This window comes from Acinetobacter genomosp. 15BJ, assembly GCF_000400715.1.
Taxonomy (GTDB): Bacteria; Pseudomonadota; Gammaproteobacteria; order Pseudomonadales; family Moraxellaceae; genus Acinetobacter.
This window is the reverse complement of record NZ_KE007347.1, coordinates 629,680-860,365: the sequence shown is the minus strand read 5'-3', so window position 1 is coordinate 860,365 and position 230,686 is coordinate 629,680. Positions and strand designations below refer to the sequence as shown.

The 230,686-nt window shown below is 40.8% G+C and carries 204 protein-coding genes, 2 pseudogenes and 1 riboswitch (1 of these 207 cut by a window edge); of the genes and pseudogenes, 68 read left to right on the top strand and 138 right to left on the bottom strand.

Translation table 11 applies throughout. The annotated features are described in order from the left end of the window. The 3 genes from F896_RS10045 to F896_RS10055 form a co-directional block, all read right to left on the bottom strand. Positions 1-564, bottom strand: the 5' end (the start) of a protein-coding gene (locus tag F896_RS10045; protein ID WP_016163661.1) for a TonB-dependent receptor. It extends 2,127 nt beyond the left edge of the window; only the first 564 of its 2,691 coding nucleotides appear in the window; its start codon is at positions 562-564; its stop codon lies off the left edge, out of view. 231 nt (positions 565-795) lie between these two features. Next, complete coding sequence (locus tag F896_RS10050; RefSeq protein WP_016163660.1) at positions 796-1,755, bottom strand: FecR domain-containing protein; 960 nt, start codon at positions 1,753-1,755, stop codon at positions 796-798. Positions 1,756-1,762: 7 nt separating this feature from the next. Then, positions 1,763-2,248, bottom strand: coding sequence for a sigma-70 family RNA polymerase sigma factor (locus F896_RS10055; RefSeq protein ID WP_016163659.1), 486 nt, complete (start codon positions 2,246-2,248; stop codon positions 1,763-1,765). A 171-nt stretch (positions 2,249-2,419) separates the two neighbouring features. On the opposite strand from F896_RS10055, the gene F896_RS10060 reads away from it, so the two are divergent. Together F896_RS10060 and F896_RS10065 are read left to right on the top strand one after the other, a co-directional pair. After that, complete coding sequence (locus F896_RS10060; RefSeq protein WP_032882206.1) at positions 2,420-2,644, top strand: hypothetical protein; 225 nt, start codon at positions 2,420-2,422, stop codon at positions 2,642-2,644. Between the two features lie 31 nt (positions 2,645-2,675). Continuing rightward, positions 2,676-4,904, top strand: coding sequence for a phosphocholine-specific phospholipase C (locus F896_RS10065; RefSeq protein WP_016163657.1), 2,229 nt, complete (start codon positions 2,676-2,678; stop codon positions 4,902-4,904). 106 nt (positions 4,905-5,010) lie between these two features. Here the strand turns inward: F896_RS10065 and F896_RS10070 are convergent, their stop codons facing one another. Further along, positions 5,011-5,757, bottom strand: a complete 747-nt coding sequence (locus F896_RS10070; protein WP_016163656.1) for an iron-containing redox enzyme family protein — start codon at positions 5,755-5,757, stop codon at positions 5,011-5,013. 294 nt (positions 5,758-6,051) lie between these two features. Here F896_RS10070 and F896_RS10075 point away from each other — a divergent pair, with 294 nt between their 5' ends. Next, positions 6,052-7,281: a GGDEF domain-containing protein gene (locus F896_RS10075; protein WP_016163655.1), complete on the top strand. Its 1,230-nt coding sequence runs from the start codon at positions 6,052-6,054 to the stop codon at positions 7,279-7,281. A gap of 106 nt (positions 7,282-7,387) precedes the next feature. Here F896_RS10075 and aroC read toward each other — a convergent pair whose 3' ends face one another. From aroC to F896_RS10130, 11 genes are all read right to left on the bottom strand, one after another. Beyond that, positions 7,388-8,479, bottom strand: a complete 1,092-nt coding sequence (gene aroC, locus F896_RS10080; protein WP_016163654.1) for a chorismate synthase — start codon at positions 8,477-8,479, stop codon at positions 7,388-7,390. Positions 8,480-8,490: 11 nt separating this feature from the next. Further along, on the bottom strand, positions 8,491-9,501 hold the full coding sequence (gene prmB / locus F896_RS10085) for a 50S ribosomal protein L3 N(5)-glutamine methyltransferase (protein ID WP_016163653.1): 1,011 nt from the start codon (positions 9,499-9,501) through the stop codon (positions 8,491-8,493). Positions 9,502-9,627: 126 nt separating this feature from the next. Then, entirely contained in the window at positions 9,628-10,833 is a 1,206-nt protein-coding gene (trpB, locus tag F896_RS10090) for a tryptophan synthase subunit beta (RefSeq protein WP_016163652.1), read from the bottom strand. Positions 10,834-10,869: 36 nt separating this feature from the next. Continuing rightward, positions 10,870-12,057 (bottom strand): vWA domain-containing protein, encoded by a 1,188-nt coding sequence (locus F896_RS10095; protein WP_016163651.1) that lies wholly within the window; start codon positions 12,055-12,057, stop codon positions 10,870-10,872. A 12-nt stretch (positions 12,058-12,069) separates the two neighbouring features. Beyond that, entirely contained in the window at positions 12,070-12,921 is an 852-nt protein-coding gene (locus tag F896_RS10100) for an AAA family ATPase (protein WP_005241473.1), read from the bottom strand. 35 nt (positions 12,922-12,956) lie between these two features. After that, a complete protein-coding gene (locus F896_RS10105; RefSeq protein ID WP_016163650.1) occupies positions 12,957-13,343 on the bottom strand; it encodes a hypothetical protein in 387 nt (128 codons plus the stop codon). Further along, positions 13,336-13,641 (bottom strand): YcgL domain-containing protein, encoded by a 306-nt coding sequence (locus F896_RS10110; RefSeq protein WP_016163649.1) that lies wholly within the window; start codon positions 13,639-13,641, stop codon positions 13,336-13,338. The genes F896_RS10105 and F896_RS10110 overlap by 8 nt, the downstream gene beginning before the upstream one ends. A gap of 179 nt (positions 13,642-13,820) precedes the next feature. Next, on the bottom strand, positions 13,821-14,963 hold the full coding sequence (locus tag F896_RS10115; protein ID WP_016163648.1) for a ribonuclease D: 1,143 nt from the start codon (positions 14,961-14,963) through the stop codon (positions 13,821-13,823). Between the two features lie 285 nt (positions 14,964-15,248). Continuing rightward, positions 15,249-15,845, bottom strand: a complete 597-nt coding sequence (gene recR / locus F896_RS10120; protein WP_005188637.1) for a recombination mediator RecR — start codon at positions 15,843-15,845, stop codon at positions 15,249-15,251. 84 nt (positions 15,846-15,929) lie between these two features. Continuing rightward, positions 15,930-16,259 carry a YbaB/EbfC family nucleoid-associated protein gene (locus tag F896_RS10125; protein ID WP_016163647.1) on the bottom strand — a complete coding sequence of 110 codons (330 nt, stop codon included), beginning with the start codon at positions 16,257-16,259 and terminating at the stop codon, positions 15,930-15,932. Positions 16,260-16,271: 12 nt separating this feature from the next. Then, entirely contained in the window at positions 16,272-17,459 is a 1,188-nt protein-coding gene (locus tag F896_RS10130) for an O-succinylhomoserine sulfhydrylase (RefSeq protein WP_016163646.1), read from the bottom strand. Between the two features lie 135 nt (positions 17,460-17,594). Here F896_RS10130 and F896_RS10135 point away from each other — a divergent pair, with 135 nt between their 5' ends. Further along, a complete protein-coding gene (locus tag F896_RS10135; protein ID WP_016163645.1) occupies positions 17,595-18,680 on the top strand; it encodes an alpha/beta fold hydrolase in 1,086 nt (361 codons plus the stop codon). Between the two features lie 3 nt (positions 18,681-18,683). Further along, entirely contained in the window at positions 18,684-19,556 is an 873-nt protein-coding gene (locus tag F896_RS10140) for an NAD(P)-dependent oxidoreductase (RefSeq protein WP_016163644.1), read from the top strand. Positions 19,557-19,622: 66 nt separating this feature from the next. On the opposite strand, the gene F896_RS10145 is transcribed toward F896_RS10140, so the two are convergent. After that, a complete protein-coding gene (locus F896_RS10145; RefSeq protein ID WP_032882203.1) occupies positions 19,623-20,234 on the bottom strand; it encodes an isochorismatase family protein in 612 nt (203 codons plus the stop codon). Between the two features lie 133 nt (positions 20,235-20,367). On the opposite strand from F896_RS10145, the gene F896_RS10150 reads away from it, so the two are divergent. Then, positions 20,368-20,799 carry a hypothetical protein gene (locus F896_RS10150; protein WP_016163642.1) on the top strand — a complete coding sequence of 144 codons (432 nt, stop codon included), beginning with the start codon at positions 20,368-20,370 and terminating at the stop codon, positions 20,797-20,799. A 44-nt stretch (positions 20,800-20,843) separates the two neighbouring features. Here F896_RS10150 and F896_RS10155 read toward each other — a convergent pair whose 3' ends face one another. The 4 genes from F896_RS10155 to F896_RS10170 form a co-directional block, all read right to left on the bottom strand. Further along, a complete protein-coding gene (locus F896_RS10155; RefSeq protein ID WP_016163641.1) occupies positions 20,844-21,569 on the bottom strand; it encodes a sulfite exporter TauE/SafE family protein in 726 nt (241 codons plus the stop codon). Positions 21,570-21,732: 163 nt separating this feature from the next. Further along, positions 21,733-22,521 (bottom strand): DUF4882 family protein, encoded by a 789-nt coding sequence (locus F896_RS10160; protein WP_016163640.1) that lies wholly within the window; start codon positions 22,519-22,521, stop codon positions 21,733-21,735. A gap of 156 nt (positions 22,522-22,677) precedes the next feature. Beyond that, positions 22,678-22,887, bottom strand: a complete 210-nt coding sequence (locus F896_RS10165; RefSeq protein WP_004807234.1) for a hypothetical protein — start codon at positions 22,885-22,887, stop codon at positions 22,678-22,680. A 48-nt stretch (positions 22,888-22,935) separates the two neighbouring features. After that, positions 22,936-23,529 (bottom strand): LysE family translocator, encoded by a 594-nt coding sequence (locus F896_RS10170; protein ID WP_016163639.1) that lies wholly within the window; start codon positions 23,527-23,529, stop codon positions 22,936-22,938. A 365-nt stretch (positions 23,530-23,894) separates the two neighbouring features. On the opposite strand from F896_RS10170, the gene F896_RS10175 reads away from it, so the two are divergent. Then, positions 23,895-24,338, top strand: a complete 444-nt coding sequence (locus F896_RS10175) for a BLUF domain-containing protein (protein ID WP_032882376.1) — start codon at positions 23,895-23,897, stop codon at positions 24,336-24,338. A gap of 199 nt (positions 24,339-24,537) precedes the next feature. Beyond that, complete coding sequence (locus F896_RS10180; protein ID WP_016163637.1) at positions 24,538-24,855, top strand: DMT family transporter; 318 nt, start codon at positions 24,538-24,540, stop codon at positions 24,853-24,855. Positions 24,856-25,063: 208 nt separating this feature from the next. Here F896_RS10180 and F896_RS10185 read toward each other — a convergent pair whose 3' ends face one another. From F896_RS10185 to F896_RS21235, 3 genes are all read right to left on the bottom strand, one after another. Then, positions 25,064-25,648 (bottom strand): lysozyme, encoded by a 585-nt coding sequence (locus tag F896_RS10185; RefSeq protein WP_016163636.1) that lies wholly within the window; start codon positions 25,646-25,648, stop codon positions 25,064-25,066. A gap of 918 nt (positions 25,649-26,566) precedes the next feature. Further along, the gene (locus tag F896_RS10190; protein WP_016163635.1) at positions 26,567-26,992 is read right to left on the bottom strand and encodes a hypothetical protein; all 426 of its coding nucleotides are present in this window, start codon (positions 26,990-26,992) and stop codon (positions 26,567-26,569) included. Between the two features lie 129 nt (positions 26,993-27,121). Continuing rightward, positions 27,122-27,403 carry a hypothetical protein gene (locus F896_RS21235; protein ID WP_016163634.1) on the bottom strand — a complete coding sequence of 94 codons (282 nt, stop codon included), beginning with the start codon at positions 27,401-27,403 and terminating at the stop codon, positions 27,122-27,124. Between the two features lie 799 nt (positions 27,404-28,202). Between F896_RS21235 and F896_RS10200 the strand changes: the two genes are divergently transcribed. The 3 genes from F896_RS10200 to F896_RS10210 all read left to right on the top strand — a co-directional run bounded on the left by F896_RS10200 (position 28,203) and on the right by F896_RS10210 (position 30,340). After that, on the top strand, positions 28,203-28,472 hold the full coding sequence (locus F896_RS10200; RefSeq protein ID WP_004807247.1) for a YARHG domain-containing protein: 270 nt from the start codon (positions 28,203-28,205) through the stop codon (positions 28,470-28,472). Positions 28,473-28,569: 97 nt separating this feature from the next. Further along, a complete protein-coding gene (locus F896_RS10205) occupies positions 28,570-28,983 on the top strand; it encodes an HIT family protein (protein ID WP_016163632.1) in 414 nt (137 codons plus the stop codon). Positions 28,984-29,236: 253 nt separating this feature from the next. Beyond that, positions 29,237-30,340 carry a porin gene (locus F896_RS10210; protein ID WP_016163631.1) on the top strand — a complete coding sequence of 368 codons (1,104 nt, stop codon included), beginning with the start codon at positions 29,237-29,239 and terminating at the stop codon, positions 30,338-30,340. Between the two features lie 108 nt (positions 30,341-30,448). Here the strand turns inward: F896_RS10210 and F896_RS10215 are convergent, their stop codons facing one another. Further along, on the bottom strand, positions 30,449-31,327 hold the full coding sequence (locus tag F896_RS10215; RefSeq protein WP_016163630.1) for a LysR family transcriptional regulator: 879 nt from the start codon (positions 31,325-31,327) through the stop codon (positions 30,449-30,451). Positions 31,328-31,472: 145 nt separating this feature from the next. Here F896_RS10215 and speB point away from each other — a divergent pair, with 145 nt between their 5' ends. Genes speB through F896_RS10230 form a run of 3 tightly spaced genes read left to right on the top strand, consistent with a single transcriptional unit; the run spans position 31,473 to position 35,367 of the window. Next, a complete protein-coding gene (gene speB, locus F896_RS10220) occupies positions 31,473-32,435 on the top strand; it encodes an agmatinase (protein WP_016163629.1) in 963 nt (320 codons plus the stop codon). Between the two features lie 52 nt (positions 32,436-32,487). Beyond that, positions 32,488-33,804, top strand: a complete 1,317-nt coding sequence (locus tag F896_RS10225; RefSeq protein WP_016163628.1) for an MFS transporter — start codon at positions 32,488-32,490, stop codon at positions 33,802-33,804. Between the two features lie 57 nt (positions 33,805-33,861). Further along, positions 33,862-35,367, top strand: coding sequence for a purine-cytosine permease family protein (locus tag F896_RS10230; protein ID WP_016163627.1), 1,506 nt, complete (start codon positions 33,862-33,864; stop codon positions 35,365-35,367). Positions 35,368-35,435: 68 nt separating this feature from the next. Here the strand turns inward: F896_RS10230 and F896_RS10235 are convergent, their stop codons facing one another. Together F896_RS10235 and F896_RS10240 are read right to left on the bottom strand one after the other, a co-directional pair. Beyond that, a complete protein-coding gene (locus F896_RS10235; protein WP_004653391.1) occupies positions 35,436-36,050 on the bottom strand; it encodes a YidB family protein in 615 nt (204 codons plus the stop codon). Positions 36,051-36,168: 118 nt separating this feature from the next. Beyond that, complete coding sequence (locus F896_RS10240; RefSeq protein WP_016163626.1) at positions 36,169-36,630, bottom strand: DUF6231 family protein; 462 nt, start codon at positions 36,628-36,630, stop codon at positions 36,169-36,171. Positions 36,631-36,667: 37 nt separating this feature from the next. Between F896_RS10240 and F896_RS10245 the strand changes: the two genes are divergently transcribed. Continuing rightward, the gene (locus F896_RS10245) at positions 36,668-37,537 is read left to right on the top strand and encodes a DUF2797 domain-containing protein (RefSeq protein ID WP_016163625.1); all 870 of its coding nucleotides are present in this window, start codon (positions 36,668-36,670) and stop codon (positions 37,535-37,537) included. Positions 37,538-37,578: 41 nt separating this feature from the next. Here F896_RS10245 and lpxB read toward each other — a convergent pair whose 3' ends face one another. Further along, positions 37,579-38,757, bottom strand: coding sequence for a lipid-A-disaccharide synthase (lpxB, locus tag F896_RS10250; protein WP_171069661.1), 1,179 nt, complete (start codon positions 38,755-38,757; stop codon positions 37,579-37,581). A 248-nt stretch (positions 38,758-39,005) separates the two neighbouring features. On the opposite strand from lpxB, the gene F896_RS10255 reads away from it, so the two are divergent. From F896_RS10255 to F896_RS10270, 5 genes and pseudogenes are all read left to right on the top strand, one after another. Then, a complete protein-coding gene (locus F896_RS10255; protein ID WP_016163623.1) occupies positions 39,006-39,299 on the top strand; it encodes a hypothetical protein in 294 nt (97 codons plus the stop codon). Positions 39,300-39,301: 2 nt separating this feature from the next. Further along, positions 39,302-40,318: pseudogene (locus tag F896_RS0119810) on the top strand (PepSY-associated TM helix domain-containing protein); the annotation flags it as partial. Between the two features lie 70 nt (positions 40,319-40,388). Next, complete coding sequence (locus F896_RS10260; RefSeq protein WP_032882200.1) at positions 40,389-41,276, top strand: sulfite exporter TauE/SafE family protein; 888 nt, start codon at positions 40,389-40,391, stop codon at positions 41,274-41,276. A 118-nt stretch (positions 41,277-41,394) separates the two neighbouring features. Further along, on the top strand, positions 41,395-42,486 hold the full coding sequence (locus F896_RS10265; protein WP_004807288.1) for a 3-deoxy-7-phosphoheptulonate synthase: 1,092 nt from the start codon (positions 41,395-41,397) through the stop codon (positions 42,484-42,486). Between the two features lie 148 nt (positions 42,487-42,634). Next, positions 42,635-43,237, top strand: coding sequence for a LysE family translocator (locus tag F896_RS10270; protein ID WP_016163620.1), 603 nt, complete (start codon positions 42,635-42,637; stop codon positions 43,235-43,237). A gap of 24 nt (positions 43,238-43,261) precedes the next feature. Here the strand turns inward: F896_RS10270 and F896_RS10275 are convergent, their stop codons facing one another. Then, positions 43,262-44,071: an AraC family transcriptional regulator gene (locus F896_RS10275; RefSeq protein ID WP_016163619.1), complete on the bottom strand. Its 810-nt coding sequence runs from the start codon at positions 44,069-44,071 to the stop codon at positions 43,262-43,264. 128 nt (positions 44,072-44,199) lie between these two features. On the opposite strand from F896_RS10275, the gene F896_RS10280 reads away from it, so the two are divergent. From F896_RS10280 to F896_RS10290, 3 genes are all read left to right on the top strand, one after another. After that, positions 44,200-44,703 carry a hypothetical protein gene (locus tag F896_RS10280; protein ID WP_016163618.1) on the top strand — a complete coding sequence of 168 codons (504 nt, stop codon included), beginning with the start codon at positions 44,200-44,202 and terminating at the stop codon, positions 44,701-44,703. Between the two features lie 73 nt (positions 44,704-44,776). Beyond that, on the top strand, positions 44,777-46,888 hold the full coding sequence (locus F896_RS10285) for a TonB-dependent receptor (protein WP_016163617.1): 2,112 nt from the start codon (positions 44,777-44,779) through the stop codon (positions 46,886-46,888). Positions 46,889-46,891: 3 nt separating this feature from the next. Beyond that, complete coding sequence (locus F896_RS10290) at positions 46,892-48,355, top strand: PepSY domain-containing protein (RefSeq protein WP_016163616.1); 1,464 nt, start codon at positions 46,892-46,894, stop codon at positions 48,353-48,355. 64 nt (positions 48,356-48,419) lie between these two features. Here F896_RS10290 and F896_RS10295 read toward each other — a convergent pair whose 3' ends face one another. The 16 genes from F896_RS10295 to ybaK all read right to left on the bottom strand — a co-directional run bounded on the left by F896_RS10295 (position 48,420) and on the right by ybaK (position 67,896). Continuing rightward, on the bottom strand, positions 48,420-49,163 hold the full coding sequence (locus F896_RS10295) for an adenosylcobinamide-GDP ribazoletransferase (RefSeq protein WP_016163615.1): 744 nt from the start codon (positions 49,161-49,163) through the stop codon (positions 48,420-48,422). Positions 49,164-49,263: 100 nt separating this feature from the next. Next, on the bottom strand, positions 49,264-50,847 hold the full coding sequence (locus F896_RS10300; RefSeq protein WP_032882195.1) for a histidine-type phosphatase: 1,584 nt from the start codon (positions 50,845-50,847) through the stop codon (positions 49,264-49,266). Positions 50,848-50,957: 110 nt separating this feature from the next. Continuing rightward, positions 50,958-51,563 carry a histidine phosphatase family protein gene (locus F896_RS10305; RefSeq protein WP_016163613.1) on the bottom strand — a complete coding sequence of 202 codons (606 nt, stop codon included), beginning with the start codon at positions 51,561-51,563 and terminating at the stop codon, positions 50,958-50,960. Continuing rightward, positions 51,553-52,623 (bottom strand): nicotinate-nucleotide--dimethylbenzimidazole phosphoribosyltransferase, encoded by a 1,071-nt coding sequence (gene cobT / locus F896_RS10310; protein WP_016163612.1) that lies wholly within the window; start codon positions 52,621-52,623, stop codon positions 51,553-51,555. Before cobT ends, F896_RS10305 begins: the two co-directional genes overlap by 11 nt. 1 nt (position 52,624) lies before the next feature. Then, positions 52,625-53,143 (bottom strand): bifunctional adenosylcobinamide kinase/adenosylcobinamide-phosphate guanylyltransferase, encoded by a 519-nt coding sequence (gene cobU, locus F896_RS10315; protein WP_016163611.1) that lies wholly within the window; start codon positions 53,141-53,143, stop codon positions 52,625-52,627. 2 nt (positions 53,144-53,145) lie between these two features. After that, the gene (locus F896_RS10320; protein ID WP_016163610.1) at positions 53,146-53,769 is read right to left on the bottom strand and encodes a 2'-5' RNA ligase family protein; all 624 of its coding nucleotides are present in this window, start codon (positions 53,767-53,769) and stop codon (positions 53,146-53,148) included. An 85-nt stretch (positions 53,770-53,854) separates the two neighbouring features. Then, on the bottom strand, positions 53,855-55,978 hold the full coding sequence (mtlD, locus tag F896_RS10325; RefSeq protein WP_016163609.1) for a bifunctional mannitol-1-phosphate dehydrogenase/phosphatase: 2,124 nt from the start codon (positions 55,976-55,978) through the stop codon (positions 53,855-53,857). 200 nt (positions 55,979-56,178) lie between these two features. Next, positions 56,179-57,435: an MFS transporter gene (locus F896_RS10330; protein ID WP_016163608.1), complete on the bottom strand. Its 1,257-nt coding sequence runs from the start codon at positions 57,433-57,435 to the stop codon at positions 56,179-56,181. Positions 57,436-57,460: 25 nt separating this feature from the next. Then, positions 57,461-59,728 carry a TonB-dependent receptor gene (locus F896_RS10335; protein ID WP_004799051.1) on the bottom strand — a complete coding sequence of 756 codons (2,268 nt, stop codon included), beginning with the start codon at positions 59,726-59,728 and terminating at the stop codon, positions 57,461-57,463. A 9-nt stretch (positions 59,729-59,737) separates the two neighbouring features. Continuing rightward, the gene (locus F896_RS10340) at positions 59,738-60,988 is read right to left on the bottom strand and encodes an MFS transporter (protein ID WP_004799048.1); all 1,251 of its coding nucleotides are present in this window, start codon (positions 60,986-60,988) and stop codon (positions 59,738-59,740) included. Further along, positions 60,985-61,356 (bottom strand): hypothetical protein, encoded by a 372-nt coding sequence (locus tag F896_RS10345; protein WP_004799046.1) that lies wholly within the window; start codon positions 61,354-61,356, stop codon positions 60,985-60,987. The genes F896_RS10340 and F896_RS10345 overlap by 4 nt, the downstream gene beginning before the upstream one ends. Next, positions 61,353-61,991, bottom strand: a complete 639-nt coding sequence (locus F896_RS10350) for a GNAT family N-acetyltransferase (protein WP_004799044.1) — start codon at positions 61,989-61,991, stop codon at positions 61,353-61,355. Before F896_RS10350 ends, F896_RS10345 begins: the two co-directional genes overlap by 4 nt. A 29-nt stretch (positions 61,992-62,020) precedes the next feature. Beyond that, the gene (locus tag F896_RS10355; RefSeq protein ID WP_016163607.1) at positions 62,021-63,838 is read right to left on the bottom strand and encodes an IucA/IucC family protein; all 1,818 of its coding nucleotides are present in this window, start codon (positions 63,836-63,838) and stop codon (positions 62,021-62,023) included. Then, positions 63,835-65,316 (bottom strand): lysine N(6)-hydroxylase/L-ornithine N(5)-oxygenase family protein, encoded by a 1,482-nt coding sequence (locus F896_RS10360; protein ID WP_016163606.1) that lies wholly within the window; start codon positions 65,314-65,316, stop codon positions 63,835-63,837. Before F896_RS10360 ends, F896_RS10355 begins: the two co-directional genes overlap by 4 nt. Next, on the bottom strand, positions 65,309-67,093 hold the full coding sequence (locus tag F896_RS10365; protein ID WP_016163605.1) for an IucA/IucC family protein: 1,785 nt from the start codon (positions 67,091-67,093) through the stop codon (positions 65,309-65,311). The genes F896_RS10360 and F896_RS10365 overlap by 8 nt, the downstream gene beginning before the upstream one ends. 338 nt (positions 67,094-67,431) lie before the next feature. Further along, the gene (ybaK, locus tag F896_RS10370) at positions 67,432-67,896 is read right to left on the bottom strand and encodes a Cys-tRNA(Pro) deacylase (RefSeq protein WP_016163604.1); all 465 of its coding nucleotides are present in this window, start codon (positions 67,894-67,896) and stop codon (positions 67,432-67,434) included. 165 nt (positions 67,897-68,061) lie between these two features. Here ybaK and F896_RS10375 point away from each other — a divergent pair, with 165 nt between their 5' ends. After that, positions 68,062-68,367 (top strand): hypothetical protein, encoded by a 306-nt coding sequence (locus F896_RS10375; protein ID WP_016163603.1) that lies wholly within the window; start codon positions 68,062-68,064, stop codon positions 68,365-68,367. Between the two features lie 183 nt (positions 68,368-68,550). Further along, positions 68,551-69,927 (top strand): ABC1 kinase family protein, encoded by a 1,377-nt coding sequence (locus F896_RS10380; RefSeq protein WP_016163602.1) that lies wholly within the window; start codon positions 68,551-68,553, stop codon positions 69,925-69,927. 121 nt (positions 69,928-70,048) lie between these two features. Here the strand turns inward: F896_RS10380 and F896_RS10385 are convergent, their stop codons facing one another. Together F896_RS10385 and pobA are read right to left on the bottom strand one after the other, a co-directional pair. Next, on the bottom strand, positions 70,049-70,816 hold the full coding sequence (locus F896_RS10385; RefSeq protein ID WP_228130609.1) for an alpha/beta hydrolase: 768 nt from the start codon (positions 70,814-70,816) through the stop codon (positions 70,049-70,051). A gap of 73 nt (positions 70,817-70,889) precedes the next feature. After that, positions 70,890-72,074: a 4-hydroxybenzoate 3-monooxygenase gene (pobA, locus tag F896_RS10390; RefSeq protein ID WP_016163600.1), complete on the bottom strand. Its 1,185-nt coding sequence runs from the start codon at positions 72,072-72,074 to the stop codon at positions 70,890-70,892. 140 nt (positions 72,075-72,214) lie between these two features. Between pobA and pobR the strand changes: the two genes are divergently transcribed. Continuing rightward, complete coding sequence (gene pobR / locus F896_RS10395; RefSeq protein ID WP_016163599.1) at positions 72,215-73,030, top strand: IclR family transcriptional regulator PobR; 816 nt, start codon at positions 72,215-72,217, stop codon at positions 73,028-73,030. 54 nt (positions 73,031-73,084) lie between these two features. On the opposite strand, the gene F896_RS10400 is transcribed toward pobR, so the two are convergent. From F896_RS10400 to paaA, 13 genes are all read right to left on the bottom strand, one after another. Continuing rightward, entirely contained in the window at positions 73,085-74,539 is a 1,455-nt protein-coding gene (locus F896_RS10400; protein WP_016163598.1) for a benzaldehyde dehydrogenase, read from the bottom strand. A 215-nt stretch (positions 74,540-74,754) separates the two neighbouring features. Then, positions 74,755-75,357, bottom strand: a complete 603-nt coding sequence (locus tag F896_RS10405; RefSeq protein ID WP_016163597.1) for a DapH/DapD/GlmU-related protein — start codon at positions 75,355-75,357, stop codon at positions 74,755-74,757. After that, the gene (gene paaX / locus F896_RS10410) at positions 75,344-76,309 is read right to left on the bottom strand and encodes a phenylacetic acid degradation operon negative regulatory protein PaaX (protein ID WP_016163596.1); all 966 of its coding nucleotides are present in this window, start codon (positions 76,307-76,309) and stop codon (positions 75,344-75,346) included. Before paaX ends, F896_RS10405 begins: the two co-directional genes overlap by 14 nt. 54 nt (positions 76,310-76,363) lie before the next feature. After that, complete coding sequence (gene paaK, locus F896_RS10415) at positions 76,364-77,653, bottom strand: phenylacetate--CoA ligase PaaK (RefSeq protein ID WP_016163595.1); 1,290 nt, start codon at positions 77,651-77,653, stop codon at positions 76,364-76,366. 42 nt (positions 77,654-77,695) lie between these two features. After that, the gene (gene pcaF / locus F896_RS10420) at positions 77,696-78,907 is read right to left on the bottom strand and encodes a 3-oxoadipyl-CoA thiolase (RefSeq protein WP_016163594.1); all 1,212 of its coding nucleotides are present in this window, start codon (positions 78,905-78,907) and stop codon (positions 77,696-77,698) included. A gap of 12 nt (positions 78,908-78,919) precedes the next feature. After that, positions 78,920-80,458, bottom strand: coding sequence for a 3-hydroxyacyl-CoA dehydrogenase (locus F896_RS10425; protein WP_016163593.1), 1,539 nt, complete (start codon positions 80,456-80,458; stop codon positions 78,920-78,922). 2 nt (positions 80,459-80,460) lie between these two features. Next, positions 80,461-81,252, bottom strand: a complete 792-nt coding sequence (gene paaG, locus F896_RS10430) for a 2-(1,2-epoxy-1,2-dihydrophenyl)acetyl-CoA isomerase PaaG (RefSeq protein ID WP_005212165.1) — start codon at positions 81,250-81,252, stop codon at positions 80,461-80,463. Beyond that, complete coding sequence (locus F896_RS10435; RefSeq protein WP_016163592.1) at positions 81,252-82,025, bottom strand: enoyl-CoA hydratase-related protein; 774 nt, start codon at positions 82,023-82,025, stop codon at positions 81,252-81,254. The genes paaG and F896_RS10435 overlap by 1 nt, the downstream gene beginning before the upstream one ends. Before the next feature lie 8 nt (positions 82,026-82,033). Beyond that, complete coding sequence (locus tag F896_RS10440) at positions 82,034-83,095, bottom strand: 2Fe-2S iron-sulfur cluster-binding protein (RefSeq protein WP_016163591.1); 1,062 nt, start codon at positions 83,093-83,095, stop codon at positions 82,034-82,036. Between the two features lie 23 nt (positions 83,096-83,118). Beyond that, positions 83,119-83,619, bottom strand: coding sequence for a 1,2-phenylacetyl-CoA epoxidase subunit PaaD (gene paaD / locus F896_RS10445; protein ID WP_005188886.1), 501 nt, complete (start codon positions 83,617-83,619; stop codon positions 83,119-83,121). A 16-nt stretch (positions 83,620-83,635) separates the two neighbouring features. Beyond that, entirely contained in the window at positions 83,636-84,391 is a 756-nt protein-coding gene (gene paaC / locus F896_RS10450) for a 1,2-phenylacetyl-CoA epoxidase subunit PaaC (protein ID WP_016163590.1), read from the bottom strand. Between the two features lie 12 nt (positions 84,392-84,403). Next, a complete protein-coding gene (paaB, locus tag F896_RS10455) occupies positions 84,404-84,694 on the bottom strand; it encodes a 1,2-phenylacetyl-CoA epoxidase subunit PaaB (protein WP_005188892.1) in 291 nt (96 codons plus the stop codon). Between the two features lie 33 nt (positions 84,695-84,727). Next, positions 84,728-85,663 carry a 1,2-phenylacetyl-CoA epoxidase subunit PaaA gene (paaA, locus tag F896_RS10460; protein ID WP_016163589.1) on the bottom strand — a complete coding sequence of 312 codons (936 nt, stop codon included), beginning with the start codon at positions 85,661-85,663 and terminating at the stop codon, positions 84,728-84,730. 266 nt (positions 85,664-85,929) lie between these two features. Between paaA and paaZ the strand changes: the two genes are divergently transcribed. From paaZ to F896_RS10490, 6 genes are all read left to right on the top strand, one after another. Then, complete coding sequence (gene paaZ / locus F896_RS10465; protein WP_016163588.1) at positions 85,930-88,032, top strand: phenylacetic acid degradation bifunctional protein PaaZ; 2,103 nt, start codon at positions 85,930-85,932, stop codon at positions 88,030-88,032. Positions 88,033-88,107: 75 nt separating this feature from the next. Then, the gene (locus tag F896_RS10470; RefSeq protein ID WP_016163587.1) at positions 88,108-88,398 is read left to right on the top strand and encodes a DUF1330 domain-containing protein; all 291 of its coding nucleotides are present in this window, start codon (positions 88,108-88,110) and stop codon (positions 88,396-88,398) included. Between the two features lie 397 nt (positions 88,399-88,795). After that, positions 88,796-90,208, top strand: a complete 1,413-nt coding sequence (locus tag F896_RS10475) for a spinster family MFS transporter (RefSeq protein ID WP_016163586.1) — start codon at positions 88,796-88,798, stop codon at positions 90,206-90,208. A 103-nt stretch (positions 90,209-90,311) separates the two neighbouring features. Continuing rightward, positions 90,312-91,580, top strand: a complete 1,269-nt coding sequence (locus F896_RS10480; RefSeq protein WP_016163585.1) for an OprD family outer membrane porin — start codon at positions 90,312-90,314, stop codon at positions 91,578-91,580. 276 nt (positions 91,581-91,856) lie between these two features. Then, the gene (locus F896_RS10485) at positions 91,857-93,143 is read left to right on the top strand and encodes an acyl-CoA dehydrogenase family protein (protein ID WP_171069683.1); all 1,287 of its coding nucleotides are present in this window, start codon (positions 91,857-91,859) and stop codon (positions 93,141-93,143) included. Positions 93,144-93,158: 15 nt separating this feature from the next. Next, the gene (locus tag F896_RS10490) at positions 93,159-94,358 is read left to right on the top strand and encodes an acyl-CoA dehydrogenase family protein (protein WP_004653327.1); all 1,200 of its coding nucleotides are present in this window, start codon (positions 93,159-93,161) and stop codon (positions 94,356-94,358) included. Between the two features lie 95 nt (positions 94,359-94,453). Here F896_RS10490 and dsbG read toward each other — a convergent pair whose 3' ends face one another. From dsbG to dsbD, 3 genes are read right to left on the bottom strand one after another with little or no spacing between them, the layout of a single operon-like run. Continuing rightward, positions 94,454-95,200, bottom strand: a complete 747-nt coding sequence (gene dsbG / locus F896_RS10495; protein WP_016163583.1) for a thiol:disulfide interchange protein DsbG — start codon at positions 95,198-95,200, stop codon at positions 94,454-94,456. Next, positions 95,197-96,045, bottom strand: a complete 849-nt coding sequence (locus tag F896_RS10500) for a TlpA disulfide reductase family protein (RefSeq protein ID WP_016163582.1) — start codon at positions 96,043-96,045, stop codon at positions 95,197-95,199. Before F896_RS10500 ends, dsbG begins: the two co-directional genes overlap by 4 nt. Further along, positions 96,045-97,982, bottom strand: coding sequence for a protein-disulfide reductase DsbD (gene dsbD / locus F896_RS10505; protein WP_016163581.1), 1,938 nt, complete (start codon positions 97,980-97,982; stop codon positions 96,045-96,047). The genes F896_RS10500 and dsbD overlap by 1 nt, the downstream gene beginning before the upstream one ends. Positions 97,983-98,091: 109 nt before the next feature. On the opposite strand from dsbD, the gene F896_RS10510 reads away from it, so the two are divergent. Together F896_RS10510 and F896_RS10515 are read left to right on the top strand one after the other, a co-directional pair. Beyond that, the gene (locus F896_RS10510; RefSeq protein WP_016163580.1) at positions 98,092-98,754 is read left to right on the top strand and encodes a response regulator transcription factor; all 663 of its coding nucleotides are present in this window, start codon (positions 98,092-98,094) and stop codon (positions 98,752-98,754) included. 5 nt (positions 98,755-98,759) lie between these two features. Continuing rightward, positions 98,760-100,121 carry an ATP-binding protein gene (locus tag F896_RS10515; protein ID WP_016163579.1) on the top strand — a complete coding sequence of 454 codons (1,362 nt, stop codon included), beginning with the start codon at positions 98,760-98,762 and terminating at the stop codon, positions 100,119-100,121. A 27-nt stretch (positions 100,122-100,148) separates the two neighbouring features. On the opposite strand, the gene gorA is transcribed toward F896_RS10515, so the two are convergent. Together gorA and F896_RS10525 are read right to left on the bottom strand one after the other, a co-directional pair. After that, entirely contained in the window at positions 100,149-101,501 is a 1,353-nt protein-coding gene (gene gorA, locus F896_RS10520) for a glutathione-disulfide reductase (RefSeq protein WP_016163578.1), read from the bottom strand. Positions 101,502-101,659: 158 nt separating this feature from the next. After that, positions 101,660-102,904 (bottom strand): alkane 1-monooxygenase, encoded by a 1,245-nt coding sequence (locus F896_RS10525; RefSeq protein WP_016163577.1) that lies wholly within the window; start codon positions 102,902-102,904, stop codon positions 101,660-101,662. Positions 102,905-103,093: 189 nt separating this feature from the next. On the opposite strand from F896_RS10525, the gene F896_RS10530 reads away from it, so the two are divergent. Continuing rightward, entirely contained in the window at positions 103,094-104,026 is a 933-nt protein-coding gene (locus tag F896_RS10530) for an AraC family transcriptional regulator (protein ID WP_016163576.1), read from the top strand. 43 nt (positions 104,027-104,069) lie between these two features. Here the strand turns inward: F896_RS10530 and lpxA are convergent, their stop codons facing one another. The 12 genes from lpxA to rimO form a co-directional block, all read right to left on the bottom strand. Continuing rightward, the gene (lpxA, locus tag F896_RS10535; RefSeq protein WP_016163575.1) at positions 104,070-104,858 is read right to left on the bottom strand and encodes an acyl-ACP--UDP-N-acetylglucosamine O-acyltransferase; all 789 of its coding nucleotides are present in this window, start codon (positions 104,856-104,858) and stop codon (positions 104,070-104,072) included. Next, positions 104,855-105,340, bottom strand: coding sequence for a 3-hydroxyacyl-ACP dehydratase FabZ (fabZ, locus tag F896_RS10540; protein ID WP_004807401.1), 486 nt, complete (start codon positions 105,338-105,340; stop codon positions 104,855-104,857). Before fabZ ends, lpxA begins: the two co-directional genes overlap by 4 nt. A gap of 6 nt (positions 105,341-105,346) precedes the next feature. Further along, on the bottom strand, positions 105,347-106,417 hold the full coding sequence (gene lpxD, locus F896_RS10545) for a UDP-3-O-(3-hydroxymyristoyl)glucosamine N-acyltransferase (protein ID WP_016163574.1): 1,071 nt from the start codon (positions 106,415-106,417) through the stop codon (positions 105,347-105,349). A 3-nt stretch (positions 106,418-106,420) separates the two neighbouring features. Then, positions 106,421-106,921 (bottom strand): OmpH/Skp family outer membrane protein, encoded by a 501-nt coding sequence (locus tag F896_RS10550; RefSeq protein WP_016163573.1) that lies wholly within the window; start codon positions 106,919-106,921, stop codon positions 106,421-106,423. A gap of 44 nt (positions 106,922-106,965) precedes the next feature. After that, positions 106,966-109,479, bottom strand: a complete 2,514-nt coding sequence (gene bamA / locus F896_RS10555; protein WP_016163572.1) for an outer membrane protein assembly factor BamA — start codon at positions 109,477-109,479, stop codon at positions 106,966-106,968. A gap of 34 nt (positions 109,480-109,513) precedes the next feature. Further along, positions 109,514-110,869 (bottom strand): RIP metalloprotease RseP, encoded by a 1,356-nt coding sequence (gene rseP, locus F896_RS10560; protein WP_016163571.1) that lies wholly within the window; start codon positions 110,867-110,869, stop codon positions 109,514-109,516. 5 nt (positions 110,870-110,874) lie between these two features. Further along, on the bottom strand, positions 110,875-112,071 hold the full coding sequence (gene ispC / locus F896_RS10565; RefSeq protein ID WP_016163570.1) for a 1-deoxy-D-xylulose-5-phosphate reductoisomerase: 1,197 nt from the start codon (positions 112,069-112,071) through the stop codon (positions 110,875-110,877). Then, a complete protein-coding gene (locus F896_RS10570; RefSeq protein WP_016163569.1) occupies positions 112,072-112,896 on the bottom strand; it encodes a phosphatidate cytidylyltransferase in 825 nt (274 codons plus the stop codon). A 2-nt stretch (positions 112,897-112,898) separates the two neighbouring features. Continuing rightward, a complete protein-coding gene (gene uppS / locus F896_RS10575; RefSeq protein ID WP_004807414.1) occupies positions 112,899-113,648 on the bottom strand; it encodes a polyprenyl diphosphate synthase in 750 nt (249 codons plus the stop codon). Between the two features lie 7 nt (positions 113,649-113,655). Continuing rightward, positions 113,656-114,210 carry a ribosome recycling factor gene (frr, locus tag F896_RS10580; protein ID WP_004807417.1) on the bottom strand — a complete coding sequence of 185 codons (555 nt, stop codon included), beginning with the start codon at positions 114,208-114,210 and terminating at the stop codon, positions 113,656-113,658. A gap of 76 nt (positions 114,211-114,286) precedes the next feature. Continuing rightward, entirely contained in the window at positions 114,287-115,015 is a 729-nt protein-coding gene (pyrH, locus tag F896_RS10585; protein ID WP_004807419.1) for a UMP kinase, read from the bottom strand. A 52-nt stretch (positions 115,016-115,067) separates the two neighbouring features. Further along, positions 115,068-116,411 (bottom strand): 30S ribosomal protein S12 methylthiotransferase RimO, encoded by a 1,344-nt coding sequence (rimO, locus tag F896_RS10590; RefSeq protein WP_004807421.1) that lies wholly within the window; start codon positions 116,409-116,411, stop codon positions 115,068-115,070. Positions 116,412-116,739: 328 nt separating this feature from the next. Between rimO and glnL the strand changes: the two genes are divergently transcribed. The 5 genes from glnL to F896_RS10615 all read left to right on the top strand — a co-directional run bounded on the left by glnL (position 116,740) and on the right by F896_RS10615 (position 121,816). Beyond that, positions 116,740-117,849, top strand: a complete 1,110-nt coding sequence (gene glnL / locus F896_RS10595; RefSeq protein ID WP_016163568.1) for a nitrogen regulation protein NR(II) — start codon at positions 116,740-116,742, stop codon at positions 117,847-117,849. Further along, on the top strand, positions 117,836-119,329 hold the full coding sequence (gene glnG, locus F896_RS10600) for a nitrogen regulation protein NR(I) (RefSeq protein ID WP_016163567.1): 1,494 nt from the start codon (positions 117,836-117,838) through the stop codon (positions 119,327-119,329). The genes glnL and glnG overlap by 14 nt, the downstream gene beginning before the upstream one ends. Positions 119,330-119,473: 144 nt before the next feature. After that, a complete protein-coding gene (locus F896_RS10605) occupies positions 119,474-120,115 on the top strand; it encodes a TetR/AcrR family transcriptional regulator (RefSeq protein ID WP_016163566.1) in 642 nt (213 codons plus the stop codon). A gap of 111 nt (positions 120,116-120,226) precedes the next feature. Beyond that, entirely contained in the window at positions 120,227-121,147 is a 921-nt protein-coding gene (gene argF / locus F896_RS10610) for an ornithine carbamoyltransferase (RefSeq protein ID WP_016163565.1), read from the top strand. A 144-nt stretch (positions 121,148-121,291) separates the two neighbouring features. After that, on the top strand, positions 121,292-121,816 hold the full coding sequence (locus tag F896_RS10615) for a protein tyrosine phosphatase family protein (RefSeq protein WP_016163564.1): 525 nt from the start codon (positions 121,292-121,294) through the stop codon (positions 121,814-121,816). Here the strand turns inward: F896_RS10615 and ispF are convergent. After that, complete coding sequence (gene ispF / locus F896_RS10620) at positions 121,804-122,295, bottom strand: 2-C-methyl-D-erythritol 2,4-cyclodiphosphate synthase (RefSeq protein WP_016163563.1); 492 nt, start codon at positions 122,293-122,295, stop codon at positions 121,804-121,806. The genes F896_RS10615 and ispF overlap by 13 nt on opposite strands. A 98-nt stretch (positions 122,296-122,393) precedes the next feature. Here ispF and F896_RS10625 point away from each other — a divergent pair, with 98 nt between their 5' ends. Beyond that, positions 122,394-123,041, top strand: coding sequence for an A1S_1983 family putative colistin resistance protein (locus F896_RS10625; RefSeq protein WP_016163562.1), 648 nt, complete (start codon positions 122,394-122,396; stop codon positions 123,039-123,041). A 47-nt stretch (positions 123,042-123,088) separates the two neighbouring features. Here the strand turns inward: F896_RS10625 and F896_RS10630 are convergent, their stop codons facing one another. The 4 genes from F896_RS10630 to F896_RS10645 form a co-directional block, all read right to left on the bottom strand. Continuing rightward, entirely contained in the window at positions 123,089-124,333 is a 1,245-nt protein-coding gene (locus F896_RS10630; protein WP_016163561.1) for a D-amino acid dehydrogenase, read from the bottom strand. A 179-nt stretch (positions 124,334-124,512) separates the two neighbouring features. Beyond that, positions 124,513-124,602: riboswitch (glycine riboswitch) on the bottom strand. Between the two features lie 135 nt (positions 124,603-124,737). Beyond that, positions 124,738-125,229: a hypothetical protein gene (locus F896_RS10635; RefSeq protein WP_032882371.1), complete on the bottom strand. Its 492-nt coding sequence runs from the start codon at positions 125,227-125,229 to the stop codon at positions 124,738-124,740. 114 nt (positions 125,230-125,343) lie between these two features. After that, positions 125,344-126,738 (bottom strand): class II fumarate hydratase, encoded by a 1,395-nt coding sequence (gene fumC / locus F896_RS10640; RefSeq protein WP_016163559.1) that lies wholly within the window; start codon positions 126,736-126,738, stop codon positions 125,344-125,346. Positions 126,739-126,853: 115 nt separating this feature from the next. After that, positions 126,854-127,861, bottom strand: a complete 1,008-nt coding sequence (locus F896_RS10645) for an NAD-dependent epimerase/dehydratase family protein (protein WP_016163558.1) — start codon at positions 127,859-127,861, stop codon at positions 126,854-126,856. A 67-nt stretch (positions 127,862-127,928) separates the two neighbouring features. On the opposite strand from F896_RS10645, the gene tusD reads away from it, so the two are divergent. The 4 genes from tusD to F896_RS10665 are packed head-to-tail and all read left to right on the top strand — an operon-like array spanning position 127,929 to position 129,326. Next, positions 127,929-128,297 carry a sulfurtransferase complex subunit TusD gene (gene tusD / locus F896_RS10650; protein ID WP_016163557.1) on the top strand — a complete coding sequence of 123 codons (369 nt, stop codon included), beginning with the start codon at positions 127,929-127,931 and terminating at the stop codon, positions 128,295-128,297. 43 nt (positions 128,298-128,340) lie between these two features. After that, entirely contained in the window at positions 128,341-128,691 is a 351-nt protein-coding gene (locus tag F896_RS10655; protein WP_016163556.1) for a hypothetical protein, read from the top strand. 9 nt (positions 128,692-128,700) lie between these two features. Then, positions 128,701-128,976, top strand: coding sequence for a hypothetical protein (locus tag F896_RS10660; RefSeq protein WP_016163555.1), 276 nt, complete (start codon positions 128,701-128,703; stop codon positions 128,974-128,976). A 38-nt stretch (positions 128,977-129,014) separates the two neighbouring features. Further along, positions 129,015-129,326 (top strand): TusE/DsrC/DsvC family sulfur relay protein, encoded by a 312-nt coding sequence (locus F896_RS10665; RefSeq protein WP_016163554.1) that lies wholly within the window; start codon positions 129,015-129,017, stop codon positions 129,324-129,326. 8 nt (positions 129,327-129,334) lie between these two features. On the opposite strand, the gene F896_RS10670 is transcribed toward F896_RS10665, so the two are convergent. Further along, positions 129,335-130,198: a DMT family transporter gene (locus F896_RS10670; protein WP_016163553.1), complete on the bottom strand. Its 864-nt coding sequence runs from the start codon at positions 130,196-130,198 to the stop codon at positions 129,335-129,337. A 125-nt stretch (positions 130,199-130,323) separates the two neighbouring features. Between F896_RS10670 and F896_RS10675 the strand changes: the two genes are divergently transcribed. Beyond that, entirely contained in the window at positions 130,324-131,721 is a 1,398-nt protein-coding gene (locus F896_RS10675; RefSeq protein WP_016163552.1) for an aminotransferase-like domain-containing protein, read from the top strand. Between the two features lies 1 nt (position 131,722). Here F896_RS10675 and F896_RS10680 read toward each other — a convergent pair whose 3' ends face one another. The 8 genes from F896_RS10680 to F896_RS10715 form a co-directional block, all read right to left on the bottom strand. After that, entirely contained in the window at positions 131,723-132,205 is a 483-nt protein-coding gene (locus F896_RS10680; RefSeq protein WP_004807462.1) for a winged helix-turn-helix transcriptional regulator, read from the bottom strand. A 182-nt stretch (positions 132,206-132,387) separates the two neighbouring features. Then, a complete protein-coding gene (locus tag F896_RS10685; protein ID WP_016163551.1) occupies positions 132,388-133,617 on the bottom strand; it encodes a molybdopterin molybdotransferase MoeA in 1,230 nt (409 codons plus the stop codon). Beyond that, on the bottom strand, positions 133,617-134,540 hold the full coding sequence (gene moaCB, locus F896_RS10690; protein ID WP_016163550.1) for a bifunctional molybdenum cofactor biosynthesis protein MoaC/MoaB: 924 nt from the start codon (positions 134,538-134,540) through the stop codon (positions 133,617-133,619). The genes F896_RS10685 and moaCB overlap by 1 nt, the downstream gene beginning before the upstream one ends. Before the next feature lie 17 nt (positions 134,541-134,557). Continuing rightward, the gene (locus F896_RS10695; RefSeq protein WP_016163549.1) at positions 134,558-135,061 is read right to left on the bottom strand and encodes a molybdenum cofactor biosynthesis protein MoaE; all 504 of its coding nucleotides are present in this window, start codon (positions 135,059-135,061) and stop codon (positions 134,558-134,560) included. 2 nt (positions 135,062-135,063) lie between these two features. Beyond that, positions 135,064-135,315, bottom strand: coding sequence for a MoaD/ThiS family protein (locus F896_RS10700; protein WP_016163548.1), 252 nt, complete (start codon positions 135,313-135,315; stop codon positions 135,064-135,066). Between the two features lie 22 nt (positions 135,316-135,337). Continuing rightward, positions 135,338-136,369 (bottom strand): GTP 3',8-cyclase MoaA, encoded by a 1,032-nt coding sequence (moaA, locus tag F896_RS10705; RefSeq protein WP_016163547.1) that lies wholly within the window; start codon positions 136,367-136,369, stop codon positions 135,338-135,340. 288 nt (positions 136,370-136,657) lie between these two features. Further along, positions 136,658-138,937 (bottom strand): molybdopterin-dependent oxidoreductase, encoded by a 2,280-nt coding sequence (locus tag F896_RS10710; protein WP_016163546.1) that lies wholly within the window; start codon positions 138,935-138,937, stop codon positions 136,658-136,660. Between the two features lie 18 nt (positions 138,938-138,955). Next, positions 138,956-139,831 carry a MaoC family dehydratase gene (locus F896_RS10715; RefSeq protein ID WP_016163545.1) on the bottom strand — a complete coding sequence of 292 codons (876 nt, stop codon included), beginning with the start codon at positions 139,829-139,831 and terminating at the stop codon, positions 138,956-138,958. A gap of 327 nt (positions 139,832-140,158) precedes the next feature. Between F896_RS10715 and dsdA the strand changes: the two genes are divergently transcribed. Further along, positions 140,159-141,484: a D-serine ammonia-lyase gene (dsdA, locus tag F896_RS10720; protein ID WP_016163544.1), complete on the top strand. Its 1,326-nt coding sequence runs from the start codon at positions 140,159-140,161 to the stop codon at positions 141,482-141,484. A gap of 76 nt (positions 141,485-141,560) precedes the next feature. On the opposite strand, the gene F896_RS10725 is transcribed toward dsdA, so the two are convergent. Next, a complete protein-coding gene (locus tag F896_RS10725; protein ID WP_016163543.1) occupies positions 141,561-143,393 on the bottom strand; it encodes a DUF1302 domain-containing protein in 1,833 nt (610 codons plus the stop codon). Between the two features lie 231 nt (positions 143,394-143,624). Further along, positions 143,625-144,218, bottom strand: a complete 594-nt coding sequence (locus F896_RS10730) for an RBBP9/YdeN family alpha/beta hydrolase (RefSeq protein WP_016163542.1) — start codon at positions 144,216-144,218, stop codon at positions 143,625-143,627. 300 nt (positions 144,219-144,518) lie between these two features. On the opposite strand from F896_RS10730, the gene F896_RS10735 reads away from it, so the two are divergent. Continuing rightward, positions 144,519-145,535: an AraC family transcriptional regulator gene (locus F896_RS10735; RefSeq protein ID WP_016163541.1), complete on the top strand. Its 1,017-nt coding sequence runs from the start codon at positions 144,519-144,521 to the stop codon at positions 145,533-145,535. An 88-nt stretch (positions 145,536-145,623) separates the two neighbouring features. Here the strand turns inward: F896_RS10735 and F896_RS10740 are convergent, their stop codons facing one another. The 8 genes from F896_RS10740 to F896_RS10775 all read right to left on the bottom strand — a co-directional run bounded on the left by F896_RS10740 (position 145,624) and on the right by F896_RS10775 (position 153,070). Beyond that, entirely contained in the window at positions 145,624-146,628 is a 1,005-nt protein-coding gene (locus F896_RS10740; protein WP_016163540.1) for a YeiH family protein, read from the bottom strand. Next, a complete protein-coding gene (locus tag F896_RS10745; protein WP_016163539.1) occupies positions 146,621-146,947 on the bottom strand; it encodes a Rieske (2Fe-2S) protein in 327 nt (108 codons plus the stop codon). The genes F896_RS10740 and F896_RS10745 overlap by 8 nt, the downstream gene beginning before the upstream one ends. Positions 146,948-146,952: 5 nt before the next feature. Continuing rightward, complete coding sequence (locus F896_RS10750; protein ID WP_016163538.1) at positions 146,953-147,600, bottom strand: DsbA family oxidoreductase; 648 nt, start codon at positions 147,598-147,600, stop codon at positions 146,953-146,955. Next, entirely contained in the window at positions 147,597-148,937 is a 1,341-nt protein-coding gene (locus F896_RS10755) for an MFS transporter (protein WP_016163537.1), read from the bottom strand. The genes F896_RS10750 and F896_RS10755 overlap by 4 nt, the downstream gene beginning before the upstream one ends. Positions 148,938-149,056: 119 nt before the next feature. Beyond that, a complete protein-coding gene (locus F896_RS10760) occupies positions 149,057-150,109 on the bottom strand; it encodes a beta-keto acid cleavage family enzyme (RefSeq protein ID WP_016163536.1) in 1,053 nt (350 codons plus the stop codon). A 60-nt stretch (positions 150,110-150,169) separates the two neighbouring features. Beyond that, positions 150,170-151,018: a TauD/TfdA dioxygenase family protein gene (locus F896_RS10765; protein WP_016163535.1), complete on the bottom strand. Its 849-nt coding sequence runs from the start codon at positions 151,016-151,018 to the stop codon at positions 150,170-150,172. Between the two features lie 11 nt (positions 151,019-151,029). Next, entirely contained in the window at positions 151,030-152,016 is a 987-nt protein-coding gene (locus F896_RS10770; protein ID WP_016163534.1) for a quinone oxidoreductase family protein, read from the bottom strand. Between the two features lie 163 nt (positions 152,017-152,179). After that, positions 152,180-153,070 carry a LysR family transcriptional regulator gene (locus tag F896_RS10775; RefSeq protein ID WP_016163533.1) on the bottom strand — a complete coding sequence of 297 codons (891 nt, stop codon included), beginning with the start codon at positions 153,068-153,070 and terminating at the stop codon, positions 152,180-152,182. Between the two features lie 247 nt (positions 153,071-153,317). Here F896_RS10775 and F896_RS10780 point away from each other — a divergent pair, with 247 nt between their 5' ends. Continuing rightward, positions 153,318-154,463, top strand: a complete 1,146-nt coding sequence (locus tag F896_RS10780; protein WP_016163532.1) for a YbfB/YjiJ family MFS transporter — start codon at positions 153,318-153,320, stop codon at positions 154,461-154,463. A gap of 92 nt (positions 154,464-154,555) precedes the next feature. On the opposite strand, the gene F896_RS10785 is transcribed toward F896_RS10780, so the two are convergent. The 9 genes from F896_RS10785 to F896_RS10825 all read right to left on the bottom strand — a co-directional run bounded on the left by F896_RS10785 (position 154,556) and on the right by F896_RS10825 (position 169,615). Next, a complete protein-coding gene (locus tag F896_RS10785) occupies positions 154,556-156,691 on the bottom strand; it encodes a peptidase domain-containing ABC transporter (protein ID WP_016163531.1) in 2,136 nt (711 codons plus the stop codon). Positions 156,692-156,706: 15 nt separating this feature from the next. Beyond that, positions 156,707-157,960 carry an HlyD family secretion protein gene (locus F896_RS10790; RefSeq protein ID WP_016163530.1) on the bottom strand — a complete coding sequence of 418 codons (1,254 nt, stop codon included), beginning with the start codon at positions 157,958-157,960 and terminating at the stop codon, positions 156,707-156,709. Positions 157,961-158,029: 69 nt separating this feature from the next. After that, the gene (locus F896_RS10795) at positions 158,030-159,814 is read right to left on the bottom strand and encodes a cholesterol oxidase substrate-binding domain-containing protein (RefSeq protein ID WP_016163529.1); all 1,785 of its coding nucleotides are present in this window, start codon (positions 159,812-159,814) and stop codon (positions 158,030-158,032) included. Between the two features lie 89 nt (positions 159,815-159,903). Continuing rightward, positions 159,904-160,209, bottom strand: coding sequence for a hypothetical protein (locus F896_RS10800; RefSeq protein WP_016163528.1), 306 nt, complete (start codon positions 160,207-160,209; stop codon positions 159,904-159,906). A 274-nt stretch (positions 160,210-160,483) separates the two neighbouring features. Beyond that, a complete protein-coding gene (mobA, locus tag F896_RS10805; RefSeq protein ID WP_016163527.1) occupies positions 160,484-161,095 on the bottom strand; it encodes a molybdenum cofactor guanylyltransferase in 612 nt (203 codons plus the stop codon). Beyond that, positions 161,092-163,872 (bottom strand): nitrate reductase, encoded by a 2,781-nt coding sequence (locus F896_RS10810; protein WP_032882187.1) that lies wholly within the window; start codon positions 163,870-163,872, stop codon positions 161,092-161,094. Before F896_RS10810 ends, mobA begins: the two co-directional genes overlap by 4 nt. A gap of 184 nt (positions 163,873-164,056) precedes the next feature. Continuing rightward, entirely contained in the window at positions 164,057-165,676 is a 1,620-nt protein-coding gene (nirD, locus tag F896_RS10815; RefSeq protein ID WP_016163525.1) for a nitrite reductase small subunit NirD, read from the bottom strand. 11 nt (positions 165,677-165,687) lie between these two features. Further along, positions 165,688-168,234: a nitrite reductase large subunit NirB gene (nirB, locus tag F896_RS10820; protein ID WP_016163524.1), complete on the bottom strand. Its 2,547-nt coding sequence runs from the start codon at positions 168,232-168,234 to the stop codon at positions 165,688-165,690. Positions 168,235-168,262: 28 nt separating this feature from the next. Then, positions 168,263-169,615, bottom strand: coding sequence for an MFS transporter (locus F896_RS10825; RefSeq protein ID WP_004653233.1), 1,353 nt, complete (start codon positions 169,613-169,615; stop codon positions 168,263-168,265). Between the two features lie 531 nt (positions 169,616-170,146). Between F896_RS10825 and F896_RS10830 the strand changes: the two genes are divergently transcribed. The 5 genes from F896_RS10830 to accC all read left to right on the top strand — a co-directional run bounded on the left by F896_RS10830 (position 170,147) and on the right by accC (position 174,777). Beyond that, the gene (locus F896_RS10830) at positions 170,147-170,737 is read left to right on the top strand and encodes an ANTAR domain-containing response regulator (RefSeq protein WP_004807526.1); all 591 of its coding nucleotides are present in this window, start codon (positions 170,147-170,149) and stop codon (positions 170,735-170,737) included. Further along, positions 170,738-171,772 (top strand): ABC transporter substrate-binding protein, encoded by a 1,035-nt coding sequence (locus tag F896_RS10835; protein WP_016163523.1) that lies wholly within the window; start codon positions 170,738-170,740, stop codon positions 171,770-171,772. Positions 171,773-172,499: 727 nt separating this feature from the next. After that, positions 172,500-172,949 (top strand): type II 3-dehydroquinate dehydratase, encoded by a 450-nt coding sequence (gene aroQ / locus F896_RS10840; protein WP_016163522.1) that lies wholly within the window; start codon positions 172,500-172,502, stop codon positions 172,947-172,949. Positions 172,950-172,975: 26 nt separating this feature from the next. Beyond that, on the top strand, positions 172,976-173,395 hold the full coding sequence (gene accB / locus F896_RS10845; RefSeq protein ID WP_016163521.1) for an acetyl-CoA carboxylase biotin carboxyl carrier protein: 420 nt from the start codon (positions 172,976-172,978) through the stop codon (positions 173,393-173,395). A gap of 17 nt (positions 173,396-173,412) precedes the next feature. Beyond that, complete coding sequence (gene accC, locus F896_RS10850) at positions 173,413-174,777, top strand: acetyl-CoA carboxylase biotin carboxylase subunit (RefSeq protein ID WP_004807534.1); 1,365 nt, start codon at positions 173,413-173,415, stop codon at positions 174,775-174,777. A 49-nt stretch (positions 174,778-174,826) separates the two neighbouring features. Here accC and F896_RS10855 read toward each other — a convergent pair whose 3' ends face one another. Beyond that, positions 174,827-175,306 (bottom strand): hypothetical protein, encoded by a 480-nt coding sequence (locus tag F896_RS10855; protein WP_004807536.1) that lies wholly within the window; start codon positions 175,304-175,306, stop codon positions 174,827-174,829. A 205-nt stretch (positions 175,307-175,511) separates the two neighbouring features. On the opposite strand from F896_RS10855, the gene F896_RS10860 reads away from it, so the two are divergent. Then, positions 175,512-177,002: an amidase gene (locus tag F896_RS10860; RefSeq protein WP_016163520.1), complete on the top strand. Its 1,491-nt coding sequence runs from the start codon at positions 175,512-175,514 to the stop codon at positions 177,000-177,002. Between the two features lies 1 nt (position 177,003). On the opposite strand, the gene F896_RS10865 is transcribed toward F896_RS10860, so the two are convergent. The 10 genes and pseudogenes from F896_RS10865 to F896_RS10905 all read right to left on the bottom strand — a co-directional run bounded on the left by F896_RS10865 (position 177,004) and on the right by F896_RS10905 (position 186,874). Next, positions 177,004-178,173 (bottom strand): MFS transporter, encoded by a 1,170-nt coding sequence (locus tag F896_RS10865; RefSeq protein WP_016163519.1) that lies wholly within the window; start codon positions 178,171-178,173, stop codon positions 177,004-177,006. A gap of 334 nt (positions 178,174-178,507) precedes the next feature. Next, positions 178,508-178,975, bottom strand: coding sequence for a nucleotide triphosphate diphosphatase NUDT15 (locus tag F896_RS10870; RefSeq protein ID WP_016163518.1), 468 nt, complete (start codon positions 178,973-178,975; stop codon positions 178,508-178,510). 180 nt (positions 178,976-179,155) lie between these two features. Next, positions 179,156-179,773 (bottom strand): MarC family protein, encoded by a 618-nt coding sequence (locus F896_RS10875; protein ID WP_016163517.1) that lies wholly within the window; start codon positions 179,771-179,773, stop codon positions 179,156-179,158. Between the two features lie 80 nt (positions 179,774-179,853). Beyond that, positions 179,854-181,029, bottom strand: a complete 1,176-nt coding sequence (locus F896_RS10880; RefSeq protein ID WP_016163516.1) for a hypothetical protein — start codon at positions 181,027-181,029, stop codon at positions 179,854-179,856. A gap of 144 nt (positions 181,030-181,173) precedes the next feature. After that, complete coding sequence (locus F896_RS10885; protein WP_016163515.1) at positions 181,174-181,527, bottom strand: cupin domain-containing protein; 354 nt, start codon at positions 181,525-181,527, stop codon at positions 181,174-181,176. An 11-nt stretch (positions 181,528-181,538) separates the two neighbouring features. Continuing rightward, entirely contained in the window at positions 181,539-182,855 is a 1,317-nt protein-coding gene (locus F896_RS10890) for an NAD(P)/FAD-dependent oxidoreductase (protein ID WP_016163514.1), read from the bottom strand. Positions 182,856-182,872: 17 nt separating this feature from the next. After that, a complete protein-coding gene (locus tag F896_RS10895) occupies positions 182,873-184,075 on the bottom strand; it encodes an FAD-dependent oxidoreductase (RefSeq protein WP_228130622.1) in 1,203 nt (400 codons plus the stop codon). Next, positions 184,064-184,225, bottom strand: a pseudogene (locus F896_RS21230) (rubredoxin); the annotation flags it as partial. The gene F896_RS10895 and the pseudogene F896_RS21230, both read right to left, overlap by 12 nt. A 26-nt stretch (positions 184,226-184,251) precedes the next feature. Beyond that, the gene (locus F896_RS10900) at positions 184,252-185,682 is read right to left on the bottom strand and encodes an aldehyde dehydrogenase family protein (RefSeq protein WP_016163512.1); all 1,431 of its coding nucleotides are present in this window, start codon (positions 185,680-185,682) and stop codon (positions 184,252-184,254) included. 1 nt (position 185,683) lies between these two features. Further along, complete coding sequence (locus F896_RS10905) at positions 185,684-186,874, bottom strand: aromatic ring-hydroxylating oxygenase subunit alpha (protein WP_016163511.1); 1,191 nt, start codon at positions 186,872-186,874, stop codon at positions 185,684-185,686. A 534-nt stretch (positions 186,875-187,408) separates the two neighbouring features. Between F896_RS10905 and F896_RS10910 the strand changes: the two genes are divergently transcribed. After that, entirely contained in the window at positions 187,409-189,073 is a 1,665-nt protein-coding gene (locus F896_RS10910; RefSeq protein ID WP_016163510.1) for a BCCT family transporter, read from the top strand. Positions 189,074-189,167: 94 nt separating this feature from the next. On the opposite strand, the gene F896_RS10915 is transcribed toward F896_RS10910, so the two are convergent. Together F896_RS10915 and F896_RS10920 are read right to left on the bottom strand one after the other, a co-directional pair. Then, complete coding sequence (locus F896_RS10915; protein ID WP_016163509.1) at positions 189,168-190,103, bottom strand: LysR substrate-binding domain-containing protein; 936 nt, start codon at positions 190,101-190,103, stop codon at positions 189,168-189,170. A gap of 290 nt (positions 190,104-190,393) precedes the next feature. Further along, on the bottom strand, positions 190,394-191,782 hold the full coding sequence (locus F896_RS10920; protein WP_016163508.1) for an amino acid permease: 1,389 nt from the start codon (positions 191,780-191,782) through the stop codon (positions 190,394-190,396). A 355-nt stretch (positions 191,783-192,137) separates the two neighbouring features. Here F896_RS10920 and fahA point away from each other — a divergent pair, with 355 nt between their 5' ends. The 4 genes from fahA to F896_RS10940 all read left to right on the top strand — a co-directional run bounded on the left by fahA (position 192,138) and on the right by F896_RS10940 (position 195,691). Continuing rightward, positions 192,138-193,442, top strand: a complete 1,305-nt coding sequence (gene fahA / locus F896_RS10925; protein WP_016163507.1) for a fumarylacetoacetase — start codon at positions 192,138-192,140, stop codon at positions 193,440-193,442. Continuing rightward, positions 193,429-194,061, top strand: coding sequence for a maleylacetoacetate isomerase (maiA, locus tag F896_RS10930; RefSeq protein ID WP_016163506.1), 633 nt, complete (start codon positions 193,429-193,431; stop codon positions 194,059-194,061). The genes fahA and maiA overlap by 14 nt, the downstream gene beginning before the upstream one ends. Before the next feature lie 19 nt (positions 194,062-194,080). Beyond that, a complete protein-coding gene (locus tag F896_RS10935; protein ID WP_004653219.1) occupies positions 194,081-194,629 on the top strand; it encodes a VOC family protein in 549 nt (182 codons plus the stop codon). A 282-nt stretch (positions 194,630-194,911) separates the two neighbouring features. Beyond that, positions 194,912-195,691, top strand: coding sequence for an IclR family transcriptional regulator (locus F896_RS10940; protein ID WP_016163505.1), 780 nt, complete (start codon positions 194,912-194,914; stop codon positions 195,689-195,691). 68 nt (positions 195,692-195,759) lie between these two features. Here F896_RS10940 and hppD read toward each other — a convergent pair whose 3' ends face one another. Beyond that, positions 195,760-196,815, bottom strand: a complete 1,056-nt coding sequence (gene hppD, locus F896_RS10945; protein WP_016163504.1) for a 4-hydroxyphenylpyruvate dioxygenase — start codon at positions 196,813-196,815, stop codon at positions 195,760-195,762. Between the two features lie 473 nt (positions 196,816-197,288). Here hppD and F896_RS21145 point away from each other — a divergent pair, with 473 nt between their 5' ends. After that, on the top strand, positions 197,289-197,522 hold the full coding sequence (locus F896_RS21145) for a hypothetical protein (protein ID WP_016163503.1): 234 nt from the start codon (positions 197,289-197,291) through the stop codon (positions 197,520-197,522). On the opposite strand, the gene F896_RS10955 is transcribed toward F896_RS21145, so the two are convergent. The 5 genes from F896_RS10955 to F896_RS10970 all read right to left on the bottom strand — a co-directional run bounded on the left by F896_RS10955 (position 197,504) and on the right by F896_RS10970 (position 212,135). Beyond that, positions 197,504-197,812 carry a hypothetical protein gene (locus tag F896_RS10955; RefSeq protein WP_016163502.1) on the bottom strand — a complete coding sequence of 103 codons (309 nt, stop codon included), beginning with the start codon at positions 197,810-197,812 and terminating at the stop codon, positions 197,504-197,506. The genes F896_RS21145 and F896_RS10955 overlap by 19 nt on opposite strands. Positions 197,813-197,941: 129 nt before the next feature. Further along, positions 197,942-198,313, bottom strand: coding sequence for a hypothetical protein (locus F896_RS10960; protein WP_016163501.1), 372 nt, complete (start codon positions 198,311-198,313; stop codon positions 197,942-197,944). A gap of 197 nt (positions 198,314-198,510) precedes the next feature. Further along, positions 198,511-198,894: a DUF5376 family protein gene (locus tag F896_RS10965; protein WP_016163500.1), complete on the bottom strand. Its 384-nt coding sequence runs from the start codon at positions 198,892-198,894 to the stop codon at positions 198,511-198,513. An 8-nt stretch (positions 198,895-198,902) separates the two neighbouring features. Then, positions 198,903-210,371, bottom strand: coding sequence for a two-partner secretion domain-containing protein (locus tag F896_RS0119805; protein WP_016163499.1), 11,469 nt, complete (start codon positions 210,369-210,371; stop codon positions 198,903-198,905). Between the two features lie 57 nt (positions 210,372-210,428). Continuing rightward, positions 210,429-212,135 carry a ShlB/FhaC/HecB family hemolysin secretion/activation protein gene (locus F896_RS10970; protein ID WP_016163498.1) on the bottom strand — a complete coding sequence of 569 codons (1,707 nt, stop codon included), beginning with the start codon at positions 212,133-212,135 and terminating at the stop codon, positions 210,429-210,431. 451 nt (positions 212,136-212,586) lie between these two features. On the opposite strand from F896_RS10970, the gene F896_RS10975 reads away from it, so the two are divergent. Genes F896_RS10975 through F896_RS10985 form a run of 3 tightly spaced genes read left to right on the top strand, consistent with a single transcriptional unit; the run spans position 212,587 to position 216,711 of the window. After that, positions 212,587-213,978 carry a GntP family permease gene (locus F896_RS10975; RefSeq protein WP_016163497.1) on the top strand — a complete coding sequence of 464 codons (1,392 nt, stop codon included), beginning with the start codon at positions 212,587-212,589 and terminating at the stop codon, positions 213,976-213,978. Between the two features lie 37 nt (positions 213,979-214,015). Further along, a complete protein-coding gene (locus tag F896_RS10980) occupies positions 214,016-215,179 on the top strand; it encodes an iron-containing alcohol dehydrogenase (protein WP_016163496.1) in 1,164 nt (387 codons plus the stop codon). 35 nt (positions 215,180-215,214) lie between these two features. Next, positions 215,215-216,711, top strand: coding sequence for a CoA-acylating methylmalonate-semialdehyde dehydrogenase (locus F896_RS10985; protein WP_016163495.1), 1,497 nt, complete (start codon positions 215,215-215,217; stop codon positions 216,709-216,711). A gap of 47 nt (positions 216,712-216,758) precedes the next feature. On the opposite strand, the gene F896_RS10990 is transcribed toward F896_RS10985, so the two are convergent. Beyond that, a complete protein-coding gene (locus tag F896_RS10990) occupies positions 216,759-217,508 on the bottom strand; it encodes an IclR family transcriptional regulator (RefSeq protein WP_016163494.1) in 750 nt (249 codons plus the stop codon). Positions 217,509-217,781: 273 nt separating this feature from the next. On the opposite strand from F896_RS10990, the gene F896_RS10995 reads away from it, so the two are divergent. Continuing rightward, positions 217,782-219,452, top strand: coding sequence for an FMN-binding glutamate synthase family protein (locus tag F896_RS10995; protein WP_016163493.1), 1,671 nt, complete (start codon positions 217,782-217,784; stop codon positions 219,450-219,452). Between the two features lie 48 nt (positions 219,453-219,500). Here the strand turns inward: F896_RS10995 and F896_RS11000 are convergent, their stop codons facing one another. From F896_RS11000 to F896_RS11025, 7 genes are all read right to left on the bottom strand, one after another. Then, positions 219,501-220,082, bottom strand: coding sequence for a hypothetical protein (locus F896_RS11000; RefSeq protein ID WP_373885793.1), 582 nt, complete (start codon positions 220,080-220,082; stop codon positions 219,501-219,503). A gap of 71 nt (positions 220,083-220,153) precedes the next feature. Next, positions 220,154-220,882 carry a hypothetical protein gene (locus F896_RS11005; protein WP_016163491.1) on the bottom strand — a complete coding sequence of 243 codons (729 nt, stop codon included), beginning with the start codon at positions 220,880-220,882 and terminating at the stop codon, positions 220,154-220,156. Positions 220,883-220,931: 49 nt separating this feature from the next. After that, positions 220,932-221,450 (bottom strand): DUF4124 domain-containing protein, encoded by a 519-nt coding sequence (locus F896_RS20795; RefSeq protein ID WP_032882182.1) that lies wholly within the window; start codon positions 221,448-221,450, stop codon positions 220,932-220,934. An 83-nt stretch (positions 221,451-221,533) separates the two neighbouring features. Beyond that, positions 221,534-222,562, bottom strand: coding sequence for an alpha/beta hydrolase (locus tag F896_RS11010; RefSeq protein WP_005212006.1), 1,029 nt, complete (start codon positions 222,560-222,562; stop codon positions 221,534-221,536). Beyond that, positions 222,562-223,698: a YdcF family protein gene (locus F896_RS11015; protein WP_016163489.1), complete on the bottom strand. Its 1,137-nt coding sequence runs from the start codon at positions 223,696-223,698 to the stop codon at positions 222,562-222,564. The genes F896_RS11010 and F896_RS11015 overlap by 1 nt, the downstream gene beginning before the upstream one ends. A gap of 8 nt (positions 223,699-223,706) precedes the next feature. Continuing rightward, positions 223,707-224,741, bottom strand: coding sequence for a UDP-N-acetylmuramate dehydrogenase (gene murB, locus F896_RS11020; protein WP_016163488.1), 1,035 nt, complete (start codon positions 224,739-224,741; stop codon positions 223,707-223,709). 13 nt (positions 224,742-224,754) lie between these two features. After that, positions 224,755-225,264, bottom strand: coding sequence for a low molecular weight protein-tyrosine-phosphatase (locus tag F896_RS11025; protein ID WP_016163487.1), 510 nt, complete (start codon positions 225,262-225,264; stop codon positions 224,755-224,757). 665 nt (positions 225,265-225,929) lie between these two features. Here F896_RS11025 and F896_RS11030 point away from each other — a divergent pair. Next, positions 225,930-226,562: a glutathione S-transferase family protein gene (locus F896_RS11030; protein WP_016163486.1), complete on the top strand. Its 633-nt coding sequence runs from the start codon at positions 225,930-225,932 to the stop codon at positions 226,560-226,562. Positions 226,563-226,761: 199 nt separating this feature from the next. Here the strand turns inward: F896_RS11030 and F896_RS11035 are convergent, their stop codons facing one another. After that, entirely contained in the window at positions 226,762-227,460 is a 699-nt protein-coding gene (locus tag F896_RS11035) for a hypothetical protein (protein WP_016163485.1), read from the bottom strand. 794 nt (positions 227,461-228,254) lie between these two features. Between F896_RS11035 and F896_RS11040 the strand changes: the two genes are divergently transcribed. Both F896_RS11040 and F896_RS11045 read left to right on the top strand, forming a co-directional pair. After that, complete coding sequence (locus tag F896_RS11040; protein ID WP_016163484.1) at positions 228,255-229,415, top strand: iron-containing alcohol dehydrogenase; 1,161 nt, start codon at positions 228,255-228,257, stop codon at positions 229,413-229,415. Then, the gene (locus F896_RS11045) at positions 229,412-229,852 is read left to right on the top strand and encodes an acyl-CoA thioesterase (protein ID WP_016163483.1); all 441 of its coding nucleotides are present in this window, start codon (positions 229,412-229,414) and stop codon (positions 229,850-229,852) included. Before F896_RS11040 ends, F896_RS11045 begins: the two co-directional genes overlap by 4 nt. Before the next feature lie 41 nt (positions 229,853-229,893). On the opposite strand, the gene F896_RS11050 is transcribed toward F896_RS11045, so the two are convergent. Next, positions 229,894-230,686, bottom strand: a 793-nt coding sequence (locus tag F896_RS11050; protein ID WP_016163482.1) for a DNA polymerase III subunit gamma/tau C-terminal domain-containing protein, incomplete at its 5' end; no start/stop codon positions are given.

Genomic DNA, 230,686 nt, shown 5'->3' with positions numbered 1-230,686 from the left:
TAAACTGTTGACCTGTACCCCTGCAATATCGGAAAAGACATCCCCATTGCCCGTTCCTCTAAATCGACTAATCTGTTCTCGATCAAGATGAGTTGTATTCACCTTTTGCTTTTGTGGTTCGGCATTCACTTTTATTTCTGGCATGACCACAATAGCTTTAGCATCCTGCTCTAAGAGTAAATGCGTATTTGCATGAGAAGTCAGTTTTTCCGCATGACCGAGCATAGAACTGTTTTTGGGAACTAAGAGATAGGTTTGCCCTTGTTTGATGACTTGATAAGGTTGATCTGCCAAGAGATAGTCAAAACCCTGCTTAACCGAGTACTTTCCTGATATTCCCTTACTTTTCAGGCCTTTTAGCTGATCAGAATCATAACTTAAGACGATACCAGACTGTGCTGCAAAACTTGACAGCACGTAGCCCAATGGGTTCTCTGCAATTTGATAGGTTCTCTCTACAGCTGGCTTGTCTAATACCTGATTAGATGAAGTTATTTCTGCATAAACCCCACTGATACAAAAACAGTGTATGAGGATTGCTAATGTTTGCTTTTTAAATTTCATTGGAAGATCCATACTTGCTAATGATTTTCATTTTCAATAATCATTACCAAGTGATTTCCAAAAATATGACATTAAATTTCAATTTTTTACTCTGTTTCATCTCAGCAGAAAAAAGCACTTTCTAAATATATAGCCCCCCGTAGTACAAAGGTCGTTACGATAAGGCTTTGCCAGTGAGCTTGTTTAACTGTATTACTCGTCTAAAGCCCAAAAGCTGACAGGAATTCTCAATTATTTTTCATTTCTAGCCCGAATTATGAGAACACGATTACCTAAATGCCGTTCCATTTTAAGCGGATAACTTAATTCCAAAGCAGACTGTAGATGGGCCAAGTTATTTGTTGGATAAGAACCAGAGACTTTTAATGCTCTTAATTGAGCGTCGAGATCAACATATTGATACTGATAACGCCCAATCTCTTGCAATAGCTGCTCTAAAGGCATTTCAAATGCCATAATCATCTGATTTTTCCAAACCAATACATTCGGATCAAGCTGCCCCAACGCTTTAAAGTCAGTTCCATCAAAACATAACTGCTCACCTGCCCGCACAACTGTCATTTTTTTAGATTGATTCAAAGTGACCTTGACCGCACTTTCAATTACGCCTAAACAGGTTTGCTGTTGTTTATTTTTGAGATACTGCACATTAAAAATTGTTCCCAGTGCTTGTAAATGCGCATTTTCAGTCTCGACAAAAAATGGTCGATGGCTTTGGATCTCTTTTGCAGTATGAATCTGTATTTCGCCATAATGTAATCGAAGTGTTCGCTGATGCGGTGTATATTGAATATCTAGTGCGGTATTAGTATTTAATTGGAGTTGTGTACCATCTTCAAGTCTCACATTCTTCTGCTGCCCCATAGCTGTGCTGTAATCTGAAAGCCACAAATATTTATAATCAGAATTCCATGCAATGATACTGCCCAAGCATGTAATACAAGCCACAACAAGGTGTTTAGTCCACTGGAACCGTGTAGTTTGACTGCTCTTTTTAATAATTGCATGACCATTTTCAGGAAAATGTTCAAAACTGCTCAGTAAATACTCTGCTTTAAGCCATGCGGTTTGATGTACTTCGCTTTGATTTTTCCACGCTTCAAATTCGATCTGCTGAGCCTCGGTTAATGCTGATGCCTGAATCAGCACAATCCATTCAGCTGCCTCTTGTAAAATTTGTGTCTGAGACATTTCAATATCAATCCATAATCACTAAACATTGAGTCAGTACAGCAACCACATCTCGCATAACCGTTCGTGTAGAAATATTCAAACGAGACGCGATCTCTTGCTGTGTAAGCCCCTCAAGTTGAGACCAGATAAACACTTGCTGTTGACGTTTAGGCATTTGATTTAAAAGTTGGTTAATCAAACAGAGTGATTCAATTGCTGATATTTTTTGCTCAGGACTAATCTCATCATACTCAGGTCGACTACTCAGTGCTTCCAAATAGGCTTTTTCTATCGATTTACGCTGGTACCAATTAATTAATATGCCTTTGGCAACTGTGGTTAACAACGCACGCGGCTGATCAAAATACAATTGATCTTTACGCTTTAAAATACGAATAAAGGTATCGTGAGCTAAATCTGCTGCATCTTCACTATGATTGAGGCGTCGTTTAAGCCATTGATACAGCCAAGAATGATGTTGACGATAGAGAGTATTGATTGGATCAGACATTTTAAAAGATAATGAGAATCATTAGTAATATCTTAGCAAAAAATAAGCGAATGATCACCTCTGTTTTCTACCTGAATCGAAATCCACTTGATGGTGAATTGAATTTTTTTAAAACTAATTTTTACAATAACCAATTTGCGTGCTTTACACCAACTTTCATATGAAACGTCAATGAATGGTCATAAAGATGACACTGAGCTGTCACAAGGTCTGTCTAGTGTGTTGACATCTTTGTTATGGATGAAGCAAATGTTGAAAAAAACCAAACGATGGCTAGCATGTCTTTATGTTTTCCCCATTTTATTGGCACTCACCGCGTGTAATGACTCAAATGACGATCAGGTCGCAGCTAAACCTGATGAAACTAAAAAACCAGTCATGCGCTGTGCACCATAAGCATAAGAATAACTAAGATAGGGAAAATATCGTGATTAATCGTCGTCAATTTTTAGCAAATACACTTAAAACGGGCTTTGGTGCTGCCGCTTTGACCACCTTTCCAGCCAGCATTCAAAAAGCTTTAGCCATTCCTGCCAATAATAAAACAGGCACTATTCAAGATGTTGAGCATGTCGTGATCCTCATGCAGGAAAACCGCTCATTTGACCATTATTTTGGAACCTTAAAAGGTGTTCGTGGTTTTGCCGATCGTTTGACTATTCCTTTGCAAAATGGACGTACCGTTTGGCAACAGCAACGCAGTAATGGTGCCTTACTAACACCCTTTCATTTAGATGGCTCAAGCAACAATGCGCAACGTGCGCCAGGCACAAATCACACTTGGGTAGATAGTCAAAAAGCATGGGACAATGGCCGTATGTCAAACTGGCCAACCTATAAGACTGACTATGCCATGGGCTATTTCAAGGAACAGGAAATCCCTTATCAATTTGCATTGGCCAATGCATTTACCATTTGTGATGCTTATCACTGCTCCATGCATACTGGTACAGATGCCAATCGTTCGTTCCATTTAACAGGAACCAATGGTGCAGTGCCAACCAGTACCGCATTTGTCAATAATGAATGGGACTGGATTGATGGCGATCCTAAAACGGTGGATGTCGGCTATACATGGAAAACCTATGCTGAACGCCTAGAAGAAGCTGGAATCAATTGGATTTGTTATCAGAATATGCCTGACGAATGGGGCGATAACATGTTAGGTGCATTCCGTACCTTTAGAAAAGCCAATATCGATTCGGGTTATCCAGTCTCAAGTGGTGGAGCACCGAACAGCCCTTACAATGCAGCTGCACAAAAGTTGCCTTACAAAGCCTATGATGCCACTACAGATAATGCCAAAAATCCGCTTTATAAAGGCATTGCAAACACCTTACCGGGTAATAAACCTGAAGAATTCCTAGATGCATTTAAAAATGATATCAAAACTGGCAGATTGCCACAGGTATCATGGATTAATGCACCTTCCATTTATTGTGAACATCCTGGACCATCAAGCCCAGTACAAGGCTCATGGTTTATTCAAGAAATCTTAGATGCGTTAACAGCCGTACCTGAAGTTTGGAGCAAAACTGTTTTCCTGATCAATTTTGATGAAAATGATGGTTATTTTGACCATGTTCCTTCTCCATCAGCACCAACATTACAGCCAGATAATACTTATGCAGGAAAATCAACCCTCAGCCCTGCTGATATGCGTCATGAATATTATGTGCATGATGCACCGCTAGGCAGCACCAGCCAACCGAACAAGGACAATGGTGTTTATGGTCCTGGTCCCCGCGTTCCCTTATTTGTGATTTCACCTTGGAGTCGTGGGGGTAGCGTTAACTCTCAAGTATTTGATCATACGTCGGTATTGATGTTCCTCGAAAAACGTTTTGGCGTTAAAGAAAGCAATATCAGTCCTTATCGCCGTGCGGTGTGTGGAGATTTGACCTCTGCATTCAACTTTAAAAACCCGAATGAGGATGTACTACCCTCACTAAACGGCAAACAAACCCGTGAGCAAGCGGATCAATTGCGTAACTCACAGCAAAAGTTACCCAATGTCCCTATTCCAACCAATTTGCAGTTGCCTATTCAAGCCAGCGGTATCCGTCGTTCAAAAGCGCTGCCTTATGAATTGCATACCAGTGCACGCTGCCTAAATGATGGAACAGTCAAACTGCTGTTTTCAAACACAGGGACACAAGGCGCAGTTTTTCATGTCTACGACAAATTAAATTTAAGTCGAGTTCCACGCCGTTACATTGTAGAGGCAGGAAAAACACTCGATGATGTCTGGAATGTGCAGAAAGACAATCAAGGCTTATATGATCTTTGGGTGATGGGACCGAATGGCTTTCATCGACATTTCAAGGGTGATCTGAACCGTAATCAAGATTTGCAAATCAATCCTGAGATTCGTGTTTGTTATGATATTGCCAACGGCAATGTGTATGTTGATTTGAACAATACGGGCACTAAAGATATTGAGCTGGTGATCACCCCGGTGGTTTATCGTACTGACGCTCCACTGAAACTAACCGTAAAAGCAGGACAAAGTGCCACTCAGCATTGGGAATTGAAAGATGCTTGGCAATGGTATGATTTTGCCGTGACGTGTACTCAAGATGCTAAGTTTTATCGTCGTTTTGCTGGTCGTGTAGAAACAGGTGAAGATTCGGTGAGTGACCCTGCGATGGTTTAGGGCTTAACACCAAATAGCAAGTTTCATCTCCTCGGTTGTAGTAAATACCGAGGAGATTTTTCTTTTGAGTATTATTCAACCTTTTCCCAACACAATGCTCAAGCTCTTAATTTTTATGCTGTAGCTTATAGCACTCATCTAGGGCAAGTTCATAATATTCCAAGCCTTCTTTTGCGGCCAAGAAAGCTTTTCTTTGCTGCTCAGGGTCTTTATCACATAAGCGCTTAATCAGCTCCATCGCTTCATAAGGATGAAGATCATCATAATGCGCATGCGCTCTTAGCCAAGCGAGAGAACGTTTGTTAATGCTTACTTCAGGGTTTTGAGTATAGGTTTGAATCCCTTTATAGACTTGGATGGTCCAATCACCTGTCGCCCACTCAATCGCAAGATTAGTTGCCGCAATACTCTCTGCTAGACTTCCACGAAAATTAACATCCCACAAGAAGTGATTAACAGCATTCATTACAACAGGTGGTTTCACGTTATTCAACATTTCAACGGTTAGACCAAAGCCACCCGCCCAGTCCTGATACCAGTTCAAATGCCGCTCCTCAACTTTGATGTTTTGAATCAGCCAGTCTCTGGTTTCCGTTACCCCATCCAGTGAAAAAGCCGTCGCTTTTGCTAGTGATCCCGCCATATAGGAAGGGAAATGTGCGACGAGTGGATAAAAATTCAGTAAGGCTGAACGAAAGCATTCAAGGCTTAAACAGCCATTGGCCATATCTAAGAATAACGGATGTTTACTCACCCGTTCTTTTGAGGGTAATAATTCATCCCAGAATCGTTGCGCCCAACCCGAATGGGGTGTAATTTCTAATTTTGTTCCATATTGATTCATAGCAGTCATTGCGATGCATCCTATTTCGTATGACTTAATCCAATCACCTTCGATGATTGCTGCTTTTTTATAAATTGTATCCTAATACCGTAAAGATACAATCATTTGTGATTTAGTTTGTAACAGTTTTTATTTCTTGAATCTAATTTAAACTTGAATCATTATATTAGGCAATGACCCTTATATAAAAATTAATATTTTTTTATAATCTAATACACATTCTATTTAAATCAGTGTAACGTAGTAAAAAAATAATCCCTATTTTGACATTTATAACAACATTTGGGAGTGGTGAGAGATAAGATGAAGTTGAAAGCTTCCAATATTTTGGGACAAGAACAAATCGACTTGTTAATTTCTCGCGGGCTAAATTTAGTTTGGTTTCCTAAAGAATTAGAAGTGATCTATCGAGATCAGTACAGAAATGAGGCTGCGCATGAGTTCCGCTATCGCGCCCCTATTATTTTAGGTTTATATCTATTTCTAAGCTTCGGTATTTATCAGGTTTTACCTACAGACCTACGTATTACTTGGATGGCAACCTACGGTTGGGTGGGTATCATCATTACCTTGGCATGGTTACTTTCGTTCCTGCCAAGCATGAATAAGTGGTTCGATTACTATGTTTGTATTGGCTCAACAGGTGCCGTAGCAATCTCTTTCACCATCATTAACGTATTAGAGCAAGGACAAAATAATGTTTTGTTCCATGCTGCGATGATGTATGCAGTTGTCATCATCTATGCTTTTGTAGGAATGCGTTTCTACACTGCCATCATTGCAGGTTGGATCGGTGGGTTGATTGGTATTGCGGCGAGTACATGGTTTAGCGGTGCAATTGACTGGACCTTCCTCAACCGTACTTATACCTTCAGTAGTTTTCTGGGTATGGCACTTGCTTATGCAACTGACCGCCAGCACCGTGAGAACTATTTACAGAACTGCATGATTGAACTCAATCGTTTAGAATTGATGCGACAAGCACAACAGTTGTCTATTTTATCCCAGCAAGACGCTTTAACTGGTCTTGCCAATCGACGCTACCTAGACGAAGTATTGGAAAATGAGTGGAAAAGAGCAACACGCCATGAGATGCCGATTACCATCATGATGATTGATATCGACTTCTTTAAGCTCTATAACGACACTTTAGGGCATATTCAAGGTGATCAGTGCTTACGACGAATTGCGATTATGTTGGGCTCTATCGCCTCGCGTAGTGGTGATCTGGCAGCACGCTACGGTGGTGAAGAGTTTCTACTACTCTTCTCAATGACTGACCGTGATCAAGCCATTACTCAGGTACAAAGACTGATGGAGTTAGTACGTAATATTGGAATTTTGCACCCACGTAGCAATGTTTCAAAACATGTGACCATTAGCGTAGGCGTTGCAACAATGGTTCCCTGTGTAGGTGACAGTCTTTCTGAGTTTGTTGCACAAGCAGATCATGCATTATATATCGCAAAAAGTAATGGTCGAAATCAATATCATATTGCAACATCAGATAATATGATTTCTGAAGCATTATAATTCATTAATGATTATTAAATGAATATTAAACTAATTTAATTTAAGTATTTTAAAATGTGACACAGGCCGCAGATATAATAAATTATATGTGCGGCTTAATATTTTATTATGGTTCGATTGGTTTAAATGGAGCAACAACATCTGCATTTTGTGCACGATGTCTTAAAAAATGATCCATTAACACAATCGCAAGCATTGCTTCAGCAATTGGTGTTGCACGTACACCGACACACGGATCATGGCGACCTTTGGTCAAGACATCAGTATTTTCACGATCAATACTAATCGTTTTCCCTGGTGTGGTAATACTTGCAGTTGGTTTCAGTGCAATCGCCACACGAATGTTTTGACCACTTGAAATTCCACCTAAGATACCGCCTGCATGATTGGCAAGGAATCCATCAGTTGTGAGCTCATCACGTGTTTCATGACCAAACTGCCCAGCAACCGCAAAACCATCACCAATCTCAACGCCTTTAACCGCATTGATACTCATCATGGCGTGGGCTATATCAGCATCTAAACGATCAAATACAGGCTCGCCCCAACCAACAGGTACTTTTTCAGCAATGATTTCAAGCTTAGCACCACAGCTGGTGCCTTGCTCACGTAATGCGGTTACCAGTTTTTCAAAGCGAGGTACCGCATCCACATCACCACAGAAAAATGGGTTATTCGGCACTTCTGCCCAATCCAGTTTTTCAGCAACTTCATTGCCAATTTGTGTGACATGTCCACGAATATCAATACCAAATTTTTCAGCAAGATATTTCTTGGCAATTGCACCTGCCGCAACACGCATCGCCGTTTCACGGGCGCTCGAACGACCGCCACCACGATAGTCACGGAAACCGTATTTTTGCGTATAAGTGTAATCCGCATGGCCTGGACGGAAAGTTTGAGCGATATTGCCGTAGTCTTTTGATTTCTGATCCGTATTACGGATCAATAAACCAATCGATGTTCCTGTGGTTTTACCTTCGAAAACACCTGAGATAATCTCAACTTGATCTGGCTCTTTACGTTGCGTTGCAAACTTCGATGTTCCCGGTTTACGGCGATCTAAGTCTTTTTGCAAATCGGCTTCACAAAGCTCAAGACCAGGCGGCACGCCATCGACAATCGCCATCAAGCCCGCACCATGTGACTCGCCACAGGTTGTTACTCGAAACAGTTGCCCGATACTATTCCCTGCCATGCTTTAACCCCTTAGTTTTGAACTGATTGCTGAAAGACTTCTTTATAACGGCGGCATTGTTCAGCAGTTAAAGCAAAAATACCAGAACCGCCTTTTGGGAAAGTGAGCCAATGGAAGTCAACTGTATTGAAGTTCTGACGCATTGCCCATTCTGAATTACCAACTTCAATCACAATCAGGCCATCTTCAGTTAAATAATCAGCAGCTTGGGCTAACATTTTACGGACTAAATCTAAGCCATCTTGACCCGCAGCCAGTGCAAGCTCAGGTTCATGTAAGAATTCTTCTGGTAAATCCGCCATATCTTCTGCATCCACATACGGTGGATTACTGACGATCAAGTCATATTGGTTTTCAGCAGGAATTTTTGCGAACAAGTCAGATTCAAGTAAAGCCACTTGGTATTGCTTATCGTGGTGCTCAGTGTTGATTGAAGCCACTTCCAATGCTTCTTTTGAAATATCAGTCGCATCGACTTCTGATTCTGGAAAAGCATAAGCTAACGCAATCGCAATACAACCCGAACCCGTACACATATCTAAAATACGTTGTGGTGTTTTTGGATTGTTATTTTCAGGCAAGTTGTTTAATGCTTCGAGCATACGGCCATTTTCATCTAGGCAGTACGGCGCAAAACGTTGTTCAATCAACTCAGCAATCGGTGAACGCGGAATCAAGACACGCTCATCTACATAAAATGGCTTATTGAAGAAATAGGCCAAGTTCAATAAATATGAAGTTGGAATACGATCATTGATACGACGTTCTAACAAGCTTAGGAATTCTGCTTTTTCACTTGGTAAAAGTTTGGCATCCAGAATTTCGGCATCTGCTTTCCACTCTAGCGATAGTGTTTGTAGTACCAATGCAGAACTCTCTGCAAAATAATCTTGAGTACCTTGACCTAAGTGCGCGTCATATTGACGCATTGCGGTTACACCAAAACGAACAAAATCTCGAATGGTTACTAGGTTTTCAGCCGCTTCTTGTAAATGTTCAGGGCTGATTGTAGGTCGCTCCACTTAGGCGTCTCCAAAAGTGCTAATTGCAAAACGCTTTATTCTAACGGGATTAAGGTTGATTTAACAATAAAAAAACCGCCTCTCGACAAGAAGCGGTCTATTAACAATGAGATATTCAATAAGAACTTATAGGCCTAGCTTTTCAGCCACATAATCCGAGTCTTTATCGCCACGTCCAGAAAGGTTGATCACGATCTTAATCTGCTTATCCAACTTAGGTGCTTCACGTAAAGCCCAAGCCACCGCATGCGAACTTTCCAAGGCTGGGACAATACCTTCTACCCGTGATAGTGTCATAAATGCATCCAAACATTCCTGATCAGTCGCTGTTTCATATTGCACACGGCCGAGCTCTTTCAGGAAACTATGTTGTGGCCCAACACCCGGATAATCCAAGCCTGAAGCAATCGAATGCACTGGCAATGGGTCCCCATTGTCATCTTCCAGTACATAGCACGCCATACCATGAATCTGCCCTGGCTTGCCCAAAGTCAAAGTGGCTGAATGTTTATCTGTATCTAGGCCATGACCCGCAGGTTCTACACCAACTAATTGAACTTCAGGCGTATTTAAAAATGCGGTGAATGCGCCAATCGCATTAGAACCACCACCGACACAGGCAACCACATAATCTGGATTCTGACCAAAACGTTCATTCGATTGAGTTTTGATTTCCTTGCCAATAATCGATTGAAAATCACGAACCATTTTCGGAAATGGATGCGGACCGACCACGGAACCAATGGCATAGATATAGTTTTTAGGATCTTTTAAATATTCCTCAAAAGCACTATCCACAGCATCTTTTAAAGTTGCAGTCCCTTGAGTCACAGCAACCAGTTTCGCACCCAAGATTTTCATCTTCACGACATTCGGATGTTCTTTTTCGATATCAACCTGACCCATGTGGATTTCACACGGAATACCCACCAACGCACAAGCTGTTGCCAAAGCCACGCCGTGTTGCCCCGCACCAGTCTCGGCAATGACTTTGCTTTTGCCCATATATTTAGCAAGTAAAGCCTCACCTAAACAGTGATTGATCTTGTGTGCACCTGTATGGTTTAAATCTTCACGCTTTAAATAAATCTGAGCGCCACCAAGCTGGTCTGATAATCGCTTGGCATGAAACAATGGACTTGGACGACCTACATAATTTTTAAATAAATCATTGAGCTCATCCTGAAATTCAGCGGTATGACGAATCTCTTCATAAGCCGTATTGATTTCATCCATTGCCTCTTTTAAATGTGGTGGAATGAACTGACCACCAAAGTTGCCAAAGAAACCTGCTTCATTTGGCAAAGCAACGCCATTAATTTGATGTTCCATCATTCTTCCTGTTCTTATAAAGTTTTAGTCTAAATTTTAACGTGATAGATAGCGTGTCATGTCTTCAAGACCTTTCAGTGTCATTGGAAACATATGATTTTCAAAAATATCCTTAATCCAGTTAATGGTCTGGGTGTAATGCCAGTAACCTTCCATTTCAGGGTTCAACCAAGCAGTTTTGTCAAAGTGCTGACGTAAACGCCTAAGCCATACTTCGCCCGACTCTTCATTCATATATTCAACTGAACCACCCGCAGACTTTAATTCATACGGTGCCATACTGGCATCACCCACCACGATGACCCGATAATCACGCCCATAAGTATGGAACAGATCCCAAGTATTCATACGGGTTGAACTACGACGATGGTTGTCCTTCCAAACATAGTCATATAGACAGTTATGGAAATAGAAATATTCTAAAGTTTTAAACTCTGACTTGGCAGCACTAAACAGCTTTTCGCACTCAGCAATATGAGCATCCATCGAGCCACCCACATCAAACAGCAGTAACACTTTAATGCGATTACGACGTTCAGGAACCAGTTGTACATCCAAGATGCCTTGTTTCGCTGTTTCGCGAATAGTGCCATCTACATCGAGCTCTTCTGCAGCGCCTTGACGTGCGAACTTGCGTAAGCGACGTAGTGCAATTTGCATCTGACGCGTTCCCAAAACCTGATCATCATCCAGATTTTGGTATTTACGTTGTTCCCAAACTTTAACCGCCGAACGTTTACGCCCTGGCCCACCTATACGGACACCTTCAGGATGATCACCAAAAGCACCAAAAGGTGAAGTTCCTCCGGTACCAATCATGCGATTGCCACCCTGATGTTTTTTATGCTGTTCACGTAAGCGTTCTTCCAGCATTTTCATCAGCTCTTCAAGAGAACCTGCTTTTTGCAACTCTTCACGTTGCTCGGGGCTAAGATGTTTCTCTAACAGTTCAAGATCAAACCAGTCTTTGGGTAACTTGTGAACTTGTTTCAGCAGCTCATCCAAGTCAAAAGTTTCGATGCCATCAAAATAATCTTTCATGGCACGATCAAACTTATCAAAAAAACGCTCATCTTTGACTAAAACAGTTTTAGCCAATTGATAGAACTGTTCCTGATCTGCAAACACAAGACCCGAAGCTACCGCCTGATTAAGATCAATGAGCTCACGTGTTGTTACAGGTACGCCATATTTGCGTAAGGTGTAAAACAGTCGCACAAACATTTTTAAACACTCTTAGCGGCGTGACATAAAGGCTAAACGTTCAAGCAATTGCACATCTTGTTCATTCTTAATCAAAGCACCATACAATGGTGGAATCGCTTTGGATTTATCGTGATTACGCAACACATCTTCTGGCATATCATCTGCCATCAACAGGCTCAACCAATCAATTAGTTCCGATGTTGAAGGTGGTTTCTTCAAATTCGGGATTTCACGTAATTTAAAGAACACCTGTAAGGCTTCACTCACCAAGGTATTTGAAATATTCGGGAAATGTACCGCAATGATGTCACGCATGGTTGCATCATCTGGGAATTCGATATAATGGAAGAAACAACGACGCAAGAATGCATCTGGCAGTTCCTTCTCATTATTCGAGGTAATGATCACGATTGGGCGTTGTGTCGCGGTAATGGTCTCACCTGTCTCATAAACATAGAACGACATTTTGTCGAGTTCATGCAATAAGTCATTTGGAAATTCAATATCCGCCTTGTCGATTTCATCAATCAACAAGACACAACGCTCTTCGCTGGTAAATGCTTCCCACAATTTACCGGGTTTAATATAGTTCTTAATGTCGTAGACACGATCATCACCTAACTGGCTATCACGCAAACGTGATACAGCGTCATATTCATACAGACCTTGCTGGGCTTTGGTGGTTGATTTGATATGCCAAGTAATCAGCTTCAAACCCAAACTTTCAGCTACTTGCTCTGCAAGTAATGTTTTACCAGTACCTGGCTCACCTTTCACCAATAATGGTTTTTGTAAGGCACGAGCAGCTTTCACTGCAAGTTTCAGGCTATCAGTCGCAATATATTGATCTGTACCAGTGAAGTGTTGTGTATCAGCAGACATTTTAAAACCTTATTTTTCTATATTTAACGTTGTATCTAAACTGAACGTGCAGTTTTATTTGCAGTGTATTTTGACCAGCAGAAGCCGATCAATAATCCCGTACCAATGACAAATAAAATCAATGATAAGTTTGACCAGACTAAGACATGCTCTTTGGTGAGGACACCAAAAAGCAAACCAAAAATTGCTGGTGCTAAGGCCGAGTTGGGACCTTCTGAAATTGTTGGCGTTGCAAGAATTGCAAATGCAATAATCCAAAGGATGCCACCAATTGGATTGGGTAGGCGTGACATCAAACGATACCAACACCACAATGCAATTAGCGTCCCTGTAACATAAACAATGATCGCAACATTTTCTTCAGGAAACTGATCCAGTACCGAAAGAATGTTTGACCAAATCGCTGTTAGAGTCTCAAGCACCGCGTAAGCCCTCTGGTTCTACCGCATTCGGATTGATTAATCCTTCTGGCGGCATCTGAATAAAAAAGCCTTTGGTATTTAATGAATCTAACACATGTAAAACGTTAGCACGTGCAAGTTTACGCTCATTATGAAGTTCTAAATGCATGACAAAGGTGGCTTTGCCGAATGCTTGTAAAACTGTTTCTGGAACACCTTCAAATGGGTTTTCTAGTTCCTTGTCATCAGGATAATTTGGACGAGCAATATACATATACATTTCATCTTTCTTGCTCGATCTATAAATATCGCAGTGCATGTTTACTCACATCTATTAACAATCAAAGACAGCATACATGAAAATAAAAATGGATACATTAACGATTGTTAACGCTAGAGTCGTGTTTTTGCGGTCTTCAAATGGCAAATACAAAATGAAAAGATAAAACAACTTATCAAAATAAAAAAAGAGCGAATCATTGATTCACTCTTTTATATTTATCGTGCAACTTTCATTTGTGTGGCTAGATACTCAATATCTTCCCTTAATAGACTAATCAGGGGCTGTGTCAAAAGATCGTAACGCCATCCCATTAAATAAGATGGTAAGGACTGCTCATCCAGTTTAAATACGACATGTTCATAGATGGCATTCATCCATTTCTTACGCAATAGGACTTCTTTCGGAATACCTGTTTGTAAAACCACACTTTCAATCAACGCATCAATTTTGGGTGCAACTTCTTTAGAGTTACTCTTGATCGGTTTAGCCATGCGCAATGGCCATTCTTCCTCTGGCGGTAAGAACTTGAGTAAATCAAGAATCATTTTTCCATGTTCGCGTACAATATGCGGACGAATATCCTTAATTCTTGCCAACTGAAAATTATTGCGAGGATTCTTTTCCACCAAATCAATCATGGTGGAGTTTCTAAGAATAAAGCTACGCGGCTGATTCAGCGCCTTGGTAATCTGCTCTCGCCAAATGCTAAGTTGTTGTAACTGCATCAACTCACGGCGTGAATGTCGATAATTACCGATATCGGTATACAATTCCGCCAGCGGTGTTTCCATCGCAATCTCTTTGGTGAGATTCTGACAATCTTCCAATACGTATTGATACAGCCCTTTTGCTTTCAGATCTGTTTTCAGTGCATCTGCAAGTTTGCTTAAATAGATCACATCATTTGCCGCATAGCACATCTGCTCTTGCGTTAATGGTCTAGCAAGCCAGTCCGAACGGGTCTGATCTTTTTCAATCTCAATATTCAAACAGGTTTTAAGCGCATTTTGATAACTGACTTGAAGCCCATGTCCTAGAAATGCCAACGCAACTTGTGTATCGAATACATTATTTAATGGTTTTTGGTCAGCATAATGATAGATCAGATCAATATCTTCGCCACAGGCATGAAAAATATTCTGTTGTGCAGCAAAAATTTTCGGCCAAAAATTGCCGAGATCTAATGCGGCACCATCAAGCAGCAGAATTTGACCATTCAAATTGATTTGGCAAAAACCAAGTTTAGGATATAAGGTATCTACCTTAATAAACTCGGTATCAAGGGCGTAGACAGAACACTGTTCCATCTGCTTGAGGAGAACAGCTAAATCTTGTTGCTGTTGGATAAACTGAAACATGTGTGCTCAAGTAAAATGATAAAGAACCATGTGCAATAAAACTGCCCAATGTCAGTCATTGCTCAACTGAAAAATACAAAAAATTAATTGGTATTCCACATGCAAGACATGAAATTACTCCTCTTCCATTCATCAAAAAACGAAAATCCTTTTCGCCCATCAATAGTGCCACAAATCACAATAAATAGATCTACGATAATGTTAGACAATATGTAAAATTTAATTATTTGTTTAAATTAACAGCATGAATTTAATATAAATATATAAAAATGCGAATGAATCTTGTTATTTCATCCGCATACGGTTATGTACAGCTTGACTTAAGGTATGACTATCTACATATTCCAGTTCACCACCTTGTGGCACACCTTGCGCAATTCGGGTCATGTGAATCGGTAAATGCTTTGTTGCTTCAACTAAATAATGTGCAGTCGCTTGGCCTTCCACCGTCGCATTCGTGGCTAAAATCACCTCTTGAATCTGTCCTGCACTGAGACGCTGAATTAAGTATGGAATTCCGATCTCTTCCGGGCCGATACCGTCCAATGGAGAAAGGTGTCCACCGAGAACATGGTATTTCCCACGAAAACTGCCACTCTGTTCAATTGCCATCACATCTGCTGGTGATTCAACCACACATAGCAATTGCTCATCACGCTCTGCGGAAGCACAGATATCACAGATTTCATTTTCAGTTAAAGAATGACAAATATGGCATTCGTGAATATGGCTCGATGCTTCATGCAAAGCATGAGAAAGCGCAAATGCACCTTCACGGTTTTTCATTAACAAATGTAATGCCATTCGCTGTGCAGATTTGGGACCAACACTTGGCAATATACGTAATGCTTGAACTAATTGTTCAAATCGTTCACTAAACACAAATCAACTCTCATAATCTCCCCTAACCCCTCTTTAATAAAGAGGGGTACTCCTCCCTTTAAAAAAAGGGAGGCTGGGAGGAATTTAAAATAAGCCAGATAAGCCTGGTGGTAAGCCCATACCGGTGTTCGCACCTTGTAACTTCTCTTCAGAAATGGCTTCTGCTTGACGTGCAGCATCATTCATCGCAGCAGCAATCAAATCTTCAATCATATCTGCTTCATCTTGCAATAAATCAGGACTAATTTCGATACGCTTAACCACATTACGGCAAGTCATGGTTACTTTAACTAAACCACCGCCAGCTTCCGCATGAACTTCAGTTTTTGCAAGCTCTTCTTTGGCTTTTTTAAGATTTGATTCCATATCTTTTTGCATGCGCTGAGCTTGCTGCATGAGCATATTAATGTTCATAAGTTTCTCTCGTTAAATTAAATCTAAACCGCGTGATATGTCGCGAATAATATCATCAATGTCTTCTAAACCAACAGACACACGAATCAAACCTTCTTCAATTCCTGCGGCTTGTTTAGCTTCAGCTGACATTCTACCATGCGAGGTCGTTGCCGGATGCGTAATTGTTGACTTAACGTCACCTAGATTACTGGTAATCGACAAGAAACGAGTGTTATCGATCACGGTCCAAGCGCCTTCACGTTGACCTTTCACCACAAAGGATACAACACCACCAAAGCCTTTTTGCTGTTTTTTCGCCAACTCATGCCCAGGATGATCGACTAAGCCCGCGTAATATACCTTTTCAACTTTTTCATGTTGATGTAGCCATTCAGCAAGTTTTTGTGCACTTTCACAATGCGCTTTCATACGAATGCTCAATGTTTCCAAGCCTTTCAAGAAAATCCATGCATTGAATGGACTCATCGAGTTACCCAAAGTACGAATCACACCATTTACTTCTTCAAGCAAGTCATTTTTACCAACAACTGCACCACCAAGCGCACGACCTTGACCATCGATATATTTAGTTGCTGAATAAAGGACTAAATCCGCACCAAACTTAATTGGTTGTTGTAATACGGGTGTACAGAAACAGTTATCGACCGCAAATAAAGCACCATTAGCATGGGCAATATCAGCAATCGCCTGCATATCACCCACTTGTGCCAAAGGATTCGACGGCGTTTCGATAAATAGAATACGAGTATTTGGACGAATCGCCTGTTTCCACCCCTCTAAATCATCTAGATCTACGAAGGTCACTTCAACCGCAAATTTCGCAACATATTTTTCAAATAAAGCAATGATTGAACCAAATACAGCACGAGAGCAAATGACATGGTCACCCGCTTTTAAATACGCCATACACATTGCATGTACTGCTGCCATACCAGAACTGGTTGCGACCGCACGTTCTGCTCCGTCCAATACAGCCAAGCGTTTTTCAAAAGCTTGTACAGTAGGATTGGTATAACGCGAATAGGTATTACCTGCGATTTGTCCAGAAAACTTTGCAGCAGCATCAGCTGCACTGTCACACACAAATGATGAGGTCAGAAAGATTGGCTCACTATGTTCACCTTCAGAGGTACGATCATGCCCTGTGCGAATTGCCAGTGTTTCTAGTTGGTATTCTAAATCATCGCTTGGATTCATCGTTCTGTATGCCTTATGATCATAATGAAGAAATATGCCAATATTTTGAGCGCCTAAGGTATTTAAGGTCAAGGCGTAAGATGAAATTATCGCTTAGACTTCGTGCAATCTTGACTCATGATGAGACTTTCTAAGATGAAATCGCTTGTGGAACAGCAAAAAATAAATTTTAAACATCTGGCTATGCGTGTCTTCGATGCCGACAAACTGGTTTTGTCTCAATCGACACCGTATCAAGTGATTGCACAATTTAAACAAACTCGTGTCCGTTTCTACGCTTCAGAAAATAAGCGTTATAAAGAACCATTGGTTTTTGTCGCACCTTTAGCGATTAATATGGATATCTATGACCTGTATCCTTACCGTTCATTGGTCAAACATTTTCAGGAAAGTGGTTTTGATGTTTACCTGATTGATTGGGGTAAGCTCACTTATAAAAATTATCAAATTAACTTTCTATCTTTTATTGATAACTTTATTCCTAAATGTATTGAAGCCATTCAACAACATTCTAAATCTGAAAAAATTTCGCTGCATGGTTGGAGTATGGCGGGAATTTTCGTCACACTTTATACCGCACGCCATCAACCGAGTGTAGTCAAAAATCTTGTGGTATTAGGTAGTCCAATCGATAGCTATGCTTCAGGTTATATTGGCAAGTTATATAAAACTTTGGCTTATCTGACTAACCGTAACCCCACCATTAAAGATTACATCTATAATCGTTTACCGAAGTTAATGATTCATTCACCTGGCTTCCTAAACTCGCTTGGATTCAAGCTGTTAGATCCTAAAGGCTGGATTGATGGCAATATTCAATTATTGAAAAACTTGGATAATCTGAAGCTGGTACAAGAAGATGCAACGCTGAGTCACTTCTTAAATAATATGATTGACTATCCTGGTGGTGTGAACCAAGACATGTTGTTTAATGTCTGGTTGCAGAACCCTTTAAAAAATGGCGCAATTCAGCTAAAAAACAAAACCATTGAATTAAAAAACATCAATTGTTCTCTATTTGTTGGCGCAGGGAAAGGCGATCAGCTGGTCACATCGGAGTCCGCATTCCCGCTGACCCAGTTGACAAGCAGCCAAGATGTCACGTTTACTCTTATCCCTGGCGGGCACTTAGGTTTAATGTCCAGCCAAAACAGTTCCATTGAGTTCTGGCCAACACTGGCGACATGGTTAGCCGAACGATCGACGCAAATAAAAAGGTAAAGTATGACTCAATCTGTTGCATTCATTGGTTTAGGTGCTATGGGCTATCGCATGGCAGCGCATCTTCCTAAATATTTCGACAACGTTTATATCTGGAATCGAAATTTTAGTAAGGCTGAACAGCATGCAACAGAATATGGAACTACCGCTGTCGAGCTTGCTCACGCGGTTCAGGCCGATATTATCTTTTCTTGCTTACCGACCAGTGATGACGTTGAAGCATTAATCGAAAGTGTTGAGATCAAATCAGGTTCGATTTGGATTGACTGTACCAGTGGTGTGCCTGAAGCTGCACGCCGTCTAGCTGAGAAATTAAAAGCTCAAAATGTAGACTTCCTGGATGCACCTGTCAGTGGACAAACCATTGGTGCTGAAAATGCAACCTTAACTGTCATGGTGGGTGGTGATGTCAATGCATTTGAACGAGCTTACCCTGCAATGGCAGCAGTGGGTAAATTGATTCAGCATGTCGGTGAATCTGGTGCTGGCTTTGCGGTAAAAGCCATTAATAATATGTTGCTAGCTGTGAATTTATGGTCTGTTGCCGAAGGGTTTAGTACCTTAAAAGCACATGGCGTAAATTTGGATGCGGCACTAAATTGTATCAATGCATCAAGCGGTAAAAGTTTAGTTACAGAAACAATTTTCCCGCAGCGTGTTCTTAGTCGTGAATTTCCTGTGACTTTTGGACTACCATTACTAGCGAAAGATACAGGTATTGCACTTGATCTCGTCAAGGATGCCAAACTCCCTGCTCCGATTTTGTCGTTAACACAAAGTTTGATTCAGGCGGCTAATCTTACTGCTGAACCTAATAGTGACTTCTCAGCAGCCGTTAAAATGTATGAATCTTGGAGTAAAATTACGCTGAAATAAGAAAAATTTTAGTGTAAAAAATCTTTTTATAAACATATAAGCCGCTCAATAGAGCGGCTTATATGTTTATAAAACTTTGTTCTCTATCAACCTGTATGTATGTCCGGCTTTCTTAAAAGCTACTTCATTCACCGATGCACAGATCCTAATTTCATCACCAAGGGACCATTCTGCTACTCTGGCCGCCATCGCAGCAGGTACACCATTTGATCCAGGCCCTGCAGGTACATTATAAGTCGCATGCGCATCATGTGCTAACAATACATCATAACCAAGCTTTAGTGCTGCACGTGCAGTTGCAGTCACACACATTTCGGACAGTACACCACATATTACTAAAGACTTAACTTTTAGTTCGTCCAGAATTTTCTGGAGCAATGTTCCATCAAAACCATTGTCCTCATATTTCCGTACGACAAACTCATTAGACAGTGGTGGAAAAAATAATGCCCAACCACTTTGATAGGGCTCATCTAAAGCACCCATCTCTCCATCATTTTGCAGAAAAATCACTGGCGCGTGGGCAGATCTTGCTTTAGCAAGTAAAATACTGATGGATGCAATCAACTGTTCTGATTCAGGTACAGCGTCTATACCTGACACAAAAGCATTTTGCACATCCACGATAATCAATGCATCGACCACATGAAGTTTGGTTGAAATAGCGATCTCCTTGATTTAAACCCTATTTAACAGTGTTTGTTATTAGGTTTGACCGTAAATTAGTATCAATATTAAAAAGTTATACAAATACTCTCTTAACAATGAAAAATTTTCATGGAAATATTAGATTAAAGACATGAGTAATAAAATGGCATCTTCTACGAAAAAATTTACTAAAGCTGGCTTTATTTTTTCTTGCTTAATTTGTTGCAATACAATCAATGCTCAACAAAAAATGCTTGCAAAAACAGAAAACACCTTAGGTTGGACAGGTCTAGAAATAGAGAAGGTTTTATTTCAAAACGGGGGAAAAGTCGATATTAGAGAATTTGATAAAAGGATGAAAATTTCTGTTGATAAATTTAAAGCATTTCATGAATCTAAAATATCGTCTGCGAAATCAAAAGAAGAAAGGTTTCAAGCTGAGTGCGACTATTTATCAGATGCAAAAAATATTCTGGCAATTTACCTTTCTTTATATCCAAAACTTTTGCAACAACCTGATGCTAAACCCATTTTTTTACAATCTCGAGAATACCTTGCTCATTTTGAAAAAAATAACATCAAGTGTATCCACTAATCTTTGACTAAAAATTTGTGCCAAACTTTCACAACGTATAAGTGCTAGTGTAGAAAAATAGAGAACAACATAGAGCTACCCGCAATCAACAACATGAGGTCAAACATAAGATTAAAAGTCCTGTTGGACATGCTTAATACAAAGGTTTTACCAATATAATTGCCAATAATTAAAGAAATACCTACTGCAACCCCAGCAATTAAGATATTTTGCTGTAAAACACCTAATGCCCCAAAAGTTAGGCTTTTTGTCAAGTAAATTGCAAAAGAAGCCGCTGCCTCAGTTGCTAAAAGTCCTCCTTTTATTAATCCAAAACCATTAAAAATTGGCAGTAATAAAGGCCCTGTTGAAAACACAATACCCGTAATGTATCCAAGCACACCACCTGCAACGACCATTTGCCAAGCATTCAAAGTAAAATTACGATGCTTTGCATAATGCCGTATTGGTATAAGAAATAAGAAAAATAAACCAATACATAGATTAGAAAGAAATGGCGACATGACCCAAAGCGTATTGGCTCCCAATACTGTTGCTGGAATACCAAGACTGACAAACAATAGAAAGGCCCTGATATTGAGCTCTTTACGCCACATCACAACACGAGAAATATTGCCCATGATTGAGGCGATTGCCATAATTGGAACGGCAAGCTTCGCTCCAAATATATAAGCCAGAATAGGCAATAAAATAATAGATGACCCCGTACCAACTACACCACTAATCAAGCCCGAGAGAACGCCAATCAAGGCTAGTGCAACATAGATCATAGAATACAGTACAAAGATAACTCCTTCGATTCTATAATATTTTAACTACTAAATTAAACCGTTTGGTTAAACTCTATACCCTGTTGATTGGTCATTCTCTACCACAAAACAAATTAAATCAGATGATAAGTCCTCCTAAAAAAGCGCTTGAAGGAGGTCTAATTTAAAGCGTTGTTCCACAGATATCCTTTGTTCCTGTAGGGTAAGTATTTGAAAGTTTTGTATGATCAGTAATAAACTCTATAGATAAATTTTGTCCAACAACAGATGCCGATGTCGCTATAGTTCCAGTACCTCCACCGGCCATAAACGATAAAGCCGATCCACTATTGTCATAGCCAGACACATAGCCTTTATTTACACCGTTAAAAATATATCCGATCTGTTTACTGCTTTGATTAACATAAAATCCAAAGCTTTGATAACCATCAAGAGTATTTTCAGGCTTCAAACTCAACACCCCAGTTGACTGCGTTCCACCATTAATCATAAGTAGAATATTATTATTTGTGTTCGTTGGCTGACCATTGACATGGACGATAGCGATACTAAATACATTCTGATTGCCATTGGTCGCAGCAATCTGAATAGGGAAAAAAGTAATTGTTTCACCCGCTGGTAAAACATAAGTTGGGATTTTCAACTTAACTTCAAAAGCAACCGTTCCAAGGGTTGCGATAGCTTTATCTCCAGATACATCTTGAAAGGCGAGATTTGGATTATTAATTTTGTTATTGGCGAAAGCGTTACTCATCGCCATATAAGACTTTACAGTACTGGTTGGTTCTACGCTATAACTTGCTTTTGCTCCTAAGATGCTCGGAAATCTGGTCATCGTAGCATCAATTTGTGATAATTGTGTCTGCGTTGCATCTAAATCATAGTCGCAAGCCGCAAAAGTGCTCCCTGTAATCATTACACTAACAATGGTCCCTAACACGATCTTTTTCATTTATTAACTCATTTTTATAATTGAAAAAACAGTATACATTCTTAATTAAATAAGTGATTAAAAACAGATAAATGGACCTAATTCGAATTAACATTATGAGGAAAAGACCAATAAAAAACCATGCCTAGGCATGGGTTCACCTTACAGACTGTGAAACTACACAGCCCCGACATATCGATAAATACTGCCGTCTTTGGGATTTTCAAAGAGTAAATCCATATTCGGTAGAAGAATCTCCCCTTCAACTTCAATGTGTTCAATTCGTTTAAAGAAGGGAATTTCTTGATCATTGACAGCTTTTACTTTGGCTGTCGCGATCTTCTCGGCCTCAAATTGATCCTTTACCTTAATTTTTATAGTGTTCATTAAAAACTCCAATTTTTTAAATTTTAAATACAACAGCGAAACGAAAATTTAGAACGATGAAATAGCTGAATAAGCCAACGGCATCGCAAAGAAAGTTAAAACAAATGCTGCTGAACGTTGTAAGCTACGTTGATTCAGCCAAGATATTTTGTTGGAAATTAAAACAGATCCAAAAGCAATCCATAAAAAAGCAATTGGAGTGATTAGTGCTAAGAACGTTCCCATATGAGCAACATATTCATGTAGGTTGAGCCAAGCAGTGTGTGGAAAAATAGCTGAAGCAAATAATAAAGCTTTAGGATTAAGTAAGGTTGCTACAAACAAAGCCCTAGAGGTAATCAAAGGTTGATCCAAATCTAACTCTTTTGTTGAAGTAATCCATAACTTAATTGCCAAATAGATAATAAAAGTCGCACTCAGTAACTTAATTAGCGGTGGTAGCCAAGGCACATAGTATGAAACAGACTCAAGTAAAAAGCCCCATGTCGTAATGGCAATAAAATAACCAATAACCTCTGCAGGGATCAATTTAAGTGAACCTTTAATACCTGTTTGGATTCCTGATGAAGCCAATAATGTATTCGTTGGACCTGGTGTTAGTAAGATCGTAATGATCAAACCAATAAATAGAAATGACACCATAGACAAATACCTTTGCTCAGTTTCGCAAACGCAATATGGCAAACTAAATCTAGTCTTGTCGACAAATTGGTTGTAACGAAAAATATTATTTTTATTTTTTTACATTATAAATCAGTACTTTATTTTATTAAAAATTTAATTCAGAACTTAATCAACTTCTCGGAAAAATGAGATAAAAATCACATTTTCTTAATAATTCCATGTAGATAGCAAAGCCCTAGTTCACATAATATTTCAATGCTCAATAAAAGCTAATAAATAAAATTAAAGGATGAAATCTGCTTACTTGGTTACAGACTAAAGTATACAAAGTATTGTTTTTTCTATATAACATGAGTTCAACCTTCAAAATGAGCATACCCATGATGAAGTCTGTAAGGCTTTTATACGTTAGTAAAATTAAGAATATTGACTCGAACTTAAAAAAAGATTTGATTAAAATCCTCGATGAAGCTGTAGACTTTAATTATCGTAATGATATTAGAGGTGTTTTATATTATGGTCATGGCTATTTTGTACAATGCTTAGAAGGCCAAAAGAGCATCGTTGATGATTTGTTTTATAACAAAATTGTGAAAGATGAACGCCATATCAATTGTGAAATTCTCTATTACACTGAATGTGAGAATCAATTTTTTTCACAATGGTCTATGAAGTTTTCACCTGTTAACCAGAACATTTCAGACTTTTTCATGAAATACCATTTAGAAGAATTCAATCCTTATCTGCTAACGGCTGAAACAGTTGAGAAATTTGTTTCTGTTTTAGCTGGTGAACCTGAATATGATGTACAAGCGTATGTTTCGTGAATGAATAGATTATTCATTCACGTTAAATATCTAGAAGTACCCTTACCAGATAAATTTTACCAATCGGAATAAAACTTAACAAAAAAAAAATTGAATGAATTACCCATTAGTGCTTATATGTGCTGTGAAGAGGACGACCTCTTTATTCAATTTTCAAGCTTTAGGACGACCTAAATTATTAATAAAATGAGGTGTCGAAATGGCTTGGGCTTATTTAATTTTAGCTGGTATTTTTGAAATCGTATGGGCATATTCTATGAAAATGTCTGACGGTTTTACCAAGCTTACTCCCAGCATCATTACTCTTGTCTTCATGATTTTAAGTTTCGGTTTACTGGCTGTCGCTATGAAGACATTGCCTTTAGGCACAGCTTATACGATTTGGGTCGGAATCGGAGCTGTTGGTGCCTTCCTGATTGGAATATTCTTCTTACATGAACCTATGGGTTTTTTACGCCTATTAGCTGCAGCATCTATCGTATTCGGTGTAGTATTGATGAAAGTGACAACACCCTAATTTTCAATTGTATAAGGCCCTCAATTGAGGGCTTTATACTACAGAATTCAATTCTAATTTTTACTTATTTTAATAGGTATAAAATAAGCAATAGCCAAATTACAAAACCAACTGTGAGAATGTAAGAGGTTAATAAAATCAGATAGATGGTAATCTAGTATATATTTCTGTAAGAAATTACAAGTTTTGATCCATGTACAAGGCTTGATCATTTTCTTAAAAACAACGCCCTCTCAGCCTCCCGACGGCGAACTAATCCTTTTAAGACCTTACCACCACCTTTATTCCAAACCAAAAACTGGTCTGCCGCATCTTGGTAAGCTAGTGCATTCAAATACTTTAGCAATGTCGAATTTTTAAAAGCATTGCTGCCGATGTTGTATGCTAATGAAACCAGAGCATCGAATTGATGCTGAGAAAGTGGAACAGTGACAGCTTCATTTATAGCCTTTTGAAAATACTTTAAATCATGTTGAAAAAAAGTCTTTGCTTGCTCTAATGTACAACGATCCCCTTGCTTAACTCGAACACCAGTTGGATAAACTGTGGTGCCAAATCCGATAGACCACACACCAACGCCATCGTCATAGGCATGTAGCTTTAAATCCTCAAAGCTTGTAATAAGATTGATACCATGAGCACTTATAGACATTTCAATATCAAAGGCTGCACCTAACATATCGCCGGTATCATAAACAGTTGCAACATTCATTTGCTTATCTTTAGCATCATTCCGTTTTTGGGGGCGCCTAACATCAATGAGCTTGCGGAAATAATCCAAGATAGTCTTCATGATTCCTCACTTACTATTTTCACATCATTCGATCTAACCAAATAAATCCACAATATCATTCATAAAGATTGAAAACCGTATATTAACGCTAAATACATCAAAGCACTGACAATCCTTAACGTTTAACATTTGCATTACATCATCTCTAACCAATCGATCTAAACGTATTGAATGTAACAATACTCTGAATAATCACAATGTCTCTTTAATCAACGTTACTCATAGCCTGCCGACCAATCTTCATTTAATTGCCTTCAGCCAACATACTAGCTAAAATTACGCTTGCAGGAGCAAGGACTTCCCGATGGATGTATTCGTACTTCACAGGGTTCCTGCCGTTGGGCCAATTTTAAACGGGTCTGCTTCCACAAAGGTAACGCCTTGGGAAACCTAAAGAACGAAGGACGCCGCCCCTAACAGCTTTTTTTATAGCTGAGTAGGATAAAAGAATCATGGTCACAGTGAAATCTTTATTAAAAGCCCAAACTATGGGCTTTTATTTTTTAATCTTTAACAATTTTTCCTTATTATTCAATTTGATACAACAAAATCACCCTCGATCTCCACTTTCCATACTTTAAACTGCATAGCAAATTCAGAATTATATACAATTAAAAAGCCCACTCAATGAGTGGGCTTCCCCTTAATTCTTTTTGCGCTGAATGAAGGTTATTGTTGTTTAGTTATTATCAAACAACAAGGCAAATATAGATAAAAGTGTGATGCAAATCAACAAATTTATGCTTATTTTAAGAAAATTTTAAAGCTGAACTACATAATGAGTGATTGTAGATCGGTTTAGGCAAAACTTATTTCTTCTTGTTTAACCCGGCTATAAGCGCGAGAGAAGCATTCGCTAATCATAAGCACTAGAACTAAAAAAGCCCACCTTTCGATGAACATTTAAACGGACTGAACTTATTCTCCAACAGGAACTGACAATTTAAGCTGATTATTTTTTTGCTCTAAAGGCATATGATTTTGCTGGGTAATTTTTTGTTGATACTCTCGGTCTGAGATCACGCCTCGATTTCGAGCCTTCTGCAATGAGTTTAACTGTTGCTCATATTCATGTGCATTTAAAGCATGGGTATCATTATTTTTTAGAAGATATTGAGATCGTTCAAATGGGCTCATATTAGATGTATTTGACCGAGTTTCATACGTCTTAGCCGCATTTACATCACGCTGATTTAGACGATCTTGCTCTTGTTGCTTTGCTGACTCAAAAAAATCAACATGCTCACGACTTTTGATCTCATATTCAGGTGTGTCATTTTTTAAGATTAAAAGTGATTGAGGCTTATTAAACAAATCATCAGCACTATACACAGAAACAGTCACAACTGAATTTATAAGAAATATTAATATTTTTTTTCATCAAGTATACTCAATATAAAATAAAGAAAGACAAGGATATATTTTATAATTTCTACACAATTCTTTCAAATTTAAACACTAAAAACCAAATCATCAAGAATCTTGCCGGTAAGCAATTTTATCCATTCTATTGGTACAATACTTATATTTCTCTTCTTTGTTTTCAATACCGACTGTATGAACACATGAACAAAAAAGTAGTACTTTGTTATGCTCAATGCTGCTTGGTACATCCACCCCATAACATTTACTGTCAATTTCGCTTAGTCGGGGCGCCATAATCCATTTACCTGAATAAAAGGGATAGCCGAGCCCACCTATAACAATAATGATCAAGATAAGGATAGGAAGGTTACTTTTAATATATTTCAACATTTTTCATATTCTTGTTAAAAAGCTTAGTTTTCGATGGCACTTAGGTAATAAATTAGAAAGCCACCTTATAAAACAATATAAATATCAATTAATTATACTTAAATCTCAGATACCTCTCAATCAAAAGATTAGAATTACTTCCAATACAAGTCCTGTATTCACTATAATAGCCGTGCAGGAGCAAGGACTTCCCAATGGTTGTATTGATACTTCACAGGGTTCCTGCCGTTGGGTCAGTAATTTTACTCCCGTTACCAGTAACCAGTCTCTGGGTAGCCGAAAGAATGAAGGACGCCACCAAAGGCTCACTAAATCGTGAGCCTTTATTTTTTAATCCGCGTGAATCTTATATTACTCATTCTAACTATTCTGAATAAAGCATTCTCTATTCAACTTTTATGATTTCAAATCCATTTACAATCTACATTATTTATTCTGCAATTGAACAAGACACAACCCACAACATCATTTACATTTTAATTTGTTAAAACTCATATGGCAGCAATCAATATATAAATAAACCTTTAAAAAGAGCGAAATACCGCAAAACAAGCCATTTAATGTACAATAAAAATCATCTTAATCAGTTGTTTTATATAAAATTATAATAAAGCTCTTGATATATAAGGCTTTTCCATATTATAAGGATAAATTATGGAGTAAACTTACACTCGTACCATACAGTTTCATTGAAATTTCATTAATAAACCTTATATTGGTATATACGTAGCGATCAAGCGCCATATGGATCTACTTCATACAGCATTGATTTATACTTTTTTGATTAGAGGAACACCTCATGAATAAGTTAATGGTTGCGGTTTTTGCTGGCTTAATAACCCTTACAGGTTTTAGTGTACAAGCTGCAACACCAGAACAAGAATGTAAAAAGTTACAGGATGACTCTAACTTGATCTATGCATCTAAAGGATTCTGTTTTAAAGACGCTGATGCTAAAGCGAAGTTTGGTAACGAAAATTGCCATACGACTAAGCCAAAGTTTTCTGATAAAGAACAACAACGTCTTGATGAAATCAAAGCTCGTCAAAAAGAGCTTAACTGCAAATAAGCAGCCAAATATGGTGTTTTAAACACTCCAATTCACTCTCTGATCATGGAGAGTGAACTATATTACTGAAAAAATAAGCCTATCTAAAGGATGAATCATGGCATACGATGACCAAAATATTTTTGCACGAATCCTTCGTGGTGAATTACCTGCAATCAAAATCTATGAAGATGATCAGGTTCTCGCGTTTATGGATATCATGCCCCAAGCAGATGGTCATGCTTTAGTGATTCCAAAGACACCAGCAGTTACCTTATTGGACCTCCCTGCCGATGCGGCTGCATATACCATCCAGATTGTGCAGAAAATTGCCAAAGCAATGGAAACGGCCTTAGATGCCAAGGGTATCGTACTTATGCAGCTTTCAGGTGCAGCAGCGGGACAAACCGTCCCCCATGTACATTTTCATCTGATCCCTAGTTCGGTGCATGAACTTGGTCGCCATGCAGTAAAAATGGGTGATCAAGAAAAAATTACTGCACTCGCTGAAAAAATCAAAGCTGCACTTTAAGTTCTTATTTTTATAAAGACGGAGTTTTTACTCCGTTTTTTTTGTTTGCTAATTATATAAAAAACAATAAGAAATATAATTATTACTAAATATGAATCGTCATCAAACTGTCATTTTTCTTTCACTTGTCTGTCACAAAGTTTACCGATACTGCATACAAGTCAGTGAGCTATGTAACTTTATGTACATAAGCAAGCTCATAACAGTAACTAAGGCATCAGCCATTTACAAAAAGTGTTTTGGAGAAATCTCAATGAAAAAATTGCTTCTTGCTGCTACTGTAGCAACTTTAGCCATGAATGCAGCGCAAGCAGCACCAACATTGTATGGTAAGCTCAATGTGACTTTAGATCAAATTGATAAAAATGGCTTTAAAGACGAAAGCGTAACAAAAGTAAACTCAAACGCTTCTCGTATCGGGGTAAAAGGTGAAGAAAAACTGACTGATAACCTTTCAGCAGTTTACTTAATTGAATGGCAAATCAGTGCAGATGGCGACGGTGATGTATTTAGTAACCGTAACCGTTATGTCGGTATTAAGTCAGATGGTATCGGTACTTTAAAAGTAGGCCAACATGACTCTTACTTTAAAAATGCTGCTGGTAACAACCAAGATATTTTTAACGATCACAACGAACTAGATATGACTAAAGTTTTAGTTGGTGAAGATCGCTTAAAGAATGTGATTGCGTTTGAAACTGATAAAAAATTACTCGGTGGCTTAGCATTCAACATTATGTTCCAACAAGGTGAAGAATCGTCTGCTGTAAAAAATAATGCAAAAGGCCAAAAAGGCAGCCGTGATAGCTTTGGTGACGGTGTTTCAACCTCTCTTACCTATGAAAACAAAGATTGGGGCTTAGCGGCTGCTGTTGCTGGTAACTTTGGTGTTGCTTCTAAATATAATGCTTATAGTGACTTAAGTGGCGACAATAGTGTTTATTCAGATGCAATCCGTGTAACTGGTTCTTTAGACTTAACAGCAGCTGGTGTTAATGGTTTAGTGCTTGGTGCATTATGGCAGACAGCTCAACCAACAGACGATACTGTTGCAGTAACAAGCGGTACTCCAGCTGTTGTAACCTCTTATAAGGGCTTACAAGAAGATGCATATGGCGTAACAGCTGCATACGTAATCCCTTCTACTCCTGTGAAGTTAAAAGCAGAATATATCTCTTCTACAACTGAAGTGAATGGTCGTGATGATCGTAAACAAGATCTTTACGGTGTAGGCGCTGATTATCAAATCAACAAACAAACACGTTTCTACGGTGTTGTAGGTCAACAAAAACGTGATTGGTTAGTGAAAGATGATAAGAAAACAACCATCGGTTTAGGTATGGAATATAACTTCTAATTTGAAGTTACCTCCTATCTTATAAGAAAAAGGGCGATCTTGATCTGCCCTTTTTCTTTTTGTATTGCATTCACAGCAGTTCTATATTTTTTGGTTCGAGGACTCTTATCAAAAAAAGCCTTTAATAATCTTCCTGAAACTCTGAATAACAGGATCTTTAGTTCTGCCTCGCCTAAAAATTAGCGAAAATGGCGCTGCATAACCAAATGTTGCTGGAAGTAATACTTTTAGACGCTGTTGTTCCACCCAATATTGGGCAAAGTGCTCAGGCAAATAACCGATATATTGTCCAGATAAAATAAGTACCAACTGTGCTTCCATCGAATCAACCGTAGCAAAAGAATGTTTAAATCCTTGTTTTGCCAATTCCGTATGACTCCAATAACCACGACTGACCATTTTTTCACGCCGAATGATTTCTGCCGTTAGACCTTGCTGCTTATATAAGGGATGCGTGTCACTACAAAACAACCATTGCTGTTCTTTGTGCAAGGCTTGATACATCACGCCATTCATTTTCAGAAAAAAAGATCCAATTGCGACATCAAAACGATTTTCCAAAATCCCCATTTGCAGCTCATAAGGCGATTGCACCTGCAATTTAATATAAACATTCGGATTCTGTTCTGAAAACTGTTGGATGATTTGATCTAAAGGGATATTCCGATCTGTCACCATGGAATCCAGCATCCCTATTTTAAAGGTACCCGTCAGTTCCCCCTTAATCTGAGCTGTATGTCTGGAAAAATTATCTAACTCATTGAGTATGCGCTTGGCTTCCTGAAAAAACATTTCACCTTTTTGAGTTAATGCAAAACCACCACGTCCACGTTCACATAACTTGAAACCGACCATATGCTCCAATTGGGTCATATAGGTACTGATTGCCGAGGTTGATAGATTAAGTTCTTGCTGGGCATTTGCAAAACCTTGATTCTTCACAATACTGACAAAAATTCGAACTAACTTGATATCCATATGTGTCATGGCTTTTATCTCAATCCTCCCTTTGCCTCACTTCATCTTAAAACATTCTTGTAAAACTTAGTTTAGAAAAATCAAAACTAAGTTTTTAAAAAATAGGATTTAACCCTGTTCCAAGCTGATCAATAAATAAGAAAAGGAGAAGCAAATGAACAAGCGTTTAAATCAACCACTTGGTGGCAATGAAATGCCTCGTTTTGGTGGTATTGCCTCAATGTTACGACTACCAATTGTCGATAATGATGCAGGTTTGGCCGAACTGGATGCGGCTTTTATTGGGATTCCCCTAGACATTGGTACATCTTTACGCTCAGGTACCCGTTTTGGCCCTCGGCAAATCCGTGCCGAATCGGTCATGATTCGCCCATATAACATGGCAACTGGCGCAGCACCATTTGATTCACTCAATGTGGCTGATATTGGTGATGTCCCGATCAACACCTTTAATTTGACAGAAGCAGTGCGCATTATCGAAGAACATTATGATCGCGTACTGGCCCATCCTATTATTCCGCTCACCATTGGTGGTGATCACACACTGACCCTTCCAATCCTGCGTGCGATTCATAAAAAACATGGGCCTGTTGGTTTGGTTCATATTGATGCACATGCAGACGTCAATGATGAGATGTTTGGTGAAAAAGTTGCACATGGCACCACTTTTCGACGGGCTGCCGAAGAAGGATTACTTGATTGTCAGCGCGTTGTGCAAATTGGTTTACGGGCTCAAGGCTATAGTGCAGATGACTTCAATTGGAGTCGACGACAAGGCTTTCGCGTGGTTCAAGCAGAAGAATGCTGGCATAAATCACTCGCCCCCTTAATGGAGGAAGTAAGAGCACAAGTTGCTGGAGGTCCTGTGTATTTATCTTTTGATATTGATGGGATTGATCCTGCTTGGGCACCAGGTACAGGAACCCCTGAAATTGGTGGCTTGACCACGATTCAAGCCATTGAAATTATTCGTGGCTGTCAAGGATTGGATCTGATCGGCTGTGATTTAGTCGAAGTCTCTCCACCTTACGACACCACAGGCAATACCTCATTACTTGGTGCGAACCTGCTGTATGAAATGCTATGCGTACTCCCTGGAGTGAAGATACGCAAATAATTTCCAGCGATAAAACAAGAAAAACATATGGATAAATATAGGCCAATAAGGAATGAAAAAAGATCAATCAAAACGGGCTGCCGCCGCAGCCTTTGTGGGTACAACTATTGAGTTTTATGACTTTTATGTTTATGCCACAGCTGCAGCTCTCGTGCTCGGCTTGGTATTTTTCCCTGAAACTGATCCTGTAACAGGGACATTGGCAGCTTTTGCAACCTTTGCTGTCGGTTTTATTGCCAGACCAATTGCTGCCGTTATTTTCGGACATTTAGGCGATAAATTAGGTCGCAAAAAAATGCTGCTATTTACCATGCTGCTGATGGGATTGGCCACCACTGGAATCGGCTTGATTCCCAGCTATGGGCATATCGGAATTTGGGCACCCGTTCTTCTGATCGTACTACGCTTTTTGCAAGGCTTGTCAGTCGGTGGTGAATGGGGTGGCGCAGTGCTAATGGCCAGTGAACATGCTCCTGCCCATAAAAAAACTTTTTTCGCCTCTTTTGCCCAAATGGGCAGCCCAGCAGGTTTGATTCTGTGCCTTTTGGTCTTTAAAGGTATTACGTCTTTGGATGAACAATCCTTACTGAGCTGGGGCTGGCGCGTGCCCTTTTTACTCAGCTTTATATTTATGCTGATTGGCCTAGCCATCCGTCTAGGAGTAGAAGAATCCCCTGAATTTAAACAGATGCAAGCCAAGCAAGAAATAGCCAAATACCCTGTCAAAGAGTTGCTTAAAAACTATTGGCCTCAAGTGGTTTTTGCTGGACTGGCGATTACCATTGGGACAGCAGGTTTCTTTTTCACCAATACCTTTATGATTAGCTATGTCACCCAATATATGGCTATCAGCCGCCCCACGATTTTAGATGCATTGTTTTGGGTCACCCTATTTGAATTTTTAGCCATGCCAATTGCAGCTTGGTATGCCAGTAAAGTGGGGACACATCGTTTTCTGTTCTGGGCTGCAATCCTCTGTATCGCCATTCCATATCCAATGTTTATGTTGGTCAGTACTAAAAATATCTATTACATGGTGTTGGGTATTACGCTTGCGGTCATTGCGCTGTCTTCTTTATATGCTGTTGTCGCTGGCTTTATGGCGGAAGCTTTTCCTGCACATGTCCGTTATTCAGGTATTTCCATTTCCTATCAAATGATTGCGGCAATCACCAGTGGAACCACCCCCATCATTGGAACTTTGTTGGCTCAACATTATGCAGGCCAATGGCTACCTTTGGCGTTCTTATTTAGTTTCCTTTCGCTGCTGTCCCTCATTGGCATTTGTGGCATTACCCGACTAAGACAAAAGCAACGCTCTCAGGAACAGGCTGAACAAAAGCACATCAGCCCCAAACAAGCCGCTTAATGGATGAGCAAACAAGTAAACCTGAATCTGATAAATGGATATTAAGAGTAGTGCATTATGCATAGAGATCGTTCTAAACAGATTACAACAATCGAAAGTTATGGTATCGAAGAAATACCTGCACATGCCCGTACAGCAAGCCCTTTTGATCTATTTCGTTTGAGTTTTGGTGGTGCCAATACCTTTTCGACCTGTGTCTTAGGCAGCTTCCCGATTGTATTTGGTCTTTCTTTTCAAGCTGGATTCTGGGCAATCTTGTGTGGGGTTATCTTGGGGGCTTGTATCTTAGCGCCAATGGGAATTTTTGGTGCACGTACAGGAACCAATAACGCCGTGGCTTCTGCTGCCCATTTTGGCGTACATGGCAGGATTGTCGGCTCATTTTTATCCTTACTTACCGCTATCGCATTTTTTTCGCTCTCCGTGTGGAGTTCTGGCGATGCACTGATTGGTGCAACCCAACGTCTATTTGACGGTTCTTATCAAAGTAACTGGCTATATGGATTGGTCTATAGTGGCTTTGCCTTATTGGTGCTTACGATTTGCATCTATGGTTTTCGCTTTATGCTGCTCGTCAATCGAATCGCCGTAATCGCCTCAAGCCTGTTATTCTTTTTAGGTCTATTTGCTTTTTCCAAGCAATTTGATTCAACTTATGCGGGACAAATTCAATTCGGACAAGCTGGATTTTGGGCAGCTTTCACAGGCGCCGCATTGATTGCGTTCAGTAATCCAATTTCCTTTGGTACCTTCCTCGGTGGCTGGTCACGCTATATTCCTAAAGAAACAGCCTCCCATAAAATCATGGCAGCTGTGTTTGCTTCACAGCTTGCAACCTTAATTCCTTTTCTTTTTGGCCTAGTCACCGCCAGCATTGTTGCTAACAGTGTTCCCGTGTTTATCGAACAAAATAATTACATCGCTGGGCTCATTCAAATTGCCCCAACTTGGTACTTTATTCCTCTGTGTCTGATTGCACTGATTGGTGGTTTATCTACCGGAACTACAGCCTTGTATGGTACAGGTTTGGACATGTCGAGTCTTTTTCCAAAGTCACTCACGCGAGTAAAAGCCACCATCTGGGTCGGTCTATTGTCCATCCTATTTATTTTTCTAGGTCGTTTTGCAGCGAATCTGACTCAAAGCGTCATGACTTTTGCCACCCTTATTGTGGTGTGTACCAGTCCATGGATCATCATTATGATTATCGGATTTATCACCCGTAAAGGTTACTATAAAAATGATGATTTACAGGTGTTTGCAAATGGCCTAAAGGGTGGCGTTTACTGGTTTCATCATGGCTGGAATTGGCGTGGCATCATCGCATGGATACCCAGTGCGGTTATCGGTTTATGCTTTGTGCATTTACCAGATCAGTTCATTGGTATTTGGGGACATTTATTCAACGGTCTTGATCTGAGTTTACCGATCAGTATCACACTCGCAGCACTGCTTTATATTTCACTGCTCAAACTGTTCCCTGAGCCAAGCACTGTATACAGAGCAACATCTAGCGCGGAAAAGATCAAGCGGCAATGCAATAGATCATTGCTGTCAGAATAGCAATGATGCAGATATATAACTTAGAAAAAAGCCTGCTCAAGAGAACAGGCTTTTTCGCATCGGATTTTTTACTTTTTAAGGAAGCCACTCACCAAATTCAACACTTGCTGAATATCTTGATTCGCTTCTTGCGGATTGGTACTACTGCCTTGCGGTGTTAAAGAATCAATTACTTGCGGTAAAACTGAAGCAATTGCACCATAAATGGCTTGTTTCGGTGCTTGAGTTTGTTGAGCAACTTGTTCTACATCTTGGTCATCAAATAAACTTTGAATATTTTGCTCTGGCACATCTTGTGCGTTTTGTTGCTGTGGATCTACCCAGCTTTGCACTTGATTCGATAAACCCGCATTTTTTAGTTTATCCAATGCACCTTGTAAACCGCCTTGTTTTTGAATCCAAGCTAACACCAATGGTAAAACTGCAATCAATAAAGTTTGTGCGGTATTACCACCCGTTGCATTACTTTGGGTTGAAGTATTTCCACCACCCAATTGCCCTAAAACTGAACCCAAAATTCCACCCAAACCACCTTGCTGACTTTGGGTATTTTGCTGTTGCCCACCAAGTTGACCTAAAACAGAACCTAAAATTCCACCCAAACCACCCGCTTGGCCGGATTGTTGCTGACCGCCTAAAGCTTGCTTTGCTAAAATTTCAACAATGTTGGTTAAATCAGTCATGACTTAAACTTTCCTTTGGAATTATTTATCCAAAAAGCATACGCTGCTTTGAAAGCACAAAACAAAGTTAAATTGTTAAATTTTGCAAGAACTTGCAACCCTTTCTCATCTGATTATTTTACCAACGAAATTTATTCCAGTTCTCAGGGTTTGCCCAGAACTTGGAGTTAAACCAGTCAGGTACATGCTTATAAGTCAAAATATTAAATTGCCATAAAGCAAAATCACTGCCGTGTGTGGTTTTATCAATCAACTGAGTAAAGCCAAGCGAACGCAATAATTTTTCATCACTCAGTTTGCTGACCACGACAATTCGTTTTGCCATCAGGTCACGTAACTTCACCAACAGCTGTGATTTTTGTGTTTCAGTGATGTTTTGCATTTCTTCTGTATCAAATAATACAAAACCTAAATCATAACGCTGCGTAAATGGCAGACTTAAAAAGTCAGTTACGTTAAAATAATGCCATTGAATTGAAGCATTTTGGTCAATCTGCTGACCTATACAAAGTGCAGTATGAATGGGCTGTTCTTGAGATAAATCGTCTAGCATAGAAGTGATGACATTTTGTTCAGCCATAACTGCAACCCTTGATTGAAAAGATGAGAGTTTATTAATGGAACTACAAGGCATTTGTCATAAAATGCATGCAGCGCTCAAAACGCATAGTGTAACTGATCAATCAACAAGCAAGGCAAATGTTGAATATAAATTTATATTAGATCGTTCAGAAACTGACCTTCCTTTTGTTTTAGGTCAAGAAATTGAGATCGAATGGACTGGCAATATCTTTTGTACCTCTTGTGGCGCAAAAACACCAAAGTCTTATTCGCAAGGTCATTGTTTTAAATGTTTTAAAACCAAGGCCGAATGTGACCTGTGCATTATGAAACCTGAAACCTGCCATTATCACTTGGGAACCTGTCGTGAAGACCAGTTCGCACATGATGTTTGTTTCCAGCCACATATTGTGTATTTGGCCAACTCAAGTGCCTTAAAGATCGGGATTACCCGTATCGTCAATATGCCGACCCGTTGGTTAGATCAAGGGGCAACGCAAGCTTTACCCATTATGAAAGTCGGTTCACGTCGTTTGTCTGGGCATTTAGAAACTTTAATTGGTACACAAATCGCAGATAAAACCGACTGGCGCAAATTGCTGAAAGGTGAAGCTGAACCTTTAAATCTGCTTGAGCAACGTGATCAAATTCTTGAAGAATTCGCTCCGAAAATTCAAAGCATCCGTGAAGAATTCAATCAAAACCTTGAATTTAACGAAAGCTTGGAATTCTTGGAAGATGAACCGCCACGTGAATTTATCTATCCTGTTGAGCATTATCCTGAAAAGATTAAATCGCTGAATTTGGATAAAACGCCAAAAATTCGTGGTGTATTGCAAGGGATCAAAGGTCAATACTTATTATTTGATATTGGTGTGATCAATATCCGTAAATATACGGGTTACGAATTGATTCTTCGTGCTTAAACAATTCCAGAAAAAAGGTGGCTTAATTGCCACCTTTTTATTTATCCTGCATTCAGACAATTGAGAATCGCATGTACTGGATCTTCGGTATTACCCGAGATCAACTGTTTATGCATGCTCAAATGTTGCATCATTTGAATATGCGCCGTTTCATGATCCATTAATTTTTCAATTTCAGTGGCTAAATGCTGAGGCGTTGCATCAGCCTGAATCAGTTCCTCAATCACTTTCTTGCCTGCAATAATGTTTGGCAATGAATAATACGGAATTTTGACCATGAATTTCGCAATCAGATAAGTCAGCCAGTTCAACTTATAAAAAGTCACCATTGGACGATGCAATAACATTGCTTCAAGTGTCGCTGTACCAGAAGCCAAAGCGACGATATCACTGGCATTCATCACCATACGACCAATTTTTGACTCGGCATCGCTATTTTCAAGTACGTGAATTTTAGATTTCAGACTCGTATCTAGATTTTGAATGCCCTGTTCAATCTGATGCTTGCGCGCATCATTAATTGCAGGGATTAAAAACTCGAGATCAGGATGCTTACGATGAAGAATTTCAGCAGCACCAGTGAGCAATGGCAGCAATCGTTCAATTTCACCACGACGACTTCCTGGTAATAAAGCAATATGAGTTTTATGCGCAGACAAGCCTAATTGGTGCTTGGCTTCAGTAATTGGATTTTTTAACGGTAGTTGCTTTGCCAATGGATGCCCAACAAAGGCAGCGGTAACCTCATAATTTTCATAAAAGGTTTTTTCAAATGGAAATAAACACAGAACCAAATCGATACTGCGTTTAATGCCATAAACACGACCTTGACGCCACGCCCATACCGATGGACTCACATATTGCACGGTTTTTATGGGTAAATTCTTTTCTTTAATAGTTTTAGATAGACGTAAGTTAAAATCTGGTGCATCAATACCAATAAAGATATCAACGGGATGCTCGGTCCAACGTTCAACTAGACCATCACGCACAGCAAACAGCTTTTTTAAATCTTTAAGGACTTCAACAATTCCCATCACCGAAAGAATTTCCATCGGATAATAGCTATGAAACCCCTCTGCGATCATTTGCGGGCCACCAATCCCTTCAAATTCAGCATCGATGCCTTGTTCGCGAAAACTGCGCATGAGTTTCACTCCTAGAGTATCTCCAGAAACTTCCCCCACCACGATACCAATTTTTAGTTTTTGCTTTAACAAGACCCACGCCCCACAGAAATGTTTAAATGATTCTAACAGAATGATTTTACATCGAATCACCCTAAACTGGGCAAATTGTTCATGATTGGTGAAAATCAGTTCTGATCTAAGATGGCATTTATTATTCAAAATACAATCTAGATTTACGATGAATGAAGAATTGATTGAGATTCAGCTAAGATTTAATATAAACAAGAATCATTTCCATATGTGATTTATTTCTCCCTTCTTTCGCTTCAAGATCCTTTATGGCTAAATCTGCATCTATTTCGCTTGTCTATCGACTGAGCATTTTCTATCGCTTTGTGCTGAGCTTTGTTCTTGGCTACGTGTGCATGATGTATTTGAGCCTCGGACTCGGTTCATTGTTTAGTCATCTATTAGACAAGGCAGAGGCAATCTATCTTGCAGCATTTATTTCAATTCTCTTTTATCTGGCCTTTATTATTCTGAGTTTTTGTGCACATTCATTGTGGAAACTTAGCTTGATCAGTCTGATTTTGACCGGCGCTTTGTTTGGCTTATCTGTGGGTTTAAATTAAAAATGCAAAATAAAGGCGTTCGCCAATCAATGGCATGGTTGCATGCGTGGACAGGCTTAATTTTTGGCTGGCTTTTATTTGCCATTTTCCTGATGGGCACCAGTTCCTACTATCGCCATCAGATTAACCTATGGATGCAACCACAGCTGGCTCAATATCAAGTCAATCAAGATACAGCGATTCGAACAGCAACCGACTATTTAGCCAAGAATGCAGCAGACGCCAAATCATGGTTTCTCGATATTGCCAATCATGAAGAACCTGTTAATAAAATGTACTGGCAACAAGCCAGCGGTGGCTATGAAAGCCGTAGTTTAGATGCCAATACTGGTCAAGAGCTTAAACTTTCAGCGACCCAAGGCGGAGATTTCTTTTATAACTTTCATTTTCAGCTCTATGGTGTTCCCATCATGGTCGGACGGCTGATTGCCTGTCTTGCCGCGTTTATTATGCTGATTGCTTTGGTCTCTGGAATTATTACACATAAGAAGATCTTTACCGATTTCTTTACCCTCAGAACCTTTAAATCGCAGCGCTCATGGTTGGACTTTCATAATGTCTCCTCTGTACTGGCATTGCCCTTTTTCCTCACCATTACCTTTACAGGATTGGCGATTTTCTTCTATCTGTACTTGCCTTGGGGCATGCAAAAGCTTTATCCAGAGAATCCGTTTCAATATTTCACTGAGATTAGAACCACTGAAAAAAGCACGACACATCAAGCTGAACCTAAAAAAGCAGAGATGTTGCCCATTGGCAGCTTATTAGAAAAAGTAAAACAACAATGGGGAGATCAAGCCTTAGCATCGATAGAGGTCAAAAATCCCAATACAGACCAAGCCATTATTACCTTTAAACAATTGGAAGATCGTTCGATTACCTTAAATCAGGCGCAAATCACCTTTGATGGACAAGGTCATGTATTGGCTAATACCCGAAATGAAAGTGCTGTTGCGACCTTAAATGCAGGTGTTTATGGCCTACATATGGCGACTTTTGCTCAGCCGATACTGCGCTTTATTCATCACAACGAGTTATCTGAAAAAAGCATAAGATATGCTGATTTTTGCATAATTAGGCATATTGTCGATGTTTGGTCCTATAGAATTTATTATGGCTGGGGTATTGGTTGGCTTCTGTGTCGGTATCACAGGTGTCGGTGGTGGTTCATTAATGACCCCAATCCTGATTAGCCTGTTTAAGATCGAACCGCATATTGCCATTGGTACTGATCTACTTTATGCCTCAATCTCTAAGTTCTGTGGTTCAGTCGTTCATGCCAAAAAACTGAATATTGTCTGGCCAATTGTACTTTGGCTGTCTTTGGGCAGTATTCCAGCCTCTTTCGCAACCTCTTGGGTACTTGAACATTATCTCAGTCAATCCACCCATTATAAAGCTGTACTAACCATGGTTTTGGGCTTTATGTTGACCTTGACTGGTATTTCAATTGTGTTCCGTACTCAAATTGAAAAGTTCTTTGACAAATTCCGTAACCGTGAACAAGCGGATATGGAAAGTGAACAGCATGCATTGCAACACAAACGTCATTACATTGTGATTATGGGTATTGTGCTCGGTATCTTTGTGACCTTGTCTTCTGTAGGCGCAGGTGCTTTCGGTATCATGGCTTTAGTGCTTATGTTCCCAAACCTTCCAATGATCCGTATCATTGGCTCAGACGTAGTACATGCAGTATTACTGACAGCCGTTGCTGGCCTAAGCCATATGTCTTCGGGCAATGTCGACTTTACGCTGTTAATGTGGTTATTGGTGGGTTCAATTCCAGCCATTATTGTCGGTACACTCATCAGCTCACGTATGCCAGAACGATTGATCCGTAAAATTTTAGGCATTACTCTATTTGCCTTAGGTGTGAACTTTATGGTGAACCCAATTAAAGCGAAACCAAAACCTGTTGAAACACACCAAGCTGTTGTGGTTCAGCAAACAAAGCATGTAACAACAACTGTTTAAGCGTTGTAATGCCGATTATTTCTACATAAATTATGCTTTTCGCTAGTTAATCAATCGGCATTTCATGCTATATTCGTAGACAAAATAACCTTTTCTTTCGATTGAATTTGTGACAGCAATGAATACTCTACAGTCAAATCCAGTTTCTCAGCCAGATATCGACGACGTTAATATTAAAAGCATTCAAACTTTGATTACCCCAGCAGAACTGAAAGCTGACCTCCCTTTATCTGATGCTGCTTCTCAAACTGTGTTACAAGGGCGTGCAACTGTACGCAACATTTTAGATGGCAACGACAAACGCTTGTTTGTCGTGATTGGCCCTTGTTCGATTCACGATCCTAAAGCTGCACATGAATATGCTGACCGCCTCAAAGTTCTCAGCGAAAAAGTAAAAGACACTTTATATCTAGTAATGCGTGTTTATTTCGAAAAGCCACGCACCACTGTTGGTTGGAAAGGTTTAATCAACGATCCAGACATGAATGACTCTTTCAATATTGAAAAAGGCTTGCATATCGGTCGTGGATTATTAATTGATTTGAATGAAAAAGGTTTGCCATGTGCAACCGAAGCACTTGATCCAAACTCACCACAATACTATCAAGACTTGATTTCATGGTCTGCGATTGGCGCACGTACCACGGAAAGCCAAACTCACCGTGAAATGTCTTCAGGCTTATCATCACCTGTTGGCTTCAAAAACGGTACAGATGGCGGTTTAACCGTTGCGACCAATGCGATGCAATCTGTTAAACATGGTCACAGCTTCTTGGGCCTGAATGAAAGCGGTCAAGTTGCGATTATCAATACCAAAGGTAACCCTTATGCACACGTGGTATTACGTGGTGGTAATGGCAAGCCTAACTATGATGCAACTTCAGTTGCTGAAGCTGAAGCTGCTTTGGCAAAAGCCAAAGTTAGCAACAAGATCATGATTGATACCAGTCATGCTAACTCAAACAAAGACCCGTACTTACAACCTTTGGTTTTGAAAAACATCACGGAACAAATCCTTGATGGCAACAAATCAATTGTTGGGATCATGGTGGAGAGTCACTTAAAAGGTGGTCGTCAGGATATTCCTGAAAACCTGTGTGATCTTGAATACGGTAAATCAGTGACTGATGGCTGTATCGATTGGGAAACCACAGAAAAAGCATTACTCGAAATGCATGAAGCATTAAAAGACGTATTACCAACGCGTTAAATCGATCTTTTAACTGCAATGAAAACAGGCTCATAAGAACCTGTTTTTTTGTTCGTCAATTCAGCGAGCTTGCACAAACGTACAATACAGCCCGTAGCACTTTGCCCTATTTTGATCATCCTTTGTTATTGATTCATTTAGGTTGATCATGGAAATTTTTCTTTATACCTTAAGTGTGATGTACAGCCCTGGTCCTGTGAACTTTATGGGATTAAATGCCGGTCTAACAGGACAGCTCTCCCGAACATTGGGCTTTTTTGCAGGTGTGGGCTGCTCCATGCTGATGCTATTTGTTGTATTTGGTTATGCAGGCGCAGCATTGATTCCCCATGCGTATTTGCATTTTATTGCCTTGATCGGGGCGATTTATACCTTTTATATCGCCTATAAAATGATGACGGCACATACCGAATTAAAAACAGATCAAACTCAGCACAAAGCCCTCAGCTTTTGGAATGGTTTCTGGATTCAAAGTCTGAATCCTAAAGCAATTTTAGTGATTTTACCTGTAACCACCATTATGTATCCTGCTGCACATATTACAGGTAGCTTGATCCTGATTGTTTCACTACTGATTTCTCTCGGCGCAGCTGGTGCTCCGTTGCTTTATTCATTTGCAGGATCAGTCATTGGTAAAAAATTAAGCAATCCAATTTGGCTCAATTATCTGAATAGAGTATTGGGAATCTTCTTGATTGTTTCGGGTCTATTTATGCTGAGTGATTTCTTAAAAGGTATACATCTTATTTAAAGCATTTTTAGTTGCAAGCACCGCTTATTTCTGACGTGTATAAATCTCTTTCCATCTTGCTGGGGTAATCCCAAAAGCTTTGCTAAAATGCCGCGTCATATGGCTTTGGTCAAAAAAACCAGCAATGATGGCGGCCTGCGTCAGCGACTCTCCGTACATCAGACATCTTTTCACGATATCTAATCGGCGCATGGTCATATAACGATGCGGACTGGTGCCATATAGCAGTCTAAAATCACGAGAAAGACTCCAGCGATCACGTTGTATATTCTGTTCTAAATCATCCAAACTGATGTTCTGATCAAGTGACGCGTGAATAAACTCTCTGGCCCGTTCCGCCGCAACATAATCGTAGCGTTGCCGCGCGCGTGGTGGCTGACCTGCAACTTCATACAAGGTTGTCGCCAAATCATACAAAGCATCTTCTTCTTCTAAAAGATCCAAAGGATCCTGCATATTTTGCAAAAGTGTATGGGTAACACGATACAGGCGTGGATCATCACTCAGCCCATGTTTGAAAAAAGGCAGAGGCTTACCCTTCATGATCTTTTGAATCAATGCAGGTTCGACATACATCATTCGGTAGTGAAAGCCTTCTTGAGTCCCCGCACTGCCATCGTGTTTTTCATCTGGATGCAACACCATGGTCATGCCTTGTTGGCTATGTCGGACTTCACCACGATAATGAAAACTTTGCACACCAGACAAGGTTCGACCAATCGCAAAGGTATCATGTTGGTGTGGTTCATACGCACGATCAGAAAAGAAAGCTTCGATTCTTTCCAAACGATCGCTCTCAGAAGCCCGTACAATCCAATCGGAATGATTTGCCATTTTTGACACGCTGATCTGCCTATAAATTATTGAATTCAGCAGTCTCAGAATACCTCAATTTTGCTTTGATCTATAAGTCATTTTTTGATTATACTGCTGCCACATTTCTCCTACGACGTATCGCTGATATGAAGTCCAGTTTTCGTCAACATTTGCTTAAGTGGCGTGCCTATTTTGGCGCGATTACTTTGCTATGTTTACTCTGGCATATCTTCTTACCAACGATGGTCCATACAGGCGTCGTACCTGCACTTTATGCAATGCCAAGCCATTGCCAAGTCACAGAAATTCAAAATGTCTCGTTGATGTCACAGACGCATTCAGGTCATCATCAACATAGCATGCACGACATGCATCATGGACCGAAGCTACAGCATGCCAAACATGCTCAGCTCAGTGAATATGCACAACACGTATATGCACTGGCGAGCCAAATCATGAAGCATTGTCCTTTATGCTCACATGGTTTAGATGCCGCTGCGATCGTCCCGCTGATTGCATTCATTATTATATTTCTACTGGCTTGGTTCAGTCGCGTTCGCTGCCTGTGCCATACGTGGACAGAAGATCTGCACATCGCCCGCATCTTCTATATTTTTCCAATCAAACAAGCCCCGCCACTGGCTTTATAAATCGCAAATTTTACTTCGTGCCCCGTAAATAACGGTGGTGCGTCCTTAGTTATTGCTTTTTATAGAGTTCAAAATGAATACTCAATTCCGTTTGTCTGTATTAACGGCTGCGTGCCTGTCTGTTGGCTATAGTTCTGCTACTTTTGCTGAAACTGCACCGTCTGATACGACCAAAACCTTAGCCACCATTGTTGTCACCGCAAGTCGTGAAGGTGAATCGATTAATAATACCCCTGCTGCGATTAGTAAAATTAATAGCAAGGACATTGAAGATAAACATGCAACCTTTGTTGGGCAGGTGCTGAATCAAACCCCAGGTGTGTTAATGAATGACTTGGGCAATGAACAGCATATGATGTCTATTCGCCAACCGATTACCACAGCAGCCGTTTATCAATATTTAGAAGATGGTGTTTCGATTCGTCCCGTGGGTGTGTTTAACCACAATGCCTTATATGAAGTGAATTTAGCGGGCATTGATAGTATCGAAATTTTACGCGGTCCTGCCAGTAGCCTTTATGGCAGCAATGCGATTGGTGGAACTATTAATTTCCTGACCAAAGCGCCAAGTGCGACAGCAACAGCCGATCTGGGTATCAGTGCCAGTTCTGAGGGATATCGCCGTGTCGATGTGGGTGCATCGAATACCTTTGATAGCGAATGGGGTGAGCATGGTTTAAGACTTTCGGCCTATACCAGTGATCGTGGTGATAGTTGGCAAGATCATGCTGAAAGCAACAAGCAAAGTGTGACGCTTAGACACGACTGGCGCATCTCTGATGCTACACAAATCAAAAATATTGTCAGTTATAATCATTTAAAAGCAGATATGACAGGTAGCTTAAATCTGGATGATTATCGCAAACGCTCTGGATACAGCTACCAAACCTTTACCTATCGTGAAGTCGATGCCACACGACTTTCTTCTCAAATTAGTCATCAATGGAATGAGCAGCAACAAAGCCAAGTCACTTTATATTATCGAGACAATACCACTGAGCAAAACCCAAGTTATAACATCCGTACTGATGTTAAAAATGGCACACCGACTGGCACTTATAGTGGACAAACCACCTATAACGCCTTTCAGTCTTATGGTTTAAATGCTCAGCATTCTGCTACATTTGATCAGGTCAAACTGATTGTTGGTGCGATGGCTGACCATTCTCCCAACCAAGCCCAAACCAATCATATTCAGGTATTCCGTGACCCGAATACCTTGGTGTATACCGGTTATCAACAACGCCAGCGCTTGCGCGACTTCAATGTTGACGTCAATAACCAAGCTGTCTATGCACAAGCCAATTGGCAAGTTTTACCGACTTTAAATTTAGTCGGTGGTGCACGCTATGACTGGATTAGTTATGACTATGAAAATAAGTTAATCCCATCAAAAACCACAGGCGCACCGAATGAAAAACGTGATTTTCATAAAGCCAGCCCTCAAGTTGGTTTTGTCTGGAACATCACGCCAGCAATTGATCTTTATAGCAATTGGTCACAGGGTTTTGTACCACCAGAGGTGAGCAGTTTATACGGGGCGAATCTGGTGACACCTGACTTGAAAGAAGCCACATTTAATAATATTGATGCAGGTCTGCGCTTTAAATTATTCGATGATCGCTTAGATGGTGAGATCACCCTATATCGCTTAGAAGGCGAAGATGAAGTGATGAGCTATACCAAGCCAGATAACACACGCGAGCCACGCAATGCAGGCAAAACCTTACATCAGGGAATTGAAATTGGGGGAACATGGAAACTCAGTGATTTATATGATCAGCGTTTAAAACTCTCAGGTAGTGTGGCCAAACATGAATATCAGCAGTTTCAACCTTCGAGTGTCTTAGATTATAGCGGCAACACCATGCCAAGTGCCCCTAAAACATTTGGTACGCTTGAATACCAAATCAAGCCAATACCTGAGCTATTACTTTCTGCAGAAGCGGTTTATGTCGGCGCTTACTGGATTAACGATGCCAATACGGAAAAGTATGATGGCCATACTTTGCTGAATCTACGTGCCAACTATCGTAAAAATGCCTATGAGGTCTTTGGGCAGATTTTTAATGTGACAGATGTGCATTATGCAGAAAGTACCTCGTTTAGTAATAACCAAGTCAGCTATACACCAGCTGCACCACGGACTTATTTATTAGGCTTACGCTATCATTTTGGAAAATAATCAATGAATGCCAAACAACTCAAAAAACTACTGTCATCGCACCGTAGTTTTGGGATGGTGCTCGGCATTCTGGTTTTATTTTGGGCCTTAACGGGTGTATTGCATCCCATTATGAGTGCAACACAACCCCAGCCTGTAAAACGAATGCCCCCATCACAACAATTTAATCTGGAACATGCCTTACCTGTTGCTTCTATTTTAAGACAGCAACAGATAGACCAATTTTCAGCATTACAAACCATTGAACTACAACCCAACTTAGTGGCTTATCGGGTGCAACTGCTACATCAAGATATTGCTGAGTATTTTAATAGTCAAACAGGTCAAACCATTGAAAATGCAGAACAGCAAAATGCAAAACGTTTGGCAATCTGGTACACAGGATTATTAGAGCAACAAATCATTTCTGCCCAACTCATTACAGCATTTAGCGATGATTATCCGAGCGTCAATCGTTTACTGCCTGTTTGGCGTGTTGATTTTCAAAATGGTTTACGTGCTTATGTTGATCCTTCACAAGCACGACTGGCCACGCTCTCCAGTGATCAAAAAATGTGGATGGCAAAAATCTTCCGCTTAGGGCATACATGGACGTGGGGTGATCAAGCTTGGACAGGTCAAACTATTCTCATGCAAATGACTTTAATTGGCATACTGTGCATGATTTTTATGGGGATTGGCTTATTCTTTAACATTCATAATCGGCGCAATCACCGTCTAGGGCAAAAACCGATCCGCTTTCTGCATCGCTATTTAGGTATCTGTTTAAGCGTATTTATTCTGCTTTGGGTGATCAGTGGCTTCTATCATATTTGGCAAAAAAAGCCCGATATTAAAAATACTCAACCTATTTTCCATGTTGCTGATTTAAGTACTGAAGCTTGGCAGCACGTCACTGCACAGCCCATTCAACGGCTAGATCTCGTTCCAATCACCTTTAGCCAGACACATACTCGTGCTGCATGGATGATTCAAGCTATCGGACAAAGCCCTTTACAAGGCAGCATGACCGCGGCAAGCAAAGCGCATGATCACCACACGACTAAAACAGTAGCTCCTGCGATTGAGTTTGTAGATGCTGGTAATGGCGAACTGTTAGATATTCTTAAACAAAGCAAACAATTAGCCGCAAGCTACTTAGATTTAAAGCCAGAGCAGATTCAACAAGCTTCATGGGTGACAAGTTTTGGAGGTGAATATGGTTTTATCAATAAACGTCTGCCCGTGATCAAGGTTGAAACTCGGTTAGAGAATCAACTCAGACTGTATATTGAACCGAGCAGCGGTGTGATTGCAGCTCAGGTCACTCAACAAGATGCTTTAGAAGGTTTTAGTTTTGCTTATTTGCATAAATGGACATGGCTGCCAATAGATAAAACACTTCGAGATATCATTCTGGGGACGATTGCGGCACTGGTTGCCTTACTCGCTGTGTTGGGTTTCTTGGTTCTATTGCGTAAACGTTAACATTCATTATTAGGGTGATTCTTTTGTTTGCAGGAGGATCACTACAACCCAAGCGATCAATTTTTTAAATAATATAAAATGAAGCAATCACAACACTGAGGAGCACGCCAGTTTCAGCCAGCTCAATTGCTGCGCCTACCGTATCCCCAGTAATCCCGCCAATTCGTTTAATAAATAATGATCTTATATAAAAAAGCATCACTAAAAAAACCAGTAAGGCAATTAACCCAAGCCACTTAAACATACAAAGCAATGTGATTGTAATGACAAAAACCATCCAAAGTTGTTTTTTTGGCATAAAATCTGTCATAGAACGCCCTAAGCCTTGAGCACGTACATAAGGTGTTGTGAGGAATAAAAACAGCGGCACACTACGCCCAAGCATAGGCAAGACGATTAAAAAAACAGCCATTTGTTGTTCAAGCAAAACGTATAAAGCCACAAATTTCAGCAAGCAGACGACAACTAAACTCAGCACCCCGATTGGACCACATACAGGGTCTTTCATGATTTTCAAGGTTCGTTCAGGATCACCAAATCCACCCACCCATGCGTCTGCTGTATCCGCTAAACCATCGAGATGTAATCCACCAGTCAACCAAATCCATAACACTAAAATCAAGGCTGCACTCAAGATGATCGGAAGCTTTGCCAATAACATGGCAGATGTAAACAAAACTAGCCCGATTAATAAACCCACCAAAGGATAAAACAGTAGTGCCTGACCATTCTGCTTTGCGCTTGGCATTACTTTTAAATCAATCGGCAAAACGGTCAAAAACTGCAAGGCAATCCAAAAAGGTGTCATGCGACCTCTCAATCACATCAGGTTCATCATGCATGGATTATGAAGAAATAAAATTGGGAATAGCAAGCTATTCCCAAATGAAAAGGCCGAATATCTTAGATTATTGAATTTGATAACATTGTTTAAGCTTCAAATAGTCATAATAAAAACTGTTGTTGCTATAACGTGCGTAGTTACAACTCGACTTAAACAAGGTTTCTTTCTCGTTATAGAACATTTTCACCAAGGTTGTGCCTTGCTTGTTTTGATAAATATCCCACTGTAGATTGGCTGCCATTGGTGACACCACCTCACCTCGCCAAGCGCTGCTGTTGTAGCTATACGTTTGACGTAAAGGCAAAGGTTGCATCATATCGTGCAACTCTAAACTGGTCGCCAATGGAATGATGATTTCGGCATGAGCAAAACGTAATACAGCACGATGTGCTTGCTGCTGATCTACAATCGCATCGACCTGTTTAAATAAATCCTGCTTTAAACCTTGAGCAATTGCACTGGTGACATTCTTCGATTCGGTAAAACTTGGACCTTTACTGTAAAAATCATTGGCATCGTTAAATTCAGCATAGAATTTTGCTGCATCTACAGGCATATATTGATCAAAATCAACACCTTTCAATTCAGTTTTCATACCGCCTGATATTGAATATAACTCATAGATATAGGCCGCAGCATCTACAGCACTGGCAATACTGTTTTTACCCTTGCCTTTTTCAGTGATAGTTTCACCTTTTGGTGAAGTGACGCTGTATGAACCTGTATTGCTAAATACATAGCCTGTGGTTCCCAATTTTTGAATAAATTCTGTTTTGAACAGTGGATTCAATACGCTCTTTGCCACTTGTTCAGCACGACTATTTTTCGCAAGTTCATTTAACTTATTGACCAGATCTGCATCATCTTCTTCAAAATGCTGATAGGCTTGGCTAGCATCGTAAATCGCTTGTTGTGGTGCGGATAAAGGCTGTGCTAAATCTTGATCTTTATTCAAACTATGAAAATAAAGCTTAAAACGATCCACCCCACCATCTTCAATCGTTGGCACACTACTATTGGCTAAACTGGTGTATGAAATTGGGGTGATGTGTGCTTTTAATTGCGGTTGCTGTTGGATCAATTCATCGGTAAAAAACTTGGCACTATCCACCGCACGGTCTACACCCGAACTTTGCACTAAAATTGATGTCGGTTGTTGTGCTGCAGTTTGGAATAAATTTGGAAGTCGTTGCAATAAACGATCAGCAATTCCGCGATGCTCCTGAATACCTTGCATGGTTTCATTGCCATAGCCAAACTGACGGATGCCATCTATACCATAACCCAGAAGAATATTGGCCTTCATCATAGTTTCTAAATCTGCCCCCAACTTTTCACCTAAAGGTGTGAGTGCATTTTCAGCTTTGGCTTGTTTCCAAAGGTTATACAGCGCTAAATCATATTTGATGCTGGATAAACCGCGTGAGCCATGACGTGCAACCAGTTCAGTAAATACAGGCTGAAATCCTTGTGGAATGGCTTCATATTTTTTGAGATCTTGTTGTGGTTGGTATGGAGTTTTTGTCTGATAATATTTTGATGCAATGTTATTTTCTGGGAGTGTTTTCGATTCTGAGTGATTGTCGTTATTACATGCCGCCAATAAGATGCTCACGCATAACACACTGCTTTTCAATAATATATTCATGATTGATTTGCTTATAGGTCAAGAAATGCCATGTATCATAGGTAGTGGCAATGACAATTCGATTACATGACCCAAGCAAATACTGGAAATAGAATAAGATTTTATGACTACTAAGTTGTTGTCTTTTCAGAAAAATGAATTTGATTGTCAACTTGAGTTAGCTTTAAAGCATATAACTTTCCTAACTCTGCGGGCATAGTCAATAGGTCATCCAGCTTTTGCTGACGTGCTAAACAGGTCAGCAACTTAATCACCCCACCATGCGTCACAATCAACGCCCTATTCCAGTTATGTTGCTGCATTTGAACATAAATTTCATTAAAACCATATATGACACGTTGTTGGAATTGATGCAACGACTCTCCATTCGGGGCATGATATCTAGTTGGGAATTGCCAGAAATTAGCTAATAATTCAGGTGCTGTTTCATAAATGGTTTGAGTCGAAACACCCTCCCAATCGCCAAAATACATTTCCTTGATTTCTGTATTGAGTAGTAAGGGTAATTCGAGTTGTTTGGCTAATGCTGCCGCAAATTTTTGGCAGCGTTGCAAGGGCGAGCTGATGATCACGTCCCACTGTAACTGAGCATCAAGCTGCTGTTGAATGGTGGATTGCATTTGCAACCAACCGTGTTCAGTCAAGGCATCATCAAGATGCCCACGCAAAGTATGGCTGAGTGAAGTTTCACCATGCCGCAGCAAATCAAGGTGCAACTTTATCACCTGTCACAGCAGCTTCAGCAAAGGTTGCCATTTGGTTATGCAACACGCAAGCCAGTTGTAGCATTGACAATGCAGCACCAGCACCACTGCCTTCGCCAAGACGCAAATTCATATTTAAAATGGGCTGAGCGTCTAAGGCTTTTAGCACACGCTGATGGCCATATTCAGCTGATTGATGTCCAAACAGCATCCATGCGCGGCTTTGTGGTTGAATGCGTACCGCGCATAAAGCAGCAACCGAGCTAATAAAACCATCCACCACGATTGGCAAACCAAGTTGTGCACAGCGGATATAAGCGCCCGTCATTGCAGCAATTTCCAAACCACCAACCGCAGCCAAGATTTTTAAAGCATCGTCAGCAACATCTGCTTGATGTCGCTTCACCGCTTGATCAATAACAGAGATCTTATGTTGTAGCTGTTGGTTATTAATGCCTGTCCCAACACCCGTCAGTTGTGCAGCATCCTCATTCAACAGCAAACAAGCCAGTGCTGAAGCTGAACAGGTATTACCAATGCCCATTTCACCTGCAATAAAAATATCAGCAGCTTGAGCTTTGGCGCGATCAACGCTGTCTTTCCCCAACTGTAAAGCTGCTAAGCACTCCTGTTCCGTCATTGCTGCTTGTTGAGCGAAATTGGCTGTGCCTGCCCGAATGCAATGACGTTCAACACCGACATAATCATAGTCCTCACCGACAGTTCCACAATCGACCACCTGTAAATGTGCATGATGATGTTTGGCAATCACACTGATGGCTGCACCGCCTGAGGCAAAATTTTGCAGCATTTGACGGGTCACGGCTTGCGGATAGGCTGAAATATTTTCCGCAACAACACCATGGTCACCTGCAAAAATGGTGATCCAAGGCTGTTGAATCTGTGGATGTACCGTTCCCTGTAAGCCCGCCAATTGAATCGCAAGCTGTTCTAGCTGCCCCAAAGCCCCTGTTGGTTTGGTCAATTGCAGTTGACGTTGTTCAGCTTGTTGTTTGGCATCTAAATCTGGTTGTTGTACTACAGCTAAAAACCATTGTGCTTGTTCAGTCATGTTATTTCTCATCTTTTAAAATCATTGGAAAGCCTGCTACACAAAACATGACTTTATTGGCGAGTTGCCCCAAAGTCTGATGCAAACGCCCTGCTTCATCCACAAAACGACGACTGATTTCCCCCATCGGTACCACTCCAAGCCCAGTTTCATTACTGACCAGAGTAATTTGAGACTGTAGTTGTGGTAAGACTTCGAATAGTTTTTGCATCTGTTGTTGCTGCAAGGTTGGATCTTCAGCCAATAACAGATTAGTCAGCCACAAGGTCAGGCAATCCACCAAGATCAACTGATTGGCTTGATCGCATTGCAAGAGTCGATCTGCCAAAAAAATCGGTTCTTCAAGCACTTGCCAATCGGCTGGACGTTGCTGTTGATGATGCGCAATACGCTGCTGCATTTCTGCATCTAAGGCCTGCGCCGTTGCAATATAAATGACCGATAAACCTGTCTCTTTGGCGGTTTGTTCTGCCAAACGACTTTTACCTGAGCGTGCCCCACCTAAAATCAGTTGCAACATATCTAACCTAGTTCAATTTGCTGATAAGGATATAGTAATCCTTGTAAAATCTGTGCCTTATAATAGCCAAAAGTTAGTTTTTTGACCTGAATCTTCATGGTTTTTAGAGGAAGTTGTTGTATTCGCTGCAATACCCTATCACTTGACCAAGCTTCACGATACAAACCTAAAGTAATGTGCGGACAATATTCGAGTGCTGCAATCTCCTCAGATACTTGACTAAATTGTTGACGAATTTGCGCCAGCACATGATCTTGGTCTTTGATATGTAAGAATAAAGCACTGCTAAAGCTATCGATCTGCATAATTTCCAGCTCAAAACTTGTCAGCTGTAATGCTTCAAGCAGCTTGATCTGCTGCTGTAATTGTTGAGTTTGAAAATCATCATCATATTGCTTAACGGCAGGCTGCAAGAAACCACAAACAAATAATGTAATGTGATATTGACGTTGTTGTGCAGGAAGTAATAGATCTGAGAATTGTGCTTGGACTTCATCTAAATATTGAATCAACTCAGGTTGATCAATCTCAATATACCAAAGCCCATAATCTGAACGTCCCAAATGCCATTCAGGATAATCACGCATTTCGGTCGCAATCAATTGGGTCTCTGCTTGTAATAACACAACTTCAGCATCATATGTAAAGTTGCGTTATTCAAACATAAACCCGTACAGAAGTTAAGATCCTTTTGCCATAATCACAAGACACTCAAACGGTCTGAGGTTTCAACTCATCCAACTGTGACATGAATGCATTATCATTGAGTTCCGCCTGAATCCCATGGTAGAGCTGGTTTAATAAGGCTTTCTTCTGATTTTCAGTGATGTCCATGTGCTCAATATTGGTCTGGACATGCTTGACAATCTTAATCTCGTCCAATCCAAGCATTTTCAGTGCATAGGCATAGCCATAAATTGCACCCTGCATTAACTTCTGATAAGGAAGTTGTTGCTGCACATGAGATTCTAAACTGCCTAAAACACGCTCATTCAGATTGAGTTTTCTGAGCGGATCACGAGCTACACGTTCACAAGGATCTTTATAGGCAGCTCGGCAAGAATGCAGGAAGCTTTCCGCCATACGATCCAGTTCTTTGGCTTGGTTGGGAATCATATTGGCCAAACCCAATTTAACTTCGTTGACCACCTGCTCTGCATATTTCATGATTTTTGGATCTGCCATGGCGATACCAATCGTGTCATGTCCAAGTGCACTGGCATACCACGCTAACATGGCATGACATCCATTCCATAAGCGATTTTTAATGATTTGAATCTCAGAAATCTGATCAACTAGAATCATTTGACGCATTTTGCTCAACAATGGACTGCGATTTTCTACATAAATCGGCATATCCATTTCACTGTTGAATAGAATCAGATCCATATTTTGTAGGAATTGCCCGGTTTGAAACTGCCCACGCATATCTTCTAAACAATGGGTAATCTGCTGTTCTTGCTTTTCAGTTAGAGCGGTTTCATCTGAAAGTTCAATCGTTTCTGGATTGAGATCATTTTGATATTGTTTAAATAAATTGTGCTTGATATTGAGCTGACGATATAAGGCTTGATCCGTCAGTTTTGACACCATGCGATTGACCACGGTATCGCAAAAATAATGTTCACTTAAAATATGTTCTGCAATATCTTCATCCGTCATGACCAGTAAGGCTTCACGGATATGTTTTAAGACCAAATACTTTGCACAGACTTTATTGAGAATAATCAAAAAGGTAATGGGCTCATTATTGTCTGCATCTGCTGACATAAAACGGGCCAATAGTCCCTTCGCAATCATTTTCGCTTCAGACTCAATCGCCTGTTCAGGTAAGCAGAGTGCAATCAGGCTAGATTGCATATACATCTCTAACATCTGCTGTTCATTGTCAGCATCAATCACAGTGAGATTGTCGATACGCTCATCATATGAAGACTGGCCATATCGAATACTATAGCTGCCAAAACTGTTCACTGATTCTAAATATAAGCGATTCCGAGTTGAAGCCAAAATACGTTTTGGGCGTGTGTAACCATCCCAATAGGACAGGATTTGTGCCACATATCCCCCACCAATTGCACCAAAGCCATGGATCCCAACAGTCAATTGATTACAACTTTGCGGAAATAATTCTTGTAATTGTGGCATGCCCATTTCAGGAATATATTGATCCAAAGCATTCAGGCACTCATACATGTCCTGATAATAGAAATTTGCTTTAGAAAGCATATGATCATTGGGTTCTTTAATATCTTTAAATAAAATCGTGATACCGCCAGCATCATAGGCTGAACAAATCCCATTTTCCGAATCTTCAAACATTAGACATTGTTGTGGTTGTAGATTTAGTTTTTGTGCCGCTTTTAAAAAGATTTCTGGATGTGGTTTACCCTTTTCAACTTCATCCCCACAAACCAATAGATCAAAAAATTTATAAACATTGGCATTAATTAAATATTCTTCTGCAATCGCACGACGACTTGAGGTCGCAACAGCCATTTTTAAACCTGATTTTCTTAAGCGTTCCAGAACTTGAATCAGTCCTTTTTTTATCGGTACCCCATTTTTACGCACAAACTCTAATTCAACCTCATCCGCACGTTTACGAATGGCAGTATAAGGAACATCTGTACCATAAAACTTTTGTGCTAGCTGCTCCGATGCTTTCGCACTTAAGCCGAGACACTGCATCAAATATTCATCTGAAAATTCCTGTCCAATCAGCTCTTGTGATGCCTGTTTCAATGTTTGGAAGCGCAAACGCTCGGTATCAAACATTGTTCCATCCATGTCAAAAAGCGCTCCTTGAACAGGATAATCATGAAAAATAAGCATCTTTACTCCTTTATCTATCTTGTTATGACGTTTTATAGGGTACATAAAAAATCCCGTTAAAATCCAAAACGTCAATAAATGAAATAAATTTGATCAAAAAATAAACATAAAGGCGACTCATCATAGCAATATATAACTGAAACAGTCGGAATACTTGCATTATGAGGAAAAAGATGAGTCATTTTTAGCCAAAATCCCTTTTATTCATCAAATAGCAATGCGGTTTCACCCTCTTTTCGAATCAACATCCAACTAAAATAAAGGCCAATCGACATGGTTAAGAACAGTAATAGATAGAATGGGAAATGGGTATTAAAACGGTACAGAAATGTACTGAGTAAGGGGCCAACAATTAAACCCAATGCCTGTGTTGCCGTACAAAAACTTGCCATTTTAACCTGTGATTGCTGAGAGACGGCTTGAGCAGCACCTGTGGTAAATGCAGGTAATAAACACGCCACAGAAATACCATAAAAAAAATAACTAGCCTGAAATACAAAAATTGTAGTTGCGTAGAGTGAAAGTAATAGACCAAAACACATTGTGACTAAACCAATAATCACCAAACTATTTAATTTGAGTTTAAACAATTTCACGATTAAAAGTTGGGTCAGTACTAGACAAATACCAACGACCAACATGCATTGAGAAAAATAAACTGCACTTTGTTGGCTACTGAGATAAAACTTATCCTGAATATAAAAACCTGCTGTCATATTTAAAGTCACAATTGCAACATAAGTGACAAAACCTAGAGTTAACCACATCAGACTTTGCTTCAGAATTGGCTCATTCGCTAGTGCATTATCTTTATCTTGTTGCGGATTGAATGACTCAGCCTGAACTTGCGGACTTTTACTAAACAGGATGCCGAGTGCAATACTCACTAAGCCAAGTAAAGCCACTGCAATCCACATCGGGAAAAGTAAACCACCAAACAATAAAACTGAAGTTGCAAACGGACCTACAATCATCCCAAAACTATTCATCGCGCCAAACATAGCCATCTGCTTGCTACGATCAGCGGCTTCACTCGCATGTGTCATTACATAGCTTTGCAGACCAATTTGCGGCAAAGCCATAAAAATGCCTGTAGAAGCACGACTCAATACCAGTAAGATAAAAATAAATAACGTGGGTAAAATCGCTTGTGTTCCAAAATACAGAATCAAGGTGAAAATAGCCCAAGTAAAGGTCATTCCCCAAAAACCATAATTGACGAGTTGGTTGGGAGATAGCTGATTTTTCTTTTTCGCAATCCAGATCGATGCTATTGCCATACAGATTGCCCCTGCTGAAACAATCACGCCACCTTGGAATTCAGATAAATGCAATTGTCGTGTCAATGGGGCAAGTAAAGGGAGAATCATGGAAAAGCAAGTTCCATTGATCAAAGCTGCCAGCGCTAAAAACTTTAAATTATTGTTCATCATGAAAATCATCAAAAGAAAAGGCATCTAAACAGATGCCTTTTTGATTAGATTAGTATTTGAGGGTATAGCTCAAACCATAAGTACGGCCTTGTGCAGGTAGACTAGAAATATCACCATACACTGTCGAAACTGCTTGACTATATACAGACTTATAATCGGCATTCCAAACGTTATAAACACCAAATCCTAATGTACCTGGACCTGCTTTCGCATTGGCAATCACATCCATAACTGCAAAACCTTTAATTTCTGCTGGTGGACGGCTTCCATACTCAATGGCATCTTTACGCGCTTTATCTGTACCTCCAACAGCAAGAGTTTGAACGCGCAAACCTAGACCATCATTAAATTGCCAATCTGAATAGAGAGTTCCTTTTAACGGTGCAACACGGATGGCATCTAACTCTTGCCATTTACCACTGGTATTTTTAAATTGACCACGCGTATAAGCCAAAGTACCACCGACATTCCATGCATCAGTCACCGCATATTTCACATTACCTTCTAGGCCATAAACACGTTCATCGGTATCAATCACTTCGATTGCAAAATTTGGTGGACCAAATTTCAAGGATTTATCCGACTTGTTATAGAATGCAGTAAGCCCTGTAGTTAAAGCATTGTCTTGCAGACGCCAACCTAGCTCAAAACTATTCACTTTAATTGGATCAATGGTTTGATTGCTTACTACAAAGTTTGCTGGAACGTCTCTGAGCATACGTTGTACGTCTGGTAAGTTTGCACCTTGAGAGAAATTGGCAAAGACTTGTTGAGCATCGGTTAAATGATAAACTGCACCTAAGTTAAATAAAGTCGCATCATGCTTGACCGACCCACCTTTTAACGTCTTAGGGTTATATCCTGGGACGAAATCTGCAACCATCGCTTCAGAATAAGGAACAGAATCTTGCACTTGGCTATCAATTCGTTCATGGCGCACGCCTGCTTGTAGGTTTAAGCGATCACTGACTTCAAATTGACTCTGTAAGAAGAAACCAAGCTTCTCAGTATCGACATCTGGACCAAAACCATAATTATTTAATGGTTTAAACTTCAAACCATTACTACCAATAAAAGTATTCAAATCATAAAGCTGTGCGGTTTGCTTGCCTTTTTCTTTGTCATAATCGACACCATAAGTGAGATGTAATGCACGATCTACAAGATTTAATTTACTCTGTAACGCTAAACGTGCACCAAATACATCAATATCAGTCTCAGACTGAGTAACAATATATGTTCCACCTCTAGGAATAGATGCATGCGCTAAAGCATTTGCACTCGGATAAAATCTGCCTTTTTCAGTACGATAGTAAGCTTCTGCATTTAAAGTCTGACCAAAGAAATCTTGATTTTCATATTGCGCATTTACAGCTGCACGTTTTGTTCTTGGTTGATTGTCTAATTCCAAACCTTTGACTGCTTTCTGGCTTGGTTTTGCACCATTCAATAAAACTGCCAGTCCTGGTCCATAGTCTGCACCATAGTCACTGTCTTGTTCATCATTATAATATTGTGCACCAATGCTAATGCTTTGCTTGTCAGCGAACTGCCATCCCAAGCGACCATTGACATCAATGGTTTCTGTATCCTGACGGTCAGTCTGAGCAACTTCAGGCCCAATTCGATCGCCATGACTGTCTTGAATCTCACCGCGTTTGGTATAGCTTGCCCCGAGGAAACCATTCCAGTCTCCTTGTTTAAATGCAGCAGATTGATATGCTTCATAAGCCAAGGCATCATTTTTAAAGTTATCGCCTGAAGTTACACCGAGTTTTGATTCAAAATGAACGCCCTCGGTCGACCCTTTTTTAGTAATGATATTGATTATCCCACCTGTTGCACCAGAACCATAAATACTGCTGGCACCAGAGACGACTTCAACACGCTCAATCATATCTGGGCTAATACTATTTAATTGACGTGAACTATCACGCGAACCCGTTTGTGGTACACCATCAATCATATACTGGACTGTACGGCCACGCATGGTCATTCCATAGTTACTGGTTGTACCAGAACTTGGTGTTAGTGATGGAACTAATAAACCTAAAATATCTGCTGTGCTTTTACCCGCAGCGGCTTGTTTTGCAATATCTTCTTGTTCAATGCGATACACCGTACCTGCAATTTCAGCAATACTTTGTGCTGAACGCGAGGCTGTCACCACGATAGGTGCAAGTTGTGTTGGTTTCTGACTTGTTACAGCAGCAGTCGTTTGAACAGATGCATCTGTTTCAACTGTTTGAGCATATAGCTGAGTACTGATTGCTAAGCTTAACAGCGTTAATGATGTCGAAAGTGAACGTACTTTCATAAATTACCCCTAGGTGAGTTGTTCCGTTTGTTTTGCTTTGTGGATCAACACTTGGCTGAGCAAAACGCTCAACACAGATGCTGCTGCGAGAATGAGATAGAAATTTCCATAACCAAATGCTTTGGCCAAAAAACCAGACATTGCACCGCCAATGAAATAAACCAGGAGTTCAAAACAGACCAAAATAGTAAAGTCTGTTCCAGCTTGTTCCTTAGAGCTGGTATGCATGAAGTGAGCATATAAAGCGGTCATCGCGATATAACGAATCGCCAGAATAACCACAACAAATAGCCCTAATAACATATGCCACTGATTAAACCAGCTGAGTAAGACCGCGATGCCCAGTAAGGCATACACCAAACTGCGTGCCCAACCAGCCCAAATCAGTAATTGTGTTGCTGCAATTTTTTTTAACAGGAATGCAGCTGTTACTGCTGCCAATAAACCAATGCCCGCGCCAATTACAGACATCAGTACACCAATCTCTGCCAATGACCATTTTTGATCAATCAACATTGGATTGAGCATCGCCATCGCTGGCGCTTCAACCACGCGATAACAGACAATTAAAGCCAAAGCCCACAGCATCTCAGGACGCTTAAAAGCTCGAATCAGACTCGGCGCTTGCTTGGCAATTTTTTCAGTATTCTGTTTTTCTTTGATTTGAAACACTGCAAGCATGGTCAATGCTGTCATAGCAGCTAAACAAATCAGAGCGGTTTGCCAACCATACAATTGATAAAGCCATAAAGTTGCAGCACCACCAATCATACTGCCCAGTGCTACACCAATACTTTGCGCCATACTGCCTAATCGGTATTCGGATTCAGAAAAGGTTTCAACGGTATAACCATCAATCGCAATATCTTGAGTTGCGGCAAACGTTGAAATCCATAAACCGACAATGACAAATACACTTAGACCATAATCAAATTGTGTCAAAGCCAACGTAACGACACCCAGAACCAATGCAATTTGGGTGAATAAAAGCCAAGTTTTGCGTTTACCAAGTGCCTTAAAATAGAAACGATCAATTAAGGGTGCCCAAAAAAACTTAAAGGCCCATGGGATATACAGTAGCGACAACATGCCAATCCAGCGCAGATCGACCCCTTGATGACGCAAAATCGCAGGTAAAGCAACATTGTAAAAATACAGCGGTAATGCATGTGCAAGGTACAACACCACCACCACAGATAAACTCAGTGCAGAGACTGTTTTGATTGGAAAATCTTGGTCAGGTTTTATTTGTTGATTCATAAGTACCTCTGCATCGCCCATTGCACGGCATCGGTCTTTTCTAAACTTACAAAATAAGGAACATGCCAGGCTTTTTGCAAAGCTGGCGTGTCTAATCGAATACGATCATCTTCATCTTGGGCTATGCGGGCAAGGCCTAAACAATATTGATAAAAATCTTGTTTGTATTGTTTGTACCATTTCCCCTGAATGACCCGATATTCTTCGGGGAATTCAGTATTCGGCTCGGTTTGCATAATCAGCACAAAACTTCTTTTTTGTTCGAAATATTGTTGAATATGCATTAACCATTGCTCAAATTCTGCCACTGAGACATGCGCGGCAAAGCGCATGTCCAAGATGTGCATCTCATTGATAGATAAGCTCATGTAACACTCAGGATTTTGGCTGGCTGATTGGCTAGCTGTTGTTGTGAAATTTGGTAATATTCACCAAACTTGTTATAAAAAGTCTCTCTAAAGCAGTAATACAACATTGCCGTTTTTTCTGGCATAGGAATTAAACGTTGAGTCTCGTAGCAAAGTTCTGCGACCACAGCGGCATAAGGCTTAACAGTATGGTCAGGCTCACCCACGATTTTTTTCGCTTGTGAATGTTCAAAAATATAGAAGCTGAGTAAGCGAATAGTTGGACGCAAAAATCCTTTTCCAAATACGGATTTGTCACCAAATAGCAAATGCCAACCTAGATCGTTATCATCACCTTCGTAATAACGGCCAAGACGATCACGCTTACCTTCATAGATCTCGGTATAGCCCACATCTTTGCCATCCACCCCCACAATCAAGAGACGCTGATGGTCATCTGCCAGCATCTTGTCGAAGTAAACCTGCAAATCCAGTTCCGACTTATTCAATTGCCACTGTGGAATGACATGCGGTTCATGCATCCACTGATGTAGCAAAGGAATATCTTGTGGGTATTGCACTTGGCGTAAGTAGTATTGTGTGCCATCTTCGTGGTATTCAAAATAATCTGGTAATTGCTGAGAAATAGTTTTCATATCGAACCTTCATAAATTTAGAAAAAGACTTAACCCGCTTTAGATTCAGCTTGTTGAGCTGACCATTCAGCCAATGTTTCAGGGCTGACTGGATTTGCAATTGGATCAAGGAAAACAGGCACAGGACGCTCTGCTTCATCGTTATAACTGGTGGTAAATAAACGAACACGGTTTAAACAAATCTTGGTATAGGTTGGGCGCAACATGGCAAATTTTTCAGCTCGTTCAGCCAGTTCTGGATGCTGTTGGTTAAACGCAACAATGGTGTTGGAAATGGTCTGCCAGAAATCAAGTTCTGAATATTCAGGATAATCTTGTAAGAACACATTACAGATATAACGGTAATGCACCATGAATAGCCCCGTGAAAATGAAATGACTTAAATCCGTCGCTTCATGACGTAATAACAAACCGCCTTCAGATGGCAATTGAGCCAATTCAGGGAAATCTTCATCCACCAAATTGATATCATCAATGAAGTCTTTTAATACCAATGCTTTTGGCACACCATTTTCATGTACTAACATGGTGTTTTCACCATGCGGTGAAAAAGCTAAGCCGTAGCGATACAGGCAAAGCAGTAACGGACTGAGGCAGACTTGAGCAAATTGTGCTAACCATGCCAAAGGACTTAGACCAGAGGCTTGAATCAACACGCTTAGAATCGATTGACCTGAAATATCTCGGTGTAATAGCGCTGCTTGAGAAAGCACTTGCTGTGATGGATCAACATAGCGATCGACACTTTCACGCCATAAGCAACCAAACAACTCTTTAAACTGGTAAGGTGCACCTTCTATTCGGTCAAAACAGGGTTGATGGATGGTTAGGGTTGCCACTTCACCTAAGAAAATTACACCTGTTTGCTGTAAGTCTTGATCTTGCTGGTGGATTTGTTTTAACCACGCGGTTACTGCTGGCGCTGCCAGATTACGTTTTGATGGTAGACCACGATAAACAGCGGTATTGAAAATACTAACTGGTAGCTTAATGTAATGACGTTGTAGGTTTGATGTATTGCATAAAGTCCGGATTGATTGCATTGGGACATAGCTGTCTTGGCTAATGTTTAGCTCAATGATTTTTTGGTCGACAATTTCATTGGCATAAGTTGGAACCAACCATTGATGCCATTGCCATGCATGTACAGGAATCAAAAAGTAATTTTGCGGATCTAAGTTCTTTTCTTTCAAAATTTGGATGAACTGTTGCAGCTCATTGGCATCAAATTCATGTTGGTATAAACCGCAGGCATCCCACTGCTCTGTACTGCGGAATTCAGCCAAATCACGATGTACTGCCAACCATAATACTTTGACTTCTGGTGAAAGCTCTGGTGCAGCGCTTAAATAATCATCATAACCAAAGCCCATACGGCCTTTGCTCATAATCAGCCAAGGGTGACCACGTAGCATGCCTTCAACTTTATAATGAGGTTCAGTCAGCACTGCTGTGCTTGGTAAACGCGCTTCATTAAATAGATGCGCTTCTGCCAACCAGGTATTATTCATTTCCTTAATCAAATACGCTTTGGTAAATGGCTTTACATTTGCCTTGTCAGACATTGCGACGATAAACTCATGTAAATTCCAAGCAGGCTGATCACTCTGCTGACCATTACTTACATCACGTACTGAGCCTTCCTGAATATTCCAGTGTCCAAGTAAATATGGGTGGCCTTGGAATTCATAATGACGATTGCCTAAATCTAACTGATAACGTCCTGCGGACAAGGCTTTAACTTCAATAATTTCTTCATATAGAAACTCTGCAATCGCCATTTCAATGAGACGCTGTCCAGCGGCACGCCATTGCTGCTGATTAATTTTTAAAGTTGCAAAGTTCATATCAATTTCTCATAAGTTGAATGTACAGACACAGTTTGTGTACGTGCATTTGCACAACGACTACCTGCATGCGTTGTAATCGTGCTCTGTTCTGTTTTCTTTAAAATAGAGTGATTTTGGCTCACAGCTTTTTCAGAAACATCATCTGCTGAAAGTGCTTGGTCATCTGCCATTTGGATTTTAGGATTCTGAGTGAGCTCAAAATGCTGGAAGGTCTGCGCCTGCTGACCAAACTCATAAAGTGGCTCACCAAGCAATTGATTAATAATTGTCGCTGCACGATAAGCACCAAGACCTAGGTCTGGTGTACCGACCCCATGGCTATGCATTTCCTGATTTTGAACAAAAATATGGCCATTTAGATGATGTACAACTCGATAATCCGCAGTGATTTGCCAACGCTGTTTATGATCAAATTCAATATAAGGTTTCAGCAACTGCATAAAACCAAAGTCAGGCGTAAAGTAACCTGTTGCAGCAACGAGGAAATCACAATCTAAGTGGAAAGCCTGTGTCGTGGCACGATGTTGGAAATGCAGCCGAATTTTTTGCGTATCTAATACTTCAGCATCTTTCAAATCACATTGGCTGTGCAAATGTGTCTGTAAACTTTGACCCGCAATGCTACGGTGATAAAGTTTTTGATAGATTTCACGAATGGTTTTTGCACTGATTCCCTTATACAACAATGCCTGCTGCTGCAATTGTTGTTCTTTCTTCTCAGTTGGCAAATCATAAAAGTGTTGTGCATAGTCTGGGCTAAAATGTTCTAGTCCCAATGGCGCATACTCCATTGGGAAGAAACCCTGAGAACGCGTAAACCAATGTAGGTCGAACTGATGACTGACTGTATCTTGCTGCTCATCAAACAGATCAATAAAGACTTCAGCTGCAGATTGTCCTGAACCAAGTACCACGACATCGCCGTGTAAATCTGTATCGGCATGCGTCATATACTGCGCTGAATGCAGACATTTTTGTGGTTGCTGTTGCTGTACTTTGGCCAAGCATTCAGGCAAGTAAGGCACATTACCGCTTCCGATGACCAGATGACGGCATAAATAACTGTGCTGAACACCCTCCGATTCCACCACGACTTTAAAGCCAATGGTTTGAGGTTCGATTTTCAAAACACGTGATTGGTATTCAATACAATCAAGTTGTTCTGCAACCCATTGGCAGTAATGGTTATACTCACAACGCGGAATATGTGGCTGTTCTAAAAAGTAAAATTTATATAAACGTTGCTGATGACGCAGATAATTCAAAAAGCTAAATGGGCTGGTCGGATCAACCATTGAGACCAGATCCGCCATAAATGGCACTTGCAATACCGTATTGGGTAACTGCATTCCTGCATGCCAGTCAAACTGAGCTTTTTGTTCGAAAATTGCATAGTTCAGTGTGCTTTTATTATGCAGCAGGCTGGCCAGACTCAGATTAAATGGTCCTAGACCAATTCCAATAAAATCAAGCATAACTGACATCCTTCTGTGAAATACGCAGCGGATTTGGCAGTTCTACATAGACAGATTGGTTTTCGACAGGTGCAATCAGCTCATCTAATTCATGCAAACGTGTGAGCAAATTACCTTTATAGGGCAATGTTGAATTAAACAATAATCCCTGTAATAAGGTACTGTCTGGGTATTGCTGCAATTGTTCCTGCAAGAAACTTGTTAGATGTCCCAGTAATTCGTCTTCAGTAATATAGCCTGTTGCACCAATCGCATTGATAATGCCAAACAAGGTATTGCCAAAGAAATAATAACTAAAACGTTCATCCACGAAATCTTTAGGCCCAACGGCAAACGCTTTTTCTTTCAGTTCAGGTAATGCTTGTAGAATTTCTGTCGCAAATTCTTCAATGTAATAAAAACCTTGGTTATCACGTAACCATAAAGTTTTAGGGAAATGATTTTCTAATTCCAACAGTACATTCTGCTGATGTGATTCAAATGCCATGCCATGGCGATGATAGACATACATCAACGGTTGCAAACTGACTTCAAGGAAACGATTAAACCAATCCAAAGCGATTTCTGATAAATCGGTTTCATGATGTGCTTTTGCAATTTTTGCGAATAAAGCATTAAAACGATTTAAAGGTTTATCTGGATGATCCTGACATAAGGATGCAATACAAGTCACTTGCTGTTGAGGATGGAATGGCTGATCGCGGAAAATACAGATACTTTCATTCACTACCTCATCATCAATTTTCAAAGCAATCCATGCTGGATCATTCACCGCTTTTAAGCTTGGACACTGCTTTAAAATATTCTGACCAAATTCACTGTGCCATAGACGATGAGTGAGTTCACCACGGTGGCATTCTTTCGCTAAATTTACTCGAATAGAGTTGGTGATCATCACCGAAAGTGACGGTTTTACCATCCAAGGTGCATTAAAACTCGCCAATGTTCGGATCGAAGTGGTTGGAGAAAATTGCCAGCCTCGTAAGCCTACGTCAATTAACTGCCCCGTTTGTTTCAAACGTTCAAACCAAGGCTTACTTTGCAAATAGCGGGCTTGCCAAGGATGTAATGGGAGTAATTTATATGCTGTGTGAGTCTTGAGCAGATTGAGATCACTTTCAGACAAATACCACTGTAAAGCTGTTTTTAATTGAACTGAAATACTTTCATCCGTGGCGCTGCCTTCTGAAATATAGTCCTGATGAACTAGCCAATAATGTAGTTGTGTCTTGCCTTTATGTTCAGGTGAAAACTTTAACCAGTCTTCATGCACAAAACCTGTTCTACTTTTCGGCGCTGGATGCATGCTATGCCCTAGAATCAGTGCCTGCTCGGTTTCAATAAAATTCTGACCTGCTTTTACCAAATCATCAAAATCAGCTTCACGCTGCGCTAAAAACTGTTGTAATGCATCACGGCTCTGAATCCACTTCTCCAGCAAAGACGCTGCATCTAATGGAATAGAAGACTCAAACACCAGTTCCTCAAGCAATAGCCCGACGATTGCAACTGTACTAAATGATTTGAGTTGTCCATGGATAATAATTTGTGGAAGATCTGCTAAACGATGTCGCCCGACTCGACTGACATAAGATAAAGGAAAATTACATTGAGCTTGAATAGAATGGATAGGGATTGATAACAGCGTCAAACCTTGGCTAAACGCTTGTTGTTGTGGACTTTGCTGACTGTTATCTAGCAAGTGACCTTTGCCAGTTTCTTGCGTATATGCATTGACGAAATGTTGCATCGCCAACCGATTGGCAAGTGATTGCATCTGACGGTATCCTCTTTCAAGAGAGTTAATTTGTTTTTCGAAATGTTTTAGGCCTGAAACACATCTTAAGCACAAGGGAGGTTGTGATTAGGATGGAACTAATGATAATTATTATCATTTACTATTTCAATTCCATAAAAGAACCTGAAAAATACGATCTAATCTATTGAATTAATTTGTTTTAAATATTAATTTAGCTTAATAAAGATACAAAAAGATAATAATAATTCTCATTAAATAAAATGATAACTTTTCAATTGCTAATTGCTTTTGCAGATTCTTAAAAAATTAAATATAACAACAATTTATAAAAAACATTGTCTGTAAAAATTATTTTCCTAGTCTAAAACATCAAAAAAATCAGCACCCAATAATTTTGCCAAATCTTCAGGATTAAGACCAATGTCCAACCCTCTTTTCCCACCACTAACATAAATTTTATCGAATGTTTTCGCCGTCGCATCAATGACCGTCTTTAGACGCTTCTTCTGCCCCAATGGACTAATCCCCCCTACCAGATAACCAGTCAAGCGCTCCGCATCTTTAGGATTGGCCATTTGTAGTTTTTTACACCCAACTGCTGTTGCGACTTTTTTTAGATTGAGTTGATGGTGCACAGGCAAGATTGCAATGAAATAATTCTTTTCATCGGTCACCATTAAGGTTTTAAAAACTTCTTCCACCTTTAAATTGAGTTTTTCTGCAGCTTCTAGCCCGAAACTTTTTGCATTCACATCATGTTCATATTCATGAATAGAAAATTGTATTTTATTTTTTTCCAATAGTTTACAAGCAGGTGTCATAATAATTCAGTATTTTTGTTTAATGTTGGTCGTGTGATAAGTGTAGCATTTTTAAATCAAGGTTTAAATTTACTTAGGCTATTTTTGATATAAATCTATTCTTGATAAATACCCGAGCAACCTCATATATTGGCTAACGGTGGAATAAACAGGCTCAATGGTTATATGAGTTATAAGCATAATAATTTGATGGCAATGCGTCAGAATTATTGGGATGATGAATCATCCAGCACAGTACAAGCTGAAAAACAATTTCTCAGAGAGATACTTGTTGAAGAAGGCGTTTTCAAAGATGCGACTTTAGACGACACCAAGTATTTTTTCTTTACGCTGCCAAGTATTATTATTGTTAAGGCATATGCAGTTGGATTTCACCACAGTCAAGTAAAACGGATGTTAGTGAAACATATTCACAGCAATCGAGCTGCGTTGATGAAGAAGTCTTCACTTAAAATTCAGTTTAAAATTTAGAACATTTGTATAGTAAATAGCAAATTTCTACTTAGGCTATTTTTATGAAGATACCCTATTGCACAAATTTAGACTGATAATTCAAGAGATTGAACTATTTTAATACGTTCAAAAGCGGTAATATCCGCTACAATTCAAGTCTCGGCTTTCAACCCTCCGATTTCAGCATAGGACTTTTCTTTCATGTCAGATCAGAACGATAAGCTTAAGAATCTAAAAACCTCATCGGTGGATCGTCGCTTATCTATTGCAAAAGCTTCTCTACTTGCTGGAACACGTTGGGCGACTGCAAGTGCCACTTCTATTTTCTCGAGCGAAGAAGAAAAAGAGAAGAAACGAAAAAAGGCCATGGCTGAGCAGGCACACTATTTAGTTTCTGAAATTGGTAAATTAAAAGGTTCAATTGTTAAGATTGGACAAATGATGGCTTTATACGGTGAACACTTTTTACCTGAAGAAATTACACAAGCCTTAAACACTTTGAACAACCAAACTGTTGCACTGGCTTGGCCTGCAATCAAAACACATTTGCAAGAGCAACTCGGTTCAAAATTAAATGATCTCACAATTGATCATGAGCCAATTGGAACAGCTTCACTTGCTCAAGTTCATCGTGCTACGCGTAAGTCAGATGGTTTAGAGTTGGTACTTAAAATCCAGTACCCTGGTGTTGCTGAAGCCATTGATTCCGACATGAATCTGTTTAAGAACATGCTGAAACTTACACGCATGGTACCTCAAACCCGTGAATTTGATCAGTGGTTTGATGAAGTGCGTGAAATGATGCATCGTGAAGTCGATTATGGCATTGAAGCGGCAACCACACGCCGTTTTGCTGAGCGCTTGAAAGATGATCCGCGTTATGTAGTCCCTGAAATTATTGAGGAATTTTGCGCTGAAAAAGTGTTGTGCATGACCTTTGAGCGTGGTGTACCAGTCAATAGTCCCGTTATGCTTTCCTTGCCTCAAGAGCGCCGCAACCAATTAGGTGAAGCTTCTTTAGAAATTGCGGTACGTGAGCTATTTGAGTGGGGTGAAATGCAAACCGACCCGAACTTTGGTAACTACTTGGTTCGTTTAGGTAATGGTGATGATGTTAAAGATAAAATCGTATTACTCGACTTTGGTGCAATTCGCCAATTCGATAACAACTTACTTAGCGTTGCCCGTAATTTGATTCATGCTGGTTATGACCATGATAAAAATGCAATGGTCAAAGCCATGACAGGTTATGAGTTCTTTGATGCCATGCCAGAAAATGTTAAACCAGGTATGGCGGATGTTTTTCTGATTGCAACAGAAGCATTTAGCTGCCCGAGTAACAATCCTGATATGCCAGCTGATATTATGGATGATCAGGACCGCTATGACTGGAAAAAAAGCCAACTGCATAATCGAGTGATGCAACAAGCTGGGCAGTCGATGGCTTCACGCTATTTCTCGGTTCCACCAAAAGAGTTTATGTTCATTAGCCGTAAATTTATTGGTGCTTATACTTTTATGACTGTGATTGATGCGAAAACCAATGTTCGTAAAATGATTCCGCAGTTTGCTGAATAAATTGCTCAATTAAGTATACGGAAAAGCTGTTCAAAAAATTGAACAGCTTTTTTTATAAATTTAGATATTGAATACTCGATGACAGAAAACTCCGAATTTTGAGGAATCTTTTCGGTAAAACTCAATCACGTGCTGCAATCATAATCGCTTTGCCAAAACCGATCGGATCAGTAAATAAAGTTTCATGCCCTCCATCTGCTTCTACGTAACGAAATAAACCTAAACGCTCTGATAGACGCGGATGCCAAGATAAACTCTGTGGCAGTGCCGTATCTTGTCTACAATTCAAATATGATTTCGCAATATCCATTGCTGCAATAGGTTTTGACAGTACGATAGGATCACTAAAGCAACGATATGGTTGTGGCGTTAAGCATTTATACGCAGATCTGGCAAGTCCTTCATCCGCATCATTCATAAAACATTCTCGCCAAACGGAAAATGGTAAAGACACAGCACTGTTATTTGCTTTGGCCATTGGATCGAACAAAGCTTTATATTGTGCTGGAGCCATATCATTCAAACATTCATCTGGATACGGTACAAAAGCATTTGCATATACCACTCGATGAATCCGCAGTGGAATACGATCAATAACTGCAGAGATCACCATACCCGCATAACTATGCCCCACTAAACGAATATCCTTTAAATCATACTGCTCTATATATTGAATCAGTGAGTTAATGGCATCTTCTAAACCAATCTGACTGCAATCTTCATTGGGGCGATTACCTGCCAAGGTTGGACAATGAACGATATGGCCTCGAGAACGGATATATTCGGCTGTTGGTTCCATTAAGGGGCCGTTGTGCCATGCACCATGTACAATAATATAAGTATCAACTATGATAAATCTCTCTATTTCCTTATGTAAGTGGATCAACACGCCACATATCAACTTGTTTAAATTTTGAAAATCGTTATCAATTCAATGTGCTGAAAAATATCTGAATTACGATTTAGGCGTGTATAGGCAAACCGACATAATTTTCTGCCAAGGTCGTCTTGCCCGCTGTAGAGCCAAGGATATAGCTCAGTTCGGCTTGTTTAATCTTATGTTCAAACTCACTTTCTATTTCAAAGCGATGCAATAAGTGGGTCATCCACCAAGAAAAACGCTCAGCCTTCCAGACCCGTTGTAAGCATTTTTCTGAATATTCCTGAATGCCCTGATCTGAACCTTCGACATAATATTCAATCAATGCACTGGAGAGATAAGCAATATCAGAGGCTGCAAGATTCAACCCTTTTGCACCTGTTGGTGGGACAATATGCGCCGCATCACCTGCTAAAAACAGTTTTCCGAATCGCATGGGTTCAGTCACAAAACTGCGTAGTGGTGCGATACTTTTTTCGATTGATGGGCCTGTTACCAACTTTTTTTGACTTTCAGCATCTAAGCGAGATTTGAGCTCTTCCCAAAACCTCTCATCTGACCAGTCTTCAACTCGATCATTGAGCGGAACTTGCAAGTAATAACGACTACGCGTTTCTGAACGCATACTGCATAAAGCAAAACCACGTTCTGATTGGACGTAAATCAATTCATCGGCAACGGGAGGTACGTCGGCTAATACACCTAACCAGCCAAATGGATACACTTTTTCATAGGTCTTGATTTTATCCTGAGGCACACTGGCTCGGCATATTCCATGATAGCCATCACAACCTGCAATGAAATCACATTCGATCTGGATTGATTTACCTTGATATTCAAAATGCACTTTAGGTGTTTGATAAAAATCGCTGACCTGTACATTTTGTGCTTCATAAAATGATTTAAGTTGCGCGGCCTCACGTGCCATCATTAAATCTTTGGTCACTTCTGTTTGACCATAGACCGTGACCTGCTTTCCACCAGTCAATGCAGATAAATCAACTCGATGTTTCTGTCCATTGGTAAGTATCTCAATACCTGAATGCGGCAATCCTTTCTCTTTTAGATGTTGATCTACACCGGCCTGCTTAAGTAAATCAACCGATACTTGTTCCAAGATGCCAGCACGTATCCGCGAGGCCACATACTCAGCGCTACGTTGTTCAATAATAATATGCTCAATACCTGCCTTATATAAAAGCTGGCCAAGTAGCAATCCAGCTGGACCCGCACCAATAATCGCAACCTGCGTTGTTAAAAGTTCCATGACATCTTCCTTGTGATCTCCTGTCTTTTAACTTACTGCTTTTAAGTTTTGTGCACGATATAGCCAAGTCGAAAAGAACCGTTTATCATTTCATTTGTCCGAATAGCGGACAAAAACATCACAATAACAGGAATGGAAACATGGTTAAGGTTGATGCTGTGTTAGAGCACCCCAATTTGCATGAACAGATCCGTCAGGAAGATTACATTGCTGGTTTGGCCAAAGGGCTCGCTTTACTGGAGGCTTTTGGGGTTGATCGACAACGTTTAAATGTCACTCAAGTGGCTGAACGGACTGGGATCAGTCGAACAGCAGCACGGCGTTATCTTAAAACTTTAAAATATTTAGGCTATTTAGACACAGATGAACATTATTATTGGCTGACTCATCGTGTGTTACGTTTCTCAAGTTCTTATTTAAGTTCAGCACATCTACCTAAAATTGCCCAATCCTTTCTCAATCTTTTATCTGCACAAACCTCATTAACCTTTTCATTGGTGGTTTTAGATGATAACGAAGTGGTACCGATCGTTCGTAGTTATCTACCTCAACAAGATAATCTCCGCGTGAGCCCTTATGGCATGCATTTAGGCAATCGCCTACCTGCACACGCAACTTCAACAGGTAAAGTATTATTGGCAGCATTATCTGAGCAGACTCAGCGCGATTGGGTCAAAAACTATGGATTAAAGCGTTTAACCCCTTTTACCATAACGGATGAAAGCAAATTCTTTGAGGTGCTAAAAGGCATTTCACGAGCAGATTATTGCCTCTCTAAAGAAGAGCATGAACTCGGTGTCATCGCAATTGCCGTGCCTGTGATCAATGCTCAAGGAAAAGCGATTGCCGCCCTAAACTGCATGTCACAGACCAATCGTGTACAAGAGGATTATTTAGTGGAACAGATTTTACCGCTACTACGCAACACTGCCAATGAGCTTCGTAATGTGATTTAGAAGCATTTGTCCCTAAAGTTTCAGGGACAAATCAGAAGGAATTTTCAAACTTGCTTAGAATGGATAATGTGGCGCTTGCGCCTGAATGGTCATCCATTGCCATTGGGTAAATTCATCCGCATTCGCAGGTCCACCAATACGTGTACCATTGCCTGATGCACCAAAGCCACCAAAAGGATTCACCGTTTCATCATTCACGGTTTGATCATTGATATGCAATAAACCTACATTCAGTTGCTGACCAAGCTGCATGCCACGCCCAACATTGGCTGTAATAATACCCGCCGAAAGCCCATAATCTCCATCATTCGCAAGTTCAATTGCCTGTTCATCCGTGCTAAAAGGAATAAGGACGGCAACAGGACCGAAAATTTCCTCAGCAAAAATTGGATTGTCCTGTTTTACATCAGCTAAGACCGTTGGTTCAAAGAAAACACCATTGGCCTGTCCACCAATTTCCAGTTTAGCGCCATGTGCAATTGCTTCATTGACCAACTGCTCAACTCGTTGCGATTGCTTAGCATTAATCAAAGGGCCAATCGTGACATCCGCATTCAATGGATTGCCCACCACAAAATTTTTGACCTTTTCAATCACACGTTGTTTGACTTGATGATAGATCTTTTCCTGAATCAGGATTTTTCCAGAGGTCATACAAATTTGACCCGAATGCAAAAAAGCACCCCACGCGATATTCTCTGCCGCAAGCTCAATATCGGCATCGTCAAGAATAATCAGTGAGTTTTTACCGCCTAACTCAAGCGATACTTTTTTCAGTGTTTTGGCTGCATTGGCACCCACAATACGACCCACATGGGTAGAACCGGTAAATTGAATACTGGCAATATTTTTATCTAAGGTCAGTGCTTCGCCCACTTCAGCACCACCAGGCAGTACATGTAGCAGTCCTTGTGGTAAACCCGCCAATTCAAAAATACGGGCAATTGCATAACCGCTACAGACAGCAGTGCGTTCATCAGGTTTCAAGATCACCGCATTTCCGAGCGCCAATGCGGGTGCAACCGCACGTAACGCAAGATACAACGGAAAATTAAATGGTGAAATCACACCAACCACACCTAAAGGCACTCGCTTGGCCAAACTCAGTTTACCTGCCGTAGTTGGCAATAATGTGCCCTGATCCGCTGCTGGCAAAGCAATACAATGCTTTAATACCTGTATCGAGATATTAACCTCAAAACCAGCTTTTAATTGTAGCGAACCACTTTCTTTGACCAGCCATTCGATAATTTCAGCCTGATGCTCAGTTAGAATCTGAACTGCTCGCTCAAAAACCGCCTGACGCTCTTGATAACTCAGTGCCCACCATTGCTTTTGTGCAATCTTGGCTTGCTGAGCCGCCTCGACCACATCGGATGCATCTGCATAACCAATCTGTCCTAAGGACTCACCTGTCGCAACTTCAACTACTTGATAACCGTTTTTGGCGGATTGCCATGTTCCACGAAATAATTTTTGATCCCAAATTTCTTTTGTTAAAATAGACATCATTAACCTCTTTGTATTTCCTTAAATAAAGTCTTCACTTTTAGGCCGATTTATATCCAAAAATGTAGTGAAAAATGCTTTCCTGTATTTTTCTAACTTAAAAAGTAGAAAAATTTACACTTCATCATCAACTAATATTTAAAAACAAACTGTTGCTTTTTGATGTCTTGTTATCGCTGAAGTTCAAAAGAAATTGATCAGCTCAAATGTTCTATTTATGCTGTTGTTGGCTTGATTTGGTGAGCAGAGTGAAAATCTTGATAGGTCTTACGTTTAGGTGAATTTTCCACTAAAGGCATAACCTCTATCATGCTGTTTAAACAACGCTGTGCCAATTGGATATATTCTTGGGTCCCTTTAATTTTCCATGTGCGTTCTTGTTCTGTTAAATCTCGCACAACTTTTGCAGGGCTTCCGATTGCCAGTACATTGGCAGGAATCACATCTTTGGTTTTGACTAAACTGTTTGCACCAATAATGGTGTTTTCACCAATTTCTGCATAATCCAGAATCACACTATTCATGCCAATCAAGACATTTTTACCAATACGGCAACCATGCAAAATCGCAGCATGACCAATATGTCCCATTTCTTCAATCAGGGTGATACTTTGCGGAAAACCATGAATGGTACAACTGTCCTGTACATTGGCATTTGCTTGGATATGAACACGACCAAAGTCCGCACGCAATGAAGCAAAAGGACCAATATAAACCCCAGCTTCAATAATCACATCACCAATTAAAACTGCCGTGGGATGAACAAATGCACTAGGGTGAACCACAGGAATCACCCCATCAATGCTATAGCAAGGCATGACTCAATCTCTCATTACTTTGGGTTAAGCCGCCAAAACGACGCCAGAAAGGTGCAGTCGCATTTGGCATTGGCCCTTCGGATGTTGCCGCAACCGATAAGAAATAGTCATCAGCCGCTTCAAAGACTTTTTTGTAAATGTTCATGGATAATGTACGGGCATTGACTGCGGGCCAGTCCGCGGATAATAGTTCTAAGGGCAATGCAGGATCTTTGAGTAAAATACGACGATAGTAATGAATCAATAAGGTCCGAATCTGAAAAGCTTGAAGTGGTTCAATGCTTTCGTCTTCCTGCATCAAAATTACGCCAATTTCTCTAAACATATCCAAGAACTGCAGATAGCGTTGACGTAACTCATCAATCGGCCAATTGGTTTCTAACATACGACTAATAGTGTCAGTTGAGTTATTAAACAGCTGTAAGGTCTCGGCCTTAAACACCACCACCTGTTCACTCATATTTAAGTCAACCAACAGCTTTTGTAGTTGTAGACGATTCGAACCCGGATAAGCCATAAGATTGGTTGAAATATTGGCAAAGCCTAACCATTCCAACTCTTTCTTTAAAAATGCTTTATTGTCACTATCCAGACTCGACATTAGAATCAGATCCCAAGAGTGATCCCATTCCTTCATCTGATCATTATAAATCCGTTGCTCTGCTTGCAAATATTTTGCTCGACTGGCATCGGTAATCCGATAAAAGCTGGTTCTACCAATTTTATCTGAACCTAACCAATCACTTTTCACTAGACGGAAAACTGAAGTCCTTACAGCACGATCATTAAAATCAAAAAGCTCCATTAGCTGAATCAAGCTTGCAAGGCTGATGTTGCCCCCTCGATGCAGGACTGAATCTCCAAAAATAGTAGAAATCAGCGAGGTTCCGCTTAAGGTCTCATTCTTAATAATCGAATCAATAATTTGCTGTAATTTTACACTCATACCCATGTCTTAGCGTTTAAGATTCAGGATATAGATTCTATACCCTGAATGATCATAATGTTAAGCAATCTGACGCATATCGATTACTCGTTTTGCTTTACCTTCAGAGCGAGGCAAAGTCAGTTCATTCACTACTTCCACCGTGACTGAAATCCCAATCATGGTTTTTATCCGTTGCATCAGCTGCTGAGCCAGTTGCTGTGCTTGCTGATCACAGTTATGACACATTTCTGTGCGGATATGCAAAGTATCCATATGCCCTTTCTTCGCGACCAGAATTTCATAATTCGGCACTAAACTTGGCACTTGAAGAATTTGTTCTTCAATTTGAGTTGGAAATACATTTACCCCGCGAATAATCAGCATATCATCACTACGCCCTACAATCTTGTCCATACGACGCATCGCCATGTTCTGACCTGCCAATAAACGAGTCAAATCGCGGGTACGATAGCGGATAATCGGCAAACCTTCTTTAGTAATGGTAGTGAATACCAGTTCGCCCAATTCACCATCCTTACACACTTCACCTGTTTCAGGATTAATGATCTCAGGATAAAAATGATCTTCCCAAATGGTTAAGCCTTCACCTTCATTCAGGCACTGCATCGCAACACTAGGACCCATGATCTCAGATAAGCCGTAAATATCTAATGCCTTGATATTCAAACGCTCTTCGATTTCACGGCGTAGCTCATTTGTCCAAGGTTCAGCACCAAAAATACCGACTTTTAAAGAGGTATTTCGTGCACTACCCAACTGTTGCTCTAGTTTTTCAATAATGCTCACACAGTATGATGGCGTCACCATAATCGCTGTCGGTTTAAAGTCCTGAATCAGTTGAACCTGTTTTTCGGTTTGACCACCTGACATCGGAATCACGGTTGCACCCAAGCGCTCCGCACCATAATGTGCGCCTAAACCACCAGTAAATAAACCATAACCATAGGCAACCTGAATCATATCCTTGGCACTTAGACCTGCCATACGTAGGCAACGCGCCACGATATCTGACCAAGTATGAATATCTTTTTGGGTATATCCAACGACGGTGGGTTTGCCTGTTGTCCCAGAAGAAGCATGTAAACGGACAATTTGTTCCTGAGGCACAGCAAACATACCAAACGGATAGTTATCTCTTAGATCCTGTTTGGTGGTAAATGGAAACTTTGCGAGATCATCCAATGTTACAAAGTCATCGGGATGTACACCAGCATCATCGAACTTTTTCTTGTACACCGGGCTATTGGCATAGACATAGGTCAATGTTTCCTTTAACCGTTTGGTTTGAAGTGCTCGCAACTCCGCTAGCGTCATTTTTTCTACATTATCTATAATTTGGCTATCCACTGCCGTATCTCCTATGTCGTTATTACACGAGAACCATCTACATTAATTTAAATTTTCTAAAATAAGGGCCACACCTTGGCCGACACCAACACACATGGTGCACAGTGCATATTGACCACCACGTCTTTTTAATTCTCTGGTGGCGGTAATCACCAAACGAGTTCCGCTCATACCCAGTGGATGTCCAAGGGCAATCGCGCCACCGTTCGGATTAACACGTGCATCATCATCTTTTAAACCCAACTCACGCATACATGCCAAAGACTGGGCTGCAAATGCCTCGTTCAGCTCAATCACATCCATTTGATCTAAGCGAAGACCTGTTTGTTTTAAAAGTTTCTGAACTGCTGGCACAGGTCCAATGCCCATATATTTTGGCTCAACACCTGCACTTGCAATCGCGACCACACGTGCCAAAGGTTTTAATCCGTGGCTATCGGCAAACTGACGATTGGTCAATAACACACAAGCCGAACCATCATTGACACCAGATGCATTGCCCGCAGTGACTGAACCACCCTCTTTACGGAATGGGGCTTTGAGTTTTGCCAAACCCTCTAGGCTAGTCTCTGCTCTTGGATGCTCATCTTGGCTAAAAATGGTGATGTTCTTTTTACGATCGACCAGTTCAACGGGCAAGATTTCATCTGTAAAAAAACCATTTTGTTGCGCCACTGCCACTTTTTGTTGACTACGAATCGCAAACTCATCCTGATCTTGTCGGCTAATCTGGTATTTCTCAGCCACATTCTCAGCCGTTTCAGGCATGCTGTCGGTGCCATATTCGGCTTTCATCTTTTTATTAATAAAACGCCAGCCAATCGTGGTATCAAATATTTCCGGACTGCGTCCAAATGCTTCTGTTGGCTTGGCTTGAACAAAGGGCGCTCGGCTCATTGACTCCACGCCACCTGCCAGTACAAATTGAGACTCGCCAGATTTAATTGAACGTGCTGCCAAACCGACTGCATCTAAACCAGATGCACATAAACGATTCACTGTCATTGCAGGAACAGCTTCAGGTAAACCAGCCAATAAGGTTGCCATACGCGCCACATTACGGTTATCTTCACCCGCTTGATTGGCACAGCCTAAAAACACTTCATCCAATTCTTGCCAAGGTAAATCAGCATGCTTTTCTTTTAAATATTTAATCGGCAATGCCGCAAGATCATCAGTACGCACTGAACTTAATGCACCTGCATAGCGACCAATTGGGGTACGAATAAAATCGCAAATTAAAACGTCTTCCATGTTGACTCCTGTCTATGCAAAGGCTTTTAAATCTTTTGAATAATCAGTGCGAATACACTGCTGCTTCGCCACGTATTGTTTGAGATAAAGACTTGCACGATATTTTTCTTCGCCATAGATGGCATATAAATTGTTTAGTGTTGCCAAGACGTATTCAGCACCCAATTGCATCATCCATTGATACGGCCCTTTAGGATAGTTCACTCCATATTTCATGGCATTATCAATATCTTCCATACTCGCAACACCATGCAGACTTGCTTCACAGGCTTCATTAATCAGTAAAACAATAGTACGCAAGGTTAATAGTGCTGGATGATCACTGATCCAAAGTACCTTGATCTGGGATTGGGCAAAGAAATCCTCAACAGTTGCAAGATCATCCGCTTGGCAAAGATGGTTATGGCTAAGAACCACCGCCTGTGCCTGTTCAAAATGATGATGCCAATCCATCAATACCGTTTTACGATTTGGATAATCGATATTGACAGATTCTCCATGACTTAGACGCAAATCAACATCATCAATTTGGATGATATTTTCATTGCTTGCTAAAGCACGACTTAAGCCCAGACGTTCTAATAAATGCGGACATTGAGCCCATGTACCTTTGACTTGAACATCAGCATGAAAAGACGGCGCAGTAATAAGCTGAAGCTGAAAAGTCGCATACTGATTTTTTTCATCATAGCGATAAAAGCCTTGCTTTGATTTACGTCCCCATGTACCAGCATCAACCAATTCTTTCTGAATCAGGCTTGGACGATAACGCGGTTCATAAAAGAAGGCTTCATAAACACTTTGAGTGACTGAGAAATTAACATCTTGCCCAATTAAATCAGTTAACTCACACGGTCCCATCGCAAAACCACCACATTGCTTTAAGGCATAGTCGAGTTGATCATATGTTGTGACCTGTTCTTGCAAGGCGCGAAATGCTTCTGCATAAAACGGACGGGCAATACGATTGACAATAAATCCTGGCGTTGACTTAGTTAACACAGGAATTTTGTTCCAAGCCAGCATGAGCGTTCTTAATGACTGACATAAAACTTCCGTTGTTTTTAAACCCTGTACAATTTCGACCAACTTCATCACAGGTGCAGGATTAAAGAAATGCAGTCCAACCACACGTTCAGGGTGTGGAACAGCAGACGCAATTGCTGTCACAGAAATAGATGAGGTATTGGTGGCTAAAATCGTTTGGTCATTACAAATCGTCGCCAGCTGCTTGAACAAAGATTGTTTCACTTCCAGCTTTTCAACTACAGCTTCTATCACCAAATCGACATTTGCCAATGCTGCGATTTGATCAGCAATGGTCAAACGTGAAAGTGCCTGCTGTGCCTGCTCAGAGGTTAGCTTGCCTTTTTCTGTCAACTTCGCGAAGGTCTGATGCAATCCATCAACCGCCTGTTTGGTCTTTTCACGATCGAGATCATAGAGAACAGTCGAATGACCATTGACCATCGCCAATTGAGCAATACCGATCCCCATTGTTCCTGAGCCAATCACCGCAATTTTGGCATGAGACAAATCTAGATTCATCATGCTTAACGTCCCTGAAAGTCAGGCTCACGCTTATTCATGAAAGCTTGCACACCTTCACGATAATCTTCTGAGCGTCCTGCGATACGTTGTAAATCTCGCTCCAAGAACATCTGTTCATCAAAGCTGTTATTACTGGATTGATGGATGGCTTTTTTGATCAGTGATAGGCCAAAGGTAGGCTGTTTGGCTAAACGTTCTGCCAGTTCAGTGACTTTTGATTTCAGCTCAGCATCTTCGGCAACATCCCAAATCATGCCCCATTCTTTTGCGGTTTCCGCAGGAAGTTTATCTCCCAGTAAAGCCAGACCCATTGCACGGGCTTGACCTACCGCACGTGGCAGAAACCATGTTCCACCTGAGTCAGGAACCAGACCTAAACGACAAAATGCTTGTACAAAATTGGCAGATTTCGCTGCGACGACCAAATCACAAGCCAAAGCAATATTTGCACCTGCACCGGCTGCCACACCATTTACCGCACAGATCACAGGCTTGGGCATATTGACAATCATTTTGATCAGCGGGTTATAGTAGGTTTCAATCGAGTAACCTAAATCAGGGGCTGCAGCATTTGGATCAACCACACGATCGCCAAGATCTTGTCCTGCGCAGAAACCACGACCTTCACCACTAATCACTACACAACGAATATCTTGGTTTTTACTCCAAAAGCCCAAGACCTCAGCGACTTCACGGTGCATATCCACGTTAAAACTATTCAGTGCCTTTGGTCGATTAAAGGTTAAATAACCAACAGCATTCTTTTCTTCTACAATAATATTTTGATAGTCCATCATTCACCTCTAAATACAGGCTTTCTTTTTTCAAAGAATGCGTTAATTCCTTCTTTTCGATCGTTTGTTGCCGCCAACCAAACAAAATTCTGGCGTTCAAGCTTTAATCCCTGACTCAGTGTTGTCTCATGAATACTTTTGATCGATTGTTTAATTACCCGAATTGCCAAGGGTGCTTGTTGAGCAATTTTCTTGGCTAATTGAATGGCATATTCCACAGTTAAAGCCGTTGGCACCACTTCGCTGCAAATACCATGTTGCTCTGCCTGTTGCGCCGAAAGCATTTCACCTGTCATCGCCCAGCGCATGGTCAATTGTTGCCCGACTAGACGTGCTAAACGTTGTGTGCCACCAGCACCTGGTAACATGCCCAAACCAATTTCTGGCAATGCGAATTTGGCATTTTCACCACACAGTACGATATCTGTATGTAAAACCAGTTCAAATCCTGCACCCAAGGCATAACCATTCACAGCTGCAATAATCGGTTTACTAAACGCATCAATCTTCTGCCATAGTTTTGGACGGATATCGAGCTGTAAAGCCACTGAATCCATTTCTGCTAACTCAGCAAGATCAGCACCTGCTGCGAAACAATATTGATTGCCCGTTAGAACGATGGCTTTGATTCGGGCATTATGTTCTGCCTCTTCGAGCAATTCGCATAAATATTGCAAAGTTGCATTATTTAAAGCATTTCGTTTTTCAGCACGATTGAGGGTTAATAGCATTACACCATCAATTGTTATTTCGGCTTTGATTAGCTCTTGCATAGCCACCTCTACTCATCAAAGCTCAAACGGACATTTGAGCTTTTAGGTAAAGTCTGGCAGCTCAACACATAGCCTTTTTCGACTTCATCATCTTCAAGACTGTAGTTCAAGAACATATCAACATCACCAGAAAGCACCTTACAACGGCAGGTCGCACACACCCCGCCTTTACATGCATAAGGTAAATCTGCACCTGCACGCAATGCTGCATCTAAAATGCTTTCATCGTCTTGAGACACTGACACGATCAGTTCACGACCATCCAGTACAATATTGACTTGTTCTTCCTTACGATTTGCATCGGCATCGACTGCTCGTTTACGGACATGACCCGTATTAAAACGTTCAGTATGAATCTTGTCTTTGCTTAAACCATAGGTCGGTAGCAGGCTTTCGACTGTATCCATCATTTCATCTGGGCCACAGGCAAAAACATGATCAAAATTGCTTTCTAACACGTCATGATCAAACAATTGCTTTAATTTTGTTTCATCTATTCGACCATTCATCAACTCACTTTCGTTGAATTCACGGGAAAAAATATTGATCAACTGGAAACGTTCTTTAAATTGATCTTTCAAATCCATAATTTGCTCAGCAAACATGGTCTGTTTCCATGAACGATTACCATAGAGCAAGGTAAAATTCGATGTCGATTGTTCAAACAAAACCTGTTTAATAATCGATAAAATTGGGGTTATACCACTGCCCGCAGCAACACCTAAAAATGCTTGACCGCCCGATCTGGCTGCTTTTTGGAAGAAAACACCCTGTGGTGGCATTACATCAAGAACATCGCCAACTTTTAGATAGTCATTAGCCCAATTTGAGAATTGACCTTGATCCATCTTTTTTACTGCGATACTGATATCTTCTTTCGGTGCATAACTACAGATTGAGTAACAACGGCGAATCTCACCTGCCTCAGTTAAATGGCGAATCGTTAAATGCTGACCTGGTTGAAATCTAAATTGTTCTTGTTGCTCAGACACAAGATCAAACGCAATACAAATGGCTTGATCGGTCTGAGGCGTAATACTTTTTACTTTTAAGGGAATAAATTGGCTCATGGCTGATTTCCTTATCTAAAACTTTAAATACATTTAAAATAATCAAAGGGCTCAAGACAGTCCTGACATTTGTACAAGGCCTTACACGCGGTTGAACTAAACTCCGTGAGCAGCTTGGTATTTCGACTTTTACACCGCGGACACACCACACCATCTTTTAAATGAACATGTGTTCCACACTGATGGGCTAAACCCTCTGGTGGCGCGATACCATAGTCTTGTAACTTCTTCTTGCCTATTTCAGACATCCAGTCGGTTGTCCATGCTTCAGATAAATCAACAATCACCTTTGCTGGAGTGAGGTCTTCTGCTGCCAACGCCTCGACAATCTGCGCTTTTAATAAATCAGTTGCAGGACAACCACTATAGGTAGGTGTTAATCGAACAATAATTTCTTGCTGATCATTCAGTTCTACCCCACGAATCATGCCCAAATCCACTACAGATAAAGCAGGAATCTCAGGATCGCTGACCGTTTGCAGAACATCCCAACACTGATCGATACAATGGCGAATCATTTGCATGGCTCAACTCCTTGTCTTACCAAGTCATTTCAGGATAAGTGCGTTGAATGGCCTGCATTTCAGCCAACAAATATCCTAAATGTTCCGTATGTAGACCTTGTTTGGCACCACGGCGATACGCACCATTTGCAGGAACTGTCAGCTCAAATCGTTTTAATTCTTCAGCAATTGTCTTATCCCATTGCGCTTTATCATTGGATAAGTCACTGATTAAACCTTGCTCAACCAGTACACGCTCTTCAGCCGTCAACTCAAATAACTCTGCGCTAAAACGCCACAAGCTATCTAATGCAAGCTGTACACGTTGATGTGCTTCTGCTGTACTTAAGCTCAGACGCTCCATCCAACTGGTTGAAAAGCGAATGTGATATTTCACTTCTTTTAATGATTTCATTGCCAACGCTGCAATCTCAGCTACTGCACTTTTGCTTAAAGACGTCATTAATAACAAGTGATAATGATCCATTAACCATTGGCGTACGATGGTTTGAGCAAAATCACCGTTTGGCTGTTCACATAACAATAAATTGAGAAATTCACGTTCTGAACGGAAGTAAGCCAATTGATCTTCATCACGCTGTGCTTCTTCATATTGCCCAGCTAAAGTTAAAAAGTTTCTTGATTGCCCAAGCAGATCCAGACCAATATTCGCCAAGGCAATATCAATCTCTAGCTCTGGCGCATGACCGCACCACTCCGCTAAACGTTGCGCCAATACCAACTGGCTATCGCCAATATGTAATAAGAACTTAGATAAAATAGGATTATTCATTTCCATACTCCCTTACATATGCTCGATGCCATCAGGAATATGATAGAACGTAGGATGACGATAAACTTTGTCTAGCGCTGGTTCGAAAAATTCAGCTTTTTCATCTGGCTGTGATGACTTAATCAATTCAGAACGAACCACCCAAATACTGATTCCCTCATTACGACGGGTGTACACATCGCGCGCATGTTGCAATGCAATTTCATCATCAGATGCTCTTAAGCTACCGACATGACGATGACTTAGACCTTGTTTGCTACGGATAAATACTTCGTAAAGCGACCAGTTATTTTTATCTTCCATTTTGATGTCCTCAATTTTGTCCATAAATTTTGCTTAAGCGACTTGCGTTACGGCTTGCTGCTTTTTAGCGTAGATAACAGCTGCATCTCGAACCCATTTACCGTCTTCCCAAGCTTTGCGTCGTGCTTCTATACGCTCATGGTTACATGGCCCTCGACCAGCAATAACTTCATTGAATTCGTGCCAATTGATTTCACCGTGGATATAACGTCCCGCTTTTTCATCCCACTTCAAATCAGGATCTGGAACGTCTAAACCAAGCTGCAAAATTTGAGGAACCGTGTTATCGACAAACTTTTGACGTAAATCATCGTTACTGAATCGTTTAACTTTCCAAGCCAGACTTTGCGCACTATTTGGAGAATGCTCATCGCTTGGCCCAAACATCATCAGTGCTGGCCACCAAAAGCGATTTACAGCGTCTTGTGCCATTTGTTTTTGTTCTGATGTTCCAGCAGCTAGTACCATCATGGCTTCAAAACCTTGGCGTTGATGAAAGCTTTCTTCTTTACAGATCCGTACCATGGCACGTGCATAGGGACCATAAGAGGTACGGCACAACGCCACCTGATTCACAATCGCAGCACCGTCAACCAACCAGCCAATCGCAGCAACATCAGCCCAAGTCACCGTCGGATAATTAAAAATTGATGAATATTTCATTTTTCCATCAATTAGTTTTTCCATCATGTCATCACGGTCTGCACCTAATGTTTCTGCTGCACTGTAGAGGTAAAGTCCGTGCCCTGCTTCATCTTGAACTTTTGCGAGTAGAACCGCTTTACGCTTTAAAGTCGGTGCACGCGTAATCCAGTTTCCTTCAGGTAACATGCCAACAATTTCAGAATGACCGTGTTGCCCAATTTGACGAATCAAAGTTTTACGATAGGCATCTGGCATTTCATCTTTCGCTTCTATCGTGATGTCATTGGCAATATTTTGCTCAAATTTCTGATACTTATTTTCCATTTGTAGATTCCCTTGAGAATTCCATCCATGAATCTATTTTTCGATACACTAAAAACAAAGTCAATCAATATTTTTGTATCAAATTAAAATTAACTCACAGTAACAAAATAAACATTTGTTTTATATTATTTTAATAAAATAAACAAAAATTAAATTGAGCTCTTAAAACAAATTACAGTTGACTTTTTGCTCAATCAAGATGAAATTATGAATCATATTTTAAATATTTTTATAATTGATGTATCACATAAAAATGGAGTTTGATTATGCTTGAACAAGCACAACGTGAAGAAACAGCACAGGACACTGCATACCAAAACCCGACTCAGCAGCTGACACAACTGCCTTCTTACGTCTATGGAACGTGGCACTCAAGCCATGAAGATGCACGTACTGTTGTTCACGCCATTAGCAACGAGCCGATCTATAGCGTCAGCAGTTATGGCATAGATATGCAACAGGTTGTTGAATATGCCAAACAGAATGGTGCAGCATTGGCAAACTGGACCTTCCATCAACGTGCCAATGCTTTAAAACAAATTGCACAGCACCTACTTGAGCACAAAGAAGATTTTTATCAGCTTGCTTACGCAACGGGTGCAACACGCAAAGATGCATGGATTGATATTGAAGGTGGAATTCAGACCTTATTTGCTTACTCGAGTCTGGTACGTCGAGAACTGAATGATGAAAAAATTATTACGGAAGACAGTTGGATTCAACTCTCAAAAAATGGCACTTTTGGCGCCAAGCATATTTTAAGCCCTAAAGCGGGTGTGGCAGTTCATATTAATGCATTTAACTTTCCCATTTGGGGAATGTTAGAAAAAATTGCCCCGACGCTACTGGCTGGTGTGCCATGTATTGTTAAACCTGCAACAGACGGTGCTCAACTCACCCAAGCAGTTGTTAAAGCGATTGAAGATACGCAACTTCTACCGAAAGGATCACTACAACTCATTTGCGGACAAATTGATGATCTTTTTGATTATCTAGGTCCACAGGATTGTGTAACCTTCACAGGTTCAGCATATACCGGCCAAAAACTCCGCAACCACCCACATCTCAACAAATATTCAATTCCATTTAGTATGGAAGCTGATTCTGTCAATAGTGCCATCCTAAGCCCTGAAGCAGATGAAGCCACGGTTGATCTGTTTGTACGTGAAGTTTTTCGAGAAATGACCACCAAAGCAGGACAGAAATGTACCGCCATTCGCCGAGCTTTTGTACCACAAGCACGACTTGGGCAAGTACAACAAAAGCTGATTGCTAAACTGGAAAAAGTGATTGTGGGCGATCCACAAAAGCAAGACACCACCATGGGTGCACTCGCCAGCCCTAAACAAAAACTGGATGTGGCGGCTAAAGTTGCTGAACTGGCGAAAGAAGCCAAAATTGTATTAGGTGATGAGACAACATTTAAAATCAATGCTGACCATCCTGAGAAAGGCGCATTCTTCTCACCGACCTTGTTATTGTGTGAGCAACCACTACAAGCAAGCTTGGTACATACCACTGAAGCCTTTGGTCCTGTGTGTACCTTGATGCCGTATCAATCAATCGACGAACTTACCGATCTTGTAGCTCGTGGTGAAGGCAGTCTGGTCGCCTCTGTGGTAAAGAACAGTGATGAGAATATCGAACTGATCATTCAAAAAATTGCGCCATGGCATGGTCGAGTTCATATTCTGGATGAAGAATCTGCCAAAGAAAGTACAGGTCATGGTTCACCACTGCCTCATCTCGTTCACGGCGGCCCAGGTCGCGCTGGTGGTGGTGAAGAGCTTGGTGGAATTAGAGCGGTAAAACACTATATGCAACGGACTGCAATTCAAGGTTCACCGAATAGCCTCACTCAAGTCACGCATTCATGGACCGCAGGTTCAAACATCAAGCAAGACCGCGTACATCCTTTTAAAAAGGATTTTGATGAATTGGTCATTGGTGAGCGTTTACTGACAGCGCGTCGTACAGTTACCGAAGCAGATATTGTCAATTTTGCTTGTCTCAGTGGTGACTATTTCTATGCCCATACAGACAAAATCGCTGCGGCAGATTCTTTCTTTGGTGAGCGTGTTGCGCATGGTTATTTCATTGTCTCAGCAGCAGCAGGCTTATTTGTCGATGCCGCACAAGGCCCAGTGATTGCCAACTATGGTATGGACAACTTACGCTTTGTTGAGCCGGTAAAAATTGGTGATTCCATCCGTGTTGAACTGACCTGCAAGCAAAAAACACCAAAACCACAAAAAGACTTATCACAGCCTGCACATGGTGTGGTGGTATGGGATATTAAAGTGAAAAACCAACGCGACGAACTGGTTGCCACTTACGATATTCTGACATTGGTCGCTCGCGCAGCTTAATACATGAGCGTTGATGGATACGGGATCGTATTCATCAACAAATCAAAACTTAGTCCCTATCAATCAGGAAAAGCCATGAATGCATATATCATTTTGATTCGTAAAGAACTTAAAGATAAAGATCAAATGAAAACCTACACATCCTTAGCACGCAAAGCCAGTCAAGGTTTTGATGCTGAACCGATTGTTTTTTATGGTCAATCCATTGCATTAGAAAATATCGAAAGCGACGGCGTTGCCATCATTAAATTTAGCAGTATGCAGGAAGCACAGAATTGGTATCACAGTGATGCCTATCAAGAAGCAAAAAAACACCGAGATTTGGCAGGTGAATATATGGTGATTCTGACTGAAGGGTTAGACTAGAAAATTCAAACGACATTAAATTACATATTTTTATAACTTATATAATTTAAGAATCACTTAAAAAATTATTTTAACAATAATATAAATAGTCACGCCTATACATTTTTAAATTAAAAATCGCTCACATACAATGCAATGTTTATTTACACTTTATAAAAAATGAAAATTCAATAAAACACTTTTAATAACAACAATATAAAAAACAATTTCAAGTATAGATTTCTTATTTCTTGTAAAAAACATTCTATTTTTCAATCAAATTAAAAAATTAAGCTTTATTTAAGAATAACTATTGAATCAAATCCACAAAATAAAATAGACTAAAAATGACACTAAATTATAAAAATAAAATTTATTTAGTATCATTTAATCCACAGTCATCATAGGAAGATGCAGAATGAATGATAAACACCCAGAAAGTATGCTCAGGAATGAGCAAAAGGCAGCGCTATCGCCTGAACAAGTGATTCATATACATCCAGAGCCGCATTTGGAACGCGAACATTATGGCTACCAATGGTATGTCGTCGTGATTTGTATGCTGGCTTATATTCTTTCGTTTGTAGATCGTCAAATTTTATCCTTGATGATCGAACCGATTAAACATGACCTGATGCTGTCTGACACTCAATTTAGTCTATTGCAGGGTCTGGCTTTTTCTTTGTTCTATGCCTTTATGGGTATCCCGATTGCCGCACTCGCTGATAAGAAATCACGGATTAAGATTATTTCGATTGGCATTGCATTCTGGAGCTTAGCAACAGCCGCATGTGGCTTAAGTAAAAACTTTGCTCAGATGTTTCTCGCACGATTAGGTGTAGGTGCTGGTGAAGCTGCATTATCCCCCGCTTTTTACTCCATCGTGACCGATTTATTCCCCAAAGAGAAGTTAGGACGTGCGTTAGGGCTATATGCGATTGGTGCTTTTATTGGCTCTGGTCTGGCTTTTTTAATTGGCGGTTATGTGATTAGTCTTTTAAAAAATGTTGATTCAGTCGTCCTACCAGTCATTGGACAATTAAAAACATGGCAACTCACTTTCTTTATCGTCGGACTTCCAGGTGTTTTACTCGCCTTAGTTATGATTTTAACGGTAAAGGAACCCACACGAAAAGGCTTAAAAGTTGATCAAAACGGGCAGCTAATCCAAGCATCATTTAAAAACTCAATTGCTTTTATTCGCACGCACAGAAAGACCTTTTTTTGCCACTTTATTGGCTTCTCGTTCTATACCATGATGCTGTACTCGCTACTTGGATGGGCGCCAGCATTTTACATGCGACACTTTGGTCTAGATGCCAGCCAAACAGGCTATATCCTCGGCAGTATTATTTTGGTTGCAAACACGGCTGGAGCTCTATTTTGCGGATGGCTCATCGATCATTTCTCCAAAAAGGGTTATAGCGATGCAGCGATTCGAGCAGGAATGATCGGCTGTGCAGCACTTATTGTCCCAAGTGTGCTGTTTACCCAAGTCGATAATATGTACTTATCCTTTGCCTTAATTTTTGTGGCTATGTTTTTCTCGACCTTTCCAATCCCTGCATCGGCTGCTGCAACTCAAATGCTTACCCCAAACCAATTACGTGCTCAGGTCTCAGCGAAATTTCTATTGGTTTCAAATTTGATTGCTTTAGGTCTAGGTACAACCGCTGTTGCGCTATTAACGGATAAATATTTTCAAAATACATTGATGGTGGGTAACTCCATCTCAATTGTAAATGCAGTTGCAGGCTTACTCGGTGTATTTCTGCTCTACAAAGGCTGCAAATATTATCGTGAAAGTATCAAACACGAACAACTCGGCTAAAAGTTATTACCGCCCTTCCTTTAAGCTGTATGAAGGAAGGTGCTCAATCTGAATTTTAAAATAATAGCGCCGAGGGATGGCGTACTAAAATTGGATATGGATGATGAATCACGTACATAAATTTAACCCGCTATACTTAAGAGCAGCAATTTTATTCGTCATGCTTGGATTTTCTAGCCCGATAGTTGTTGCTGCTGAAAACGGCAAATCTACTCAGGAAGAGTGGAAATTGACCCTGAAAAATGCCTATATCAACCGCGACTATGACAACCCAAACCTCAAAGATACAGGTAGCTGGTCACAAGCAGCGTCTTTATTCTACAAATCAAATATGCAGGATACACCCCTACAAATCGCAGATAAGCCCGTCACAATTGGTGCAGATGCTTCTGTTCAATATGCAGTGCGTTTAAGTAAAGATAAGCATGTAGCTGATACCGTCTTACCATTTGACACACAAACCCAATCACAAGTATCTGACTTTTTAAATTATGGAGCAGCGCTTAAACTGGGTTATGACAAAACCTTGTTCAGTATTGGTGAATTATGGCTTGATCTGCCAGTCACCGCAGTTGATAACAGCCGCCAGTTACTCGCTTCCTATTGGGGAGCCAACTTAAAGTCACAACTCTCTGATCAACTCTATGCCGAAATTGGGCGAGTCACCAAAGTATCACCTCGCAATGAAGAGGATTTTCGCAAGTTTTCCTTTACTGCCAATGGCAAAACCGTTTACTCGGATGGTTTAAATTATCTAGATTTACGCTATCAGTTCACCCCATCCCTTAAAGCAGAATATTACTTTGCTAATTTAGAAGACTTATACAACAAACACTATCTAGGCTTAGACCATACATGGAAGCAGCCAAATTTCAGCCTTAACTCCAAGTTCAAATATTTCAATGCCAAAAATGACAGTAGCAACTTTGATATTGATGCCCAAAATATTGGAATTCTTGAGATGTTCAAAGTTAAAAATCAGTCTTTTGGTTTGGGTTATCAACAGATTATTGGTGAATCTGCTTATCCTTTGCCAGATGGTTTTCTTCCTGAGACCTATTTTATTAACTGGAATGCCACAGGCTTCTTTAAAAAGAATGAAAAGTCTTATCACCTGATGTATGGCTATGATTTTAAGGACTACGTGCCTGGGCTAAATGCAATGGTGAAATATGTCTATGGTCATGATTTTAAAGCAGCCAATGGTGAGAAAAATCATGAGACTGAATCCAATCTCATTCTGAACTACGCCTTTCAACAACCCTATCTCAAAGGCTTTGCACTGCAATACATCCGCATTGACTATGATGTGAAACACGGCAATGACTTTGGTGAGGACCGTTTATTCGTGAACTATAGTAAACGCTTCTAAGTTGAAACCATGATCACTGGCTGCCATTCCGATATGACCCAGTGATCAGACAACGATTCAATAACATCAGCGCTCTGTCAGTTTGGTCAATTTTTTTTAATTTCATTTTCTATTATTTTTAATAAATCATTAAAAAACAAATTGATAAAACACAATAGTTAGTCAAATTACCCTTTATCTTTCTCCAATCGGCATGTCAAACAAGACATAGTCTTTTTCATTGGAGCATGTCAGCATAATTTTACAACCATCCTCTAGGATAAAACCATGTCGAATATGATGAATAAAGCTCAGGGATTTGGGCTATCTTTGATCACAAAACTCGCAGGAAGCGAAATGCTTGATCAACTCAAATTAAGAAAATTTGTAGAGAAATCATTATATCAAGGTTCAAAAACGGGCTTTAAAGTACTCAATAAAACACAAAAAGCATTTAAGCCACAACCACTCGATAAACAACGTCTCCCAAATCAGACTAACAAAAATCTGTTTGATCTCAGTCTGACTGAAGAACAGCAAATGACCGTTGACGCCATGTCACAATTTGCTGAAGAAGTCCTGTACACATTGGCACATGATGCAGATCATCATGCACAATTCCCAGAAGAACTGTGGCAACATTTGGTTGATTTGGGTCTCAACTATTATGCTTTGCCAGAGGCATTGGGTGGTGTGGCAGCAGAACAAAATATTGTCAGTAATATTCTGATTGCAGAAAGCTTGGCTAAGGGTGATTTCAGTCTTACTGCAGGTTTACTCAGCACCTTCAGTGTTATCAATGCGATTACGCGTTGGGGTTCAACACAAGTTCAATCGATGTACTTACCTGTATTTGCAGAAGATACTGATGTCACAGCAACCTTTGCCTTTCAAGAAACAACAGCTGCTTTTAACCCATATCAGTTAAAAACCACTGCCACCGAAGCCAACGGCCAGTTCTATATCACGGGTGAAAAAAGCTTAGTGCTTTTAGGTGATATTGCTGATGTCTTCTTGGTCAGTGCGGAGTTCAACGGTCAACCTGATATTTTCGTGGTGCAATCCAATAAAACGATTGCCATCAAAGCCAACCCTGCAATGGGCCTAAAAGCTGCTGAAACGGCGACCCTTCAATTTAATCAAACGCCAGCCTTACGCTTAGGGGATGCTGATTTTGATTACACTGCTTTTGTCGATCTTGGCAATTTGATGTGGTGTGCTATGGCAATTGGGACTTGTGAAGCGATCAAAGCCTACTGTATTAAATATGCCAATGAACGTACTGCCTTCGGTGAGCCAATCTCTCATCGTCAAAGTGTCGCTTTTATGATTGCAGATATGGCTATCGAAATTGATGCTATGCGTATGCTGGTTTTAAATGCAGCGAGTTTGGCAGAAGCTGGCAAACCGTTTCATCGAGAAGCTTACTTGGCCCGCCTGCTCTGTGCAGAAAAATCAATGAAAATGGGTACCGATGGTGTACAGATCTTAGGTGGTCATGGCTTTACCAAAGAGCATCCTGTTGAGCGTTGGTATCGTGATCTACGTGCGACTGCAATCTTGCATTCTGGCTTACATGCTTAATTTTGGAGAAAAATAATGAATTTACAAAATCCGAAAAAATTTAAAATGCTAGTTGATCAAGCACACGAAACAGCACTCAATGTTCTACGTCCGATTTCACGAAAATACGATAAAGCTGAACATGCCTACCCGAAAGAACTGGATATGCTGGCGGCATTACTGGATGGTATGAATGAAAGTGGTGAAGGTGTTGGTGCAGCCAATGCCAGTAAACGTGGCACTGCCAATCTTGATGCCATTGTAAATGGCGGCAATATGTCAGCAGCACTAGGTATCATTGAAATGTGTTATGGCGATACAGGTTTGTTACTCAGTATGCCTCGCCAAGGCTTGGGCAACTCAGCAATTGCAGCGGTTGCCAATGACGAACAGCTAGAACGTTTCAAAGGGACTTGGGCTGCGATGGCGATTACCGAGCCGGGTTGTGGTTCAGATTCGGCCGCAATCCGCACCACGGCGACCAAAGATGGTGATGATTATATTCTGAATGGCGAAAAGATCTTCGTCACTTCAGGTGAACGTGCTGATTCGGTTGTGGTCTGGGCAACCTTGGATAAAAAATTAGGTCGTGCTGCGATCAAGTCTTTTGTGGTACCGAAAGGCACAGCAGGCATGAAAGTTGAACGTCTTGAGCACAAACTGGGGATTAAAGCCTCAGATACTGCTGTAATCAGCTTTATTGACTGTCGTGTGCCTGCTGCCAATTTATTGGGCAACCCTGAAATTGATGTGGCTAAAGGTTTCGCTGGTGTAATGGAAACCTTTGACAACACCCGTCCACTGGTCGCAGCAATGGCGATCGGTTGCGCCAAAGCATCCCTAGAACGTATCAAAGAAATTTTTAAAGATCAGCTTGATCCTGACTACGCAACACCCTACTTACAGACCTCAAACCTAGCTGCACAAATCTATCGAATGGAAGCTGAATGGGAAGCTGCACGATTATTAATGATCAAAGCAACATGGATGGCAGACAATAAAAAGCCGAACTCGAAAGAAGCGTCGATTGCCAAAGCCAAAGCGGGTCGTGTAGGGAATGAGATCACACTCAAATGTGTCGAGCTAGCGGCAAGTGTCGGCTATGGTGAAGATGAATTATTGGAAAAATGGGCGCGTGATTCAAAAATTCTGGATATTTTTGAAGGTACGCAACAAATTCAGCAATTGATCATTGCCCGCCGTGAATTGGGTAAATCATCAAGTGAACTGAAATAATTTGTGAATCGGCAATAACCTAAAAAGGACGTTTTCATAACGTCCTTTTTGTTTGATTCATCCCGCTATGAATCCATATTTCCATTCACAAGTTTCTATTCAAAAACACTTTTTAGATCCTTAGGTAGACCCTGTGCCGTTTCTAATCCGCCCTGAGCATTCTTCCAGACTAAAGCCGGCGTCGCAAAAAAGCCATATTTATTCATCATCTCTTCATTAGCTTCCAGTTTTTCTGCTAGATGTGTCGGAATCGGTTTTAATTCTTTCAGTTTTTGTTTCCCTTTCGCCGCATTAAATGCTTCAAAAACCTGTTGCGGATTTGAAGCAGCCAGCAGTGTTGCGGCCTGCCCTCGGCTTTCAGAACGAATCACACCAACTTGAATATGACGTAATTGCACTTTACCTGCTTTCACATACGGACGGGCCTTTTCCCAAAAAGCATGACAATACGGACAATTTGGATCGGAGAAGACATAAATAATCCGGGGTGCTTTGACATTGCCATCCTGAATCCAAGCCGATTTTTCCAGACTTTTCCAAACATCATCCAAAACAGATTGCTTCACATGCTTATTCAGCGCATCAACGGTTAAATTATCACCTTTGGCATTATGCAAATCCCCAACAATATAATATTTATTGTCATTTGAGATAAAAACTGTCATTGGATTTTGCTGCATATGCCCAGCCCAACCCGTCATTTGTGCTGGCGCTTCAATTTGCTTTACAAAGCTAAAACCTTCTTTTTCCAGTTTTTGTTTAATATTTGGAACTGCGGCAATAAGCGGTGTTGAAGACATTGCAAATGCCGTCACTGCCAAGAGTTTAAGATATCGATTCATTGAGAGACTCCCTCATTAAGTTGAGTGATTTTTTGTAAATATTGTTTCAGCATTGCAGGCGTAAGTTCGCCTAAATGACGTTCCACTAACTGTCCTTGTGCATTGAAAAACAAAGTGCTTGGCAGTCCAAACATATTCATCTGCTCCGCCATTTCTCCATACGGATCAGATAACACATGCTGAAACTGGAATTGATGCTTCCGCAAATAATTGTGAATCACATCGGGGGTTTCACCCTGATTCAGCATGACAAACTGAACATGAGGATGATCGTGTTGAGCCTGATACAGCACAGGCATTTCACGGTGACAAGGTGGACACCAACTGGCCCATAGATTAATGACTGTCGGTTGACCTACAAATTGAGTTAAAGATTGGGCTTGCTGATTAAGATCAGAAAAAGTTAGTTCTGGATATTGTTGTTCAGTCTGAAATCTCTTGTGTATACCTAGGCCACCCAATTGCACAGCAAAGAAGATGACCAAGCTCCCCGCAATGACGACATAGTTTAAAAAACGATTTTTCCAAATAAACCACACACTCGCAGCTACCAAGCCACTATAGAGATGAAAGCCTTTATCCTGAATCTTCAAAATATCAATCGGATGAGCGAAGTAAACATCTGCATGTATCACGACAAAACCGAATCGTGCAGCAAGCAGTCCGATCAAAATCGCGGTCCAGAGCGAATCCTTATAAACCTGCCAAATCGCTGTTGACCAGAGAAAGCGACGACTTAAATACAGGCCGAATAGCTGCACGCTGCATAGTCCCGCCAGAATAATCAATAATGACCACGGCAAAATAAAGATCCAGAGATGTAAGGCTTCTGAAGAAATAAACATCATTTCTCCCCAGACATTAACTGAATATTTTGAACCAATTGCTTCGCGCTATAAGTCCCCGTCAAGCGTAAATCTCGAATTTCCTGATGACTTGGATCGAGAAATAAAACTGTTGGAGGTCCTAAAATTTGCCATTTCTTCAAAATGATGTCCTGAGAAGCCTCATAATGGGTTAAATCAAGTTTAATTCTCACCACATTTTCAATCGCCGCCTGTACAGCAGCAGAAGGTAAAACATCTCGCTCAATCGGTTGGCAAGCCACACACCAGTCTGCATAAACATCAATCAATACCGCTTGATTCGGATGCTGTGTCAGCGCCTGTTCAAGTTCATGTTGAGTTCTAACCACCGTCCATACATGTAAGGAGGATAATCGTTGCTGATGAAAAGAAGATGTTGCTAAGTGTATTTGCCAAATGCTGCTTGCTGTGAGCAACCCAACAAGACCAAGCAGCATCAGTCGGTAAGAAAGCTTTTGCACATATCGCAACACCACGATCAGATAACCTGCCATTGCAATCAAAACAAGCGCAAGAACTGAATAATACAAAGCACTTGCTAATAAAGGCCGAGCAAAATACACCGCTAAAGCTAACATAACAAAACCAAAACAGAACTTGAGACGCTCCATCCATAGTCCTGGTTTAGGCAGATACTTCGCTCCAAAAACACTGGCAATAAAAATTGGAATGCCGATGCCCAAGCCCATCAGGAATAAGTAAAGCCCGCCTAACATGCCATGTTCAAGCTGGGAAACATAGAGTAAAGCACCTGCAAGTGGTGCACTCATACAAGGGCCTACGATCAAAGCAGATAATGCTCCCATGATCGCAGCACTGAATAGCGTACCGCCCTTTTGACCTTGTTGGATTCGATCTAAACGTTGCAATACGGACTGCGGTAGAGAGAGCTGATATAAGCCAAATAAATTGAGTGCAAATGCAATAAACATCAGTACAAATAAGCCGATCACCATTGGGTTTTGAAACCAACGCTGAACATTAAAGCCAATTTGTGACACCACAAATCCCATGACGGCATAGACCAAGGCCATACTGGTGACAAAAGTCAGCGCAATCAGTGCTGCTTTACGCCTCTTGTTCTGTTGTACCAAAATACTGGACAAAATCGGAATCAAGGGCAAAGAACAGGGTAAAAATGCCAATAAAACGCCAAACCCCAAGAATGCAATAAGATTAAGCCAAACCGTTTGGTTGGAGAGAAGGCTAAGGAAAAACTGATCATTGTTCCAATCTTGCTTGAATGTTTTGCTAGCGACCTGCTGCTGGCTGCTTGATTCAGCAGCAGCCGTTGTACTCTGCGTTACTGAATCTTGCTGAATATTCACTGTGTCCGTAGAATCATTGGTCTGTTGAGTATCTTCACTGGGTTTAATTGCTTCAGCCTGTATAGACTCACTCTGGGCAGTATTTAAGTCTTGGTGATTCAACGCCTCCGAAGTATCGGTCGTTTTTTCTGGCTCTTGAACTAAAAGTGCCAATTTAGTTTGTGCTGATCCTAACTTTTGTTGTGGCAATAAACCTGTTGCATCGGTTTGAATCGTTGTTCTTTGTACGGGATAACAGAGCCCATCATCAGCACATCCCTGCCATTGCACACTGTATAGCTGATTCGGCTGCACCTCGAATTGAGCTGTGACTTGATTATAATGTACATCCGTCTTACCAAAGGTTGGGTCATCTTTTTCCTGTCCTTTAGGTAATTTTAAGTCAATATTTTTACCATTCACGCTCAGCTTAAACTGGTCATGATATAAATAATAATTGGGGACGATGTCCCAATTGAGTTCAGCCTTTTCTTTGGAAATTGAACTGGCTTGGAACTTAAAAGCTTGATCGGGATGTAAAAACTCATTCCCAGCCCACGCTGTGGTATTTAATCCAAGGATCATACCGATTAAGAGTTGAAATCGCATACCATCTGATCTAAAGCATTAACATGATGGCATTATCAAACAAGCAAAATTAAGAGAACATTAAGGCGCTTTTTTATTTGTAGAATAGGGACTCTATTGAGGAAAAGCCATGTTTGTCGTACTTGTTGAAGATGATCCCTATATTGCTGGAAGTATTATCGCTGCTCTGGATTATCTCAGTATTTCAGTTGAGCATGTAAATACAGCCAAAGCTGCCGATTATTTTATCCGTAACAGCGCAGTAGATTTATGTTTGCTTGATCTCGGCTTACCCGATCAAGATGGATTAGAGTTGTTACAAACATGGCGCAACGATGAACTGCATGTGCCCGTACTGGTACTGACAGCACGTAACCAAACCCAGCAATGTGTCGAAGCTTTAAATGTGGGTGCAGATGATTACCTGACCAAGCCCTTTGATTTAAGTATATTGATTGCCCGAATTCACGCCTTAACAAGACGAAATAGAGGTTATTCCTCTAATACGATTCAAATTGGAGAGCTTCAAATTCATCCAGATACGCAGCAAGCCTATTATCAGGGTCAGCTCTTAACGCTTTCACGTCGTGAATATAGCTTGCTTGAATCGTTTATGCTTTATCCGAATCAGATTCTTAAAAACGAAGACTTAATTGATAAAGTTTATGGTTTTCAGGAAAGTATCGAGAGTAATGCGATTAATGTGCATATCTATCATCTTCGACAAAAAATCCACCCAGATATTATTCAAACAATTCGTGGTGTGGGCTATATGCTAAAAGTAGCCGAGTAAAAGAGATGAAAAGTTATAGTTTAAAATGGCGCTTGGTGACCACAATTTCCATTGTGTTTATCTTACTTTGGTCATTGGTCTTTTACTGGCTCTATGTCGATTTAGAAAAACGCTTGCAATCTACCTTAGATCAACGCCTTTCTGCATCTGCCCAAATGGTTGCTCATTTGATTCAGCAACTTCCTGTGAATGAAATTATCGATACCTTAAACTCGACGCAACAAAAGCATGACAGTCAAAATCTACTGGTTTGTGAAGTTTCCTTTTTGAATTCTGGTTCTGGAACTGACCCACAAGTGATTGTCAGAACCCAAGGTTCACCCAAACTTTCAACACGACATGTTGGTTTTAGTACATGGCAAGAAAATAATATAGAGTGGCGCAGTTATGTATTGCAAAAAGGACATATACAAGTTGTTACTGCTGAGAAATTACAGCTTCGCTATTCCTTACTCAAACAGATTTTACAGTCGGTACTGATTCCTTTAATTCTGACTTTAATTTTATGTATCTTATTAATTCTATGGATAGTTCGTGTTGAATTTCAACCCCTTGATCAAATTGCACAGCGAGTCAAACAAAGGAAGCAGCATTTTTCCACTGCGACAACAGAGCTGCTTGAGCTAAAAGCTCAAAATATTCCTCAAGAAATCCAGCCATTTGTTGATAGCCTAGTTGAACTTGTGCAGAACCTGCACCAGAGTTTAGAAAATGAAAAGAGCTTTAGTGCGTTTGCAGCACATGAACTGCGTAGCCCACTAACCGCAATTAAAACGCATGTACAATTAAGTAAACTGATGTTGGCACAGCCACAAATAGAATCCGAAAAGTTACTCAATAATCTAGAAAAAGCAGAAATAAGCATTCAACGTTACCAGCAACTGCTTGAACAGCTTCTGTTACTCAGTAAAACTGAGATTCAATTGCCATCATTATCAGACCAAACTGATGTTAGCGCTTGTTTAAGACAGGTCATCACTGAGCTTGAAAAAAAATATACTGATCTACCACAACAATTGGATGTGAACTGGACCAGCCTATCAGCTATGGCACTCCCCCATGCTACGCTCAGTATTGTTTTGAAAAACTTGATTGAGAATGCTTATATACATGCGCAACCTCCTATTCAAATTTACATGGAACACCACGTTTTGATTGTGAGCGATCATGGCAAGGGATTAAGCAATGCTGAGTTAGATCTGCTAACACAAAGATTTTGGCGTAAATCCGCACAGAATGATGGACACGGACTCGGTTTAGCCTTGGTCAGTCAATTACTTGAGAAATATGGCTATCGCATTCGCTTTAGCCATCATCTCCCAAGTGGTCTTAAAGTGATTATTTCATCTGTTCAAAATTCTGAGTGAACAGAATACAATGGATAAGCCTAAAGCTTAGCGCATGGTGACAAACTCTTCTGCCGAGGTAGGATGGATCGCAACCGTATTATCAAAGTCTTTCTTGGTTGCTCCCATTTTCAAGGCAACAGCAAAACCTTGCAGAATTTCATCCATACCAAAACCAATTCCGTGAATCCCAACAATTTTTTCATTATCACCCACACAGACCAATTTCATTTTGGTGGGTTGGCGATGTTGAGTAATCGCACTATACATCGCGGTAAATGATGAGTTATAGACCTTAACCTCTTTTTGACCATATTTTTCAATTGCTTCCTGCTCAGTAATTCCCACCGTTCCTATTGGAGGGTGGCTAAATACCACAGTTGGAATATTGTCGTAATCTAAATGCTCATCAGATTTATCATTAAAGAGTCGTTCGGACAATCTGCGCCCAGCAGCTACAGCGACAGGTGTTAGTTCCATTTTCCCAATAATATCGCCAACGGCATAGATCCCCTGTTGTGAGGTATTCTGGTATTTGTCAACCTGAATATAACCTCGTTCATCCAGCTGGACATTGGCCTTCTCCAGATTCAAACTCGCAGTATTTGGCTCTCGACCAGTTGCCCAGATCAGACAATCAACTGTGTAGCTTTCACCATTCTCTAAATGAAGTACCACTGAACCATCAGCATTTTTTGTGATTTTTTGAGGTACGGCTTGGGTATGTACAGCAATGCCATCTGTCCGCATTACTTCGACTAAGGTTTCACTTAAGAAAGAATCAAAACGTCTTACAGGTAAATCCTTACGAATAAACAATCCAACCTGAGAACCCAAAGCATTCAGCACACCCGCCAATTCAACCGCAATATAACCTGAACCAATCACTGCGGTGGTTTTTGGTAAAGCACTTAGTTCAAAGAAGCCATTTGAATCTATGCCATATTCCACCCCATCTATTTTAGGTAATGAGGGCTGTGTCCCTGTTGTAATCAGGATATGATCCGCTGTGAATCGCTCACCGTTAACTTCAATGGTATTTTTATCAATGAAATAAGCCGCACCCTGAATAAGATCAACTTGATTTTTGCTTAGGCTATTTTGATAAGATTGGTGAATTCTATCAATATAGGCCTGACGATTTTTGATTAAAACCTGCCAATCAAATGACTCGACTTTAGTATTGAAACCATAATCAAGAGCATATTTCTGAATCGATTCAGCGACATGCGCGGCATACCACATGACTTTTTTAGGAACACAACCAACATTAACGCAAGTCCCGCCTATTTCAGATTTTTCAATCAAGGCACATTTTTTTCCATACATCGCAGCACGATTGACTGATGCAATGCCGCCACTACCGCCACCAATCGCAATATAATCATAATGTTTTGTCATCTTTACCTCATAAACCAATTACAAGATTATTTTTAAGTTATACATAGATATACAGTAAGAATATTCAAAATCTGTACTTAGTTAAGCTTTTTATACAAGAAAATAAAAAGGCACTGACGATTACTCATCAGTGCCCTGCTTTGGGAAAGCAGTTTGGATTATGCTGTAGTTGCTGTCTCAGTAGAAACTTCAGTCAGAGACTGATCAACCACACCAAATTTCTTAAATAGTTTTGCACGACGTTTTGGAAAAATATTGGCTTTATTCAAATCACCTTTATAGTGATCAAATACACGCTTATCCATCATTTTTGACCATAGTGGTGGAATCAAAGCTGGCAATAGCATACTTGCATAACCACTCGGCAATTCAGGCGCTTCATCAAAATGACGTAACGCTTGGAACGGACGCGTCGGATAAGCATGATGATCTGAGTGACGTTGCAACTGATACAAGAATAAGTTGGTCACAATATTATTATTGTTCCAGCTATGTTCTGGCATGGTACGTTCATACTTACCATTCTTGTCTTTCTGACGCTTTAAACCATAGTGTTCGATATAGTTAATAATTTCAAACAAGCTAATGCCATAAAAAGCCTGTGTTGCCAAGTAAGGAATAACACCCTTACCAAACAAACCCACCATTGAACCATGGAAAGCTGCACTCATTCCCCAACCTTGTAATAGTTCATTTTCAGTTGACCAGAATTCTTTGCCCTTACGCTTTAGACGGTTGGTTTCAATTTCAATTGCAGATTTAAAAGAACCAATGACGGTACGTGGCCAAAACTCATAAAAGGTTTCACCCATTTGTGAAGATGCTGGATCTTCAGGTGTTGCAGCACGTTTATGGTGGCCATAAGGATGTTCAATTCGGAAATGGTTATAGCCTGTTGGCACAAGTGCTAAATGCGACAGAATGTGGTCAATACGATCGTGTTTATGACTCAGTTCATGTGCTGTATTAATCGCAATCCCGTTGATTGCACCCATTGAGATCCCTAAAAAAATCTTATCAATGAACGATGTTTCTTTACGACTAGTTAAATAGCATGCATATACATTAGCTGCATATTGCAAGGGAATAAAGCTTTTAACCAATCGAGAATAATAAGGGTCTTTTTCAAGCAGTCGAATATCTTCATCGGTTGGATTATTGGCATCTTTACCAATAATGGTGTCAATCGTAGGAATGATAATATGTAAAACGATTGGTCCGCCTAAAGCAAAAACTTTTTTCAATGGACGTGGTGCAAATTGATAACCTGCTAAAATACCAATCCCGATTGCAGGTAAAGCTGGGCTAATGGCCCATAAATAACGTTTACGATCTAATTCAGTTTTTGACTTTGGAATGCTTACTGGCGTAAGTTCTTGCTCAACATTTACTGGCGCATTCATCATCGAATCCATGTCTTTGTATATATAAGTATATTTTGAGGAATTATGAAATTCATGACAGTTGCAAGCGTCCAAAAAACCTATGTCAAAGTCTTTGGCATCATCCACCCTGTTTTTGTCCTATAAACACATATTGAGTTATTGGCGCAGCTCTCTATAATTTAGATGAATACATCGTTAAAAAATCATATGGATGCTTTAAGTAAAATATTTGCTGATATTCATTTAAATCACACTGAATATATCTACTTGAAAACTCAAGGAGAATGGAGTTTTATCTGCCAAGATCAAACGGCGTTAATTGTTCATATTGTTTTAGTTGGTTCTGTTTTTATTCAAATTGACGCGCAAAATAGTTTAACTGCACATGCAGGTGAAATTGTGGTTATTCCGTCTGGAAAAGCACACACAGGGGCAGATAATACAATTACTAAACTAATTGATGCCGTTGATATTTCAAAGTTGTTCGATGGGCATAAAGAAGAAGCTATCGAATTCGGTACCCACTCATCTGAGAAAAACCTCATTCTAACCGTACGCTGCCAGATTGATACCATTATGGCCCGTCCTTTTATTCAGGCCTTACCTTCAATCATCCATCTCCAACATGGAGATACCAATGCACCTGAATGGCTGCAAATCGGCTTACATTTTTTGGCCTTAGAAACACAGAATATTCAGGCAGGCCGCGATATCATCATCGATCACTTGGTCAATATTTTATTAATCAAATGTATTCGAGATCATATTCAACAAATCTCAAGTCAACATGGTTGGCTCAGTGCTTTAAATCATCCTGAGCTCAGTAACAGTTTGGCTGCAATTCACAATCATCCTGAGGATGCTTGGACAGTTGAGACCTTGGCAGAACAATGCTGCATGTCACGTTCAAAGTTTGCTAGCCTATTCCATGAAGTGATTGGTGAATCACCACTCGCTTATTTACAGCAACATCGCATGCGTTTAGCAAGCCAATATCTGCGTAAAAGTAATTATTCAGTTCAACAAATTGCCAATAAAGTGGGTTACTCATCAGAAACTGCTTTTAGTCAGGCTTTTAAACGTACTTTTGAGCACTCGCCTAAACAGTATCGACAACAATTTGTAGAACAGGAAAATTAAGCATAAAAAAAGACACCTCGGTGTCTTTTTTTCAATCTAGCAGTTAACGCACAATCCCACGAGTTGATTGCTCTAAAGAGTCAATAAACAATTGAGCTTCTGGTGTTTTTACTAAAATTTCATTACGAATCTTTTCAATTGCCTGCTCTGTGGTTAGACCAGATTTATAGATCAGCTTATAGGCCTCTCTTAAGCCTTGAATTGTATCTCTAGACCAGCCCTTACGACGCATCCCTTCAATATTCATACCAAAAGCACGTGCAGGATTACCTGATGCCATAATATAAGCAGGTACATCTTTAAGAATTAAAGCAGCTCCGCCGATCATGCTATAAGAGTCAATCTTACAGAATTGATGAATACCAGCATTACCGCCAACAATCACATGATCACCAACTTGGACATGCCCAGCAATACCCACATTATTGGCAAAAATATTATGATTGCCAATTACACAGTCATGTGCAATATGTGTATTGACCATTAATAGGTTATGGCTACCAATCTTGGTCAAACTATGATCCTGAACTGTACCTCTATGCAAAGTACAATGTTCACGAATCGAGTTATGGTCGCCAATTTCCAACCAAGTTTCTTCGCCCTGATATTTTAAATCCTGACAAATTTCCCCAATACTCGAGAATTGGAAAATATCATTATTTTTACCAATTCTCGTAAAACCACCAATAACAACATGTGAATGTAATTTTGTACCAGAGTCAATACTTACATTTGGACCTACAATACAATATGGACCAATTTGTACATCAGAAGCGATTTCTGCAGACGGGTCAATAATTGCTGTAGGATGTATTAAATTTTGACTACTCATGTCTGCTCTATTTTCTGGTGGGAAATAATAATCTCTGCTGTCGCGGCAACCTTACCATCGACACTAGCGGTACAATTGTACTTGTAAATACCGCGTTTTTGCATCACAAGTTCAGATTTTAAGATAAGCTGGTCACCTGCAACAACTTGTTTTTTAAACCTGATTTTTTCAGCACCCGCAAACAGGAACAATGAACCGGCTTTCGGCTTTTGATTTGTAAGTACAAAACCTAATATACCAGAGACTTGTGCCAAAGCTTCAATAATCAGCACGCCTGGCATAATCGGGTACGTTGGGAAATGCCCTTGTAAAAACTCTTCGTTAATCGAGACGTTTTTATAACCGACAATGCTATTCTCAGTTACTTCAGTAACACGATCAACAAGTAAAAAAGGATAACGATGCGGTAAATATTCACGAATGGTAAGAATATCCATAGGTAATTCAGGCATTGTGAATGCTGGTAATGTAGACTCAGTCATAATAAATTATTTACGTAACTTAAGGGTTGATTCAAGGGACTCTAATTGAGCTTGCATATGATCAAGCCTTTTGGCGATTTGGGTCAATGGCACATCTGCTAATTGTCTTAGACGAACAATTGTCTTTTTCCAATGACTATTTTCAAACAACCCCATGCCAGAAGAATATGTTCCAGGCTCAGAAATATTTTTTGTGACCATTGACATTGCTGTAAGTGTTACGTTATCGGTAATTTCAAGGTGTCCAACCACACCCGAAGCGCCCCCCATGATACAGTTTTTGCCAATTTTCGCACTTCCTGCAATTCCGCAATTGGCAGCAATGGCGGTGTTCTCTCCAATTTGAACATTGTGAGCAATTTGCACAAGGTTATCAATAATGACACCATCTTCTAAAATTGTGTCATCGAGTGCACCGCGATCAATACTACAATTTGAACCAATACGAACATCATTTCCAATACGAACTGAACCAAGTTGAGCGATACGATGCCACTTCCCTTGATAAGGAGCAAAACCAAAACCTTCAGTGCCGATCACCGTATTGGCATGAATACGAACACGGTCTTTCAATTTTGCAGCACCAGTTATAGTGACATGCGCATCAATAAAGCAATCTTTACCCACTTCCACTTCATCATCAAGAAAAGCGTGAGCTTGAATAATGGTATTGTTACCCACGACACAGTTTTCACCGATGACAACATAGTGCCCGATATAGGCATCATCAGCGATAATTGCAGATGGATGAATTCGAGCAGTACTTTCGATACCGCATTGAGTTATCTTTTTTTCAAATAAATGTGTGAGTGTGGCAAATGCCAAATAAGGATTATCAACAACAATAAAATTTTGTTTGTTTACAAGCTGCTGTTTAAGTGCTGCAGTGACAATATATACACCAGCGTGGCTTGCTTCAGCTGCTGCCAAATATTTTTCACCATTTACAAAGCAAATATGCTGTTTTTCTGCATGTTCTAAACTTGCCAAATTAGAAATTTGGAAATTCTTCTCACCGAAATACTCACCTTTGACAAGGTGAGCAATTTCTTCTAAACGATAAGTACGTCTATTCATTGATTATTTAATAGCATTGACCTTTTGGATCATTTTATCAGTTAAATCATACTGAGCGTCAGAGGCAATCGTAGAATTTTTATTTAAAATAAAGTCTAAATTACTTTCTTTACGCAATTGTTCAGCAGCTTGTTTCACACGTGACTCAAAAGTGGTATTCATCGCCTGTAAGCTTGACTGAACTTTGGTCTGCAAGCCTTGTTGAGTCGAATTAAATTCACTTAACTTTGACTGATATTGAGCAGTAAGTTTCTGAATATCAGCCTGATTCATTTTTTGACCATCAGTCTGTGCTTTTTGCTGCAAAGATTCTAATTCTTTACCCAATTGCTCCAGTCGAGTCGAAGTTGGTTTAACTGACTGAGTTAGGCTCGCATTTTGTTGTTTTAGATAAGTACTGCTTTCAACAACTTTCGCTAAATCAACCACACCAAGTCCTGCAGCATTTACAGACGCAGAAACCGTGAATCCCAAACCTAACATGAGCATTGTTAATGTTTTCATTATGACATCCTTTATATATGTTACAGCGCTAAATAAGGTCGTACTTAGAACGTACGACCGATTTCAAATTGGATAGATTTTGTATCATCGCCTTTTTTATCATTCAGTGGGAATGCATAACTGAGTGACAGTGGACCAATCATGGTAATCCATGTGAAACCAACACCGACGCTATAACGCATATTACCAAAATCAAAATTGTAGTTGTCTTTACAATACTGCTTAATATCAATATTGCTATTATTCATTTTCATTGTGCCAGTTGGAACATCGCATTTCGTATCGAAAACTTGAGCACCCTCTGCAAACAATACTGGACGTACTTGACGTGTCCAATCCCCTTTAAATGGTAAAGGAATCGCAAGTTCTGTACCGAATTGAACGAGTGCATTACCACCAATTTCTTCAGGATCAAGGTCAGTTTGATCAGTTTTCTGGAAAATTACACTTGGATATCTTGGGCCTAGAGAGCTATTGTCATAACCACGGACTGAACCGTAACCGCCAGCATAGAAGTTCTTATAGAATGGTAGATCATTACCATAGCCTAACTTACCGTAACCGCGAAGTACAAAACCACCCCAAAGTGATTTAAACGCTTGTGCATCATATGTTACTTTTTGATAATCAACATCGCTACCAGGCAAACCAATTTCTAAACCAACACGATGTGACATACCTGAAGTTGGGAAAATTGGTCGGTTCAACGTGTTATATGACCAACCTAAGTTCAAGTTATAGGTTAAGAAAGTCCCTTCAAAAGCATTACCATATGGAATTTCTTTTCCAGGGTTACACGCGCCTGTATAATTCCCTTTATCATCTTTGGCTAAATCCTCTGTTGGGCAATAACTACCATAACCTGTTGTCTTACCACCATTAGCTAACAAATAATCACGAATATAAGTTGAAACGCTCGGGCCAGTACGTACTTTGGTTTGATCGATGCCTAAAGACGCACTTAAACTTTGGTTTTCATCAATCGGATAACCAAAACTTAAACTACCACCAATACTATCAGTTACGTAGTTATTAACGTTATAGTCTTTATTCAACTTGGTTTTACGGTAATAAACGTTATAACCACGGCTGACACCATCAATAGTGAAGTATGGATCAGTTACACTTAAGTTATAGTAATCTTGCGTTTCTGAACGGGATAAGTCGATCGCAACACGATTACCTGTTCCCATAAAGTTAGTTTGACTTAAACCTGCCTGGAAGGTTACACCGCCATTTTGCGAGTAACCTACTGCAAGTGTCGTTGTACCAGAATGTTGTTCTTCAACATTGACATTTAAGTCAACTTCATCTGGAGAGTTTGGAACACGAACAGGTTTAACATCAACTGTTTTAAAGAAGCCTGTACGCTCTAAACGAACTTTAGATAAGTCAATTTTCTCATTACTTGCCAATGCGCCTTCCATTTGACGCATTTCACGACGTAACACTTCATCCGCAGTTTTACTGTTACCTGTGAAGTTAATACGACGTACTGTTACTTGTTGACCAGGATTGATGTAGTAATTTAAACCAACAATACCTGTTTGATTATTAATATCAGGTACAACATTCACTTCAGCATAGTAATAGCCAGCATTACCATACTTACGCAATAACAGCTGCTTAACCGCATTTACTCTTTCTTGCGAATAAGTTTCGCCATCTTTATACAATTTTAGCGCTTGTAACTCTTCAGGTTTATAAAGTGCGTCACCTAAGAATTTCGTTTCACCAAATTTAAACTGGCTACCCTCATCCACTGAAACTTCAATAAAGATGTGTTTTTTATCTTCACTAATATTCAATTGCGAGTTGATGATATTAAAGTTGATATAACCTTTGTTTAAATATAGTGCACGTAAAGCTTCTAAACTAGCAGCCATTTTCTCACGTGCATAGCGGTCATTACGGGTAACAATAGAAGCCCAACCACTTTCTTTCACCGCAAAAGCTTGCTTGATATCGCTATCACTAAAGACAGTATTACCAATAATATTGATATCAAAAACTTTAGCTGCCGTACCTTCATTAAAGTTAAGCTTTAATTCAACACGGTTATTTGGACGTGCAACAGTTTCAACCGTTACATCCGCATCATAACGACCTTGCTGGGTATATTGTTGTTCAAGCTCAGTTTCAATGGTCTGTAATGCAGACTTCTTAAATACTTCACCTTCAGCAATACCCATCTTCTTTAAGCCTTGTTCTAAGGCTTCTTTCGGAATAAGTTTATTGCCTTTAAATTCCAATTTAGAAATAACTGGACGTTCAACAACTTTAAAAACTAAAACATCATTTTCTTTATAGGTTTTAATATCGTCAAATAAACCTGAGGCATATAAAGTGCGGATTGACTCAGCAATCATTGGATCACTTACTCTATCGCCACTATTTATTGGTAACATAGAATAGATACTTGCAGGTGTTAAACGCACTAAGCCATCAATTCGTATATCTCGTGCAAGAAACTCATCTGCTGCGTATGCTTGTTGTACCACTGCCATCGCACTAACCAGTGCCAAAGGCATTAATAAATGTGTGTGACGCATGCCCATATATCTTCCAGTAAGTTAAATTCCATTTGCGTTGTTATAAACGCATGAAGTCGTTAAATAAAGCCAAAAGCATCATGCTACCGAGCAGTACCATACCAACTTTTAGACCAAACATCTGTATTTGTTCAGAAACAGGTTTACCACGAATTGCTTCGATAAAGTAATAAACTAAATGGCCACCATCCAGCATAGGAATCGGCAATAAATTTAGAATTCCCAAACTTACACTCATCAAAGCCATGAATGAAATAAAGGTTTGCCACCCCATTTCCGCACTTTGACCAGCAACTTTGGCAATTGTGATTGGACCAGATAAATTATCTAAACCAATTAAGCCTCTCACCATTTTAATGATGGAGTTGAAAATCATACCCGAAAGCTGTGTTGTTTTTTCAAAAGCTACAACAAGCGCTTCAACAGGTGAGTATTGAATGGTTTGCTTATAATCATTTGGAATTGTGATTTTACCAGCATCACTTTTCACGCCGAGCATCCCAGTCGTATTACCCATATTATCGCGCTGCCCTTGAGGCATCACTTGTAAATGCACAAGTTGGCCCTGACGCAGCACATCAATATTTAAAAGCTTTTCTGGCGATTTCTGAACCACATCAACCACATCAAACCAATCTTTCATTGCAACGTTATCAATTGCAACAATTTGGTCTCCCACCTTCATGCCTTGACGAACTGCCGCGCCATCCGCACTCAGCTCTTTGACTGTTGCAGGGATTACAGGGCGATAAGGTAAGAAGCCAAGTGCATCTAATGGGGATTGACTTTGATCTTTTAAAAATTCTTTGATGGGTAAACTAAATTGTTTCTCAGTCCCTGCACGATCAACAATGATTGAAACCTGCCCAGTTTCACCTACACGGTTGACCAAAGCATAATTTAACTTTTCCCATGTCGATGTAGTTTGACCATCAACCATCAACACTTTGTCGCCTACATGTAGATCAACTTGTGCTGCTGGCGTATTCGGCATGACTTTACCAATACGAGTATTCAGCTGCTCTTGCGCTGGCAAGAATAAAATCCAAAACAGAAATACTGCAAAAATCAGATTAATTAACGGACCAGCAGCAACAATCGCTATCCGCTTCCATGGCGATTGACGGTTAAACGCATAAGGTAAATCTTGTTCAGCAACATTCCCTTCGCGCTCATCCAACATTTTGACATAACCACCAAGTGGTAATGCTGAAAGTTGATATTGGATGCCTGATTTTTTAGATTGCCATTTCAACAAGGTTGGCCCAAAACCAATGGAATAGACCAGAACCTTAACACCCAGTTTTCGCGCGACCCAATAATGACCAAATTCGTGAATTGCGATCAGAGGACCAAGCAATAAAATCGCTGCAACAATCATAAATAGTGCATTCATACGATTTAGCCTCCTATACCCACAATATACTTTTCTGCAATTTGTCTTGCGATCATATCAGTCTGTAAAATGATGTCTATGTTTTCTGCTTTAGCATTTTGTACAGTTTGCAAAGTATTTTCGACAACTTCAGCAATCTGAGTAAATCTAATTCTTTGTTGCAAAAATGCTGCAACTGCAATTTCATTAGCGGCATTTAAAATCGTTGGTGCTAAACCGCCTGCGCGCATTGCCTGACGTGCTAAATCCAATGCTGGAAATTTAACAAGATCAGGTGATTGGAAATTTAATTGAGCTGTCTCAAATAAATTTAATGCAGGTACATGTGTTGCCAAACGCTTTGGCCACGCCAATGCATGTGCAATCGGTGTACACATATCAGGATTACCCATTTGTGCCAAAGTTGATCCATCCACATATTGCACCATGGAGTGAATAATACTTTGTGGATGAACAACAACTGTAACAAAATGTTCTGATATTGAAAACAAATGACAAGCTTCGATCAATTCCAAGCCTTTATTCATCAAAGTTGCAGAATCTACGGAGATTTTTTGCCCCATAGACCAGTTCGGATGCTTACATGCTTGTTGCGGCGTTACATCCTTTAATTGCTCTAAGCTGTGATTCAAGAAAGGACCACCAGATGCAGTCAGCAAAATTTGCGAGACACCTAATTGTGGCTGACCCGTTCTTTCAGTATTTAGATAATTATGTGGTAAAGACTGGAATATTGCATTGTGCTCAGAGTCTACAGGCAATAATAGCGCATTATTCTGTTTTGCCGCCTGCATCATAATGTCGCCAGACATTACCAATGATTCTTTATTAGCAAGTAAAACACGCTTACCTGCTTTTACTGCAGCAAGTGTTGGCAGCAGACCAGCAGCACCGACGATCGCTGCCATCACAATATCAACATCAACATGTTCAGCAATTGTGATCAAACCCGCTTCATCCGTTAAAATTTCAATCTGTTTTAGATTTTCTTGATTGAAGCGTTGTTGCAACTCAAATGCTTTCTCATTTGGCACAACAACAATTTTCGGATGATATTTTTTACAAATTTCTAAAAGTTCATCTAAACGACTATATGCAGAGACTGCAAATACAGTGTATTGATCTGGGTGTTGTTCTAATACTTTTAAAGTACTTTGTCCAATTGAACCCGTAACACCCAATATACAAACAGCTTGAGTCATTTAAAGATCTACACCAATAAGTTTTAATATATACATACCTGTCGCAAAAATCGGTGCAGCAGCAAGTAAAGAATCGATACGATCCAATACACCGCCATGCCCAGGAAGAACACGACCTGAATCTTTAATTCCTGCACGACGCTTAATCATAGATTCAAACAAGTCACCCAACACCGAAGCAAACACGGTAATAATCGAAAGGACCAAGAATAAAATAAGTTGTATGAAACTTAAATTTAGATAGAAATACTGTACAACCAACATAATGATAATGGTTGTTGCAATGCCACCATACAAACCTTCCACAGATTTGTTTGGGCTCACAAAGGGTGCAAGTTTTTTCTTACCGAATTTACGCCCAACAAAGTAGGCACCACTATCTGCTCCCCATACCAAAAGGAACAAATACATCAGCCACCACGGTGAACTATGCCACACGCCATAAAGTGCGGTCACTGCAGCAGAAATAAGAATAAATCCAACAATATGTAATGATACATTGTACCAACTATCAGATTGTGGGAAATTCTTAACCCAATAGATACTACCCAACCAAGTGAGGATGGATGCAGCCCAAAGTAAAAGTGCTACATCATCAAAAAATAATGCCAGTGTTGATATTAGTGCAACACATCCCCCATATACCCAAGCCTTAGGTTTTGACACAGGCGTTGTAGTTCTAGGCATAAGCTTAAACCACTCATAACCTGCAACCCCCGCGGCTAAAATCATAAGCACAAACATTGGATAATGTGATTGCGTTGCAAACATGCAACTTAAAACAACAGCAACTAACACCAATGCGGTAATAATCCGCTCTAACATTATTAATTCTCTATTTTCGCTTGTTGAATCTGTTCTGAGGTTTTACCAAAGCGTCTTTCACGTCCTGAAAAAACACGAAATGCGCGATCCAACTCTTCTATGGTAAATTCTGGCCACAAGGTATCGGTAAAATACAACTCCGCATACGCAGCTTGCCACAATAAGAAGTTAGATAAACGGTAATCTCCGCCTGTACGAATTAACAAATCCACAGCAGGGAGATCATTTAGACTGACATATTTATCAAATAAATCAACATTTATCTGATCTGCTTGAAGTTTTCCAGCAAGTACTTCTTGCGCAATCACTTTTGCTGCATGTGCCATATCCCACATACCACCATAACTGATGGCAATGGTAAGCGTCATTGAATCAAAAGCTGCTGTTTTCTGCTCTGCATATTGCATTAAATCACGCAACTCATTTGACAACCGAGAACGGTCTCCAATGAAACGTAGCGCGATATTGAACCTCTCCATACGTGGCAATTGCTCATGAATTGTTTCTTCCAACAACTTCATTAGCAAATCAACTTCGTACTGTGGTCGATTCCAGTTTTCGCTTGAAAATGCAAAAACTGTTAATGCACGAACACCTTCTTTTTTGCAATGTTCAACAATAGGATCCAAGACATTTTTGCCTTCACGATGCCCATCACCTTTTTGCATTTGCTTTTTTTTGGCAAAACGATTGTTGCCATCCATAATGATGGCAACATGTTGAGGAAGAAGCGGTTCTTCTTGCAAGGTCATAATAACATTAGACCTTCATCAATTCTGCTTCTTTCGCTGCAAGACGTTTATCAACCTCTGCAACATATTTATCAGTCATTTTCTGAATCTCATCTGACGCACGGCGATCATCATCTTCAGAAATTTCTTTTTCTTTCAACAATGCTTTGATATCACCTAGCACATCACGACGAATATTACGAATCGCAACTTTGGCATTTTCAGCTTCACTACGCGCAACTTTTTGCATGTCACGACGAGTTTCTTCAGTTAACGCAGCCATTGGTACACGGATTGCATCAGCAGTAATTGGGTTCAATCCTAAACCTGCTTCACGAATCGCTTTATCAATCGCAGCAACCATCGAACGCTCAAATGGTTGTACCAATAGTGTACGTGAATCCTCAAGCCCAACGTTTGCCACTTGATTCAATGGAACATCAGAGCCATAGTAAGAAACCATCACACCATTTAAAATAGATGGGTGCGCACGACCTGTACGAACTTTAGCAAAGCCCAACTCTAAAGAGTCAAGCGACTTCTGCATACGCTGTTCGCCATCTTGTTTGAGATCGTTAATCATATGATCTTCCTTACTTATTCATAGGTATTACAAAATATTTAGACATTAGTATAAAGAGCTTTATGGCTCACGTACATTAGTTCGTTACGTGAGTACCCTCTTTTTCGCCCATTACAACAGAAAGCAATGCACCAGATTTATTCATATCAAAAACTTGCAATGGCACATTATGGTCACGGCATAAACAAATTGCCGTAAGATCCATTACACCGAGCTTCTCATCTAAAACCTGATCAAAAGTTAAATGATCATATTTAACGGCATCATCGTATTTACTTGGATCTTTGTTATAAACGCCATCAACCTTAGTTGCTTTCAAGATCAAGTTTGCTTCAATCTCGATTCCACGCAAGCAAGCAGCTGTATCGGTGGTAAAGAATGGATTACCTGTACCAGCAACAAATACGCATACTTCATTTTGGCTTAAATGACGAATCGCATCACGGCTTGAATATGGTTCAACCACTGTACCAATCGACAATGCAGACATAAGACGTGTTTTGATATTGCGGCGTACCAATGCATCGCGCAGCGCTAAACCGTTCATTACAGTTGCCAACATGCCCATTTGATCACCTGTTACGCGACCAACCAGACCGTCTTTCTGTAATTGGCTACCACGGTATAAATTACCACCACCAACAACAATACCAACCTGAACACCTAAACCAACCAAGTGAGCGATTGAAAGTGACATTTGATCTAATACTTGGGCATCAATACCCATATCTTTATTACCAGCTAAAGCTTCACCAGAAAGCTTTAGCAAAATTCGTGCATAACGTGGATTTTTAGAAGCTGACATACCTATACTCCAAACCGACCAATTTCAAAATTTTCTTAAATTTAATTCAACATCAAGCAGATTTAATCTGAATTAACTTTGCATACAAATCATATTCATCTGCATCGGTAATTTCGACTTCCAGCAAATCGCCAGCTTTAATCACACTCTTATCAATATCTTCAACAAAAACGTTACCATCAATTTCTGGCGCATCCGCATATGAGCGTGCCACAGCAACTGGGAATTCGTCTTCTAGACCATCTACCAATACAGTCATAGTTTGACCAATACGTTTTTGCAGTTTTGCAGCTGAAATCTCTTGCTGGACTTCCATAAACCGCTCATAGCGATTTTGCTTAATTTCTTCTGGCACATGATCAGGTAAATCATTTGCTGTAGCACCTTCAACGGGTGAATAAGTAAAACAACCAACGCGATCGAGTTGAGCTTCTTTCAGCCACTCCAACAACATTTGGAAATCGTCTTCTGTTTCACCAGGAAAACCAACAACGAAAGTTGAACGAATCACCAATTCAGGGCATTTTTCACGCCACAATTTAAGACGTTCTAAAGTATTTTCACTATGGGCTGGTCGCTTCATCAATTTTAAGATGCGCGGACTGGCGTGCTGAAAAGGAATATCTAAATAAGGGAGGATTTTACCTTGCGCCATCAGATCAATGGCAGCATCTACATGCGGATATGGATAAACGTAATGTAAACGCACCCAAATCCCAAGCTGACCAAGTGCTTCACACATGTCATAGAATTTGGTTTTTACTGGCTGACCATTCCAAAAATCTAGCTTGTACTTGGTATCGACACCATATGCAGAGGTATCTTGAGAAATCACGAGAACTTCTTTTACACCAGCGCGTTTAAGTGCAGCTGCTTCATCCAACACTTTCCCTACAGGGCGAGACACAAGGTCGCCACGCATGCTTGGAATAATACAGAATGTACAACGGTGGTTACAGCCTTCCGAGATTTTTAAATAAGCATAATGCTTCGGTGTTAAACGAACACCTTGCTCAGGAACCAAATCAATAAATGGATTGTGCTTTGGAGGAGCAGGTACATACTCATGCACTGCTTCCATTACATCTTGATAAGCTGCCGCACCTGTTACTTTAAGCACATTGGGGTGCATTTGGCGAATTTTGTCTTCGTCTTTACCTAAACAACCAGTGACAATCACTCGACCGTTTTCGCTCATGGCTTCGCCAATGGCATCTAAAGACTCTTGCACTGCAGATTCAATAAAACCACAGGTGTTAACAACAACCAAATCTGCACCGTCATAATCTGATGCAACCTGATAACCTTCAGTCTTTAACTGAGTTAAAATTCGTTCAGAATCTACCAATGCCTTAGGACAACCTAAAGATACAAAACCGACTTTGGGGGTCTTCATGAATCTGCGCTCCACTTGAATCGGCGTATTGTATGACTTTTCTTTGCTTCCGCATAGCTGCAAAGCCATCTCTTTGTGTAATGCACCAAAATACGACCAAAATTTTAAACAAAATCCAACAACGCACCAATTTGAAGCATAATAAAATATTGAAATAAGCAGATGTATGTGAAAAATACAGTATAAATCGATTCTTTCCGAATTAAGTGATTGAAATTTAGTTAATACAAAGTTGGCTTGTATTTTGCATAAAGTACATTTTAGAAGTTAATGGCTATTCATTAAAATTTATATTTATTGCGCCATTTTAAAACAGGACGATTCACAAATGGATCAACAGAACACTATCGACTATCGACTCTTAGTAGATAATCTGAGCACTGCCATTTTATTGGTCGATAGTAAGCTTAATATTTTTTATTTAAATTCTGCTTGTGAAGCATTATTTGATATCAGCTTGCTCCGCGCCTCGGGTCAACCTGTATTAAATTTACTGCATGCGCATGACGATACATTCAATACACATGAAGCCCTCTTAAATACATTAGAAAGCGGTCAACACTACACCCGTCGTGAAGCAGTGATCAATGTGAATTTCAAACCCATTCATGTCGATTACACTGCGTCACAACTCAATGCAGGCAAAAGCTATCATCCACTACTGTTAATTGAACTCAATCCGATTGACCGTATGTTGAAAATTTCGAAAGAAGAAAATCTAGTTCAACAACATCAAGTCGCTCGACAATTAGTTCGCGGTGTAGCACATGAAATTAAAAACCCGCTAGCAGGTATTCGCGGCGCAACACAATTACTGGCACGCAGTTTGGGTGATGATAACTATCGTGAATTTACCGACATTATTATTAGTGAAGTCGATCGACTCACCAATTTGGCCGATACCATGCTCGGTTCACGTCAGTTACCAAGTTATGAACATGTCAATGTACATGAACCTTTAGAGCGCGTCCGCTCACTCATTGCGAATCAAACCAAGAAAAAAATTAAGATCACACGCGATTATGACTTGTCTTTGCCTGATGTCATGGCTGATCGAGACCAACTGATTCAAGTAATGCTCAACATTAGTGTAAATGCCGTACAGGCCATGACCGAGAATAAAGACTTTTTTACCGATTCAGAACCAGAGCTGGTTTTAAGAACCCGAATCCAGCGTTTAGTCACTATTAATGGCGTACTGAATCGCTCAACAGTTCGCATTGACATTGAAGACAATGGCCCCGGTGTTCCTGAAAGTATATTGGAATCTGTTTTCTATCCGCTAGTCACTGGCCGCGCCAAAGGCACAGGACTAGGCCTCAGTATCGCTCAAAATATTATGCATCAACATAACGGAATGATTGAATGTCAATCAGTTCCAGGAAAAACCGTATTTAGCCTATACCTACCTTGGGAGTTAAACCATGTCACGAAATAAAATTTGGGTAATAGATGACGATCGTGCCATGCGCTGGGTACTGGAAAAGACCTTTAAAGAAGAAGGTTTTGATGTCACCAACTTTGAAGAAGCACAAACTGCGCTAGAGCGTCTACATGATGATGCGCCTGATGTAATTTTAACCGATATCCGCATGCCGGGCATTGATGGTTTAACCTTCCTATCGAAAGTTAAAAATACGCATCCCGACTTGCCTGTCATCATCATGACAGCACACTCTGATTTAGAGTCAGCTGTTTCAAGTTATCAAACAGGTGCTTTTGAGTATTTACCGAAACCATTCGATATCGATGAAGCATTAGCTTTGGTTAATCGTGCGATTTTGCATATCAATAAATTACAACAACAAGAAGCAACCAAAACCGCTTCACCTTTGCAATCGACCGAAATTATTGGTGAATCACCTGCAATGCAGGAAGTATTCCGTGCAATTGGTCGCTTATCACAATCACACATTACCGTATTGATTAATGGTGAATCTGGTACAGGTAAAGAGTTGGTTGCCCATGCACTGCATAAACACTCACCTCGTCGCGCCAAACCTTTTATTGCACTAAACATGGCAGCCATTCCAAAAGACTTGATTGAAACCGAGTTATTTGGTCATGAAAAAGGCGCATTCACAGGTGCAAACACACAACATCAAGGCCGTTTTGAACAAGCCAATGGCGGTACTTTATTTCTTGATGAAATCGGTGACATGCCCTTTGAAACGCAAACACGTTTGCTTCGTGTTTTAGCAGATGGTGAGTTCTACCGCGTAGGTGGTCATATTCCAGTCAAGGTTGACGTACGTATTGTCGCGGCAACCCACCAAGATTTGGAAAAACTGGTGAATGAGGGACGTTTCCGTGAAGACTTATATCACCGTCTAAACGTCATTCGTATTCATATTCCAAAGCTGTCTCATCGTAGCGAAGACATTCCGATGTTAGCGCAGCATTTCTTGGCACGTGCAGGCAAAGAACTTGGAGTCAGTCCTAAAATTTTACGTACAGAAACTACGGATTATATGCAACAGCTACCTTGGCCAGGTAACGTGCGTCAGTTGGAAAATACTTGTCGCTGGTTAACGGTCATGATCACAGGTCGTGAAGTCTATCCAGAAGATCTACCTGCTGAGCTTAAGCAAGCTTCTGTGCATAAAAACAATGATGCTCAAGCTGCGTCAAATACCAGCCCAGCTTTGGTTGAACGCATTGCCGTTCATCATTGGGATGAATTATTGGCACAATGGGCGATCCAAAAGCTTAAAAATGGTGAAATGAAACTTTTAGACATCGCAACCCCTATGTTTGAGCGCACGCTGATTAATGCCGCGCTACAACAAACACGTGGACGTAAACGCCATGCTGCTGAGCTTTTAGGTTGGGGGCGCAATACCCTTACCCGCAAACTAAAAGAGTTAGGTATGGATTCTACTGATGACGATGAAGATGAAGAAATTCGTTCTGCTTAATTAAAAGACTATGAAAAAGCGAGTACAGGTTACTCGCTTTTTCATTTGAATTGAGAAATTTTGAAACACTCATCAATTTCATAACCATACAATGGATATGGTTTTTGCTATACTAGATTCAACCCAACCACCCCAAAGTAGATAATGTCTGATATTTGCTATCCAAGTTGTGCTAAACCTCAAACTCGCCGCGGAGAAGAACGTCGTCTCGCACTATTATTGTGCGCAACCGATTTATTCCTAGAAAAAGGTTATGAGGCAGTCTCTTTGGATGATATCGTCAATCATGCAGGTGGTTCAAAAACTTCTATTTATAAATACTTTGGCAATAAAGAAGGCCTATTTACTGCAATTTGTGATTATCGCAGAGAAGTTTTCTTTAAAGGCGTTTGTTTTCCCTATACACCTGAAAAACCAAATTTAAGAAGCTACCTCACACAAACCCTTCAACGTTTTTATCACCATATTATTCAACCTGAAAATATCGCTTTCATGCGAATGTTTACCGAGCAAACCCAAAAAGATGCACAGCTCGCTCATTATTTCTATGATCAATGTGCACTCAATATTCAAAATACCATTGCTTTTGCACTAGAGTATGCCCATAACAGCGGCGAGATTTATTGTACGAAACCAAAATTCTCTTCGACCATGTATTTTGGCATTTTACGCGATGTCGAGTGGCGCAACTTAATGGGCTTAGACGTACCAGCCGATGATGCTGAGACCATTGATTATATTAACTATTCTGTAGATTTATTTTTAAAAGCCCACCAAAAGGTCTAATTCTTTTGCTTTTTTTTGCGCGTATAGTATAGTATTCAATTCCTTTTTTTCCACACCCATTAATCATCACTTAATTATTGTTTTTATTCAATAATTATTGGGGGAGCAAATATGGCGCTTCGGCATTTTCTTACTTTACGAGACCTATCCTCTTTAGAATTGCAGCGCATTTTAGATCGCGCACAAGAACTTAAACGCATGCAACATAGCAATACGGTCTATCAACCTTTTGCTGGTAAAGTTTTGGGAATGATTTTCGAGAAATCAAGCACACGTACGCGTATTTCTTTTGAAGCCGGTATTTGCCAATTTGGTGGTAACGCAATTTTTCTTTCACCACGCGACACGCAATTAGGCCGTGGTGAACCGATTGAAGATTCTGCACGTGTCATTTCGAGCATGTTGGATATCGTGATGATCCGTACTTTCGGTCACGATATTGTAGAACGCTTTGCATCTTACTCAACAGTTCCTGTGATCAATGGCCTGACTGATGATCACCACCCTTGCCAATTACTTGCAGATCTGCAAACCTTCCAAGAACACCGTGGTAGCATTGAAGGTAAAACCGTTGCATGGATTGGTGATGGCAACAATATGTGTAACTCATATATTGAAGCGGCACACATGATGGGCTTTAAGCTTAAAATCGCATCGCCTGAAGGTTATGAACCACAAGCAAGATTCCTCTCTGAGTTTGCTGATTGCGTAGAAGTCTTTAACAAAGCTGAAGATGCTGCTGTGAACGCAGACCTTATCGTAACTGATGTATGGGCTAGCATGGGTCAGGAAGAAGAACAGAAGTTACGTGAAAAAGCTTTCTCAGATTTCCAAGTCAATGAAAAACTCATGGACTTGGCACATCCTGATTGCTTATTCATGCATTGCTTGCCTGCCCACCGTGGCGAAGAAATTTCTGAACATATGTTAGACCACAAAAATGCTGTGGTGTGGGATGAAGCAGAAAACCGTTTGCATGCACAAAAAGCTTTGATGGAATTCTTACTGAATGAGAATCTGAAAAAAGACTAAGTTAAAAAAACAGCATCATTTGATGCTGTTTTTATTTGTGCATTCTAAATTGAACACTGAAATAAAAACACTTATAGTAAGAACAAGCCCATTAGATTAAGTTTCTCATGATATGAGAACTTCACTCAATACACTGCGGACGTTATGACTTCACTCGAACAAGCCCTATCTCAAATACCAAGCTTTTCTTTGGTGCATGAACATCTGTTTAGCTCTGCTCAACCGACTGCTGAGCAACTGCAACAGATCAAAGAATATGGTTGCAGTACTGTCATTAATCTTGCGACCAGCAAATCAGACAACCATCTATCTGAGCAAGATCAAATTTGTTTAGACTTAAGTTTAAACTACATTCACATTCCAATCGGTTGGGATGTACCTTGCTCTGAACAATGTCTCTTTGTTTTGGATCTCATTGATCATCTGGTGCAAAACGAAATCATTTGGCTACATTGCGACGACAATATGCGTGTCAGTAGCTTGATGTATCTCTATCGCCAATTCTATATGAATATTGACCTACCAGCAGCCCAAGAACTTTTACACCAAATTTGGGAACCGAACGAAACCTGGACAGGCTTAATTCATAGCATTACTTTACAACTGCAAGGTCGTAAAGCAACACAAGAACTAGAACAATCATTGATCAATAGCAATCATTTTGCTTGATGGGACACCAGCACGGTTGCGGTCGCCAAAATGCCTTCTTGGCGACCAGTAAATCCTAATTTTTCTGTTGTTGTGGCTTTAATACTAATTTGAGTCACATCAACATCTAAAACATCTGCAATACTTTGGCGCATCTCTAAATTATGCTTCGCTAATTTAGGGCGTTCGCAAGCAACCGTAATGTCTGCATTATTGAGCTGATAACCACGATCTAAAATCAATTGATAGACATGTTTGAGTAACAAACGACTATCTGCACCTTTGTATTCAGGGTCCGTATCTGGAAAATGCTGACCAATATCACCGAGTGCCAACGCGCCCAATAAAGCGTCACTCAACGCATGTAATACTACATCGCCATCCGAATGTGCCTTCAAACCATGCGTATGTGGAATTTGAACACCCGCTAAAGTAACAAAATCACCTTCTTCGAACGCATGCACATCAATCCCTTGTCCAATCCGAATTTGAGCAACCATATGATTTTCCTTTTACAATATACCGAACAAATCTTGTATTCAGGCTTTCTATTTCGCTATAGTACGTTGAGCAAATTAGACTGAAAGTATAAGTGATTATGCTGTTTAACACTGTAAGAAATCAATTAAAGAAATCTGGCTACATCATCACATTGAGTTGTTTTTGCTCAACATTTGCCTATGCGGAAGCAATTGACTGCAACAGCAAGGATTTGGAAGCTCACAAAATCTGTGCTAAACCATATAAAGAGCAGCGTCTGAAGCTCAATGCCAAATTTTTAACCGCTTATTTGGTGACCGATGCCCCATTACAGTTATTACACGACACCCAAACCCTGTGGCTGAATCAAGTACAGCAGTGCAAAACCAAAAGCTGTTATCAGCAGCAATTTGATGCACGTTTGGATGATTTGAATTTTTATACCTCAATGAACCAAACCTTAACACAGCATTATTTGAAGTATGAACACGGTAAACTAGCAGCTCAACCTGTGCATTTACAGATCCATCAGCTGGATAAAGATAAACTCAAAATAGAAGGCACTGCTTACCGCAATCCCAATAATCGTCTAGAAACTCAAACCTTATCTTTATTGGCATATAGCACGCCAGAACAAAAAGGCCAAATCATTGATAATGAAAAAAAATGCCAGTATCAGTTTGATTTTCAAAAGGCCTTATTGATTATTAAATCTGCACAAAAAGATTGCGGCAGATTTACTGGGATCTATCGTTTGTACGATTAATGGTTTTAACATTTAAAAGCCGATGTTTTTACATCGGCTTTTTTGATTCAGCTTGGGAATTTTTCTGCAATTTCTTGGCTAATCAACACGGCTGTTGCAGCAGATAAAGTCCAGCCCAAATGTCCATGACCAGTGTTATAAAACACTCGCGCTTGTTTGCCTTGCTTTACCACAGGCAACATATTTGGCATCATTGGACGCAAACCCGCCCACGGTACAACATGCTCAGTGGAGATATCAAAGTTCTGATTGACCCAGTTAATCAACGGTTGGATACGATCAGCACGAATATCTCGGTTATATCCATTAAACTCAGCCGTACCCGCAATACGTAAACGATCAGCACCTAAGCGAGACGTCACAATCTTGGCACTTTCATCCAGTAAACTCACCCACGGCGCATTTTTTACACTACGTTCATCTCTCAGCTGAACTGTAATTGAATAACCTTTAACAGGATAAACATTCACACTATCACCGAGCATGTCGGCTAATTGATAGCTTCCTACCCCTCCACAGACCAAGATTAGATCTGCCACAATTTCCGTAATACCATCCGAGGTTGGATTGACATTTTCGGAACTGTTTTTGCAGTGAACAACCGCTTTGTCTTGAGTAAATTTCACATCAACCACATCTAAGCCAAAACGATATTTCACACCATTTTGCTGAGTTTTTTCAGCCAAGCCGACAGAGAATTTATGAATATCTCCTGTTGCATCCCCAGCCGTGTAATACCCCCCAAAATAATCACCGGTTAGCGTAGGTTCAATTGCTTTCATTTCGTCAGGTGTAATCGCGTTTCGTTCAAGCTTACCTTCGACCAGCACATCATTAACCTTTTTGGCAATCTCATAGTCTTCCTTGGTATGATACATATGTAAAATGCCACGCTTTTCCAAGTCAAACGAGATACTTTCTTTTTCTGCAATCTCAAACAAGCGTTGTCTCGCCAAAAGTGCTAAACGCACTGTCTCAATGGTATTGGCTTTATAGTTTTTAATATGAGTTAAAAATTCAATCAACCAGCGATATTTGTGTGCACTAAAGGATGGATTGAGCAATAAAGGTGCATCTTTTTTACTCATCCACTTAATGCCTTTAAGCACTGTTGCCTTTTGATTCCAAACTTCGGCGTTGCAGGCAGACAACTGCCCGCCATTCGCAAAAGACGTTTCCATAGCTGGAAAGAGATGACGATCGATCACCGTCACTTCGTAGCCTAATTTATTTAATTCGTAAGCAGACGTTACGCCTGTAATCCCCGCACCAATGACAACAACATGTGGCATAGCAAACTCCTAGAAATGCATAACATTTCTTAATGCATAGCCCCATCTGTCATGGTACCTGAGAGTTTTGGCAGATGATTACCAATTAATCATTAAGCCTTCCCCTTCGGTGAGTGTTTATCATAGAAGAAAAAAATTGTTAATTTCTACAAGTTGAGCACTGCTCTCCAGATTGTATTTCTATTATTACAGTCCTTCTGCCTGAGAGTTTCCGGGGTCGTTGCTCCTTCGGCGAGTTCATTGAAGAACTTCTCTCCCGCAATAATATTTATATTCCTATAAGCAATATATATGCCGCCTAAAAATACCGACACTAAATTCTTGTAATTGTTTGTAGGCGAAGAATTATTCTATTTCAAGTTACTTAGACAATAAAAAAGCAGACTGGCGTCTGCTTTCAAATATTAAAATTTACATTGCAAAATCTGATCGGAGAATTGCCCTTTCCAGAGTTCTCGTAACGTTGGTAAATAGAATTTCTCACCAATCATCACCAACTCTGCATCAATCAGCGCATGAATTTCATGCATCAGCACATAATCCAAAGCAATGAGTGATAATTGCGGCTGACTTTGGGTAATTTGCTTACGTCTAACTTGCGCTTTTTTTACCAGTTCGTTGGCAAAGTTTTTGTCCTTATAGGTGGTGATCGCACTTAAACGCAGTTCGATAATGCCCCAACCTTCCAATAATTTTTTAAAAGTCTCAAAGTCTTTTGATGTTGCTTCCCATGTTACATTTTCTAAATTACTGTCTTCAGGTAGGACGGGTAATAATAAATCTGCAGTGCTAGGAAAAATTTTCTTTAAATTCAACAGAAACTTAACAGGATTTTCGTTTGGAAGATCAGAAAATTGGATGTTTGTTTTGGTATCTGTTAAATAGATATTCAGCATAATGAAGCAACAATCAGGTAAATCAAAAGTATATTGTACGCAGTTCACTTTATAAAAACTACTCATAAAAAATCCCTCTATGAACAGAAGGATTTTTTATTTCACCTATAAAGCTTACTTACTATTTGGAGAAACCATATTTTCAGGCTTAACTACTTCATCAAATTGCTCAGCAGTCACTAAACCAAGTTCAACCGCGACCTGTTTTAAGGTTTTATTTTCTTTATAAGCCGTTTTCGCGACTTTGGCAGAGTTTTCATAGCCAATCACAGGATTCAACGCAGTGACCAACATCAATGAGTTATGTAAGAAGTGATCAATCTTGTCACGATTTGGTTCAATACCAACTGCACAGTGATCGTTAAAGCTATTACATGCATCGCCCAACAACTGAATCGATTGCAATAAGTTATAAGCAATCACGGGCATAAATACATTGAGCTCAAAGTTACCAGAAGCACCCGCTACATTAATTGTGGTGTCATTCCCTAAAACTTGAGCAACAACCATGGTCATCGCTTCACTTTGTGTCGGATTAACTTTACCCGGCATGATGCTTGAACCAGGTTCATTTTCTGGAATACGAATTTCACCAAATCCACAGCGTGGACCGCTTGCCAACCAACGAATGTCATTGGCAATTTTATTCAGACTTGCGGCAAGTGTTTTTAATGCACCAGATGCAAACACAGCAGCATCACGCCCAGCCAATGCTTCGAACTTATTCGGTGCGGTCACGAATGGCAGGCCTGTTAATTCAGCTAATTGCTCAGCCGCTTTAACCGCATAATCTGGATGTGCATTTAATCCAGTACCAACTGCTGTCCCACCTAAAGGCAATTCATATAAACCAGACAGTGCTTGCTGTAAACGCTTTAAGCCATGCTCTAATTGCGAAACATAACCACTAAACTCTTGCCCCAATGTCAAAGGGGTCGCATCTTGTAAATGGGTACGACCAATTTTGACGATATCGTCAAATTCTTCTGACTTACGCTGTAAAGTCTCTTTTAGCTTCGCAACGGCTGGAATAAGTAATTCATTAATTTGAATGCTTGCAGCCACATGAATTGCGGTTGGGAACGAGTCATTGGTTGATTGTGCACGATTGACATGATCATTCGGATGAACTGGTTTTTGTGCACCCAATACTTGCCCTAATTTCTGATTGGCAATGTTGGCAATGACTTCATTACAATTCATATTGCTTTGCGTACCTGAACCGGTTTGCCAAACCACCAATGGAAATTGTGAATCCCATTGTCCAGTAATTACTTCTTCAGCAGCACCAACGATATATTGGCTTAAATCTTCAGGCAGTTGTTTTAATTCAGCATTGGTAATGGCAGCAGCTTTCTTCACAAGCCCCATCGCACGAATCATGGTACGTGGCAAGCGTTCTTGACCAATCTTAAAGTTTTGTAAACTTCGTTGCGTTTGCGCACCCCATAAGGCTTCATTCGGGACCTCAATGTCACCCATTGTGTCGTGTTCAATTCGCATTTGCATAAACAACCTCTACTCTATTTGGTTAAAGTTCTCACGGGCTGAAGCAAAGTGATGCTTTGGCTAGTTGCCGTTATCCTAATCAAAGCAGATATAATTGTAAATAAGAATCATTATCTTAATTACCTTTTAAGGTATTCAGATAAAAGCGCCATTCATCTTCAATCATCTGTGCCAAAGGTCGTTTTGGTGACCAGTTAAGAATCTTCTCTGCCTTGTCAATTACTGCACCTAATTGCGCAATCTCCTCATGCTGAAATACTGCAGGCTGAACATGAACTTTCGCCTGAGTCACTTTTTCAATTTCATTTAATAAATTTTGAATTGAGGTCAGTTGTGAATGTGCAATATTGAATGACTCCATGCAGTTATTCCGAGAGCTTAACCAATTTAGGGTCATTAAAATGGCATCGCATACATCTAATACATGTAAAAAGCTTCTCTCAACAGTTCCATCGGCAGTCGGGGCCTGATTCTGCAATTCAATACATTCACGCTGCATAGCAGCAACTTGTAAAGCTAATGGCACGATATTCTTAGGCAGTTGAGTAATAAATTCACCTAATACACCATGCTCAAATGCACCAACAATATTGGACAACCGCAGATTTACAATCCGCCACTCTGGATCGACACGATAAGTATCTGCAATAATATCTTCAACCATTTGCTGAGATCGAACATAAGGATTCGAGTATTTATAATTAAATTCAGTTTCTTCCTTAAGTTCAGCACTTGATTGGCCATAAACCGCTAGACTGGATAAATTGATTAACTGTCTTACCCCCATGCGTTGCATTGCTCTTAACAGGCTCATAATGCTGCTAACATTGTCATTATAATATTCAAGAGGTTTTAAAGCAGATTCTTCTAATGATTTAAAACTGGCTGTATGAATCACAGTGTCGATGGAATATTGTTCAAAAACTTTATTGAGTGCTGGTGTATTTCGAACATCAAGTTTCGCAAATGGAATATACATTCCTGAGATATATTCTAAACGTTCTAAAGTTTGTAAGGTCGAATTGGCTAAATTATCCACAATGACGATTTCTTGCCCGTGAGCCAAAAGGCTCAAAGCAATATGTGAACCAATAAAGCCTAAACCACCTGTCAGCAAAATCATTGTATACTTACCTTCCTTTATATCTGTCCATCATTTTTTCGCCAATTATGACCATAGTGAATATTCCATGAGCACACTATTGCTAATTACTTCTTCTCCTACGTCGATTATGGCTTGGCATGCTTTTGGTCTAGCTCAAGCGCTTCAAAATAAGGATGAAGAAGTTCGTGTCTTCTTTTACCAAGATGGTGTTCAGGTTGCGAATGACTTCCAGTGGTTTCCCGATGATCAACGCAACTTAAAACAAGAATGGCAAAAGCTTGGCATCCGACTCCCTGTCTGTGTCAGTGCTGCCCTTGCTCGGGGTATCACTGATGCGGACAATGCAAAACGTCATTCCCTTCAACATCACAACTTAGCCAATGGCTTTGAACTTGTGGGTCTCGGAGAACTTGCTGACGCAGTACAAAGCTGTTCTCGTTTAATTCAATTTTAATTAAAGTTCTTTACTAGAGTGTTGCTTTGAAAAGGTAAATTGTGTGAAATCTGTACTCGTCATTCTAACTCAACCTAACTTAACAAGTTTGCAAATCAATGAAAGCTTGTCCGCTACTATGGTTTTAGCAACCTTTGGTATTTCTGTCAAAGTATTATTAAAATGTGCAGCAATTAACTTATTGGATAATAAATTAGAATTTGATCAACTTTTACACGAGTTTAAAATTGCATCCAACTTGGTTGAAAGTTTTGAGTTCTATGATTTAACCCCAATTTTAATTGAATCAATAAATCAAGAACTTAACGCTGTTAAAAATACAGAACAGGAAATTGAATTTGTTGATCTCTGTCCTGAATTTATTCAATCATTTGATCACATAATGTACTGGTAAGGCCACTCCATGCAAGCGACAACACTGTTCCTCGTGCAATCTAATGCTGATCAAATTTGGTCGGATTTAATTAAAATGGCACAATCTGATGACTATATTGTGATTATGGGTAATGCAGCAATTCAAATACCTAGCGCGATTACAGCAACTTATTACAACATTTATTGTTTAAGTAATGAGCACAACTTACTTGATGATGAAATTAAATCTCGGATTCAAATGATCGATTATGCACAATTTGCAGATTTAACCCTAAAATTCAAACGTTGCGTTTCTTTGAAGTAAGACATCTTCAATTCATTTTAAATTTGTTAGGCTATTTTATGCAGTTAGAGTTAGACCAAGACGGCCATTTAGTTGATTACACTATTTGGAATCAAGACGTTGCACAAGAATTAGCGAAGTCTTTAGATTTGCAGTTAACCGACTGGCACTTTGAGATTCTTTATGCGGTACGCCAGTTTTATCAGCAATTTGGACATTCACCTGCAACACGTCCGCTGATTAAGTTTTTAATGAAAACCATTAGTCCTGAAATTGATAATGCAGCCTTGCAACAAAAATTTAATACAGGTTTAGTCGCTCGACATTTAAGTCGCTTGGCTGGCGTACCTAAACCTGCTAATTGTTTATAATTTCTTATTTACGCAAATTTCTTGGCACAAGCAACACAGGCAATTACTGCAATCGTGACGCCAAACATGGCTGGACTTACTTGTTCATGTAACAAGACTGCCGCAATGACCAAACCAAAGATCGGTTGCAGTAGCTGAAGTTGTCCAACTGTTGCAATCCCGCCTTGTGCCAAGCCCTTATACCAAAAGAAAAAACCAATCAGCATACTAAATAAAGACACATAGGCCAGACCAATTTTTGCCGATGTTGAAATTTGAGCAAAGCTCGCAGGCATATATAGATATGAAATGAATAGCATAATCGGCAACGTGATAATCAGAGCCCAGCAAATCACTTGCCAGCCGCCTAAATGTTTAGAGAGCTTCCCACCTTCAGCATAGCCAAAACCACAGAATATGATTGCCAATAGCATGAAAATATCACCGTAATTGAAAACCCAACTTCCTGTTTGAATCAGCATATAACCAAAAACCAGTGAAGCACCTAAAACTGCAAATAACCAAAATACGAAATTCGGTCTTTCTCCACCTCGTAGCACACCAAAAATAGCAGTCGCCAAAGGCAATAAACCTACAAAGACAATAGTGTGTGCAGCACTCACATATTGGAGTGCTAATGCTGTAAATAACGGAAAGCCAACTACAACCCCTATCGCAACATAAAATAATGGTAACCAATCTTTTCGGGTTGGTAATTGCTGACGTGATAATAAGATCAAAGCCAAACCAAGAAGGCCCGCTATTGCGGCACGAGCAGCAGTTAAAAAGGTAGGGCTGAAATCCATAACCGCAACGCGTGTGGCTGGTAGTGAACCGGCAAAAATAATCACACCGATCAAACCATTCATCCAACCACTACTGAAAGTTTTCATTTAAATTCTCCAAATCTATATGAAGAATTTAAACTGTGATATGGTTTAAGCACCATACACAGTACAGTACAATTCCAAATAACTGTATTGGCTTATTAACCCATACAGTTTAAAGATAGATCGAGATGAAAAGTACAAAAATTGATTTCGTGATACAGCACATTCATGAGCAAATCAAAACCCGTTCATTGCTTCCTGGCTCTCGTTTGCCTTCAGTTCGTGCTTTAGCTGCCGTACTTCATCTATCAATTTCAACCATTGTTGAAGCTTATGAACGTCTTGCCTCTCAAGGGATTATTGAAGCTAAAACAGGTTCGGGCTTTTTTGTTGCAGGACCACTTGCGCCTTTGTCTATCTCTGAAATCTATCCAACGATTGATCGAAGCATCGATCCTTTATGGATTTCAAGACAAGCCTTGGAAGCAAAACAAGGGGTTTTAAAGCCTGGCTGCGGTTGGTTACCCGATGACTGGATGCCCCATGAAAATATCCGCAAAGCCATTCGTAAAGTATCTAAAGCCCCTTCCAACATTTTGACTGATTACTCAACACCTTTAGGCCTAGCACCTTTACGTGAATTACTCTCACGAAGAATCTTGAGCAAAGGCATCGAAGCGCGCCCGAATCAGATTTTATTGACTGATTCCGGCACGCAAGCGATCGATTTAATTTGTCGTTATTTTCTCAAACCGAATGATGTGGTTCTAGTTGATGATCCCTGTTATTTCAACTTTCATGCCCTACTCAAAGTTCACCAGATTCAGATCATTGGCGTCCCTTATACGCCGACTGGGCCTGATCTTGAAGCATTTTCGCAGGCGATCCAAAAATACAACCCACGTTTATACATTACCAACTCAGGCATCCATAACCCGACTGGTGCTGTGCTAACAGCATCAACGGCTTATCAGGTGTTAAAACTGGTTGAGCAATCCAATTTAATCGTGATTGAAGATGATATTTTTGCAGATTTAGAACTGCATAGTGCCCCTCGTCTCGCCGCTTTGGATGGCTTATCTCGTGTCATTCACATCGGCAGTTTTTCTAAAACTTTATCTGGCTCAGTCCGGACAGGATATATTGCAACCAAAACGGAATGGATTGAGGATCTAACTGATATCAAAATCGCGACTTGCTTTGGAGGGAGTAATTTATCTTCAGAAATTTTGTATGCTGCATTAACTGATGGAAATTATCGTAAATACCTAGACGAATTAAAGGTAAGTTTATCCAAAGCGATGGATGCAACAATCAAACAACTTGAGAAACTGGAAATCAAAATCTGGGTTAAACCCACTGCGGGGATATTTGTATGGTGTGAATTACCACACCACTTCGATACAGCAAGTATTGCGCAGAATTGCTTAGACTATGGCGTGATTTTGGCTCCAGGAAATGCATTTAGCCAAAGCCAGAATTTCAAGAACTTTATTCGTTTTAATGTTGCACAATCACTACAACCCAAAGTTTTTGAGGTTCTATCCCATGCCATTCAACAAGAGACAGAACGACAAAATTTATAAATCAGGCACTTTGCTTTTTTTGCTCTATAAAAGCGAAATAACCAGGCCCAGCCGCGACACGAACATCTTTGGCCTGAATCGGTTCATCACATTCAGAACACACCACTTTGGGGTTAATTTTCCGACCGCAACTTTTATGGGTGAATTCAACAGGTTTACCTAACCCCATATCCATCCATTTATCAGCCCATTGCACCATCGAGAGAATAATTGGATAAAGATCTAAGCCTTTGTCTGTCAATTGATATTCAAAACGCTCTTGACGATCAACGTACGGCACTTTAGTCAAAATCCCATGCTCAACCAAACGCTTTAAACGCTCTGAAAGTACATGACGTGTAAGCCCTAAACTACGCTGAAAATCATCAAAACGGCGTATGCCCATAAATGCGTTACGTAAGATGAGCATTGTCCAACGATCACCCAATACTGAAAGCGTCCTCGCCACTGAACATGGCTGGTCGCCAATTTCGTCCCATTTCATTATTATCACCTAATCATTTTTTTAAAGTTTTATTTAAAAAGACATCTATGTCTTGAACCGTCATGTTTAGAAACTAAACAATATAAAATATACACTAAACCACCTTATCCATCAGATGCAATATTGGTACTTGGCTAAAAGTACCAATATTCAGTCATTTTACATAAATTAATCAAAACAATTTAGTTGTGAATGAATAGTCCAGAAAGGAGCTGTCCGCTTTCCAGTTTTGTATTAGCGGGGATACGTACCAGACTGTTTGCTTGCATGAGGTTACTCAGCATATGCGATTGCTGTTTCGCCAAACTTTGGAACTTGAGCTGCCCTTGATCAAAATAAGCCTGCATTCTTAAGAAACGTTCACGCGCATCCGATTTTAGGTCATGGGTGAGTACCCCACTCAACCACTGCAAGGGTTGGCGTTGGTTCTGCAAGGCATCTAGCAAGGCTTTGCCATAGACTTGCATACACACATAGACGGCAGCAGGATTACCAGGCAAACCTAACAAATAGCAACAATGATCTTGCTGTGTGTATTCGGCAAAGAATAATGGCTTACCGGGTTTTTGTTTTACCTTCCAAAAGATTTGCTCAAAACCTGTTTCAAAGGCACACGGACGAACAAAATCATAATCACCAACGGAAACACCACCCGTGGTTATGATCAGGTCATATTGTTGTTTTAAGCGCTCAAAACACTGTGTCACCTCTGCGGCTTGATCTGCAATGTATAAGATTTCTGCGTCTATACCATAGTCTTGCAACCAAGCTTTCAATAGCGGCCCATTGGCATCAAAAACTTTCCCTGCCTGCAAATCTTCTGGCGTTTCCGCAACCTCATCTCCAGTAATGACCACAACCACTTTAGGTGCTTGAAAAACCTCGATGCGTTGTACACCGGCCATACTCAGCGCGGCCAGTGCACCAATATTAACTCGTTGCCCAACATCCGCCAATTGCTGACCCCGTTGCACCTCTTCACCGACAAAACGAATATCCGCTTGCGCTGAAATATGTTCAGTCAATCGAATGGTTTGATTGGCTTCAACGGCGACGATTTCTTGTCGTGCAACATGCGTTGTTCCCTCAGGTGTTTTTCCACCTGTGAAAATACGAATCGCTTGCCCATTTTTGAGCTGATGCTCAGATTCACTGCCTGCCTTAATTTCACCAATCACGTCATATACCGTGTCCTGAAGATTCTCAACAGAACAATTCAGGGCATAACCATCCACTGCACTTTGCGAAAAACTTGGCAGATCGACATTGGAATTGATCGCTTTAGCTAAATAACGATTCAGTCCATCGGCTAAAGGTAATGTCTCAACTTTTAAAACTTTAGCTTGGGTTTGCACCAATGCTAATGCTTCATCAATACTGATCAGACCTTTTTCAGCACCACATCCTGACATTATTCATAACCTCCTGGATGGGGTAGATCACGACAGACATCAAAAATATGTACTAACGCTGTTAAGATCGCCGCCATTGATTCGCTTGCCCCACCACGACTTCCCGGTAAGGTCACCACCAATGAGCGGTCAATAAACCCAGCAACGCCACGAGACATCGCCGCATAAGGTGTGCGTCTTTGTCCAAATGAACGCGCCGCTTCCATTAAGCCTTCAAGTTTGCGCTCCAATAGTGGCTCTAAGGTATCCACAGTAATATCGCGCTTGCCAATCCCTGTCCCACCAACCGTCATAATGCATGCATAAGATTTGGTCAGCTCTAGGACTAAATTTTTAAGCTGATCAGCTTCATCTGGCAAAATCTGATAATGAATCGGATCAAATCCTGCTTCAGTCAAAGTCTCAACCACGGACTTACCTGCAGTATCGGGTTTACGACCCGCTGCAACCGTATCTGATAGTACAATTACAGCCGCTGAAACAGGTTGGCGCAAAGTACGTTTAAAGTGTGATTTTCCACCCTTTTTCTTTAGCAATTTACACTGATCTAAACACAGCTCTTCAGGCTCACAATGTGGTTTTAACATGTCATACAAGGTTAAGCCTGCCAGACTTGCAGCCGTTAGAGCTTCCATTTCCACGCCTGTTGGGCCAATGGTTTCAACTGTGGTCAGAATCACCACATGGTCGTCATGTAGATCATAATCGACATCGGCACGGTAGATCGGTAATGGATGGCAGAGCGGAATCAGCTCGTCCGTACGTTTAGCGGCTAAAATCCCTGCAATGCGTGCAGTTTTTAAAGCATCACCTTTTTCGGTATTACCATCTCGCAATAACTGAATGCAATGTGCGGGTGCATGTAAAATCGCTTGTGCTTCTGCAACACGATAACTCTCGGGTTTCATCCCAACATTTTTCATTTTAACTTCCTGACGCTTTATTCGTGTGTATGCTCGTGGCTGCAATTTTCATAGTGATGATGCTTTACCTGATGATTTGATTCAGCAGTATCTTTGCGGATACAACAGCCTTCTACATATTGACTGGTACCATCCATAAAAAACTCTTCTTTCCAGATCGGCACTTCATGTTTGACCCGCTCCACCGCCTCTTCACAGGCTTGAAAGGCTTCACGGCGATGTGCCGCATAGGCAATCGCAATAATCGCAGTTTCACTCACATCCAAATAACCTATCCGATGCATGACACGTACATAAGAAACCTGATATTTATCTTTAATTTCCTGTTCAATTGCACGAATCATCTTTTCTGCGACAGGTGTATAAGAGGTATATTTCAGTGCTTTAACCGCTTTTCCTTCATGGTGATTACGGACAGTTCCAATAAAAATATCAACACCACCACATTCAGGAAATGATTGAATCGGATCAAAGTTATCTAGGCTTAAAGCCTGATCTTGGACGCGGGCAAATTCACGCATATTTATCCTCCCGCCACTGGCGACAACAAGACTAAAGTACAGGAATTTTCTAAGGGGGTTTGGCGTGAAATGATATCTTCCCCAATCGCACAGGCACATTTTTCCATGGCTTGATCCGCCTCTGGATAAATTGTCACAATATACGCCAACACATCTTTGACCATTCGGTCTGCTGCAAACTCAAATGCCAGCGGTTTCGGCAATAACCTTTCGATTGCCCCAAACGCTTCTATTTTTATCTCAATGGTTTGCATATTTTCTCCAGACCATTTTTATTTAACCACCCAGCATATGCATGCTGATTTTACGAGCTTGTTGATGCTGTATTGCATGATAGCCTTTAGCCTTATGCCAAATATAAGGTTTAATTTTTTGATCAAGCTGTTGCAATGTGTGTTGTCTGCTATCCAGATTGGACTGAATAGTGGCTTCTAAATCAGCTTTGATATCGAGCCCCTGCTGGGCGAACAAACAATTGTAAAGTTCACCCTGAGCCGTTAAGCGGATGCGATCACAGTCTCCACAAAATGAATGGGTAATGGTTGAAATAATACCGAGTTTATATTGGCCATCCAGTTGATAAATTCGTGCTGGTTCATGCAGTTGTTGCAAGACTTGAATGTCATAATAAGGTTTGAGTTGCGCAAGAATTTCAGCTTCGCTCACCACCGCTTGATCGGTCCAGTGCTGATCGCCATCCAGCGGCATAAATTCAATAAAGCGCAATGGGATCTGCTGCTGTTTTGCCCAGCGTACCATCGGCACAATTTGGTCATGATTTTGACCCTGCATCAAAACACAATTGATTTTGAACGGAAGACCAGCCTTTTTTGCTGCTTCAATACCATTCAGCACAGGCACAATATCTTTTTTAGTCAGTTGTTTAAATTGAAGCGGATCAAGGCTATCCAGACTGATATTCAGATCATCCAAGCCCGCTTGCTTCAATTGTTCCGCATACTTCGCTAAATAATGCCCATTGGTGGTCATTGAAATGCGTTTCAGTCCCAACGCCCTAAAGGCCTGTAAATCACGAATAAAATGCACTACACCTTGACGCATAAGGGGTTCCCCCCCTGTGATGCGAATATTTTCAATCCCTTGTTGAACCATATATTTGCAAAAAATCAATAAGGCTTCAAAACTGAGCAAATCGTGCTTTTTCATCCATTGTGGATGCTCAGGCATACAATAAACGCATTTGAAATTACAGCGGTCGGTTACGGAAATCCGTAACTTACGCTTAATCCGACCATACTGATCTTGCAAGATCGGTAAGCTCGTTTCAGGTCTCTCATGCTTCATCATACGCACTCATTTTGTGAATCTTTTTACTGGGTTTAGCACAGCTTCTGTGCATCCTTGTTGTACTCATCACAGTGAATTATTTTTTATAGCAATAATTATTCCAATCACACAGCAACTTTATGATGATGTTGCTTATTTAATTGAATAAGTCACACTTTCAATCTACAAATAAAAATTACGCCTGTCAGCATATTTTTGTTCAGTTTATATTGCACCAATTTCAAACATGATTTAACTAACATGAAAGAATTTGGTGCATTTAAGCAAAAATATCAATAGGCTGATCGTCTAAGCGGTGAGTCGCTCTAAACGTACAGGCACATATTTATGATATGGTGTCTTGGATAACGGATCACAATGCTGAGCAGAAGTAAGACGATTCAATTGTGGCCCAACCGGTTCTCCACCTCGATAGCGTAATCCATATCCATGCGGCAACGACACCACGCCGTTCCGCATTCCCTCATCAAGTTCGACCGTGACCTGAATCTTGCCATGCTCAGAAATACAGTACAGCATCTGTCCTGTTTCGACCCCGAAAGTCTGCGCATCTTCTGGGTTTATCCTTAAACGTCCTTCTGCATCGACTTTACGCCAAGCAGGATCACGATAAATTTGATTGGCATTATAACTGCGACGTTCGCCTGCCAATAAAATAAAAGGATAATCTGTGGTTAAAGTCATTGAACCTTGTTTCAGTTGAGCCAGTTCAATGAACATTTCAGGAATTGCCAAACGAATTTTCTTGTCTTTATAGGCGATCAATTCCCAAACATCAGCATAGTCATGTTGTGATAACACCGCGCCTGAGCGTTGCTGCAAAATGTTCTGGAATAACTTAACGCCTAGGTTTAAACGATTGCCGACATAGCCTGCTTGCTTTACCGCTTGGTAATGGTGAGCTGCATATTGCATACATATGGGTAATAACAAGGCAGTTGATGCGGCATCATTCGGCAAAGTTTTGCCTAAGGTGCGATATACAATTGACGCCGCATAGGGAATTAACTTTTTATTTTTCGCAAAACTGACACCTAGCGCACCGAAATAAGCAAGATAAGCGGTATTGGCGGAATCTTTTTCTGCAATTTTACTCAATATTGGAAACTGTGGAGGGATCACCTGCATGGCTTCGAGCAAGCGTGTGTAGATCTCGGCTTCAGGTAGGCTATTACCTTGTGCCTTAAATAAGGGATGGCGTAAATGAAAGCCGTTCTTAGGAAATTCCAAATTAAACCCTGTGAATTCCCACTTTTCAAATTGACTATGTGCAGGCAAGACATAATGCGCCATCCGCGCTGTTTCAGTCATGGCCACATCGACCACCACCAAAAGCTCTAAGGACTGAAAAGCCTGTTCATAGGCAGCCGTATCTGGGTAGGTCAATAAAGGATTACAGCTATCTACAAACACCACCCGAACTCGCTTTTCCCCTGCTTTTAGAATCTCATCAGGCAAAATATTCGGAGGAAAGAAGCCTGAAATCGGGAACATTTTATGATGTACGGTACGACGATATTTAGGATTACGCTCATCGGTATTGCTTAGAATTGGAATAAACATGGTATGCAGGTTATTACCGCCTTGTTTACCAAAATTTCCTGTCAGCAAATATAAAAGCTTTTCCAAATAACCATTTAAAGTGGTATTTAAGGTGTGTTGAATACCGAGATCAATCCGGACACAAGCACGCTTCGCTTGAGCAAAATCACGAACAATTTGGTAAATCAGTTCAGCTGAGACATCTGCTTTCTGGATATATTCGTCAATTGGAACAGCCAAGAAAGCTTGTTTGACCTGATCAAAACCATGTGTATGTTGCTGAATAAATCTCTGATCATATAACTCTTCTTGCAGCATGATCGCGATCATGGCCGACATCAGATAAGCATCAGTTCCTGGTTTTAATTGCACATGAATATCGGCTTGTTTAGCCGTTTCCGTCACGCGTGGATCAAACACCACCATGGTTCGGTGTGGATCTTTTTTTATGTGTTTCAAGGTATCACGTGCATTTGGAATGCCATGCGCTTGAAAAGGATTGGTGCCGATAAACAGCACATAATCTGCATACTCTACATCTTCGGTGGTATGACAGGATTGACTGCCAAACAAACGTCCATTGACCCAGAAATCCCCTGTTTTTTCCTGTGCCAAAGAGTTGTAGGAATAGAAACTTTTCATGGCATAGAGCAACTGCCGACCATAGGCTGCGCCTAAGTGATTGCCCTGCCCACCACCACCGACGGATGCAAATGCAGTTCCACCATGAGTATTTCGAATCTGTACCAGCTGCTCAGCAATTTCCTGAATGGCTTGTTCCCAGCTGATCTCTTTAAATGAACCATCTGCCTGACGTTTTAACGGTGAAGTTAAACGATCAGCATGTTGTTGGTAATGCTGCAAACGTGCTGCCTTTTGGCAGATATAGCCTTGTGAAAAAGGATGCTGGTCATCGCCTTTAATTTTCTGAAACTGGTTATCTTCAATTTCTACACTGAGTCCACAATTACGTGAACACAAAATACAAGCAGTTACATCCTGTCTTGTTGCTGTTAGCATCGTCATCGGTCTCACCTTATTATTTTATGAATATTGGCCCATTAAACAGATTTGCCCTGCTGAACCTACAACGCGGAGATACTTTTGTTCCTGCTCGGTACTGGTTTCAACTTGGTTATGTTCTGAAGGAAGTTTGACAGGTTTTAGGAATCGGACATCAATTTGCTGAATCGGTTGTGGCAGTAATTCAAAACTACGTGCGAACACCCCAAAGCCATGCAGCACTTTTTGACCAAAGTTTGACAGTTTGGCTAATGGTGTAATCCAATGAATCGGATTAAAATCGCCTGTAAGTAAGGCAAATTTCAAACCATCATCTGCTGTCGCAGACCATTCACCTAAACGCTGCCAAGTTTTATGGTCTACTGTTTCTACACGTTTAGTTTTCTCAAAATGCGGCAAAATAAAAGCCATATGCAACACTGTTTCGACTAATTCAGGTTGTGTAATTGTACCTGTGGTAATTTGCACAGAAACACGTGCTAGTCCATTACGTTCATCTACATTAGCAATCTTGGCTTGGATGAGCAGCTTTTGATCTCGAGGAAGTTTGCCATGAATTTTCAGGCTGACGCCCTGATTGATCACTTGACTCAGTGGGTAGTGAGTTTGAAGCAATAATCGTGTTGCAAAGGACAATCCCCATTGTGACACCATATGTGTTGGGATTGAGTCTTGATACTTACTAGGCTCAGCACCACTCCATTGGATGTAATGCTCAATCAAATCTTGACTCGGCCCATCAATCACCTCATTGATCGGTGCAAGTGTCTGCCAATCAACTGGAGCAACCTTGCTTTTTTTTAGACTGCGTAAGCCTATTTTCCCGAGTCCTGCCAAAGTTGCCTGATGCTCGAATAAGAATTGCAAGGGAATCTGTTGGTAATGAATCGCAAACATATGAAACTCCTGTTTCTTTTATTTTTCTTAGTTTTCAAACCATAGTTGGGTTAATTCTAGTCCTGATTAGACAAGCCTGATATGGTCAAAAATCAATTAAGTTCCAAAATAGAACTCATTTTAACAAAGGTCAAGTGTACTGGTCATAAATTAACAAAAGTTAATCTCCAATCAAATAATATTATTCTCAAAAAGTCTGCATTAAAAACGTGAAAAATCATTGTTCTTGGTTTAATCTCAAGCATACTGGAAGACTTATCCAAATGCATAGAATCGCTTTGGGCAATTCGCTGTTATTGATGTATGTAAAATTTCATGAGAAACCGAATGGATTCGAATCAAATTCAAAATCTTGTTACACACTACCCGATTGTTAAAGACCTGATTGAACTTAAAGAGACGATCTGGTTTAACCCGTCATTCACTACGCTTGAGCAAGGCTTGCCCTATGTTGGGCTAACACAAGCCGATATTGATGATGCTCGTGATCGTTTACAGCGTTTTGCACCCTACCTCATGGCTGTTTTTCCAGAAACCCTTGCAGCTAAAGGAATCATCGAATCTGAGCTAATCGATATCCCGAATATGCAGCAATCGCTTGAAACCCACTTCGACCAGAAAATTACAGGCAAACTTTGGCTGAAAAAAGACAGCCATCTCCCCATTTCAGGATCAATTAAGGCACGAGGTGGTATCTATGAAGTACTTTATCGAGCCGAGCAGCTTGCGCTACAAGCAAATTTGCTCACTCTTGACGATGATTATGCCAAACTGAATAGCCCAAAATTTAGAGAGTTTTTTAGTCAATACAGCATTGCGGTCGGCTCAACAGGCAATCTTGGCCTCTCGATTGGCATCATGAGTGCAAAGTTGGGCTTTGATGTGACAGTGCATATGTCAGCAGATGCACGACAATGGAAAAAAGATAAGTTACGCGCTCATGGCGTAACGGTGATTGAGTACGAGCAAGACTACGGTGTTGCAGTAGAAGCTGGCCGAAAAGCAGCATTAGAAAATCCAAATTGTTTTTTTATTGATGATGAAAATTCCAAAACCTTATTCTTAGGCTATGCCGTTGCGGGTGAACGTTTAAAGAAACAATTAGATCAACATCATATTGTTGTGGATCAAGCACATCCTTTATTTGTTTATTTACCTTGTGGTGTCGGTGGCGGGCCTGGTGGTGTTGCATTTGGCCTAAAAATGGCCTTTGGCGATCATGTACATTGTATCTTTGCCGAACCCACTCATTCCCCATGTATGTTACTCGGTGTCGCGACTGGTTTACATGATGAAATTTCAGTTCAGGACATTGGCATTGATAATATTACGGCGGCAGATGGCCTTGCTGTGGGCCGCGCTTCAGGCTTTGTTGGTCGTGCCATGCAACGATTATTAGATGGTTTTTATACATTGGATGACCCAACCATGTATCGCTTTCTCGGAATGCTCAACCAGTCTGAGAACCTTAAACTTGAGCCTTCTGCACTTGCAGGTATGTTAGGACCAATTCTAGTGAGCAAACATCAAGCTTATATAGATTTGCATCAATTTACTGCACAGCAATTACAGCATGCCAATCATATTGTATGGGGAACGGGTGGCGGGATGGTTCCCGCAGAAGAAATGCAGAATTATCTGGCAAAAGCTTAAAACCCTTTATTTAAACATTCAAACAGCACGACGAATGCCATGCTGTTTGAATGCCTATATAATTTACTTAAATCAATTAAAAACTGTATTTAAAGGCAAGTGATATAAAGTCTCTGTCATCAATCGTGCTAAAGTCATTTGATCCAAAAAAGTTTTGATAGATAACCTCTGCTGAATATTTTTGTCTAAAGTTGGCCGATACTGCGGCAGCCAGACTCATTTGCCCTTGCTGAAAATTTTGGCTATATCCTGATAGATCATGGCGAAAACTTAAACTGGGTGTAATCACTGTTGCAGGTAAAAGGTCTTTATAACTTAGAGCTGCACGTAGCCGATAACCATATGACCATTCACTAAAAAAACCGTCTTTATTGCAATAACGATCATTCAAACGATCAACAGCATCATTCGGAAGGTTTGCTGTTCCATAGGGTGTACACTTAAAATCACCTGTTTCTGAATTATAAGCACCTGTTGATAATTCACTGCGACCAAAAACCCCAACTCGGCCAAAACGATGATTGCCAATATTGGCAATATGATTCACTGCGAATTCTGCACCCCAAGACAAACGGTCTGCTTTTAAAATGCCTGTAATGGTATCAGTGGCGCCAATGGAGAGTTGTGTGACTGGCAAACGGACATATCCTTGCAGATACTCGCCAAACTCAGCAGCAACACCCACAGGTTTAAGTGGCGTTTCTTTTGAGAGCACCTGAGCATAGACAATATCTGTTCCGTTCAGCTGTAAGGGTTGATTGGGTTTATAGCTCAACTCACTGAACAGCTGGGTTGTACCGACCTTTCCACTCAGGCTTAGACCATAGATCTTGATATTTTCAGGATAAATAGAAAAAAAACGTGCCGTTTTAAAGTTTTCAACGCCAGCAGCAGTCACCGCGACACCATCAAAGTTTGCATTCCGACTATGATAATTGGCGAAATAAACACCTAATTCAGCTTGATTCAGGCTCGATAGATTTCGTTTCAGTGCAACACCATATTGCCCACTGTCTTTTGCATAATGACTGGCTGAACGAGGAATATAGGTTTGTGCCTTGGCAGCAGTTTCAGTTAAGTTATCACCGGGTGTCACCGTTAACATAATCGGTCCACAATTTTCGGGGACAAAATCTGAAATTGCAAAAAACGTCCCACAACCATCCACCACCGACGGCCTAAACTTAAATTGATAGAATCCTTCCAATTTTAAGTTCGGCTGAATCACAGCTTCAAAAGAAAACATCTCGACCGGAATCACCCGTTCTTTGGCTTCACTGGCAGGTCGATTGATGGCAGCAAAATCAAAAGCACTGACCGAGTTCAAGCCATTTTGAAAAAATTGGGACTTCCCCCAATTCAAGCGATGTTTACCCAGTTTCAGGTTGAGATATTGCTTGGAATCAAATTCGATATTTTTCCAAAGATAGGCATCCCATAACTCGATTCCTTTAAACTTAACCAAGCTTGGCCATTCAGAATCATCGAAAGGCTTTAAATCACCGTGCCCTGTTTCATAGGCATGATCATACCAATACTTGGCGCTCAACACCGCACCTTGCTGCGCTCCGTTTAAACGAAATTCCGTTAAACCCTTAACCATTTGTGAAATGACATCTCCGCGATCAAAGTTGGCCCGACCATCATCACCGTTAATATCTACACTCATGCCATTTTTGCCAATATGATTGGCATCGGGTTTATATAACAATGCGGCTGATGGCGCTTGGGTACTCCAACTTGCCCCCAGAGCAATCGTAGTATTGCTCTCTAAACTCCAGTCTTCATTGATTTTATAACTAGCTGCTGAAGCAGCTGATAGTGAACACAGCAATCCCAACAGCAGCGTTGTTTGGGCTAAAATAGCAGTGGTTACTTGTTCATTTGAATGTTTAACATGACAAACCATACCATCTCCATATCGATATGATGTATGAATAATTAACACCTGACCCATTCAGCAAAATGCAATCATTTTCAGGTCGTTCTATTTTTGTTTTAAGCAACTGGGCTCAAACCCTGCCTTCCGATGGGTCTTTATGCTTCAAGGCATGTTGTACTTAAATGCGAAATCAAAGAAATCTAGCCAAACATGGCTCGGCATAAGACAATGTTTTAGATTGGTTTGTAGCAAGATTAATTATGCTATCAGGCTCGGTTGATCGACCTTACAATCCAATTGCTGAATCAATTGTTCTGCCTGAGACCACGGACCAAACCCAGATACAGGATTGAGATGTCCAACAGCACCTAGATTAATCAATACACTGCCCCATGTTTTCGCCATTGCCGCCACTGCATTAAAATGCGCTAGTGGATCATTGACACTAGCAGCCACAATACTTGGAAATGGCAGCACTTGATTAGGCAATGGCGACCATCCTGCTTGTCTGAGCATTTTGGGCGAAGGATAATGTTCTGGCCAAACGTCATTCAAGTCAGGTGGTGTCACCAGCAATGCCCCTTGAATAGAGTGTTGATATCGCGCGGCCCAATGTATTGTCATCAGTACCCCTGCGCTATGCGCCACCAGAATTACTGGACCCTGTATTTTTTCCAGTTCAGCCTGTATTGCAGCAACACGTTTTGCACAGTTGAGCTTATCTTCTTGCAAAGGTGGCACTGAACGGACCTTGGCTAAGCGTGTTTCTAAAATGGTTTGCCAATGCGAAGCGACATGGTCACGCAAACCGGGGATAATTAAAACCGTTGCCTTTGTTTGTATTTTTTCCATCTTTACACCACTCAACCCTTGCTTTGATAAAAATAACGGGGACGCATCACGTCATATTCAACATAGAGGGTCAATAGAGCGACGGATATACATGGCACGACAGGCACTTTTCATTTGATGACAGCACACTTCAAACGATCTCATATATATCAATATGCTTTGCAGAAAAAGTCGCTTCAAAAACAACAATCATCATGCCAACATCAATTTATGTCAGTCTTAGTACTTTTCCAAACACCATATTTTAGTTATAAATAAGGCATAACTAGGAAGGTTATTTTTAGAAATCTGGAGATCAGCATGGTGCCACTTGCCCATACTGCTGTGCTTAAAAATTATTTAGATGTCAGCCAGCATTTAGACCTGAATCCATACCAACTGTTGTCCGATGCAGGCATTTATCCTGCACAGCTACAAGACAGTACACAGCGTATTCCCGTAGACAAAGCGGTGACGCTGCTGGAACAATCAGCCCAATTGAGTGGTTGTGAATACTTCGGTTTGCATATGGCAGAACAACGCCAACTCGCAGATTTTGGTGAGCTGAGTTTATTATTGAGTTATCAACATACCTTGCGTGATGGCTTATACACCCTTGTGCAGTATCGAAATCTAATCAATAACGCATTGGAAATGTATATTGAAGAAGTCGGTCATACCGTCATTATTCGAGTTGAAGTGATTACCACAGCGACAGAATACAGTCGCCAAGCCATCGAGCTTGCTTTAGGCATTACCCACCGCTTCTGTGCTGCTTTTTTGCAGAAATGGCACCCTTTGAGTATTCACTTTACCCATGATGCCCCACATGATACGGCGATGCACCAACGTATGTTTGGTTGTTCGCTAGAGTTTGGCAGCGAATTTAACGGTATTGTTTGCAATGCAACGGAATTAGATAAAACCAATCCACACGCCAATACCACGATGCTGGCACATGCCAAACGCTTTCTTGAGACGGATCTATTACATCGGGAAAGTGAATCTTCGATTATTTTTGATATTCGTAAAAGTATTCATCTGCTGTTGCCTATGGGACGGGCCACTATTGATCAAGTCGCCCATACTCATGGCATCAACGTCCGTACCCTGCAGCGCCGTTTGGAAGCCGCACATACCAACTTCAGTGTGTTGATCAACGATGTGCGCCGCAATCTGGTTTTCCGCTATCTCAAAAACCTGAATTATTCGCTTGGGCAAGTTTCGGATATTTTAGGTTATTCAATGCCAAGTTCATTTACTCGTTGGTTTAGCAGTGAATTTGGTATGTCACCGACCACTTGGCGGAATAACAACAAATCTGTTATGAAATCATGATGATTACAAGCCATACAAAACTTTGAGATCAAAGCTGATTTACTTCGTCTTTGATCTCAAAAATCTCATATTGATGAGATAATAGTCTCTAGAACATCCAATGCATCAATAGCAAGACCAATACCACCAAGAAAATGGTTTCACCCAGCATCAGCAAAATTGGTTTAATTCCAACAGAGGCCAGTTCCTTCAGTTGTGTTTTCATGCCTAAGGCACTAATTGCAATCACCAAACACCATTTCGATAATTCATTCACCCCTTGCTGTAGCATGCTTGGAACCCAACCCGTGCTATTAATACAGACAAGAACTAAAAAACCAACGGCAAACCAAGGCAATAAAGGTGGATGTTTGCCTGTAGCGTCTCCGCCTTGCATACGCGTGATCATTGCCGCACAAATAATGACAGGCAATAACATGGCAACCCGCATCAATTTAACTACGGTTGCAGTATCACCTGTTTCTGGCGACATGCTATAACCCGCTCCAACCACCTGTGCGACGTCATGGATAGTTGCCCCTAAAAATACACCTGCCTGCTGTGGCGATAGTTCTAACCATCGTGCAATCATCGGATAAACAATCATAGCCAACGTGGACAGTGCAGAAACACCAATGACAGTGAATAGCGTGGCTTTTTCTTTTTGAGGATGTTGAGGAAATGCAGCGGAAAGCGCTAAGGCTGCTGATGCACCACAAATTGCAGTTGCACCGCCGGTCAACATCCCGAAAAGTTTTTTAAAACCCAGAATTTTAGCCGTGATTACTGAAACTGAAATCGTCACGATCACCAATGTGATCACCAGTACAATCGGTTGCCAGCCCAACGCGGTAATTTGTCCTAGCGTAATCCGCATCCCCAACAAGGCAATCCCGATGCGTAACACTGTTCGTGCCGTAAATTCGATGCCTGCTTTACATTGACTTTCACTAGAAAGAAAGTTCAAACCCATTCCCAACAGCAAAGCAAATAACATCACAGGTGCACCATAATGCTCTGATAGAAAACAAGCCGCTGCTGCAACAACGGTACTGACAATAAGGCCTGGCATCAACTCACGGGTGCGCAGACGAAAATCCATGAATTTAGTCATTGTTTTCTCCTGAACCGATCAGGATAAATAGCTGCGCTGCATCGACTTCAACCGGATAGGCCGCCACTTTTAAATGCTTTGAATTCAACATATATCCCGTCGCCAGATCAAAAACCAAACCATGGGCACAACAACGAATCGTTTGCCCTTCTAATTTGCCACTAAATAAAGATGCACCTTGATGTGGACAACGATCCTCAATCGCATAAAACTGCGTACCAATATGAAACAGTGCAATATTTTTTCCTTCAATTTGGAGAAAGGCTCTCGCCCCTGATACTGGGATTTTTTCTTGTGGAACCTGAAAACGAATAGTCATTGCCCTTATCCTTGTACCACCAAGGCTTCTAACATGGCTTGATAGAGCACATCGACTGAATGCGCACCAGCCAAGGTCAGATAACCATCAAAAATAAAATAAGGCACGCCATTTGCCCCTGTATAGGTCGACTGAAAAGACGGATTGACTTCCGACCATCCACGGCCCTGTTCATTCACCGAGTAACCACATTGCTTGAGAATTCTTTTCAGCACAGCACTATCTCCTAGGTTTTCACCTGCTTCGAAATAGGCAGCAAAGAGCTGTTCCAGTAAATGCTCCGCTTGCTGCGCTGTTCCCAGTGTAAAAACGCTTTGAAACACATGATGAGCTTGAGCCGTATTTGGCATCCATTTGATTTTTTCAAAACGCAGCTCGACGCCAACTGTCTTGGCTGCCTGACGCACTTGAGTTTGGCGTTGTTTTACAGCATCCAGACTGCCCAATCGTTTTTGATAGAACTGTTTGAAATCGACACCCGCTATCGGAATCTCAGGAAGTAACTGCATACCATGCCAATGTACAATGACTTCAACCTCAGGATCACTTTGCTGTAATTGCGCAATTGCAGCCTGTAACTGACGTTTGCCGATCAAGCACCACGGACAAATAAAATCAAAAAAGACATCGATATTTAATTCACGCATCATCATTTTTCTTCCGCACCACATGAACGAGTGCTGTCTAGATTGGGTAAAACTGCTTGCTCAGTCAGTCGTGCAATATCTTGGTGATAGTAATTCTTGGCATAGAGAAATACGGCTGCTGCCACAATGCTGACTAAAGGCATCAATTGAAAGGCATGATCTAAACCAATCACATCGGAGAACTTGCCGATGACCAGAGGACCGAGTGCCAATCCCAACAAATTATTGGCTAAGGTTAAGGTCGCGAAAGCCGTACTATGGACGCTGTTATGCGTCAGATTAGCCACCATCGCGCTGGATGGACCATTGGTTCCCAACGCAATAAACATTCCCATGCATATCAGCAACAATTGAGATTTTCCTGCTGGCATTGCAAACGCAATCGAAAGCAGTAAACAGCTCCCGATACAGTAGCCAATCGCTAAACTCACCTTACGATCTGGGCAGTTTTGACCAAATCGATCACTGAGCACGCCGCATAGAATGCTCCCGACGGCACTACACAGTACAATCACGGCGGCCAGCACACCTGCAGAATCGGTATTCATGCCGTAATAACGATTTAAATAACTCGGCATCCACACAATGACGGTGCCGCCAACAAACAGTTGAAAACCACTACCAATATAAGTTGCGATCACTGATCGACTTGAATAAATCGTGCTTAAGCACTGTTTGCTCTGTTGCTGTTTCTGAACGTTGTGGGATGTTTTGCTGCTTAGGTTGACTCTTTTTTCTTTAACCACCATGGGATAAAGCAAAGCCAAGATCAAACCAAACAACGCCATGCCACCAAATGCCCAGCGCCAGCCAAAATGCTCAGCCATCACACCGCCTAGTGCCATGCCGAGAAATGAGCCGAATACTCCACCAGCCATAAATGCACTGGCCAGCGTAGCCCGCATTTCGCGTGGAAAAATTGCCACCACCACTGCAATGCCAACACTGCCATAAGCAGCCTCACCCACACCGACCATAAAACGGGCCACAAACATTTGCTGATAGTTTTCAGCAACAGCACAACCCAAGGTCGCCAAACTCCATAGCACCGCCATAATGACCAAGCTTTTCACACGCCCGAAACGATCCGCCAGTAAGGATAAAGGCAACGTTAAAATACCGACCATCAGCGCGACAATGCCGCTTAATAAGCCAAGTTGACTATCGGTCAAGGCCCATTCAGTTTTAATCAATGGAAATACGGCATTTAGCACTTGCCGAGACATATAGTCTGAAATCAACAAGCCAAATGTTAGCGCAAATACTAACCACGCATAACGTCGTGGTACATCGATCGGGTTATCGACATGATCCGTATGTACGGTATATGGATGAGCACCCATAGGGACCTCCTTGTCATTGTTATGATTTCTATTTTTAATTGCAGTACGTGGCTTGCTATTTGAATACACTTGCTGCGTACTGCATTTTATTTTGACGTTCAATCCATTATTGCTCAGGCTTAATGGCGCTGAGGCACACCTTTTTGCTTTGGTTGACGATTTGGTGACATACCATTGGCTTGCAAGGTTTCTTCAATACTTTGATATTGCACACCAATTCGGTAGATTTCTCGTGCTTCTGGGCCTGTTGCTACTTCACGGCCTAATTCATGTGCAATACGTACAGTTTGCTGAATTTGCTGTACAGATGAGAAACGCTGACCACGATGATCGATAATGGTATCTTCATTACCAACCCGTGCATGAAAACCCATCGCCATCGACATGGTATTGAATGGCAATACATTTTTAAGCAATGATTCCGAAGTCAGTGTGCAACCATCAGGTACACGGTGAATAAAATTAAAGAAGTTAAATGGATTTGGCCCATCAAAACCACCACCAATCCCGATCCAAGTTAAATTCAATGGCCCCATGTATAAGCCTTTACGTACCATCCGTTCTAAGGTCTCTAGGCCATGCATTCCAGTCAGTTGAAAATGCGGTTGAATATTATTTTGGCAAAGGCGTTTTAAATGCTCTGCGACCCATGCAGGCCCAGCTGGTACAGTCATTTCAGCATAAGCTTCCTGAATTGCTGGATGAGCCAAAGACGTACCTTCTAAATATTCTGGGTAGAGCAATTCCATAATATTCATTTGTGTGGTGTTAATTGCGACAGTGACCTGATCAGGTTTTGGTGTTAATTCAGCCAGCATATGACGGGTATCATCACTCAGCCACAAAGCTGCCTCACCCTCACTTTCAGGTGCAAAGGAGATCGAGCCACCGACTTGAATAATCATGTCTGGGACGGCTTCACGAACCCCAGCGATCAGTTCATTAAACTTAGACAAGCGTTTAGAACCTTTACCATCCAGTTCCCGCACATGCAAATGCAGCACTGTTGCGCCTGCTTCATAGCATTCCACCGCTTTCTGAATCTGCTCATCCATAGTAACCGGAATATCTTCAGGAAAGTCTTCTGGCATCCACTCTGGGCCATACGGCGCAACGGTAATCACTACTTTTTCCATATTTTCTGGGTGCAAAGAATCGTCAAAGAATTGCATGTGCATCTCCTGTTTGTATTTTATAAAACGGTATTAAGTTAAAAAGTTTGGATTTGGAATTTAATAGGTTGCATCACCGACAATGCCTGCCCGTTCCATTTTGCGATGGCATGGCGGGTAATCCATCACCGCATAATGTTGGGTACTACGATTATCCCAAATGGCGATGCTATTCGGCTCCCAACTCCAACGTACCTGATATTCAGGAATCGCCGCTTGGGTTATCAAATACCGTAGTAAATCTCCAGCGCCTGGATTGGCATCTTGCCCGAAACGCACGCGATCTTTGGTGTGGTAATTACTAAAATGGGTGGTGAATGCATTGACGTAGAGAATCTGCTCACCTGTCTCTGGATGCGTTCGCACGACAGGATGCTCAGCATCTGGAAACTGTGCCTTCAATGCCAGACGTTTTTCGATGGGCATGGCAGCACCAAAACTGGCTTCGATACTGTGATAGGCACGTAAAGGCGCAATCTTTTCCTTGATATCTTCAGGCAGATTTTCATAGGCCATGACCATATTGGTCCACATGGTATCGCCGCCAACAGGTGGGCATTCCACACAACGCAGTACACATCCCATCGGTGGAATTTGGCGCCAGCTGGCATCGCTATGCCACGCATTTTCATACCGATCAATCGGGCTATCAGGATGTTTATAAATTTGCACCAAACCTGGATGATCAGGATGACTACCCACCGCAGGATGATCCTCCAACGGCCCAAAACGTTCGGCAAAAGCCACATGTTCAGCCCGCGTCATCTGCTGATTACGCAAGAACACCACGCGATGTTTCAGCAATTGTGTCCGAATTTCAGTGAATAGCCCATCATCATGAATCGCATCGGCTAAGTGGACACCACGTAGTTGTGCACCAATATTGCAAGTTAACTGTTCAATTTGCATCAGAAATCCCTTCAAATTACAAAAATGGATGAACCTATGGTTTTACGTGCTTCCAGATCACGATGTGCTTGTACGGCATCTTCAAGTGCATAGCGATGATTGATCTCGATCTTGATACGACCACTACTCACATGATCAAACAGCTCCTTGGCTAAGGCTCTTTTTTCTTCTGGATCGGCAATATAATCGGCTAAAGCTGGACGGGTGATAAACAGCGAACCTTTCATTGCCAATAGCACAGGGTTAAAGTCAGGAATTGGCCCTGATGCGGTACCTACGCAAACCAATAAACCACGGCGTTTGAGCGAGTCTAATGAGGCCATAAAGGTATTTTTGCCAACACTATCAAAAACCACATTGACCCCAATGCCATCAGTCAATTCACGCACCCGTTCAGCCACATTTTCATGGCTGTAATTAATCACATGATCACAGCCATAGGCACGCGCTACGGCTGCTTTTTCATCCGTAGAGGTGGTCCCTATCACGCTTAAGCCCAACAGTTTGGCCCACTGCGATACAATCAGCCCCACACCACCTGCGGCAGCATGTAATAAAATGCAATCACCAGCTTTAAAGTCATAGATACGACGCATCAAATACGCTGCAGTTAAACCGCGCATGGTCATTGCAGCCGCAGTTTCACAGGAAATATCGTCAGGTAGTTTGATTAATGCATCAGCCGCAATAAGGCGTTCGGTGCTATAAGCGCCAAGCGTATTCAGAAACCCCGTATAAGTGACGCGATCACCCACCACAAAATCCGTTACGCCGTCACCCACCGCTTCGATGATGCCAGAGGCTTCGACCCCCATACCATTCGGTAAGGGAATCGGATAAGTTCCATCGCGGAAATAGGTATCTGCATAATTCAGGCCCACGGCTACGTGGCGTAGGCGTACTTGACCAACCGCAGGTGCGCCAACTTCGATGTCCTCATAGCGCATCACCTCTGGTGTCCCTGTTCCGTAGAACCGTATCGCTTTATTCAACGTCATTTTCCTATCCATCTTGTATTTTTATTCAGTGCCGAAGCAGCATGACTAAAAAATACAACACTCAGGAGAGCGTCGACTTTACTTAACACGACACGCACATCACCTTTGGCGACAAATGCTCAATCGATAAGATTCTTTTATAGGGCGACGCAAAGCGTATAGGTTATTTCTCAAGCTGCTGATTCATGCCTTTCACATGCTCAACGAAATGGTGCATATTGGTTGCCCATGTACTCATATCACGATGCGCGATTAGATAGGTATTGATCTGCGCTGTAGTTGAGTCAATGGGATGAATCTTCACACTTTCGGCGAAATGGGATTGCTGTACATAGCTGATCGGTAAAATTGCAAGACCAACATCTAGACTGACACAACTGATAATGCCATCTAGGCTGCCCATTTCAATCACATTAGCTGCAGGTAAATGATGGACAGATAAGAACTGATCAATGGCTTTGCGGTAACTACAACCTTGCTTAAAGGCAATAAACCTCTTTTGAATCAGATCCTCATTTGTAAGTCGTTCAGGCACATGCGTTGAGGAAATAAGCACCAATTGCTCAGTCCAGACATGTAAATTAAACATCCCGTCAATCGGTGCATGATGTGCCACAAATGCACAATCCAGCTTGGATGCATGGACTAAATCAATCAAATCTCGTGTGGGTGCGGTTGATAGCGCAAAAGGAAAATCTGGGCTGTGCTGTTGTAAATCGCGGAACAATGATGGCAATCGAACCGCAGCCGTGGTTTCCATACTCCCGATCTCTAAAGGGAAATTGGCTGTGAGCTGACTATGGGAAAACGTGTCTAACAGCTCATTCTGCAGATGCAATATTTTCTCAGCATAACCATACAACTGCACCCCTGCTCTGGTCGGTTGAATTGGATTTTGGCGATGTAGCAACTCAACATTCAATTCTGTTTCCAGTTTTTTGATATGACTGGTGACATTGGATTGTACGGTATAAAGCGCTTTTGCCGCCTCGGAGAAACTGCCTAACTTCACCACCATCATAAAAATTTCTAAAGATTTAATCTGCATCGCCATCACTATTAGAGATAGTTAGTATCATTTCAAATCATTTTACATGATTAATGCTGCCTGTTTAAATGTTTATTCATTTCTCAATATCTAAAGATACTTCAAACCATGTCTGCTAATAAGCTATTATTTTTAATCTGTATTTTAAGTTTCTTTAGCTATGGACTCTATGTATTTGACTACAAACTTCTTGCCAAAGCACAACCTCTCGCACACATGAGTCATAGCGACTAATTGTTGGAGTGAACAAGTCATGACTGGGCCAGCAAAAAACAGCAACAACGCCCTACAATCAGCGATCAGTGCCGCGCTGATTATGGCAATTGGCATGGGTTTTGGGCGCTTTGCGTTTACCGCGGTCTACCCGCATATGATTGATGAAGGCATCATCAATTTACAGCATGCCAGTTTGGCTGCTTCCGCAAACTATGCGGGCTATCTGTTCGGTGCTTTATTTGCGATCAAGATTAGATCCCAACAGAGTTATTTCTGTAGCATTATCGCTGCTATGGGTACAGCCCTTTGTCTTATTCTGCTCAGCTGTATTAACACAATTGGCCTGATTATCTTGATTCGCGGGTTGGCTGGGGTTTTTAGTGCTTTCGCCATGGTGTCCGCCTCGTTATGGCTGCTCGAACAGCAGAAACAAACACATCAAGCCCCTATTTTATATGCAGGGGTTGGTCTCGGGATTGCAGTCTCTGCTGAGCTTTTGGTTTTTGGCACGCATCTGAGTTGGCACAGTAAAATACTGTGGTTATTGCTCGGCCTATCCAGTTTGGTCCTTGGCTGTATAGCAATGTTTGGTTTATCACGGGCTCAACCTAACCCTGTTTCAACTCAGCAGATCTTGAGCAAAAATCGCAAAGCTCCCCACACATACGCTCTGATTCTGATTTATGCCTTGGCGGGTTTTGGCTACATCATTACCGCAACCTACTTACCCTTATTGGTCAAAAATGCCCTACCTAATCTTGATGCGGCACAGATCTGGGCAATCTTTGGTTTAGGTGCGATTCCTTCCTGTTTTTTCTGGCATCGCATCCACAGCAGCTTTGGCACACAAGTCGCTTTATCCTCTAATCTTGGATTACAGGCTTTCGGTGTTGTATTGCCGACCCTTTTTCCAACGACTTTAGGTTATTTGCTCAGTGCATTATTGGTCGGTGCAACCTTTATGGGAACAGTCACGATTGTCATGCCAGTGGCACAGCGTATTGCTCGCCAAGCACAAAATAATTTAATTGCCTTAATGACCGTCGTCTATGGCTTAGGCCAGATCATTGGTCCAATCGTATCAAATGCTTTATTTTCTATTCATCACACATTCAACAGTTCATTGCTGGCTGCTTGTTCTGCTTTATTCATTGCCACTGCAATCAGTCTGAAAACAACGTAATGGAATGCTATAACTCGATAGACTCTGCTTATAAAGCAATGAACCAAATACTTCTCTAAGCTTTGAGCTTACTCTAAACAACGACATCTTCTCTATTCAGCACATTTTTTCTGTTCCAGAAGGATATCTTGAACAATGACACCCTCTTGCAGTGCAATCATCCGATCCGCTGTTGCAATGGTCTCGGGACGATGAGCAATGAAGATTCGGGTAATATTCATTGCCTTGATATTTCGATTAACCTCCCTTTCTTTTTGCAAATCAAGATTGCTGGTTGCCTCATCCATAAATAAGATTTTTGGTTTTTTATAAAGTGCTCGGGCTAATAATATTCTTTGTTTTTGCCCACCTGATAACATAGAGCCTAACTCACCAACCAGTGTATGGTAAGCCATAGGCATTCTTAAAATATCTTCATGCACCGATGCCAGCTGAGCGCAAGATTCAACCCACGCCTGATCGGGATAAGGATCAAAGAAACAGATGTTTTCTGCAATCGAACCTGCAAATAGGATGTCATCTTGCAATACTGTGCCAATTTGATTGCGTAAATCGTTCAACCCTAACTTATCAATTGATTTACCTAACATTTGAATCTCGCCCGAACTGACCGAATGTACCCCTAACAAAAGATGCATCAATGTGGTTTTCCCACAACCGGTTGGTCCAACAATAACCACCGATTGATTTCTGGGGATACTAAAATTAATCTCATTCAAAATAACAGGATCTGTCTCAGAATATTGGAATGTCAGGTTTTTTACCTGAATGATAGGCTGAGCGCTATCATTCTCTTGTTCAATTCGTTCTCCATGAAGTTTCTCAGGTTGGGTGAGTACAATGTCAGCCAATCGCTCAGCATCAATCTGTAACATTTTCAACTGAATATATTTATCAATTAAACCTGCGATACGACCATCGAACTGATTTTTATATGCCATAAATGCCATTAAAGCCCCCACTGTGAACTGCCCCTCTAAAATTAGAGTCGCACCAAACCAAATGATCAGAATGTTTTCTACACCGAATAAAATGCCATTGGCTAAGCGAAACATCAGTCCCAACTTTTGGGTGACCAGATCAGCATTGACCTGATTCACCAATAGACCTAGCCAAGTCGAACGCCGAATATCTTGTCTTTGAAATAATTTAATTGTTTTCGCACCGCGGATTGTTTCCATAAAATGGCTACTTTGTTTAGCCGCATGGATAATTTGTGCTTCTGTCGACCTGCGCAAAGGAGCATACCAAATCCAACGGATAAGCCCATAAAGACACATGGTGATCAACGCAATGACCGCTAATTTAGGACTATAGATAAACATGAGAATGATGGTAAATGTTGTCATCATTCCATCAAGAATCGCTTCTAAGAAGGTCGTGGTCAATGTTTGCTGAATGCGATCAATCGAACCAAATCGAGAGACAATATCCCCGAGAGAGCGGCGCTCGTAATAAGCCACAGGAACATGCATCAAGTGGCTAAACACGTTGCCTCGCCATTGTATGTTTAGATGCGTACTCATAAATAGAACAAACCAAGAACGAAGCAAACTAATGACTTGCTGCAATACCATCAGCAATCCAAAACCTAATGCCAGTATGGTGAGTAAATCAGAATCTGCTGATACGATGACATGATCAATTACCCATTGCATAAAAAATGGGCTGGTCAAGGCAAAGATTTCCAGCACTAGCGCCAAGACCAAAATTTGGCCTAAGGATTTCCAAATACCTTTAACATGACCAAGCAGGTTATGAATCTTAATTTCTTGTTTATCTTTTCTTTCTTCAAAGTCCAAATTGGGCCATACTTCTAATGCAACCCCAGTAAAATGCAAAGAGGCTTCCTTAAGACTTAATTGTTTACGCCCAAATGCAGGGTCCACGATTATAATTTTGTTTTTACTGACCCGCTCAAGCACCACAAAGTGATTAAAATCCCAATGTAGAATACATGGCTTTTTTAGTTGATCTAAATCACCCAACTCTAACTTTAAGGGACGACTTACAAAGTTCAGTTGATGACTAATATTTAACAGATGCGTTAAAGTGCTTCCCTTTGCTGACACAGGAAAACGCTGACGCAATGTCGCTAAATCCGACTCATAACCATGATAGTCAGCCAGCATAGCTAGGCATGCCAGCCCACACTCTGTCGCTTCAGTCTGTAAAATAACTGAAAGTTTAGAGTGGAAGGAAAAAGAAAGTTTATCTAAATCGTACATTTAACTCTGCTTTTATTATATTTTTCCGGAAATGGTATACAACGGTTCTAAGACCCACTCATATAACTTACGTTTTTCTTGCAAGATATCTGCATCAAATATCAAACCCACTTTTAAAGGTCGCTGTTCACCATAAACAGAGATTGCTTTCTGACTTAATTTAACTTTGACTAGATATACAGGCTGGTTATTAAGCGTTGGGCTAATTTGATTATTGCCAATACTCATCAAATCTTGTGAAGCCATGGCTGTATCTGAAATCTCGTAAATATAACCATTACCCTGTCCAAACTTCTGATAAGGATAGGCTTGATAACGTAATTTAATCGGTTGATTTAACTTGATAAAACCGACAGCCTGGCTAGGGACATAGAGAAAGGCATTCAATTCAGATTTATCAGGAATGATGTGGAGTAATGGCTTAGTGACATCAACATGCTGTCCAATTTCTGCATTAATCGAGGTGATGACTCCATCTAGATTTGAACGGATAATTACACGATCACTGGCCTGATTTTCGATAAACTCTTGATTGGTGGTCGCAACCAGCCGATTCAGCTGGCTAAATTCATTTTCATTTTTTGCTTTTAACGCGGCTAACTCTAATTTACGATTTTGTAAGTCGGAAAGTTTTGCCAGCTTTTCACGTTCATAATTTTGTAATTGTACGTTTTGGTTAAAATAGAAATCCTGTCGACTCTGATAATCAACTTCCGCAACAATTTCTCGTTTCAATAAATCGTGATAACGCGCAACATTTTCCTTTGCAAGACTGACTCGATGTCGCTGTTGCTCAATCAAGCGGTTTAATTGAGTAATGTCCTGTTCTAGACTTCGGATCTCATTTTGCTTTTGCGTTACATCCGAGACATACAAAGCTTTGGTCTGTATTCGCTCTTGCTCTAAAGTCTGTTGCTTCATTTCAATCTGAGACTGTAATAGAGCATTATAACTATCATGTTTATCAAATCGGCTGGTGGAAATGGTATAGAGCACATCGCCACGTTTAACAGCCTGATTCTCTTTAACAAGTTTTTCAACCACAATTCCTCTATCAGGGCTATAGACTTGTATAAGCCCCGTGCTTGGCATGAGTTGTCCAGTGACCGAAATCCGTTTCGTGTAACTACCCAAAAATAAAAACAGCAAAATAGCGATACCGACGACGGCAGCAAATACCGTCACCCAAGTAAATGAAATAGGGCGAAGTAAAACGATATGCCCCACCCACTTAGATTGTTGTGCGTCTAGCGCCTCTTTTCTAAACATGCCAGTGATCACCCCATACAAAAAACCAATGCCAACAGCAAACGATTTTTAGATATAAACTAGAAATCGTTACAGTAAGCGGTCAATCAGAGGCGAACTAAACAAACGGCTTGGATCTAGTCGATGAAGTACCTTCTTCGCTTCAGCAATGGTTAGACTGAGTGGTTGATGAAGCGCATGAACATAGGGAATTTCTTGATTTAAATACCAGTCATTGGCCCAAGCCTTCTCTTGCGTATAGCCCCAGCCTTTAGACCACTCGGGACGAATCAAGCTATCGCCGCGATAATGTTGGTGCATCCACAGTTCTGTCTCTGCATAAAATTCTGCTGCATAGGGCGTGTTGGGAAGCGTTAAGATGTCAAACCAAACTGCACAATCCCACTCTGGATGATTCGGGCATGGTTTAATTGCAGATAGCGCCGCAGTTTTTGCATTCGGAACAATTGAATCACTGGCTTGATCTAGTCCTGTTACACGAATTTCAACAGGACCATTCATTGGATATCTGTTCAAAGTGCGATAGGCATTAACACGCTGCTGATAGTTTTCACAGAAATCGTGAATAATCTTTTGGACATTTTGACGCGATGTCAGTACAGCATAACCATTCGCAGTTACTCGCAGTGTCGTAGGCTTGACATAAAGTAAAAGATTTTTGGAAGCTCCCCATAAATCCTTTGTCTGCGTACTCACCAGACCACCACTCAATACCTTTGATGTTCCTGAGAACATAGACCCTTGTAATCCCAAGTACGAAATTTTCGCCTGTAATTGACCAAAGCTCGGTGTTAAATACCCTTGCCCGGCAATAATGATGTCATGGATCAAATCGGTAATCGGCTTGGGAATATTGTCCGAAAACCAATAGTTGAACGGATGTCTGACAATTTTTGCGCTGAGTGGCTTGGTTTCGGTCACAGACCATACTTTAAGCCAAGGATAATCAGTAAACGGAAACCAGATTGCCTCAACACGACCCGCTTTATCCAGATAAGATGTAAATGTTCGCCCAGCTTTTGGATTCGATGCGAAAAGCTCTTTATAATGGACATTCATTAAACTTTCGCAACGTAAATACTGATTTTTGGCACTTTGCAGTTGTACCGATAAAATAAAAGCGCGTCCTAAATGCACCAATAAAGCACTAATGTCGTCATGATCACGGAAAAAAACTTGAGGTATATAGGTTTTGGTCTGAGGATCAAAAACCACAGCGGTAATTGAAGTGATCAAATTGCTAATCGAACCATAAGTCTGTCCTAATTGGCGCTGCTCATTTAAAGCAGGAATCCCAGTACCATGTCCATCAATTGCCAATACACCACCAATGGTTAAATCGCCCGGTGCAGGTGTTGCAACAAAACCTAAACCACGATCTTCCATTGCTTGCAAAAGGTCTTGCATTAAAACGCCAGCTTCAGCGGTAACAATTCGTCCTGATGATGATATTTGGATACGGTTAATATGTGACACCATATCCACCAATAAAATACGTGTATTGTCCGCGGCTTGGTCCAACATTATTGGCGACCAATTGTGCGACATTCCCTTGGCTCTAATTTTATAATTGTTGTTATACGCCCAATTAATCACAAGCAAAACTTCGACAACGGTTTTAGGTGAACAGGTCCAAACCTTTTCCACAATCAATTCACCAGACCAGTTCTCATAACGTTGCTTATAAAGTTCAACGTTTGGGAAATTAGCTGGTCGTTCAGAGGGTTGAAAAAATGCGGCGTTTACTTTAGTGGTAGGAAACCAGCTCGCAACGACACCAGCGCTTGCCAGTCCTAGCATTTTTTTTAGAAAATCACGCTTACTTTCATCGATATTCGTTGTTTGTTCATTCATTTTATTCACTTTTATTAAAATTTATAGCGTTATAAAAAAACAAAAAGAAAGGAATAACGGATCATTCCTTTCTTGCACAGCATGTTAAGTTAAGTGGTTGTATATAAGCCTTCGCCTTTTTCTTTTTCATAGTGGTTCTGGGTTTCTGGGACATCTCCACCCAATGCGCGACCTAATGCAATGCCAGTCTTAGAGGCGACATAACCTGTGGTATCCGCTGCTTGATGAACCGATTTAAGACCAACGGCACTAAATGCCACACCAACTGAAGAGATAAGCGGATTATTTAAAAATTGATTGCCAAAATTGACTGCATTAATGATTGAATCACCGACCAGAGTACCAGCACCTGAAACTTGGTTAATTTCTTCAAGACTTAATTCTTTTAAACTCATAATATTCACCTTTTTTTTGATTGATATTTCATGAAAAGAATCTAGTTTTCCCAGATTCAATTTCATCATACAGTCAAAAAATATGATAAATATTACAGTTTAATAATATATAGTGATATAAATCACACTAATTATGCTTTGTTTAGAATAAATAAAAAATCGTTTAAAACAAATTAAAAATAGAACTAATTACTTTATTTTTAACAGTTTAAATTTATAAAATTTATTAAAACCATAATTACCTTGTGCTTTGGCTAGAGCGAAATAACCCATTTTAGTTGCAACTGGACAACTGCTTATATTGCTGTAATTCATCTAAGGAATTAATACTGTGAAAAAAGAGATTTTGCTTTTGAAATGCCACCGCCTGTGCATCCAATTGTTTAAAACAATCTCGCAAACTCAGTCTATTCTCAGCAATCGCTTGCTCCAATACCGATAAACTTTCTCGCTTAAGTAAACAAAATGGATATAAAGCATCTCCATTCATATTCACATAAGCCACTTGCGCCAGCGGCTGCTTTTGCAAAGCACGATGAAGTTTAACCAAAGTCTGACTGGGAATATAAGTCACATCACAAGGAATAAATAAAGCATAGTCGGCTTGCAGATGTGACCACGCACTTTTCATACCCATCAATGGGCCAAGGAAACCCTGTTGATCATCTGCATAGCATTCAATATCAGGTTCAATCTGTTTGTAAATCGAGCTATCACGGTGGCTATTCACCCAAATGTGTTGAACCTGAGTCTTAAAACTTTCACATATTTTTGACAGCTGAATCTGATCATCAAACTGTTGTAACAGTTTATTTGTACCATTCATACGGCGCGCTTGCCCTCCTGCTAAGATCACCAGATCTGTAGCAGGATATTCGGTATTCATGCTTCTGCCTCCAATTGACAGGTTTTAATCAGACCACGAATCTCAGGCAAACAAGAACCACAATTGCCACCTGCTTTTAAACATGCCGTAACTTGTTTTTCATGGGTAATATTTTGCGTTTTAATGGCTTCGATAATCTTATTTTTACCCACTTTAAAGCAACTACAGACCAATGGTCCATCGTTATTTGCCGCAGACATCGGCATCCCTGCCAGCAAAGCTTTACGATGCAAAGCACTTAGTCGTTCACGTTTAAATAGACTCGCCACCCAATCCCGATTTGGCAATAAATCTACAGGCGCAATATATAAACTGGCAATCAGAATACCTTCTTTTAAAATCACACTATGGCTGAGTTGCGATGAAATATCCTCCAGACTTAACCATTCATAGGTTTCATCCACAAAAGGCAGGAAGCTTTTCAGATTCTTTTGGGTCTCATCAATGCTATGACGATCAGCAATTTCATAACGCATCGCTTTCGCAGTTTTGATCTTGGTCCACCATGCACAACTTTGCAATGATGCTTTGATATGATGTTCAAAGCCTTCACGTACATAGAGCACCCCTTGCCAAGTGGTATGAAATGGCTGAATGGCCACAGGCGTATGTTTAAACTCAGGCTCACCTGAAATCGCATCCACTACAGGATTGACCACTTTACCAATCCGCGCATCAGAAGCCACCTGCTCAGTCCAGTGAATCGGGGCGAAGATTTGGCCACGACGCACACCTTGTGCCAAAGTTACCCGCAACACACAACGGCCCCATTGTGAACGGACTTCCACCAAAGCTTTATCTCGGATACCAAATTTTAACGCATCATTCGGGTGAATCTCGCAAAATGGTTCAGCGCGATGCGTGGTAAGGTTTGCCGATAGACCCGTGCGGGTCATGGTATGCCATTGATCACGGATACGTCCTGTATTCAACACCAATGGATAATCTTCGGAGATGGGATGCTCTGGATCAATTGAAACAGTAGGAATCAGTTTGGCTTTCTTATTCTTATGGCTAAAACTGCCGCGATCAAATAACTGCTCCACTGCAACACTTTGCCCTTTCTCCCAGACTGGCCATTGGGTTGGGCGTAAATGGTTATATTCATCCAAACTTAAATTCATTAGGCCTTTTAAGTTGAAATAACGAAAATTTTCAACTTGGTCACGTTGATCAACACTGGCATTTTGATAGGCCGATAAAGCCGCATGTTCATTAAAAATGTCACAAGCATGACTAAACTCAAAACCAGTAAAACCCAGTTTTTTTGCAACTTGTGCGACCGCCCACCAATCGGCTTTGGCTTGCTTTGGCGGATTTAAAAACGCACGTTGCCGTGAGATACGGCGTTCAGAATTGGTGACTGTACCATCTTTCTCCCCCCAACCTAATGCAGGTAACAACACATCGGCATAAGCTGTGGTATCCGTATCTGCACAAATATCGGAGACTACGACAAACTCGCATTTTTCCAAGGCACGTTTCACTTGATCTGCATCGGGTAAACTCACCACAGGATTGGTTGCCATAATCCAGATGGCTTTGATTTTGCCACTTTCTACCGCTTGGAATAAATCCACTGCTTTTAAACCTGCTTGTTTGGCAATCACTGGGCTGTTCCAAAAGCTTTGCACCAAATGTTGATGCGAAGGATTATCTAAATCCAGATGTGCTGCCAGCATATTGGCGAGCCCACCCACTTCACGACCGCCCATGGCATTGGGTTGCCCCGTCATTGAAAATGGTGCTGCACCTAATTTACCAATTTTTCCAGTCAGTAAATGACAGTTGATAATGCTATTGGCTTTATTGACGCCTTGAGAAGACTGATTAACCCCCATCGAAAACAAGGTGATCACTTTTTCTGTTTGAGCAAACTTATCAAAAAACAACTGTAATTTTTCTGCAGAAATTCCGGTACGTTTCACCAAGGCATTAAAATCTTGCTCGCTTTCACTCGCTGCTAATAAAGCCTCTAGACCCTCAATGTAAGTCTCTACAAAATGATGGTCAATATAATCATGATGGTAAAGATGCTGAAACAGACCATTAAATAAAGCCACATCTTGACCGGGTAAAATTGGTAAGTGTAAATCTGCTTGCTCGCAGGTACTGGTAAAACGAGGATCGACCACCACCACAAATAAATCAGGATTCGTGCTCTTGGCCTGCATGATGCGTTGATATAGTACGGGATGACACCATGCCGTATTAGAGCCAACCAGAACCACCATGTCAGTATGTTCAAAGTCTTCATAACTGGCAGGCACAATATCCTCGCCGAAGGCACGTTTGTGCGCTGCAACTGCAGACGACATACATAGGCGTGAATTGGTATCAATATTCGCTGTGCCCAAATAGCCTTTTACAAACTTATTCACCACATAATAGTCTTCAGTTAGCAACTGTCCTGAGACATAAAATGCAACGCTGTCTGCTCCATATTGATCAATACACGCTTGAAACTGCTCTGCAATTTTCTCAATTGCCTGATCCCATGTCGTGACTTGACGATGGTTTTTACGGCCAAACATGGGATGTAAGACACGAGTTTCCAAGCCTAAGGTATCGGCTAAGTTACTGCCTTTAATGCAGAGTCGTCCAAAGTTTGAAGGATGGTCTAGATCACCCGCAACTTGTACCGTCGTGCCATGCGATTTATGTTGGACACTGACATCAACGCCACAACCCACGCCACAATAGGGACATGTTGTTTTTGTAATAATTGTTTCTGCTTGATCGGAGCGACTGTGTTCTAAATTTTGAATACTGTTCATGACTGCCCCTTTGAATCCCACTCAGCCTCCCTTTATCAAGGGAGGAGTACCGCGAATTCAAATCTTAAATATAATTGAAAAACAGTCCCTCTTTCATGTAGAGAAGGAAGTCACGAACCATGATCATTGCTTAAATTCGTGGCATTCCCCCGCTTTCATAAAGAGGAGGTTAGGGGGAGATTCATCACCCTGCTTTTTTCATTGCAAAATCTTTACCAAATAACAGCTTGTTTCTAAAGGTAGAAACAGGGGTTTGATCTGCGATCAATTCGGCATACCACATCCCATCTTCCGTATCACCAAACAGAACCGCACCAATCACTTTGTCTTTTTGGATAATGATACGTTTGTAAATTTGACGCTTATCATCATTGAGGATGATGTCTTCATAATCTTCTTTTGGTTCAAAGTTCCCAGCGGAGAACACATCAACACCACTGACTTTTAACTGTGTTGGTACGGTCGGTGATTTAAAGGTTAAGCTACCATGTTCTGCCAAATGCGTTGCACAGATAAAGGCTTGCCCCCATAACGGCTCAACCAAGCCAAAGGTTTGATTACGGTGCTCGATGCATTCACCTACCGCATAGATACTTGGATCAAAGGTTTGCATGGTGTCATTGACTAAGATGCCTCGATTACAACGCAGTCCTGCACTTTGAGCCAAGGCAATATTCGGGCGAATCCCGACCGCAAAAATGACTAAATCTGCATCCAGTACCGTTCCATCTTTAAGGCGGACTTGACTGACATGACCATCCTCACCGATCAAAGCTTCGGTATTGGCTTCAGTAATGATATTGATGCCCTTCTGCTCAATACTATGACGTAACATACCGCTGGCACGACCGTCCAACTGACGCTCCATAATTCGGTCCATCAGATGTAGAACTGTCACATTCATGCCACGTTGTTTCAGTCCATACGCCGCTTCCAAACCCAGTAAACCACCACCAATCACCACCGCATTCTTCTTGGTTTCGCAATATTTGATCATGGTGTTCACATCATAAATATCACGGAAGCTGATCACACCCTTTAGATCTACACCTTGCACAGGTGGAATAAACGGTGATGAACCTGTCGCAATGATCAAACGGTCATAATCAACACTTTCACCTTTCTCGGTATGTACCACTTTACGAGTACGATCAATCTTTACAGCAGGATCATCCGCAATAAATTGAATCCCTTTATCGCGATACCATGCATGTGGATGCAGCATAATGTCATCAATGGTTTTTTCACCTGAAAGTACAGGCGACAACATAATACGGTTGTAATTGCCCCAAGGCTCCTCGCCAATCACCGTGACGTCATAACGATCAGGTGCCATATCCAGTAGGTCTTCTAGGCAGCGCATACCCGCCAGACCATTACCAATCAGCACCAGTTTCTGCTTTTCTTGAGCAGCACCATTGTTGGTAATATAGGTTTTTTGCGGAACAGACCCGACCCAAACACGACCATTTTCAATTTTGGTTGGGAAAACTAACAGCTTTTGATCTTTATCTTCCAGACAACGCCCCGTCGCTAAACTAAAATGTTGTTTATAAATCGGCGATGCAATCACGCGCTCACCTTGTAAATCGCCAATGATGCCGCGACACATCACATTGGCTTGGCTAAATGGATCTTTATTGCTGAGTGCATAGATCCGCTTTTCATGACCGACACGAAACAGTGCAACCGATTGACCTTCAATCAGCGCCCCTACACCTGTATTTGGTGTGATGTCATCCAGCGCGCACACCTCAACCCATTGATTTTCTGGCAGCATATCGATGTTTTTTAAACTGGTCATTTGAGTTCTCCTTATGCTTCAACCATTGGGATACGATCGACTGAACGTTCAGCGTCATTCAAAGGACGAATCTGATCACGTACTTGGGTAAATTGAATATGTGGGTCAGCTTGCTGTTCTGCACTGGCATTGATATAAGTTTGGAAACGTTTACGAATCTCAGGGTCTTCAACCGCAGTACGCCATTCATCTTGATAAGTACCAATCACATGGCTCATACGGTTTTCAAGCTCTTCAGCCAATCCTAAGGAGTCATCGACAATCACTGATTTGAGATAATCCAAACCGCCTTCCATATTGTCACGCCATACACTGGTACGTTGTAAACGATCTGCGGTTTGGATATAGAACATAAAGAAACGGTCGATATAACGAATCAAGGTTTCGGTATCAAGATCTGATGCCAATAGCTCGGCATGACGTGGTTTCATACCACCATTTCCACAGACATACAGATTCCAGCCTTTCTCGGTTGCAATCACCCCAACATCTTTACCTTGGGCTTCGGCACATTCACGGGTACAGCCCGACACCGCCATTTTCAATTTATGCGGTGAACGTAAGCCTTTATAGCGATTCTCGAGTTCAATCGCTAAGCCCACAGAGTCATCAACACCATAACGGCACCATGTGCTACCCACGCATGATTTCACGGTACGTAAGGATTTACCGTAAGCATGACCTGATTCAAAACCTGCTGCGTTGAGTTCCTCCCAGATAAACGGCAGTTGATGGATTTGCGCACCAAATAAGTCGACACGTTGTCCACCGGTAATTTTGGTATACAGGTTATATTTTTTGGCAATTTGACCCACAGCGATTAAACCATCTGGCGTGACTTCACCACCTGCCATACGCGGCACAACCGAGTAAGAACCATCTTTTTGGATATTACCTAAGTAGTAATCGTTACTGTCTTGTAGGCCTGCATGACTTGGTTCAAGTACGAAATCATTCCAACACGATGCTAAAATATTAGCCGCCATCGGTTTACAAATATCACAGCCTAGACCATGACCATGTTGATGGATCAAATCATCAAAAGTTTTGATTTCATTGACACGAACCAAGTGATAAATTTCTTGGCGTGAGTATGGGAAATGCTCACAGACGTGGTTGTTCACTGTTACGCCTTGGCGTTGTAGTTCAGACTTCAACACTTGTGTGACTAAAGGTGCGCAACCACCACAGGCTGTCGCTGCTTTGGTACATTTTTTCAACGCACCCAAAGAGGTTGAACCATCACAAATCGCTTGGCAAATATCCGCTTTAGACACGTTATTACACGAACAAATGGTAGCGCTATCTGGCAATAAATCGACACCACTGCCACCCGCTTTCGCACCTGAATCAGCAAAACCTGGCATGATCAAGCTTTCAGGCGTTTCTGGTAGTGCCAGACCATTCAACATCATTTGCAGAAGATCATTATATTCTGTGGCATCACCGACCAAGACCGCACCAAGCAACTTGGTTTTATCTGCATCGACCACGATCTTTTTATAAACCAAGCTATCTTCATCAGCATAAAAATAGCTAAGTGAGTTTGGCGTCATCCCATGCGCATCACCGACGGAAGCAACATCCACCCCCATCAATTTCAACTTGGTGCTCATATCGGCACCGGCAAAACATTGGGTTTCTTCTTCTAGGATATGTTTTGCAGCGATTCGTGCCATGTCGTAGCCAGGTGCGACCAGACCGTAGATTTTGTTATCCCACAGCGCACATTCACCGATCGCATAGATATGTTGATCAGAGGTTTGGCAATAATCATTAATTTTAATCCCGCCACGCTCACCCAACGCTAAACCACTCACGCGCGCTAATTCATCACGTGGGCGAATCCCCGCTGAGAATAAAATGATGTCTGCTTCCAGCTCACTGCCATCCGCAAACTTCATGATGTGTGTCGTGATATCACCCGCCTCAATACATTGTGTGGCTTTTTGGGTATGGACTTTCACCCCAAGATTTTCAATTTTACGGCGCAATACCTTGCCACCAAGATCATCAATCTGTACTGCCATCAAACGTGGTGCAAACTCCACCACATGGGTTTCCAGATTTAAATCTCGCAATGCTTTGGCAGCTTCTAGACCTAATAAGCCACCACCAATTACCACACCTGTTTTGGCATTTAAGCTTGCAGCACGAATGGCATCTAAATCTTCAATGGTACGATAGACAAAACAGTTTTCACGATCATTGCCTGAAATTGGTGGAACAAAGGCATAAGAACCTGTTGCTAAGACCAATTTGTCATAATGAATCACATCACCGAAATTTGTGGTCACCGTTTGCTCAGCTGCATTAATCTCCACCGCTTTGGTATTCAGTCTTAAATCAATACCGTGTGCATCCGCAAAATCAAAACGAGCCAATGATAGGTCTTTTGCTGTTTTACCAGAGAAGTATTCAGTCAAATGTACGCGGTCATAGGCAATACGTGGTTCTTCAGCAAGGATGGTAATTTCTAATTCATCATCAGCTTTCTCTAAGATGGCTTCGATAAATTTATGCCCCACCATACCGTGACCAATCATCACTAATTTCATTGTGTTTCTCCTCAAATCGAATCTTTGATTAAGCTGCGCTGCTTTGTTCTGAACGACGTTCCAACATGGCTTGTTCAAACAGCTGTTGTTCTTTTTGTTTATGCTCTACCGAGAATCGGATCAGCATCACCGAGCTTGCAGCAATCACCACCAAGCCACCTAAAACCATTAAACAGGTTTGAAAATCGACCATTCCTTTTAGCAAGAATCCTGCTGCGACTGCACCGACATTGCCACCCGCACCAATAATGCCAGCCACGCCACCGAGTGCTTCACGATCAATAAAGGGAACCAATGCATAGGTTGCGCCACATGCCATATGGGTAAACAGCGCAAAGATGGTCATACTGAGGATTGCAAGAACTGCACTATTCATATGCGCGAACAGCATCAGGAATAGACCTTCACCCAAGATCAACAGAAACAAGATTTTGGTGCGGCCATCTAAACCTTTTTTCAGCGCCACTTTGTCTGAAACAATCCCGCCAAGCGCACGGGCAAATAGTGCCAGCAAACCAAAAACCCCTGCTGCCAGTCCTGCTTCTTTTAAACCAAAATTAAAGTGCTCAACGTAGTACATCGCGATGATGTTGTGCATGAAGATCTCAATGCCGAAACATGCCGCATAAGAGCAGAATAGAATCCAGACCCGATAGTTACGCGCTGCATGCATTAGGATGGCCAAGCCACCTTTTTTATCGCTTCCAACTACAACACCTTGCGCGCGCAGTTCTTTAAAATCACCTTGTGGGCAGTCTTGGGTCAGCTTCCAATAAAGCACACCCACGATCAGCATCATCACACCCGGTACAAGCAATGCAATTCTCCACCCCATGGCTTGTTCTACACCGAACATCACCAAGGCAGACAACAGTAAAGGCATCAAAGCTTGTGTCGCACCGCCACCTGCATTACCCCAGCCCGCTGAAGCTGCATTTGCTGTGCCCACAACATTGGGCGCAAACATAATGCTGGTATGGTATTGAGTGATCACAAAGCTGGCGCCAATTGCACCAATCAATAAGCGGAAAAATAGGAAGGATTCATAACTATTTGCTGCAGCGACACCAAATACAGGAATGCTGCCTAGCAGTAACAATGCAGTATAAGTTTTACGTGGGCCATACTTATCACACAGAGGACCAACGATTAATCGAACCACAATCGTGATTGCAACAGCAGCAATATTAATATTGGCGATCTGATCTTTGGTGAGATGGAACTCGCCTGCAATCACTGGCATTAACGGTGCACAAGCAAACCAAGCAAAGAAACAAACGAAGAAAGCAAGCCAACTCATGTGGAATGCCCGCATCGCTGGTGCGGAAAAGTTGAATAACTTAATTGATGTGGCTTTTTTCGCCGATAAATCTAAAGACATTGCCATCTCCCATACTGAACGTATCATGTGTTGTTCATACAGCACGCTGTATCAACAAACCGATCAGATCGGACATCGTTGGCCGTCTTACAATTTTGCAAGTCATCTTTGACTCAAGGAATAGTTAGCAAATGCTGTGCCAAGTCTAAAAAAAACCATGCCAATAAAACATTATCCATTGTTTTATAATAATTTTATTCATTTATTCTTTATTTTTAATAAATACCAATTCGGTTAAAGAGAGCAAGTTCAGTACAGCGACCCGTTTTAAAGCATAATTTACACTGCTTCAAAACAACTCTTTTTACGCACTTAAAAAGTGCAGCTTTCATTCTAGTGGATATAATTCAAATTTTTCATTTCTTCTATTTGATCACAGCGATACAATAAAGCGCATAAACAATACGCCAATGGAGCGATTGCACCGAATAAGAAAACAAAATAGCTTCACTGGCACTATTTTTGCTTCAAAAACAATACGCACAGCACTTTAATCTCTGTGCATAACCCCACCGTTTGACCTATATACTTATGCCGAAACTCAAGATCGCACTTATTGATGACGACCAGGCTCGGGCTGAATACATAAAAACCTGTTTGATTGAACATGACTTTGATGTAGTGGCTTGTTTTACCCTCGATCATCTCAATATTTTTAAACTCGAACATCTTCAAGCCGATGTGATTCTGCTTGATATGGATCACCCACATCGCGATGTGATCGAAAGTTGTGTCAGCAACTTTGATCTACCTACGGTACTTTTTACCAAGAACACCGATAAAGATATGATTAAACAAGCCATTGATGCAGGGATTACCGCCTATATTGTCGATGGTATAGACCCAAGCCGCCTGCACACTATTTTAGATATTTCGATTGAGCAGTATAAAAAACATAAAAAACTTGAATGTGACCTGAAAGATGCCAAGACTAAATTGGCGGATCGTAAAGATGTCGAAAAGGCCAAAGTGTTGCTGATGCAACTACATGGCTTAACCGAAGATACAGCCTTTCAGTTACTCCGAAAAAATGCCATGAGCCATCGTATGACTATTGGAGAAATGGCACGGCGTTTACTCGATGCCCAACAACTTTTAAATAATCAACTAAAGGATGAATAGATGAGCCATTTAGTCGAATTAGCAAAAGTAGAAAAAACCGAATTACAACTGGGCTATATTCCCTTACTGGATTGTGTCGCATTACTCTGGGCAAAACAGCGTGGTTTTTTTGACGAAGTCGGTTTAAATGTCAATTTAGTCAAGGAAGCATCTTGGGCCAGTTTACGTGATCGTCTTGCTTTTGGCCTACTCGATGCAGCACATTGCCTATCTGCCATGCTGCCAGCAGCGGCGGTCGGCACAGACCAAATTGGCATTGCTTTACAAACCCCTCTCGTGCTGAGTGAAAATCGAGCCTTTATCAGCTTAAGCCAAAAGCTCTGTTATGCACTGAATATTCAGAAACAAGACAGCGCTGAAAGCTCCGCACAGAAACTGACGGATTATATCCAGCAAGATCAAAACGTCTCTTTGGCGCATGTATTCCAACATTCGATTCATCACTATTGCTTAAGAGAATGGCTTGCTTTGGCCGACCCTCAACTAGCGCAATCGATTCAAATGAAAACTCTACCGCCACCTTATATGGTTGAAGCGATCAGTAATCATTTAATAGATGGGTTTTGTGTCGGCGAACCTTGGAATACTCAAGCCGAGTTACAGGGCTTAAGTCATATCATCTGTTCGAGCCAACAGATTATTCCCAATGTTGCAGACAAAGTCTTAGCCGTTACACAGGAATGGGCGCAGCAACATCCACACAGCTTGATTGCCTTAACCAGTGCGATCATGAAGGCACAGCAAGAATTGCGACAACTGGATGATTTCACTCCTGTATGGCAACTTATGATTGAATTTGATGTGATTCAGTTCCATTGCTCAACAGACGTTCATGTTGAAAAATACTTTACCATCCAGAATATCATTCGTAACTTTGTACAAAACAGTGCTGAGCCAAAAGCCCAAGACTTTGAATGGCTATTTCAACAAATGCATAAATGGAATGCTGTAGAACTTGAACAAGACACCTATATGACTCAAGCACAGAATTGCCTACTGCTTGAAACGTATAAAGCTGCTGCGAATAATCGATAAAACAAAGGACAAAAAAAAGCTGTCTTTAAATATCAAGACAGCTTTTGAAAGACCCAAAAGGGGTTATGCCAATCACAAGTAACCCCTTAAGTAGTAACTATCATATTGAAAGCAGAGATATCTTTTTCGGACATTTTTATGTCATTAACTGCCATCTAGAGTGCGAATTTTTATCATTTCTGCCAACTGAATAAGCGACAATGGTGTTCAATCTCTAATCATCTTGCATTGCGGTAACCAAGCGTCTCACAATGTCACCCAATGGCCAAGTAGCATCAGAAACTAATCAATATTTATATTTTAGCTACTATGGATCTAACATCTTCAAAGACAATAATTTAATCACATAAAAACAATATGTTAGTATAAAATCATCATTCTATTGAATCTCATAAAAATACACTTTACCCAATTCTTTTCTAAGGATTTCAGTCGCGCTAAAATACCAAAATATAAATAGTTTGACTGCTGAGTTACACAAATCCCATGAACGAAATGAGGTAATTCAGTTTAGAATGTTTAAAAATAAAATTACGCTAAATTTTGTCATATTTTAACATTGCCAATTCCTTGCAAAGTTTTCATTATATGCACCATGCTTGGCATGCAAATTTCTTCATCGATTAAAACAAATTATAAAAAAATTGCAGAATTTTGTGCCATAATAAGCAAACTTTGCAGACATCTTGCAAAAAACTTTTGCAGATTTAGAATTGGAGCAGGCTGAATGAGCTCAACCATTTTGGTAATTCATGGACCGAATTTGAACTTGCTAGGAAAACGCGAACCAGAGGTATATGGTTATCTCACGCTAGATGATATTAACCAGCAACTCACCGCTCAAGCCCAACATGCATCACTTACACTAGATACTTTTCAAAGCAATTGGGAAGGTGCGATTGTCGATCGTATCCATCAAGCACAAAACGAGGGTGTGAAATTTATCATTATCAACCCTGCTGCCTTGACCCATACCTCAGTTGCTTTACGCGATGCCCTGCTTGGTGTTGCAATCCCATTTATTGAGGTTCATTTGTCAAATGTTCACGCCCGTGAATCATTCCGTCATCACTCATATTTATCTGATAAAGCCATTGGCGTAATTTGTGGCTTAGGTGCAAAGGGTTATTCCTTTGCTCTCGATTACGCTATCGAAAAAATTCAATCTTCTAACTAATTTAGACTTTTTAGGAATGCTCACTCATGGATATCCGTAAAATCAAGAAGCTCATCGACTTGATGATTGAATCTGACTTACAAGCGATTGAAGTTAAGGAAGGCGACCAATCCATCTCATTAACTCGCCCTACTCCTGTTTATGCCGCTGCTGCTGTAGCTGCTGCTCCATCAGTTGCTGCTCCAGCACCAGCAGCAAAAACACCACGTGGTGCCGTTGAATCATCACCAATGGTTGGTGTGTTCTATGCAGCACCAAGTCCAGGTGAAGCACCATTTGTAAATGTAGGTCAAACAGTATCTGCGGGTGAAACATTAGGGATCATTGAAGCAATGAAAATCATGAACCCAATTGAAGCAACAAAAAGCGGCGTGATTGAAGAAATTCTAGTGAAAAACGGTGAAGTGATCCAATTCGGTCAACCACTTTTCCGCTACCGTGCTTAATCAGTTTGGGGATTCCTATGTTGCAAAAAGTATTAATTGCAAACCGTGGCGAAATCGCTTTACGAATTACTCGGGCTTGTAAAACTCTTGGCATTAAAACAGTTGGTATCTATTCAGATGCTGATAAAGATTTAATGCACTTACGCTTCGTTGATGAAGCAGTATGTATCGGACCGGGTGCAAGTAGTGAAAGCTATTTAAATATTCCTGCAATTATTACTGCTGCAGAAATCACAGGTGCGGATGCAATCCATCCTGGTTATGGTTTTTTATCCGAAAATGCGGAATTTGCTGAAATCGTTGAAAGTTCTGGCTTTATTTTCATTGGCCCTCGCCCTGAACATATTCGCCTGATGGGGAATAAAGTATCAGCGATTATTGCCATGAAAAAGTCAGGCGTACCAACGGTACCGGGCTGTGACCATGCCGTAACGATTAACAATGCACTCGCGGAAGCAAAAGAAATCGGCTTTCCATTGATCGTGAAAGCGGCTTCTGGTGGCGGCGGTCGTGGTATGCGTATCGTAGAACGTGTCGACACACTACTTGAATCTGTTCAAGCTGCTCAACGTGATGCTGAAATGTGGTTCGGTGATGATACGGTTTATATGGAACGTTTCTTACAGAAACCACGCCATGTCGAAGTACAGGTTCTTGGTGATGGTAATGGCCATGCGATTCACCTCTATGATCGTGATTGTTCTTTACAACGTCGCCATCAAAAAGTATTAGAAGAAGCCCCGGCACCAAACCTACCTGAACAAGCGCGTGCTGATATTTTAGAAGCGTGTGTGAATGCCTGTAAGTTGATGCAGTATCGTGGTGCGGGTACATTTGAATTTTTATTTGAAGATGGTGAATTCTTCTTCATTGAAATGAATACCCGTGTACAAGTTGAACATCCTGTGACTGAAATGGTGACTGGCGTTGACATTATTGAACAGCAACTTCGTATTGCGGCTGGTTTAGGTCTTGAACTTGAACAAGAGCAGATCGAAGTTAAAGGTCATGCGATTGAATGCCGTATCAATGCAGAAGATCCAACCACGTTCTTACCTTCTCCGGGTAAAATTGAAAGTTTCTATGCGCCTGGTGGTGCCGGTATCCGTTTGGATTCACACATCTATCAGGGCTATAACATCCCGCCTTACTATGACTCAATGATTGCAAAATTGATTTCTCATGGTAAAGACCGGGAAACATCGTTAGCTCGCATGCGCCAAGCATTAGATGAAATGATTTTGACAGGAATTAAAACCAATATTCCATTGCATAAAGATTTGATCTTACAAGACAAAAATTTCTGCGAACAAGCAATGGATATTCATTATCTTGAAAAACATTTGTTGAAACAGCTTGAACCAAAAGCTGAAAAAGCCTAAATAAAAAAGCCTCTTAAATAATAAGAGGCTTTTTTATAATAATCTTTAACTAAGGCAAAACACGACGCAGGGTTGCAAAACACTTATCGCCTTTCTCACTGGCACAAAAATCGATGGTTGAATCATTGGCCCATTTTACAAAGTACTGGGAAACTTCACCCGTTTGATCTTGCTTTTGACCTGAACAGTCCATTTCATTATTGTCATATTTAATTTGCAGAACTAATGCTGGCAAGCGCTCTTTATGATCTTCTGATGGCTGATAATCATATAAGCCATACGACCATTCTTGACCACTTTTAATCACCACATCACTTGCACCACGGAAGTTATAGTACTCGACACACTTCTTATTGTTCGGAATTTCCATTCCCCACAGCCCCATAATTTCAGGGCGAGTTGTGACCCGAATCGCATTTGCTTTAGCTATTTGTTGAGGTGTTACTGTTGCTTTGTCATTTACGACCGTCTCTGCCATAGTCCATGTTGAGCAAGCCCATAATAATCCAATAATATAAATATTTTTCATAGATTTAATTAAGTCGTCATCTTAACGGTGCATAGGCTTAAATTAGCATATTTTTTGATAAAAGCATGCATTCATAACCATATAAACACAATATTTTTACCATGTAATTTAATTGCTTGTTTTGACACTTTTTCAGGTATTCTATTTTTTCAAATTGTATTTAACTTTTTACTTTATAAAGATTTTCGCTTTAGGGATAAAAGCCATGAAATTTTCAGAATACGTACAGTACGATGGTTTGGGGTTAGCTGAGTTAGTCAAAAACAAAGAGGTTCACCCTTCAGAGCTACTGGAAATCGCATTAGAACGAAGCAAGCAGGTCAATCCAAAGCTAAATGCCATCATTATCCCAATGTACGAACAAGCCAAACAACGCGCGCAACAAAATCTTAGTGGTACATTTGCAGGCGTTCCATTTTTAGTCAAAGACCTATTCCAAGAATACCGAGGTGTGCCAACTTCCTATGGCAGCCAAGCATTAAAAAAAATCAATTACACACCAGACTTTAATGCAGAAATTGTCAATCGCTGGGAACAAACTGGTATTGTCACTTTTGGACGAACTAACACGCCTGAATTTGGCATTAAAGGAATTACTGAGCCTGACGCTTGGGGTTCATGTCATAATCCGTGGAATTTAAAATATAACAGCGGTGGATCTTCAGGTGGTGCTGCTTCAGCTGTTGCAGGCGGCTTAGTCCCTATTGCAGGTGCGGGTGATGGCGGTGGATCAATTCGTATCCCTGCTTCTTATTGCGGTTTATTCGGACTAAAACCAAGTCGTGGACGTACGCCTTGGGGGCCACAATTCAGCGAAGCCATGCACGGAGCGGCTATGCAACATGTGCTCAGCAAAACCGTTCGAGATAGTGCGGCCATGCTGGATGCAGTGCAAGGCCCAGAACAAACTTCATTATTTCGAATCGAAGCCCCTGAACAAAAATATTTAGATGTTATTCAGCAAGCATCAAAGAAACTCCGCATTGCGTTCAGTACCCAGTCACCAATTGGTACCAAAATTTCTAAAGATGCAATTCAAGCCATACAACAAACAGCCAAGATATTGGAGTCATTGGGTCATATTGTGGTTGAAGACCGCCCTAAAATTGATGGACTCGAACTGGCAAAAGATTTCGTCACCACATGGTTCAGTCAGTTCTCCTATATGCAGGCACAAATCAAGCAAATGGCGGGTGCAACAGATCGTGATTTCGAACTTGATTCAATTGCTTTGGCTGCCTTTGGAGCGAAGACCACGGCGACAGAATATATTCATACCCTCAATAATTGGGGGCTGTACAGCACCCAGATGAATATTTTCTTTGAAAAATATGACTTATACCTCACCCCAACCACGGCCTCAGTCGCGCCTAAAAATGGTGAGGTTGCGACACCTGCTTGGCAGAAGCCAATCCTAAAAGGCTTGCTAAAACTAGGAAAAGCCCACTACTTGGCACAAGGTAAATTGGTTGAAAAAATGGTACAGGACAATTTAAGTTGGGTGCCATTTACCCAGCTCGCCAATGTAACAGGCCTACCTGCCATGTCAGTCCCTTTGTACTGGAATAAGCACGGTATGCCACTGGGTAGCCAGTTTATCGCGCCTTTTGGACGTGAAGACCGCTTGTTGCAACTTGCCGCTCAACTAGAACAAGCACAACCGTGGCTGCCACAATATAAACATATCCAAATCTAACTTAACTTTTGGCTGTTGTTTCCACGTGATTCGGCAGCCATAGTACCAGCAATAAACCAAACAAGACCACCACACTGGCACAGTAGAAAATTGTCGCACCTGAAAAGATTTGCCAATAGTGCCCTGCCAACAAACTTCCAGATGCCACCCCTAAGCCCCACATGGTGCTATACAACGCCTGTCCTCGGCCTTGCTGCTCTGGTGTAAAGTTCTGGAAAATCACTTTCATAGCAATCAGGTGGAACAGGCCAAAACTAAAGGCATGCAAACATTGAGCAAGTAACTGTCCAATATAGTTGGTCTCTAAGATACCAACCAAGAACCAACGGAAACTGGTCAACACTAAGCAAATCACCACCAATGTTCGCCAAGAAAAGCGAGTAAAAAACAGCTTTTGTGCCACCGCAAACATCACAATTTCAGCAATCACCCCCATCGCCCATAAACTACCGATTTGTGTGGTGCTAAAACCAATCTCTTTGAGGAAGTTACTATAGAAGCTATAAAACGGCGCCAATGAGAACAGTAAAATAAATTCAATGCTGAAAAATGCCGCGACGATGGGCCGTTTTAAAATCGGCAGCAGTGGTTCAAGTGTTTTCTGAGAGCTTGGCGCATGCTCTGGTTCTTTGATTGTAAACGACCAGAGAAAAGCTAGGAATGAAATAGATAGAAGTAAAATCGGCAACATTGAGATTGGAATAACCTCCAACAAAGCCCCTATGACAAACACACCGACAATAAAGCCAACTGAACCCCATTTACGCACTTTGCCATAGAGTTCAGCACGTTTTTCACCTAACCAGAATAAAGTCACCCCTTCAAACTGCGCCAAGATGGCATTTTGAAAGAAGCTGAAAATCAACATCAGTAAAGCCACTGATTGGAAACTATTCGGAATTACGAAGATGGCGAACCAGATACAGGCTTCCATCCATGTCGCAATTCGAACTAAAAGCATTCGTTTACCTGATTTATCTGCAATCCAGCCCCAAATCAATGGTGCAAAAAAACGGGTGATAATCGCAATTGAAGAAAGAATACCAATCTCTTGATAATTGAAACCCTGATCTTGTAGATACAGGTTCCAATACGGCATGAATGTACCGACTATGGCATAGTAGAAGAAGTAGAAACCTGCGAGTCTGGTATTGATGGTCAGTGATGGCATTGATTCATTTTATTCGTTGGCTAAGCCTGAAATAACGGCTTATATCTTTCTATTTGAAGCTTTAACTCGCATCCAAACATATACGCTTTCATCATTCATACTGGCTTGTATCCAAGCATCATACCTCTAAACCACCTCGAATAATTCATTTGATGAATATAAATCCGAATATAGAATCTACGTTCATTTCTATATGAATAAAATCCAATCATCATTATTTATTTTCGCGTCTCATAAAACCGCTTTTTGCAATGGCCCTAGCTCCAAGGTTTATATTTTAAAAAAACCTTATAAATCATATATTAACCAGAGTAAATCATGGTCTATGGTGATCTCAGGCCATTATCGGATAAGAAACCCATGACTCAAGTAGCTTTTCTTCTTTCCAAACATTTAACATGGCTTCAGATGCCGGAAATAAATTAGAGGGTAAGTCTGATAAGCTAAACCATGACCATCTATCAAAAATATCTGGTTCGGTGACAACAATTTGCGCTTTCATCTTGTTATCGTGTAACTGACAAGACAGTCCTACAGTGGTATTTACAACCGGCGAAGACTGATCAATAAGTAACGTAAATGGTTTAATATTCAAATCTTCTAATTTTAAGCCTGTTTCTTCATTTACTTCTCTTAGCGCTGATTGTTCATACCTTTCACCAGCTTCAATTTTTCCACTAGGAAAACACCAAGAAGCCTTTTCACCGACTTTAATACGTAAGCCCAACAAGACCTGATCTGTATCATCAAATATCATCACGCCAACACCGACTATGGGCGCTAAATTTAAACTCTCAATCATGATTTAATACCTTTGCAATATTTTATCTGGACTAAGTTATTTGAAGTCTTATGCAGAATGTCAGCACTATTATGGCGACTAACGATTGCAGTAATAATACCAACGAAGAGAACACCCAAATGCTATTTCTCATTCAAAATAATTTTCCTATCATAAAACATAGCATTCGGGTCAAATCAGCTACCCCGTTTTCATCACTAATCTGGTAACTCCATTCACAATCATATCAATTGCAATTGTGCCAACAAGCAGTGCAGCAAGTCGACCAACAATATCGAAATAGCGATCAATATATTTGGCATGCTTATAACGCAAATGATCATGCGAGAGTTTCATTACGATTAATACACTACATGTTAAAAATAGCGTACATGCAATCACGATTGCTGCCTCAGCAATTGACATACTCATACCTGTTACAACAGCAGCACTGATTGTTCCAGGCCCAATCATAAAAGGCATAGCGACTGTACCCGCTAGATGTTCTGGAGCACCCCGCATTTCACCAATCGTATCTGCCCCTTGGAAAACATAGCGATAGCCAATGACCAAAAAAATAAGGCCACCAAATATCTGGAACGATTCAAACCGTACATTTAAATACTTACTAAAAATTGCTTCACCTCCCCAAGCAAAAAGTAAAAACACAACATAAGCAATCAGCCCACCTTGTATCAGTGCACGATTAAATATTTTGGTCTCTGTATGTCGAATTAATCCAATCATATAGACACTCATCAGAAATGGATTTAACAATGAGAAAAATAAGAGAAATGTGCTCAAATAAGAAGATGTCATCTCCCCATACTCCAATGAGTCTTCTATAAGTTAATCAGCTTTCTACGAAAGATTGAATTTATATGCTTGTATGCAAATGATTAAAAATTATAAACAAACATGACATTCAACAACTTGTTCCACCGTCCGTCATCACCGCCAGCCAATGAGTTTGTGGTTCCCCCAATAAATGGGTCATTTTTACTGGTGATATATTCTGAATAAAGCGAAATCTGCTTATAGTTCCAAGCTGCGCCAATGATATTACGTTGAGAGTTTTTATAATTCTGCTCATCTTTACTCAATCCGCTTAAGACCACATAAGGCGTAACATTCAGGCCATTTATGACGTCCTTAAACGTATAGTTCACATCGACTGAATAAAAAGTGCCACTATTTGCGATGTTGTACGCGGTGTCAAATGAACCAAATGTCGAATAATTAGAAATTGGATCTTTATTGTCTATTTTGATCTGTCCAGCAGTCAGGGTTATTCCCAAGTTCTGATAGTTGAGCGTATTAAATAATGACCAAGCTTTACGATTGCCCTCTTTATGATTCTGTTGATTCTCAAGCGTTGAATACCAGTAACTTCCGCCAACAGCCATATCTAAGTCATCATTATTGAAAAAGCTAAGCTCTTGTTTGGCTCTCATTACAAACATATTTTTTTCTTTTAAGCTTGTCATTTCGGAGCCATTGGTTTTTACCATGTTGGCGGAATAACGAGCCGTAGCTTTATCTGCTGTCCCAATATAATGACCACCATCACGGACAAAGTATGCTAAATCAATCTTCGTGGCTGAAGGCAATTCAGTATGATAATTAACTCCTAAATTGAGTACATCTTGTAGCCCCATTGTATAATTGAGACCTGCATAAAAGCTGCTATCCCAAAACCGACTAGGACCAAAAGGTACAGGCTGTAAACCAAGTGTAATGTGATCTGTACTGTTTAAACGATAACCCGCATAGGCCGACACTAAAGTTGAAAAATCACATAATTCAGACCATTGATAACAACGCCACTGTACATTCCCAAATACTTTAGGTGATTCATAAGCGATATTCACAATCGCAGCATCAAACTTGATACTGTTATCCGAGTCAATATTTGGCCCATAATCTTTATAATTATATTTGGCTCGCAATGCACCTGAAACCGTTAAAGCGCCTGTATCCGTTTTTGGGTCACCCAAAGTCATTGCTGCAAAACTAGGAAATGTCACCCCAGCTGCAAATAATCCTACACTTAATTTACTAAATACGTTATGCATTCATATCTCCTTGTATAGATATTGGAGAGAAATCTGTGGTTATTTCTCCCTCATTTTTAATTAAGAGATTTTGCTCATCTGAGTCATAATCTAAAAAACAAACACTTAAAATTAATTTTCAGCTTAAAGTTAATGAAGTTAAGTTCAAGATAAACCGTGTATTTCTTTCCAATTGCCTGGGTATACTACATAACCAAAGCAGGCATGCCCACCATAAATAAGTTCTGTACCCTCGGGAATCCACAACATCTGCCCAGGACGAACCGAATACTTTTGTCCATTTGCAGTGAGTTCAAAACAGCCTTCAATGACAAAAATGACTTCGTCATAAAGTAATTTCCAACTCACTTCCGCACCTTCCCAACGTGCAAAACCAATACCCATATTTGGAGAAACATCTGCTCCTAATGCTCTGGCAACATAAGCAGTACCGTGAGGTGTTTCACCACGCAACTTAAAAATCAGTTGATTACTATCGACTAAACGAACTTCACTCATTCTTCATTTCCCTACAATTCACTACGGCTACGCCATTTTTCAAACCTAATCCGCGTTCTCACCCCCAAGCCTAAAAATGGTTCTGGTGGATTTAAACTTGGCATCCCTGTTACATATTGAATATCACTTAAAGCCTGAGAATCAGCTCCCACAACCAAGTCAGCTAATAGCGTTCCTGAAATTGTTCCCCAGGCAGCCCCGACTCCATTGTCACAAGCACTTGCATAAACACCATCTTCTAATTCACCAAAGAAATTGGTGAAATTACGAGAAATCGCATAAACACCACCCCATGTATGTGTAAATGGCACATCAGCTAACTCTGGATAACGGTCTAAAAAGGCTTTGCGATGATCAGCCTGTATCCAGTGACGATTATCATCACTCACATTGGCACCATATTTCGGTACATGTTTATAAGTATTACGGATCAAGATACGACGATCTGCCGTCATACGTAATGTCGTTCCAGCATGATCTGCTGGTGTTAGTCCCCAATCTAACTCACCCAGATAAATATTCATTTCTTGGTCTGTCAGTGGGCGCGTCCAACTCGCGAAGGTCATGACGGGTAATAAGCGATTTTTCAAATATCCAAATTCACGCGTGAAAATACTGGTTGCTAAAAGTACTTTTGACGTGGTGATCAGGCCATGATCACCTTCTAATACCCATTGTTTATTATTTCTTTTCAAATCACGGATTGGTGAATGCTCTAATAATTCAACATTAGCCGGTAAATTATCCCCCATACCTCTTACCAATGCTGCTGGCTGCATTAAGTAGGAACCGGGAGTAAAAATTGCACGACTATAAAAATCAGTCCCGAGTACTTTTTTCAGCTCTGCTTTTTCCACCCAGCGATAGGGTTCACCTAAGTCTTTCATCAAGTGTTCAAAGTGACCAAGATGCGCCTCTCCACGTTCTCCGACAGCACCTTGGTATTTGCCAACTGCAGACCACTGACAATCAATATTATGGCTCTCGACCAACTCCTGTAATTGAGCAATAGCAGCTCGGTTTAAACTCAGCAGCTTTTGCTTATGTGATGGGTCTGGGTGCGCTAAGGCAAATTTATGCGGTAAATCAATCACAAAGCCGGAATTGCGTCCTGAAGCACCTTCAGCTACACGTTGTGCATCCACTAGAATAATGCGGGCATTCGGCTTGAGTTCTGCCAATCTACGGGCTGCTGCTAATCCTGCGAAACCCGCTCCAATAATGGCAAAGTCTGCTTTTTTTGGACCGATTAGCTTTTTAGCAGCACCTGCTGAAGGTAGTGCTGCATACCAGCCACAGCTGCGATCATCATTTGGTAAAGCGATCATTTGGTTATTCCCTTAACTTAAACTGTGGATGGACATGAATCTAGTTTTTCTAGCCACTCAGCACGATGGTGTTGCAATTGACGTCCGAGTAAAGCAAAGCCTGTTAACTGACCTTGTTTATTGTAGAAACCAGCAGCTAACTCTCCATCATGTTGCTCCACTCTCCACTCACCTGTCCCCATTGCAGGTAAGACTGATAACGGTAAAATTGGAGTTTTTACTAAAACTGGTGTTGATTTCAGATCTGCATTAGTTGACTGACCTAAAAGATTATTCACTAAAGCGGGTAATGCTTGAGTGATTGGATTGATATAAGGCGCCCACTGGCCATTCACTTCTGCACAATCACCTAAAGCAAAAATCGCAGGATCACTGCTACGATGATCGAGACCAGTACAAACTCCACGTGCTGTCTCTAGTCCAGCTGCTTGAGCCAATGCAATATTGGGCCTCAACCCCACGGCACTTATTACCAAATCCGTTTCAATGGATTGACCATCTTGTAGATTTAACTGGTAACGGCCATGAGCAGATTGAATAGAACGGATACTATTTTGTAATTTCCACTCTACGCCTAAATGTCTTAGAGCATTTTGTAGAGCATGGCCTAGAAGTTCTGGAATAAGGCGCTCCATTGCCCATTTGCCAAGGCCGACAACTGTAACTTTGATACCATGTGCAGCTAAATCATTCGCGAACTCACAACCAATCAGACCATCCCCCAGAATTGTGACATGCTGTTTATTTGATAATTGCTGACGGAAACGGCGATAATCCGCTAGATCATTTACACTGATTGTTGCCGTAGAATCACCATCAATAGGAATGACGACTGGTGTTGCGCCAGTCGCGAGTACGAGCCTACCGTAAGGATAATCACCAATTGTGGTTTGAAGCTTTTTATTAGCACGATCAATGTGAGTCACTTTCGTATGTGGATAAACACGAATATTTAAGCGTTGTTCCCAACTAAGTGCTGTCTCACGGACTAAACTATCGCCATCTTTATCTAATGCTAAAGCATTAGATAAAGCGGGTTTGCTATATAAAGCCCCATCATCAGCAGTAAATACAGTAATAGACAAGTCAGCAGATTGGGCACGTAAAGCTGATGCAACTTGATAACCCGCATGGCCACTACCAATAATTACAACTGGCTCAATAACTGCAGCTGCTACTTGAGGAATTTCGTCCTCTTCAACATCGGTGATATCGAGCATTTCAAAATCAGCTTTACCCACCTGACACTCTGGGCACATCCAGTCATCAGGGATATCTTCCCATTTCGTTCCAGGTGCTATTCCATCATCAGGCCAGCCTTTCGCTTCATCATAGATCCAGCCACAGACAATACATAACCACTTTCTCATCTTGTCTATTTCCTTATTTCTAAAAATTACACGCTATGTTTCAAACGGATACCGATATTTCGTGTTTGAACATAGCTGTAGATGGCTTCCTGCCCTTTTTCTCGACCAAAACCAGATAAGCCCACACCGCCAAATGGGGTTTCAATACCACCTGCAAACCATTCGTTAATAAAGACCTGACCTGCAATCAGTCGATTTGCAACTCGAAGTGTTTGATTTAGATTTTCACCAAACACACCAGCTACAAGACCGAAGTCTGTGCCATTAGCAATTGCAACGGCTTCGTCTTCATCATCGAAAGGCATAATTACCATTACAGGACCAAAAACTTCTTCCTGAGCAATCGACATATCTGCTTTTGCTTCAATAATCGTAGGTAAGACAAAATAGCCGTCTAGATCTGCTGCTTTACCACCTGTTAAGATTTTTGCACCTTCTTCACACGCCTTATCAATCATGGCAAGAATCTGTTGCTGCTGATCTTTAGAAACAACTGGTGTCAGTTCCGCATTACTTTCACCAATGCCTACTATTAGGCTTTCTGACAGATGAATAACAGCAGCCTTAACTTCTTCATAACGGCTACGGTGTACTAATAACCGAGACATGGCCGAACAAACTTGCCCTGAGTTATAAAAAATTCCGACTTTAACGCTACGTAGTAACTGCTCAAGATCAACGTCGGCAAAAGCGATTGCTGCTGACTTACCACCCAACTCCATTACAGAAGGTGTCGCACGTTCAGCCGCATCTTTCAAAATGCGTTGCCCTGTCGGAACAGAACCTGTAAATACAATCTGATTGGTCTCTTGATGTTTCACTAAATGAGTACCGACTTCTGAACCTTTGCCACAAAGTAAGTTCACTGCCCCTTGTGGAAAACCCGCTTTTTCAATCGCTTTAATCAGTAGAACCATACCTAACGGCGAAACTTCAGGTGACTTAATCACTACCGCATTGCCAGCTGCTAAAGCTGGTGCAAGTGAACGTGCACAGATCGAAACAGGAAAGTTCCAAGGTACAATCTGAACGGATACACCCATAGGAATATAAGAAGTAAAATCGATATAATCCTTCCCTAAAGGTACTGAGATTCCTTCAATTTTATCGGCCATGCCTGCGTAATATTCGAAATAGCGAGCTGCTTCATCGAATTCCTCACGTGCTGTATTAACATTCTTACCATTTTCTCGACATAGAATGAGTGCACCCTCTTCTGCAATTTCACGAATCGCTTCTGCTGCTTTTAACATCCAAGTTGTACGTTGTGCAGGACGCACATCAATTAATGCACCACTGTTCACACAACCTCTAGCTGCAGCCATTGCTGCATCTGCATCTTCGATACTTGCTCGAGCTATGGTTGCAAAAACATGAGCTGTTGCAGGGTTGATCACATCAAATTGGTGTGCCGAATCTCGCCACTGACCATTCACATAGTTCAGATAATGTTGCATGTTAGGCCTCCAACGCAGCTTTGGCCTGAGTTGCTAACCACTTTTGGAAAAAGTGTGTTGGTAAATCCATTTCAGGTGAAAAAACACCTCCACCAAAGCCTGGAGAATGACGACCTTTTTGCATATTTTCGACAGCAAAAACATCTTCAGCAAAAACCACCTTCCATGACTCTAATGTTGCTTCACGGCATGCATCATATTTGGCATTTAAAGATTCATCGCTGACGTAATATAGACGAAGCCTTTCTATGGTCTGTTCTGGCGCAATTGGATCAATCATCATGGCAAATGCATGATCAGCTTGAATACCCAACAATACGTTTGGAAATACAGCAACATATTCTGCATGGCGTAGTTGATCTTCAGGCCAACTTGGGAATTTGGGTAAATGGGTGCCTGCTGTCGCTGATAGGTTGTATTTATAACTTCCCTGACCTGCAAAACGATCTTCGAACATGATGTTGTAATGATCTTCAAGCTTAGAATAGGTATTTAGTGCTGGATGCACCCAAGGCAAATGATAGGCTTCACAATAATTTTCAACGGTAAGCTTCCAATTGCTTTTTACTGGTAGTTCAAAATGTGAACCCACATTACTACTGCGAATAAGCTCTAAACCGTTTTCACCAAGGAAAGGCTTCCAGCGCTGCATTAATGGTGCAATATGATCTTCAAAAGATGCGGCATCACCAGAAATATTGACGAATACCATATCCATCCAGATCGCAGAACGGAGTGCCTTTAAACCATGTTTTTCACATTTAAAACGTTCATCTTTGTGCTGACCAATTCCACCGACATGCGGAGTACCTTTTAAATTACCATTCAGGTCATAACTCCATGAGTGATATGGACAGCGAATCACACCTTCAATCGCACCTTCATCATGTACCAGTTGCATGCCACGATGACTGCATACATTATGAAATACTTGAACTAAGCCATCACGGTTACGCATCATGACCAATGGCATACCCATAAAATTCACTGGCTTTACATAACTATTTTTAGATAAATCTGAAGCAAAACCCACACACACCCATGTTTTACTTAAAATATTGTCACGTTCGAAATTAAAATATTCATTGCTGGTATAAGCTAAGTTTGGCATTCCATTGGATTCAGTAATTGGATTTAAAACATTATCAACTTGCTGAACCGTAATTAATTGTTGGCTAACTCGACTATTCATCTGATGATCTCCCTTATATTTGAACGAATGCAGAACTCCCTGCGCTGAGATGATTTGCACACTCTGCTATTTCTTTGGAGATTGTGTTAAATATCGGGTTGTGCCACAAACGACTTTTTAGCTTGGTATCTATGAGTTTTAATCATGCTCTTTAGATTAAATTTGCCTGACGGAATTAAATATTTTAAAAATAGCGTTCTTTCAAAAGTCAAAAAATGATCAATCATTGATAAAAAATTGTTGTTGAAAGTCCCTTATTAGGATGAAGGGGATTCTTCATATAAATCCTCTCCCTCTTGCGCGTAACGACGCTCATCCTTTTAAAAGGAAAAGGAACTTTTATTTATTGCGACGCGAATTCAATACAGCTCAAAAATGACTTATGTAAGAGCTCTCATAATCTCCCATGATTAAAACTCACGGATGAATGAGAATAAATCAGTTGAGTGTTCTTCCTCCTCATTACTACTCTGTATTATTCGCATCTGATAGCTAATAGTTTTTAGCTATTTGCAACGCATCCAAGGAGGAGTTATGCGTATAACAACAGGAGCCACTGATTCTCATTCAGTCGTTTCAATAATTTCAAAAGTATTTGTAGTTGCATTCGTTATATTTTGTGCTGTTTTCGCAGATTCCGCAGGAAAAATATTCGCCGATCTATCCAATGTTTTATTACACAATATGAAGTGGTTTATTTTGTCTTCTGTGTCGGCAATGTGCTTTTTTCTGCTGTATGTGATGTGTAGCAGATACGGCTTACTTAAAATCGGGAAAGATACGGATAAACCTGAATATAGCTATTTTGCATGGATATCCATGCTATTTTCATGTGCTATGGGGGTTGGTTTGGTATTTTGGGGTGTCGCCGAACCGATGAACCATTATGCAAGCAACCCATTTACCAAAGGCTTAACCGATAAAGCCGCCAGTATGGCAATGCAAATTTCCTACTTTCATTGGGGTTTACATGCCTGGTCCATTTATTGTTTAGCCGCTTTAGCCATTGCCTACTTTTCATTTAGAAAAGGCCTACCCTTTTCATTACGTTCAATTTTGCATCCCATCATTGGCGATCGTATTTATGGTCCAATCGGGCATATCGTTGACATACTTGTGATTATTATTACAACCTTCGGCATTTCTCAAACGCTCGCCATTGGTGTATTACAGATTAATGCAGGCTTGCATAAAGTTTTTGATATAGAAGTCAGTGTTACTGTTCAATTTATTCTCATGATTTCATTGTCGAGTATTGCGACCTTCTCGGTCGTGCGTGGTATTGGCACAGGTATGCGCCGTCTTTCAGAAGTTAATATTATCTTATCCATCCTACTCATTTTGATTCTGATGTTTATCGGCCCTGCACGCTATATCACCAACTCATATATCGAAGGCATCGGTAACTATACATCGCACTTTATAGGGATGAGTTTATGGAGTGACGCCCAAAAAGATTCAGAATGGCAAAACTGGTGGACCGCGTTCTACTGGTTATGGTGGCCGACATGGGCGCCGTTTGTAGGAATGTTTATTGCCAAAATTTCTAAAGGACGTACCATTCGCCAACTTATTTCTGGTGTGCTGATTGTGCCAACTTTAGTGACTTTCTTTTGGTTTGCAGTATTTGGTGGTTCAGCCCTCAAAATTGAACAAGATGCCCGTAAAAGTTTTGAACAACAAACCGCATTGATTAAAAATCAAATCGCGCCATCTGCGGATAAAATCGTATCTCAAGCATCAGCAATCACACCCACTGCTGTTGAATTTAAGGGTGGGCCTATTGTAAAAGCAACTCAACAAGATAATACACAGGCTGTATTCGAATTATTTAATGCCATAGATAATGGATTATTCGGATCAATCCTCAGTATCGCGACCTGTCTGTTACTGATTACCTATCTCGTGACTTCGCAAGATGCTGGTACTCATGTGCTGTGTTTTCTAGATACGCGTTCCGAAAAGGATACACCTATTCGTATTCGAATCATTTGGTGTCTATTCGTTACCGCAATTAGTTTAGGTTTACTCTATGCAGGCGGCCTAAAAACAATTCAAGCCGCTGTTATTATGTTTGGCTTTCCAATTATCGTTTTCCTCACCATTTCAATGTTTGCCTTAATGAAGGCATTTAAACAGGAAGACATTGCCAATATTGTGGTAGTACCAAAACATCCAGAAAATGAAACCGAAATTTAACTTTTCGGAATCTACATATAAAAAGAGAACCCTTTTTAAACGGTTCTCTTTTTTATGGCATAAGCTGAAAAGGTTTTTTCACTTAAATACATTACTAATCCATTAATAGCTCATTCAAACCTTTCTGCCCAACCTGTCCCGGCAACTGCTCTAAAAGCCAATGGCGGAACTGTTTGACTGTAGAAGGAATAACCCCTCGATCGGTAGGTTCTAACATACAGAAATTCGCTTGGGTGCGTAATACTGTTTCAACAGGACGAACCAATGCCCCACTTTCTAAATAATCATCGACTAAAGATCCCCATGCCAAAGCTACACCCTGCCCATTAATGGCAGCCTGAATGAGCAGTGGATAATTGTTAATATTGACTCTGCTTTTAGGCTTGAACATCGGATATCCCACCAAAGCAAACCATTCAGCCCAATTTACCCAATCTTTTTGCGATTCATCCAAAGACAATAAACTCTTTGCAAAGATATTTTCAGGGCTTTTGTCCTGAAATTGAGCAAGATAAGCAGGACTACAGACTGGAAAAACTTCTTCAGGGAATAAAGGCGTAACTTTCATCTCGATTGGTGGTACTTTGCAATAAAATAAAGCTAGGTCACAATCCATTTTATGCAAATCAAGAATCTTCTCGGTGGTTAAGATTCTTAAATCAATGCCTTCATTTTGTTGAAAACTCGCCACTTTGGGTAATAACCACAAGGCTGCCATAGCATTGGTTGTAACAACTGTCACCTGATGCTCACCCTGCCATTTTTTTATTTCGGCTGTTGCCTGAGACACATCCTGTAAAGCACTATATATCGTTTGATAATATTGTAAGCCAGTCGGTGTTAAAACAATATTGCGATTGGCACGGACAAATAATTCCTTCCCTAGATATTCTTCGAGTTGCCTAATCTGGCGACTAATTGCTCCTTGAGTCACATTCAGTTCATTTGCTGCCTGAGTAAAACTCAGATGGCGTGCTGCCGCCTCAAATACAATCAAACTGTTCATGGGTGGTAATGGTTTAATTCTCATGGACGCTCCTTGTTTGTCCTATTTATCCATGTCGAACACCTGTGTTAACCACCTTATTCAAGTAAAAGTGGCTAAAGGTTCAAACGGACTTCCTTGTGATGTATTAACTTATTATCAATGTAATAAATTATTTCATTCTTTTAATTTCGATAAAATCTCATAAATAACAATCAATAAAAAGGGAGAAAAACGAATAGATGTATGAGTTTTTCTCATTCAAAATAATTTTCCTATCATAAAAACAAAAAGGGCTGAAAATTCAGCCCTTTTTTTAAATATCGCTTTGAGATTTAAACATCCGTATTTAAAGCCACACTCGGCTGAGCATTTCTTAATTTTCGCTGTTTCAAATAGTAGGCCAGCATCAAACAGAGAATCCATGCAGGAATCATCATGACCGCGATCCGCATATCCGCAGTCAATGACATCACCACAAGAATACTAAGCATAAAAATAATGCATAGATAATTACTGAATGGATAAGCAATACTTGGGAACTTAGTGGTTAGCCCTTGTGCTTGCATGGCTTTACGGAACTTTAAATGCGTCCATGAAATCACCACCCAGTTAATCACAATCGCTGCAACTACCAGCATCATCAACAAACCAAATGCCTTATCAGGAAATGCATAGTTCAACAATACACACAGTACCGTGACGAATGCAGATACATAAACAGCATTGGTCGGAATACCACGTTTGTTGATTTTCTTAAGGAACTTAGGTGCATTACCTTGTTGGGCCAAGCCCAATAACATACGGCTACTGCAATAGCTGGTTCCGTTATAAACAGACACTGCCGCAGTCAAGATCACAAAGTTCAACATTGTTGCCACGCCTTGGCTATCTAATGATGCAAAGACCATCACAAATGGGCTACCACCTTGCGCCATTTGGTTCCAAGGGAACAGTGCGAATAAGATGAAAAGCGTTGCAATATAGAAAATCAAAATACGATAGATAATTTGATTCACTGCTTTTGGCAAGGTTTTATCAGGATCACGTGCTTCTGCCGCAGTAATACCAAATAATTCAATGCCACCAAAAGCAAAGATGATCACAGCCATTGCCATCACCAGACCTTCTACACCAAATGGAAAGAATCCACCCAATGCCCAAAGGTTACTGATACCAGCCTGTGGCCCTGCCGTTCCTGTTGCAAGTAAATACGAACCAAAACCAATCATGGCCAAGATTGCCAAGATTTTGATGATGGAGAACCAAAACTCCATTTCACCAAAAAATTTGACATGCAAAAGGTTGATACCGTTAATTAAGATAAAAAAGGCCAATGCCGAAACCCATGTCGGGATTTCAGGCCACCAATATTGAATATATAACCCAATCGCCGTGAGCTCAGCCATACAGACCAGCACATTGAGTACCCAATAGTTCCAACCTGACATGAAACCTGCAAATGAGCCCCAGTATTTGTAAGCAAAATGACTAAATGAACCACTGACTGGCTCTTGTACCACCATCTCACCTAACTGTCGCATCATTAAAAATGCAATAAGCCCTGCAATCGCATAACCCAAGATGACCGAAGGGCCAGCCAGCTTAATCGATTGTGAGATACCTAGAAACAAACCTGTGCCAATCGCACCACCTAGCGCAATAAGCTGGATATGCCGATTGCTTAAACCTGGGTTCAGGTTTCCTTGCTCCTGTTTTGACATATGATTATTCTCATCCGTGTCGCGTAATTTTTCTGTCTAAAATTACGTATATCATAAGTTAATCACAAATGCCTATATCTAACTCGAAAAATAATTAATTCACTTTTCGAATAACCGCGCATATAAACAGAAAATTCAATAAATAACAAATATTATGAATAATGTAATTAAATTATGTATTGCGTAATTAATTATTTTCAGTATGATAGAAATTAAGACGCAGGGATTTTTGCTCTGAGTAAACTAGAATTGGCGGATAAAAACTTAAATATCAACCTATTTTCAATTACTTAATCAACACATTCCCTGAGCAATGAGATTAGACCAACAGAATTAAAGACAAGGAAAGCGAAACATGGCACATCATTTAACTTCTTTTCTTGAGATTGATGCCCAATCAGATTTCACAATACATAATTTGCCATACGGCATTTTCAGCGAGACCGCACAAGCTGAAAAACGCGTTGGCGTTGCAATTGGTGAATGGGTGCTTGACCTTGCAGCATTAGAGCAAAAAGGCTTATTACAGCTCACAACAGCGAACTGCTTTAATCAGCCAACACTGAATAAATTCATCGAAACAGGCAAACAGAATTGGCATACGGTTCGCAGCACTTTGCAAAGCTTATTGTCCGCAGAAAACCCGACCTTACGTGATCATGCCGATTTACGTCAGCAAGTGATGTTTAAACAAGAAGATGTGGTTTTGCATTTGCCAATTCATGTTCCTGGCTATACCGACTTCTATTCATCTAAAGAACATGCCACCAATGTCGGTACCATGTTTAGAGATCCTAAAAATGCGCTATTGCCGAACTGGAGCGAATTGCCTGTCGGCTATAACGGTCGTGCCAGTTCTGTGATTGTCAGCGGTAAAGACATTGTGCGCCCTTCAGGACAAATCAAATTACCGAATGAAGAACGCCCTATGTTCTCGGCAACCCGTAAACTCGACTTTGAATTAGAAACCGCTTTTGTCGTGGGTAAAGCAACTGAATTGGGTGAGCCGATTGCCATTGAAAACGCATGGGAACATATCTTTGGCATGGTGTTACTGAATGACTGGTCAGCGCGTGATATTCAACAATGGGAATATGTCCCTTTAGGCCCTTTCAATGCCAAAACTTTCGCCAGCGCCATTTCACCTTGGGTGGTGACGATGGAAGCACTTGAGCCATTTAAAGTCAAAGGTCCAGAGCAACAACCAAAACCATTGGGCTATCTACAAGAAAACACTGCCAACAGCTATGACATTCACCTCAGTGTTGAAGTGCAAACACCTCAATCAGAACAAGCCAATGTGATTTGCCAAACCAACTTCAAATATATGTATTGGTCAATGTCACAGCAACTGACTCATCACACCATTGCAGGCTGTAATGTTCAAGTCGGCGATTTAATGGGTTCAGGCACGATTTCAGGCCCAACTGAAGATTCTTATGGCAGCTTACTGGAGTTGACTTGGAATACCACCAAACCACTCAACCTTTCCAACGGCGAAAAGCGTGGCTTCTTGGAAGATGGTGACCGTGTTGTGATGAAAGGCTACTGTGAAAAAAATGGGATTCGCGTGGGCTTTGGCGAAGTTGCCAATACCATTTTACCAGCACGTCACTTTCGTTTTAATGAACAAAAGGACGAGCGCTATGAAACTGTATAGTTACTTTCGTAGCTCCGCGGCTTATCGAGTACGGATCGCACTCAACCTAAAAGCGCTGCCCTATGAAACTGAGGCAGTGCATTTAGTTAAAAATGAGCAGCAACTGGCAAGTTATCGTGCCCTCAATCCGAGTCAGTTGGTGCCGACACTACTTGACCAAGATCAGACCTTTATACAGTCGCTTAGTATTTTGGAATATCTGGAAGAACGTTATCCAACCAAAGCACTGTTACCCAAAGATCTGATTGAACGTGCCAAAGTCCGTGCCTTTGCACAAAGCATTGCTTGTGACATTCATCCGATCAATAACTTGAGAGTGTTGAAGTACCTACAAAATGATCTTGCAATCAGTAATGAGCAAAAAACGCTGTGGTACCGACATTGGATTTTAGAAGGCTTTCATAGCTTAGAAATGCAATTACAGCATTCGAATGGACAATTCTGTTTTGGCTCACAGCCGACTTTTGCCGACTGCTGTTTGATTCCTCAAGTCTATAACGCCAAGCGCTTTAAAATTGATTTAAGTGCTTTTCCCAAGATTGAGTCGATCTATCAACATTGCTTAACCCTTCCCGCATTCTTGAATGCGACCCCAGAACAACAACCAGATTGGGAATAGAGATAAAAGGAGTTTTATCATGAGCTTTGCAATTAAAAAAATTCACCATGTGGCTTATCGCTGTAAAGATGCGAAAGAAACCGTCGAATGGTACAAAAAAATGCTGCATATGGATTTCATTTTGGCATTTGCAGAAGACCATGTGCCATCCACCAAAGCCTTTGATCCGTACATGCATTTGTTTTTAGATGCGGGCCAAGGCAATGTATTGGCATTTTTTGAACTGCCGACGCAACCAGATATGGGCCGTGATGAAAACACACCACAATGGGTACAACATATTGCTTTTGAAGTGGAAGATTTAGATGCACTCATGGCAGCAAAAGCACATCTTGAAGCCAATGACGTGAAGGTATTAGGGGTGACCAACCATGGTATCTTCCATTCAATTTACTTCTTCGATCCAAATGGTCATCGTCTGGAACTGACCTATAATGATGTCCATGCCGATGCCAAGATTGCGCGAATTACCGAAGAAATGAAACTCGAAATGCTGGATGAGTGGAGTCGTACCAAACGTGCACCACATCATACTCACTTCTTACACGAAGATGAACTTGGTGCATAAATCCAGTTCAATGAAATTGGCATTAGCGTTGTAAAATGCTAATGCCTTTTTTATTGTCTAAATTTAAAGCATTCTGTATGTTTTTAAGGCATAGTAGGCTCAGCAAAATAGCGTGCAATCTCTCTAAAAACAATTGTATGCTTATGCAATTCACCGATTTGATTCATTTAAAAAGATGATTTCTATTTTGCAAACTGCTCAGGCATTATGTGCTGGATGTAAATTATCCATGATTGACAGCAACAAATACGGCGTGAAAGCACGCAGCTTAAGGGTTATTGAATGATTGAAGAAAAGTTATCTGGTGGGGTTCAATCACTTGAGGTCGGTTTAGCCGTACTGAATGCCCTTTTAGAACATAACAAGCCCATTATATTAAAAGATCTATCCAGCAAGCTGGATATGCACCCAGCCAAGGTACACCGCTATCTGGTCAGTCTGATTCGCATGAATTACGCCAAGCAACTCACCGATGGCCAGTATGCTTTAGGTGATCAAGCATGGCGTTTAGGCCTGAACTGTATCCAACATACCGATGTATTACAGCTGGTTCAGCACCTAATTTATGAATTACAAAACAAGATTGGCTGTGGTATTCAAATCAGCAAATGGTCGCCTAAAGGACCTTTAGTGGTTCAATCGATTGAATCCAACCATCCGATTTCGATTGTGACTAAAGTCGGTTCAATCATGCCGTTGGTCAATTCCGCAGCGGGTCGTGTGTTCGCTTCTTATATGCCCGAAGCAATGATCAAACCACTCATGCAAGCGGAATGGGAAAAAGCAGCACATAACCATTACCCGATTAAACCCACAGATTGGGATGAGTTTCTATTACTCAAAGAAAACGTCCTGCAACACGGTATGTCGATTGCACAAGGTGATCTTCTGGTCGGGATTAATGCCGTGGGTCTACCGATCTTTAATGCGCATCATTCAATGGAGTTTTGTATTGTGGCATTGGACAGTGAAATGTTTTTCTCGGTTCATGAAGGCAGCGAAAACTTAGAACTGTTTAAACGTGAAGTTGCAGCAATCAATCAATATATTCAAACCCGTTAATGTTTCATCCATATAAAAAAGCCAAGAAGCGAACTTCTTGGCTTTTTTATTTCAAGCTTTAAGCTGAATTATTTTGCTTCTAGTACACCACGGCGGATCTGGTCACGTTCAATTGATTCAAACAATGCCTTGAAGTTCCCTTCACCAAAACCATCATCATCTTTACGTTGAATAAATTCAAAGAATACAGGCCCAAGCATGTTTTGCGAGAAAATCTGCAACAACAGTTTTTTCTGACCATCTTTGGTATTGCCGTCCAACAAGATACCGCGTTTTTGCAATTCTTCCGTTGGCTCACCATGATTAGGTAAACGCTCTTTCAACATTTCATAATAGGTTTCAGGCGGTGCTGTCATAAACTGCATGCCAATCCCTTTTAACTTGTCCCATGTTGAAAGCAAGTCATCGGTAATAAACGCGATATGCTGAATGCCTTCACCATTGAAATCTGCCAAGAACTCTGCAATTTGACCATTGCCCTTGTCTGAATCTTCATTCAATGGAATACGAATCATGCCATCTGGTGCAGTCAAGGCTTTAGAGGTTAAACCTGTGTATTCGCCTTTGATGTCAAAGTAGCGGATTTCTTGGAAGTTAAAGATTTTTTCGTAGAAGTTCGCCCAATACTCCATACGTCCTTTATAGACGTTATGAGTTAAATGGTCGATTTCATTCAGACCTGCACCTTTTGGATTTCTATCTGCATCATCAAAGAAAACGAAGTCATTTTCATAGATATCACGATCCACAAGGAAAATTGGCATACCACCAATACCCTTGATCGCAGGAATGTTTAATTCCATTGGCCCAGCTTGTGAATACATTGGCTCTGCGCCAAGCTCCACTGCCTTGGTAAATGCTTTAGCTGCATCGCGGGTTCTGAAACCCATTGCACATGCTGAAGGACCATGTTCTTTAAAGAAGAATGAAGCATAAGATTCAGGCTGGTAGTTCAAGATAATGTTGATATTACCCTGACGCCATAAATAAACTTTTTTAGACTTATGCTTTGCGACTTTAGAAAAACCGATGGTCTCAAAGATCTGATCTAATCCATTTTCCGTCGAAACAAATTCAATAAAAGCAAAACCACATAGTTCTAATGGGTTATCTAAAATGTCCATCTAGTTTCCCTTATTTAGATAAATTCATCCGTTTAATACTCTGTATAGGCCTTATTCTTCAATTGCTTAATCGCTATCTAAAAGCATCAACCTATACATGCGTTATCAGAAAAGGCGACAGGTGTTTTTATAAGTATGTAAAAGCATCCGTGTTAAAGCCCTTTCCGTCCATAAGTCAGCCAAATGAAGAAATCATGATTCTTGATCTTGGCTCTCAGCTATAAATTCATGCTACAAGAAAGTCTAAATTTATGCAATACATAATTAAATTATGTTATGTGTAATTTTATTGCTACTTGGCTCTGCCAATAAGGGTCGCTATTAAAGAATAATTGGCGGTATCTCTAAATCAGACCATGGTCTCAAGCTGATACGAATAAATGTATTGTGAATAGACTGCCTGTCTTATTTCCTTAACAAATTTCGATTAGCTTAAACATGTGATCTACAAGGGCTAAAGAGACTATTTAGAAATGACACATACTCTGATCTTCGAACAGTTAACCCAATTGATTGAAAACTATAGCCATGAGCATAGTGGTAGACCGCAAAAGATCTTGATTGGTTATAAAGCCTATTATGACTTAATGGGAAATTCGAGTTTTGCTACTGAGGTCACTGATTCGGCTTTGAATCCCAATAAAAGAAAGTATAAAAAGATTAAAATTAAAGTCACCAAAGATGACTATCAGCTTGAGCTAGAGTAATTTTTCTGGCTTGCAGTCAAATCTTTGGCTTTCTTACCATACAAATACTCGACAAGTAGCGGCGCTGCGGCCTCAGAACCACATGCTGCAATACCCGCACTCAAGGCATTATTACCACCTGTCGCGGCAACCGCTGCACCTAAAATCGCATGGCTGACCAGTTGAGCCGCTTTGTTCTTGTCTTCACCATGTCCAAACTGCTGCCCGATTCCATGTGCAACATAAGGCGCAAGTGTATTTGCTACAACCTGCATATCCGTTTGTCCACCCAATACACCTGTCACTGCCATATCAAATATCAGTAACTGTTAGATCAGGTTTGAGCTAATACAATTTAAATAAGTTTACTCTTGCTCACTTAAGCTCAAACTTTGCTATTATTTGTCTATAATGAATTGATTTTCTTTCTTCTTACATGTTTATTCATCTGGATCAACATCCCATAAACTAGAATTTGGATTCGCATATTCACCATTTTCTATGACAGAACACCATCCAACACCATTCACGAACATGCTCAATGCAACAATAGCGAACTTCTTTTCAGCAATCTGATTTAGTGTGATTAAACTTCTCTTATAATACAAATATTCCCCTCCTGTTCCCGCAGGCACTCTATGATTTAGATCATGCCATGACCACTCTAGAACCTGTCCAGACACATTAGGTACAGTTTCAAAAAAATCAATCATAAAAGTATCACTTATTCTAACTAAACAAGGAATATTTTCACAATCTAATATCATTTCTGAATAGATATTATTAGGTAAATCTAAATTTAAATTTAACATTTATTTATAATTCCTTGGAACAATTGCCTCTCGATCACATGTCCCTCCTAAAGAACAGGCTTTGGCATGCCCACCTACATCCCCCTCATCTCCTAATTTACCTAAATTTGTTTGGCGAATATCACGTTTACCTATATTACTAAAGTCAGGTTTAAAACCACCCACATAATCAAATATTTCTTATATTAATCAAAATTTTATAAATAATGTTTTTCTTTATAATTTTCAATAGGTTTCTTTTGTACAAAATCCAGCCAACCCCTCGTTATTTTTAATAAATCTAACCTATTAACTTCATACTCTTTCTCTTCATCATAAAAACAATAAATTTTTACTATATTACCAAAAATTTCAGCCCCATAAGAATTACTACTAATATCGGCATTAATAATTGATAAACTTTCCAATTTAAAAACATTTTCTTCTAGTAAGTCAATATATGACTCCAATGATGAACCACCGTTATCAATCAAATAGGAAGCAATAATTTCCTCCTCCTCTCCTCCGAAACCATCAGATTTTATTGTAGCAATTAAATCTATTAATTCAGGGTATTTTATATAATAAAATATTAAACTCATATTAAACCTCATTTACCATATAACGGATAAACAGTTGTATTGGGCTGCGTGTAACCTTCAACAGCAACTCCTGATGGAGTTCGTCCATACCACATACCTTTTGCTGCCTTTTGAGGATCTGGATGCTGAATCCTACTTTTATATGCACCATCAACTTCTACTTTTAATCTATCAGTAGTCCAAGACTCAGGAAACATTGTAGACCTTCCTTGATTATTTGTTTTAGGCAAATACTGTCCATTTTTATTAGGATCAGCAACAGCTATCTTAGCCTCATATACTCCATTTTTATCAGGTTTCCCTATAGGTTGTAGAATTTTAATATTACCACTAGCAGTAGAGTGTCCACCAACAACATTACCATTTTTCTTAATTTCTGCATTTAAAATATGCCCATCAAAATCAATTGGAGCTGTTACTTGACCAACTCGCTTACTTGCCTGCTGATTAATAACGGTATCATTTTGTTTAATTGATAAATCTACTCCTTTAGCATTCGTCTTTATTCGCTCTAAAGCAGCTTTTTCCTCATCAATTATAGAAGTATTGGAATCAGATACCGCTCTATTTCCAGATATACCATTCACCTGAACATTCAAATTCTGATCAAAATCTGCTTTCAACTTAACTTTTTTTGCAGCTTCAATAACAACCTTTCCACCTTTCTTCACTACTGTAACTGATCCCGCACTTATCAAGCCTGTTAAGGCATTAAGTGAAAGTGCCATATCAGCTTCACCCAATTTTTCAAATTCGGCTGGAGTATCACCTACTGTATTGACAGTAGCTATTGTTTTGCCTGTGTCTATGATGTCGGCTGGGATTTGTTTTACCCCTTCATAGATTGCCTTCGCTGTACCTCGTGGATCATTCTTCAGAGCATCATAAAGCTCTTTTGGTACATTAGGTAAATTCTTCAAATCATTAACAAACTTAGTGACCGCTTGATCCTTACCTTTCTGATAGGCTGCTTTCTGCGCGACATCTAAGTCTTTATATTGCTGACGGCATTCCGCTCCCCAACAGGTTAAAGCATGTTTAATATCCTGTTTAACAGAGGTTTTATTATTTTCCACTGTATTCTGAGCAACCACACCAGAGATCTGCGCTTCAAATGCCGAATCTCCAACTGTTCCCCCAACCACTGCTCCAATGGCTGCAGTCAAATCTCGAATTTGTGTCTTCACATCTTCGGATAACAGATTTGGTATAAATTCGCCCTTCTCATTTTGATAAGCAGGATTATCCTTATACTGGTTTGTTAAATAGTCTGCTGCTGCTTCACTTGCAACCGCTGCACTGCCGCCTGCTGCTGGATTTCCCCCATTCACATAAGCAAGCGTTGCACCTAAAATCGCATGGCTGACCAGTTGAGCCGCTTTGTTCTTGTCTTCACCATGTCCAAACTGCTGCCCGATTCCCTGTGCAACATAAGGTGCAAGTGTATTCGCTACAACCTGCATATCCGTTTGTCCACCCAATGCACCTGTCACTGCCATCGTGACCGCATTCACCGCTCGACTCTTATTACCGCCCATGCCCCAATCTTGATTGGATTGACTCGCTTTAGCGTATTCAGGGGAATATTGACGTAAATATTCTTCCTGTTTAACTGGATCAAGATTTTGGTAGTATTCCAGTGCCTCACTGCTCTGCCCGATTTGTGACAGCACTTGTTGTTTATGCGCTGCTTTTTCAGCCTCTGCCTGTTTTTGCTGGTTTTGGTTATAAGTACGTGTTGCTGCCGCAATAGTCGAGGTCGCATCGGCTACTGTCTTTTGCTTGTCCAATATCTCTTGCAAGTTTGGCAGAGTCTCTACCGTACGGTGTGCAGTATTGACATCATTATGGATACCCAACTCTGTCGTCGTGGTTTTTTTACCACCAATACTGATATTTCCTTCGCTTAATGTAGCTCGGGTTACACTGCTGTCCTTGTCCGACTCATGCTGTGGGAGACTTGGGCTAAAGCTGGTACTGTTACGCCAATTCTCATTATTGGTTGGATTCGCAGCTTTGCCATCTTTCGCAGAGCTTGTTCCACCAGATAAACTGATACTTTTCGCATCATACTGACTTTGGTTTTTAATATCGCTAAAGGTCAGGCTGTTGGCAGTCAGGTTATTGTTGTCTTTGCTTGCTGTTGAAACAATTGCACCACCTTTGAGATCAACTTGATCTGCTTTGACATGGTAACCACCATCTCCAGCAAACAAACCTGATTGCTGGTTAACACTATTTGAAGAACTTTGTGCCTTACTGTTGTTATAGTTGCCAGATGCCTGCCATGCAGTACCTAAAGATGCCTGTACCCGAGCACCTGCTCCAGTTTGTTTAATGTCTTGCTCGATACGATCTTGCTGACTTTGGATACTTAGCTTTCCACCAACATCAGCATCAATTCGGTTTGCCGTTGCCTGTGCACCATTCAAAGTGGTATCACCCTTGCTCTTGATACTGACCTTATTGGCATCTAAGCTCGTCTGGCTATGAATGTTATTATCGCTATGATTACTGCCTTTGCCATAACCCGCTTCGCCATAAATATACACACCCGTTTGTGCGCCAACAGATGCACCAACACCCACACTGAGCCCTGCATTGCTGTTTTTACCCTCTGCCTTTTGCTGACTTTGTCCAGACTCAAGTAAAATATGCTGTGCGGAATCTAAATTAATCGTATCTTTGGCTTTAACCTGCGTATTTTGTAGATGAATATTACCTTCGGTACTGGTGAGGTTGATATTGCCACCAGCATTCAAAAGATTTTGTTGTGAATTGGCATATTGGCTATTTTGTTCACTCTTACTGGTTTTAAAACCAATGCCTGTTTCAGCTTTGGCAATGGCACCACCTTGTAAGTCACTATAGCTCTGGTAACCTTGGGCAACTGCTGCTGCACCCTGTAAAGCTTGGGTACGCTGATCTGCCTTACTATTGATTGCTTGATCACCAGCATTAATCACATCAAGGATGGGTGAACTGACGCGACTGAATTGTCCAACTTTCAAGTCTTTAGAAGATTGACTTGAGTGGCCAGTATTTTTATCTTCCAAGATCGCAATATCTTTGGCTTTAATATTGATATCTTTACCTGCGAGTACATCCGCCACTTGTTGGGTATATTTATTTCCAGCCTGAATATTGACATTGCCATCTAGGCTACCGACCTGACTGCGTTGCTGCTCAACAGCCTGACTCTGACTGTTATTTTGACTTTTCATGTAACCATAGAACTTTTCTGTATCCGAGATTTGTGCATTCCCAATCCCTTTACTGCTCTGTGATTCTTGTTGGCTTTGACTATTCTGACTCGACTGAATATTAATATCTCGAGCAGCATTAATCGTGTTATCGCCTTGTGATACCACGGTACTACCAATAATATTAATATCACCTTTTTCTGTTTGCAGGGTCGATTTCCCCCCTACAGAAACTTGTGTCCCCAGAGATTGAACAATGTTTCCATTGCCCTTATTTTTATCCTTATATGTGCCTGCTGGAGCAGTCCATTCGCGATTATCAATACTGATACCACTACGTTGACTATTTGCAGATTGAGTTTGCTGTTGTTGAGTTGTGCCTAAAAGAATATCATCTCGCGCATGTAAAAGAGCATCACCTTCCGCTGAAATTTTTGCACCTTGGCTATTAATATCACCAGCTTTGGCAATAATATTTAAATTGCCTTTTGCAGCAACCTCAGTCACTACAACCTGTGTGGATGAATAATTAGAAGATTGCTGTGTTCGCTGTTTACCGCCAGATACAACAATAGGAGTTGCTGCTGCCATAACAGCTTTTCGTACAGCCTCACCTTGAGCCATTACTTGTCCAACAGCGCTGTTCGAGAATTGGTTATTCGCAGTACTTTCTTTATAACTTGATCTTGCTGCTTCAAGTGGTGAATAGGTCACACCAACCGAAATACCCGATTGCTTGGACTGGCTGGCACTTTTATTTTCAGTACGGATAGATGCAGCATTAAGATTCACATTCTCACCGACCAGATTAATGTCTTTTCCAGATTGAATGATTGCAGCTTCGGCTGTTAAATCTTGAGCAGCAATAATATTGGTATCGCCTTTAATGCTTCCAATAACGCTTTGGATTATGCCTGTTGATTGATTGTTCTGCTGTGTATTTAGGCTCGATTTACCATAGCCAATGCTGGCAACTCCACCTGACAGGCTACCGCTCAATCCTGATTTTTTAGTCTGTGTATTATGTATATTCAAGTAGGAGTTATCTGCTGCCTTGATTTCAATATTTTCTTTGGCTTGAATTTGAGTCAACTCATCCGATACCACTTCACTGCCTTGAATCTTGATATTCTTGGCATCAAGAATGACTTGCTTTCCATCTACAGTACTTGCAACAGCTTCATTTGAAACATCTTTAATATAATTTTGTGTGGTCTTTTTACTTAAAAAGCCTTTCTTTTTGGTTTCATCGGCATGCTCATAACTGCTGCTCTTACGACCTTCTTTGATGGTTAAATCTTCACTGGCGCTGACTAAAGTCTTGCCTTGCTCACTACTGAGTCGCGAACCTGTAATATCAATATTCTTCCCAGTTAGCGTCAAATCACCTTTCGATTGAATCTGATTACCCACATCCTGTTTTTGCGTACCAAAATCAAAATTCTTTTTATTGGTATAGCTATTGGTAACACGTTCAGTTTGCAGCGTGTCCAGTGAGACATTGCCCTGTGTTTGAATCACACTTGAACCATTACTGTTGATCATATCAGCAGCTTTTAGGCTGGTATTTCCCCCCACACGGATATTCAGTGTATTTTGCAACGCATCGGTATTCTGACCATTGCCAACATAAATACCCGCTTTACGATCAATCTTGGTAAAGCCAAACTCATTTTGACCTGCTTTATTGCTGTTACTGGTCAGGGTACTGCTATGATTAAAGTTGCCGCCAATATCCATGCTGAGCGCATCTTTAGCAACAATCTGGCTGCCAATATTGTTCAGGTCTTGTTTGGTACTGATCCCAATACGGTTCGCTTCTAAACGCCCATTCAGTTGATTGATACTATTGGCATTGATCTTCAGAGCTTCACGGCCTGCAATGGTGGCACTGTTCAGCACGTCACCTTGCATATCCAACTGCACTTGCTCTGCGGCAATTAAAGTTCCGTCACCTTTTAAATCACCCACCTGAGATTTGACATAGACCTGCGGAACCAACGCTTTAGTCGTGCTGCCATCTGGCAAAAGAATGGTTTTTTCTTCCAGCCAGACAATATCACTGGTCAGTTGCGCGATCTGGGCTGAGGTCAGGGCAATACCCGGTGTAAGATTAAACTGCTTGGCAAAGGTAAGGCCATTGTTCATCAAGGCTTTGTATTGCTCTTCATCATTGCCATAGCCTGACAAGAAACGGCGACCCGTCAATTGCGCAATCTGATCTTGTACTAGACGCTGCTCATAATAACCATCGCCCAGACGTTTTTGTTGTTTCGCAGGGTCAAGGCCAAGTGCATTCAACATATGGTCTGATGACAGCCATTTTTTGTAATTGCTAAAGGCTGGATCAGTTTCTACCAAAAAGCCTGCCTGACTGTCTTTGGTCTGGATAAATAATGCATTACTCGGCAAGCGAATGCTTTTCTGCTGAACTGTACGGACTTCATAGCCTGTTGAAGTATCGGTCTGCCCTAGGTTCTGTTGCGATGCATCCAGTTGTTTGGCGGCATCAACATTGTTTGAACCGTTCTGGTTGTCCTGATTAACAGGCTGGCCAGATTTAGCATCAATCTGCTTTTGTTCAGTTTGCTGCTGTTGTAGTTCAACTTTCCCAGCTTGCTGCGAAGCCTGAATATCTGTCTCAGCTTGTGTTAGCTCTACTGCTTTGATTTGGTGGGTCGGCGTACCAATGACCTGATCCCCACCATAAAGACCACTCAGTACAAAAGGTTCTGTTTCATCCGCAGGGTTAAATCCGATTTGGGTCTTTCTTCCCGAATCATAGAACCATCTTATTGGATTCTTAAACTTGGTGGTTTTATTGGCGGTGTATGCTTTATTCTCAATACTTGTACCTTCAACCGTTAAGGTTTTGGCCGCCAAAATCTGACTCTGATCATTCAGCACATGCTCCGCATTGATCAACATATTGCCGCCACTGATAATCTGCCCTGGGGTACTGCTGATCACTTCTGGCACATAAGTTTCTTTATCGTATTCAAAGATGTTATAGGTTCTTAAACGACGACCATCTTTGAGTAACATCCACAAAAAGTTACCTTGTTTCTGGAATTCAACAATATCCTCTGAAACATCAATCCCCGGATGGCGGTTATCCTCATAACCATGAACCTTGACCGATGACTCTAAAATCGCAGCATCCTTCACCTCAAAGTTTTCATTGATGTTTTCAATGCGTTTGGCGTCAAGCTGCATATCCCCTTGAGATTCGATCGTTGCGCTACGGTTATTGATCAGGTCGGCTGTGCCTTGTGCCTGATACTTGTCATCCAGTGAACCGCCTATTTTGAGCTGTCCCATGCTCAGAATCCAAGCATTGTCTTTGGAAACAGCATTGACCGCACCGCCAGCCTGATTATTCAGTGTGCCGATCCCGAGGTGCATATCACCACGTGAAGCAATCACGGCGCCTACACCGTCAAGGTTACTCTTGTTATCGAGTGTTTGTGCCTGTATCGCAACATGGTCACCATAAATCCGTGCCCCATCATTATGAAGCTGCTGTGCTTGAATATGCGTCAGTCCAGCATTGATCAATCCTTGGTTATGGACTTTATTCTGCGCGATAAGATGCATTTCGGCGCTGTTGATGCTTGCGTCTTTTTGATTCAGGATATTCTGTGCATTCAGATGCAGTTGCTTGCCTGCACTGATTTCAGACTGGTTAATAATGTCTTTTTCGCTGCTGAGTTTCATACTGCCATTGGCTTTCAGCTCGCTGTCTTTATGTTGGGTGTAATTTTGCTTCAAACTGATCTCGGCATCGCCCAGACTGATGATTTTACCTTGGTTAATCAGTTCATTGGCCTGAATGTTCAGTTGTTGCTGTGCCAATAACTCACCCGCAGTATTATCAATATTCAGGCTTTGCTCAGCTTGGCCGATATTGAGTTGACCAAGACTGGAAATACTGCCTTGCTGGTTGTTTAATTGGCTTTGAATAGTTAAATTTGCAGTGTCACTGGCACGGATGGCACCCACTTGGTTATTCAGTTCTTGGGCATTTAACTGAATATTTTTCGCATCGAGACCACCAATCACATCTTTGACATTGTTATCGCGGTTATCAATACGTTGTGCCTGTATTGCTAACTGATCTCCCGCCACAATATGGCTTGCACTGCCACTGTTATTGACCTGATCCACATTGATTTGCACATTTTTCAATGCCTGTATCTGACCTTGGTTGTTCAACACCCCAGCCGAATTTTTCTGTTCAATCAGCAGATCGGTCTGACTGCTCACTTGCCCAGACTGATTTTCGAACTGTTGCGCCTGTATCGTGGTCTTGCCCGCAGACGCAATTAAACCACGTTGGTTATGCAACTGCTGAATATTGTTGAGCTGTAATGTGCCCTGACTGAGAATTCCGCCTTTGTCGCCTGAATCCTGATTGATCAAATCATGATTTTGTGTATCAATTTGCAGGGTGCTTTCCGCCTGAATCAAACCCGCCTTGTTATTCAATGCCCCAGTTTTCAAATCGACTTGTTGCGACAGAATACGTCCATTGGCATTTTCTAAATTTTGTTGTTGGGTATCTACATGCAATTGTTCTTGTGCCAACATTTGCCCAGCTTGGTTATCTAAGCCTTGCGCCACCACATTTAGCGTTTTCGCCGCTGAGATTTCACCACTGTTATTCTGTACGTGTCCTTGTGCTTGAAGCTGAGTATCACCTTGTTCGGCACGGATAATACCAGACTGGTTATTCAGTGTACCGCTACGAATATCCAACTGATTTTTTGCCGCCAGAATCCCTTGCTGATTATTCAATTCAGCCTGTGTCAGTACCGTCATGTCGGTTGCGGCATAGATCGTGCCAGACTGGTTATCTACACGGTCTGCCGTTAGGTTGATGTTGTTTTTACTCTGAATCAGACCTTTTTGATTGCCGAACTGTTGCGCTTTGAGGTGGATCGTATCAGCCGCGTAAATTTCTCCAGCTTGGTTTTGTAGTTGTTGCTGAACCGTTAAACCCAATGCGCCTTGTTCCGCACGAATCCGCCCCGAACTGTTATCCAGTGCTTGCGCCTTAATTTCGGCTTGCTTGGCAATGATCAGACCAGATTGGTTATTGACTTGTCCCGAAGCATTTAAGCCCAACTGATCTTTGCTATACAGTGTGCCTTGCTCATTATTGAGATCGGTCACACTCAAAGCCACAGACCCATTACTCAGCACTTTACCAGACTGATTATTCAAGCTGTGTACCTTGATGCTGCTGTTACCAGCCGCACTGATCTCGCCTTCACGATTATTGAGTTCTTTGTTCACCGTGAGCTGTAAACTGCCATCTTCGGCGCTTTGTAGCATTTGCCCTTTTTGATGGCTCAAACTGTCGGCACGTAATTCAATATTTTTGGCAGAGGTAGTCGCACGATCAAGATTGGCCGAACCTAATTCAAGTTGCATATTGCCATTGCTTTGGATCTTGCCATCCTGCGCGTGTAGATCTTGTGCCGTGATCTTGATTTGCTGATCTCCTGCATGCAGGATCGCGCCTGCAACCGAACTCAGATTTTGGGTTTTAATTGTTGTGTTTGCTGCATTGCTGATGATTTGCCCAGCATCATTATCAATCTTTTGAGCAATATCTAAAACCAAATCGTTCTTGCCTGTATGCTGAATCAGGCCTTTATTGTTGTTGAGGTTTGAGGTATTGAGCTGAATATCAACTGCACTGTATTGACCGTCATGATTGTCAATGCTGTCGGTTGCCTTTAAGCTGAGTTGCTGTTCTGCAAGTAACTTCGCCTGACGGGTTGTTAACTCGCTTGTCTCAACCTTGATATTCTTGGCTTGAACTTCACTACCATTCAGGTCGGCACGGCTACTCGCATTGATACTCACTTGGGTACCCGCCAAAAGCTTGCCTGCAATCTGCGCCTGCTCTGCGCTAATCTCCAGTGTTGCAGCATCATTATTCAGCTTGCCATCTGGGCTTAACCCTGCTGCCCAAACACTGTCTGCATTGCTCTGGATCTGCTCGGCTTGAACTTTAACTTGATTCTGTGCCGCAAGCTGGCCATGTTGTTGTAATTGGCTGACCTTCAGTTGCGCCGAGTCACCCGCATAGATTTGTCCTGTATTTTGCAATTGCTGGCTTTGAATTTTCAGATTTTTAGCGGCAATGATATTGCCTGCCGTATCCTTACGACTGCCGTTGTCAATCTGTGAGGCGTTGAGGTTTAAATCTTTTTGACTTTGAAGCGAGCCACTTTGGTTATTGATCTGTTGCGATTCAATAGTTAACTGTTGCCCTAAAATTTGACCTGCGCTGTTATCGAGTTGATCTGCTTTGATTGCAACATCTTGCTTGGTCGAGGCAATCACTCCTTTCTGGTTATTCAACTGCTCAGCTTGCAAGTCGATATTGTTCACCGCAAGTAATTTACCTTCTTGGTTATTAATATTTTTGCTGTCAATCTTCAGCGCCTGTTCACTCTGAATGCTGCCCGCTTGGTTATTTAACTCCTGCGAACGAATCTCCAAAGCTTGGCTGGCATTTAATTGTCCTTTCTGGTTATTGACATTGGTAGACTGAATATCAATCTGGTTGGCGGAGAGCTTACCCCCTTGGTTTTCAAACACCTGCCCCGTAAATTTCAATTCAGGCAGTTGTAGTTCCCCTCCCGTATTATTAATCTTGTCAGCAACCTTCAAAGCCGTGTCATTATTATTGCTGATTTTACCGCTTTGGTTATTCAGTTGATTTTCTACTAGAATTACGCCATCAGCAAAAGTCTTTGGTACGATGTCTTTAGGTTGAATGACTTCAACTGTACTGGCATCCTGCGCGCTACTGTTCTGTCCTGGATTTTTAACAGTTGGTGGAACTGTATTGCCATTTTCTGAACCATTACTACCATTTGAACTGTCTTGTAGCGCACGGCCGATATGCCCTTGCTGGTTGTCCAGCGTTTTGGCCGTGATATTGAGCTTTGACCCGCCGACTTGTTCAATTTGGCCCTTTTCATTACTTAAGTTTTTGGCCGTTAACTCCAATCGTCCAGCATTGATCACACCTTGGTTGTTATTGATATTGCCTTGGGCATCTAGCTTGATTTCATCCTGACTAGCAATCAGACCCGCATTTTTAATGTCCGTGGCCTGTAACTGAATCTTATTTTGAGTACTACTGATATTGCCTGTGTTTTCAATACTCTTAGCTTTAAGTTCTATTTGATCTTTAGCCGCAACAAGATTGCCTTGGTTGATCAGATCCCCGTTGGCATTCAGCTTTAACGTTGATTCAGTGCTGCTGATTGAACCTGCATTGCGGACTCCCAGTCCACGCTCAGTCCCCACCAAGAAAATCTTGCCTGCATACATGCCGCCCAATTTCCCAACATCCAGTGCAAAGCCTGACGAGTTGCTTGCTGAACCATTTGCATTTGGTGTGTATTGTGGTGCGGTTTGATCTTTGACTTGAATATCATTTTGACCCAATACCACATTGAGCTCTTTGGCATATAGTCCGGCATTAACCTTCAATGCCTGCGCATAGATATCGGTAAATGGGGTCAAACTTCCATTTAGACCTTTGCCCTCAATCGTGACTTGTCCTTCACGCACCCGAAATGACTCAAGATAGCCTTGATTCATTACTGCTTGACCCGTAGTTAAGGTAAAGCGATCGGCATTGATCACCCCACAGCCATCACAGACCAAACCTGACGGATTGGCAATCACCACCTGTGCCGACTTGCCTGCAACCTCAAGATAGCCCCTCAGCTGGCTTGGGTTACTACTGTTGACCTCATTGAGAATAACCTTAGCTTCACCTCTAGCAAGGTTAGCATTACCTTGCACCCATCCTCCAATTTGAGTTTGGGTATTATTACGCGCATTATTCAGGATTGCGCCTTCTTGGCCAACATCAAATTGCGTATAGGTATTACGCGATACCCCGCCTGCACTCGGAGTCTGGATATTGACCTGTACCGTACCATTGGCAGAATTGAGAATTTGCGGCTGTTGGTTATTGGGCGCCGAACGATCTGTAATAATTTGGGTATTGGCAATACTGCTTAATGGTAGGATATATACCACTGCGCCCAACATGCTGATCACGGCAAAATTCAGAGGATTCAATTTTTTATAAGTATGAACAGAGGATGGCATACTCGCATCAGTTGCCACCGCGCCACTTTGCCCAGCTGTCTTGGTTCGACTTTTTACAATTTCAGCAACCGCAATAAACAGCCCACGTGCCTGACTAAAAATAACGCGATATCGATTCTTATTCATACCTAAATACCCAATCTTTATTTATTTAATTAATTAAAAAACAACCAAAAGTGCTGACTAGTACATCCAGTTCACACTGAAACCTGTAGTAAAATCATCGGTTTTAAAATATTCTGGTTTTTTCAACGGCGCACCGACAAAAGCGTCGTAGCTCACTGACTTAAACACCTGTCCACGTAAGCCCACCACTGCACCTAATAAACTGGTGCCGACCAATGGGTTGGGTTGATAGGCAGTTGTTCCCCCCACTTCACCATAATCAATCCCGCTGTACCACTGCATTGGAAGTTTCGCAATTGAGCCACTCAGTTCATTGCGAACCAAAAAGCCATTATCAGCCATTAAAGTTTGTTCACCATCAAAACCACGTACTGTGTAACGGTTACCAATCGAGAAGCGGTCTTGCGGTGTCAGTGCCTTGCTGCTGTGTTGCATGCGCCACTCAGCTAAATATTGTAAGTTCTGCTGGCCGACTTGAAATGGCACTTGCAAACTGGCATTGGCCTGTAAAATACCGACACGGGTATATGCTTCGTTAAATTGTTCTTCTGGTGCACGCATCGCACTAAATGCACCTGTACCGCGTTTATAGGTGAGATTACCTGTCAGCGTGGCATTGGCTAAATATTCACTGTGATCTAAGCTGGCTTTCCAGCCTGCGGTTTTTCGACGCTGTACTTCCACTTCAACATCATTGATAAAGTTCTGCGACTCACGATACCAACCACCGACACTCGCAGAAGTCTTCCGTTTGGCATCTCGGTACAGCACACGCGATAGATCAGCGCCAATCAACTTACTTTTACCGCTATAATTATAACTTTGGTTCGCACCAGCGACCGTCTGGTTATAATTGGATTGGCTATAACTGGTGTTCAATAACCAGTATTGATAGGGAATGCTATAACTGAGGTAGAAGCCATCTGTACCTCGTTTACCAGAGTCACCGCCACCTAAGTCGTGATTATAACTGCCATAGAACAGGTCATTTGCGGTCAATAGATTATCTAAGGACAATGTTGCTGTGCCTTGATATTTACCCGTTGAGTCCGATCCTGCATCATCAATACCCAAATGCAAGCGATAGGGTTTGGATTGTTGCCAAGCGAGTTCTAAATCACTATAACCAGGTTCAGTACGCTGCTCTGAAGGCTTAATTTTAAAATCAGCTTCAACGGTTGGCACTCGTTTAAAATTTTCTAAACCCTGTTCAATATTACGTACATTGAGAATGTCGCCTGATTTCACCGGTAATGCATTAAATTTATGTGCACGTTTTGAAGTGCCTTCAACAAATTGAATTTGATCAACCTTACCTGCAACCACTTTAAGCTGAATTGTGCCCGAAGCAATATTTTGTTGTGGCAATAACATTCGCGTCGTAACATAGCCATGGCTGATCAAATCGTTCTGAATCAAATCCAAAGCTTGATTGAGCCCTTGCACCCCAATACAGCGCCCAATCAAATTATATTGACCCTGCGTTACTGGACGCATGGCAAAAGTAAACTGACGAGCATCTTCACCGATCAGTACAAATTTTTTGATTTCAAAACAAACGTCTTCACTGTGGGACTTCAAAAACTGAAGTTGTGGTTTGTGTTGTAATTGCTTTTCCAATCCAGTTTGAACGGATGGTTCAGGCTGTATTTGTTTCTGTAAAGCTTCATCGCGTTGTTGCTGGCGCTGCGTAGCATCGGGCTGTAAGACTACACCCGTTGGTCGTTCAGCAGCATAAATTGATGTTTCAAGTAAACTTAACATAATGAATATTTGGTTTTTTTTCATTTTTTTAGATTCACATTAAACAAATAGTAAAAAATTTTATTTGGATTATTACCAATTGGTTAAGCGCTGTAAATAAAAAAATGATTTTTATCTCTTTTTTTATCATTTGAGTGATCAATTTAACAATAAATGCTTTTTAGAAAATTCTACTCCGTTTTCCTGAAATGCTAATTTATTAGATTTTGAAACTAATTTAAAAAATTATATTTTAATTAAATACTTACACTCCTTTATTCAGAAACATAATTGTTATTTCTAGAACCCAAAAAACTTTCCAAATAGCATCAAAATTTCAAATACAAAAAAGCATTACCACCTTTCAAGTTCACTCTGATTTCCACTATTGACTTCAACTAGATTAAATTATATACATTAATAATGATACGTTTCGTATCATTATATAAAACTACAAGAACAGGTATATAAAATGGTAGGACTAATTGGAATAGTCTTGTCCTTAATATTGTTGATGTATTTAGCATATAAAGGATTTAGCGTAATCGTACTTGCGCCCTTACTGGCATTATTTGCTGTCGCATGGAGCGGTCTCAGCGATCAACTACTTGGCTTTTATTCCCAAGTGTTTATGACAGGTTTAGGCGGTTATATCATCAAATACTTCCCTCTATTTTTACTAGGTGCGGTATTTGGAAAATTAATGGAAGATTCTGGCTCTGCACAAACCATTGCCAATTTTTTTGTTGAAAAACTCGGACATCACAGAGCGATGCTTTCTATTGTTCTGTCTTGTGCAATTTTAACTTATGGAGGCGTTTCACTTTTTGTTGTCGGTTTTGCAGTCTTTCCGATTGCCTCGGCATTATTTAAAGAGCTCGGTATTCCTAAACGCCTTATTCCAGCAGCAATTATGCTAGGTGCGCTCACCTTTACCATGACCGCATTACCTGGCACACCCGCAATTCAAAATGCAATCCCGATGCCTTTTTTTGATACCGACCTCTATGCTGCATCAGGTTTAGGTGTTTTAGCATCTATCTTTATCTTGATCACAGGCATGTGGTGGCTCAATCGGCGAGTTAAAAAAGCGGATTTCAGTCTCGAAGGATATGGCAACCATCTCGAAAGTCATCTTGAGCAAAATCTAACGAGTGCCAAGCCCAGTCTTATGGTCTCGTTTATTCCAATTTTCATCGTGATTGTGAGCAACTTAGTACTTACTAAACTGATTTTACCCTCGCTGGACACTGCCTATTTAGCAACGGATCAATTTGGAAATACTTCACTCAATTCAGTGATTGGATTATGGGCAATCATATGTGCATTGGTTCTGGCTTGTTTAAGCATCATTGTTCTTAACTGGAATTCCATTGTCGATATTAGAAACTCAATCCAACAGGGTGTTTCCTCATCCCTTCTCCCTATTTTTAATACCGCCTCAGAAGTAGGCTATGGTTCAGTCATTGCCTCTTTGGCAGGCTTTATTGTCTTACGTGATTTTCTTGTTGGCATTGCCCCCAACAATCCGCTTATTTCAGAAGCCATCGTGATTAATGTATTGGCGGGAATCACAGGTTCTGCCTCAGGTGGTTTGAGCATTGCACTGAATACCATGGGAGAAACCTATAAGGATTTGGCCTTTCAACATGGTATTTCACTCGAACTGATGCATCGAGTTGCCTCTATGGCTTCTGGTGCACTGGATTCACTTCCTCATAATGGTGCTGTCATTACCATTATTACCTTATGTGGTTTAACCCATAAACAATCTTATTACGACATGTTCATTGTCGCCGTCATTATTCCACTGATTGCGCTTAGCGGTGTGATCACACTGGGAACAATATTCGGTTCATTTTAAAAACAATCAATTTTGACTTTAATACGGAGAATTAAAAATGTCCTTTTCAACGCACCTTCCAAGGATTATGGAAATTGGAAAAAATGCGCGGGCTAAGCTTCCGATGATTCTAGAAAGCTTGGGCGCAAACAAGCCACTCATTATTACCGATAAAATGATGGTTTCACTTGGATATATCAAGCAAATTCAAGACTTGCTAAAAGCAGCACATATAGACAGTGACTATTTTGCTGAAACCATTCCAGAGCCGACCTCTAGCTCCATCGAAGCAGGTGTAAAATATATTCAGGCGCAGCAGTATGATGCGATTATTGCGATTGGCGGTGGCAGCCCGATTGATAGTGCCAAAGCGATCAGTATCTTGAGCAAACATGGCGGGGACATCTCTGATTATAAATTCCCTAGACAAGTCAATGAGCTAGGTCTGCCCATCATTGCCATTCCAACCACTGCAGGAACGGGATCTGAATGTACGCGTTTTACCATTATTACCAATGATAAAACCAGTGAGAAAATGCTGTGTGCTGGGCTCGGTTTTCTGCCAATCGCAGCGATCATCGACTACGAACTCACAATTTCTCTGCCTCCACGTACAACCGCAGATACAGGTATTGATGCGCTTACCCATGCCATCGAGGCTTATGTCAGTAAGAAAGCCAGTCCCTATAGCGATACTCAAGCGCTTGCAGCGATGAAACTGATTGGTCCAAATTTACAGATCGTTTATCACCAACCTAACAATGAGCTAGCACGCGAAAAGATGATGCTCGGCTCTACTTTGGCAGGTATCGCTTTTTCAAACGCCTCTGTTGCACTGGTGCATGGTATGAGTCGACCCATTGGTGCATTCTTTCATGTTCCGCATGGCTTATCTAATGCAATGCTGCTTCCCCTCATCACGGAATTCTCTATCCATGCAGCGCCAGAACGCTATGCCGATTGTGCCAAGGCAATGGGTTGTGCACATTCAGATGATGCGATTGAGGTCGCCAATCAAAAGCTCATAAAAACCTTAATCGCGATTAATCAAGATTTGAAAGTCCCCACATTGGCTAAGTTCGGTGTAGACAAACCATATTTTGATGAGGTCGTTCAGACCATGGCTGAGCAAGCACTCGCCTCAGGTTCACCATCCAACAACCCCATCGTGCCGACGATTGAGCAAATGATCAACCTATATCAACAGCTTTGGTCAGCATAAAAATCTTTCATTTTTATAACAGAGGATAAATTCACATGGAACTCATTGGACATTTTATTCAGGGTGCAATCAATACAGCACATACACGTACGCAAGCCGTCTATAACCCGTCATTAGGGATACAAACAAAAGAAGTCGCACTTGCCAGCAAAGCAACCGTGGAGGAAGCGATTGCCGCAGCAGAAGCAGCTTTCCCAGAATGGCGGAATACCCCAGTGATCAAACGGGCTCGCGTCATGTTTAAATTTAAGGAGTTGCTGGAAAACAATGCTGAAAAAATCTGCCAGTTGATTGGTGAAGAGCATGGAAAAATTGGACATGATGCCGCAGGAGAATTACAACGTGGCATCGAAAATGTTGAGTATGCTTGTAGTGCCCCTGAATTTTTAAAAGGTGAATTTAGTAAGAATGTCGGACCTGCAATCGACTCATGGAGTGAGTTTCAACCTTTAGGGGTTGTTGCAGGGATTACCCCGTTTAACTTTCCGGTTATGGTTCCACTGTGGATGTTCCCAATGGCCATTGTGTGCGGAAATACTTTTGTACTTAAACCTTCTGAACGTGATCCATCATCAACTTTGTTTATCGCTCAACTGCTCAAACAAGCCGGACTCCCTGATGGTGTATTAAATGTGGTGAATGGAGATAAAGAAGCAGTTGATACCCTACTACATGATCCTCGTGTGCAAGCGGTTAGCTTTGTCGGTTCCACACCCATTGCAGAGTATATCTATCAAACCGCGACTGCGGCAGGTAAACGCTGTCAAGCACTGGGGGGCGCAAAAAACCATGCCATTGTCATGCCTGATGCGGATTTAGATAATGTGGTCAGCTCTTTATTAGGTGCAGCATTTGGTTCATCTGGCGAACGTTGCATGGCCCTTTCCGTCGCAGTCGCTGTGGGTGATGAAATTGCCGATCAAATGATTGCAAAATTATCCAAAGAAATTGATTTGCTCAAATATGGCCCATACTCCAATAAAGACAATGATTTTGGTCCAGTGATTACGGCACAACATAAAGCCAAAGTAGTCAACTATATTGATAGTGCAGAACAACAAGGCGCCAGCGTGATTGTCGATGGACGCAATGCGGCTCCTGAAGGCTATGAAAATGGTTTTTATGTCGGTGCGACGCTGATTGATCAAGTAACACCGAATATGACCAGCTATAAAGAAGAAATCTTTGGTCCCGTACTGCAAGTCATTCGTGTAAAAACCATGCAAGAAGCCATGGACCTGATCGACAGTCACGAATATGGAAATGGCACCTGTATCTATACTCGCGATGGTGAAGCCGCACGCTATTTTAGCGATAACATCAAAGTGGGAATGGTCGGCATCAATATCCCACTTCCAGTCCCTGTGGCCTATCATAGTTTCGGTGGTTGGAAGCGCTCGCTGTTTGGTGACTTACATGCCTACGGGCCAGATGGTGCCCGTTTCTATACGCGTCGTAAAACCATTACTCAACGTTGGCCAAGTACCAATGTTCGTGAAGGTGCGCAATTTTCAATGCCGACACTCAACTAATTTATTTACCCAATAAAAAAAAGAGTGAGCATTCAGCTCACTCTTTTTTACACATCAATCAATTTATTTAAATCATTTGCCGCCTGACGTAATAAAGGCTCATATGCCACTAGATCTTCAAGAGACTTTCTTATTGTAGGTGCGTGTACATATAGGCATGCGACAATGCTACCTGCTCTTTGAATCGGGACAGAACAAGCCACCATTCCCGAAATGAACTCTTCATTATCAGTTCCAAGTTTATTCAAAAAAATTCGCTCCAGATTTTCTTCAAGTAAAACTGGATCGGTAATGGTATTTTTGGTGAGTTGTACAATCGGGAGATGTTCTAATATATTTTTCCTGCGATTCACAGGCTGAAAACTTAAAAACAGTTTTCCGCTTGATGTGCACCACAAAGGCACTGTCGCACCCACTGGTAAATACACCTGTAAAGGCCAATTCGCCTGCACCCTGTCGGTGTAGAGCATTTGATTATCACTGAGTATTGCGATACCACAGGTTTCATTAATCTGATCAGATAGTTTTTGCAAGATTGCCAAGCGTTCCATCTTTCGAGGTTCCTGCTCCCAAGCATTCATCAGCAGCTTATAGGTGCGATCCCCAAGAATATAACCACCATACATATCCGTCTTCACAAATTTTTCTTGTTCTAAGGTTTGCAATAAACGGTGAATACTGGGCTTTGGAATGTCCAATTCTACTGAAAGATCTAAAGGTGATGGTGGATGTTTTGCAGTTGAAATTGCCTCAATAATGTCTAAAACCCGAGTAATGGATGAACCTTTTTTATTCATTTTTAAGTCCCAACACCTGCATGTAGCCAATTTCTTTTCGAATACAGCGCATCTATATTTATGAAAATTACCAATATTCAAGATAGTAATCGGGTTAGGAACATGGATTCAAGTGAATCTTCAGATGTAATCAGAAAAGTTACTTTTCCAATAAGGAATCAAATAGGTAAACTTATAAGAGAATAATTCTCATATCTAACAATTCATTACTTGAGCTTGTGTGAGCTTCTTGGCATCGTTTGTCAGTTGCTTCATTATGGGAATCTCCTGCCGATGGCTAGTCCAGCGCAAGCTATAAGACATAAATTACTTAACACTTTCTTTTCAAGACATTCTGTTTGGTTTCTTTGTATTTTTACCGCTTTAACCATTACTTGGTTTAAATTTACCTATACCCCACATACCATTTATTATTTTATATCCGATACGCTTTTAAACGGTCTTTGGTTAGTTACAGGATTGCTCAGCATTGTTGGTTTACGCGATTTACTACAAAAGAAGCATGCCATCTTAAGAAACTATCCAATTTTGGGACATTTCCGCTTTCTGTTTGAAGATGTTCGCCCTGAAATTCGTCAATATTTCATTGAATCGGATCAGGATGCACTGCCTTTTTCACGTATGCAACGTAGCTTGGTTTATCAACGTGCAAAAAATGAAAATGCAGATAAACCGTTTGGCTCAATTATAGATGTCTATGATCCAAACTATCGTTTCATTGTACATTCAATTGCCCCTTGCCCACCAGCGAACCCAGAATCTTTCCGTGTCCTGATTGGTAATGCGCAATGTAGCCAGCCTTATAGTGCATCGATCATGAATATCTCTGCCATGAGTTTTGGTAGTCTGAGTGCTAACGCAATCCGAGCTCTTAATAAAGGCGCGCATTTAGGTAACTTCTACCACGATACAGGCGAAGGTAGTCTAAGTCCCTACCATTTAGAGCATGGTGGCGATATTGTCTGGCAAATTGCCAGTGGTTATTTTGGTTGCCGTACAGCTGAAGGTTTATTTGATCCAGATAAGTTTGCACAGCAAGCCAAAAATCCGAATATTAAAATGATTGAGGTCAAGCTCTCACAAGGGGCAAAACCAGGTCACGGCGGTATTTTACCCAAGCATAAAATCACTGAAGAAATTGCCAAAATTCGCGGTATTTCCAGAGATCATGACTGTGTTTCCCCTTCCAAGCACCCAAGTTTTAACACCCCGATTGAAATGATGCATTTCATTCAGAAACTGAGAGAACTTTCTGGTGGCAAACCAGTCGGGTTTAAATTGTGCATTGGCCAACCTTGGCAATTTATGAGCATTGTCAAAGCCATGCTCGAAACCAAAATTGTGCCAGACTTTGTGGTTGTTGATGGTTCAGAAGGCGGAACTGGCGCAGCACCAATCGAGTTTAGTGACTATATTGGTACACCACTCCGAGAAGGTTTACGCTTTGTGCATAATACCCTTGTTGGTGCAGGACTTCGTGATCAAGTCAAAATTGGTGCGAGTGGTAAAATGATCAGCGCCTTTGATATCGCCAGTACCTTTGCCTTAGGTGCAGACTGGGTCAATTCCGCACGTGGCTTTATGTTTGCGGTAGGTTGTATCCAAGCCCAAAGTTGTCATACCAACCAATGTCCTGTTGGTGTTGCGACACAGGATAAAGATCGCCAAAAAGCCATTGACGTGCCGAGCAAGGCTGAACGTGTGTTTAATTTCCATAAAAACACGCTACATGCCTTATCTGAAATGATTGCAGCTGCAGGTTTACATCATCCATCTGACATTAAAGCGCACCATTTGGCACAGCGTATGAATGACCGTGAAATTAAAAACTATGCACAGATCCACTTCTTCTTAAAAGAAAATGAATTGCTGCATAGCGATTTAAATGATGACGAGAATTTCTACTATCGTATGTGGAAAATGGCGGATGCCAATCAGTTTTAATGAAAAAAAAGCCACCAGGTGGCTTTTTTTTCATCTAATATCTACAAGTTAGCGACTTACCAGACGATAAATACCGAAAATCACAACCATTAAAATCACTAAAAATTTGAGATAAGAGGTCCAATTATATTGCGAGCCTTTACCCTGCCAGACCTGAACCTCAACGGACTTAAACTGAATGTTTGAAGCTTCCATCAGTTCCGCATGAATACTATAGATCATGCCGTTATTTTGTTCATTTACCGAGAATGGATCGGAACTAACGACCAATAATAGAGGTTCATTTAAATCATAGGAGTGTTTATCATCACTTTGAAAAACCTCAGGATGGTAGCCATTAGAAGACTCGCTCTGCACACCTCCAATCCATTTTAACTCGACTTTACCCTGTTGCTGGGTCACTCCTTTTGCAACAATAACAAAACGATATGGATTTTTGCTGTGATCTGCTTGAAAACTAATACCTATGTTCGGCCTTTTAAAAGTGTCCTTTGGCTTTTCAATAACAGCTTTATTCAATGCATCAATTTCACTTGACGTTAAAAGAACGGAATTAACTAAACTTTCCCCGTATTCACCAACTTTAGGCTCATGGGCTACTTTTCCACACGCAGCCAAGCTAAACATCATGAATAATAGAAGTGTGAACTTAACCAATTGGTTTTTTAAATTTACATACATTTTTTTATCAAAACCTTCATTTAAAAAACACTCACTGAAATATGCCTATTTAACATCCAACGAATCACAGGAGCTTGTTCTTCTGTGGGGAGAGACAAAATATATTCAAAAGTCCGTATGACCACCTCACACTGTTTATTCTTGTCTTGTGCTGTTTCCCCAGCATTGAGTAAGTCAGCATCTTGACCGTAATCTTGACGTAATTTATCAGCAATCTGTCCCCATGCCTGTGGAGCTTGCATACGATCAACGGAAGAATGAGCTCCTTGATGCGTTAGAATATATGTTAATGCCGCTACAGTTTGCTGCTGTGTAGCTGAACTCAGTAATGCCTTTCGCTCATCTATACTGGTTTTACCATAGAGAGGGAAAGCAATTGGAAAACAATTCCCTTTACGTTTGGCATCATAAAGCTGTTGTAAATAAGCTTTTGTCCATAACCTTTGCCCTTCATCATCGGCTTGTTTTTCGACAATATCACGTAATTTCCACCACAATGTGCTACTTACAGCAGCAAGCATTTCTTCTGGCTGTACTGAAGCATTCGCGGTTTGCTGTAGCGTTTCATAATCCTTGGGCAAGTGTTGCTTTAACGGCTGCAATAAAGAGATTTGATCTAAAGCCTGTTGTCTTTGTTCAATTGGATTATGATTAATGGACTGATCTGATGTTGCATCGCGATGAGAACAACGATTTAGCAAGAAAAAAGTTGCAAAAATAACCCCAATTACAATAAATGCTGCTTTCACGACTGATTACCATTTTTGAATATTGATCAATTTATGTCTTTAAAAACATCTACCTTTTCAATGGGCAAGTCGGACTGGTCTGAGTCAACAATGTATTGGTGGCTGCATTACAACTCACATATACGCTGCCATCATCCGTACAAACTCTTGCGGCATAAAATCGACTGTTATTTTCAACTAACTGAGAGCGACGATCAGAATAACGAGCAAATCTTTGTAAAGCCATAATGCGCTGTTTACATTCAGGGAATTCAACAATTGCTCGTTGAAACTCGGATTGTCCCGTTTCTGTTCTAGTTTTATTATTTGCTAAATCCTGTGTATAAGCATTTTTTTCATAAGACATTCCTTGCTGCCTTTGCTGTTCCATAGAACGGCAATCACCCGAAAAGCCGTCCGCAACTGAGCCTGTGCATGCTGTCCTTTGTGCTATCTTTGTTGCACATGGTCTACTTTGATATGTTGTTCCCTGACTGGTTACGCACTTATATAACTCTTGTGCGAAAACAGGAAAAGAAAAACATAACAAAATAAAGACACAAAAACCCCTTAATGTACCTATTTTCATTATTACCCCAAACATCTAATTTATTGATATTTTTTTAAGATATGAGAAATTCTATCATTTAAATAATAACAAAAAAAGTACAATTAATAGTAATGGTGATTTGGTTTTGCATGCAGGAAAGCAGGAATTAAACCCGTCAGTGCAGCACGAATATCTGCACGTTCATTAATTAATTGATGCGAACCTTCTTCCAACATCAATAAAGTCTGTAATCTAAACTTACGGCGAATATATTCAATGTTATAACGCCAATCTACGGTTTGATCTAAAGCGCCTTGTGCGAGCCAGACAGGAATACGACATGCAGGTCGTTGTTCCATTTCCAGCATCCATTTTGACATCGCTAAAATCCAGTCCATGCCCATCATTCGAGGTTGCAAAGGATCCTTTAAACGAACAAAGCGTAAAAATTCAGGGTTATGGTTATTACGACGGAAATGTCGTGGTACTTGGCTTTTAATCCGACGGATAATGCCTAGCCCGACCGAGTTGTGCCACCAAGCCGTTTTTGCAGGTCGAATCAATGGCGACAACAGCAATACACGGTCAACAATGGGATCTTCTCTACGTTCCGCAAATTCGAGTAAATGATGCATCCAAATTGCACCACCTGTACTTTGCCCTATCCCTAACCAAGGTTTAGGTAATTGTTTCGCACCACGCACGGCATCATAAACTGCATGTAACACTTGCTGATAGTGATCAAAATTCTGAATACTGGCTGGTGAACCATTGCTTAAACCATGTCCAGGCAAATCGTAAGTGACGATGCTAAAGCCCTGATCTAGGATTTCTTTGATAATCGGCTGATAAATACCACTATGTTCCAAATATCCATGTAGCAGACACACGGTACCTTGAATTTTTTGTTGTTTGGGCTGAAATACTTGCACATGTAAGCGAAACAATGGCATTTCGACATAACCCTGCCAATGTTCACAGTCCAATAAATGTAAGCCATATAATTTACGATAGGCTTGTAATGGTTTCGAGATTTCAGTGACACCAGATAGATCCAAAGGTTCAAGCACTTGTGGCGTTGTCTCTCGATTTGGTACAGGTAAATCGAGTTGTTTTAAAATTGTCGGATTTAAAAATGGAAGATCGGACATTATGGTATCTCTCGACAATCACTTGAGCCAAATAACATATCACGTATCGTTGCCAGCATTTCATAGTTGGCACGGCGGCTATGATCATAGTTTTGTTCACTTGGACGCCATTGAGTTAACGTTGTTGGCATCGGAGCAACGACAGGAATCGTTTCTATTCCATTTAGGGCAAACAAACGACGAGTACGCGGCATGTGGTATTCATCAGTAATTAAGATTACTGTTGGTGCACCACCTTTCTTTTGTAGTAATAAAGAACTGAATCGCGAGTTTTCACAAGTATTCATACTGCGATTCTCAAGTAGCTTCGCTTCAACACCTCGTTCTTTTAACCATGCTTGCATATAAGGCGCTTCTACACCACTCAGTACAATTGGTAATGCATATTTCTTCTCAACTTGTAATGTTTTTTCTAAGCGCAAGCGAGTGTAATTATTCACCACAATATCTTTACCATTTGCCCCAAGCGTCAACCCGCCACCCAATACGACAATTGCATTGGGCTGCGAAATACTTTGCTGCTCGAGCGCATTATCTTTGTTTTTTTTAAGTTCAATCAGGTCTTTATTGGTCTGATCTTTGTCATCTTCGCTCACAGGCAATGCAATCGGATAGGTTTCTAAAAAGGCAATATATTTCCCCATGAGTGCCTGATTATCAGGGGTATTCCATTGCAAAAAGTCCAATGGTGTATTGATCACAACAGCAGAACTCTCCTGATCCTGATCAGGCTGCTGTTCACTCAATAATGGAATATTCGGTTGTTTTTTCTCATCTTGGTTTTCTTTTTCTTGCTCTTCAGCAATCAATTCTTGCAACAATTTATAACGCGCTTGAATTAACCTTAAATCCTCTGATTTTTCAGATTGAAAGGTTTTTTCCATAAGCTTCAAATAGGCCTGACGTGCAATCCATAAATTAGAACCAGGTTCAAGTGTTTCATGTTCACTTAAGGCCGCTGGTCGCTGGCTTTGCGCCGCCACTTCATTGACATCTACAGGGACAAACCGATTCAAGCCTTTTACAACAAACTGTGAGTAAAAAGGTGAATATAAAAAAAGTACAAAACAGCCTAATAGCACGAATAATATGGTGATTACCCGTACTAAACTGACCATCCAATGTACTTTCGCCATAGATTTCTTCACCCACTATGCGCTTGAATCAAACCTTGTTCACTGTATAACACAGGTTCAGGTTCCAATAGAATACTAAACTTTTGTTTTACATCACTTTGTACAGCATGATAGGTATTTTGTACATCTGCCAAGGTTGCCTCAGCATAATTAACTAAAACCAAAGCTTGTTTATGAAACATCCCAACCGAGCCTAATTGCTTACCCTTCCAACCGGCTTGATCAATTAACCAACCTGCAGCCACTTTAACACTGCTATTTGCCTGCGGATAATGCGGAATGTTTGGAAATTGTTGAGTAATTTTATCAAATTCAACTTGTGCCAAAATTGGATTCTTAAAAAAGCTTCCAACATTTGGAAATTCTTTAGGGTCTGGTAATTTACTTTGGCGAATCTGTATCACCTGATTTTGTAAGTTTTCTGCGGTCAGTTCATCGCCTACTGCTTGCTTAAGATCACCATAATTCAGTTTAAGCTCAGCTTGTTTCAATAGCTTAAAAGTCACACTGACAATGATGTAACGATTGGGATGATCTTTGAAAATACTGTGGCGATAAGCAAAATGACAATCTTGAGCAGAGATTGAATCAAACTGTTTTAGTTCACGATCATAAACTTGTACCGATTTAATAAACTCACCTGCTTCGACACCATAAGCACCAATATTCTGTACAGGAGAAGCACCGACTAACCCTGGTATCAATGCAAGATTTTGCAATCCAAACCATTGCTGTTGCGTACTATACAAAACGAAGTCATGCCAGACTTGCCCAGCACCTACTTTAACGGTAATGGTATTTTCATCTTCAGAAAGGACATCAATGCCCTGGATATTTAAATGCATTACCAAGGCTTGTACTTGCTGTGGCAATAAAACATTACTGCCACCCGAGAGCACCAAAACGTTTAAATGCTGCTGTTCAGCAAATGCTAATGCCGCAATGACGTCATCTGGATGATTGATTTGCACATAATGTGAAGCAATTGCATTCAAATTTAATGTATTTAAGTTTTTAAGCTGAACCTGCGCTTGTAGCTGCATATTAAATTAAATCCTATTGCCCTGCTTTCATTTGCTTTTTAAAAATATCGACCCATGCTTGGCTGCTGGATTCACATTGATCGAGTACTCGATCAAACCCATCTGCACCACCATAATAAGGATCTGGTACAGCTTGTTGAATAAACTTTGGATCATGTTCACTCATTAATGCCAACTTGGCGCGAATCTGATGAGTACCGAACTGTTGCACAGCCTGAGACATGAGTGTATGAATATCATCGAAGTTTTCATGGTCCATTGCTAAAATCAAATCGAATTCAACAAAGTCTGCTAAAACAATCTGTCTGGCACGTAACGCAGATAAATCATAACCACGTTTTGCAGCATGTTTTTGACTACGTAGATCAGGTGCTTTATTCGGATGGTAATTACTGGTCCCAGCAGAGTCGACCGTGACATTGAGGGCATGTGCATCACAATAATGTCTGAGAATCGCTTCCGCAGTTGGAGATCGGCAAATATTCCCCAAACAAACACATAACACCTTATATTGTGCAGCCATTAGAAAAATTTCCCAACATTTTGTTTTATAAGGAGATTAAAATATTGCATGCAAAATTCCTGCAAAATAAACGCAAAATGATTAAATGTCATTATGCCTGAATTGACCATTCTGACATCAGCTATTTTGTCAAAAATTGCTTTGATTTGAAAGGAAATAGTGTTTGTCTCTATTGAATATTCTGTATGAATATGTACTTTTTGGGAATTAACAATGTGTGTCAGCTTTAAACTAGTCATAACAAACCATGCTTAACAACTAAGCTGATAAAAAACTTAATTTTTAAAGATCAATTGTATAAAGCTAAAATGTAAAAACCGCTCAAAAAATACAGTTTTTGCGGACGCGGGTTCAACTCACTCCATCTCCATCTCCATCTCCATCTCCATCTCCATCTCCATCTCCATCTCCATCTCCATCTCCATCTCCATCTCCATCAAAGACTAAGAATGATTGTTCAAAAAGTTAATATACATTTTGATTAAGGCGTTACTCAATTCTGCTCTACAACTTCAAACATTGAAAAAATTTGTTTTTTCACATTCGCTATAGCAGTTCGACTGGTATTTAAGTAGATAAACAGCACTATCTGTAAACTTAAGCGTATATTGGAAACCGTAAAACTTGGGGAAATTACCCATACGATTTTTAAAGCAGGCATTATCATGATTACATTACATCACTTAGACCAATCACGTTCTTTCCGGATTTTGTGGTTGCTCGAAGAAATCAAACAACCATATCAATTGCAACGCTATTACCGTGACTTAACGACTCATTTGGCACCTGAGTCACTAAAAAATATTCATCCTTTAGGAAAATCTCCTGTAATTGAATGGCAAGGTAAAGTCATTGCGGAATCAGGTGCTATAGTAGAGTTGTTAATTCAAAGACTTGCTCCACATCTTGCACCAGATATAAATGATGCTATTTATGCAGATTATCTACAATGGATTCACTTCGCAGAAAGCTCTGCTATGGTGCCATTTTTATTAAAAATGTTTAATCAAATAGAAGCTAAGTATGGTACGAAATTGGTATTTCTAGAAAACTATACTCAAGTTGAGTTTGATAAAGTTTTTGGTTTTTTAAATGATTATTTAAAAGATAAAAATTTTTTAGTAGATGATCGTTTGACTGGAGCAGACTTTATGATGGGATTTGGGCTTCACGGCTTAATTCATCATATGCAACAAGGTGAAAATTATCCACATATCAAAAGTTATGTAGAACGTTTAAGCTTGCTACCAAGTTGGAAGGCAGCAGAAAAAATTGAACAAGATGGTATGCTGATCTAAAAATAAAAATATATTGTTAAGTCACTTAATAAATAAGAAGAACAAAGGCACATGTTTTTATAATTAAAAACTGACTACAAATAAACATCTATAAAATATTATTAAGCCCGATGAGTAGATATTAAATTACCCGAAAGTATTTTAATATCTACTCACTCTTGTTCATATATTGACCTTAAAGATCATTTCTTGTATTGATTCAACTTCTACTAACTGAAACAGTCGTTGTAAACATTTCATTTTCGTCTTTAACCGTAGCAATCACGTTAAAATATGCTGTTTCCTCAAATGCTGGGATATTTTGTGTCTCACGGAAAAGTTCAATTGTTCCATCCGTTGAAGTTATAACATGCTCAACGGCAGTTGTTGATACATAAGTCATTGTGTATTTTACAGGCAAGTCGGTAGTTTGATATGAAGTGCCAAGTAGAGTTAATCCTTGCTCCGAGTTTCCTGAATTAAATCCAATATTGGATTGACCTGCTTTGACACCATTCACATCTGCTAATCGTGCACCGCTCAATACTCCAGTTGCTAAAGCTGTGATATTAGGAACAATCATTTCAAGCTTGTCATCAATATTTGCCGTAATGCCAGCATGATAACCATACGCTATATCTGGGGTTGTTTCGGTTCCCAAATCAAGTTGACCCTCTGTCCAACTAAGCACACCATTCTCATACGTACAGTTGGTCAATTGCCAGTCTGATGTATCAGGATTAGGAATACTGGTAACCCCGATTACTGTAAATCCTGGCAGTGCATTAACCTGCTCAAGATTAGTCATAACCTGATCATAAGTCAGATCATCTTGAATCCGTACCAATGCAATATGGCCTTCTGGAATATTAGTATCTGTTAAAAGCTTAAATAGCATTTCTACTGCGTTATTTACCATGAGCAAACTTCTTTATCATAATATAATCATCGATTTTAAAATTTTTGTTATTTAAACAATTGCCCTTAAAGGCTATTCCGTAGTGCATTAACTACTCTTTTATTTTTAACATTAGTTTTTGTGAAATACAGAATATTAATAATAAACTCCATAAATTATTGGACCGATAAACAATGGTATTAAAAGTCCACTTATAATCCATAAAATATAAACGCAAAAATCTCGACCTAATACTGAAACAGAGAAATAGCATTGGAGGTAAATAAGTAAAACATCAGCGATCAGTTTTCTAATTTAGTGATTTCGAAAAAACGTATCCTTATTTAAAAGGTGCAAATTTCTATCTTTCATGAGATACATGCACTCGCTATTTTTCTACATAAGAAAATAGTTAAAAGTGCACAAGGCTTGGCTAGCCACTTGGAAAAATGACTGAGCATTATGAGTTTGGGTATGAAATCATCTAAAACGATGTAAATGTTGGTATTAAATTACCATTTGCAAAAGTGACAGAAGAAACGACTGCAAAACCATAGCTTAAGTTATTTTTTTCGTTACATTCTAAAAGTACTGTTCCTTGCGAAAAATTCCGACAAAATAGCACCATAAAATCCAATAATTTCAATATGATGAATAGGTAAAAAGCATAAAACCTAATAGGTCGTTTTGAACGGCATAATCACCTCAAAGTTACACTTTTCAAGCCTGTCTTATGTTAATTTATTTAGACAGTAAAACTTATAGTCACATGATATAAAAATGTTGTATTTATTATGAAAAATAAGGATGTATGTATGAACTCGTTTCAATTTCAAACTGTTCCCAACATCATTGCGGGGCTAGGTTCAATACAAGAACTTAAAAACGTTTTAACACAACAAAACCACCATAAAGCATTGATTGTGACCGATGCAGGAATGATTCAACATCAATTGCATCAACCCATTTTAGAAATTCTGACTCAGATTAGTCTTGAATACATTATTTACTCAGATATCCAAGCTGATCCCCCTGAACACATTGTACTGGAAGCTGTTGATTTCGCGAAACAAGAAAAGATAGATGTGATCATCGGTTTTGGTGGCGGTAGTTCCATGGATGTGGCCAAAATCATCGCGTTACTAGCCCATCCTGAACAACAACAAAACTTAAGTGAAATCTACGGCGTAAACCAAGCCAAAGCCCCTCGTTTGCCACTGATTCTCATCCCAACCACGGCGGGCACAGGTTCAGAGGTCACGCCTATATCGATTGTCACCACAGGTGCAACCACCAAAATGGGAGTAGTCTCGCCAATCTTATATGCTGATGTTGCCATTTTAGATGCAACTTTTACGCAAGGCCTGCCTGCACATATCACAGCTGCAACAGGTATTGATGCGATGGTGCATGCAATTGAAGCCTATACATCAAGTATAAAAAAGAACTTCTACGCAGATATGTTAGCTAAAAATGCACTGAAACTATTGAATCATAACTTAGCCAAAGTATTAAAAAACGGTGCTGATCTAGAAGCTCGCCAAAATATGCTGGTCGGTTCAATGCTTGCAGGTCAAGCGTTCGCCAATGCTCCCGTCGCAGCAGTACATGCCCTAGCTTATCCACTGGGTGGACATTTTCACCTTTCACATGGACATACCAATGCATTGGTACTGGTTGAAGTTTTAAAATTTAATGCACCCAAAGCCAAACAACACTATGCAGAATTGATGCAATTACTAGACCCTCGGAGTACGGGCTGTACCGATGGCCTATGTGACCTGTTTATTGACCATATGCAGAATCATCTGGACCAAAGTGGCTTAACCTTGAAGTTAAAAGAACTCGATATTGCTGAAGCGAAATTACCACAACTTGCCAAAGATGCCATGCTGCAAACTCGGCTGCTGCAGAACAATCCAAGAGAAATGACCGAGCAAGACGCATTACAGATCTACCAGGCGATTTATGCATGAGCAAACCAACTTTAAAACAACGCGAACAATTTAAGTTCTTTTTTCCAATCCAAACCCGTTGGGCCGATAATGATATCTATGGTCATGTCAACAACGTGACTTATTATAGTTATTTTGATACTGCAGCCAATTCATTGCTGATTCAGAAAACAGGTTTCGACATTCATCACAGTGAAATTATTGGTCTAGTGGTTGATTCCGCTTGTAGCTTTCAACAGGAACTGTCGTTTCCAGAAATCATTGAAGTGGGTGTGGCGATTGGCAAAGTAGGAAATTCATCGCTTAGATACGAGCTGGCGATCTTTAAACAAGGTCAGCACGAGGCTGCTGCTCAAGGGCATTTTGTCCATGTATTTGTGGATCGGGTAAGCCGAGAAAGTACAGCCATCCCACAAGCAATGCGAGAAGTACTGCATCAATATTTACTTATAAATTAAATAAAAAAGGCAAAGATAAAACTTTGCCTTTTTTATAAAAATTACGGTTTTAATTGAACCTGATGAAGTTCCGCATCAAATGTTTCGACTAAACTTTTAATAGTGGGTTCTTGCTGCAATAATTCTACTGCACGATTAAAGGCTTTTTCCTTACGTGCATTTTGCATGATTAATGGCGTACTTGAACTCACCTCACCATACTGTACATCAAATTGCGTATTCGACCATTGTAATTTCAATGCATCTTCCAAGCCATGCTGTAATTGCGACAACATCCCTTCATATTCTTGTGGAATATGAAAAATTGAAGCACCATTAATCTGACCTTGCATGATGCCATGCTGTGCTAACTCTTGCACAGCTGGAGAGAGTTGGCTGGTTCTAAACCAATACTCCCACTTCTCTAAATTCCACTCACCTTCCAAAACCTGCTCACGTAGTTTTAAAATATCTTGAGGCATCAGATCAGTTTGTCCGTGATCTTGCTGTTGTATTACAGGTGCAACTGGTTTGTCTGCGACAACAATTGGTTCCGAAACAACCGCTTCAAGCACTGGCTCTGCGATGAGATCAAGTGCCTGTTCAGCTTGAGGATTTTGCTCAACAGGAAAAACCAGCACATCATCCGCCTCAACGATATTCGACTGAATCGTGTGTTGTGGCGCTGATACATCCAATCCAATTAACTGGCCGTCCTCGGCATCAAACACCATCAAATTACTATCTGGGTTTTGCTTAACAGGTTCAGGTTCAGGTTCAGGTTCAGGTTCAGGTTCAGGTTCAGGTTCAGGTTCAGGTTCAGGTTCAGGTTCAGGTTCAGGTTCAGGTTCAGGT

Excerpts from the sequence above, each read along its gene's own strand:
- F896_RS10050 (WP_016163660.1), bottom strand. The coding sequence starts at position 1,755 with ATGTCTCAGACACAAATTTTACAAGAGGCAGCTGAATGGATTGTGCTG.
- F896_RS10055 (WP_016163659.1), bottom strand. The coding sequence starts at position 2,248 with ATGTCTGATCCAATCAATACTCTCTATCGTCAACATCATTCTTGGCTG.
- F896_RS10060 (WP_032882206.1), top strand. The coding sequence starts at position 2,420 with ATGAATGGTCATAAAGATGACACTGAGCTGTCACAAGGTCTGTCTAGT.
- F896_RS10070 (WP_016163656.1), bottom strand. The coding sequence starts at position 5,757 with ATGACTGCTATGAATCAATATGGAACAAAATTAGAAATTACACCCCAT.
- F896_RS10075 (WP_016163655.1), top strand. The coding sequence starts at position 6,052 with ATGAAGTTGAAAGCTTCCAATATTTTGGGACAAGAACAAATCGACTTG.
- aroC (WP_016163654.1), bottom strand. The coding sequence starts at position 8,479 with ATGGCAGGGAATAGTATCGGGCAACTGTTTCGAGTAACAACCTGTGGC.
- trpB (WP_016163652.1), bottom strand. The coding sequence starts at position 10,833 with ATGGAACATCAAATTAATGGCGTTGCTTTGCCAAATGAAGCAGGTTTC.
- F896_RS10095 (WP_016163651.1), bottom strand. The coding sequence starts at position 12,057 with ATGTTTGTGCGACTGTTTTACACCTTACGCAAATATGGCGTACCTGTA.
- F896_RS10100 (WP_005241473.1), bottom strand. The coding sequence starts at position 12,921 with ATGTCTGCTGATACACAACACTTCACTGGTACAGATCAATATATTGCG.
- F896_RS10110 (WP_016163649.1), bottom strand. The coding sequence starts at position 13,641 with ATGCACTGCGATATTTATAGATCGAGCAAGAAAGATGAAATGTATATG.
- F896_RS10115 (WP_016163648.1), bottom strand. The coding sequence starts at position 14,963 with ATGTTTCAGTTTATCCAACAGCAACAAGATTTAGCTGTTCTCCTCAAG.
- F896_RS10125 (WP_016163647.1), bottom strand. The coding sequence starts at position 16,259 with ATGAACATTAATATGCTCATGCAGCAAGCTCAGCGCATGCAAAAAGAT.
- F896_RS10130 (WP_016163646.1), bottom strand. The coding sequence starts at position 17,459 with ATGAATCCAAGCGATGATTTAGAATACCAACTAGAAACACTGGCAATT.
- F896_RS10135 (WP_016163645.1), top strand. The coding sequence starts at position 17,595 with ATGAAATCGCTTGTGGAACAGCAAAAAATAAATTTTAAACATCTGGCT.
- F896_RS10140 (WP_016163644.1), top strand. The coding sequence starts at position 18,684 with ATGACTCAATCTGTTGCATTCATTGGTTTAGGTGCTATGGGCTATCGC.
- F896_RS10150 (WP_016163642.1), top strand. The coding sequence starts at position 20,368 with ATGGCATCTTCTACGAAAAAATTTACTAAAGCTGGCTTTATTTTTTCT.
- F896_RS10155 (WP_016163641.1), bottom strand. The coding sequence starts at position 21,569 with ATGATCTATGTTGCACTAGCCTTGATTGGCGTTCTCTCGGGCTTGATT.
- F896_RS10160 (WP_016163640.1), bottom strand. The coding sequence starts at position 22,521 with ATGAAAAAGATCGTGTTAGGGACCATTGTTAGTGTAATGATTACAGGG.
- F896_RS10165 (WP_004807234.1), bottom strand. The coding sequence starts at position 22,887 with ATGAACACTATAAAAATTAAGGTAAAGGATCAATTTGAGGCCGAGAAG.
- F896_RS10170 (WP_016163639.1), bottom strand. The coding sequence starts at position 23,529 with ATGGTGTCATTTCTATTTATTGGTTTGATCATTACGATCTTACTAACA.
- F896_RS10175 (WP_032882376.1), top strand. The coding sequence starts at position 23,895 with ATGAAGTCTGTAAGGCTTTTATACGTTAGTAAAATTAAGAATATTGAC.
- F896_RS10180 (WP_016163637.1), top strand. The coding sequence starts at position 24,538 with ATGGCTTGGGCTTATTTAATTTTAGCTGGTATTTTTGAAATCGTATGG.
- F896_RS10185 (WP_016163636.1), bottom strand. The coding sequence starts at position 25,648 with ATGAAGACTATCTTGGATTATTTCCGCAAGCTCATTGATGTTAGGCGC.
- F896_RS21235 (WP_016163634.1), bottom strand. The coding sequence starts at position 27,403 with ATGTTGAAATATATTAAAAGTAACCTTCCTATCCTTATCTTGATCATT.
- F896_RS10200 (WP_004807247.1), top strand. The coding sequence starts at position 28,203 with ATGAATAAGTTAATGGTTGCGGTTTTTGCTGGCTTAATAACCCTTACA.
- F896_RS10205 (WP_016163632.1), top strand. The coding sequence starts at position 28,570 with ATGGCATACGATGACCAAAATATTTTTGCACGAATCCTTCGTGGTGAA.
- F896_RS10210 (WP_016163631.1), top strand. The coding sequence starts at position 29,237 with ATGAAAAAATTGCTTCTTGCTGCTACTGTAGCAACTTTAGCCATGAAT.
- F896_RS10215 (WP_016163630.1), bottom strand. The coding sequence starts at position 31,327 with ATGACACATATGGATATCAAGTTAGTTCGAATTTTTGTCAGTATTGTG.
- speB (WP_016163629.1), top strand. The coding sequence starts at position 31,473 with ATGAACAAGCGTTTAAATCAACCACTTGGTGGCAATGAAATGCCTCGT.
- F896_RS10225 (WP_016163628.1), top strand. The coding sequence starts at position 32,488 with ATGAAAAAAGATCAATCAAAACGGGCTGCCGCCGCAGCCTTTGTGGGT.
- F896_RS10230 (WP_016163627.1), top strand. The coding sequence starts at position 33,862 with ATGCATAGAGATCGTTCTAAACAGATTACAACAATCGAAAGTTATGGT.
- F896_RS10235 (WP_004653391.1), bottom strand. The coding sequence starts at position 36,050 with ATGACTGATTTAACCAACATTGTTGAAATTTTAGCAAAGCAAGCTTTA.
- F896_RS10240 (WP_016163626.1), bottom strand. The coding sequence starts at position 36,630 with ATGGCTGAACAAAATGTCATCACTTCTATGCTAGACGATTTATCTCAA.
- F896_RS10245 (WP_016163625.1), top strand. The coding sequence starts at position 36,668 with ATGGAACTACAAGGCATTTGTCATAAAATGCATGCAGCGCTCAAAACG.
- F896_RS10255 (WP_016163623.1), top strand. The coding sequence starts at position 39,006 with ATGGCTAAATCTGCATCTATTTCGCTTGTCTATCGACTGAGCATTTTC.
- F896_RS10260 (WP_032882200.1), top strand. The coding sequence starts at position 40,389 with ATGTTTGGTCCTATAGAATTTATTATGGCTGGGGTATTGGTTGGCTTC.
- F896_RS10265 (WP_004807288.1), top strand. The coding sequence starts at position 41,395 with ATGAATACTCTACAGTCAAATCCAGTTTCTCAGCCAGATATCGACGAC.
- F896_RS10270 (WP_016163620.1), top strand. The coding sequence starts at position 42,635 with ATGGAAATTTTTCTTTATACCTTAAGTGTGATGTACAGCCCTGGTCCT.
- F896_RS10275 (WP_016163619.1), bottom strand. The coding sequence starts at position 44,071 with ATGGCAAATCATTCCGATTGGATTGTACGGGCTTCTGAGAGCGATCGT.
- F896_RS10280 (WP_016163618.1), top strand. The coding sequence starts at position 44,200 with ATGAAGTCCAGTTTTCGTCAACATTTGCTTAAGTGGCGTGCCTATTTT.
- F896_RS10285 (WP_016163617.1), top strand. The coding sequence starts at position 44,777 with ATGAATACTCAATTCCGTTTGTCTGTATTAACGGCTGCGTGCCTGTCT.
- F896_RS10290 (WP_016163616.1), top strand. The coding sequence starts at position 46,892 with ATGAATGCCAAACAACTCAAAAAACTACTGTCATCGCACCGTAGTTTT.
- F896_RS10295 (WP_016163615.1), bottom strand. The coding sequence starts at position 49,163 with ATGACACCTTTTTGGATTGCCTTGCAGTTTTTGACCGTTTTGCCGATT.
- F896_RS10300 (WP_032882195.1), bottom strand. The coding sequence starts at position 50,847 with ATGAATATATTATTGAAAAGCAGTGTGTTATGCGTGAGCATCTTATTG.
- cobT (WP_016163612.1), bottom strand. The coding sequence starts at position 52,623 with ATGACTGAACAAGCACAATGGTTTTTAGCTGTAGTACAACAACCAGAT.
- cobU (WP_016163611.1), bottom strand. The coding sequence starts at position 53,143 with ATGTTGCAACTGATTTTAGGTGGGGCACGCTCAGGTAAAAGTCGTTTG.
- mtlD (WP_016163609.1), bottom strand. The coding sequence starts at position 55,978 with ATGCTTATTTTTCATGATTATCCTGTTCAAGGAGCGCTTTTTGACATG.
- F896_RS10330 (WP_016163608.1), bottom strand. The coding sequence starts at position 57,435 with ATGCCTTTTCTTTTGATGATTTTCATGATGAACAATAATTTAAAGTTT.
- F896_RS10335 (WP_004799051.1), bottom strand. The coding sequence starts at position 59,728 with ATGAAAGTACGTTCACTTTCGACATCATTAACGCTGTTAAGCTTAGCA.
- F896_RS10340 (WP_004799048.1), bottom strand. The coding sequence starts at position 60,988 with ATGAATCAACAAATAAAACCTGACCAAGATTTTCCAATCAAAACAGTC.
- F896_RS10345 (WP_004799046.1), bottom strand. The coding sequence starts at position 61,356 with ATGAGCTTATCTATCAATGAGATGCACATCTTGGACATGCGCTTTGCC.
- F896_RS10350 (WP_004799044.1), bottom strand. The coding sequence starts at position 61,991 with ATGAAAACTATTTCTCAGCAATTACCAGATTATTTTGAATACCACGAA.
- F896_RS10355 (WP_016163607.1), bottom strand. The coding sequence starts at position 63,838 with ATGAACTTTGCAACTTTAAAAATTAATCAGCAGCAATGGCGTGCCGCT.
- F896_RS10360 (WP_016163606.1), bottom strand. The coding sequence starts at position 65,316 with ATGCTTGATTTTATTGGAATTGGTCTAGGACCATTTAATCTGAGTCTG.
- F896_RS10365 (WP_016163605.1), bottom strand. The coding sequence starts at position 67,093 with ATGCAATCACTTGCCAATCGGTTGGCGATGCAACATTTCGTCAATGCA.
- ybaK (WP_016163604.1), bottom strand. The coding sequence starts at position 67,896 with ATGACACCTGCTTGTAAACTATTGGAAAAAAATAAAATACAATTTTCT.
- F896_RS10375 (WP_016163603.1), top strand. The coding sequence starts at position 68,062 with ATGAGTTATAAGCATAATAATTTGATGGCAATGCGTCAGAATTATTGG.
- F896_RS10380 (WP_016163602.1), top strand. The coding sequence starts at position 68,551 with ATGTCAGATCAGAACGATAAGCTTAAGAATCTAAAAACCTCATCGGTG.
- pobA (WP_016163600.1), bottom strand. The coding sequence starts at position 72,074 with ATGGAACTTTTAACAACGCAGGTTGCGATTATTGGTGCGGGTCCAGCT.
- pobR (WP_016163599.1), top strand. The coding sequence starts at position 72,215 with ATGGTTAAGGTTGATGCTGTGTTAGAGCACCCCAATTTGCATGAACAG.
- F896_RS10400 (WP_016163598.1), bottom strand. The coding sequence starts at position 74,539 with ATGTCTATTTTAACAAAAGAAATTTGGGATCAAAAATTATTTCGTGGA.
- F896_RS10405 (WP_016163597.1), bottom strand. The coding sequence starts at position 75,357 with ATGCCTTGCTATAGCATTGATGGGGTGATTCCTGTGGTTCACCCTAGT.
- paaX (WP_016163596.1), bottom strand. The coding sequence starts at position 76,309 with ATGGGTATGAGTGTAAAATTACAGCAAATTATTGATTCGATTATTAAG.
- pcaF (WP_016163594.1), bottom strand. The coding sequence starts at position 78,907 with ATGGAAGACGTTTTAATTTGCGATTTTATTCGTACCCCAATTGGTCGC.
- F896_RS10425 (WP_016163593.1), bottom strand. The coding sequence starts at position 80,458 with ATGATGAATCTAGATTTGTCTCATGCCAAAATTGCGGTGATTGGCTCA.
- paaG (WP_005212165.1), bottom strand. The coding sequence starts at position 81,252 with ATGGACTATCAAAATATTATTGTAGAAGAAAAGAATGCTGTTGGTTAT.
- F896_RS10435 (WP_016163592.1), bottom strand. The coding sequence starts at position 82,025 with ATGCAAGAGCTAATCAAAGCCGAAATAACAATTGATGGTGTAATGCTA.
- F896_RS10440 (WP_016163591.1), bottom strand. The coding sequence starts at position 83,095 with ATGAGCCAATTTATTCCCTTAAAAGTAAAAAGTATTACGCCTCAGACC.
- paaD (WP_005188886.1), bottom strand. The coding sequence starts at position 83,619 with ATGCAAATGATTCGCCATTGTATCGATCAGTGTTGGGATGTTCTGCAA.
- paaC (WP_016163590.1), bottom strand. The coding sequence starts at position 84,391 with ATGAATAATCCTATTTTATCTAAGTTCTTATTACATATTGGCGATAGC.
- paaB (WP_005188892.1), bottom strand. The coding sequence starts at position 84,694 with ATGGAAGATAAAAATAACTGGTCGCTTTACGAAGTATTTATCCGTAGC.
- paaA (WP_016163589.1), bottom strand. The coding sequence starts at position 85,663 with ATGGAAAATAAGTATCAGAAATTTGAGCAAAATATTGCCAATGACATC.
- paaZ (WP_016163588.1), top strand. The coding sequence starts at position 85,930 with ATGCTTGAACAAGCACAACGTGAAGAAACAGCACAGGACACTGCATAC.
- F896_RS10470 (WP_016163587.1), top strand. The coding sequence starts at position 88,108 with ATGAATGCATATATCATTTTGATTCGTAAAGAACTTAAAGATAAAGAT.
- F896_RS10475 (WP_016163586.1), top strand. The coding sequence starts at position 88,796 with ATGAATGATAAACACCCAGAAAGTATGCTCAGGAATGAGCAAAAGGCA.
- F896_RS10480 (WP_016163585.1), top strand. The coding sequence starts at position 90,312 with ATGAATCACGTACATAAATTTAACCCGCTATACTTAAGAGCAGCAATT.
- F896_RS10485 (WP_171069683.1), top strand. The coding sequence starts at position 91,857 with ATGATGAATAAAGCTCAGGGATTTGGGCTATCTTTGATCACAAAACTC.
- F896_RS10490 (WP_004653327.1), top strand. The coding sequence starts at position 93,159 with ATGAATTTACAAAATCCGAAAAAATTTAAAATGCTAGTTGATCAAGCA.
- dsbG (WP_016163583.1), bottom strand. The coding sequence starts at position 95,200 with ATGAATCGATATCTTAAACTCTTGGCAGTGACGGCATTTGCAATGTCT.
- F896_RS10500 (WP_016163582.1), bottom strand. The coding sequence starts at position 96,045 with ATGTTTATTTCTTCAGAAGCCTTACATCTCTGGATCTTTATTTTGCCG.
- dsbD (WP_016163581.1), bottom strand. The coding sequence starts at position 97,982 with ATGCGATTTCAACTCTTAATCGGTATGATCCTTGGATTAAATACCACA.
- F896_RS10510 (WP_016163580.1), top strand. The coding sequence starts at position 98,092 with ATGTTTGTCGTACTTGTTGAAGATGATCCCTATATTGCTGGAAGTATT.
- F896_RS10515 (WP_016163579.1), top strand. The coding sequence starts at position 98,760 with ATGAAAAGTTATAGTTTAAAATGGCGCTTGGTGACCACAATTTCCATT.
- gorA (WP_016163578.1), bottom strand. The coding sequence starts at position 101,501 with ATGACAAAACATTATGATTATATTGCGATTGGTGGCGGTAGTGGCGGC.
- F896_RS10525 (WP_016163577.1), bottom strand. The coding sequence starts at position 102,904 with ATGAATGCGCCAGTAAATGTTGAGCAAGAACTTACGCCAGTAAGCATT.
- F896_RS10530 (WP_016163576.1), top strand. The coding sequence starts at position 103,094 with ATGGATGCTTTAAGTAAAATATTTGCTGATATTCATTTAAATCACACT.
- lpxA (WP_016163575.1), bottom strand. The coding sequence starts at position 104,858 with ATGAGTAGTCAAAATTTAATACATCCTACAGCAATTATTGACCCGTCT.
- fabZ (WP_004807401.1), bottom strand. The coding sequence starts at position 105,340 with ATGACTGAGTCTACATTACCAGCATTCACAATGCCTGAATTACCTATG.
- lpxD (WP_016163574.1), bottom strand. The coding sequence starts at position 106,417 with ATGAATAGACGTACTTATCGTTTAGAAGAAATTGCTCACCTTGTCAAA.
- F896_RS10550 (WP_016163573.1), bottom strand. The coding sequence starts at position 106,921 with ATGAAAACATTAACAATGCTCATGTTAGGTTTGGGATTCACGGTTTCT.
- bamA (WP_016163572.1), bottom strand. The coding sequence starts at position 109,479 with ATGGGCATGCGTCACACACATTTATTAATGCCTTTGGCACTGGTTAGT.
- rseP (WP_016163571.1), bottom strand. The coding sequence starts at position 110,869 with ATGAATGCACTATTTATGATTGTTGCAGCGATTTTATTGCTTGGTCCT.
- ispC (WP_016163570.1), bottom strand. The coding sequence starts at position 112,071 with ATGACTCAAGCTGTTTGTATATTGGGTGTTACGGGTTCAATTGGACAA.
- F896_RS10570 (WP_016163569.1), bottom strand. The coding sequence starts at position 112,896 with ATGTTAGAGCGGATTATTACCGCATTGGTGTTAGTTGCTGTTGTTTTA.
- uppS (WP_004807414.1), bottom strand. The coding sequence starts at position 113,648 with ATGACCTTGCAAGAAGAACCGCTTCTTCCTCAACATGTTGCCATCATT.
- frr (WP_004807417.1), bottom strand. The coding sequence starts at position 114,210 with ATGATTAACGATCTCAAACAAGATGGCGAACAGCGTATGCAGAAGTCG.
- pyrH (WP_004807419.1), bottom strand. The coding sequence starts at position 115,015 with ATGTCAGCTTCTAAAAATCCACGTTATGCACGAATTTTGCTAAAGCTT.
- rimO (WP_004807421.1), bottom strand. The coding sequence starts at position 116,411 with ATGAAGACCCCCAAAGTCGGTTTTGTATCTTTAGGTTGTCCTAAGGCA.
- glnL (WP_016163568.1), top strand. The coding sequence starts at position 116,740 with ATGGATCAACAGAACACTATCGACTATCGACTCTTAGTAGATAATCTG.
- glnG (WP_016163567.1), top strand. The coding sequence starts at position 117,836 with ATGTCACGAAATAAAATTTGGGTAATAGATGACGATCGTGCCATGCGC.
- F896_RS10605 (WP_016163566.1), top strand. The coding sequence starts at position 119,474 with ATGTCTGATATTTGCTATCCAAGTTGTGCTAAACCTCAAACTCGCCGC.
- argF (WP_016163565.1), top strand. The coding sequence starts at position 120,227 with ATGGCGCTTCGGCATTTTCTTACTTTACGAGACCTATCCTCTTTAGAA.
- F896_RS10615 (WP_016163564.1), top strand. The coding sequence starts at position 121,292 with ATGACTTCACTCGAACAAGCCCTATCTCAAATACCAAGCTTTTCTTTG.
- ispF (WP_016163563.1), bottom strand. The coding sequence starts at position 122,295 with ATGGTTGCTCAAATTCGGATTGGACAAGGGATTGATGTGCATGCGTTC.
- F896_RS10625 (WP_016163562.1), top strand. The coding sequence starts at position 122,394 with ATGCTGTTTAACACTGTAAGAAATCAATTAAAGAAATCTGGCTACATC.
- F896_RS10630 (WP_016163561.1), bottom strand. The coding sequence starts at position 124,333 with ATGCCACATGTTGTTGTCATTGGTGCGGGGATTACAGGCGTAACGTCT.
- F896_RS10635 (WP_032882371.1), bottom strand. The coding sequence starts at position 125,229 with ATGCTGAATATCTATTTAACAGATACCAAAACAAACATCCAATTTTCT.
- fumC (WP_016163559.1), bottom strand. The coding sequence starts at position 126,738 with ATGCAAATGCGAATTGAACACGACACAATGGGTGACATTGAGGTCCCG.
- F896_RS10645 (WP_016163558.1), bottom strand. The coding sequence starts at position 127,861 with ATGATTTTGCTGACAGGTGGTTTAGGCTTTATTGGTTCACATATTGCT.
- tusD (WP_016163557.1), top strand. The coding sequence starts at position 127,929 with ATGAGCACACTATTGCTAATTACTTCTTCTCCTACGTCGATTATGGCT.
- F896_RS10660 (WP_016163555.1), top strand. The coding sequence starts at position 128,701 with ATGCAAGCGACAACACTGTTCCTCGTGCAATCTAATGCTGATCAAATT.
- F896_RS10665 (WP_016163554.1), top strand. The coding sequence starts at position 129,015 with ATGCAGTTAGAGTTAGACCAAGACGGCCATTTAGTTGATTACACTATT.
- F896_RS10670 (WP_016163553.1), bottom strand. The coding sequence starts at position 130,198 with ATGAAAACTTTCAGTAGTGGTTGGATGAATGGTTTGATCGGTGTGATT.
- F896_RS10675 (WP_016163552.1), top strand. The coding sequence starts at position 130,324 with ATGAAAAGTACAAAAATTGATTTCGTGATACAGCACATTCATGAGCAA.
- F896_RS10680 (WP_004807462.1), bottom strand. The coding sequence starts at position 132,205 with ATGAAATGGGACGAAATTGGCGACCAGCCATGTTCAGTGGCGAGGACG.
- F896_RS10685 (WP_016163551.1), bottom strand. The coding sequence starts at position 133,617 with ATGTCAGGATGTGGTGCTGAAAAAGGTCTGATCAGTATTGATGAAGCA.
- moaCB (WP_016163550.1), bottom strand. The coding sequence starts at position 134,540 with ATGAAAAATGTTGGGATGAAACCCGAGAGTTATCGTGTTGCAGAAGCA.
- F896_RS10695 (WP_016163549.1), bottom strand. The coding sequence starts at position 135,061 with ATGCGTGAATTTGCCCGCGTCCAAGATCAGGCTTTAAGCCTAGATAAC.
- F896_RS10700 (WP_016163548.1), bottom strand. The coding sequence starts at position 135,315 with ATGCAAACCATTGAGATAAAAATAGAAGCGTTTGGGGCAATCGAAAGG.
- moaA (WP_016163547.1), bottom strand. The coding sequence starts at position 136,369 with ATGATGAAGCATGAGAGACCTGAAACGAGCTTACCGATCTTGCAAGAT.
- F896_RS10710 (WP_016163546.1), bottom strand. The coding sequence starts at position 138,937 with ATGACGATGCTAACAGCAACAAGACAGGATGTAACTGCTTGTATTTTG.
- F896_RS10715 (WP_016163545.1), bottom strand. The coding sequence starts at position 139,831 with ATGTTTGCGATTCATTACCAACAGATTCCCTTGCAATTCTTATTCGAG.
- dsdA (WP_016163544.1), top strand. The coding sequence starts at position 140,159 with ATGGATTCGAATCAAATTCAAAATCTTGTTACACACTACCCGATTGTT.
- F896_RS10725 (WP_016163543.1), bottom strand. The coding sequence starts at position 143,393 with ATGGTTTGTCATGTTAAACATTCAAATGAACAAGTAACCACTGCTATT.
- F896_RS10730 (WP_016163542.1), bottom strand. The coding sequence starts at position 144,218 with ATGGAAAAAATACAAACAAAGGCAACGGTTTTAATTATCCCCGGTTTG.
- F896_RS10735 (WP_016163541.1), top strand. The coding sequence starts at position 144,519 with ATGGTGCCACTTGCCCATACTGCTGTGCTTAAAAATTATTTAGATGTC.
- F896_RS10740 (WP_016163540.1), bottom strand. The coding sequence starts at position 146,628 with ATGACTAAATTCATGGATTTTCGTCTGCGCACCCGTGAGTTGATGCCA.
- F896_RS10745 (WP_016163539.1), bottom strand. The coding sequence starts at position 146,947 with ATGACTATTCGTTTTCAGGTTCCACAAGAAAAAATCCCAGTATCAGGG.
- F896_RS10750 (WP_016163538.1), bottom strand. The coding sequence starts at position 147,600 with ATGATGATGCGTGAATTAAATATCGATGTCTTTTTTGATTTTATTTGT.
- F896_RS10755 (WP_016163537.1), bottom strand. The coding sequence starts at position 148,937 with ATGGGTGCTCATCCATATACCGTACATACGGATCATGTCGATAACCCG.
- F896_RS10760 (WP_016163536.1), bottom strand. The coding sequence starts at position 150,109 with ATGCAATTCTTTGACGATTCTTTGCACCCAGAAAATATGGAAAAAGTA.
- F896_RS10765 (WP_016163535.1), bottom strand. The coding sequence starts at position 151,018 with ATGCAAATTGAACAGTTAACTTGCAATATTGGTGCACAACTACGTGGT.
- F896_RS10770 (WP_016163534.1), bottom strand. The coding sequence starts at position 152,016 with ATGACGTTGAATAAAGCGATACGGTTCTACGGAACAGGGACACCAGAG.
- F896_RS10775 (WP_016163533.1), bottom strand. The coding sequence starts at position 153,070 with ATGGCGATGCAGATTAAATCTTTAGAAATTTTTATGATGGTGGTGAAG.
- F896_RS10780 (WP_016163532.1), top strand. The coding sequence starts at position 153,318 with ATGACTGGGCCAGCAAAAAACAGCAACAACGCCCTACAATCAGCGATC.
- F896_RS10785 (WP_016163531.1), bottom strand. The coding sequence starts at position 156,691 with ATGTACGATTTAGATAAACTTTCTTTTTCCTTCCACTCTAAACTTTCA.
- F896_RS10790 (WP_016163530.1), bottom strand. The coding sequence starts at position 157,960 with ATGTTTAGAAAAGAGGCGCTAGACGCACAACAATCTAAGTGGGTGGGG.
- F896_RS10795 (WP_016163529.1), bottom strand. The coding sequence starts at position 159,814 with ATGAATGAACAAACAACGAATATCGATGAAAGTAAGCGTGATTTTCTA.
- F896_RS10800 (WP_016163528.1), bottom strand. The coding sequence starts at position 160,209 with ATGAGTTTAAAAGAATTAAGTCTTGAAGAAATTAACCAAGTTTCAGGT.
- mobA (WP_016163527.1), bottom strand. The coding sequence starts at position 161,095 with ATGAATACCGAATATCCTGCTACAGATCTGGTGATCTTAGCAGGAGGG.
- F896_RS10810 (WP_032882187.1), bottom strand. The coding sequence starts at position 163,872 with ATGAACAGTATTCAAAATTTAGAACACAGTCGCTCCGATCAAGCAGAA.
- nirD (WP_016163525.1), bottom strand. The coding sequence starts at position 165,676 with ATGACCAGTTTAAAAAACATCGATATGCTGCCAGAAAATCAATGGGTT.
- nirB (WP_016163524.1), bottom strand. The coding sequence starts at position 168,234 with ATGAAATTAGTGATGATTGGTCACGGTATGGTGGGGCATAAATTTATC.
- F896_RS10825 (WP_004653233.1), bottom strand. The coding sequence starts at position 169,615 with ATGTCTTTAGATTTATCGGCGAAAAAAGCCACATCAATTAAGTTATTC.
- F896_RS10830 (WP_004807526.1), top strand. The coding sequence starts at position 170,147 with ATGCCGAAACTCAAGATCGCACTTATTGATGACGACCAGGCTCGGGCT.
- F896_RS10835 (WP_016163523.1), top strand. The coding sequence starts at position 170,738 with ATGAGCCATTTAGTCGAATTAGCAAAAGTAGAAAAAACCGAATTACAA.
- aroQ (WP_016163522.1), top strand. The coding sequence starts at position 172,500 with ATGAGCTCAACCATTTTGGTAATTCATGGACCGAATTTGAACTTGCTA.
- accB (WP_016163521.1), top strand. The coding sequence starts at position 172,976 with ATGGATATCCGTAAAATCAAGAAGCTCATCGACTTGATGATTGAATCT.
- accC (WP_004807534.1), top strand. The coding sequence starts at position 173,413 with ATGTTGCAAAAAGTATTAATTGCAAACCGTGGCGAAATCGCTTTACGA.
- F896_RS10855 (WP_004807536.1), bottom strand. The coding sequence starts at position 175,306 with ATGAAAAATATTTATATTATTGGATTATTATGGGCTTGCTCAACATGG.
- F896_RS10860 (WP_016163520.1), top strand. The coding sequence starts at position 175,512 with ATGAAATTTTCAGAATACGTACAGTACGATGGTTTGGGGTTAGCTGAG.
- F896_RS10865 (WP_016163519.1), bottom strand. The coding sequence starts at position 178,173 with ATGCCATCACTGACCATCAATACCAGACTCGCAGGTTTCTACTTCTTC.
- F896_RS10870 (WP_016163518.1), bottom strand. The coding sequence starts at position 178,975 with ATGATTGAGAGTTTAAATTTAGCGCCCATAGTCGGTGTTGGCGTGATG.
- F896_RS10875 (WP_016163517.1), bottom strand. The coding sequence starts at position 179,773 with ATGACATCTTCTTATTTGAGCACATTTCTCTTATTTTTCTCATTGTTA.
- F896_RS10880 (WP_016163516.1), bottom strand. The coding sequence starts at position 181,029 with ATGCATAACGTATTTAGTAAATTAAGTGTAGGATTATTTGCAGCTGGG.
- F896_RS10885 (WP_016163515.1), bottom strand. The coding sequence starts at position 181,527 with ATGAGTGAAGTTCGTTTAGTCGATAGTAATCAACTGATTTTTAAGTTG.
- F896_RS10890 (WP_016163514.1), bottom strand. The coding sequence starts at position 182,855 with ATGATCGCTTTACCAAATGATGATCGCAGCTGTGGCTGGTATGCAGCA.
- F896_RS10895 (WP_228130622.1), bottom strand. The coding sequence starts at position 184,075 with ATGCTCGATATCACCGATGTTGAAGAGGACGAAATTCCTCAAGTAGCA.
- F896_RS10900 (WP_016163512.1), bottom strand. The coding sequence starts at position 185,682 with ATGCAACATTATCTGAACTATGTGAATGGTCAGTGGCGAGATTCGGCA.
- F896_RS10905 (WP_016163511.1), bottom strand. The coding sequence starts at position 186,874 with ATGAATAGTCGAGTTAGCCAACAATTAATTACGGTTCAGCAAGTTGAT.
- F896_RS10910 (WP_016163510.1), top strand. The coding sequence starts at position 187,409 with ATGCGTATAACAACAGGAGCCACTGATTCTCATTCAGTCGTTTCAATA.
- F896_RS10915 (WP_016163509.1), bottom strand. The coding sequence starts at position 190,103 with ATGAGAATTAAACCATTACCACCCATGAACAGTTTGATTGTATTTGAG.
- F896_RS10920 (WP_016163508.1), bottom strand. The coding sequence starts at position 191,782 with ATGTCAAAACAGGAGCAAGGAAACCTGAACCCAGGTTTAAGCAATCGG.
- fahA (WP_016163507.1), top strand. The coding sequence starts at position 192,138 with ATGGCACATCATTTAACTTCTTTTCTTGAGATTGATGCCCAATCAGAT.
- maiA (WP_016163506.1), top strand. The coding sequence starts at position 193,429 with ATGAAACTGTATAGTTACTTTCGTAGCTCCGCGGCTTATCGAGTACGG.
- F896_RS10935 (WP_004653219.1), top strand. The coding sequence starts at position 194,081 with ATGAGCTTTGCAATTAAAAAAATTCACCATGTGGCTTATCGCTGTAAA.
- F896_RS10940 (WP_016163505.1), top strand. The coding sequence starts at position 194,912 with ATGATTGAAGAAAAGTTATCTGGTGGGGTTCAATCACTTGAGGTCGGT.
- hppD (WP_016163504.1), bottom strand. The coding sequence starts at position 196,815 with ATGGACATTTTAGATAACCCATTAGAACTATGTGGTTTTGCTTTTATT.
- F896_RS21145 (WP_016163503.1), top strand. The coding sequence starts at position 197,289 with ATGACACATACTCTGATCTTCGAACAGTTAACCCAATTGATTGAAAAC.
- F896_RS10955 (WP_016163502.1), bottom strand. The coding sequence starts at position 197,812 with ATGGCAGTGACAGGTGTATTGGGTGGACAAACGGATATGCAGGTTGTA.
- F896_RS10960 (WP_016163501.1), bottom strand. The coding sequence starts at position 198,313 with ATGTTAAATTTAAATTTAGATTTACCTAATAATATCTATTCAGAAATG.
- F896_RS10965 (WP_016163500.1), bottom strand. The coding sequence starts at position 198,894 with ATGAGTTTAATATTTTATTATATAAAATACCCTGAATTAATAGATTTA.
- F896_RS0119805 (WP_016163499.1), bottom strand. The coding sequence starts at position 210,371 with ATGAATAAGAATCGATATCGCGTTATTTTTAGTCAGGCACGTGGGCTG.
- F896_RS10970 (WP_016163498.1), bottom strand. The coding sequence starts at position 212,135 with ATGTTAAGTTTACTTGAAACATCAATTTATGCTGCTGAACGACCAACG.
- F896_RS10975 (WP_016163497.1), top strand. The coding sequence starts at position 212,587 with ATGGTAGGACTAATTGGAATAGTCTTGTCCTTAATATTGTTGATGTAT.
- F896_RS10980 (WP_016163496.1), top strand. The coding sequence starts at position 214,016 with ATGTCCTTTTCAACGCACCTTCCAAGGATTATGGAAATTGGAAAAAAT.
- F896_RS10985 (WP_016163495.1), top strand. The coding sequence starts at position 215,215 with ATGGAACTCATTGGACATTTTATTCAGGGTGCAATCAATACAGCACAT.
- F896_RS10990 (WP_016163494.1), bottom strand. The coding sequence starts at position 217,508 with ATGAATAAAAAAGGTTCATCCATTACTCGGGTTTTAGACATTATTGAG.
- F896_RS10995 (WP_016163493.1), top strand. The coding sequence starts at position 217,782 with ATGGCTAGTCCAGCGCAAGCTATAAGACATAAATTACTTAACACTTTC.
- F896_RS11000 (WP_373885793.1), bottom strand. The coding sequence starts at position 220,082 with ATGATGTTTAGCTTGGCTGCGTGTGGAAAAGTAGCCCATGAGCCTAAA.
- F896_RS20795 (WP_032882182.1), bottom strand. The coding sequence starts at position 221,450 with ATGAAAATAGGTACATTAAGGGGTTTTTGTGTCTTTATTTTGTTATGT.
- F896_RS11010 (WP_005212006.1), bottom strand. The coding sequence starts at position 222,562 with ATGTCCGATCTTCCATTTTTAAATCCGACAATTTTAAAACAACTCGAT.
- F896_RS11015 (WP_016163489.1), bottom strand. The coding sequence starts at position 223,698 with ATGGCGAAAGTACATTGGATGGTCAGTTTAGTACGGGTAATCACCATA.
- murB (WP_016163488.1), bottom strand. The coding sequence starts at position 224,741 with ATGCAGCTACAAGCGCAGGTTCAGCTTAAAAACTTAAATACATTAAAT.
- F896_RS11025 (WP_016163487.1), bottom strand. The coding sequence starts at position 225,264 with ATGGCTGCACAATATAAGGTGTTATGTGTTTGTTTGGGGAATATTTGC.
- F896_RS11030 (WP_016163486.1), top strand. The coding sequence starts at position 225,930 with ATGATTACATTACATCACTTAGACCAATCACGTTCTTTCCGGATTTTG.
- F896_RS11035 (WP_016163485.1), bottom strand. The coding sequence starts at position 227,460 with ATGGTAAATAACGCAGTAGAAATGCTATTTAAGCTTTTAACAGATACT.
- F896_RS11040 (WP_016163484.1), top strand. The coding sequence starts at position 228,255 with ATGAACTCGTTTCAATTTCAAACTGTTCCCAACATCATTGCGGGGCTA.
- F896_RS11045 (WP_016163483.1), top strand. The coding sequence starts at position 229,412 with ATGAGCAAACCAACTTTAAAACAACGCGAACAATTTAAGTTCTTTTTT.